We start from the raw sequence: 171,476 nt of genomic DNA, 5'->3' as shown, positions 1-171,476 counted from the left end.
TTGGAAAGTAAGGCTCCAGACGCGTCATCTGCGCGTCGTTCAGCCAGTAAAGATCGCTCACATCACCACTCGATTTTCGACCGCTGAATCACGCAGGAAGGAAGAAATCAATGGGTCCTGACCCTAGCGGCCGCGTGGGATGCTGCACAGCGCCCTTGCATCTGGGTTCGCCGCAGGGGTGCCAATCAGATGTGTCCAAAGCCGAAGGGTCGTGCGTGGGATGAAGATATCTTTTCACAAATTGTCTCGCGCATTAATCCCACGGTAACGCAACACAACGCGCGCTGCATTAACCCATAAAAACCGTGCATCCCCGGTGCACAGGTTGTGCACACTCTGTGCACGCAAATCATACCCGATTCGCCCTGTTTTTCGTGGCCGTTAACCACTTATCGGCGCCGCCAGTCCAATCCCGTCTCCGTGCGACCCTCTGGCGTGTACTCTGCGCTGACCCATCCCTCGTATCCGCTCGCATCAATCGCCGCGAAAAGGGCTGGAAAATCGATCTGCCCGGTGCCCGGAGGCGTGCGGTTCGGCGCGTCCCCGATCTGGATATGCCGGATCAGGGGTCGCAGTTTTTCAAAGGTCCCAAGCGCATCTCCTGTAATCACCTGAGCATGATAGCTGTCATATTGAAGACCCACATTCGATGCGCCAACTGCCTCGATAATTTCGGCCGCCAGATCAAAATTCGACAGGAAATACCCCGGCTGCGCGATTTGATTTAGCGGCTCTAGGCTGAGGCACAGGCCCTCAGGCAAACCAGAAGCCGCACGTTTCAAATTGGCGATCATGGTCTCTTTCGCCGCATCGCCCTGACCGACACCACTCATAACGTGAATGAACCGAGCACCAAAAGCCTGCGCGTATCGAACGGCCCGGCGCATATCATAGTCAAACCGCGCTTCGCCTCCGGGGGTTGCCGCAAACCCCCGTTCCCCACCTGTGTAGTTTGGGCCGGGTGCATTCAACAGCACCATCTCCAGCCCGTTTCGATGAAGCGCCTTTTGCGTCTCCGGAGCAGGGGTGTCGTAAGGGAATAGGATTTCGACCGCCTCAAATCCAGCCTCTGCAGCAGCATCAAAACGGTCGAAATAAGGCAATTCAGCCCAAAGATGTGTCAGGTTGGCAGCAAACTTCGGCATACCCGGCAGGCTAACGCGCCCTTGGGAGTAGCGCCATCAAAACGTCTCGACCCATGGGCGTAATGCAATCTCGTTTGACCAAGCGGAACGATGCTGGTCGATCAACTGGATATAAGCTGTGGCGACTGCGTCCGGATCCAGCATCTTGTCCGTGCCATCATCCGTACGCTCAGGTCGCTCAGTGTTGGAAATACCACCGTCGATGTTGACCCACGCCACATGGATACCTTTTGGGTGCAGTTCGCGCGCCATAGATTGAGCAAGTCCTCTCTGCGCAAATTTGCCCATCGCAAAAGGGGCTGAGTTCGGGAACCCTTTGACGCCAGCAGAGGCGCCGGTGAACAGGATTGTGCCGCGCTTGCCTTCATGCTCGGGCTGGGCCTGCATCACCTTGGCTGCTGCACGGCCCATCAGGAAGGATCCAAACGCTGTGATTTCGATGGCACGTCGGACTTCTTCAGGGTCAAGTTCTGACACCGGGCCACGACTGCGCGCAGATGGGTTGTAGACAGCGACGTCCAGCCGACCTTCAATGGAGGCAAAGAGCGCATCAACATCGCCCGGATCACTGCCATCCAATGCAACAGTCCGTGCGTGAGTTTCATCCGCAAGCATCGCCAGCTTGTCGGTGTTGCGTGCCGCCAGAACAATGGTGTTCCCACGCGCATGCAATTGCCGCGCAAGTGACGCAGACAGCCCACTGCCTGCGCCGATGATCAAAGCCGTTCCTTTGGTCATAAATCTGTCTCCAAGCCTTAGGTTGCGGGCCTGACGGCACCTCCGTCTTATGCCCACAATGAAAGCATTTGTCCCAAAAGACCAAGATCATCTAATACACAGGCGAAGTGCACCTTGAAGTAAGGCGCGTGTTTCGTGCGCCCGGATCAGGGCAATTCGTCTGACGGGATCACCCCGAAGAACTGCCCCCCCGACCACACACCAAACCAATCGCCCTCATGCACACACAAATCCACAAGGCGATAAAAACTCTTGCGGTCGATCAGCGCTTCAAGGTCGGCACGGATAAGGATGTAAGGCGACGGCTCGCCGGTTTCAGGATCACGCACGACCCGAATGGGGTGGTCGGCCCCGGCAATGGCTACGTCCCCAACATGGGTGGTAAAGGTCAACGTTTGCTTGGCACCTTCTCCTTCGGGTTCAAAATCAACGGCCACAAACGGAGCGTCGTCCACCGTGATTCCGACCTTTTCAACCGGTGTCACAAGGAAATATTTGCCATCTTCTCGCTTGAGAATCGATGAAAACAATTTGACCAAACCGGGCCGCCCGATTGGGGTGCCCTGATAAAACCATGTCCCATCCCGCGCGATCCGCATGTCCAGATCACCGCAAAAGGGCGGGTTCCACAGATGTACAGGCGGCAAACCGCGTGTTTTTACAGCATTGATCGACGCAACCAGCCCTTCGGCATCAGGTGTCACAGTTTTTTGTCCACTCATATCTTTTGCCATTCCACCTTAAGGCAATAGGTTGTCTGATAGAGTATATCCCGAAGGAAAGAGAAGTCATGACCCCACCCGAGGATCTTGTTGCCGAAATCGAAGTACTGGGAGGGAAGCTGGCCGAAGCCAAGGCCTCGATCACCAAGCGCTTTATCGGGCAGGAGCGGGTGGTTGATCTGACGCTCACAGCCCTGCTTTGCGGCGGTCACGGCCTGCTGATTGGCCTGCCGGGTCTGGGCAAAACACGATTGGTCGAAACACTCAGCACGGTGATGGGGCTCGACGGAAGCCGCATTCAGTTCACGCCTGACCTGATGCCTGCTGACATTCTGGGGTCCGAAGTTCTGGATACGGACGACGACGGCAACCGGAGTTTCCGATTCGTGCCTGGCCCCGTGTTCTGCCAATTGCTGATGGCGGATGAAATCAACCGCGCCAGCCCGCGCACCCAATCCGCGCTGTTGCAGGCGATGCAGGAAAAGACGGTGACTGTGGCCGGACAAGATCGCCCTCTTGGCGTGCCGTTCCATGTGCTGGCCACCCAAAACCCGATTGAGCAGGAGGGCACCTATCCCCTGCCGGAAGCGCAGCTTGATCGCTTCCTTGTGCAGATTGACGTCCTGTACCCGGACCGAGCGACCGAGCGCGACATACTTCTGGCAACGACCGGAACAGAGGACGCGCAGGCCACTGCTGTGTTCTCAGATGGTGAGTTGCTGGCAGCGCAAACTTTGCTGCGCCGGATGCCCGTCGGCGACAGTGTGGTTGAATTGATTCTAGATCTGGTAAGTGCTTTCCGTCCATCAGAACCCGATTCATCTGCCCAAGTGCGCGAAACTGTCGCTTGGGGTCCAGGCCCACGCGCAGCTCAAGCCCTCATGTTGGCCGTACGGGCACGCGCCCTGTTGCAAGGGCGTCTTGCGCCGTCGGCCGAGGATGTCATCGACATGGCCCGCCCAGTTCTCTCCCACCGCATGGCGTTGAATTTTGCAGCACGCGCCCGTGGGGATAGCTTGTCCGACTTGATCGAGGAAACCGCCGCCACGCTCAGCCGCCAAGAGGCTGCCGCGTGACAACCCCCGTCGCCCTGCGAGAAAAGGCCGAGACTCAGGCCGCGCGCCTGCCCGCCCTTTTGGCGCGGGCGGAGCACCTTGCAGGAGCCGTCCTGCTAGGCGATCACGGTCGCCGCTGCGCAGGTATGGGCGATGATTTCTGGCAATACCGCCCAGCCCAGTTGGGCGACAGTCGCCGCATGATTGACCACCGCCGCAGCGCCATGGGTGATGTGCAGTTCGTGCGAGAGCGCGAATGGCAAATTGCTCAATCTGTGATGCTGTGGGTTGATCAGGGGGCGTCGATGGGCTTTGCGTCGAACAAAGACCTCACGACTAAAGCAGAACGCGCCCGCGTTTTGGCGCTGGCCTGCGCCATCCTCTTGGTGCGGGGTGGGGAACGCGTCGGGCTGACCGGTACGCGATTGCCTCCACGTCGAGGCAATACGCAGATTCTGCGGCTGGCAGAAATGTTTTCAGAAGACGCCAAAGAAGATTACGCCCCACCAGAACACCGGGCTATGGTGCCGCACGCCCGCGCGTTCTTTGTGTCGGATTTCATGGGAGATATCGACGCCGTACGCACCGCTCTGACCAAAGCCGCAGATCGCGGCGTGCGCGGCGTTCTGCTTCATGTACTTGACCCGGCAGAAGAAGCGTTTCCGTTCCGTGGCCGCACCGTATTTCAAAGCATGGGCGGCACTCTCGAGCATGAAACTCTCAAAGCATCTGACTTGAAGGACCGCTATTTAGAGCGGCTCGCTGCCCGCAAGGCAGAGCTACAGAGTCTATGTTCCGTTGCAGGTTGGACCTATGGCCTGCACCACACAAACACCTCCGCACAATCCGGTTTGCTGTGGATTTGGCGGGCACTTGATGGTGGAAGGGCACGCGCATGACCGTTTTCGGCCCCATCGGTTTTGCTGCCCCGTGGCTGCTGATCGCACTAGTTGCGCTTCCCATATTGTGGCTGATCCTACGCGCGATCCCTCCTGCACCGATCCGCCAACGCTTTCCGGGCGTGGCGCTGTTGCTGGGCCTCAAGGACGACGAATCCGTATCCGACCGCACACCTTGGTGGCTATTGCTGCTGCGTGTGCTCGCCGTGGCTGCAATGATCATTGGGCTCGCCGGGCCGGTCCTGAATCCCGAAGATGACGGCCAAGCCGGAAGCGGGCCCCTGCTGGTTGTTATGGACGGCAGTTGGGCAGGCGCCGCACAATGGCCCCGCCTGATCGAAGCGGTTGAGGGTGAGTTGCGCCGTGCTGGAACCACAGATCGTCAGGTCGCACTGCTAAATCTGGCCGATCCCGAACCAACTGTCTTTCAGGCAGCCAATACAGTCACAACGCGCCTGCCCGGCGTCGTCCCTTCTCCTTGGCAACCCGGTGATCCCAACACTGTGACCGCCAATCTACCGGGTGGAGGTTTTGAAACAGTTTGGTTCAGCGATGGCGTGGACTATCCCGGTCACGCGGATCTCCTTGCCGCCTTGGAAGAACGAGGGACCGTACGCGTCGTTCAGGCGGTTTCGGATGTGATTGCCTTGACCCCGGCGCGGTATGTCGACGGGTTGATTGAGCTGACCGCCTTGCGCGTCTCAGCCGGCCCGGAACGAGGTGTCACGGTTTTGGCCCAGGGTCGTGACCCGGCCGGAAACGCCGCGATTCTGGCCAGCGCAAACGCCGTATTCGACGCCGGAACCACCAGTGCAGACACAGCATTGTCTCTGCCCGCCGAGCTGCGAGCGCGCGTCACGCGCTTTGAGGTACAGGGCGCGAAGTCTTCCGGCGCTGTGACATTGGTAGATGATAGCCTGCGCCGCCGCGAAATCGCGTTGATTGCGGGGCGCGATGGACGTGAGGGTCTCGAACTGCTCTCCCCGCTGCATTACCTCGAACGCGCGCTCGCACCCACAGCGGACCTGTTGAGAGGTGCCCTTAGCGACGTGTTGCCGGCAAACCCGGACGTGATCGTGCTCGCCGATGTGGCCACCTTGTCAGATGGTGAAGCCGAGGCGATTTCCGCCTGGACCGATAAGGGTGGTTTACTCTTGCGCTTTGCCGGACCCCGTGTGGCAGCGAGCGACATATCCCGGATTGACGAAGACCCGTTGATGCCCGTTCGCCTGCGCTCTGGTGGACGCAGTGTCGGTGGCGCGATGAGTTGGGGATCGCCAAAGACACTCGCGCCTTTTACTGAAGGCTCGCCGTTCTTTGGTCTTACCGTTCCCAATGACGTCGCCATCACCGCCCAAGTGATGGCCCAACCTGACCCGACCCTTGCCGAGCGGGTGGTTGCAGAGTTGAGTGATGGCACACCGTTGGTAACGCGCAAGCGTTTCGGACAAGGGCAGATCGTTTTGTTTCACGTCACGGCCAATGCCGAATGGTCGTCTTTACCCCTTTCGGGACTGTTTGTGGAAATGCTCGAACGGCTCGCGGTTTCGTCGACCAGTTCTGCGCCCAACGCAGACGATCTGGAGGGGACAATCTGGACACCCCAAATCGTCATGGATGGCTTTGGAGACTTGCGGGACGCAGGCGCGATGCCGGGCGTGCCTGGTCCGAAGCTGGTCTCGGACCCCGCCGGGCCGAACCTTTTGCCAGGCGTCTACATCTCGGGCGAACGCAGCCTTGCGCGCAATGTTCTCACGGCAGAGGCGGTTTTGACCCCCACAGAATGGCCTGCGCGGATCGAAGTGTCTGGCCTTGCGATTGTCCCTGAACAACCGCTTGGTGGCCTTTTACTGGCAGCCGCCATCGGTTTGCTACTGGTTGACGTCATCGCATCTTTGGCTCTTTCAGGGCGGCTGACAGGCGGTGTGCGCGCACGCGGCACAGCAGCGCTGATCGCAGCGCTTTTGATTGCACCAGTGGTCCCCAACCCCGCACATGCCCAACAAAGCGCAGAAGATGAAATCGCCGCCGCCTCGGAAGTTGTGCTGGCCCATGTCATCACCGGCGACAGCGAGGTCGATGAAGTTGCACAGGCTGGGTTACGGGGTCTTTCGGATACCTTGTTTTTCCGCACTTCGGTCGAACCGGCTCCGCCGATCAGCGTCGACCTCGAAACGGATGAGCTGGCTTTTTTCCCCATCCTCTACTGGCCCGTCACACCGGATCAGCCACGCCCGTCACGCGAGGCCTACAGCAAGTTGAACGACTACCTGCGGTCCGGTGGGCTCATCCTTTTTGACACCCGTGACGGTGACATCGCAGGCTTTGGTACAGCCAGCCCGAACGGGCGCAAGTTGCAGGATCTGGCAGCGCCGCTCGACATCCCGGCCCTTGAACCGATCCCACGCGATCACGTTCTGACGCGCACCTTTTACCTGTTGCAGGACTTTCCGGGCCGCCACTTGAACGGCGAGGTTTGGGTCGAGGCCGCCCCCCCCGGCGCAGAACAGGTCGAAGGGATGCCATTTCGCAACCTTAATGACGGCGTCACGCCAGTCGTGATCGGTGGCAATGACTGGGCGGCGGCGTGGGCCGTCACCCCAAGCGGTCAAGCGATGCTACCGGTGGGTCGCGGATTTGGCGGAGAACGTCAGCGCGAGTTGGCTTACCGCTTCGGAGTTAACCTCGTCATGCATGTGCTCACCGGAAACTATAAAAGCGATCAGGTCCACGTGCCTGCACTGCTTGATCGGCTTGGCCAATGACCGGAACTGTCCTTTTTGATCCACTGTTGCCTTGGCCTGTTTTGGCCATTTTGGCGGTCGTTGTCTTGGGCGGCGTCGTTCTGGCCGTGATGCGCGGTCTGTCCGGTTGGGCGCTGCGTGGCATGGCCGGGCTTGTCATTCTTGGCGCACTTTCTGGCCCATCACTTCAGGAAGAAGACCGCGCCCCATTGAACGATATCGTCATTCTTGCCGAAGACCAAAGTGCAAGCCAGCGGCTGCGAGACCGGCCGGACCAAACCAAAAGTACAGCAAATGCAATCGCCGCAACCCTCGCCGCGCGCGAAGGCACCGAAGTACGGCGTATCACCGTGTCGGATGGGGACGAAGACACGGGCACCCGCTTGATGAGCGCGCTGTCGGATGCACTGGCCGAAGAACCGCGCGCGCGGATTGCAGGCCTGATCGCGATCAGCGACGGGGTTGTGCACGACGCTGACCTGCCGTTGGAATTTCCCGCGCCATTGCACGTCCTGCTGACCGGCAAGGACACGGATTGGGACCGCCGCCTATTGGTCAAAAATGCGCCGGCCTTTGCCATCATTGGCGAATCCGTCACGCTGACCTTGCGGATCGAAGACAGCGGCGCGGCCCCAAATGATGCAGGCACCGCCCCGCTGGATATCTCTGTCGACGGCTCTGAACCGCAGCGCTTCAACATCCGTATTGGCGAGGACATCGATCTGCCCATCACTTTGCCCCATGGCGGACGCAATGTGATCCAGTTTTCGGTTCCCGAAGCCGAGGGCGAGTTGACCGACCGCAACAACACAGCATTGATCCAAATGAATGGGGTGCGTGACCGGCTGCGTGTGCTGCTGGTATCGGGCGAACCGCATGCGGGTGGGCGTACGTGGCGCAATCTGCTCAAGTCAGACAGTTCTGTCGATCTCGTCCACTTCACCATTCTACGCCCACCAGAAAAGCAAGACGGCGTGCCCGTTGGAGAGTTGTCCTTGATCGCCTTTCCAACGCGAGAATTGTTCCTCGAAAAGATCGATGATTTCGATCTGATCATCTTTGATCGCTATAAACGGCGGGGGATTCTGCCCTCTCTTTATCTGGATAACGTCGCCCGCTACATCCGTGATGGTGGCGCGGTTCTGGTTGCTGCGGGCCCCGACTTTGCTGGCGCCGACAGTCTTTACCGCTCACCACTTGGGACCGTCATGCCCGCCGAACCATCAGCCCGCGTACTGGAAGAAGCGTACCGCCCAACTGTGTCTGACATTGGCGTACGTCACCCTGTAACGACCGGTATGCCTGGTGCGGGCGACTGGGGGCGCTGGTTGCGCCAGATCGATGTGGCCGCACGACAAGACAGTATGGTGGTAATGGAAGGCATCGACAATCGCCCATTGCTGGTATTGGAGCGGGTTGATGAGGGGCGCGTTGCGCTGCTGGCCTCTGATCACGCGTGGCTGTGGAACCGCGGATATGAAGGCGGTGGTCCACAACTGGAGCTGCTGCGTCGGCTTGCCCACTGGATGATGAAAGAACCCGAGCTGGAAGAAGAGGCGCTGACCGCCATTGCCACAGGTCAGTCCATGCGCATCCAGCGCCGTACATTGTCTGACGCTGTGCCGCCAGTCACTGTGACCGACCCAAACGGCGCGACTGTTGAACTGTCCCTCACAGAGGTTGCGCCAGGCCAGTTCGAAACCCGTTTTGACGGGCCTGAGATTGGGCTTTACCGCTTGGAGAACGGAGAGCAAAGCGCAGTCATTGGCCTTGGACCCGCAGCGCCGAAAGAGTTCGAAGCAACCATCGCAACTGCAGATATCATCGGCGAGCGGGTGGCCCGCACCCGTGGTGGAGTATTGCGCATAGAAGAAGGCGTGCCGCGCATTCGGACTGTACGCGAGGGCCGACCTGCCGCAGGACGCGGTTGGATCGGGATCACACCGCGCGGCGCCTATGAAACGCAGGATGTGCGCCAGATGGCATTGTTGCCCCCGTGGTTGGTTCTGCTTTTGGCGGCAGGGTTTATTACCGGCGCATGGTTGCGCGAAGGGCGCCGCTAAGGGCGCAGTTCGACGGCCACCCGGGCGGAGCGACCCGAAGCATCGATCACGGCAATGTTCGAAAATCCGGGCGATGTGAGATCGACCGAGAGTGTGCGTTGGCGCAAGCCCGATGTTATCGGCGCGCCGTTAAGCAACACTGTCAGCGGCAAGTGGCCCCCTTCCACTTTGACCATTGTGTCCGCATCCTCCAAGACAGCTCCATCCGGGGGAAAGCTCACTACCGGGCCCGACGCATTGGGTTGGGCAGGGCCGAAACGGCGCAAAGGCGCGGGCAAGTCTGCAGTGGTTACGATCAGCGTGTCAGGCGGCGGCGGCGGCGGTGGGTCTAGTTCGGGTTTGAGGCGTCCGAACGCCTCAAACAGCAACGGAGCTGCATGATCTGCGCCAAACGCACCCGGCACCGGCGTTCCGTCTGGCCGCCCGATCCAAACCCCAATCACGTGCCGTCCGTCATAACCAAACGCCCAGGCGTCCCGGTGTCCATAAGACGTGCCGGTCTTGTAAGCCAACCCACCTTGGGACCCTGCAGGCGGTACAATGCCGCGCAAGATATCTCCTACCTGCCATGCCGCGCGCGGAGCGATCACCTGATCTGTTTGCGTTTCGCCCAGCCGTTGATCATTGATCGAAACAGCTCTTCCTAGCTGCGCGAGTCCCGCATAGACCTTTGCAAGATCTTCGAGGCTTAGCCCAATTCCCCCCAACGCAATAGCAAGACCCGGTTTGCCACCAGGCAACACGGGTTCGGCACCAAATGCACGTAAGCTTGCCATCAGGCGCTGCGGCCCAAGCCTGTCGGTCAATGCAACTGGCGGGATGTTCAAGGATTGAGCCAATGCTGTCCGCGCCGTTACATCCCCGCGAAACTGCCCATCAAAGTTTTGCGGCGCATATCGCCCAAATCGCGTGGGTCGATCTGCAAATATGGTGTCAGGGTGCGCAAGCCCACGATCAAAACCAAGCCCATATATCAACGGCTTTAGTGTCGAGCCGGGCGAGCGTTTTGCGCGCGTCATATCAACAAAGCCAAGCGCGCCATGTGCATCCGAGTAATCAGTCGCGCCCACGCGGGCAAGGACCGCCCCATTGTGGTGATCAACAACCATTAACGCGACGGAATCGCCCACCGCCTGATCCGCCGCATGCATCCGAACCATAGTTTCCATCTGTTTCTGCACCGGTGCGTGCAAGGTGGTCACGAAACGTGTTTGATTGAGCTGCTCGATGCGCAATGCATCCGCCAGATGCGGTGCAAGACGCGGCAAAGGGCGCATAGCGCGTGGGACATCTGACATGACCTGCGCCGCTCCGATCCGTTCAAGAACCCTGTCACGGGCCATCCTTGCGGCATTTGGGTGCCGGTCTGGCCGCCGGTTCTCGGGCGACTGCGGCAGGGCCACCAACAATGCCGCCTCCGACGGAGACAGACGGGTCGGCTCTTTGCCGAACCACACATGGGTTGCACTGCGCACGCCTTCGAAGCGACCACCATAAGGTGCGTGTTGGAGGTAGAGATGCAGGATGTCAGCTTTGCTCAGGGTCCGTTCCAAGGCCCAAGCCAGCCGCATCTGACGCAGCTTTCCGCGCAACGACCCAGTGCCGGAGTTTTCAAGCAATCGAGCCGTCTGCATTGTGAGCGTGGACCCGCCAGACACCACGCGCCCATGAAAGGCCGCCTGTACGGCGGCGCGCATCATGGCCCACACGTCGACTCCGTTGTGTCGGTAGTAACGCTTGTCCTCGTAAGCGATCAGCATGTCGGTCAGCGTGCTGTCCACAGTTCCCTGTGTCACGGCTAGGCGGATGCGCCCGTTCTCAACCGCGAACGCGCGCATCAGCGTGCCCTGACGGTCCTGCATTTCCACCGAGGTCTCAGTCAGCATTGCAGGCAGGTCAGTGCGCTCGACCCATTGATCCCAGACGGTCCAAATCACGCCGACACCAAGCAACAGAGCTGCAATCAACAAAAAAGTTCGGCGCGACTGCCTCACTCTGTCACCACTGTGCGACCTGTGTCTGTCACGGCACGGTACTCGGCCCGATACATATCCTCGACAGAGGCTGCGGGATGGTGAAAGTCGCCGGGGCTGACGGCACGCGCTATATAAGCCAGTTCAAACGCTTCTTCACCGCGGTGATCCACTGCGGCCAAGAACCGATCATTGCGAAATTCGGCGTGTTGGGTATCAGCAGGCGTCAGCCAATCAAGCCCACGCACATCCCCGGATCGCAGCAGATTTGGATTGTCGATCTCGATCCCAGCAGGCAACGGATCATCAACCATCAACCGCGCACCGACGGGCTCAAACGGAACGACGCGCAAAACAATCACGCGCCGTTCGCCGACTCGCCATGGTCCACTGACCAACGTGCCCTCCATATCGTACTCGCTACGGGTGATCGCATAGCCATATCCGCCCGCCTCCGGTGGTGTTAGCGGGACGCCGTAGGTGGTCAGGGTCACATCCTGCGCGACGCCCGAAATGTTGCGGATCGCAGATGGCGCTTCGCCGACACTACGGGTCTGCACTAGTGGTCCTGCGACGGGCGCGTCATCGACGCTCAGCACCGCCGCACCAGATCCGCCCCGCAAAGCCTGGGACGCCATCAAAATTTGAGCAGCCTCTTGGGTCGAATACCGCCCCTGACTCGCTGTCAATCCAGCAGCGAGTTGGGTCTGGTTAACTGCTGTACTGCCTGCCTCAACTGCCAGATGCAGAAGGCCTGCTGCATCCCGCAAAGCCGTGCCATAGTCATCACGCCAGCCGGGTGTCGTGTCACTTGTACGCCGCGCCAAATCTTGAGCTAGTTGGAACATCCGGTCGGCGCGGGACTGTTCTCCGTAGCTTGCCAAAGCCGCCCCCAATTGACCGCGCGCAAGAGGGGTCGAAAAGGCTTCTGCCTTCGTGTCAGCATAGTAACGAAGATCACCGATTGAAGCTGCACCAGCACGCGCAAGCACCAAAAGCGCATAGGCGATATCTTCGCCGCCTGTGTCAAAATCAGGCGCATAGTTGATACGATTGCGCAGATTATCGAGCGCGATGCGTATGGCCGCGTCTGGAACGTCATACCCTTGCACCTGCGCACGCGTGAGGAAATCAGTGACATACGCGTCAAGCCAGAAGTCGCCCGACTGCGCCTGCCATAGTCCGAACGCGCCGTTGCCTGTCTGCCGCGTTAGCACCTGCGTAATGGCGCTTTCAACGCGTTCTCTGATCCCCTCAATGCCCGCTGCACTTGCAGTTTGCGGCAGATAAAGCAGGGGAAGAGCAGCGGAAGTGACTTGTTCGGTGCATCCGTAAGGGTAGCGGTCCAGCTGCCGCAACAAGCCGGGCATGTCAAAGCGGGCAAGCGGACCGGCTGCGAGTGTCGCACTGGCAGTGTCACTGCGGAAGTTGGCGAATACGTTGTCGTCGAAGGTCAGCACTTCACCCGCGCCAAGGGCAAAACGACGGGTTGTTGCAATCAGCGGATCATTCGCCCGCACACCAAGATTGAGATTCTTGGTCAGGACCGTTCCGCCCGGTGTTGTTAATGCGACATCAATCCTGTGATCACCTGTGCCCAACGCAGAGACAGGAAGGGCCACTCGGACGGTTGCCCCATCACCAATATCAATCTGCGCAGGCGGCGGTCCCAAATCCAGACCCGAAGATTTGACCGACAGCGCCATTGGTCCCGATGCGCCCGCCGCATGGACAAAATCGAGCATCACACGGCTGCTATCTCCGGGCGCAAGAAAGCGCGGGAGTGCAGCTGAAATCACAACCGGATCGCGCGCAAGCATGTCCGTTGACGCCTGACCGACACCAGTGTCGGACCAGGCCACCGCCATCAAGCGAACCGTTCCGTTGAAGTTTGGCCGCTGCACAGAGATGGTGGCGCTGCCGTCAGCGTTCAGCGCGACCGGTCCGGAAAACACAGCCATCACCGCTTCGGTCGGTGGCGGCCCGGCGCGTTCCATGCCGCGTGACGCATCTCCGCCCGAGCGGACGGTTCCCATTGCACCGGTGCTTGTGTCGATAAGCCGTCCGTACATATCGCGCAATTCCACCCCAAGCCTGCGTTGCCCAAAGTAGTGACCTTGTGGATCCGGGTTCTCAAATCGCGTCAGGTTCAGGATACCGACGTCAACTGCTGCAAGCGTGACATAGCCGGGCACACCGCCAAGGCCCTCGACCTGCACCTTCACATCGGTTGTACCTGCCTGCCCATCCACTGCTTCAGGTGCAATAATGCGGACCTGCAAGGCTTTGTTGCCGGGATCAACCTTAGCGTGGGCAACACCCAGAACACGGGATGGTCCGCGCGCTTCGGTTCCGCTGCGCAGGATCGACGCAGTAACGTACGCACCCGTACCCCATGCTTCTGTGACAGCAATTGGCAGAACGGATTCTCCCTCGGAAACAGGCACGGCCTGTCGGGAAATCACGCCACTTGAGAGCACAGACACCAATGCGGTGCCATCAAATGGAGCGACTAACCGCAGTTGAGCAACGTCCCCAACACTGTAACTCGTGGCGTCCAGTGAGAGGGCAAGACGATCAGGCGTCGCGCTGCTGTCCACACCACCGTACCACCCTGATGAAAATCCGACTGAGCTAGCGGTGTACGTGCCGCTTTTGGCCTCAACGACCAGTTCGTAATCTCCCCATTCAGTTGCAACTTCCAGTGCTTGAGGAGTCGTATTCAGCCCAAGCTCTCCACGCGCCACACGGATGCGTCTGGTTACCGGTTCCCAATTCCAGTTTCCGTAAAGTTGATACCATTGGTATCGGGTTTCGATCTTGTTCACCGTCCATTGGACAGGCAGCACGTCCGCGCCAACGGCTACTAGATCGAAACTGGCTGTACCCCCTTCGGGCAAGACATCGTCAAACCCCGGGCGAATGCCGATCACTGGTCCATTTGGGGCAACCGGCCGGGTGAGAGATTGTTCAACCGGCCGCCCGCCGTTGTCCGAAACCCGCACAGTCGCGACGGCTTCAAGCAGAACGCCTTCCGACTCTGCTTCCGGCAACTCCAGTTGTATGCGCGCAGAGCCTACCCCGTCTGTCCGCCCACCGTCAAAGTATTGGCTTTGGGCAGAGAATCGAGCGTCATAACGTCCAAAAAGATATCCCGGCCATCCGTCAACACTGTCCCTAATTTGAAGGCGGATATCCCCTTCCACCGCCAGATTGGCGCCCGGCGCGCCAAATAGGTATTGCGCATCGACCTGCAAACGCGGCAGAATCACCGGGTCAATCGCCCCCTCATCCATGTTCAGCGTGACGGCGATGCGATCAGGGATGAAATCCTCCACCAGTACGGTTGTGGTTGCCAATGGCGGCGCGTCCAGATCGCCCATCACGGCGATACGCCAGGTGCCGCGCGGCGCACTCGCGGCAAGCGGCAAAGCCAGCACATGCCCCCCTGCTTGTCCCGCCGCACTGACGACACGCGTGTACTCAACCCCGTCCGGACGGCTCAGGATTGCCGTCACTGGCAGGCCCTCAATTGCTTGCACACGGACGTCACGTGCGAGGGCCGTGGCAAAGATCGTGGCCCCGGGGCGGTAGGCGCCGCGATCGGTGGTCAGAAAGACGTCAATTTGTGGCGCGGGCGGACGCCCTTCAACGCCGCGATCGGACAAATCAAAGGCGGGGTCGGTTAAGGGTAAAAAGACAAAGTCATCGCCTGTCTCGACCTGCAACAACGCAGGCGCTGCTGCGCCGCGTCCGCGGATCAGGCCGGAGGCGAAACTGGCAAACCCATCGGCATCTGTCACAGCGCTACCCAACACCGCGTTCGCATTCGAGATCAGTTTTACCTCGGCCCCTGCAATGGCCCCGGTATCACTCAGAGCACGGACGGCTGTTGTCAGACCATCGTTGCCCTGCCACGTGCTGACCCCCAGATCAGACAAAACGAACCACTGCGAGGCTGTAAGAACTTCGTATACGTCACTGCCTGGCACCCGCGCGCTCAACACATAGATACCAGTCGGCTGATCCTTGAGCACATCACCAAGTGGTAGTCGCGTCTGCATCTCTTGGTTCAGCACGCTCTCAACTTGCCCTGTCCCGCGCCAAACCTCTTGCGCGATTTCTTCGTCGAACTGGTCCTGCTGCCATCGGGACAAGGGGCGTCCAAAGAAGTCGGCCTTGAGCGACTGGACAAGATTCCGGTCACTGACTCGAGACAGCACCAAATCGACTGTTTCGAGGTTCACCGTCTCGATAGGCACGCCGGCACCCGCAGTGCGCGGCAGCACATACGCACGGCCCGAAAACCGAACCGCCGGCGCACGATCACGCACATAGAGGGTGAGGTCGACGTCCTTGTGCAGCACCTCTCCACTCGCGCTCGGTAAACCCGAACGAAGGGTTATTTGATACCGCTCACCGTGAGTTGCACCGTCCAGACATAATTCGCGATCACTGACCTGCGGGATCAAACCTTGCAATTGGCTGCGCACAAAGGGGTCGTAGTCCACACCCGCTTGCACCAGCGGTTCGGAAAACGTCGCGCATATCCGAGGTTGGGCGGCATCACTTTCAACACGTGTATCAATCACCCGGAACCCGTGCTTTGCGACCGCTTCATCCAGTGCAGCAGCAATATCATCACGCGGCTGCAAGGACTGAGCAAGACGAAGCGCAGGAATCATATCGCGCCCACGACCATTGGCCTCCAGAGCCTCTGCCAGACCTTGCAACGCGCTGGCCTGTGCACCCGGACTTGCGCTGCGCAAAAAGGCGTTGAGCGCCGCAGGTACAGCTTCGCGACGGCCTTGATTGCGCACGCGGGACGGCGTTTGATCACCCAGACGAAGAGCTAAGTAGGCGTAGCGTGACCACAGATCAGGCGCGTCACTCAACGCGACGGCCGCTCCCGTCCAATTGAGCGCACCAGCGCGATCTCCACGATCCCAAGCCGCGCGGGATGCGGCCAATAGCGCCTCAACGGTCTGACCATTGACCGGATGTCGCGTCCCGACAGCCTCGGCAAGACCGAGGGCCGCTGCGCCGTCTTGTTCTGATGCACCAAGTGTAAGAGCGCGTGCACTAGCAGCTTGATTCAGCCCCGGATCATTGAGCAAACGGGTGGCCGACACTGCACCAACATAGGGTTGCTGATCCGAAATCGCAGACTTTGGAAAACAGGCGTTTGATCGGCTGTTGAAAGTAAAGGCAACACATTGCGAGTCCGCGTTGCAAGCTCGTTGGCATGCCGGAAATGTAGTGTCGAACAGGGCAGTGCGATCTGCTCCGAAAAAATCCATGTCTTGCGTTAAAATATAGCGTTGATCCGGGATGACAGCTTGGGCAATTGCGGCGCTGCTCCAGAAAAGAACAAAGCAGATCAGACCAAAAATTCGCATTCTAAAACTCCGGGACAACAGGAACGCAGGACATCTCCAACCTGACACGCCCGAGACGCGGCATGCAAATGTTTCGACGCTGCCAGGTTAAGTCGATCTTCACCAGCGCCGTGACATAGAGAGCCTCAGAGGATTTTGGCGGAGCAACGAAATGAGCCTGGCAAACAAGCTGGCCTTGGAACGGCGTGGTCGATTGGCGGCTGAACGGCTGTTGGAGCTCAAGGAAGCGGAATTGTCCGCCGCCAATCGCAAACTTGGGCGCCATGCAGCGGCTTTGCAGGGCGAAATTGTGGAAACCCGGGCCGAAGTGGCCAATGTCAAAACCGAAAATGAACGGGTCAAAACCGAACTCGGGCAAGCTAATCAAAAGGTCGAAATCGCCGAACGGCGCTTGTGGCACTCAGTACAGACAATCACGGACGGCTTTGCGTTCTTTAATTCTGAAAATCGAATGATTGCTGCCAACAGCAGCTACCTGACAGTGTTTGATAATCTCGAATTGATCCGCCCTGGCGTGCACTATGTCACCATCCTACAAGTGTTGACCGATGAGGGGATAATTAACACGGGCAAGTTGACCCCAGAGGCATGGCGCGAATTGATGACGGAACGGTGGATGCAGCCGCAGCCAGAACCGATCACCATCCGCCTGTGGAACGACCAGTACATCAAACTCGTTGATCGACGCGGACATGGGGGCGACATCGTCTCACTTGGTTTGAACATCACCGAAGCTGTTCAATACGAAAAACAACTAAAATCTGCACGGGCCGAAGCTGAAGCCGCCAGCCGAGCCAAATCTGCATTTCTTGCAAACATGAGCCACGAGATCCGCACGCCCATGAACGGGGTTGTGGGGATGGCAGAACTTCTATGCGATACTGGACTGAGCGAGGAACAACAGCTCTATGTAGAAACGATCAAGAACTCCGGCGAAGCGTTGCTGGTCATCATCAATGACGTCCTCGATTATTCCAAGATCGAAGCGCAGAAGCTGCAGTTGCACCCCGAACCTTTCGATCTGGAACGCTGCATTCATGATGTGATCATGCTGTTGCAACCTTCAGCCCGAGAAAAGAACCTGACGTTACTGGTGGATTACGACCTGTTCTTGCCGACTGTTTATGTCGGTGATCCGGGGCGCATACGTCAAGTGCTGACCAACTTGATGGGCAACGCAGTGAAATTCACGTCCCAAGGTCATGTGCTCGTGCGGGTCACCGGTGTTCCCGATCTCGAAAATGGTCAAGCGGTCGTCAACATTGCCATCGAGGACACCGGCATCGGGATCCCAGAAGACAAAATTAAACACATCTTTGGCGAGTTCAATCAGGTCGAAAATGAACGCAACCGCCAGTTTGATGGTACCGGGTTGGGCCTCGCCATTTCCAAGCGCCTTGTGGACCTGATGAGCGGTGAAATGTGGGTTACAAGCGAGGATGGCGTCGGCTCATGCTTTGGCTTCAAAGTGCCTTTTGAGCTAGGCACGGCTGAACTACCCGCACATCCGCCCGTGCCGGAGGGGTTGCGGCTCATAATGGTGGTCGACGACATCGAAGCCAACCGCACCATCCTACGGAGGCAATTGGAACAGATCGGGATGGGTGTTATGACATGCTCGAACGCCAAGGAGGCGCTTGAGCAACTCAACCAAATCGATCTGGTGCTGACCGATCACAATATGCCCGGAATGGACGGTCTCGAGTTGGCCGAAGCCACCTGTGCCGCTGGGTCAGAGGTGCCGATCGTCCTGCTCAGTTCGAATTCAACCTATGCCGCAAGCGATCCTGGCGCGCAGCATGTCCATGCGATCTTGCAAAAACCCTTGCCGCGCGCCGACCTTTTCACCCATCTGCAATCTGTTGGACCTTTGCTTGGAAACCAGAAAGCCAACACGGCCAATTCTGGATCGGACGAGCGCAAAATGCGGGTTCTGGCGGCTGAGGACAACAAGACCAACCAACTCGTGTTCCGAAAGATGATCAAGAATGCCGACGTTGATCTCGAATTTGCAGACAACGGCGAGGAAGCGGTCGAGTTGTTCCAAAGCTTCGAACCGGACATGATCTTCATGGACATCTCGATGCCAAAAATGGACGGGAAAGAGGCAGCAACCAAAATCCGCGAGATCGAGAAAGAGCGCGGTGGACATATCCCGATCGTAGCCCTGACTGCGCATGCAATGGACGGAGACGATCAAGGTATTCTGGCAAGCGGCATCGATCATTACCTGACCAAACCTCTGCGCAAGCCACAGATACATTCCAAACTCAGGGAGCTATGCCCTGCAGAAGCATCTCCACCTTTTCCGGAAGAGGAGGCGGATGCACGTCAGACGGGGTAACGGCGGACAAAAACCAAACGCTGTTCGTCGGAGGCGTTTGGCTGATACCGATATCCGTCAGTCTCAAAGGCGCGCAGACCGTCCAGGTCGCGCACTTGGTTTTGCACCACATGCCGTGCCATTGCTCCCCGGGCTCGTTTTGCAAAGAAACTGACGATCTTCGGCCCTGCCCCTTTGTCTTCCATGAAGACTGGCGTGATCACGCGCGGTTTAAGCGCTTTTTGCGGAACAGCGCCAAAATATTCCTGACTGGCGCAATTCACGAGCAGATCCGTCCCAACGGCTTCAGCCTGAAGATTGATCGCTTTGGCAATATCACTCCGCCAATAATCGTAGAGCGAAGCCCCGCGCCGCGTCTTGAGCTTACTTCCCATTTCCAATCTGTAGGGCTGGATCGCATCAAGCGGCCGCAGCAGTCCATATAGACCAGACAAAATCCGTAGATGATCCTGAGCATATGCCACCTGATCGTCTTTCAGGGTTCTGGCTTCCAGGCCCTGATATGTATCTCCCGCGAAGGCAAACATGGCAGGACGGGTCGTTTCGGCACCCGGCGCATTTTCAAACGCAGCAAACCGCGCGCGATTCAGCCTTGCCAGATCGTCGCTCAGATCCATCAGCCCTTTCAATTTGCCCAGCGTCAGGTTCCGCGCGGTACGGGCTAGACGCACTGCATCTTCCTGCATCGCAGGTGCCGTCGTCTGTACGTCCTGCTCTGCCCAATCCAGCCGCTTGGCCGGAGAAATCACCACCAGCATTTCACCACCCCCAATTCCTTTTGTGATGATCTAGCTCGCGTCACGCAGCACGTCCAGAAAGGCCGGGCCAAATCGTTCGGCCTTGCGATCCCCAAGCAAGCGCTCAATCGCAGCATCATCCCCAACGCGCAGTTGTGCGACTTTCGCCAATTGGGACGCCGAGCAGCTCAGCGGTTTGTCTGTCCCGTCCGTGCCACGCGCCAATTCTGCCTGCACAGCAAGCAGTTGGTCATAAATTGCACCGGCACCCTGTCCAGCAAGCTTCCGACGTGTAGGATGCAGCGCCGCAGCCTCACCATTGATCACCTCAAGGAAAGCGTCTCCGAATTTTTCAAGCTTTTTGGCACCAACACCACTGACCTGCGCCATCTGATCAAGGTTATTGGGCCGTTTCTCGGCCATTTCGATCAGGGTCCGGTCAGGAAAAATCACATAAGCTGGCACCCGCGCCGCCTCAGCCAAACCACGCCGTTTCGCTTTAAGAGCGCTGAGTAACGGTGCGTTTTCTTCCGAGACCATTTCTTTCACAGCCGGGCGTCGGTTTACGGCCGCCGCAATCGTATCGCGTCGCAGCGAAATCTTGGCCTCGTCTCGCAGGATAGGCAGCGCCGCGTCTGTCATGCGAAGTGCGCCATATCGATCCGGGTCTGGGCGCACCAGATCGTGCCCCATCATCTGACGAAACACGGCCTGCCACTGCCCTTTCGAACATTCCTTGCCAACACCGTAGGTCGGCAGTTTGTCATGCCCGCGTTGCATGATTTTTTCCGTCTTGGCACCGAGTAAGATATCGATCAGGTGCCCGGCACCAAACCATTCGTCAGTCCGAAGCATCGCCGACAACGCCTTGCGAACCGCCGTGGTCCCGTCAAACACGTCGGCGGGTTGGTCACATAGATCGCAGGTGCCGCACTTCACATCCGTTTCGCCAAAGTACCCCAGAAGTGTTTTGCGACGGCATTCCAGAGCCTCAGCCAACCCCAAAAGTGCATTCAACCGAGCATGATCCGCCATGCGCCGTTCGGGCGGCGCCAACCCTTCGTCAATCTGGCTGCGCCGCAATTTGATGTCTTCGGGTCCAAACAGCGTGAGTGTTTCGGCAGGCGCCCCATCTCGCCCTGCCCGTCCAATTTCCTGATAGTAGGCTTCGATGCTTTTGGGCAGGTCCGCGTGGGCCACCCAGCGGATATCCGGTTTGTCCACGCCCATGCCAAAGGCAACCGTAGCGGCGACGATCAACCCGTCCTCTTGCTGAAAGCGACGCTCTGCTATGCGCCGGTCGTCGGCTTCCATGCCACCATGATAGTGGATGGCCGTGTGACCTGCTTCACGCAGAGCTTGGGCTAGCGTCTCGGTCTTGGCCCGTGTGCCGCAATAAACGATGCCGGATTGTCCTTTGCGTGCAGCAGCAAAGTTCAAAATCTGCGCGCGTGGGCTGTTCTTGGCTGCGAACGCAAGGTGGATGTTGGGTCGGTCAAAGCCGCGCAGGAATGCGCGCGGAGGCGTGCCGTCAAACAGCTTTTGTACGATCTCGGCTTGGGTTTCAGCGTCTGCTGTCGCAGTGAATGCGGCTAAAGGCACATCTAGTGCGCGCCGCAACTCGCCGATCCGCAGATAGTCTGGGCGAAAATCGTGACCCCACTGGCTCACGCAATGCGCCTCGTCCACGGCGATCAAAGACACGCCTATTCGGCGCAACATCCCAATCGCCGACCCAGCGCCGAGCCGTTCTGGCGCCATATACAAAAGTTTCAGTTCACCGCGTTCAAGCGCTGTCCACACGGCATCCGTTTCTTCAGGGGTATTGCCGGATGTCAGGGCGCCTGCTGCGACGCCTGCCTCTTGCAGGCTACGCACTTGATCCCGCATCAGGGCGATAAGCGGGGAGATGACCACGGTCACCCCATCCCGCATCAGTGCAGGCAACTGAAAACAAAGAGATTTACCGCCGCCAGTGGGCATAATGGCAAGGGTGTTCTCCCCTGCCACAACAGCGTCCACAATCTCTTCCTGACCCGGTCGGAACCCGTCGAACCCAAAGATGTCCCGCAACAGCGTGGCAGCGCCCGTATTGGAGAAATCCATGTCTCAAAACCCTGTCAAATTTTATGTGTTCTGCTCGTTTGATACAGACTCACATTTTAACAGGCTGTGAACAAGACCTGGAGGTCAGGCGAGCCCGAAAATCGCAGGCAAGATAAAGGATCGGAATGCAATCAACGCCACAAAGGCCACGAGCGGCGCCAGATCAAGCGGATGTGTGTCGGGCATGATGCGCCGAATGGGGCGATAAATCGGTTCCAGCAACTTGTTCAGCCCTTGCCAGATCTGCGCAACGATCGGCTGGTGCAGGTTTAGCACCTGAAAGCTGATCAACCAGCTCATGATGATGTGCACGATCATGATCGTGTAAACAACGCTCAGGATCAGTTGCAGCGTTTGATAAATGGCCAGCATATTTGGCGTCCTTTTCGTTTTCCAAGACGTAGGGCGCTAAGCGAAGTGGCGCAAGGTCACTTGGCCAGCCTATTGAAGTTTCGCGGCAAAACCGCATCTACGTCAGCAAGGAGTAATAGCCCATGTTTCCTTTCGTACGTCTTGTCAAAGACCTAGTGATCGCTCGTCGCCAACCCGGCATCGGGCTGACGGATATGCACATTTCGCACCACATGGTTTGGCCGTGGGATCTGGATGGGTTTCTGGAGTTGAATAACGGACGTGCTTTAACGCTCTATGATCTTGGGCGGCTTGGTATGGGTGTTCGTGCAGGATTGATGACCGCCCTCACTACGGAAAAATGGGGTTTGACGATGGCTGGATCCTCCGTCCGTTATCGCCGCCGTTTGCGCGCGTTTGAGCGGTTCGAAACCCGCAGCCGCGCAGTGTGTTGGGACGACAAGTTTGTCTACATCGAACAGTCGATGTGGAAAACGGATGGGGAATGCGCCAGTCACGTTCTGTATCGCGCAGCCGTCACCGACAAAAATGGGATCGTTTCGCCAGACAGGGTGCTAGAAGCCATGGGGCAAACCGGACCGTCGCCCGAAACACCGGACTGGATTGCCGCCTGGATCAAGGCAGAGGCCTTGCGCCCTTGGCCGCCTATGCAGGAAACGACCACTACGCAGCTGCGCGCCGCGGCGTGAGTTTGACAAATCGCGTCGATTTGCAGCCGATCTTTGCCTCAAAGATCAGTTGATCCGCCGACACTTCCAACAACCTTTCCTTGCCACACTGGTTGCGGCCTGCTTTGGTCAAACCACAAAAAAAAGAATGTGGGGAGCAGGGAATGGCCGATATCAGTGTAAAAAAACGAATCTGGGGTTGGTTCTTCTTTGACTGGGCCAGTCAGCCTTATCATACTGTTCTGCTCACCTTCATTTTCGGACCTTTCTTTGTCTCGCTGGCCAGCGAGAATTTCATGTCTCAGGGTGTTGAAACAGATCTGGCTAAAGCCAATGCTCAGGCGATGTGGTCGTTCACGCTGACGATCACCGGGTTGATTATCGGCTTTGGCGCACCCCTCCTTGGGGCGATGGCAGACACCGGCGGGCGACGCATGCCGTGGATCATAGCCTTTTCGGCGATGCTGGTTGTTGGCGCAGGCGGACTTTGGTTTACCGAGCCCGATGGCGGCAACTTGATGTGGATGCTGATGGCCTTTGCCTTCGGGTTCATTGGGGCGGAATACGCACTGATCTTTATCAATGCTCAACTTCCATCGTTGGGCACTCAGGAAGAAATCGGGCAGATTTCTGGATCTGCTTTCAGCTTTGGCTATGCAGGGGGCGTCATCTCTCTGTTCATCATCCTGCTCCTTTTCGCCGAACAACCCAGCGGCAAAACCCTGATCGGGCTCGACCCCTTCTTTGGGCTACTTGATGCCGACGCCCGAGAGGGCACGCGGTTCGCAGGCCCGTTTGTCGCCCTCTGGTTCAGTTTCTTTATGATCCCCTATTTCCTTTGGGTTCGAGAAGTCAGACCGACAGGCACACGTACCTCTGTCGGCGCGGCGCTATCTAGGCTGTGGTCTACCGTGCGCGCACTGCCAGCCAAACGCAGTCTGTTCACCTATCTCGGCTCCTCTATGCTTTACCGAGACGCGCTTAATGGACTTTACAGTTTTGGTGGCACTTTCGCCTTGCTGGTGCTGGATTTCAGTGTCGTGCAGGTCGGTGTGTTCGGGATTATCGCGGCGATGGGAGCTTCCGTTTTCAGCTATTTGGGCGGGCATGCGGACAAGCGCTTCGGCCCCAAACCTGTGGTCATTTTCACGATACTTGTCCTGATGGGCGTGTGTTTCATGCTGGTAAATCTGTCGCGCGACGCGATGTTCGGCATTCCGCTCGCTGAAGGATCGGCCGCACCCGACATCATCTTCTACATCTGCGGCGTGCTGATCGGGGGCATGGGCGGGGTGATGCAATCTGCCAGCCGTACGCTTATGGTGCGACATTGCAATCCCGACGCCCCTACCGAAAGCTTTGGACTCTATGGTCTGACAGGCCGTGCGACGGCCTTTATGGCACCGTTCTTGATCGGCGTTGCAACCACGGTGACAGGCAGCACGCAGCTTGGCGTCTCACCGCTTTTGGCTCTCTTTCTTTTGGGTCTGATCATGCTACGCTGGGTCAAACCAAAAGGGGAGATTTGACAATGGCCATCATCCGAAATTCCCTCGCCTTGATCTTTGCACTCCTATTAGCTGTGCCCGCTGGAGCGCAGCCACTAGCAAAGCAGGAATTTGGGGCCAAGCGTGCCGCATCTGCTCAAAAATCGGCGCCTTTTGGCAGTTATTCAAAAGGATGTATCGCAGGGGCGGAACAACTGGCGGAAACCGGCCCCACATGGCAAGCAATGCGTCTGTCGCGCAACCGCAACTGGGGTCATCCACAGGCAGTAGATTTTGTCAAAGACCTGTCAAAGGTGGCCGCCAAACAACCGGGTTGGAAAGGTCTCTATATCGGAGATATCAGTCAGCCACGTGGTGGGCCGATGTTGTCAGGGCACCGCAGCCACCAGTTGGGTTTAGATATCGATATCTGGATGCTGCCCGCCTCGCGCATCAACCTAAGCCGCAACACCCGAGAAAACATTTCCTCCATCTCGCTACGCCGGGCCAAGGGCGCATTCGTGAATGACAACTGGAGCCGCGCGCATCATCGCATCATCAAGGCAGCGGCCAAAGACAAGCGTACGGCCCGCATTTTCGTGTTTCCGGGTGCCAAAGTTCAGATGTGCAAGGACGCAAAGGGGGACCGACGCTGGTTGCGCAAGATCCGACCTTGGTACGGGCATCACTATCATTTCCATGTTCGCCTAGCCTGCCCACGTGGCGCGCGTGGGTGCGTCAATCAAGACCCACCGCCACGCGGAGATGGCTGCGCAGATGCACAGAAATGGGTGGATGACATCCTCAACCCGCCCGCACCCCGGCCGCGTGATCCGAATGCCCCTGCCCCAAAACCGCGCCGTGAATTGCGTGTCGCGGACTTGCCACAACAATGCGCTGGCGTCTTAGCGTCGCGCTGATCCTCTCTGCCTCCGCGTCGCTGGCCGACCCTCTCACTTTTCTGCGGACCATTCCGCTGGATGGTCTGGGCGGTGTATCCGCAATCGAGGTAGAGCAGGACGGTCAGGCCGCCTTTGTGCTGTCAGATCGTGGGACAGGGCACCGTTTCACGATCGAGCGGACAAAAGACGGGGGCCGGATCATCGATATCGCATCCGTAAAACTGCCCTATCCGGCGTGGGATATTGAGGGGCTGGCCATCAGCGACAATTCAACGTTCCTAAGTTATGAAGACCCTGCCAGTATCAGCACTTTGGACGGGGAGGTTTTGCATAGTCCGCGTGAATTCTACGCACTTCCATCAAACGGCGCACTGGAAGCACTGGCTATAACACCAGATGGCGCGCTGCTTACCCTGCCAGAAAACCCGCACAAACGCTCGGGCACCTTCCCGATATACCGCTACAGAGACGAGATATGGGACATCGCCGCATATTTACCTCGCATCGGCGGCTTCCAGCCCACCGGGGCAGATGTCGGCCCGGATGGACAGCTATATGTTCTGGAACGCGCCTTTTCCGCCCTAGGATTTCGAACACGCATTCGGCGCGTCACCCTCGATGTGCCAGAGCCAACCGAAGAAACAATTTTGGAGACGAGACTAGGCACGCATGACAACCTCGAAGGACTTTCAGTCTGGACGTCACGCAGCGGGGCGACGTGTTTATCCATGGTGTCGGATGACAACTTTCTGTCAGTACAGACCAGCGAGCTGGTAGAATACGCCTTGACGGAAACGCTTGCAGGCGGCGCCACCTGCGACTAAGAGGCCCGAGTTCGGATCCGAACCAAGTCGCCGCAACCTTGCAAAAACGGGCATATGACATGACACGTGCACACCTTCCCGGCATTATTGCCATGGCCGCCATCGTGGTGGCCTCCAACATCCTCGTCCAATATCTGTTCGGCAACTGGCTGACCTGGGGGGCGTTCACCTATCCGCTCGCTTTTCTGGTGACCGACATCATGAACCGCGTATATGGCGCGGGACCTGCGCGCACCGTTGTCTTTGTCGGCTTTATCGTTGGCGTTTTCTGTTCGCTGATCGGTACGCAGATTATGGGTGAATTCGGGCCACTTGTAACCTTCCGCATCGCCATTGGATCAGGACTTGCGTTTTTGACTGCACAGATGCTGGACGTGGGCATCTTTTCCGCCCTGCGCAACGGCGCGTGGTGGAAGGCGCCACTGGTCTCGACACTGATCGGCAGCACTGTCGATACAGCACTTTTCTTCACCATCGCATTCTCCGCCAGCCTCGCCTTCCTCGAGCCGGGCAATGACGTATCTTGGGCGGGTGAAGTCCTCCCGATCCTTGGTTTCGGCCCGATGGCACCGCTTTGGGTCTCTCTTGCTATCGCTGACTGGGCCGTAAAACTCACGCTGGCGCTTATTGCGTTGGCACCTTTCCGGGCAATCACTGCGCGCGTTACCGCACCTGCCGAAATGCGTTGACTTATCCCACGGCTGTGCAAAGCTGTGGGTGAGTTCAACAAATGAAAAGGAGGTGATCCAGTGTCAAGAAAGGTATTGGAGAGAGGTGTCGGAACAACTTGGGAGGTCGCCTGCTAGGGCAGCCCCGCGCGGTGCAGGCCGCCAAGTTGGTCGGTTGACCTAACCGATACAACCTCCGAAACATTTCGAGAAGGGCCGCCTGACAGGGCGGCCCTTTTTCTATGCTGCCCAAGGCGGTATCAGTGCGACATGTTGCGGATCAACGACACCATTGCGATCGAGGACTGGGAACTGAGCGAAAGCTTTATGCGTGCGTCAGGACCCGGCGGACAGAATGTGAACAAGGTGGCGACAGCCGTCGAATTGCGCTTCGAAGCAGAGCGTTCTCCTTCGCTTCCCGGCCCCGTCAAAACCCGGCTCAAACGTTTGGCGGGTCGGCGCTGGACGCAAGAAGGCGCTGTCATAATCCAGTGCGATGAAACGCGATCGCAGGCGCGCAACCGCGACATTGCGCGTAAAAGGTTGGCAGAACTGATCGAAAAGGCGCTGGTCGCACCCAAAAAGCGGATCGCTACACGTCCGACTTTGGGGTCGAAGAAGCGCAGACTGAAAGCCAAGAAAGTGCGGGGAGAAGTCAAAGCGATGCGTGGCCGCGTGGACCCCGAAAGTTAGTGCAGCGATAAAAACGCGTTATCAGACCGTTTGTTCGCAATTTGGTATCCATAATCACCTTCCAGAAACTGTGATTGCGCACTCGCCGCGTGACACCGGCGGCAAACAGCGTAACGTCGCCCCAAACGTTCTCTCATCAAATTGAGTCCCCCTTGCGCCCTAACGACCGTACCGGACTGGCCATTGTTCTCAGCCTTCTTGCCCTAACCTTATTTGACGCAATGGGCCTAGTGATCAAACATTTGTCGGTTACGTACACGGCGGCGGAATTGTCGGCATGGCGCAATCTGTTCGGGATCATCCCTGCTGTGATTGCGCTGGTTCTCTCCCGGAAATGGCATAATGCGGGGCGGCGACTTCGCATCCGCCAATGGAAACTGGCACTAATGCGAGGGGCTGTTGTGACGTTTGCACAACTGTTTTTCTACATGTCGCTTGGGCTAATGGCCTTTGCCACGGCGTCTACCATCACCTATGCTAACGCGCTGTTTATGACTGCCCTGGCCGTACCGCTGCTTGGGGAAAAAGTTGGCTGGGTTCGTTGGAGCGCGGTTCTGATCGGTTTCGTCGGTGTCGTTCTCGTGATGAAGCCGGGATCGGATGCATTCACGCCCGTTGCCCTCTTACCCCTGGCAGCTGCGGCCTTTTATGCACTTGTTACAGTTCAGGCGCGGCAGATGGACGACGACGTACCCAGCCCTTTGGTCAACCTCTACTCATCGGTTGCTGCACTTTTCGGGGCCATCATACTGGCTCTGGCCTTTGGCGGGTTCAGTCCGATTGCAAGCTGGAGTGATCTGGGGTGGATCGCAGCCATGGGTGCCTTTGGCGGCACGGCGGTTTTATTGCTAGTGATCAGCTACCGCATGACTGAGCCGAGCAACCTTGCTCCGTTCAGCTATTTCGGCATCCCGTTAGCATTCCTGCTGGGCTGGCTGTTTTTTGGCGAAACACCATGGGATGCGCTGTTCCCCGGCGCACTACTTATCGCCGCCGGGGGGCTTTTGATCATCTGGCGTGAACGCCATCGTAGTCGTATCAGCGCAACTCGCCCGGACGCGGCCGGAAACTAAGGTGTTCTGCGGAGACGTAGACCGGCGCGCTAGAGGCGACAAAGTCCTGTACAACAGGCCCTGACTGTTCAAGCAATCCAAGCTGGGCGCGTGCCACTTGTGCTTCGCGGGCCAGTTCAGCCGTCGCGCTCAGATGCCAATCAAGCCCGACCTGCCCACGTTCGCTGGCAGTTTGCATATTGAAGTTAGCCTGTTCAGCTTGTGTCGCAGTCAGGGCAAGAGCACTGTCCAACCGTGTGCGGATCTCATTAATCGCAGCGACCTCTGCGTTGAATGTCGACTCTGAAACCACACCTGCGTCGCGACGCGCGCTCAGGTCGGCGAGTTCTGCGTCCTGCTCTGCAATCAACGCAGGCAAACCTGTTTCAACGGCATCCATTTGCCCGCTGATGTCTTGAATGTTGTCCACAAGGGCAACTGCTGGAACCAGTTCAACCTCACGGTCGCTCCCAAGCATCGCGCGACGCTCGCCACCAAGATTACATCCCGCCGCCTTGGCTGGAGCAAAGATCGCAACCCCGCAGGACACAAGCGCGCTGTTGTATGCACGCGGCAATGCCGAGTCCTGTGCCAATTGATCTGTCATTTGCTGTAACGCGTCTGCCTGAATTTCGATCGCGGACGCGTTCGGGTCCTCACGAAAGCTCAACGGGTCCAGTTCGGCTCGAGTGGTGATTTCATTGGCTGGGGCACATGCCCCCACAATCGCCATCACGGACAATGACGAAAATAGAATAGGAATACGTTTCATTTTGCCTGCCTCAGATATTTTTGTATTTTTGTTGGCTGAGGCGTAGGAAGCAATTGTGGCCACTTTGGGGCAAACTGCCCAGATCCGGCCACAATTGCCTTGTTTCGAAAATGTGTGTTCTAACGACCACAGGCCTTATGCGCGCGAAACGGGCACGTCTCTTGCTGGTCTGACCTATCAATCAGCCCTACCAAAACACGCCTGTCGCAAAAAGGACTGGGGTTATATCCGTTTTTCAGAACTTTGCTTAAACTTCGACAACCATTGGCGACTGTTCCCCGAGCCTAAACACGCGCTTGTAACGCGCAACTTCTGAGTCTGGTCCCATCGCCTTGTTGGGGTTGTCCGAAAGCTTCACGGTGGCGTTTCCGTTGGCCGACACAGCCTTGCAGACCAAAGAAAATGGTGCCAAACGGTCATCGTTGGTCAACCCTTTGAAATCATTGGTCAGCATGGTTCCCCAACCAAAGGATACCCGCACACGGTCTGAAAACTGGTTGTGGAGTTCGATGATCTTGTCGGCATCCAATCCATCCGAAAATATCACCAGCTTGTCACGCGGATCCTCGCCACGTGCCTTCCACCAGTTGATCGCTGTCTCCGCCCCTGTCGCCGGATCGCCGCTGTCAATGCGGATGCCGGTCCAGCCAGCCAGCCAGTCGGGGGCAGCATCCAGAAATCCCTTGGTGCCATAGGTGTCCGGCAGGATGACACGCAGATTGCCATCATGTTCCTCTTGCCAATCACTCAGAACATCGTACGGAGCGTGGGCAAGTGCCGTATCATCCTCGGCCAGTGCAGAATAGACCATCGGCAACTCGTGGGCGTTGGTGCCAATGGCCTCAAGATCGCGGTTCTTGGCGATCAGACAGTTGGACGTGCCAGCAAAAGCACTCCCTAACCCCTCGCCCATCGCCTGCACGCACCAATCCTGCCAAAGGAAACTGTGCCGCCGCCGCGTACCAAAATCAGCCAGACGCAGACCTTCAAGTGTGCGCAGGCGCTCAATCTTTTCCCATAGTTTGGTCATCGCGCGGGCATAAAGCACCTGCAACTCAAACCGACCCATCGTGTTCAGAACCGCGCGCCCCCGCAACTCCATCAGTACCGCAAGGGCCGGAATTTCCCACAACATGACTTCGGGCCATGACCCCTCAAAGGTCAGCTCGTACTGATCTCCGCGCCTCTCCAAATGGTATGGCGGCAAGCGCAAGGCTTCGAACCAATCCATGAACTCAGGGGTGAACATCTGGCGCTTGCCGTAAAATGTGTTCCCACGCATCCACGTGCTTTCCCCCCGGCTTAGCGATAACGAGCGAATGTGGTCCAACTGCTCACGCAACTCACCTTCATCAATCAGTTGAGCCAAGGGAACGTGCTTTGATCGGTTAATCAGGCTGAAGGTCACCTGTGTATCAGGCTTGTTGCGAAACACTGACTGGCACATCAGCAACTTATAAAAATCCGTGTCTATCAACGAGCGTACAATCGGATCGATCTTCCACTTGTGGTTCCAGACTCGGGTGGCAATGTCGACCATATCGGGCTCTTTTCCGTCTAAGCGCGATGCCGTTGTGCCAACTCGCAAGGTCAGGGGCAAGTGCCCTGCAAAACATAGGTCAACTTGCATTTTTTGCTATTTCGCTGCAGTTTTGTTCCACATTCATTTGACGACCATTTTTTTAGACGTTCTTTGAAAGGTAAAAATCATGGCTGAGGCCGAAAACCCCCTCATTCCTGTCCAGACCAAGGTTGCACGCATTCACGCGCGACTACTTGAGTTCTTTCGTAACGTCCTGATCAAAATCAAACCGGTGATGATGTCTCTCAAAGGGTTTCTGGTGAACCTCAAGAAATCAGCGAAGGAGATCGCCCAAACAGTGGGCAAAGCGGCCGTTGATAGCGTGATCAAGGCAGGGCAAAAACTGCTTCAGATTGTGGCATTCGTCGAAAAGAACACGATAGTCGCGATCAAAATGGCGACGAAAATGCTCGCCTTCATTAAGAAGTCCATGAAGTTCCCGGAAAAGGTTTTTAAGGCGATCAAGGCGATGGTCGCTCGACTGGCAAAAGTATTCCGCCTCATCGTCACAAAGGTGCATGAGGTAATGGTCATCCTGAATCCGATCGAAACGATCCTAACGGTTATCGATAAGATGAAGATGATGCTTCAGCTCATTTTCAAGTGGATCACACAGGTCAGTGGTATTTCCAATGGTGTTAAAAAGGCAAAGGCGTTGATCAAGAAATCCGTCAAGATGCTTAAGGCAGAGGCCAAGCAGGTTACCGAGTTGGTCAAAGAGGTGAACAAGCTGAAGCCAGCTTGAACCTCAATCCAGCGTTACGCCCGCGGCCTTCATTCCTTCTTGTGCTGCGCCCAAAGATCCATTCAGATCAATGGCGCGGCATAAATCCGACCTGACTGTCACTTCAAACCCCAGCTTGGCTGCATCTACCGCCGAGAAGTTTACGCAGAAATCCGTCGCCAGTCCGACCAGTATCAGCTGAGTGATCCCGCGCGTGCGCAGATATCCCTCAAGCCCCGTTGGGGTCTTTTGATCGTTCTCAAAAAACGCAGAATAACTGTCGATCGACGGTCGATATCCTTTGCGTACAATCATGTCAGCGCGGTTTACGTTCAAGTCACTGTGGAACGCGGCTCCGGTCGAACCCTGGATGCAGTGATCCGGCCACAAAACCTGCGGCCCGTAAGGCATATCAATCACCTCATAGGGAGCGGCCCTTTGGTGGCTACTGGCAAACGAAGAATGACCAGCAGGATGCCAGTCTTGCGTGAGGACAACCGCATCTGCCCGTTCCATCAGAGCGTTGATACCCGGCACTATTTCGTCACCCTCAGGCACGGCTAGCGCGCCCCCGGGACAAAAGTCATTCTGGACGTCGATCACGATCAGCGCGTTGGTCATTGGCAACTCTCTTTCGGGATTTTGCACAAGACTAGTCCCAAATAAGGACCGCAGAAAAGCAGATAACCAGCGTCCGGCGTCATTTTTGAGGTTCCCCGGATGCGCCGTGCCTTCGTTTACCTGAGAACACAAATCAAACGCGCCATTGCGCGACTTACAGACTTCCCACCATGGTCCGCTCCTTTTGGCACCTGCGCAACGCCGAGAGGCTTGCAGGGCTTGGCACACGAGCGTATCTGAGCGCGCATGTTCATAATCGCAGCTCTCTACCACTTTACCCGCTTTGCGGATCCGTCCGCGCTGAAGCCGCCGCTGCTGGCGTTGTGTCAGGCGCAGGACGTGACCGGGTCTCTGTTGCTCGCGCCAGAGGGGATCAACGGCACGATCGCCGGCTCACGCGCCGGAATCGATGCCGTGCTGACCCATATCCGCGCCCTGCCCGGCTGCGCAGATCTTGAATGGAAAGAAAGCCACAGCCCGACGCCACCATTCGGCAAAATGAAGGTACGCCTTAAGCGAGAGATCGTGACCATGGGCCAACCTGACGTGGATCCGGCCGCTCGCACAGGTCACTATGTCGAAGCTTCAGATTGGAACGACTTGATCGGGCGTGACGACGTGGCCGTGATCGACACTCGCAACGACTACGAAGTCGCCATTGGAACCTTTGAGGGCGCCATAGATCCTGAAACGGCTAGCTTTGGCGAATTCGCCGCATGGTGGGAGGCAAACAAACACCGCTTTCACAACAAAAAAGTGGCGATGTTCTGCACCGGCGGTATCCGCTGCGAAAAATCCACCAACTACCTGCTCGGCCAAGGCATAGATGATGTCTACCATCTCAAAGGTGGCATTCTTAAGTACCTCAAAGAGGTGCCGCAGGAAGACAGTTCATGGCAAGGCGAATGCTTTGTCTTTGACGGCAGAGTCAGCGTTGGACACGGACTGGAAGTGGGACCGCATATGCTTTGCCATGCATGTCGCCGGCCAATCCTGCCTGCCGATCGTGACCGCCCTGAGTATGAACAAGGGGTAAGCTGCCATCACTGTGCTCGTGAAACGTCGGAGCAAGACAAAGCTCGGTTTCGCGAACGCCAAAAACAAGTCATGCTCGCTAAAGCCCGCGGGACGGATCACCTGACCGGCAAAATGGTCCCGGACAAAAGTTAGCCCAGCGCACGTCCTGATCCGCGAAATCGGCACAATTGTATTTGTTAACAACCGTGAAACTCTGTCGCGGTAATACCAGCCTCGGGTGAAAATGAGGTGTGGGATATGAGCGTGCAAGCCAATGTGCGGCCAATCATCATCAAGCGCAAGAAAGTCTCCGGCGGGGGGGGCCACCACGGTGGCGCCTGGAAGGTGGCTTATGCGTCTTAGCGTGTCGGCTCCAGCCACCCTTCTGAACAATGTAGGCGGCGGTCACCAACTCAAGCTGAACAAGAACGGTCAGGCCGATACCGCCAGCCTTTTGTTCCAAACCGGGTTTTCCGGTCGGGCTGAGATGGGTACCGTCGGCAATGATGATTTCGCAGTCAAAGTGTCGTCCAACGGCGCACTGTTCAACACGGCCCTTGTGGCTGATGCCACCGACGGCGCGGTCCGCTTCCCGCAAGGCAAATGCTACTTTGATGAAGTCTTCATCGCGGATGATGCGGCATATGGCTTTGACATACCATTTTCCGATCCGGCGCGTATCATGATGTGGCTCTCGCTTGATCTGGCGGGGCAGTTCTATCTGTTTTCGATCACGGGTGCATTGACTGGGGCCAGCAATCTGGCCGCGATGTTCACAAGCCCAACGGGTAGCTTGAATTTTCTGACTGGACCGCTGGACGGCACAACAGGGTTGGACGATGCGATCAGCATATCCGTCGACGCTTTGGGCGCGAAACCGCGCATGTATCTTGAAAACCGGTTGGGATCAGATCGCACGTTTACGATGTCGACCCTTGGTAAATAAAACGGTTGGCGCAGGTCTACAAATATTGGCCTGCGCAAATATGTTTAGTCTTATGCATGATCCTCGACAAAAGAGCGGCACAGCGCCATTTTCTTGAGCTCCAAATCACATCCACCGTGACAACCAACCACCTCTTTGCTATGCGCCAGCCTGCATAACAAAGGGTCTTCCCTCGTGAATATTACCGAGACTGCATTGCCAGGCGTCCTGCTGATCGAACCGCGCAGATTCGGAGATGAACGTGGGTTTTTCAGCGAAAGCTGGAACAAGAAGGTCTTCGCAGGTCACGGTATTTACACTGACTTTGTTCAAGACAACCATTCGATGTCCGGCGCAGTTGGCACCGTCCGCGGTCTCCATTTTCAGGCCCCTCCATCAGCACAAGCCAAATTGGTGCGCTGCGGCCGCGGGGCATTGTTTGACGTCGCCGTCGACGTCCGGCGTGGATCACCTACTTATGGCGCTTGGGTCGGTTATGAACTGAGCTTTGACAACGGTCTTCAACTTTTGATCCCTGAAGGGTTTCTTCACGGCTTTGCCACCCGCGAACCGGACACCGAAATTATCTACAAATGCTCGGATTACTACGATGTGGCTGCCGATGGTGCAGTGGCATGGGACAGTTGCGGAATTGACTGGGGCGTGATGGGCGAGCCAATCCTGTCGGACAAGGACGCTGCGGCTCACGCGCTGGCGGATTTTGACAGCCCCTTCATTTATGAGGCTCCACAATGAAACTTTTGGTCACAGGCGGCGCTGGGTTTATCGGGTCGGCAGTGGTGCGTCAGGCCGTCGCCGCAGGTCACCATGTCGTCAATCTTGATGCGCTGACATATGCAGCCTGCCTTGAGAATGTCGCGCCGGTTTCGGATGATCCCAACTACACCTTTGTAGAGGCTGATATTCGGGACCGCGCAGCGCTCGACGCCATTCTAAATACGCACCAACCCGACGCCATCATGCATCTGGCGGCCGAAAGCCATGTGGATCGATCCATCGATGGTCCAGGCACCTTCATCGACACAAACGTCATGGGCACCTTCCACCTTCTTGAGGCCACGCGCAGCTATTGGGAACAGGCAGGCCGTCCCGCTGATTTCCGGTTCCATCACATCTCCACGGACGAAGTGTTTGGCTCACTTGGACCCACGGGCATGTTCACTGAAGACACACCTTATGACCCGCGCAGTCCCTATTCTGCCTCAAAGGCCTCGTCCGACCATCTGGTCCGTGCATGGTGTGAAACCTATGGCCTGCCTGTCATCCTGACCAACTGCTCGAATAACTATGGCCCCTACCATTTCCCCGAAAAGCTGATCCCGGTCATTATCCTCAATGCGCTGGCGGGTAAGGCGCTGCCGATCTACGGCGACGGGTCGAACGTGCGCGACTGGCTATATGTCGAGGATCACGCGGACGCGCTGTTGCTTGTGGTGCAAAAAGGTGAGGTCGGTCGGTCCTATAACATCGGTGGGGAAAACGAGCGGTCGAACCTCGAACTCGTCAATACGCTATGCGCGATTCTAGATGAGGTGCAGCCCAAAGCGTCAGGGTCCTACGCCGATCAAATCACATTTGTGACCGATAGGCCCGGCCACGATGCGCGCTATGCCATCGATCCAACGCGCATCCGCACCGAACTGGGCTGGTCCCCCTCGGTGACGGTCGAAGATGGACTGCGCCGCACTGTGCATTGGTATCTTGAAAATGAGGCGTGGTGGCGCGCCTTGCAGGATCGCTCGGGCGTCGGCCAGCGGCTGGGCACAGGTACATGACGATCCTCGTCTTTGGATCAACCGGGCAGGTATCGACTGAATTGGCAGCCCTGTCGGATACATTGTGTTTGGGGCGCGATGTGGCTGACCTGACCGATCCGCGAGCCTGTGCACAAGCGATTCTCACCCACGCACCCGACGCCGTTATCAACGCCGCCGCGTATACAGCAGTAGATCGCACCGAAAGCGAAGAAGCGCTTGCAACAACAATCAACGGTCATGCGCCAACTGCAATGGCCGCCGCCTGCGCCGAATTAGGCATTCCGATGATCCACATCTCGACAGATTATGTGTTCAACGGCACCGGCACCAAACCGTGGGCACCGCAGGATGTAACCGCCCCCCTTGGCGCATACGGACGTTCCAAGCTGATCGGCGAAAACGGGGTACGTCAATCCGAGGCGACCCATGCAATCCTGCGCACATCATGGGTGTTTTCCGCGCACGGCGCCAACTTTGTCAAAACGATGCTCCGCCTTGGGGCCGAACGCGAGGCACTGACCATTGTCGCCGACCAGACCGGCGGACCAACCCCTGCACGCGACATTGCCAAGGCTTGCCACAACATGGCAACGCACCTGATCAGTAACCGCGATGCTTCTGGCACCTATCATTTTTCTGGCGGCCCAGACTGTTCATGGGCAGATTTTGCGCGGGCCATCTTTGAGGTGGCCAATATCGACTGTGTTGTGACCGAAATTCCGACATCGGCCTATCCGACACCTGCTGCACGACCGGCAAACTCACGGATGAACTGTGCATCCCTGACAGACACCTTTGGCATCAAGCGCCCTGACTGGCGCGTTGGCCTAATCGACACCATTAAAGAGCTAGAGGCTGCATCATGACCAAACGCAAAGGGATCATTCTGGCAGGTGGATCGGGCACGCGACTGTACCCAATCACGATGGGTGTCTCCAAACAGCTCCTGCCCATCTACGACAAGCCGATGATCTACTATCCAATCTCTGTGCTAATGTTGGCAGGCATCCGAGACATCGCGATGATCGCTACTCCGCAGGACCAGGATCAGTTCAAGCGGACCCTCGGAGACGGTAGCCAATGGGGAATCTCGCTGACGTATATCGTACAGCCCTCACCCGACGGTCTTGCCCAAGCCTATGTTTTGGCAGAAGACTTTCTTGATGGCGCACCGTCAGCGATGGTTCTGGGGGACAATATCTTCTTCGGGCATGGACTGCCCGATTTGCTGGCAGATGCCGATACTCAAACCAAAGGTGGCACTGTGTTCGGGTATCACGTCTCTGACCCGGAGCGTTATGGTGTGGTCGGATTTGACGACGATGGAACAGCACGGAAAATCATAGAAAAACCGGACATCCCACCGTCGAACTACGCGGTTACGGGGCTCTACTTCCTCGACTCTGATGCGCCGGAGCGGGCGCGCGCCGTAAAGCCTTCTGAACGGGGTGAGCTTGAAATCACCACACTTCTCGAGATGTATCTTGCGGAAGGCCAGCTACGCGTGAACCGGATGGGGCGCGGATATGCGTGGCTGGACACAGGCACCCATGGCAGCCTTTTAGACGCAAGCAACTTTGTACGGACTCTGACCAACCGGCAAGGATTGCAGACCGGCTGCCTCGAAGAGATCGCATTCGAGAGCGGCTGGATCAGCAAGGAAGACCTGCAAAAACGTGCCGCCCTGTTTTCCAAGAACGACTATGGCACTTATCTGAACGGTCTTTTGGACTGACCACGGGGCTCACTGAACTGCGCCTCGCACTTTGACTATGGTGCCACGAACAAAGCTCGCTATCACAATAGACGCAAAACGTTTGTCTTAAATCGTTGGGATTTCACGACCCCAACTGCCAAATTTGCGCCCGATTTCTGCGTGAGGTCGACGGTCAAGCTTCCTTGTTTTTGACTGTCATAAGGGCCTCGACCACATGTGTTCGATCTGTTTCGCCACCCGTACCTTTGATCCCATGCGTCACGAGGACGGGGCCGACCTGGCATTTGCGAACCTGACCGAAGACCCAAATGCAATTGACGGTATTGCGACCACAAACGGCATGGCAGTCAGAGATACGTTTTCGGGAACCTTATCAGAAAGCGGTGATGAAGATTGGGTAGCGATCAACCTGACAGCCGGCGTAACCTATGAAATCGCTTTGGACGGCGGGTCGTTGAGCGACCCATTGGTTCGACTGTTTGACGCTGATGGCAATCAAGTTGCGGCCAATGACGATGGTGGCCGAGGGCTATTTTCACTGCTTGAGTTCGAACCAGGTGCCTCCGGCACTTATTATGTGGTGGCGGATGCGTTTTCGACGCAGACCGGCACATACACCCTCACCGTCACTGATGAAACTGCCACTACGCCAACGCCGGCTCCTGCCAGCACTCTGGACGACATGGCACTGTACCTTTCCGAAGGCTTCTGGGGAAACAGGGAGATCAGCTTTGACACCAGCCAGTCCAACGTCATCACCGTCAGCATTGCCGGGTTAACTGCAGCAGCGCAGCAACTAGCCCGTTGGGCGATGGATGCGTGGGAAATGGTCGCCAATCTGGACTTTCAGATCGTCACCTGGGGCGAGATGATCACCATGGATGATGAGTTAGGCGGCGCATTCGCCTACGCGCCCAGCTCTGGGTCTAGCAGTGGTGTCGAGATGAATATTTCCACCAACTGGGTCAGCACATACGGCACCTCGATCGACAGCTACAGCTTCCAGACCTACTTGCACGAAATCGGCCATGCGATCGGCCTAGGCCATCAGGGCGACTACAATGGCAATGCGAACTATGGCACTGACGAAACTTTCGCCGAAGACAGCTGGCAAATATCGGTCATGTCGTATTTCAGCCAAACAGAAAATACTTCTATAACCGCAAGCTACGCTTTTGTAACAACTCCCATGATGGTCGATATTCTGGCGATCCAGCACATTTATGGCGCGCCTGACGCAGATAGCGTCACGGCGGGCAATACGGTCTATGGCGCAGGTTCGAACCTTGGGAACTACCTAGATTCTGTCTTTGACTGGCTGGCAGGCGGTGCAACCTCGCCCGAAGTATCCAGAAGTACCGTGGCTTTCACCCTCTACGATCAGGGCGGCAGCGACATGATCGACCTCAGTTATATGACGGATACCGCCCGCCTTGACCTGCGGGCCGGGGCATTCTCGGACTTTGGCAACTTGATTGGCGTGATGGGCATCGCCCGCGGAACCGTCATTGAAAACGCCATACTCGGCGACGGAGCGGATGACGTCACTGGTAATGACGCCGCCAACACAATTGATCTTGGGGTCGGAAACGACAATACCACGGCCGGAGCCGGCAACGACTCAGTGTTGGGCGGCATCGGGTTTGACACCATCGATGGTGGGACTGGCGATGACACACTGATCGGTGGGAATGGCGCTGATTCATTGATGGGCGGCGATGGTGCAGACCAGTTGGAAGGCGGCGACGGCTTTGACCAGATACAAGGCGGGAACGGCGATGACCGTATCCTCGCCGGATCTACCGCAGACCGCGTCTATGGAGGTGATGGCGATGATTGGATCAGTGGGGGGGGCCAACGTGGGCAACACCGTCGACGGGCTTTGGGGCGAAGAGGGCAATGACACCATCGTTGGCGACGGCGGCTTTGACCTGCTGGACGGTGGAGCAGGGGACGATCTGCTCGACGGCGGCCATCAGGCAGACAACCTCTATGGGAGAGATGGCAATGACATCCTGCGGGGCGACCTCGGTCTTGACCGCCTGTTTGGCGGCGCCAACGACGATCTGGCCGAAGGGGGAGACGGAAATGACGGCCTCTTTGGTGATGGTGGCAACGATTCTCTGTATGGCGAGGCAGGACATGACAACTTTTTTGGTGGCAGCGGAGACGACCTGCTGAGTGGCGGAGCAGACAATGACACACTTAATGGCGGGTCCGGATTCGACACGCTCGACGGAGGAGCCGGCGATGACGAAATGTTTGGACGTTTCAACGCCGACACATTCGTGTTCGAAGACGGGCATGGCGACGACACAATCGGAGACGTCAGTGCGCTGAATGATTTTGAAAAGATCGATCTGCGTGGTGTTAGCGCGTTAACCAGCCTAGGCGATCTGGATCTTGGTGACAGCGGCGGCGGGGCCGCTATCCAAGTCGGCAGCTATGTCGTCATCACGACAGGTTTGAGCTCTTCAATCACCTTGTCAAACGTGGTCCTGTCAGACCTCGACGCGCTCGACTTTATCTTCTGACGCACAAGCTACTCTAGTTGGTCCAAAAGTGGACCGTGGTTACTGGAAATTAACCAATTCGACGAAAGGTGTCGGCAACATGCAGACACCCAAACCATTCGAGAATCTGTTTCTCAGCATCGGCGCGATGAAGGCTGGCACCACGTGGCTTTATGCCGTCTTGGGCCGCCATCCTGAATTGCATTTCGCGATGGAGAAAGAAATTCACTACTTCTATCACCACTTCGTCAACACCAATCAGCTCAGCGAAAAGCGTCGGCTGAAAGAGGCATATGATCGTTACATCCCGCGCTTTGATCCCAAAACCAGCCATCTGGACGTGGTACGTCACAACCTGCGCTGGATCGCTTCCTATCTGGATCGGCCCGTGGATGATCTGTGGTATCGCAACCTGTTCCAGTTGCGCGATCACGAGACCTACGCTTGCGATTTCTCCAACCTGAACGCGCATCTCCCGGCCGAGGCCTGGCCGCGAATTTCTAACAACTGCCAAAAATTGCGGGTGCTTTATACACTGCGCCATCCGGTCAAACGGCTTTGGAGCCATACCAAGTTCCACCTCGAAGTGACGGGCTGTGCAGAAAAGCTGGATAAGTGGGGCCCGCACGATTTTGAGATCTTTTTGCGCCAGCCCCATATCTGGGACAACGCGGAATACGGTGCCGTTCTGCGCCGCGCACGCGCAGGTTTGCAGCCGGATCAGTTCAAGGCCATATTTTATGAAGATCTGCACGCCAATCAGCGTGGCACATTGGCTGATATCGAACGGTTTCTGGGCGTGGCGCCTTTTGATTATCCGCAATCGCTGTTGGAAAAACGTTTCACTGAAAGCGTGAAGCGACCAATGCCGGCTTTCTTTGCTGATATGGTGGCTGACGACGTTGTCCGCATCAATGCCGAAGTCGAAGCCGAAGGGTACTCGATTCCAGACAGTTGGCACAACTGACGGCCACCCGAACCTACTTATCGAGGATGTCCCGGTGATACCGGTTCAGCAGGAACAGTCCAGCCAATCCAAGACCGCCACCCAGCGCAATCGGGTACATCACCGATACATAAGTTGGCTGGTAGAATGGATAAAATCCATCGCGCATCATGCCCACCACATGCACAAGCGGGTTGAACCAAAGGTAATCTGCGTAAGGTTGCGGTACGATTTCAAAGTTGAAAAAGATGCAGGAAATCAGAAAAAGCGGGCGGTTCAAAACTGCCCATGCCGTCTGCCACACTGGATAGGCAAGCGTCAGAAAGCTGTTCAACGCTCCCACTCCAGAGGCAAGTGCAAGCAGCATCACATAAGCCAGCGCGATCTTTGAAACGTCAAATGTTGTATCAGGTTGCTGCATAACAAGGATAAAGCTCAGCACCAGCCCGTGCACCACCAATTGCGTCAGCATGTTGAGCAGGAGTCGGGCCGTCAACGCGTCCAGAAACGTGACACGGGGGTAGGCAAGAAGCGCGCGGCTGAACTGTATCGTCTGGCCCAGTTTGCCCGAGATGTCCGAATACATCAGGAACGGCAGAAGACCCGCCGCGTAAAACAAGGCAAAATTGCTGCCTAATGGCGGACTGCGGAACCCAACAGAAAAAATCAACGTCAGCAACGCAATGCCTGCCGCCGGTTCCAGGATCGCCCATACATATCCACCCGGAGAGCGCCCGTAGGTTGTCGAAATTTCACGCAAGATCAGCGCAAATACGGCGCGCAACGTCGAAAACCGCATGCTGTGGGCGACGATCACCGGTGCGGAACTGAGATGCATCTGTTTCCCCTCGCATCTGTAGAAAATCTTAAGACGTTCACGCTAGCCAAGTGAGAAGAACAAACACTTAACTCGCGGTGGATTCGGCCAGAATGGCACAAAGCAGCATGAAAACAGCGGCAGCGGATGTCGAACATCCGACGCGAAAACCGCGGATTCTGCGTGCCAAACAGCGTACCGAAGCGACAATCGAACGCATAACGTCGGACGCCAGAAATTTGTCATCGGACGCCGAACCCGCAACTGCCTTGCCTGTCCAATCCGCAGAGGCCGGGCCTAAAGCAACGATATCTGGTTCATTTGTACCGCATACCGTTCCAAGTCCAACGCCAGCGCGCCCTGCACGGACGCGGGGGCGGCACCGGTTTTTGACATTGTCCTTCGTCTTGTTCTTTGTAACGCCAGTGACACTGGCCGGTTATTACCTGTGGACTTTCGCCGCCGACCAATACGCCTCGAACCTCGCGTTTTCCGTCCGCTCCGAAGAACAAGGGTCAGCCGTTGAACTACTGGGCGGAGTCACGGAACTATCCGGATCCAGCACCGTAGATACAGACATCCTGTTTGCCTATCTCACCAGCCAGGAATTGGTCTCAAAAGTGAATGATCGTCTTGATCTGGCTCAGATGTGGAGCAAGGTGACTGTCAATAACGACCCACTTTTTGCCTACGATCCAACCGGAACGATTGAGGACCTGTTGGCCCATTGGCAGCGCAAGATATCAATCATCTATGACAGCGCGACACGCCTGATCGACGTGAGGGTTCTGGCCTTTGACCCCGCCGACGCTCAAGCTGTAGCCCAAGCGATCGTGGAAGAAAGCACCGCGTTGATCAACGCGCTTTCCGACACCGCACGGGACGATGCGATCAACTATGCCCGCGACGAACTAACCGTCACCTCGGACCGTTTGAAAGAGGCGCGTCAGGCCCTCACCCTGTTTCGCAATCGCACACAGATCGTGGACCCCGACATCGACACCCGAAATCAAATGGGCGTCCTCGTGACTCGGCAGCGTCAATTGGCTGAGGCGTTAATCGATTTTGATCTTTTGCAAGACACGACCCGGTCTGGCGACCCTCGTATCGCACAGGCGACGCGGCGCGTTGACGTCATTCAAAAGCGTATCGACGCTGAACGACGCAAGCTTGGTTTGGGAGCGGGTGCTCAAGAAGGTGTCGTGTTTGCAGACCTAGTTGGGGAATATGAGGGGCTCATGGTGGACCGCGAATTTGCCGAGGCTGCTTATACCAGCGCCTTGGCCACTCATGATGCAGCACTGGCCGAGGCACGGCGCCAAAGCCGCTATCTTGCGGCCCACATTCGCCCGACGCTGGCGCAACAGGCCGAATATCCCGAACGGCTCAAGATGCTTCTACTCGTTGCGCTTTGTAGCTTTCTTGGCTGGAGCATTCTCAGCCTCGTTTTCTATAGCCTGCGCGACCGACGATAGGGGGAAGGCGATGATTGAACTGGACCGTTTGACCAAAGTGTTTTGGATCAAAGGCGGACGCAAACGGGTGGTGGACTCACTAAGTGCTACCTTTCCTACGGGTGCCAGTGTGGCGCTGCTGGGACGTAACGGCGCCGGAAAGAGCACCCTGCTGAAGCTGATCGCAGGCACGATGCGCCCCACCTCAGGACAGGTGCTATCGAGTGGTTCGATCTCTTATCCTGTCGGTTTTTCCGGGTCTTTTCACCCGGATATGTCCGGTTTGCAAAACGCACGCTTTGTGGCGCGCCTCTATGGCGTCGATACGGACGAGCTGGTCGATTTTGTTGAGGATTTCGCCGAACTGGGTTCGCATTTCAGGATGCCGTTGCGCACCTATCCATCTGGCATGCGGGCCCGACTCTCATTTGGCGTGTCGATGGGTATCCCGTTTGACACATACTTGGTCGACGAGGTGACATCCGTCGGAGACGGCGCATTCCGGGACAAGAGCGTGCGGGTCTTTGACGACCGACGGCGGACTGCCGGGGCGATCGTCGTCTCGCATTCAGAGTTCATGGTCCGGCGTATTTGCAACATGGCTGCGGTGCTCGAAAACGGGAAGGCGACGATTTATTCGGACGCTGATGCAGCCCTTGAGCATCATACTGAAAACCTTGCCAACCCGTCAGCACATCAACCGCGGTTGGCATCATGACAGCAATAGATACGAACATTGCCGCATCCTTTATGCGGGTCCTGAGGCAAGCGGTTCGTCCACCTCATCTGCGTCGCTTTTGGACAGCAGTCCATGAGGACGGATGGCGCCTCGCTATCGCCAAGGCGCGACATTTCCTTGGCATGCAGTGGCGCGGATCAGCCCACACAGTTTTGCGAGAAAAGACAGATTCGTCCCAGAAATCTCCTCAGTATCTACATGGTATCTGGCAAGAGTTGGCGCGCGGAAACGCATTCCACGTCAACGCACCGCGCTGCGATACCAACCACCGTTTTGTTGCCATCATCGGCGATCTGAACTTGCCGCAATGCCGCAAATACCGGGTCGAACAGCTAGCCGGGTTTTGGCACGCACAGGATATAGCTTGTGAGTTTGCCCATTACGAAGACCTGCCAAGGGTCACTCGACTGCTCAGTCTGGCCACACATTTGGTTGAGTATCGCCTACCAGCCACGCCGTTGACGGAGATGCTGCGTTACGAGGCGCGGCGACTGCGTTTACCGATCCTCTATGACATCGACGACCCGCTCTTTTCCGTGTCCGCCTATGAGACCTATGGGAACATGAACGCGATCGACCCGATGATGAAGCAGCACTTTGTCGCGCGAGCGCCCAGGTACATGTCAATGATGAATGGGGCCGATTTGATCTCAGTCTCCACCCCCGGTTTGGCACAGCACGCAGCCCTATATTCGTCGCGCCCGATCCATGTGCGCCGCAATTTTGCCGACCCTGTCACACTCACTGAAGGCGCACGTGCTCGTGCTCGGCGACCAGCGAGGGATGGTGCATTTCGTGTGGCCTTTGCCAGCGGTTCCAAAGGACATGAGGTCGACCTTGCCGAGATTGTAGACGTGATCGAACCGTTCATTATGGCCGCGCCCAAACGCCGCCTTTTGATGCTCGGACACATCAACAAAGGCACCCTGCCAAAGGCTCTCTTGGCGCGCACGGATGCCATGCCGTTTTCGACATATGAGGCCTATCTGGCAGCCCTCGCCCGCGCAGATTGTGCACTGATGCCTTTGGCCAATGACCTGTTCAATCAGTGCAAGAGCGCAGTTCGTGTAATTGATGCCGCTGCGGTGTCTGTTCCGTCCATTGTAGGCCCTGTTGGCGACATGGCGTCCATGATTACACATGGCGAAACAGGTTACATCGCGCAAAACCCGGAGGATTGGCTGACGTATCTCAATTTTCTGACCAACAGGCCCGATCGAGCGACTCAAATTGGCGAAGCCGCGCGGCAAACGCTTGAGACGGAATGGAGTGGGCAAGCCAGCACGCACATCATTGATCCCGAGATCCTAGAGTGGGTAAAGCGATGAACAAACGCCATATTCTACTGGCCAACGTCTTTTTCGCCCCCTTTACCTATGGGGGCGCGACGATTGTGGCCGAAGAACTAGCCAAGGCGCTTGTTACGCGCGGGGATTACCGAATTACAGCAGTGTCTCTGTGCACCCGGGCGGAGCTTGAGACGTATACGGTGACAAAATCGGAGCGTGACGGCATCGTGAATTACGTCATCAACGTACCGCAAAACCGCAGCTATCACGAGATGTACAACAACCCACAGGTCGCCGCACTTTTGGGAGAGTTGATGGACGGGCTGCATCCTGACTTGGTACATGTCCACTGCGTTCAGGATATTGGCACGGGCATCCTTCAGACCGCCCATGCGAGAAGCATTCCTATCATTCTTAGCGTCCATGACTTTTGGTGGATTTGTGAACGGCAGTTCATGATCCGTCCGGACGGAACCTATTGTGGCCAATCGCCAGTACGCATTGACGCTTGCCGCGCTTGCGCAATCGACATGGGCGAAGCACGCACACGATTTGAACACCTCAGAATGATGGGCGCGCTAGCCAATTGCGTGACCTATCCCAGCCAATTTGCATATGACCTGGTCTCGTCTTCCGGCTTTGCGCCCGGACGAGGAGTTGTGCTGGAAAACGGCGTGCGGTTGCCCGGTTTTGGTTTTTCGGACGCACAGGGGGCACGACGCGCACGTGATCCGCGCCTGACATTCGGGTTTGTTGGCGGCCCATCCCAAATCAAGGGCTGGCCCACAATACGGGCGGCCTTTGAATTGCTCAGGCAAGAGGACTTTCGTGTTCTTCTGGTGGACGGCAGCCGAGACGGAACGTGGTGGACATCTGCACATACAAAAGGGCTTCGGGGAGATTGGGAGATCTGCCCGAGGTTTGAACAGGAAAACATGGATGGGTTTTATGCCCAAATCGACGTGTTGCTGTTCATGTCCCAGTGGAAAGAGACATTTGGCCTCACCATCCGCGAGGCATTGGCACGTGGGATCGACGTCATTCAAACGGACAGTGGTGGAACTGTAGAACACACTGCTGCCCGCAACGCAGACCTAATTCCGATTGGTTCACCTGCATCAACGTTGCAAAAACGGCTCGCCGCCGCTTTGACACAACATCCAAAGGCTCAGGCGCAAACGCCAGTTGCCGGATACGCAGATCAGGCGCGCGCATTCCACCAGGTTGTGGAGGATGTACTTGCCGCCGCGTGATCCAAAGGCCGAAACCGTTGATATCCTAATGGCGGTTTATAATGGGGCAGACAAACTGCCGGCCCAACTCAACAGTTTTGACGTGCAAACGCACTGCCATTGGCGGCTGTTGGCCAGCGATGATGGGTCTACAGACAAAAGCGTGCAAGTCTTGAAAACCTTTGGTAGCGTGCACCCTCGCGGACAGGTCAAAGTCATCAAAGGCCCACAGCAAGGGGCTTCTGAGAATTTCCTCAGGCTTTTGCGCCACGTTGCCAACCAAGATGTTTCTCCCAGCTGGATCGCCTTTTCTGATCAGGATGATGTCTGGCTACCAGACAAGATCTCTCGGGCACTGAACACGTTGAGACAATATGATCCAAGGCGTCCGACGCTATACTGCAGCCGCACGTGGGTGACGTGCCGAAATTTGTCTAAACGACGAATGTCCGCACCTCGCCCACGCACCCCGCACTTTCGCAATGCTTTGGTGCAAAACATCGCCGCCGGGAACACAATTGTTTTAAACCCGGCGGCAGTTTCGCTCGTCTTAGAGGCAGTCAATCATGTCGGACCAGTCGTCGTGCACGATTGGTGGCTCTATCAATTGGTCACCGGCACTGGAGGGAAAGTTGTTCATGATGACATGCCCAGCCTTCTCTATCGTCAGCATGAGGCAAACCAAATTGGTGTAAGTGACACAGCCTATGCCCGATTGCGGCGGCTTCTTCAGTTACTGCGCGGGGAATTTCGTGCGTGGAATCAAACCAATATTGCTGCCCTGCTCTCTTGTGGTGCGGTTCTGCGCCCCGATCACCTTGCAATGCTAGAATCGTTTGCACGACTTTCGACGCTGCCGGTGTTAAAACGGATGCTGTTGCTCAAACGGCTTGGCTTGTACCGCCAAACGGTCGGCGGGACGATCACGCTGTGGTTTGCGGTCTTGTTTCGATTGGTGTGATACTGGGCACAGTCCCCAGAGTCGTGTGGGTGTGCGTTACTCAAGCCTTGCGTTACTTTGCGTTCTGCACAAAACAGGTCCAGAGCATAGAATTCATGGAGTTCAATCGTGAAAATTGCAGTGATTGGGACGGGCTATGTCGGCCTCGTTTCGGGTGTTTGTTTTTCGGACTTTGGTCATGACGTGGTTTGCGTCGACAAAGATTCCACCAAGATCGAAACACTAAAGCAAGGTGATGTGCCGATTTACGAACCCGGTCTTGATGCTCTGATGATCAAGAATGTTGAGGCCGGTCGCCTTTCTTTTACCGTTGATCTTTCCAATGCAGTTGAAGGCGCGGAGGCTATTTTTATCGCCGTGGGTACACCGACCCGGCGTGGCGACGGGCACGCCGATCTGACATATGTGATGGCAGCGGCCGAAGAGGTGGCGAAACTGGCCAAAGATTATGTGGTGATCGTCACTAAATCGACTGTCCCCGTCGGCACCAACCGGCAAGTCAAGCAGGTTGTGCGCAAAGCCAATCCAGACCTCGACTTTGACGTTGCCAGCAACCCTGAATTCCTACGCGAAGGCGCAGCGATAGACGACTTCATGAAGCCTGACCGCGTCGTGGTCGGCGTCCAGAACGATCGCGCTGCGGACGTGATGGCTGAAATCTACCGCCCCCTTTTCCTGCGGGATTTCCCGATCGTTACCACCGATCTGGAAAGCGCTGAGATGATCAAATACGCCGCCAATGCGTTTCTGGCGACAAAGATCACTTTCATCAACGAAATCGCGGCGCTGTGCGAACGCACCGGAGCCGACATCAAACAGGTGTCCAAAGGTATGGGCTTAGACGGACGCATCGGGAACAAGTTTCTGCACGCCGGTCCGGGCTATGGTGGATCTTGTTTCCCCAAGGATACCAAGGCATTGGCCCGAATCGGACAAGAGCATGCGGTCCCGATGCAGATCACTGAAACGGTGATCAAAGTGAACGAAGAAACCAAACGGCGCATGATCGACAAGATTTTTGATTTGTGTGACGGGCAGTTGGCTGGCAAAACCGTCGCCGTCTTTGGGGTCACATTCAAACCCAATACAGACGACATGCGCGATGCACCCTCGCTCACAATTGTGCCCGCCCTCATAGGTGCAGGGGCCAAAGTTCGCGTTACGGACCCGCAAGGTCACCATGAAGGCGCAGCTTTGCTTCCCGGCGTGCAGTGGGCTGAGGACGCATACAAAGCTGCCCAAAACGCTGATCTGGTCGTAATCCTGACAGAGTGGAACGAATTCCGCGCTCTCGATCTCAAGCGATTGGCGCGGCGCATGACAACCCCGCACATGGCTGATTTGCGCAATATCTATTCCGCGCATGACGCTAAACGCGCCGGCTTCACCGCCTATGACAGCATCGGGCGCGCGGCCTGGTCGACGGAAATCGGACCAGACGGATAGTGCTTCACGTTCTGATCATCGGTGGTTCTCTCTATATCGGCTACCGTTCTCCAAACTGTTTCTAGAGGACAATTTGGAGGTGACTGGTCCATAGGACCGCACGCATTTCTGAGATTACGGAAGGCGACAGTCTGTCGCCATTTGTTCCTATGGCGGGGTCAGTATCGCCAACTTCGCCACCGCTCTCTTGATGTAGTTATTCCAAGCGATTGAGGTCGCGCCAGGTCAGACGGCACGGAAGAACATTATTGAATTACAACCCGGTGGTACCCCTGCAAAATTGGTCAACGGCAAGTTGTTATCCGATCTGATTGGGTACGCACCAAAGGCTTCCATGAAGGAAGTCGTGGCGCAGTGTGCGGCGTCATATCAGGACCAATATCAGTCTTGATCGGATCACATGTTACAAAATTTTACATTGATCGAGTAATTCGTAACATTTTGATTGCCGCGACTCACCTCCTCGCCTACATTCGAAGGGGAGGAGAACGGTATGGATGCATTGATCTGCGACGCGCAACGCACACCGATTGGCCGCTATGGTGGAGCGCTGTCGAAAGTGCGTGCCGATGATCTGGCCGCTGCGCCCATTGCCGCGCTGATGGCGCGTCATCCGACCCTCGACTGGTCAGCAATCGACGATGTCGTCATGGGTTGCGCCAATCAAGCGGGCGAGGACAACCGCAACGTGGCCCGCATGGCGGCTCTGCTGGCCGGAATGCCTGTGGACGTGCCCGGTATCACCGTAAATCGCTTGTGCGCCTCGGGCATGGACGCCGTTGGGATCGCCGCACGCGGCATAAAAGCAGGCGATCTCGATTTGGTCATCGCAGGCGGTGTTGAATCGATGACTCGCGCACCATTTGTCATGCCAAAAGCGGACACCCCATTCAGCAGGGGCGCAAAAGTATTCGATACGACCATCGGTTGGCGCTTTGTGAACCCAGCGATGCAGGCCGCCCACGGGATCGATTCTATGCCTGAAACGGCGGACAATGTTGCCGAAGACTGGCAGGTCAGCCGTGCAGATCAAGACGCCTTTGCCGCAAGTTCGCAAGCCCGCTGGGCCACCGCACAGGCCAAGGGCGCCTTTGCCCAGGAAATTGCACCGGTCACCATACCGCAACGCAAGGGCGACCCGGTGATCGTGGATACCGATGAACACCCACGCCCAAACACAGATGCCGCCGCTTTGGCGAAACTGCGCGGCATCAACGGCGCGGACAAGACTGTCACCGCAGGCAATGCATCTGGCGTAAACGACGGCGCGGCGGCCTTGCTGATTGCCTCGACCAATGCTGCCAAAAAATATGGGCTGACACCAATGGCCCGGATCGTTGGGATGAGCGCGACCGGCGTAGCGCCCCGGGTCATGGGCATCGGCCCGGTGCCTGCCAGCCGCAAAGTGCTGGAACGCGCGGGCCTGACCATCGATCAGATGGATGTCATGGAATTGAACGAGGCCTTCGCAGCCCAAGGTCTCGCCACCTTGCGCGACCTTGGGGTGGCCGACGACGATCCGCGCGTGAATGCCCAAGGGGGCGCCATTGCAATTGGTCACCCACTGGGCATGTCCGGCGCGCGACTGGTGATGACAGCCGCCTACCAACTTCAACGCACCCAAACCCGCTATGCGCTGTGCACCATGTGTGTCGGCGTAGGGCAGGGTGTGGCCATGATACTCGAAAGGGTCTGAGATATGTATGCACAGATGATCAAATCCGAAGCGTCCAAGGACGATCCCGAACAGCTGGCTGCCTTTCAGGAACGCATCGACGCGGGCGACAAGATTGAGCCCAAGGATTGGATGCCGCAGGGCTACCGGAAGACCCTAATAAGGCAAATTGGCCAACATGCGCATAGCGAAATCGTCGGCCAACTGCCCGAAGGCAACTGGATCACACGGGCACCGACGCTCGAACGCAAAGCAATTCTGTTGGCCAAAGTGCAGGACGAGGCGGGCCACGGACTGTACCTTTATTGCGCCGCCGAAACGTTGGGGGTCAGCCGGGATGAGCTGATCGAAATGCTGCTCGACGGGCGGATGAAATACTCGTCCATCTTCGCATACCCAACGCTGACATGGGCAGATATGGGCGCTGTTGGCTGGCTGGTCGATGGGGCGGCGATTATGAACCAAGTACCTCTGCAACGGACAAGCTTTGGTCCTTATGCCCGCGCGATGGTGCGCATCTGCAAAGAAGAGTCGTTCCACCAACGGCAAGGGTTCGACATCATGATGAAGATGGCAAACGGGACCGAGACACAGCGGCGCATGGCACAGGATGCATTGAACCGGTTCTGGTACCCGTCCCTTATGATGTTCGGCCCGTCAGATTCTGAAAGCGTCCATTCCGAGCAATCCATGCAGTGGAAAATCAAGATGAATGGCAACGACGAGTTGCGCCAGAAGTTCGTCGACCAGACTGTGCCACAGGCGGAATACCTTGGCTTGACCGTGCCGGATCCCGATTTGCAGTGGAACGACGACAAAGGCGGCTATGATTTTTCGGGCCCTGACTGGTCTGAATTCTTTGACGTGCTGAAAGGCAACGGCCCATGCAGCACCGAGCGGATCGAAGCCCGGCAAAAGGCTTGGGATGATGGCGCATGGGTGCGTGAAGCCCGCCTTGCCCACGCGGCCAAGAAACGTGTCCCCAAAGTCGCGGCGGAGTAAGACGATGTCCAACGAATGGCCCCTGTACGAAGTCTTTATCCGAGGGCAACACGGTCTGAGTCATAGGCATGTAGGATCCTTGCATGCGACAGATGCAGCCCATGCGATCCAGAACGCACGTGATGTCTATACCCGTCGTAAAGAAGGAGTGAGCATCTGGGTTGTGCCGGCAGCGGAGATCACTGCATCCTCACCAGACGACAAGGGCGCGCTTTACGACCCGGCGGATGACAAAGTTTATCGTCACCCCAGCTTTTTTGACATTCCTGACGACGCAGGTGCGATGTGAGCGTCACAGGGCTCATCCGGATGGGCGACAGCGCTTTGGTTTTGGGTCAGCGCCTGTCTGAGTGGTGCGGCCACGCCCCGGCGCTGGAAGAAGATATTGCATTGGCCAACATCGCGTTGGACCTTATTGGCCAGACCCAACTGTGGCTGGGACTGGCGGCAGAGCGCGGAGCCGGGGCAAGCGCCGATGCCCTCGCCTTTCACCGCAACGCATGGGATTTCCACAACCTGCTTCTGGTCGAACAACCCAATCGCGACTTTGCGGTTACAATGATGCGGCAGTTTCTCTTCGACGCGTGGCATTTCGAGGCACTGACCGCGCTTGCGCCCCATGAAAACGCAGAGGTGTCAGCCATCGCTCAAAAGTCGCTCAAAGAGGTCACGTATCACCGCGAGCGATCAACCGATACCATGATTGCTTTGGGTGACGGAACAGAAGAAAGCCGTGCACGTATGCAGGGCGCCTTGGATCGGCTGTGGCCTTATGTAGGTGAAATGTTCATCACTGACGCAGATGATCTGACTGATGTTGCGGCGCTGCGTCCATCCTTTGAGGCTCATGTGCATTCTACTCTGGATGCGGCAACACTGATCGCTCCCACTTCAGATTTCGCCCATCAGGGCGGCAAAACCGGGATGCGCCACACTGAACACTTGGGCCATATGCTCGCTGTGATGCAGTCGCTGCCACGCAGCTATCCGGATGCGACATGGTAGGCGCTCAGGCACCCGTTTCGGACGTATGGGAATGGCTGGCCGAAGTACCAGACCCGGAAATCCCCGCGATATCCCTCGTTGATTTGGGCATCATCCGCGATGTGTCATGGCAGGGCGATACGCTGGAGATCACAGTGACACCCACCTATTCCGGTTGCCCCGCCACATCCGTAATCAATTTCGAGATCGAAGCGGCGCTGCGCCGTAATGGCATCGAAAATGTGTCTCTAAAAAAGCAAATTGCGCCCCCATGGACCACCGATTGGCTGTCAGAGGACGGGTGCAAGAAACTGGAAGCCTACGGCATCGCGCCGCCTCAACCGGCAGGCGGACCACAGAACTGCCCGCATTGCCAGTCCAAGGCGGTTGAGCGGATCAGCCAATTTGGCTCGACCCCGTGCAAAGCGCAGTGGCGCTGCACGGATTGTCTGGAACCCTTTGACTACTTCAAATGCATATGACCGATTTCCAACCCCTGACCGTCACCAATATACATCGCACCATCCGAGACGCCGTAGTGCTGACACTCAAGCCAAAAGATCCGGCTGCCTTTGCCTTTTCCCCAGGACAGTACCTGACGTTCAAACAGGATTTTGACGGTACCGAACTTCGGCGCAACTATTCTATCTGTGCAGGCCTTGATGACGGCACATTGCAGGTGGGGGTCAAACGCGTAAATGGCGGCGCATTTTCAACCTTTGCCAATACGGCCCTCAGTGTCGGGGACACCCTGCACGCGATGCCGCCAATGGGACGCTTTGGAGTAGAAATCGATCCCGATAAGGGAAAATCCTATCTTGGTTTCGCGGGTGGATCGGGCATCACACCTATTCTGTCGATCCTGAAAACGGCTATGGCACGCGAACCCAACAGCAATTTTACCCTGATCTATGCCAATCGCGCCGTGCACACGATCATGTTCCGCGATGAGCTCGAAGACCTCAAAAACCGCTACATGGAACGGTTCACGCTGATCCATGTTCTGGAAACCGGGCAGGACATTGATCTGTTTTCGGGTCGTGTCGATCAGGAAAAATGTGCCGCTATGTTCAAATCGTGGATCGATATCGCATCGGTCGATACGGCCCTGATCTGCGGTCCTGAGCCGATGATGCTGGCGATATCTGCCGCGTTAGAGACACATGGACTGTCCAAGGATCAGATCAAACTCGAACTGTTTGGTGCTAGCCAACAGGGGCGATTGGCGCAACAGGCGATCAAGGACAAAAGTAAAAACGCACCCGACACGCGCGCCAATATCACCATCGACGGCACCACCCATCACCTTGAGATGGCCAAGGATACATCTGTGCTTGAGGCTGCAATTGGGGCCAACCTCGACCCTCCATTTGCATGCCGTGCGGGCGTTTGCAGCACGTGCAAAGCCAAGGTGACGGAAGGGGAATACCAGATGCTGACCAATCACGCCTTGGAAGATTACGAGGTTGAGGCAGGATTTGTCCTGACCTGCCAATGCTACCCACTCAGCGACACGCTGACACTCGCTTACGATCAGCATTAAGAGGGCTCGCACCATGCGTCAGGTTCACAGTTTCGCCGCCGGTCAGTGGATCGCCCCCGGAGCAGGAGCGCGGCCCATTGAAAGCGCCATTACAGGGGATGTGATCGCTGAGGCCGGGAATGACGCGCTGGACGTTACCGCAATGCGCGGTTTTGCCCGCGATACTGGTGCACCTGCTTTGCGAGCAATGACGTTTCATGACCGCGCCCGGATGCTCAAAGCCATTGCGCTACATCTGCGCGAGCACCGCCAAATTCTCTACGACCTCAGCTTTGACACCGGCGCTACGCAATCCGATCACCTGTTCGACGTGGATGGCGGCATCGGGACAATGTTGGTGTTTGCCTCAAAAGGTCGGCGCGAGATGCCGGATGCCCAAGTCTATCTGGATGGCGCGCCGGAACAACTGGGCCGGTCGGGGCAGTTCATGGGCCAACATATATGCACGCCGCTGCAGGGCGTCGCCGTCCACATCAATGCCTTCAACTTTCCGGTCTGGGGAATGCTGGAAAAGCTTGCGCCAACTCTGCTCGCCGGGATGCCTGCAATTATCAAACCCGCGACAGCGACCTCTTATGTGACGGAGGCCTGTGTTCGCCTGATCATCGAAAGTGGTCTGTTGCCCGATGGCGCTTTGCAACTGATCGCGGGGGGGACAGGCAATCTATTGGACCAACTGGATTGCCAGGACGTTGTGACCTTTACCGGGTCGGCTAACACCGCACTGCACCTGCGCGACAATGAAAATCTGCGCAACAATGCAGTGCGATTTTCGGCCGAACAGGACAGCCTGAATGCCACGGTGTTAGGGCCTGACGCGACCACCGGCACACCCGAATTTGACCTGTTCATCAAAGAAACCGTGACCGAGATGACGACGAAGGCTGGGCAGAAATGCACAGCTATCCGACGGATGATGGCACCCGAAACGCAGGTCGAGGCCGTGATTGACGCGCTCAGCCAAAAGCTGGCCGGCATCACCGTTGCGGACCCGCGCGACGCCGGCACCCAGATGGGTGCGTTAGTGTCTAATGTGCAGAAAAAGGATGTTTTGACGAAATCTGACCAACTCGCGACGCAGGCCGAACGCGTGTTTGGCGATCCCGAAAGGTTCAGCATGGCGGACAGTCCGGGCGCCTACTTGCCCCCTATGCTGTTTCATTGCGCGGACCCGGATGCAGCGACCGTGGTGCATGACGTCGAAGCGTTTGGACCTGTGTCCACGGTCATGCCGTACCGCGATGTTAACCATGCAGCCACACTGCTGAACAAAGGCAAAGGGTCGCTGGTTGCCTCTGTCATCACGCGCGATGTGCACATCGCGCGTGACCTCACTCTTGAGTCCGCCCGATTCCATGGACGGCTCTACTTTAACAATCGAGACTCCATGACAGAGGCGACAGGCCATGGTGCACCCCTGCCCCACATGGTTCACGGCGGACCAGGCCGCGCTGGCGGGGGCGAAGAGCTGGGCGGCGTGCGTGCCGTCAAGCATTACATGCAGCGCACTGCCATTCAGGGCAGCCCGGACATCCTGACCGGAATCACCGGCCAATGGGTGCCGGGCGCAGCCGAGGCGGTCGAAGACGCCCACCCGTTCACCCGACCCTTTGCAGACCTTAGCGTTGGCGACACGCTGCACACACCTGCGCGTACGATCACGATGGACGACATCGACACTTTCGCCCATTTCACAGGCGACACGTTTTACGCCCACATGGATGAGGAAGCCGCCGCGGCCAATCCTTTCTTTCCCGGACGGGTGGCGCATGGTTATTTGTTGCTCAGCTTTGCCGCGGGGTTGTTTGTGCAACCTGACCCGGGTCCGGTTTTAGCCAATACTGGGCTTGATCATTTGCGGTTCATGAAACCGGTACAGGCGGGGGACAGCATTAAGGTGCGCCTCACGGTCAAAGCCAAGACCCCCCGTAACGATGACTATGGCGAAGTACGCTGGCACGTGACGCTCACCAATCAACTGGATGAAACCGTGGCAGAATATGAACTGTTAACGATGAATGCGTGAACAGGCCTACACACGGGCTGTCACCGCCCTTAGTACGCTTGGGCCAATACGTGTTTGGTCCCTGTTAGTGACTGTTTTTGGCGATTTGGCACCGGATTGCTCCTTAGAGGGCCCCACCTTGTCGGTACTGATGGACGGGATCGGGATCAAGCCCGAAGCGACACGCGTAGCGTTGCACCGATTGCGGGCCGATGGGTGGATCACCTCCCAGAAACAGGGACGGATCAGTCAACACCGTCTTACGCCAAAGGGAAGGCAAGACAGCGAAGCCGCGCGGCCCCGGATCTATGGACAAACTGAGACTGCAGGAACACGTGCGAAGGCGGTTCTGGTACGCAATGGCGCAGAGGCACTTGATCCGGCGCTTTTTACCTCAATCGGACCCAACCTGTTTTTGTGTGCAAAAGACACGCCCACGCCATCCGACGCTATGATCCTCGCGGTCGACGACATTCCGCACTGGCTTGGCGCTCAGATCGAACCGCCAGCATTGGTGCGCAGCTATGATGCTCTCTTTGGTGTCCTGACCCAGATTGAATCCGAGGTCACAGAACCAATATCACCCCTTGAAACGGCAGTATTGCGGGTAATGATCGTGCACGCCTGGCGTCGCCTTGTACTGAAACATCCCAACCTGCCCCAAACCGCTCATACACCTGATTGGCGCGGGCATGACTGTCGCGCGCTGGTGACCCAGCTGCTGGATCGTTTTGAGCGGCCCGCCTTAGACCAGCTGGACACGCGATAAACCGCGCTTTCCCAAGCCCTACACACGCGGTATAGCGGGCTTATGACAAACCATCTGCATATCTCCGACCTGCCTGATGACCTTGATCTGGGACCGATCGTGGCCATCGATTGTGAAACCATGGGGCTGCACCCGCACCGCGACCGCCTCTGCGTCGTGCAACTGTCCGGCGGCGACGGCGACGCACATATTGTGCAGATCAAGCTGGGGCAGACAGAGGCGCCGAATCTCTGTGCGCTGCTGACGGACCCGGATGTACTCAAACTATTTCACTTTGGCCGCTTTGACATCGCCGCGATGCAAAACGCCTTTGGCGCTGTCACGGCACCCGTTTATTGCACCAAGATCGCCAGCCGCCTGATCCGCACCTATACGGACCGGCACGGGTTAAAAAATCTGCTGCAAGAACTGCTCGACGTCGACATCTCAAAACAGCAGCAATCGAGCGATTGGGGCGCTGACACGCTCAGCAAGGCGCAGATCGAATATGCCGCCTCGGATGTGTTGTACCTGCACCGCCTACGCGAGGTTCTGAACGAAAGACTGGTGCGCGAAGGGCGGATGGAAATGGCGCAGGCGTGTTTCGACTTCCTGCCCATGCGGTCAAACCTTGACCTTGCCGGGTGGCCTGACACCGACATCTTTGCGCATTCATGAGCAGCAATACGCCCTTCATAGACACTGCACGTGACGTGATCCGCACCGAAGCGGCCGCACTTGAAACCCTCGCCAATAGCCTTGATTCCAACTTTCGCGCCGCCATCGACCTGCTTCTGGCCACAAAGGGGCGGGTGATTGTCACAGGTATCGGCAAGTCGGGCCATATCGCCAACAAGATCGCAGCCACACTGGCCAGCACCGGCACACCCGCGCAATTTGTGCACCCCGCCGAGGCCAGCCACGGCGATTTGGGAATGGTGACGCGCGACGATGTTGTGCTTGCCATCTCGAACTCGGGCGAGGCGCCAGAACTGGCCAATATGATTGCTTACGCTGGGCGCTTTGACATTCCACAAATCGGGATTACCAAAGCGCCGGGCAGTGCCTTGGGCCGTCAATGCAGCGTGGTTTTGCAACTGCCAGATATCGGTGAAGCCTGCGGCAGCGGCGTGGTGCCGACATCTTCGACGACAATGACATTGGCAATGGGCGATGCACTGGCCGTGGCCCTGATGAAACATCGCTCTTTTACAGCCGAACATTTTCGCGACTTCCACCCCGGTGGAAAACTCGGCGCATTGCTGACGCGGGTGTCGGACTTGATGCACAAGGACGACGCCATACCACTGGTCCACGAAGATGCACCTATGCAAGAGGCGTTGATCGAAATCTCCCAAAAAGGGTTTGGCGTTGTCGGTGTGACAGACCCGAAAGGCGCATTGACTGGAATTATCACCGACGGTGACCTGCGCCGACACATGAGCAATCAACTGCTGGACTTGAAGGCGCGGGATGTGATGACCACATCTCCCAGAACGATCTCACCAGACCTGTTGGCGCAAGAGGCGGTGGGAATCATGAACGGGAAAGATGGCGAACGCGCGGTGACTTGCCTTTTTGTGACCGAAACTGAAAAAGATCAGGCAGAACCCCCTCTGGGACTGATCCATATTCACGACTGCCTGCGAGTCGGGCTCGGCTAGGAAAGATGGCATGGACGGCTATTCACGACTGGTCGCATGGCTCAAGGTGCTGCTGCCGCTGATGGCGCTGCTGTTGTTGTCGACGCTATTTTTGCTGTCGCGCAATGTCGATCCTGTGACCACATTGCCTTTTGCCAATACTGAAATCGACGAAAGGGTGAGCGAACAACAGATCACCGGCCCCTTCTTTTCTGGCACGACCAATGGTGGGGATCGGGTTTCGCTTACGGCGGACACGATGGCCACGCGCAGCGGGCTCAACAACGAGGCCGTGGACCTTTCCGCGCAGATCGATTTGGTCTCCGGGACCCGCATTATCCTCATGTCGGATCAGGGCCAGTTTGACATGGAGGCCAATACATCCACGCTTGTGGGAAACGTGGTGATCACGACGTCGTCCGGGTTCAATCTATCCAGTGAAACGCTAATTGCCGACTTTGACTCGCTGTTGGTGCAATCCCCTGGTTCCGTCCAAGGCTTTGCGCCGTTTGGCACGATAGATGCCGGGCAGATGCGCCTGCAACGCGAAGAGGCAGGGTCCAACGCCCATTTGGTTTTCACAAACGGGGTGAAGCTGATATACACGCCGCAGATAAGAGAAGAGTGATTAATCCGTGATATTCCTGCGTACCCTCGCAATGCTTGCGCTGCTTGGACTTTCGTCGCCAGCGATTGCCCAAGGCACCCAAGTCGCCTTTGGCGCGATCAAACAGGACACATCAGCACCGGTTGAGGTGACAGCAGATGAGTTGAACGTTGATCAGACCACGGGCGAGGCGATCTTTACTGGGAATGTGGTGATTGCGCAGGGGGATATGCGCCTATCAGCGGCCCGCGTTGTCGTAATTTATCGCGAAGAAACGGCCGGCATTCAACGGATGGAAGCGACGGGCGGCGTGACATTGGTGTCTGGCCCAGACGTCGCCGAAGGGCAGCGTGCCGACTATGATATCGACACCGGTGTAATCGTCATGACCGGCGACGTCTTGCTGGTGCAGGGACCAAGTGCGCTAAGCGCAGACCGCATGAACGTCGATCTGAATGGCGGCACGGCTCGGATGCAAGGCCGGGTCAAAACGATTCTTGAGACCGGCGGAAACTAATGGCCAAACCAGATTTGAAGTTGGCCCAAGGAACCTCAGGGCTCAAAATCTCGCATCTGCGGAAATCCTACCGCAAGAAGCTGGTGATCCGCGACTTTTCAATGGAAGTACAGCGGGGCGAGGTCGTCGCGCTGTTGGGTCCGAATGGCTCGGGCAAAACAACGACTTTTTACGCGGTCGCTGGCCTCGTGACTCCGGAAGGCGGTACTGTTTTGCTGGACGGAACGGATGTGACGGCTCTGCCGATGTATCGCCGGGCACAGATGGGCATTGGGTATCTGCCCCAGGAAATGAGCATCTTTCGCGGTCTCAGTGTACAGGACAATATCCTGTCGATACTCGAAATCGTTGAGCCGGACCGCCACAAGCGACGCGAGCGTTTGGAAGAGTTGCTGAGTGATTTTTCAATCGAGCATATGAGGCGGGCACCCGCTCTGGCTCTGTCAGGGGGCGAGCGTCGGCGGGTGGAAATCGCGCGATCACTGGCCGCCAACCCCAAGTACTTGCTGCTAGATGAACCATTTGCCGGTGTTGACCCGATCTCTGTTGGGGACATCCGCCATTTGGTAGCCGATCTGAAAAAACGGGGAATCGGGGTTCTGATCACAGATCACAATGTGCGCGAAACTCTCGAAATCGTGGATCGTGCCTATATCCTACACGATGGGCAGGTGCTGATGTCGGGCACACCCCAAGATGTTGTGCAAAACGAGAATGTACGGCGTGTTTATCTTGGTGAAAACTTTCGCATTCAGTAGGCACTGACATTACCCAACACTCCACTTTTGATTGACAGGACGGGTGTTTGTGGCGTGCAATGGTGTCATGGCTTTGATGCTGTCCATGACCCCCGAATCTAAAACTGCACTAAAGACGTGCATGGGGTGCCATTCCAGCACACAGCTCACTCCGTTTAACTGACACGTGAAGTCTGGTTGCGCCCGCAACCCGCCCGTGTTGTCCGTTCGGAGCAAAAAAAAGGAGAGACTATGCAATATCAAATCAGTGGCAGACAGATCGACATTGGTGACGCTCTACAAACGCATGTGCGCGACGACCTTGGCAGTGTAGTGCAGAAATACGCCGAACGCCCGACAAACGCACAGGTGATCTTTTCCAAGTCCGCACATGAGTATGTGTGTGAGGCCACCGTACATCTGTCGACCGGCCTGACGGCGCAGGCCAAGGCCCATGCCACTGAAATCTATGCCGCATTTGACGCTTGCTCCAACAAAATGGAAAAACAGTTGCGACGTTACAAACGCCGCCTCAAGGACCACCACAAGGAGCGGGCACAGCCTGTTGAACTCTCGGGCGCGTCCTCGTATATCCTCGCCTCTGACTCGGATTCGGAAGAAAATGAACCCGAGAGCCTGCAGCCAATCATCGTGGCCGAGATGGAAACCAACATTCCATCCCTGTCCGTGGGCGAGGCCGTGATGCAGATGGAATTGGCGGGGGCACCGGTCTTGGTGTTCCGGAACGAAGGCAAAAAGGGACTGAACGTCGTGTACCGTCGGGATGACGGAAACATCGGCTGGATTGACCCTTAAAGGATTGGTTTGCGATGGGCGCTGAGGAGACCAACAAAATGGCATTTGGAAGTCTACTGAAACCCGAAGCGGTTAAGGTTGTGATGTCTGTCACCTCCAAAAAGCGCCTGTTGCAAGAGCTTGGTGACCTGGTGCACGGCGCATATGGCGTGCATGCAGGCCTCGTAACCGAAGCTTTAATGGCCCGCGAAGCGTTGGGCCCGACTGGCGTCGGCCATGGTGTTGCCCTTCCCCACGCCCGCCTTGATGGGATTGACGAGGTGATGGGCGTCTTTGTCCTGCTCGACAAACCCATCGACTTTGATGCAGTGGACCGCCAGCCAGTCGATATCGCGTTTGGCCTGTTCGCACCTGAAGAAGCCGGGGTTGAACATCTCAAGGCTCTTGCTCTCGTGTCGCGCACGCTGCGCGATGCCAGCGTGTGTTCCAAGTTGCGCGCGAATCCAGACGCTTCAACGCTCTATGCAATCCTAAATGAATCTAAACCCGCCAAAGCTGCCTAAACAGTCCAGTTTCCGGTGTATCGCCTGACAGTCAGGTCGGGACCCAATCCTCAAATCCGAACATTAGATAGTCTCGCGCATACGCCGCGCGAGCGAGTTTTTCGATCTCTGCATCATAGATATCTGCAAGCGTCACATCGCCAAAGGCAGGCGGGGATGACAGGGGCGCCACATCTTTTACCCCAACCGTTTCGGCGAGTTGCAACAATTCCGCATCCAAAGACTCCTGCCTGATCAGGTGGTCCGGCAGCACAAATTCCGCAAACCCTTCGACAATCTTAGCCTGACTGGCCCAGTCTGGATCGACCCGTATCGCTGTTTGGCCAGCAAGGTTCGGTTTCAAAAACGCGAGGAACTGCACAAAGGCGGCACGGTGTTCGACTTTGCCAAACCCGGGATCAGCGGGATCAATCGGCAGGGTAATCTTGTACCGCTTGATCAGCATTGTCCGGATGCCACCATACCCGCCCTGTCCAGTGTTCAGGATACGATGGCAAAACACCGTATGCGCGCGTTTCAGCGGGTGGCGCAGCACGGAAAAGCTGCGGTGGCCGGGATGCCCACGCATCCATTCGCGCAGATCGTTTTGCGACTGTTTAGTGACTGGTTTGCCTCCGTAGGAACGGTCCAGCGCTTTCAGCCACGCGACCACCGGGTCTTGGCCTCCGCCCCGGATCGGCAAATAGAGAAGGGGTGCATGGCTGCAGGCAACATAGGTGGGTGCCGCAGCACCGCGCCTTGGCTCAAAATTTGGCGTGCGGGTCAGGTTGAACTGATCTACCGCGGCAAGCGCCTCGCTCATCTGATCGTAGTTCGACACTTTTTCTGACAGCGCATTTGGGTTTTGCACCTTAAGTTTCTTGTCCAGACCCTCAAGCCGGTCATCAACCCCGAGCCATGCCGCCAACCCATTCATCACATCAAGGTTCTGCAAGTCTTCGTAGGCCACATAGAATGCAGTCTGACCAGACACCTGCAACCGGTTCAGAAGAGTGACCTGAAATGCCTGTAATGCGGAAAGATGTGCCGAGAACTCATCCTCATCAAACTGTGCCTTTGCGCCCTTACGCGCCTTGGCATCGGTCAGTTTCCATTGCCCAGTGGCCTGGGCGATTTTCCAGGACACATAGCTTTCCACCGGGTTGCGGGTCAAAATGATCTTGGCGCATTTTAGGTCGTCAATCATCTCATCAAAGACGCGCGGGTCGTGATCGTGAAAGTAACGAAACCCGCTCAAGTCGGGTGTTTTTTTGATCGCACGCAGCAATCGCTTGGGCTGATCATCGCGGTCGGCTTGGGTGACATCCAAAATAGATTCGCTTGTTGGATAGCCGATAAAGTGTGGATTGAACGCCTCACCGTGACATGCGAGCCCATCTAAGGCGTTCAAATTTGCTTCAAGGAAGTTCGAACCTGTTCGCATTTCCGCAAACACCACGAAGTAGTCGAATTGGGCCATGCTAGGCTACCGCACCAGATAGGGTTTTCTCGGGCGATCTTGCGCAGGTTTCGGCCCCAGCACCACCGGAAAGTCGCCCATGAGGTAAGGATGCATGCCCTGATTCTTAAGGTTTTGCAGGAACTGGCCAAAACCGGTCAGATCCACCATCTGCGGCACCTCGGCCAAACGGCGCGCCTGCGTCTGGCCAATTTCGTCCAGAATACCCTGCAGGGGCTCCATCGGTGCCTCAATGAACTCAGCCATGGTCCAGATCCGAATGCGGGCTTTGGCACCTGGTGAGCGGAGCACATTGAGGTGATCGCTTTCGACCTTTTGCAGGCGCGCAGCCTCTTTTCGGATATCCATGAAGTTCAGGTTCGAACGGAACAACGGGACGGCCCAGGCGCCGGAAATCACCGACACTTGCGCATTGGGATCTCTGGCCATACGCCAAATCACCTTTTGATTGTCCGCCGGGCCGAATTGAAAACACTGCCGCTCCCCGCGCGTGTTCCAGATCAGATTCGTCAAAAACGCGTTGGCGTTGTAGTCCCGGGCCGCCGCACTGTTGGATAGCGCGCCGTTGAGTGTCGTCTGACCTTCGGCATATTCAACACCGTCGGGGTGAAATAAATGGCCATGAACACGGGCGCCAGTTGCCTTGGACAACCACGGCTCAAAATTCTCGAAAATCTCGGTAAAGCCCTGAAAGACCGAGTAGGGCGCGGCCGTGACCCCATTTTCCCAGTCCTCGTTAGGAAACCGGCTTTGCATGTAAAGGCCGGGGCGGCCCCGCGTCCGACGCTCCACCGCTTTGGCAAAGATTCGGTCGATTTTGCCGGGGTTCGGCTCTGTGCGCTTCATCGCGCCGGCCGGATCGGTCAGGAACGCCTCATACAGGCGCGAGGCATGGGGCCAGATCTTGCGGGCCACAAAACAGTCGGACCGGCGCAACAACTGAAGGTGGTCATCGTAGAAGATATGCGGTTTGCCCTGAAAGTCGAACTTGGACAGAGTCAGTGACCGGCTTTCGATGTTGGTGGAAAACTGGCGTGCCAGTGTCTGAAAGTAGCTTTCATCAGGGATCCACACCTGGCGGAAATAGGAGTCGTACTCCCTCCGATCGGCGCCTTGCAGTATGGCCGTCAGTGTTTGCCGGGTCAGACACCACCATTGGCTACCCATGTGGGGCACCAACCCCTTTGGCATCTTGCGTTTCAGGTTCAGGCGGCGCTGAATTTCCACGTATTTGTCAAACAGGAACCGCTGGCGTTTCCACGAAAACGGAAAGCGCAGCGTGAAGCGTTCCTGATCCAACCCACCGACCGTCCACGGCACATCCGCCGTTGTCGCGCTTTCGATAAAATCGGTACGCGGACGTTCTTCAAGGTACTCAATCAGCTCTTCAACCGGGCGCAGCGGCAGACAGGATCCCGAAGCAAGGTAGACATGGCGCACGTCTTCGAATTCCAAGAGCATCAACTCGGACGCCGCTTGAGACGCGGCGACAATTCCCCAAGTGCCCCATTCGCATCGATAGCGTTTGGAAAACAACACAGCCGGGACATCCGACAACGCCTGGACAAAAGCGGAATAAGTTTTACGCGGCACCATTGCGTCCACGTGGATCACAACCGGGCAACCAGCCATAGCCCAATGGCGCGCGGCCTGCTCTGCACGGTCCAGCGCTGTATGCACCAGCATGACAATACCAACGCTCACGCCCAGTTCCCCTTAGACATGAGGCCGAGGATCTCTAGCTGGCGCCAGTTGATGTATTTTTCCGACCACTTGCACCACATGTCCGGATTTTCATCCAGCATGTTTGCATAGGCCTTGTATTCCACCGAGGCCGCATAGTGTTGCTTTCGGTCCAGCTCTTCCACGGCCTTGTTGTTGAAGGTGTCAAGGAACTTGGCGTGCAGCAGAACGCCAGAGGCCTTTTCGCCGCCCCACTCATCGTAGACCTGATTTAGCCCACGCGGAAGCAACATATGCGTGGAGCTGACGTAAGCATAACGGCGGTCCCACTTAACCAGCGGCACCTTGTTCAGCGCGGGTGCCTTGGCGGGAGCCTCAGGGAAAAACATACGCGCGCGCGGGCCGCCCTGGATCCAGAGGTTGCCAAATTTCTTGTTGCGGGAGATCGTGTAGTTCCCGCTGTCAAACCAGCTGGCAATCTCCAGCGGGTTTTGACCAACTTCATAGGGCTGCTCATCTAACCGGCCCTTGGGATACATGTCCAAGAGCATCGAAGAAAACGATTTGATCGAAGAGGCGTCGAGCCAATCTGTCAACGCGCGAAGGGGGCGGGTGTCACAGAAAGGGTAGACAAGGAATTCGTCCGGATCGACCACGAGGTTCCAATGGCCATGCCCATATTTCGATTGCAACCAATTCAGCCAATCGGCCCCGAAACGCGCGCGCTTATAACCGGCTTCTGTTGACCATACTGATACGTCAGGTTGAGAAGCGAGATAGTCCAGCGACCCATCGGTGCTGCCATTGTCCACGATCAGGAACTGATTAATCCCCATCTCGCGGTAGTAATTCAGGAAAAATGGCAACCGGACCATCTCGTTGCGCAAGGTGGTGAAGGCCAGCAAATCGGTGGGTCTGATCTGATCGGTACGGCTGACCACACGTTTCAATTCGCGTCGTTTTCGGAACGCACGAATGCGCCACCGCTTGCGCTGAAGCCTGAGCCGATATGACTGCCAAGCGCCCAATCAAAACCATCCTCTACCCGCCGCTCGTTGCGACCTGTCGGCACGTATCAGGTCAACCTTAACACAGTCTTGAAATGCGCGTCCCATGTTGGTGGGACATACTGCTGCTGATCTGGTGCGTTTGGTCCTAAGCTGGCCAACTCGTTTATTTTATTGAGCCATAGATAACGATCTGAAACGCTTGCGTAAATGGGAATATCGCCCAGTATTTCCCGCAAAACTGGTAGATCATTGGCAATTAGCGGAATACCGCGGGCCGCAGCCTCGGTAGCGGGCAACCCGAACCCCTCGGCCAGACTTGGAAACAGAACGCCGGCAGCGCGATCCATAAGGGCTGCCAGCGCACCGTCGCTCAGGCCTGAAACTTCATACACAGGCCCACCGGCAGACAGCGCATCGAGGCGCGCAAACACTTCTTCGTTCTTCCATCCACGCCCTCCAGCAATGATCAAACCCGGCGCTTGCGTGCCCATTTGGTCCCACAGATCAAGGAGGAAAGCATGGTTCTTGCGGGGTTCAATGGTTCCGATGCAGACAAAGAAAGGCGTGTCTCGCGGTACGCCATTGGGGATATCCGTTACCTTCGAATCTACCTCGTCTGTTCCCAAATAGGAAACAATTGACGTCGAACCACTCGGTAAATGCGCTTGCGCGCGCGCCTGCGTATCTTTGGAGTTGTAGATGACAAGGTCTGCAAATTTTCCAACGCGAGCAATCATATCGGCAAAGGGCTGCACCGTGCCGTCGCGCTGAAATTCTGGAAAATCGAGCGGGATGACATCGTGAATAAACGTGGTGATCCGAACATCCAGACTGCGCATCGCTCCCAGCACACGATCCGTCAGATTGGAATGCCCGACGTTGAGATAGGCAAATCCTGTAGGTAGCTTACGTCGCAACATGGCACGCAACAGGAATGGGGGAACACGCCCAATGGCGTGTTCTCTTGCGTGGCGCCAGCTGTGACGCTGTTGTGCTTCCACAGTCTCATTGCTGACTGGGCCCGAAAGTAGCGGAACCATAAGTTCCACACCTGCCTGATCCAGAAGTATATACCCAATCCGCGAGCGGATAAGGCCGAACATGGGAATGTCGTCGGCGATGAGTGTCCGGACATAGGCCAGTTCGACCCGGTCCACGCCCGTCAAAACCTTCCCCGCCCTGCGCATAAGGCGCGTGACGTCTAGAAGGCGTGCGGTTGGTTGTATCTCAACGGGCGTAACCAGCGTGATGTCTTTTCTCTATTCGTGGATCACGCCACTCTAGGCCATCGCAGACGGGTCACAAAGTACCTGCAGACTATTCGGCCGCTTGATCCATCTGTACGACGTCGCGGATGTAGCCCAACAGATCATTGCGCAATTCTTCGCGCGCCAGTCCAAAGGACACGGTGGCCTGCAGGAACCCGCTTTTTGAGCCGCAATCAAAGCGCTGACCACGGAATCTGTAGCCATAAACACCTTCATCACCGCCAATCGCCTGTGCGATGGCATCGGTCAGTTGGATTTCACCACCTGCACCCGTTTTCATCTTGTTAAGCGAGCGCAGAACATTCGGTGACAGGATATAGCGGCCGATCACGGCAAGGTTCGACGGGGCCTCTCCAGCGGGGGGTTTTTCAACCATGCCAGCGACCTCAACCATCTGTCCGTTTTCTTTCTGAACGTCCAGCACACCATAGGAAGACGCCTTTTCAGGGGGCACTTCCATTGCTGCAACCATATTGCCGCCAGTCTCAGAATAAGCTTCGACCATCTGCTGCAGGCAGGGCGTTTCCGCCGCAATCACATCATCTGGCAAGATCACTGCAAATGGTTCGTTGCCGATCAAACGGCGCGCGCACCAGACCGCATGGCCAAGGCCCAGCGCCTTGTGCTGCCGAATGTAGGCAATAGCACCACTGTCCATGTTGGTGTCCTTGAGAACCTCCAAAAGCCCGTCTTTGCCCTTTTTGCGCAATTCCTGCTCTAGTGTGGGGGCGTGATCGAAGTAGTCCTCAAGCGCACCTTTGCCGCGCGAGGTCACAAATATGAATTCCTTGATGCCTGCGGCGCGCGCCTCATCAATGGCGTATTGGATCAGGGGGCGGTCCACCAACGTCATGATTTCTTTTGGCACTGATTTGGTTGCCGGCAAGAACCGCGTCCCAAGTCCAGCGACCGGAAAGATCGCCTTTGTCACCTTTTTACGCATGCTAGCCTCGTGTTCTTAACTGCCCATGTTTGGGCCATGCTTACTCTTAGATTACGTCCGGAAGATGTCCAATTCCTGAATTAATCTGGCAGCAGGGGAATTATCACTGTGATGCATCAAATTCAGTGAAAATACAACCTTTGGTAGGCAACTCGCCGCCGCTCGCGTGCAACGCGCTTTGAAAATCGCCACAATGTGAACAACGGGTCTGTGCGGTCAGAACGGCCAAACAGGCCGCCCCGCTGCTCCCAATATCCGTCTTTGTGAAACCGCACATGGTGAAACAGTGTCGTGGGCGACAACAAGATCAGGGTCACAGTTTCTCCGTTTGCGACGCGCTGTACCGCCTCGGCGCGCAGTTTCTTGCGCTGCCAAAACCGTCCGGCAATCAGAATGCTTGCACCTGATGTCGCAGAAATCGGCTTGAACGAAGCTATTGCCGTATCCAAAACCTGAGCCCCGCCACGCGGACGAAGCGATCCTTCGGCATAGCCGGCGTCGAGACGGCGCATAAGGCGCCCGACGTCCCCCGGGACCAACCGCCCAGCCACCATATGCGAAACACACCGCACCTTCTGCGTATGCCTGATGGTCCGCCAATGATCGGCCCAATTGGCCTGGTCCATGTACTTGCGCTGAAACACGGCCCAACTTGCGCCTATATCGAACAGATCCCGGGGCGCCCGGTCTGCGCGACGCCGTGGGCTGGCGGCAAACCCGTGATGCACCTCGGCCATGGGCACAATTGCAGTCGCATGACCAGCGCGAGCAAGTCGCAAGTTGAAGTCAGTTTCATCCAAAAAGAAGGCAAATGCGGGATCAAACCCCTCCAATGCGCACAAAACATCTCGACGCACCGCCATGTTCGTGCCTTCAGTCTTCGTCGCGCGCCGCCCCTTCGGGATCAGAACAGTCGACCGTTCCGGGTGCACCTCAACCGGCGCGGTTGTACCTGTTTCGTCCACACTGCGTGCGCGCCACTGAAACGAGATTCCGTTCCGCCCACGCACAAACCCACCAGTTGCAGAAACTTCCGCTTGTTCAAACGGGGGCACAAGATTGCTCAACCAACTGGGCTCAGGCACCGCATCATCATCGATAAAGGCGACAATGTCGCCCGCCGCGTGGCTGATCCCTAGGTTACGGGCTTCGGAGATATTAGGGCGATCAAAGGGCACAACCTTGATCTGCTCCGCCCAGCGCGCCACGGCAGCGCAGCCCGCATCGTCCGCCACGATGACAATTTCAAACAGCGTGTACTGGACCTGCAACAGACCCAAGAGACAGCGCGCCAATGCTTCCGGCCGGTCGCGGCTGACCACCACAACACTGACCAGAGGGCGGGTCATTCGAGGCCCATCTGCGCCATCATTGCCTCGATCCGGGGGACGTCCGCGGGGTTGTTCAACTCCCAAAACTGCCTCCCACGCGCGTCGACCTCGACGCACAGGACTTGCCGGCCATTCTCAAGAAACCGGAGCTGTTCGAGCCCCTCTAGCGTTTCAAGCGGTCCGACAGACCAATCTGAATAAGCCGCCAGTGCGTCAGGACGATAAGCATAGACCCCAACATGGTGAAACACGGGCGTTTCAGCGTCATCAGGATAGGTCGTATTGGTGTAAGGGATCACTTCCTTGGAAAAGTAGAGCCCCTCATTTTGCGCCCCGAAAACCGCAGTCGTGCCGCCAACACGGCCCGCTTTTCGGTCCTCTATAAACCCGTTAAGCGTGGCGCCATCACAACGCAAAACAGGCGTCGCGATCTCTGCCTCTGGAGCAGCGCGCAAACCATCCACCAAACCTTCAATAAACCAGGCAGGGGTCAACGGGGCATCACCCTGCAAATTCACCACGATATCGTAAGTTCCGCCCAGCTTGGCATGCGCTTCAGCACACCGTTCAGTCCCGTTGCCGCACGCCTCAGAAGTCATGACAACTTCGGCCCCAAAAGCCTCGGACGCTGCGCTGATCCTGTCATCATCCGTCGCAACTACCACCCGATCGATGCCAGACACTTCCATGGCGGCATGCCAACTGCGTTCGATCAGGCTCTGGGCAACACCCATCGCACCTGTCAACGGCACCAATGGTTTGCCGGGATAGCGGCTTGAGGCATAGCGCGCGGGGATGACCAAAAGGACGGACATCAGGCTGGCTTCAGATCCACAGACGGCGCGTAAGCGATAAAGAATGGATTTGCGTATCCTTCTTTGCCGTAAACCAGCGGCTCGTGGTTATCAAAGCGTACAACACGACCCCCAGCACCCGCCAGAACAGCATGCCCAGCGGCTGTGTCCCATTCCATCGTGCGACCAACACGCGGATACAAATCCGCTTCGCCCGTGGCAACCAGACAGAACTTCAGGGACGAGCCTGCGCTTTTCATGTCCTCAACACTGTACTTGTTGATGTAGTCGTCCGTGGCCTGATCCCTGTGCGACTTTGAGGCCACAACCATCAAGGCGGCATTGTTGCTGTCGGCGACTCGCATAGGAGTAACCTCTCCAACCGTTTCCTTATCAAAAGCACCCGTTTCCTCGACAGCCTGCCCATCGGCGAGTGTGAAAAACATGCGACCCTTGGCCGGAGCATAAACGACACCACGCGTTGGCACGCCGGCCTCGACCAAGGCGATATTGACGGTGAAATCGCCACGGCGATGTACAAATTCCTTGGTGCCATCAAGCGGATCAACGATCAGAAACGTGTCGCCCGTTGTGGAATGGGTGGCCGCCTGTTCCTCGGTGACCAGCATCACATCGGGAAACGAAGCGCGAAGCCCGTCGGAAATCAGCACATCAGCCGCCTCATCTGCTGCAGTAACAGGGCTGTCATCAGATTTGGACTTCACATCGAAATCGTCACTCCCATAGATCTCCATAATCTTGTCACCAGCTTCAAGTGCCAGCTTTCGCATGACGGGGATCAAGTCTTCATATGTCATAAAAGCGCTCCTAGGGCGGGCATTTGTTGAAAAGCAACTAAGAGGTCCTTATGCTGCGGCGCTAACGGAACGGCAAGATTTCCCTGCGTAGATAATCGCAACCCGAGGCAGCAACGCACATGTTTCAATCCACGCGTAAACCGCAGACCAGCCTGGGCACTGCCCTCGCCATGTCGGAAGTGATCTATCACTCGATTGTGCGATCAGTGCGCAAGACGCACAACAACGCCTTTATGGCCATTGCCATGAACATGTTGCAGATGGTGATCTTTGTCATGGCGTTTTACGTTATGTTCTCGGTTCTAGGCCTGCGCGGTGCAGCGGTCCGAGGCGATTTCCTGCTCTACATTATGTCAGGCATCTTTTTGTTCATGACCCACACCAAAACGCTGAGCGCAGTCGTGGGTTCCGAAGGGCCGGCAAGCCCGATGATGCTGCATGCGCCGATGAACACGATTGTGTCGATCTTTTCAGCCGCTTTGGGGGCTCTCTACATTCAGGTTTTGTCGCTTTTCATGATCCTGTTCATCTACCACGTCGCTTTTGTCCCGGTTCAGATTGAACAGCCTTTTCCTGCCTTTGGAATGCTCCTTTTGTCATGGTTTACCGGGGCCGCGCTCGGGTTGGTTTTGTTAGCAATCAAACCATGGTTTCCAACCTTTGTGACCATCTTCACCCAGATTTACTCTCGCGCGAACATGATCGCATCGGGCAAGATGTTCGTCGCCAATTCGCTACCTGCCTTCATGATCGCAATGTTCGATTGGAACCCCCTGTTTCACTTCATCGATCAGGCGCGGGGCTTCATTTTCATCAACTACAGCCCACGCTATACCGCGTGGGAATATGGATTCTGGGTCGGAGTCGTGTTGGTGATGATCGGGTTGATGGGCGAATTCTACACCCGCCGCCACGCCTCTGCCAGTTGGGGAGCGCGCCGCTAGAACCGCCAACGCATTCCAATGATGTATGACGAGGCATCTTGAAACGTAGCGACAGTATCGTCGACATATGAATACTTGCGATACCAGATATAGGCCTCAATTTTCTGTTGGTCGAAATCCTGCACCAGCACGATGCCAATGCTGTCCACAATCAGACACCAGAATTAGCTTGACCGATACCGACCCAAAACGACTTTGCGGTCTTCTCTGCCCGGCCAAAAGTTCTTTTCTAGATTCGTCACTCAGACCAGATCAAGGCGTTCAGCGACAAGGCTTGGGCTCCTAAAGAACTGACACTGCTTGAGAAATGAGTTCCGACGGAAAAATTTCCCATTGGCTCAGCCGGTTTCCAACTCGTCGAACTTCTCAGATGACGCTAACGCAGAGCCCTTAACTTTGATGCTTTTGACGAAGCCCAGCAATTGCTAGGGTTGCGCCAACTATGTCTGAAGAGAACTAAATGCGCGGCACTTTTCCATTTCTGATGTGGCTTTTGGCCAGTGCGCTCTGGGTGTGCACACCGCAACCCGGCAAAGCGCAGACATCCGACCTGCCGGCCGAACTAGATACATCGCAAGACTGGTCCAACAACTGGTCCGGAACTTGGCAGGAACGCCGCCAGAGACGCCAGGACCGGTTCGATCGCTTTCTAAACTGGGAATTGTCGGACAACACCCTGCTCAGCTTCTACGGACAGCTCAATTTCCTTTATCTCGATTATGATGACGGAATTGATCCGTTCACCTCATTTCGGGACAACGCGAATTCGCCGGGTCGGCTGGGATTGAGGCTGGAGACCAATTTCGAAAACGGTACCGGGCTTTTGGTCAATCTTGAAACTGGCCTGCGACGCAGCACCTATGACGGAATTATCAGAAGCGGTGGCGTTCAGGACGACTTTCAGGACTGGGACAAAACGCTTTTACGCAAAGCCGAACTGCGTCTGTCTATCCCGTCCTTTGGATTCCTGTCGATCGGTCAAGGCAGCATGGCAGGCGACGGCATCACTGGCTTTGATTTCTCAAGAACCGGAGTGATTGCAACAAACAGCGTCGGCGATACGATTTCCGGGGAACCTGCGTATTTCGCAAACGGCGAGCAATCCGCTTCGCAATTACAAGCGTTCTTTCCGACCTTCGATGGGTCGCGCCGGTTTCGGGTGCGTTATGACAGCGTAGCCAAAAGTTGCTTGTCCTGGGCCGTATCGGCCGGACGGGAAGTCCTGATCGATGATGATGACAACACATATGCCGATGTCGCCCTGCGCTACGAGACGGAATGGCGCAACTTTCGGATCAAAACAGGTGTAGCCGCGACCTATAATGATACATCGCCCGATTTCTTTTCCGGCTCGGTTGCTGGAATAGACGAAACGACTGGCCTAAATTTCGCCGTCGCTGGCGGGGCAAATTCGCGTCAGGGCCGCTATTTGTACGGCAAGATTGGTCTCATTCGTTCGTTCTTTGACTTTGGTGATACGTCCGTTTCTCTCGACTATTATCATAGCGACGAGCCCCTCGCCGGAACCGACAGATCACAATCTTGGGGGGCATCCATCGTACAAAGCATCAAATCGAGCCAAACCGAGATTTATGCCACGTACCGCCAGTATGACGTAGATGCCATTGGGCGTGAAATTCAGGACGCCCGTGTCATCGCGGCAGGCGTTCGCTTCCTCTGGTAGCCGCGCAAGCGACGCGCCAAAGGTCACTCTTGTCCACCCGCCAAACCTGGTCGCGTCCCCGCAATGGATAAACTCCCCTCCGCTCACGGCTTCATAGGCCGGGCAAGTGTGGGAAGAAGAGTCAAAAGCATCAACAACGAGGGTCCTAAACAGCTGCGGCCTCGCGATCTGTAACATGATGCGATGCGTCAATTTTGTCGGCCCAACACGGCGCCAAGTGTCAGTCATTTTTAGATAGAGACGGGATACAAGCAGCCAATCCCTTTTCCACCAAAGTTAGATATCAGACGCAGCGTTTGTTTCCGGGATGCAGAAGCTTGGTCAGAAAACCACACGACAGGTCAGATTTATCCTTCCGCCTTTGGGGAGCAAAGAAGATGATCCAAACCGGATCCGGTCTACACCATGATAGGTCAGGCGGGCCGCGCCTCCCATAACCACCACATCGCCGCTTTCCAGCCACAACGACTCTGTTTTGCCGCCGCGCGTGGTGTTCCCAATGCGGAATAACCCCGTATCGCCCAGAGAGACCGACAGAACGGGCCAATCGAAACTGGCCTCGTCTTTGTCCTGATGCATCCCCATGCGCGCGCCCTCCCCGTAGTAGTTGATCAGACAGCAATCCGGGGCACGCTCAAGCCGCGTCAGTGTGTGCCAAAGCTGCAGAACCGATGCCGGGATCGGAGGCCATGGCCCACCGTCAGGATGGGTGGGAGCGTAGCGATATCCTGAACGGTCGGCATACCATCCCACAGCCCCAGCAGACGTCATCCGCACGGACATCGGCTTGCCATAGGGTGTCTGAGGCGAGAACATAGGTGCCTGTTTGGCAATATCGCGCACATCTGCCACCAATCCGGCCTGTGCGGCACTATTCAACTGGCCTTTGTAGACGTCAAAACCCCGAATGTGCGCGTGCATAGGCCTTCTTCTCTACTTTATGTGCAATTTTGGCGGATTCCGTCCCGGTAGAACGGTTGCAGCGTCAAATGACCCTCCTTATATACGCCGCAGCGCGCAAGGAATCTTGCGCAAAACCTATCGTGGCGTCGATGCCGACTTCGGGTCGACGCTTCGTGTCATCGCCTTGAACTAGATAAAGGGATCGAAAAAACATGGCTAAAGTCATTGGTATTGACCTTGGAACAACAAACAGCTGCATCGCCATCATGGATGGTAGCCAGCCTCGCGTAATCGAAAACGCCGAAGGCGCTCGGACAACACCGTCCATCGTCGCTTTCACAGAAAGCGAACGCCTCGTCGGCCAGCCGGCCAAACGGCAAGCGGTTACCAACCCCGACAACACAATTTTCGGCGTTAAGCGCCTGATTGGTCGCCGCAATGACGACGCGGATCTGGCCAAAGATAAGAAAAACCTGCCCTTCAACGTGATTGATGGCGGCAATGGCGACGCATGGGTCGAAGCCCGCGACGAGAAATACTCACCCAGCCAAATCTCTGCGTTCATCCTTGGCAAAATGAAAGAGACAGCGGAAAGCTATCTCGGCGAAGACGTGACCCAAGCGGTCATCACCGTCCCCGCCTACTTCAACGACGCCCAGCGCCAGGCAACAAAAGACGCCGGCAAAATCGCTGGCCTCGAAGTTCTGCGGATCATCAACGAACCGACAGCTGCCGCTCTGGCTTACGGTCTGGACAAAGAGAATAGTCAAACCATCGCGGTCTATGACCTTGGTGGCGGTACGTTCGACGTGACCATCCTCGAAATCGACGACGGCCTGTTCGAAGTGAAATCCACCAATGGCGACACGTTCCTTGGTGGTGAAGACTTTGACATGCGCATCGTGAACTACCTCGCGGGTGAATTCAAAAAAGAGCACTCGGTCGACCTGACAGCCGACAAGATGGCGCTGCAACGTCTTAAAGAGGCTGCGGAAAAGGCCAAGATCGAACTGTCCTCGTCCAGCCAGACAGAAATCAACCAGCCCTTCATCTCGATGGGCAGCAACGGCCAGCCGCTGCACATGGTGATGAAGCTGACGCGCGCCAAATTGGAAAGCCTTGTTGGTGATCTGATCAAAGCGTCAATGAAGCCGTGCGCGGCTGCGTTGAAAGACGCCGGTTTGTCAGCTTCTGACATCGACGAAGTCGTTCTGGTCGGCGGTATGACCCGCATGCCCAAAGTGGTTGAGGAAGTAACCAAATTCTTCGGGAAAGAGCCGCACAAGGGCGTGAACCCCGACGAAGTGGTTGCCATGGGTGCTGCTATTCAAGCTGGCGTTCTGCAAGGCGACGTCAAGGACGTGGTTCTGCTCGACGTGACACCTTTGTCCCTCGGCATCGAAACACTGGGTGGCGTATTCACACGCCTGATCGACCGCAACACGACAATCCCGACGAAGAAATCGCAAATCTTCTCGACTGCGGAAGACAACCAGAACGCCGTGACAATCCGCGTGTTCCAGGGTGAGCGCGAGATGGCCTCCGACAACAAGATCCTCGGTGCCTTCAACCTCGAAAACATCCCGCCCGCTCCACGCGGTATGCCCCAAATCGAAGTGACCTTCGACATCGACGCCAACGGCATCGTGTCGGTGGGCGCAAAAGACAAAGGCACTGGCAAGGAACAGCAGATCACGATCCAGGCCTCTGGCGGTCTGTCCGATGATGACATCGAACAAATGGTCAAAGACGCCGAGGACAATGCCGAGGCGGATAAGGAACGTCGCGAGCTGATCGAGGCGAAAAACCAAGCCGAAAGCCTGATCCATTCGACAGAAAAATCTATCGAAGAGCATTCGGACAAGGTTGATCCGACCACGGTCGAAGCGATCGAACTGGCCATTGCCGCGCTCAAGGACGAGTTGGAAACCGACAGTGCGGACAAGATCAAGTCTGGCATCCAGAACGTGACCGAAGCGGCCATGAAACTGGGCGAGGCAATCTACAAATCAGCACAGGAAGAGGGCGATGATGAGCCCGCCGGTGCTGATGAGCCCCGCGACGCAGACGATGACATCGTCGATGCCGAGTTCGAAGACCTGGACAACGACAAGCGCGCCTAAGCGGTGACGCTCAAGGAACCAATCGCAGGGGCCGGTTCGCACAGGACCGGCCCCACGACGTTCCAGCTGAAGGATATAATCCATGGCAAAACGTGACTATTATGATGTGTTGGGCGTCCAAAAGGGCGCCAACGCTGACGAAATCAAGAAGGGCTTTCGCTCTAAGGCCAAAGAACTGCACCCGGATCGCAATGCCGACAAACCGGACGCCGAAGCGCAGTTCAAAGAAGCCAACGAAGCCTATGACGTCCTAAAAGACCCAGAAAAGAAAGCAGCGTATGACCGCTTTGGCCACGCAGCCTTTGAAGGCGGCATGGGCGGCGGTGGTGGACGACCCGGCGGCGGCTTTGGCGGCCAGCAGGGCGACTTTGGCTCTGCCTTTTCGGACGTGTTTGACGACCTGTTTGGCGACTTCATGGGCGGCCAGCGCGGAGGCGGTGGCGGACGCCGTGCTGCGCGCGGCTCCGACCTGCGCTATAACCTGCGGGTCACGCTCGAAGATGCCTTTGCCGGACTGCAAAAGACCATCAATGTTCCTACATCGGTCAGCTGTGACAGCTGCGATGGTTCGGGCGCTGAGGGTGGCTCCGAACCGACCACCTGTCCCACGTGCTCCGGCATGGGCAAAGTACGTGCACAGCAAGGGTTCTTCACCGTTGAACGCACCTGCCCAACCTGTTCCGGTATGGGCCAGATCATCCAGAACCCGTGCAAGGTCTGTAGTGGCGCAGGACGGGTTGAAAAGGATCGTTCGCTGAGCGTGAACATCCCCGCGGGCGTCGAAACCGGCACGCGCATTCGACTTGCTGGTGAAGGTGAAGCAGGCATGCGCGGCGGTCCGTCTGGTGATCTCTACATTTTTATCGACGTGGCCACACATGACCTGTTCGAACGCGACGGCAAGAACCTGTTCTGCCGGGTGCCCGTATCGATGAGCTCAGCGGCCCTTGGCGGATCGATCGAGGTCCCAACCATCGACGGTGGCCGTGGTCGGGTTCAAATCCCAGCTGGCTCACAATCGGGTCGTCAGATGAGATTGCGCTCCAAAGGCATGCCCGCCCTGCGCGGCGGCGGTCCTGGGGACATGTTCATCGAACTGGCTGTCGAGACACCTGTGAATCTCACCAGCCGTCAAAAAGAGTTGCTGCGCGAATTCGAAGAGTTGTCCGAAGAGAACAACCCTGAATCCTCCAGCTTCTTTTCCTCCGTCAAATCCTTCTGGGATTCGATGAAAGGCTGATAAGGTAAGGCGGTTGTAAATCCGCCTTACGCTTCCGTTCGATTTTCCAAACTATATGACGGGCGGTGCACATTCTGTGCACAGGTGGTGCACACCTCGTGCATACCCGTTTTACCTTCGCGTTAACCCATCACTAACCACAAGTCGGCAAGGTTGGCGCATGTCACATTTTGCCGAACAACCTCTGCCTTTCGACTTTGACGAGGCGACACAAGCAACGATGCCCATCGGCAAAACGCCATCCTATATGGCCGAGCACCGCAAGCGTTTGCGCACGAGGTTCATGGACGGCGGGGCGAGTGCCATGCCCGACTACGAATTGCTGGAACTGGTCCTGTTCCGTGCCATCCCCCGCCAAGACGTAAAACCGCTGGCCCATCTGCTGATGGCCGAATTTGGCGATTTCAATCGGGTGGTGTCTGCCCCCGTGGACAGATTGCGCGGCATCAAAGGTGTCGGCGACGCCGTCATCATTGAACTCAAAGTTGTCGAAGGTTCCGCCCAGCGCCTCGCGCGCGCCAAAGTATTGAATCAGAACGTAATTTCCAGCTGGGATGCTTTGATCGATTACTGCCATACCACCATGGCACATCGTGAGACAGAACAGTTTCGCGTACTATTTCTAGACCGTAAGAACGTTTTGATCGCAGATGAGGAACAGGGCAAAGGCACGGTCGACCACGTCCCTGTCTATCCGCGAGAAGTTGCCAAACGCGCGCTGGAACTCAACGCTTCTGCGCTGATCCTTGTACACAACCATCCGTCCGGTGACCCAACGCCCAGCCAGTCCGACATCGACATGACCAACCAGATGGAAAACGCCTGCGGGGCATTGGGATTGACGCTCCATGATCATCTGATCGTGGGCAAATCCCGCGAACTCAGCTTCAAATCCGAAGGATATCTGTAGGGGCTAGCGCACCCAAACCTCGACCCGCCGGTTCGCCTGACGCCCCCATGCACTATCATCACATGCCATCGGCAGCGCCTCACCAAACGCATCCACATCCAATTGAATTCGCTCAAAATTTGCCGTCTCGGCAGCGGCCATGACCGCACGGCGCACCGCCTCGGCCCGGCGCAGGGCAATGTTGCGGTTGGCTGTTGCAGGTCCGTCTCCATCACTGAACCCCACCAGCAACATCTGGCGCGCATCATAAGTGCCCTGCTCCAAGGCGCGGGCCAATTGCTGCACGTTAGAGCGTGATTGCGCATCCAATCTCGCCGATCCCGCCTCGAACCGGAACGACGTGGTCAGCCGGGCCATACCGTACAGCGTCCGGGTCATTCGCTGCAACTCTTCCAGCGACACTTCGGGCCCAGCAGAGGTCACCGCATTTGCAAAGCGGTAGCCTTGGTCGTTTATCGACACTTCCTCAGGCGCCTGATCCACAAACCCGGCCCGACGGATCACAATCTGAGAAGACGCGCCGCGCATGTAGGCCAACAGTTCGCGCGCGACTTTGGGTAAACGTCGCGCAGGGATGTAAAGGAACATGGGTGCCGTCAGCGGATAATCCTCGGTCTTGATCGTGCCGCGCTGCGCAGACAGCGAAAACCCACAATCACCGGTTAGCGTCAACGCACGCCCGTCGCCAGTTTCCGCATAGCTGGCGATCCCGATCGCGAACGGATCCGACAGCACCGCATCAACCACGTCACCCGCCAGATCGTGACGGATGATCCCTTCGGCAAATGGCAGATCAATCGGCCCCATCACTTTGTCTTCAACTGACTGACCCAAACCGGTCCGCGCACCTGGCAAGTGCAGGGAAATAGGTGCGTCCGCTCCACCCAACTCTGCCCAATTGGTGATCAGCCCTGCAAACACCTCTGCCAATGCTTGTGGCGAAATCTGATCTACGGGATTGGAGGGAGCAACGATCGGCACCATCGCATCCAACGCCAAAACGCGGCTGCGATTTGCATCCGTCATGTCACCCATTCCTGCTTCGCGGGCACGGGCGCGTTCTTCGGGTCGAATTTCGCGCAGGGCCATCACGATGTCCGCGTCATTGGCCAACAGATCGGCAAACCCTTCATCCGTGGTCGATGCTTGGACGTAAAACCGCGCAACGGGTTTCTCTGTGTCAGCATCGACCAAAGTATACGTGAAACCAAAGGGCTCCAGCGGTTCGCTGCGCACGATGTAGTCGCTGCGTAACGCAAACCCTTCGATCAGTGCGGGCATCAGAACTGCCCCCATGGTGGAGGAACCCGAGATAAACACTTCGGCTACGAAGTCTTGCAGGTTCGGGCATGCAGGGCCCTCACACAGAACGCCAGACCCATCGACCGTCAATTCACCATAGACAGTTTCGATCCGATAAAACTCTCCGTCAAAACCCAGCAAGGTCCCGCTGAGTTCAACGGCCCCATCAGGCGACGTGAGTGTTACATCCTGCGCAACAAGCGCAGTGCCCCAAAAAGAAAGTGCGGCGAAGATCGCCGCACGTGCCCAAGCCATAAAGTGCCCTTTGTCGCAACGGTCAGTTGCTGGCGACTTTCAGGTCTGAGACAAGATTGTTCAACACCAGAAAACTACCAACCGCGTCACAATCCGGAACGGACAGGGTGAGGTTGCGGGTTTTTAGCGTGCCTTCAGGTCCAATCTCGAGCGTCTGCGCCTCGATCTCACGGCCGCAATTGTTGATGGTAACTTCAGTCTCGACACTCATGTCGATCACACCGGGTTGCGTCGTCATCGCACGGGCAAATGTGTAGACCTCGGCCATCAATGGCTCGGGCGACAATGTATCGCCCAATCGGGTGATCATACCATTGGTACCCGCGGCAAAACCTTCTACATTTGGTTTGCGACCAGACCACTGGTGCCCGTTGTCGCCGTAGTCAGCCCCGAACTCACGGGCGTGCAATTCAAACCCGGCGTCGCCGCGCCATTGCAGTACGACGCGGTCGTAGTTTGCGATGTCGGCAACTTTGGCTTGTGCAACAGCCCCGTCACCGTTGGAAAACGCCATGATAAAAACCGCGTCCTGAGAAAGGGCAGGTACAGTAAATGTCGCGCCACCACTTTCGTCAGTTGCCTCAGTGAACATGATCCCGTTGTGGTGCACGGTCAGTCGCTCGTTTGGCGCGCAAGACGCATTAAGCGTCAACGTGACCATTGCGCCGGGTGCAGTCACGGCTTGTGCCGAAATCTCGCAAGTCGGCTCTTCGGCAAGTAACTCTGGTGCAGGTGGCAGGTCATCCAGTGTGACCGCAGCAAGCTTTACCTCTTCATCGGTTTGCGGGACAGCAACCTCTGGCATTTCACTGGCCGAGGTCAGTTCAATGTCTTGTACTTGAAGAAGAATATCAGCGCTTGCGGCGGTGGTCAGTGGCACGGCCGTGACGTCGCTGGGTTCTTGCAAAATCGGCCGGGCTTGCGCTCCGTACCGTTGTTTTGCGGTTTCGCTGCTTTGCATTACGAAACCAATTCCGACAGCGATACCCAAGGTCCCTACAGCTGTCAGCACTTCCTTAATATGTTTCATTTCCCACGTCCCTTCCCGGACTTCCCTAAATGAGGGAATCGCATGTCAAAGGGGCTGGGTTATGACCGCCAAAGGGAGTCTTTGGGGCAGGAATGGGGCAGACGGCTTAAATCAGGCGGCCGTGACAATGCTTGAACTTCTTCCCAGACCCACAGGGGCAGGGCTCATTTCGGCCCGGATTTCCCCATGTAGACTGGTCGTTTTCATCAAATCCCTTTTCGACCGCTTCAGCAGTTGGCGCTGGAAGTTCGTCCTGTTCTGCCATCTGGGTCGCTGCCTGCTGTTGTGCCGCAATGTCGGCCAACATTTGTTCACGTTCTTCATCCGTCATAGGGCGAATCATAGACAATTTCTGCGTCACTTCGTTGCGTAGACTATCCAGCATGGATTCAAAAAGCTGGAACGCTTCGTTCTTGTATTCATTCAGCGGATCGCGCTGCGCGTAGCTGCGGAAGCCAACAACAGATCGCAGATGTTCCAGCGTCAACAGGTGCTCACGCCACTTACCGTCGATCGCCTGCAGCAAGAGCTGCTTTTCAATGCTGCGCATGTTTTCCGGGCCAAAGGCTTCGGTTTTTTGTGCCATCAGCGCATCGCTCGCCTCAATCAGGCGGTCGCGCATCTGTTCATCATCTACGCCTTCTTCCTCGCCCCACGCCACCACAGGGGCATCTAGGCCAAGATGTTCCAGAACGGCAGCGTGCAGTCCTTCGGTGTCCCACTGATCCGCGTAGCTGTTTGGCGGCAGGAACTGATCGATAAGATCGTCTACCACCTGATCGCGCATATCCGCAGTGATTTCCGAAAGGTCCTCTGCTTCCATGATGTCCCGGCGCTGGGTGAAGATTACCTTGCGCTGTTCGTTCATCACATCGTCGAATTTCAAAAGCTGCTTGCGGATGTCAAAGTTGCGACCTTCGACTTTCGCCTGTGCACGTTCCAGCGATTTGTTCACCCATGGGTGGACGATGGCCTCACCCTCTTCTAGGCCGAGCGTTTTGAGCACCTTGTCCAGGCGACCCGAACCAAAGATACGCATCAGGTCGTCTTCGAGGCTGAGGTAAAAGGACGTACGGCCCGCATCCCCTTGCCGGCCCGAGCGCCCGCGCAACTGGTTGTCGATGCGACGGCTTTCGTGCCGTTCAGAAGCGAGGACGAATAATCCACCCGCTTCCAGAACCTTTTTGTTCTCTTCCAGATGTTCGGATTCGATCCGCGCGCGCACCTCGGCCGGGTCGGCCTCGGGGTCAGCTGTGATCGCTTCCAGCACCTCCATCTCGACGTTGCCGCCCAGCTGAATGTCTGTACCACGTCCAGCCATGTTGGTGGCGATGGTCACTGCCCCCAGCTTGCCAGCGTCTGCGATGATCTGCGCCTCTTGTTCGTGCTGACGCGCGTTGAGGACGTTGTGCGGGATACCCTCGGCTTCCAGAAGCTTGGAGAACATTTCAGACTTGTCGATGGACGTTGTGCCAACCAGTGCAGGCTGGCCCTTGTTGTGCGCAATCTTAATCTCTTCGATCATCGCTTTGTATTTTTCAGCAGCAGTCCGATAGACCTGATCATCCTCGTCCACTCTTGTGATGGGTTTGTTCGTAGGCACTTCGACCACACCCAGCCCATAAATTTCGCGGAATTCTTCGGCCTCGGTCGCCGCCGTCCCGGTCATCCCGGCCAGCTTGTCATAAAGACGGAAATAGTTCTGGAAGGTCACAGATGCCAACGTCTGGTTCTCTGGCTGGATCTGCACGTTTTCCTTAGCTTCGATCGCCTGATGCAAACCTTCAGACAAGCGGCGGCCGGTCATCATGCGTCCCGTAAATTCGTCAATCAGAACAACTTCGCCATTCCGAACGATGTAATCCTTGTCCTTGCGGAACAGTTTGTGCGCGCGCAGACCCTGATTGACGTGGTGCACGATGGATGTACTTTCAGGATCATAAAGCGAGGCGTTTTCTTCGATCAGGCCTTGGGAACGCAATTTCTCTTCAAGGAACTCGTTGCCCTCGTCAGTAAAGGTCACACTGCGCTGCTTTTCATCCAGCTCAAAATGCGCTTCTTCAATCAACGGGATGATCGCGTCGATGGTCACATACATTTCAGAACGGTCTTGAAGCGGACCGGAAATGATCAAAGGCGTCCGTGCTTCATCGATCAGGATACTGTCGACCTCATCCACCACGGCAAAGTTGTGGCCGCGTTGGACCATCTGGTCGATGGACGGCTTCATGTTGTCGCGCAGATAGTCAAAGCCCAACTCATTGTTGGTGGCATAGGTCACGTCGCATGCATAGGCCGCGCGCTTGTTCTCTTCACCAATTCCGTTGATGGCAACTCCGGTGGTCATCCCAAGGGCGGCAAACACCTTGCCCATCCATTCCGCATCCCGCTGCACGAGGTACTCGTTGACCGTGACCACATGCACACCTTTGCCGGTCAGCGCGTTAAGATAACAGGCAAACGTCGCCGTCAGAGTTTTGCCTTCACCTGTTTTTTGCTCAGCAATGTTGCCCTGATGCAGGAAAATCGCCCCCAACAATTGGGTGTCATAGGCGCGAAGGCCCAAAGTGCGCAACGCTGCTTCGCGACAATTGGCAAAGGCTTCTGGCAGCAGGTCATCAAGACTCTCGCCACCCATAGCTCGTTTGGCCAGCTCTTCGGTCTTGTCCTTAAGGCCTTCGTCGGTTCGTGCCTTGGCCTCAGCCTCTAACGCATTGATCTGCTCGACCAGTGGTCGCGTCGCCTTAACCTTGCGGTCGTTTGGCGTGCCAAACACCTTCTTTGTGAGGGTTTTGAAACCGAGCATGCGTTCTCCAGGCGATCAATTCATGTTCATCAGCAACTGCTTGCCGGGCGCGTGCCAAGCCCATAGAAACGGTCAGGCAAAAGCGGTCCCAGCCGCGTCCATAGGGCGATGTAAGGGTCACGCCAAACCGTGTCAATGCACGCGCCCTCCGCGTGCCCAGCCCAAGGACTTAACATTCATGAAACACCTTCTTTCTTTGCCCGCTCTGTGCCTTGTCATGGCCATGGCGTTGCCTGCCGCCGCACAAGACGCTGACCAGGTCGTGGCAACGGTAAACGGGACGGAAATCACCGTCGGGCACATGATCGTGGCGCGCGCCACGCTGCCACAACAATTTCAAGAGTTGCCGGACGAGGTTCTGTTCAACGGCATCCTGGGACAATTGGTGCAACAGACCCTGTTGGCGCAGTCCTTTGACAGTGACCTGCCCAAGCGCGCGCAACTTTCGCTCGAAAACGAAACACGCTCTTTGACTGCAGGCGAAGCGCTTGAGAAACTGTTTGCAGTTGCTTTGACGGACACCGCACTTCAGGACGCGTATGAAGCCCGGTTTGAGGACGCGGAAGCTGCCCAGGAATACAACGCCTCTCACATTCTGGTTGAGACGGAAGAAGCAGCATTGGCCGTAAAAGAAGAAATCGAAGGCGGCGCCGAATTTGCTGCTGTTGCTCGCGAAAAATCGACCGGTCCGTCCGGTCCCAATGGTGGACAACTCGGCTGGTTTGGAACCGGCGCCATGGTCCCGAGCTTTGAGGCTGCGGTGATTGCCCTTGAAGTCGGCGAAGTATCCGCCCCCGTTCAGACACAGTTTGGCTGGCACGTAATCATCCTGAATGAAACCCGTGTGCAGGAACGCCCAACGCTCGAAGACATCCGTTCCGAACTCGAAGAAGACCTGCGCTCCAGTGCGCTTGAAGCCCGGATCGAAGTGCTGACAGCCGGGGCCGAGATTGATCAGACCGGCGCCGAAGGCGTCGATCCGGCAATCATCAAAGACCTTACACTGGTTAAATAAGAATGGCCGACACAGGCAAGGTATCCCCATTGGCACCGGCGGCGTTTCCAGCGCTGCCGGTTATCGACGGGGTGTCGTTTTCCTCCGTTGCGGCTGGTGTAAAGTATACCGGGCGTACCGACGTAATGCTGGCGCAATGCGTGCCGGGAACGATCATCGCCGGCACATTCACCCGATCAGCGACCCGATCAGCTCCGGTTCTGGACTGCCAGGCAAAATTGGGTGGGGCGTCTGACGCCGGGGCAGCCATTCTTGTGAATTCAGGCAATTCGAATGCGTTCACCGGGCGTAATGGTCAGGCCGCAACCGATGCCATCGTAGCGGCCACGTCCGCGGCAACTGGCGTTCCTGCATCCCGTGTTTTCACCGCCTCGACCGGTGTGATCGGCGAACCACTTCCGTTTGAGCGGATCACTTCGAAGCTGACCGAGTTGCGCCAGACGTTATCGCCTGACGCCATTTCCGACGCAGCCAGTGCGATCATGACGACTGACACATATCCAAAGGGGTCGTCAGCGAGCTGTCTGATCGGCGGCAAGACGGTGAATATCGCAGGCATCGCAAAAGGCAGTGGCATGATCGCGCCGGACATGGCGACAATGCTCGTCTATGTCTTTACAGACGCACAGGTCGACCAAGCAGCGTTGCAGGCCATCACAACCCGGTGCTGCAATGCCACCTTCAACTGCATCACTGTAGACAGCGACACGTCCACCTCAGACAGCCTTATGGTCGCAGCAACCGGGGCCAGCGGCGTTGACGCAAGCCTTGACCCTAAATTTGAAGCCACTTTGCACGGCGTCATGCTGGATCTGGCCCATCAGGTTGTGCAGGACGGCGAGGGTGCAACAAAGTTTGTCGAAGTCACTGTTACAGGCGCCGCGGATGAAGAAAGTGCTCGTATCCACGGTCTGTCCATCGCCAATTCGCCGCTCGTAAAAACTGCCATAGCAGGCGAGGATCCCAACTGGGGTCGTGTCGTCATGGCCGTAGGAAAGTCTGGCGCAGCTGCGGATCGGGATAAACTGTCGATTTGGTTTGGCGATGTACTGGTCGCAGAAAACGGATGGGTCAGCCCAGACTATGTCGAAGCCGATGCAGCCGAGCATATGAAATCCGATCACATTCGGATCCGTGTGGACTGTGGGATTGGTATAGGTTCTGCAACCATTTGGACCTGTGATCTGACTCACGGTTATATCGAGATTAATGCGGACTATCGTTCGTGAAGGTCGTTCTCGTCTCTGCCGTCGCGCTGATCGACGCTGACGGTCGCGTTCTTTTGGCACAACGACCCAAAGGCAAGTCAATGGCAGGTCTTTGGGAGTTTCCCGGCGGCAAGATCGAACACGGCGAGACGCCCGAAGTCGCTCTGATCCGCGAGCTGGAAGAAGAGTTGGGCATCAACACCTGGCAGTCTTGCCTCGCCCCGCTGACATTCGCCAGCCACAGCTATGACGCCTTCCACCTGTTGATGCCGCTGTTCGCCTGCCGCAAATGGGAAGGCACGCCGCAGTCAAAAGAAGGGCAAGCCTTGAAATGGGTCAAGCCACATGACCTAAAGTCCTATCCAATGCCGGCTGCCGACGTCCCTTTGATCCCGATATTGCGGGATTGGCTCTGACCGATGAGCGATATTTTTCTCATATTGCACAAAAAGTGTCATTTTTGTGAAATTGTTGATGACAGTTCACCTTAAAATTGTGCAAACTGTGAACACGTTTTTCTTGGGGAGGAAGAACAATGATGAGAACTATCGCAATGGGTACTGCGATATTGGTACAAGGAATATATGTCAAAACCTTGCCAGACGGTCGTATGACCGTTCGGGTGGGTGGGACGAATTACTCTGGAAAACCGATTTCTCAGGCCGCCTGACAAACAGACGACCAAATAAAAGGGGACAGTGCTCACTGTCCCCTTTTATTTTTGTGTTACCCGAATGTCTTAGTCGAGCGAACGCGAGATCTCTTCGCGCTCAAAGATTTCGATGACATCCTTAGGCCGGATATCCTCGTAATTCTCGAACGCCATCCCACACTCCTGACCAGACTGCACCTCGGCAACCTCATCCTTGAAGCGTTTCAGTGTTTTTAGAGTGCCTTCGTGGATCACGACGTTGTCACGCAGCAAACGCACACCAGCGCTGCGACGCGCCACACCTTCGGTGACCAGACAGCCCGCGACTTTGCCAACGTTGGATACTTTGAACACCTCTTTGATCTCCGCATAGCCGATAAAGGTCTCGCGGATCTCGTTGCTGAGCAGACCAGATGCCGCCGCTTTCACATCGTCAACAAGGTCATAGATCACCGAATAATACCGGATCTCGACACCCTTCTGGTTGGCTGTGTTCCGCGCAGACGCATTTGCACGGACGTTAAAGCCCATAATCGGCGCACCAGACGCTTCAGCCAGACCCACATCCGTTTCTGTGATGGCGCCGACGCCCGAATGTAGCACGCGTACGCGCACCTCTTCGTTGCCGATCTTCTCCATCGCCTGAACGATTGCTTCAGCAGACCCTTGCACGTCGGCCTTGACCAGAATGGGCAGTTCGCTGACATCCTCGTCGGCCTTGGCATTCGCCATAAGCTGCTCAAGGGTCGTCGCCGCACCAGCAGCCGCACGTTTGTCCTTGGCCGCGTTGGCACGATATTCCGCAATCTCGCGGGCCTGCGCCTCGGTCTCTGTCACGTTTAGAACATCGCCCGCTTCGGGTGTCCCGTTGAGGCCAAGGACCTCGACCGGCACCGATGGGCCCGCTTCTTTTACACGCTCGCCCTTGTCGTTGATCAGCGCACGGACTTTACCGTACTGCTCACCCACAACAAAGATGTCGCCCTGACGCAGCGTACCGTTCTGGATCAGAACAGTGGCAACGGGGCCACGGCCCACATCCAACTGCGCTTCGATCACTGCACCTTGGGCCGCCCGATCCGGGTTCGCCTTCAGCTCAAGCAGCTCGGATTGCAGAGCAATCGCCTCGAGCAACTCGTCCAGACCCTGACCAGAAATGGCAGACACCTCGACGTCCTGCACTTCGCCAGACATTTTTTCGACGATCACTTCGTGCTGCAACAGATCGGTACGCACCTTGTCCGGGTTGGCGGCAGGTTTATCGATCTTGTTGATGGCAACGATCATCGGCACTTCGGCAGCCTTGGCATGCGCAATCGCTTCGATCGTCTGCGGCATCACCGCATCGTCGGCCGCAACAACCAGAACCACAATGTCTGTGACCTGTGCACCCCGCGAGCGCATCGACGTAAACGCCGCGTGGCCGGGTGTATCAAGGAAGCTGAGCATGGTGCCACCATCGGTTTTCACCTGATAGGCACCAATGTGCTGAGTGATTCCGCCCGCTTCGCCCGCGACAACCTTGGCGTCACGGATAGCGTCGAGAAGAGACGTTTTGCCGTGGTCCACGTGGCCCATGATGGTGATGACCGGTGGACGCGGGATAAGGTCCTCTTCGTTGTCCTCAATCTCTTTGATGACATCCTCAACATCGGCGTCAGACACACGTTGCACAGTGTGGCCAAACTCTTCGATGATCAGTTCCGCAGTATCAGCATCAATCGTCTGGTTCTGCGTGACCATCATGCCCATTTGCATCAGCGATTTGACCACATCACCGACACGCTCACTCATGCGGTTGGCCAATTCGGAAACCACAATAGCTTCTGGCAGGGCAACGGTGCGCATGACCTTTTCACGCTCAACCGTACCGCCCATCGCCTTTTGACGAGCACTCTCTTGCTTGCGTTTCATAGCAGCCATCGACCGGTGACGGCCTGCGCCGCCACCCGTGGCTTCTGACAATGTCAGTTTACCAGAGCGGCGATTGTCTTCGCCACGCCCTTTTGGACGTTGCTGCTGATCACGTTCATTTTTGCGCGGTGTGGCTGCAGGTGGTGGTCCGCCGCGATTTGGCGCAGCCCGCGCGGGTTGTTGGGTATCCGCAGGTGCTGGGTTAGCTGCAGCCTGAGCCGCCGCTTCCGCTTCGCGTCTTTTGTTTTCTTCTTCCTCGGCCTTTGCCTTAAGGCTTTCCTCACGCTCTTTTTCTTCGCGTTCCTTGGCCTCAACCTCGGCCCGGCGGCGTTCGCGTTCCGCTTCGCGCGCCTTCTCGGCAGCCTCACGCTCAGCAGCCTCATCGGCCTCGCGCGACTTGGCCGCCTGCAACGCCTTCATACGGCGTTCCATCTCGGCATCGGTGATGCCTGCGGGGCGACGGCTTGGGTCACCTCCGGACGCAGCAGCACCGCCAGCAGGCTTGGCCGCACCCGGTTTGGGTACGACGACCCGCTTGCGCTTGGTCTCGACGACGACATTCTTGGTCCGTCCGTGGCTGAAACTCTGTTTCACATTGCCCGGACGCGCGCCGCTGCGCAGACCCAAAGTCTTTTTCCCGTCTGTATCGCTCAAAGCTCGTCTATCCTTCCCGGCGACCGTTGCCGCCGTCATTTTCGCGCACACCGCGTAAACGGTTGGCTTCCTCTACAACACGTTGCGTGAGTCCACCAGAGGCGAGCGCGCCGTGTATCACAGTTTGGCGGCCAAAGGCCAAACCCAACTCATCTGCTGTTAACCAGCCGATGTAACTGCCGTAATGCGGTGTGCTGAGTTTGGACTTGCCACGTCCAGACCCATCGACCGCCTGTATCAACACCTGAGCTTCTTCATTTTGAAGCCAGGTTTTGACTTTTTCGTATCCAGCCACCGCCTTACCCGACTTGCGAGACAACGCGATCAGGTCGACAACGCGTCGCGCCAGTTGTCGTTCGACCTCGGCCACCAGACCATCAGGTGCCTGCACAGGCATCTTGGCCCCCCGCGCAAACAGCTTTTTGGCCACTGCCTTGTCGAGCGCTTCGCGATCGGCCGCAATATAAATACCACGACCAGGCAACTTACCAGCGATATCCGGTACGATTTGCGTATCCGGTCCCACGACAAAGCGGATCAGCCCATGTTTCGGCTGGACCTCTCCTGTCGCGATGCACTTACGCTCGGCACCGTCGCCGCGATCTTTTGAGGCGCCACCGCGTCCCATGAGGTTGCCCCGAGGCCTGAGATCAGGCCTCGGTCTCCTCGGTCAGGTCAGCGTCTTCTTGTTCTTCTTCATCAGCTTCCAATTCGGTCGGATCGACCCAGCCCAACATAATGCGCGCTGTCATGACCAGATGCTGCGCTTCTTCCAGTGACACCTCAAAGGGCTCCAATACGCCATCATCTTTATGGCGTTCGCCATCAACGGTCGTCCAGCCCCCGGCCAGTTCCCAGTCTGCGCATGTTGCAAAGTCTTCTAGGGTTTTCACGTCGTCTTTGGCCAACGCCTCAATCATTTGGGGTGTGAGCCCGTCAAAATCAATAAGGCTGTCTTCGGCACCCAAGGCGCGTGCGCTTTCCAGTGCCGCTTTGGCTGCGGCCTCAAGCACATCGCGGGCACGGGCCTGCAATTCGGCAGCGGTGTCTTCGTCCACACCATCAATGACCAGCAGTTCGTCCACTTCGACGTAAGCCACCTCTTCGAGGTTGGTGAACCCTTCGGACACCAGCAGCTGAGCAAAGAATTCATCGAGGTCTAGATTGTCCATGAACAGCTTGGTGCGGGATTCGAATTCGGCCTGACGGCGCGCTGATTCGTCCGCTTCGGTCATGATGTCGATGTCCAGACCGGTCAACTGGCTAGCCAGACGCACGTTCTGACCGCGGCGACCAATGGCGAGGGACAGTTGTTCTTCGGGTACGACCACTTCGATCTTGCCCGCCTCTTCGTCCAGAACCACTTTGCTCACTTCAGCAGGCTGCAACGCGTTCACAAGGAAAGTCGGCTGATCTTCATTCCATGGAATGATGTCGATCTTTTCACCCTGCAACTCGTTCACAACGGCCTGCACGCGCGAACCACGCATACCAACACAGGCCCCAACCGGGTCGATTGATCCATCATAGGAAATCACGGCGATCTTGGCGCGCGATCCGGGGTCACGGGCAACGGCCTTGATCTCGATGATGCCGTCATAGATTTCGGGCACTTCCATCTTGAACAGCTCGGCCATGAACTCAGGGGCTGTGCGGCTCAGAAAAATCTGGGGCCCACGCTGCTCGCGGCGCACATCTTTGATGTAGCAGCGGATGCGGTCGTTCGGGCGATACGATTCGCGGCCAATCTTTTCGTTGCGGCGCAGGATCGCTTCGCCCGCGCCCACATCGACGATGACGTTGCCGTACTCTTCGCGCTTGACCAAAGCGTTGATGATGGTGCCTGCGCGGTCTTTGAACTCTTCGAACTGGCGATCCCGTTCAGCTTCGCGCACTTTTTGCAAGATGACCTGCTTGGCAGATTGTGCCGCAATCCGGCCCATCTCGACAGGAGGGACCTCTTCGATCAGCTGCTGACCAACCTCGGGGGCTTCCATATATTGCTTGGCCTGCTCAACGGTGAACTCGGCCTGATAATTTTCCAGCAATTCGTCTTCGACCACAGTGCGCACACGGGTAAAGGTGGCGCGGCCTGTCTTGCGATCGATGCTGACACGGATGTCCATTTCCGCGCCGTAACGCGACTTCGCCGCACGGGCGAGCGATTCTTCCATCGCCTCGATGACCAGCACAGGGTCGATCATCTTTTCGCGGGCAACCGCCTCGGCAGTTTGCAACAGCTCAAGCTGGTTTGCAGATGTAATGGCCATCAGGTGTTCTCCTCAGACTCTTCGGTCGTTTCGTCTTCTGATATTTCGTCAAATTCAGTTTCTTTGATCACGCCCGCAGCTTTGCGCTGGCGCAACATTTCCTTGATCAGCTCGTCCGTCAGAACAAGCTTGGCATCGCTCAGCCAGTCGAACTTCAGACCAATCGTGCCTTCGGCAACGTTGATTAGCACTTCGTCGTCTTCAACGCCTGCTAATATGCCCTTAAATCGGCGGCGCCCGTCGATCAGCTCATCAGTTTCCAGCTTGGCATCGTACCCTTCGAACATGTCGAAGTCCTTGAGGCGCGTCAGCGGGCGGTCAATGCCCGGGCTGCTCACTTCGAGCGTATACGCGTCCAAAATCGGGTCTTCGACATCCAGTGTTGCACTGACCGCTGTCGAGATAGCACTGCAATCATCGACTTCAATTCCACCTTCAGGCTTGTCAGCCATGATCTGGAGCGTGGTTTCTTTGCCGCTCATCAGACGAACGCGCACCAGTTCATAGCCCAGATCTTCGATCACCGGGGTGATGATCTCGGCCAGGCGACGGTCGATGGCAGCTTTGGCGATCAAGTCGTTGTTCATGGATCTTTCAGGCACAAAAAAACGGGCGCGCGGCCCGTTGATGGTTCTCGGTGGAGCGTCGGGTTTGGACCCCAGCGCGCCGCTGTTGAAGGGCATATACGCACGTCCGGATGAGTCTGCAAGGCCTCTCAGGCCATCCACCACCGTTCAGCCATGCGCAGATTGTCGAGTGGCCAGGATTTGCCAACAGACAACGGCACCGCGACAGACGTGGCTGCAATGTGTGTCGGCGACGGGCCACCGGGCAAGGTTTGGAAATCACGCGGGTCGGACAAGGGGTCGAGGGCCACGATATCCGCGATATCGACCATCCCATCGCGCAGCGCCTCGGAACGGACCGCATCTGCGCTGAACTGCACAAATTCGACGCTATCAAACCAACCCGCCTGCTTTTTCCAATGGTTCGCTACACGCGAACCGATGAAATGGCGGCCCGGCTCCAGTTTTTGCACTGCATAAAGGCCAGTGCCTGCGCCAGTTTCAGACCTGATCTCGTATCCGGGATGCGCAAGAAGGTAAGGGAGGTTCGGATTGGGTGTGTTCAGAACGATAATTGCTGTCACGGGGTCAATCACCTCAACCGTCATGGGCAGCGACCGCAGACGTTCCGCGCTAAATACTTCACCGTCGTGAAACGTGACATCGTCGCGCAAGTTGAAACGCCAGCGAATCGCATGTGCATCAGATGACCAATTGGTCGCGAGGTCTCCGCGCAAGGTGCCGTCAGCGGCCACTTCTGTCAGGTTGTCGAACACGGTTGCTGCAACTGCCTGATCAAACAACGGCATGGACAGTGCCGCCCGCAAACGCCCACCACGCTGCGGTTGCGCCGACACACCTGTCGCCGCCAGCAACGCGGCTGCGGCGCCAGAAGTAAAAAGTGCGCGGCGGTCAATTCGGGTCATTTCCCTGCAATCCTGTCCATGGTGCGCACCAGTTCAGCCGAAATTCCCGGCTCAGACAAGGCATGCCCGGCATTTCGGATCATCTTGAGATCTGCATTGGGCCATGCTTTGGCCAGCGCATAGGCGCTTTCGGGCGGGCAGATCATGTCATAACGGCCCTGCACGATTGTACCTGGAATATGCTTGATCCGGCCCGCATGGGCGAGAATTTGGCCATCAAATTCCAAAAAGCCTGCATTGGTGAAATAGTGATTCTCAAGTCGAGCAAAGGCGCGGGCATAGTCACCCGGAGCCTCTCCACCGGACCCGGTCGAATGGATCGAAGCAAGCGCATTTTCCCAAGACGACCACGCACGGGCAAACCGCGTCTCTATCGCCATGTCGCCTGAAAAGAGGCGGCGGTGATAGGCGGCAATCAAATCGCCGCGCTCGTCTTCGGGCACGAGCGTCTCAAAGCGACTCCAAACTTCGGGCCAGAACCGGCCCGCACCACCGCCATAGAACCAATCCAGCTCTCGCTGAGTCAGGAGGAACACGCCGCGCAGGACAATGTTACGCACGCGCGCAGGATGGGATTGAGCATAGATCAGCGCCAAGGTCGCACCCCAGCTGCCGCCAAAAACGATCCACGCATCAATATCCAACGTCCGCCGGATCATCTCGATATCATCGACCAAGTGCCAAGTCGTGTTGTTGGTCACGGAAGCGTGCGGGCGCGAACGTCCACATCCGCGCTGATCAAACAGAATCACACGGTAGCGTTCAGGGTCAAAATAACGACGCATCGTCGGGCTGCACCCACCGCCGGGGCCACCATGCAGCACCACAACGGGGATGCCAGACGGGTTACCGCATTGCTCAACATAGATGCGATGCCCCTGTCCGACGTCCAACATCTGTTGGTCGTAGGGGTCGATGGGCGGGTACAGATATTGCACCGCGCGCTTTTGGTCACTGTGTTTGTCCATTACTGACCTACATAGGGCGTTAGACGCACATGAGCATACGGAGACGAAAATGCAAACGCATCAAACCACCGTCGACCCATCCGAGATCGCTAAATTTGAGGCGATGGCGGCGGAATGGTGGGACCCAAACGGAAAATTCAAGCCACTACACATGCTGAATCCCTGTCGGCTGGACTACATCACAAGCCAAATTGCTGCTGAATTTGACCGCGATTTGACCAAACCATCGGCGTTTGAAGGTCTGCGCATTTTGGACATCGGCTGTGGTGGGGGGCTGTTGGCTGAACCCATGGCGAGGCTTGGGGCAGATGTGGTTGGCGCTGATGCGGCAGAGCGGAATATTCCCGTTGCAAAGGTGCACGCGGAACAATCCGGGCTGAACATAGATTACCGCCACACCACCGCCGAAGACATGGCCGCTGCCGGTGAACAGTTCGACGTAGTACTGAACATGGAGGTTGTTGAGCATGTTGCAGACCCTCTCGCCTACCTCACCGCCTGTCGTGAGTTGCTGAAACCCGGAGGGTTGCAGATCTGTTCGACGCTGAATCGCAATCCAAAGTCCTTCGTCATGGCGATCATTGGCGCTGAACATGTGATGCGCTGGCTGCCCAAAGGCACACATGAATGGAACAAGTTCATCACGCCCGACGAGCTTTTCGATCTTCTGCGCGATGCGGGCCTTGATCCTGTCGACCGTCAGGGGTTTGTGTTCAATCCGCTCACGTGGGGCTGGAAACTATCAGATCGGGATCTGAGCGTGAACTACGTCACCTCAAGTTTGAAACCGAAAGCCTAGTTTGACTTAGGTTTGTCGGACATCTGAACGCGCAATTGGCGCAGGATCGGCAGGGTTTCCCTGACCCGATCCTCGCCCAAGTTATCGATGACTTCACCGACCATTGGGGCAATCGCGCTTAGGGCCTGATCACGAGCGCGTCGTCCTGCCGGGCTAATGGCGACCATCTTGCGACGCGCATCATCCCAATCAGGGCGGATATGGATATGTCCGGCCCAATCCAACCGATTGAGCGTGTTGGTCATCGCACCGCGTGTAACGTTGAACGTTTCGGCCAACTGTGCCGGACTGCGCTCATCATCGTGCCAGACAAGATGGTTCAGCACCGAAAAATGAGAGATCTCCATGCCCTTGGGCAACACACGGCTCAGCCGGTAACGGACCATTTGATCCGCTGCGAGCACTTCGCTGAACAGCGAAATGGCAAGTGCGTTCTTTTCTGTACTCATGCACCCGAAGGACCTTCAAAGGGGCGCGCATTGTCCCTTGCAGGGATGCGGCGCCTCGCCTCGGCCACTTTATCTAATTCCATATCAAATACATAAACGCCCGGCGCCTCGCCCGCGTCAAGCACGACCTCGCCCCACGGGTCGATGGCGAGGCTGTGGCCATAGGTGCTGCGTGTCTTGTTTTTTTGACTGGGGTGGTTGCCTGTCTGGGCCGGAGCCAGCACCCATGCGCCCGCTTCTATCGCGCGAGCACGCAGAAGGCTGTGCCAATGGGCCGCACCGGTCACAGGCGAAAATGCGGCTGGGTACGTCAGGATATGGGCACCAGCGCTAACAAGGGCGTCTGATAGTTTAGGAAAGCGCATGTCGTAACAAACGGCCATACCTATTGGCGCAAAATTCGTTCGGGCAAGGACAGCTTTCGTCCCAGGGCGATAGCCCGAAGACTCCGAATATGTCTCTGTTTTTGAGATCGCGACGTCAAACATGTGGATTTTGTCGTAGCGCGCCAGAATGGATCCGTCCGGCCCAATCAGGAAGGACCGGTTTGCAAACCGGCCGTCCGGATCGTCGGTGGTCAAGGCTAGCGAACCAATGAGCAGGTGAAAGCCACGCTCCGCCGCCACATCGCGCAAGGCGGCCAGCGTGACATCTCTGCCTTCGTCCGTCAGAACCTGCGCCTGATGTGCGCGGCTGGTGCTGAGGCAATTGGTCACCTCGGGGGTCAGCACAAACTCCGCCCCCATATCTGCGGCCTGCTGCACCATCTCGACGGTCCGAGGCAGATTCGCCTTCGGATCATCAGATACATTCAACTGCAGCAGCGCCGTTTTCATTCACGCCGCCAGCAAACCGTCAAGCTTACCTGCCCGCTCCAACGCATAGAGGTCGTCGCAGCCGCCTACGTGAATATCACCGACAAAAATCTGCGGAACTGTCCGACCACCATTTGCACGCTGGATCATCTCAGGTTTGCGCTCTGGCTGTTTCAAGACATCGACTTCGGAGAATTCGACGCCCTTTTCGTTCAGCAACCGTTTGGCCGCATGACAAAAGCCGCACAGCGGGGAGGTGTATATTTCAACGGGTTTCATGCGTTTTTGTCCTTTTGACGCAAACTCTGTTGATCACAGACTTAGGTGTCTTTGGTCGCCCGCGCCAGTATGCTCACGCATACCTGATCCGCGCCAGCTTTTGTCAGCACATCTGCACAGGCGGCCAGTGTGGCCCCAGTCGTCATCACGTCATCCACTATCAGAACAGGTTGCCCAATGATCTGGTGCTTCCGACGTGGGTTCACCCGGATGGCACCGTCTAGGATTTCCGCACGCTGCGCCCTCGACTTGCCATCCAGGGAGGCAGTCCGAACGGGGCGTTCCATCAGATCAGCGCACCAGTCACATCCCGTCAGATCGGAGAGGTTTTTCGCAATCAATGCAGATTGGTTATAGCGCCGTTTCGCCAGACGCAGCCAATGCAATGGAACAGGCGCGATCAGGGTCTTTTTGGTAACGATATCCTGAACCGAGGTTCGCATCCATGCTGCTGCTGGGCGCGAAATCTCTTGCCTGTCCCCGTGTTTCAGGCCCAGAACCAGCTTGCGTCCCATCCCGCTATAGATCAGCGCAGCACGCCCGTGCGCCCAGGGTTTTGGTGTGCGCATACAGGCATCGCAGTGCAATGTGTCCTCCGCCTCTGCACCCGGTAGCGGCATGCTACAACTGTCACAAAACGCGCCACCGATAAACTGTGCCTGACCCCAGCATTTCCCGCAGAGACCAAAGTCGCTGTCGACCGTTTCACCACAGCCCAAACAGCGCGGCGGGTAGATGGCGGCAAGTGCCGTTTGTAATAGACCCATATTGTCCTCTAGTTATGCAGCCATGCCGAACCCTGATCCTTCGCCCCGTCTGACCGATACAACCGCGCTGGCTCGCAACCGTGCCCGCGCCAATGCTCTGTTTCTGCAAGAGGTCGCGCAGGATGAGATCGAGGATCGGCTTGAACTGGTTAACAAAACCTTTCAGGCCCCCGCGATCGTCACTGCCTTTCCGGATCTGTGGCGCACAAAACGCAGCGGCGCAGTTGTTTTGGAAGAAGCCGATGTGCTGCCTCTGAAGATGAGGGGGCATGACCTTGTGATCCACAGTCTGGGCTTGCACTGGGCGAACGATCCAGTCGGCCAGCTGATCCAGTGTCGCCGAGCCCTCAAACCAGATGGAATGTTGTTGGCCGCGGCGTTGGGGGGGCAAACGTTGCAGGAATTACGCAGGGTACTTGCCGAGGCGGAAGTGGCTGTTACCGGTGGCCTTTCACCTCGTGTGGCGCCCATGGGAGAAGTGCGCGATCTGGGTGCTCTGTTGCAACGTGCAGGTTTGGCTCTGCCCGTGGCCGATACCGTCGCCCTATCGGTCCGGTATCAAACCATGTGGCACCTAATGCGCGATTTGCGCGCAATGGGCGAAGGAAACGCATTGCAAACAAGGCTGCGCTATCCGACGCGGCGCGCCGTTCTGGAGCGGGCGGCGGAGCTCTATGTCGATAGCTTTGCACATCCAGATGGCGGGATCGCAGCAACCTTTGAATTGATCATTCTGACCGGTTGGGCCCCTGACGAAAGCCAACCTAAACCGCTACGCCCGGGTTCGGCGCAAGCACGGTTGGCAGATGCCCTGCGGACAGACGAAACGTCGCTGCCAGATTGACCTGAGGGCGAATCCGTTTATCTGACCATCAAGACATATAGGAAAACGCCCGAAATGCTTGATGCCAGCAAAGCGATGACGCGCCCGCAACATGCCGCCGACGACCACCCGGCGATTCCACCTGCGCGGGTGGGTATTCTGCTCGCTAATTTGGGCACACCAGACAACTACGACTATTGGTCGATGCGCCGGTACTTGAACGAATTTCTGTCGGACAGGCGGGTGATCGACTACTCACCTTGGATTTGGCAGCCGCTTTTGCAGTTGATCATTCTGACAAAGCGCCCGTTTTCATCGGGGGCGGCCTATAAATCCATCTGGAATCACGAGGCGGGGGAAAGCCCGCTGATGACGATCACCAAAGATCAGACGGTTAAGATCAAGGCAGCGATGCAAGAACGATACGGTGATCAGGTTATAGTTGATTTCTGCATGCGCTACGGCAACCCATCTACTAAGTCCAAAGTGCGCGAAATGCGGGATGCTGGATGTCAAAAGATACTATTTTTCCCACTTTACCCACACTACGCGGGAGCCACATCCGCTACAGCGAATGATGAATTCTTTCGGGCCATGATGCAGGAAAAATGGCAACCTACTACGCGGACGGTTGAGCCATATTACCAGCATCCCAAGTACATTGAGGCTTTGGCGCAATCAATCGAACGGGCCTATGCGAACCTTGAGACGCGCCCAGATATACTAGTGTGCAGCTATCATGGTGTCCCTATTAGGTATCTGATGGAAGGTGATCCATACCACTGCCAATGCCAGAAAACGACGCGCCTGCTAAAGGAACGGCTAGGCTGGGCGGACACGGAAATCAAAACAACATTCCAGTCCAAGTTCGGACCCGAAGAGTGGTTGCAGCCCTACACTGTCGAAGAAGTTGCACGTCTGGCCGAGGCTGGAAAAAAGAATATCGCTATATGTGCACCAGCATTTTCAGCTGACTGCATAGAAACGCTTGAAGAAATCAACGAAGAGATCAAAGAAAGCTTTGAGCATGCGGGTGGCGAACATTTCACCTATATCCCGTGCCTCAATGATGACGACGCCCATATTGAGGCGCTCAGCACTGTGATCGAAGAAAACGTTCGAGGTTGGCTGGATTAAAGCCAATACTTGACCGTCAGACATAAAAAAGGCGGCGCAATTGCACCGCCTTTTTTTTACTTAAGTTACGAACTATTAGTCCGCAAGAGCCGCAGCAACAACTACCAGCAGCAGGATGGGAAGAACCCAACCACCTGAGGAACCTGTTGTTTCTTCAACAATGACAGGTGCTTCGATGACCGGATCGGCAGGAGCGCCGGCGAATGCAGTCGAAGCAGCAGCAGTCAAAGCAGCGGCGAGAACGAGTTTTTTCATATTAATAACCTCCAGTTACGCGCGCGGGAAATTAGTGCCCCAACGCGCCCAAGACTTACCTCGTGATCTTTTGTAAACAGCAATGCGGCATGAATGCAAAGTGTGATTTAAAGTTGAACACTCTGAACCGGACCGATGTCGTCAAATAAGCAACACTTGTGTGCCAACCTTCGCCATTCCGTACAGTTCTTCGATGTGCTCGTTGTAGAGGCCAATGCAGCCATTGGACGATCTGCGCCCAATCTTGCGCGTGTCATGCGTGCCGTGAATACGATAATAGGTCCAGCTGAGGTGCAATGACCGCGTGCCCAAAGGATTCTGAGGACCGGGACCTATATAATCAGGCCATTCTGGGTTCCGCTTTTTCATTGACGGAGTTGGACGCCAGTCGGGCTCAGGGTCCTTCAGAATAACCTGCGTGCGCCCACGGCGAGTCAAATCGTCTGTCAACGGTACACTGGATGGATACAGTTTATATATCGTCTGCTCTTGGTTCCAGTAATGCACTGCGCGACTGTCGATATCGACTAGGATTGCACCATTGCGCAGGCTGTCAAAGTAAGGCTGCCAATCTAGCGTGCGAAAGCTGGAGATATTGCGGCGCACTGAAAGGGCAGGATCACGTTCGGCCTGCCCAGCGGCAGTTTGCGCGATGGCCGGTGCGCCCAAGAAAGCGGCAGATCCAGCCAAAAAGGCGCGGCGGCTGGTCGTGTTGAACGGTGGTTTGGACATTTTATGCCTCTCCTAAGAGTGATCTCGCGAATTTGAGCATAAGTTATTGCGGGAATGTCGCAGTCGCAAATCAAAGGACTGTCATCTCGCAGGTTCACGCCGATGTGCGTTTGTAATGCAACGCGCAAGCGGCTATCGACGTGCACGAACATCACAAGAAGCGTGCAGGATCAATGCGTACAATCTCTTTCCTTCTGGTTGCTCTTTTGACCCTCGCCGCATGTGGCTCTGCTCCGGTACAGACCACTGTGGGTGCGGATGGGCGTCCCGCTCCTAAATTCTACCGAATTCGCAAAAACGATACGTCAAAGCTGCAGTTCCGTATGCTGGACTCGGTAAACGCACTTCGAGCCGCCCAAGGTGCGGCAGCGGTGGAGTTGAATCCGCAACTGAACGCGGCGGCTGCGACTCACTCAAAGGATATGTCCCTGCAAAACCGTCCTTGGCACTTTGGGTCTGACGGCTCGTCCCCAATCGATCGTCTGGCGCGCGTTGGATACAAGGGCACGCTTGTGGGTGAAAACATCTCGGAAACCTACGAGACTGAACTCGAGACGCTTGGCGCATGGATGGAGCAAAACGACACCCGACGCACTATAATGTCGCCCCGAGCGCGCGAAATGGGATTCGCGTGGTTTCAAGAGTCCAACGGAAAGATCTGGTGGACGATGGTAATGGGTGACCCGACAAATGCGCCTTTGATCCCTGCCTCGAACCCGTCAGCAACGCGGCTGGTTCCCGAAGCTGTTGACGATCCAGATGCTGCTGCAATCGATGGGGCAAATCCAGACGTCGCATCGGTGCCGTCAACCTAACCGTCAGGGGTTGATCTGGATAGGCGTCCCTTCGCGCACCATCGCGTAGACGTCTTCCATCTCGCGATTCGAAATCGCGATACAGCCCCACGTCCAGTCCTTCTTCCCAGTACGGAATCCGGTTGTATTGCCGTGTATGAAGATGTCTCCACCGGGGGGTTTGCCCAGCCTTGCCGCTTCCGCCCGGTCGCGAGCGTTGGGATACGAGATTCCCAGGGACAAGTGAAACTGGCTGTTGGGGTTGCGCCGGTCGATCAGGTACGTGCCTTCCGGTGTACGCCCGTCACCTTCGAAGAACTTGTCGCCGATAGGGGCAAAGCCAAGGTCGATCTTATAGTCTTCGATGACCTTACCGTTGTGCAGAAGAAACATTTCTCGTTCTCCTTTGTTCACAACAATGTCGGTGATTCTGGGGCCGTAATATTGGCGGAATTTCGATTGAGTACACGCACCCAAACCGACTGCTGCTACTCCGCCCATCAATAAATTTCTGCGCTTCATCGAAATCCTGTCCCAACACTGCTTTTTTGTATTTTGTAGGGATTTACCACCTTATTCCACAAATCGCATAGGGGGTTTTTGCCGCAACCGATCACCTGACCGTGATCAGCGTTTACGATTCGCGTTTGTCGAGCTTTGCCTCAATCTCATCCAGACGCTTGATCACAAGATCACGATACTCATCAGTCGCCGCATTGGACTCCTCCGAATGGGCGTCCTGCATCGAATTCACGATCAGACCAACCAGCAGGTTTACCACCGCAAAGGTGCTGACCAAAATGAACGGCACAAAGAATGCCCAAGCGTAGGGGAACTCTTTCATCACCGGACGCACAATCCCCATGGACCAGGATTCAAGCGTCATGATCTGGAACAGGGAATAGCCGCTAAGGCCGAGTGTCCCGAACCATTCTGGAAAGGCAGATCCAAAGAGTTTCGTGGCCATAACGGCCCCAATATAGAAAATCATAGCCATCAGGACGAACACGCTGCCCATGCCGGGTAGGGCGGTTACGAATCCCTCGACCACACGGCGCAGACTTGGCGCAACGGAAATGACCCGCAGCACCCGGAGAATACGCAGGGCGCGCAGCACAGACAGCCCTTCGGTGCCCGGCGCCAACGCAATGCCGACAATAACGAAGTCAAAGATGTTCCATCCACTTTTGAAAAAGCTCAGGCGGAAGGTAAACAGCTTTGCAATGATCTCGATCACAAATATCGCAAGGCAGATCTGGTCAATTGCATTGATCAGCCCACCAGCCACCGACACCGCTGTCGCAGACGTTTCCAACCCCAGCGTGATGGCGTTCACGACGATCACACCCATGATAAAGTTGCTGAATTTGGGGCCTTCCAAAAATTCGGCCAAGCGTGCGCGATCAAACATGCGGGGTCTCCTTTATGGTTATCGCGTATGCGCCAGACGGAACGATCCGACAAGTTCTACGTGCGCGGACCATCGAAACTGATCCACAGGTTGCACCCATTCGAGCACATATCCAGCATCTTGCAGCGTGGCCGCATCCCGCGCAAAGGTCTGTGGATTGCAAGACACATGGGCGATGATCGGTGGTTTGGCTTTGGCAAGTTCAGCAATTTGCGCTGCCGCCCCGGCGCGTGGCGGATCGAGGACAACAGCGTCAAATCGGGCAAGTTCGTCCGGCAACAGCGGACGGCGAAACAGATCGCGCGCCTCTGTCCGGACCCGTTTAAGACCCTGCGCCTGCCGCCAGCCTGCATCAAGAGCGGCGATCATGTCCGATGCACCCTCAACCGCCAACACCTCGGCCTTTTCTGCTAGAGGCAAGGCAAAGGTGCCACATCCAGCAAACAGATCAGCAACAGATTTCGCACCGCCTACAATCTTCTGCACCAACGCGGTCAAAGTTTCCTGCCCATGCTGGGTGGCCTGTAGGAACCCACCTGGCGGGGGTACCACCGATGCGTTTCCAATGGCCTGAGCTGGGGGAACGCGCATGCCGATCAACTCATCGTCCCATGTCAGGCGGGCAAGGCGGTGTGCCTCACACAGGCCTGCCAACACAATGCGCAACGGCCCATCGAGCGGTTTGCCTCCGGCCACCGCCACATCCAAGCCCTCAAGCCCTTCGGTGACTGTCACACTCAACGCGCCTTTTCGGCTGGCCCCAGCAACCGCCAACGCTTCGGCCAAAGGCGCGACGCCCGCCAAGCCATCCGTCACCAGAATGCAATTCGGCACAGGAATGATTGCGTCAGACTTGCGGGCATGAAAGCCCACCATCGCCCCCTTTTTGGTGCGCCGCGCGGCAAATGTCGCACGCCTGCGGGACTTCTCAGGCGATGTGATCGTCGGATGAACCTCCGTTTCAATCCCATGAACGGCTAATGCAGTGACGACCAGATCCCGTTTCCATGCAGCCACCAGATCATCACTGGCATGCTGCAACTGACAACCGCCACAGGATCGGAAATGCGAACAAGGTGCTTTGACACGGTCAGATGACGGCTCTTCGATGGAGATATCCACCAACGCATCGCCTTCCAGCGTCCCGCTCACTATTTCACCGGGTAGGGTCAGGGGAACAAACAAAGGTCCAGGCGCAACGCCATCACCTTGTTGGCCCAATCGTTCAATGGTCACTGTGGTCATGAGCCTAGGCCTAACTGGCCGAACGCTCAGAAAAAACCCCTATTCGGCGGCTTGGGTTCTGATGAAACCTCCGGACTGACGCTGCCAGTACCGAGCATAAAGACCACCCTTGGCCAACAAAGTCTCGTGCGGCCCTTGTTCCACAACCTGCCCCGCATCCATCACCACAATGCGATCCATCTCCGTTAGGGTGGAAAGTCGGTGGGCGATGGCCAGCACAGTCTTGCCCTGCATCACGCGGGACAGGGCGGTTTGAATGGCAGCTTCGACCTCAGAGTCCAACGCACTTGTCGCCTCATCCAACACAAGAATCGGTGCATCTTTGAGGATGGCGCGGGCCAGTGCGATGCGTTGACGCTGACCACCGGACAATTTTACACCCCGTTCGCCAAGATGCGCCTCGTATCCACGACGACCCCTGTGGTCCTCCAGATCAAGGATGAAATCATGCGCCTCCGCCTTCTTCGCAGCGGCAATCATCGCGCTCTCATCCGCACCGGGCTGACCGTACAGAATGTTGTCACGGGCTGAGCGGTTAAACATCGCAGTTTCCTGCGTGACCATCCCGATGTTGTGGCGCAGGCTGTCTTGCGTGACGCAGGATGTGTCCTGTCCGTCAATCAGAATACGCCCATTTTCTGGTTCATAGAGCCGCAAAAGCAGCGACACGAGCGTCGATTTACCGGCACCCGACGCCCCGACAATGCCCACCTTTTCGCCCGGTTTGATCGTCAGCGAAATGTCCTCAATGCCACCCGTGTCCCGACCATATGCAAAGCCAAGGTGTTCCAGTGTGATCTCACCCCGCGGCACATCAAGAACCTTGGCCTCACTGTCATCTTCGACCCGTGCGCGGGGGGTGAGAGTGCGCATGCCGTCCTCAACTTCTCCGACGTTGGAATATATCTGCATTAGCGTGAAGCTAACCCACCCGGTCATCTGCGCAATCCGAATGGCGATGGCCCCCGAAGCGACGATATCGCCTGGGGTCGCAAGCCCGCGCTGCCACATCAGGATAGTACCGCCCAGCAACAGAACGGGCAGCAAACCGGCCAGCGCCATCAAGGCAAAGCGAAATCCGGCGGACAGGATACCGAACTTGACCGCATCCTTGCGGAAGGCCGCCATGGCGCCCAGCGCAGCTTGATCCTCATGATCGTCATGAGCAAACAGCTTGACCGTTTTGATGTTGGTTATCGTATCAACAACCTGCCCCGAAACCATCGCCCGAGAAGATGCCCGCGTCGCCGACCGTTGACGGATGCGCGGCAGATACCAGCGGATAAGCGAGAAATAGAAGACAAGCCAAACAGCAAACCCCAACGCCACACGCCAGTCGATGGCCAGCAACAAGACAACCGATCCAATGAGCGAGGCCAATGCGAAGGCCACCACATTGATGAATTCCGAAACGACATCCGTGACCGCCCGTGCTGTCTGCATCTGCTTTTGGGCGATGCGCCCGGCAAAATCGTCATCAAAAAAGCCGACCGATTGACCCAGCGTCCATCGATGCAGGCGCGACAGCACCAGTGGGTTCACGTTGGGCTGGACAATGATTGCATTCGTCGCCGCGCTGAACCCAAACAGAAGAGGGCGCGCAATCAGGAAAAATGCTAAAGCCCCAATGATCAGAGCCACATTCCCAACCGAAAAGAACCCATCCGGGCCAAGGGCCACAGTCGCATCAATGACGCGCCCCAAGATCAGGGCCGTACCCGCCTCTAACGCGCCAGCTGCCGCCGAACAAAACGCGGCCAGCCACAAGGCGGGCCATGCGCCGGACAAACACCAGCGCATGAAGGGCCACAATTTCTGCGGCGGCTGTCCTTCCGCTCGACGAAAGGAATCAATCCAGTCAGATATTCTCACTCAGCAGCCTCGGCCCCTATGAACCCGCCGGATTGACGCGCCCAGAACTCCGAATATAGGCCACCTTGCGCCAAAAGCGCGTCATGTGGGCCGTCTTCGACGATTTTCCCGCCATCAAGCACCAGAATACGGTCCATTTCGGCGATGGTAGACAGACGGTGGGCAATGGCGATCACGGTTTTGCCCTCCATCATCTTATAGAGCGTATCCTGAATTGCAGCCTCAACCTCGGAATCGAGCGCGCTTGTCGCCTCGTCGAGCAACAGGATCGGAGCGTTCTTCAGAATGACGCGGGCCAATGTCACACGCTGGCGCTGTCCACCAGACAATTTCACACCGCGCTCACCTACCTGCGCTTCATAACCAGAGCGGCCCTGTGGGTCGGCGAGATCAAGGATGAACTCATGCGCCTGCGCTTGATTTGCAGCCTCGATCATCTGCTCTTCGGTGGCGTCAGGCCGACCGTACAGAATGTTTTCGCGCACAGATCGGTGGAGCAGCGAACTGTCCTGCTGCACCATACCGATGTTCAGACGCAAACTATCCTGTGTCACGGTCGTGATATCCTGCCCGTCCACCTCGATCCGGCCCGTTTCAGGGTCATAAAACCGCAACAGCAGCTTGACCAACGTGGACTTCCCAGCACCTGAACGACCGACAAGACCCACTTTTTCACCGGGGCGAATGGTAACACTGATCCCGTCCAGGCCACCGCTGTCACGCCCATAGTGATGGGTCAGGTTGTGCACGGCAATTTCACCTTCGCCGATCTGCAGCGGCTTGGCATCCTTGGCGTCAACCAGTGTGATGGGCTGTGCGATTGTCTCCATCCCTTCAGACACCACACCCAACTCCTGAAAGAACGAGGTTAGGGCCCACATAATCCAGCCAGTCATGGCATTAAGGCGCAGGGTCAACGCCGTTGCAGCGGCCACGACACCAACTGTCGCCGCCCCTTGGGTCCACAGCAGGATCGCCCAACCGACAACACCGACGATCAACAAGCCGTTCAGGAACACCAAGATCACATCCATGATCGTAAACAGACGCATTTCCCGCATGAATGTGGTGCGCGTGTGTTGAATCGCGTCCTTCGCGTAATCAAGTTCACGCTCGTGATGGGCAAACATCTTGACCGAATGAACGTTGGTGTATGCATCCACGATCTTGCCGGTCAGCTGCGACCGGGCATCGGACGACGCCTTGGATGCCGGACCAATACGACGGACTGTCCAAACCACCAACATGGCGTAAAGAGCAAACCAGATGACAAGCGGCAGGAGCAAACGCACATCTGCGACAATCAGCAACACCGCAGCGCCGACAAGGTAGGCCAGCGAAAACGAGATGGCGTCAAATACCTGAAAGATCACCTCACCCGCCGAGCGCGGGGTTTGCATGATCCGATTGGCAATTCGACCAGCAAAATCGTTCTCGAACCAACCCACCGACTGATGCAACACGTGTTTGTGCGACCGCCAGCGGATCAGTGTCGGAAAGTTCGGCAGGATCGCGTTGTTGAGCAGCAAGACGTCGAGGCCCTGCAAGATCGGGCGGGCCACGAGCACGAAAACAGCCACTAACCCAACCTCGGTCCCATGTGTTGACCAGAAATCACCCGGCGCAGTGCCTAGCAGATCAACAACACGGCCCATGTAGTAAATCAGCCCGACCTCGATAGAGGCAACGATAACCGACATGATGGCCGCAAGCACAAATACGCGTTTGAAGGGCTGCGAATAGTCGAGCAGAAACGGCCAAATCTGCGTGGGCGGCGTGTCGGTTTCGGTGTAAGACGCGTACGGATCGACAAGCGATTCAAAGTATTTGAACATTGGAGTATCTCTTAAAGATGTGGTGCAACATGGGTGCGACGCAGGCCAAAGCCTGGTTCGTCACTTCAGACGATCGGCGACAATATCAGGTGTCGTTCCAGATCCCGCGAAACATGTTGTTAGCCTCCGTGTTCGCGACATAGGTAGCGCCACGCGCGCAATTTGTCACGTGCTCAAAAGCTGACTTTTCGTTTTTGTAAGGTCAGAGGCCAACCAATCCGCCTTGAGTGCGGAAAGAGTGTCGCCGAGCACCTTGCCTTGTAGATGGCTCAAGTCGCTGGCCTTGATAGGAAATTTGGTCGCCGCCCCCTCTTTCACTGCGGATACAGCAGTCGGCTCCAGCGGGCTATTGGCCATCGCTGCGCGCAGCAGGATCGCGCCCAAACCCGGCTGTTCCCCCGCAACATGACCTATTGCCTTAGCACCCAATGCACTGACGCTTTGCGTACGGATCGACTGAAGCCGCTTTTGTTCAGATCGCGACAGACGTAGCCGAGTAACGACGTCCTCACCGCCCAGCGCCGCCAGACGAGCCATAGGATCAGGCCCAACACCTGCGAGTTGTTCAAGATGAACCAAAGGCGCGATCAATGTCGCATCTGCACCGGGTAACACCTGACCAAGAACCCCAGTCTGCGCCATAACAGCCAAAGCTGGTGCCGGGTCAGGGGCCGTTAGTAGCTTAATCATCTCACCACCAACACGCTCGGCCGAAAGTGTCTCTAACCCGTCTAAATTTGCAGCAATTCCAGCCAAAGCATCTGCATCCCATCCCTCATCCGGCGCCGCATAGTACGCATGAAAGCGGAAGAACCGCAGCGTGCGCATGTAATCTTCGCGGATGCGTTGGTCGGCATCTGCAATGAAACGCACACGCCCTGCACGCAAATCAGGCATGCCATCCAGCGGATCAACAATGGCACCGGACCGGTCAGCATAAATGGCGTTCATCGTAAAATCGCGGCGGAGTGCATCCTCAGCGACGTCTTTGGAAAAGGCGACAACCGCGCGGCGTCCATCTGTTTCCACGTCGCGGCGAAAGGTGGTGACTTCAAACGCGGTGCCTTCAACGACAACGGTTACGGTGCCATGCGCGATTCCGGTTGGCACGGCGCGAAACCTTGATTGCACAGCAACTTCGATGACCTGATCTGGTGTGGCGTCTGTGGCGATGTCGATGTCACTCGCCGGTCGTTGCAAAAGGGCGTTGCGCACACATCCGCCCACAAACAGCGCCCTAAACCCCGCCGCCTCAAGAGCGGCACACAGGTTTTGCGCCGGCGGATCGCTCAGAAACGGTGTGTTTGGGTCTAATTCTGCGGCAGTGCGTCGGTCCATGCCCGCAATATACGCGCGGTCGCTCCCCAGATGTAATAGGGGCCGTAAGGAACCGCGTAGTAAGATCGCCGCTGCCCACGCCAACGCCGGGATTCCACGACAAAGTTCCCCGGATCCAGTACATGAGACAAAGGCACGCAAAACACTTCGGCCACCTCTCCTTCTTCGGGTGTGGCGTCGAAGTCTTCGGTGATAAGTGCGACAACAGGTGTCACTGTAAATGCTGTCACTGTCTCATGTGCAGAAAACGTGCCCAACACCTGAGCATTGGCGAGTGGAAGTCCAATCTCCTCACGTGCCTCACGCAAAGCAGTCGCGATCAGGTCCTCGTCGCCCTCATCCTGCTTGCCACCGGGAAAGGCGATCTGCCCGGGGTGGTGTTTCAGAGCAGAAGACCGTTTCGTCAGGATCAGATCATAACCCTCCGGCCCCGCAATAATCGGCGCGAGCACGGCAGCCGGGCGTAACTGGCGACCCTCGGCCAGTGAAACATCAGGGTTCAGATCAAAGTCCGAAGATGCACCGCTTCCCCGCGCCAAAGCGGCGCGGGTGCGGTTTATCAGGTCACTCACTGCTTTGAGCTTCGGCCTCGAACCCGACGGTTACGGGATCAAGGTCATAATGCGCGCTACAGAATTGACAGTCAGCCGTCACGCGACCCTCGTCGGTGGTCATCTTTTCGATGTCACGGGCCGAATAAATCGACAGGCTTTGACGCACACGCTCTTCTGAACAGGTACAACCAAAGCGGACCGGTTGTGTGTCAAATACACGTGGCGTTTCTTCGTGGAACAGACGCAGCAGCAGATCGTTTGGCGGAACTTGGGGGCCAATCAACTCCATTTCCTCAACCGTATCGAGGAGGATGTTCACGCGGTTCCAATCTTCGGACGCATCGCCGTCTAGCAGATCATCTGCGTTGAGCAATTCGCCCGAGCCTTCACCCTTGGCAACCAGTGGGGACGCTTTGGGCATATGTTGCAACATCACGCCACCCGCACGCCAATGTTCGGCGACACCGGGTTCAGATGATTTGCCAAAACTAAGCTGGAATCGCGTCGGCAACTGCTCGGACTGAGCAAAATACGCCTCGGCACAGGCCGCAAGCGACCCGCCTTCCAGTGGCGTAATGCCCTGATACGGGGTCATGCCCTCGCCCTGATCGATCAGAATAGCAAAGTACCCGTCACCCACCTGATCAAAGGGGGCGTCATCACTCAGCCGATCAGCATCATAGCTGGCATACGCGCGAATGCGGGCCTCAGACCCTTCACCGTCAGGGGCGTAGTAGTCCGTGGCAATCATTCGGACGGCGCCCTTGGACTGCACCTGCAAAGACAACTTCCAGCGCAGCTTGATCGTTTGACCGATCAACGCAGTGAGCAAAGCCATCTCGGCCACAAGCGCTTCGACCTGAGGTGGGTAATTGTGTTGCTTGAGGATACCGCCCAATACTCCGTCAAGACGCGCGACGCGTCCGCGGATGTCAGCGGCATCGAGTTGGAATGGCAGGACGGTGTCGTCCCACACGATTTGCGAACCAAGAGTCATGGGGTTTCCTTTGGCGCCAAGCGTTGGCATATCGATGCCCTATATAGGATTGCATCGCGAAACTGAAAGAGGGCGCTGATGAACCGCCGTATGGGGCATCCACCCGACGCCACCCGACGCTACACAGCGCGCCCCGGCGCCTACGCGATTTTACCCCGAGGCCGTGATGTCTTGTTGACCTGCCAGATGGACATCAAGCCAGATGTTCAACTGCCCGGCGGGGGCATTGATCCCGGCGAAAGCCCGTTGCAGGCATTACATCGCGAAGTGTTTGAGGAAACCGGCTGGCACATCGCATACCCACGGCGTTTGGGGGTGTTTCGCCGTTTCGTTTACATGCCTGAGTACGCTCTTTGGGCAGAAAAAATGTGCCACATCTATGTCGCGTGGCCAACTTTGCGCATCGCAGCGCCAACAGAGCCTGATCATACGGCGATCTGGACCAACCCGAATGAAGCAGTTCGAATCCTGGGCAATGACGGGGATCGCCACTTTTTATCTCACTACTTTTTTGGATCAGCACCGTGATACTCAAACAGAATACCTGAGACATCGTCTGGGAAAGGTTGAGCGCCGGCAAACTCTGCCAACTCCCACAGCAGCGCCTCAAAGAAGGCAGGTCCAGAAACGTCTGCGAGATCTCGCATCATCTCCTCGACCCCTGCTTCTTCTAACATATCGCCGTGCACATTTGGGCATTCCGTCACGCCGTCTGACAGCAATAAAAGCCGATCCCCAGGCTCCAGTCGAGTTTCAAACTGAGTAAAGGAAATCCCTGACATCAGTCCCACAGGAAAACCTCCCGGTCCATTCTGTTCGATCGAGCCATCTTTACGTTGAACCGCTGGGTGCGGGTGCCCAGCCTGCGCCATGCGCACATGGCCCGTTGTCATATCAACATCGGCCAGTAAAAGCGTGAAATAATGCTCCGTCTCCATCTCATCCAGAACGAGGTCGTTCAGAGTTTCGATCACATCTTCGGGCGGCAAAAATGCATAAGTTCCGTCATCCAACCTTTGCAGCGCCACGTTCTGATCCGGTGCAGCTGCAGAGAGGTATCCGGCAAGGCGCGCTGTCATGAGGGCCGAACTGATCCCATGGCCGGATACATCAATTGAAAATAGACCCAGATGCCCCGGGCCGGCGGCAAAGAAGCCCACCAGATCGCCACCAACATGCCCGCTGGATCGCAGCATCAGCGACACGTCACCCGTATCAAAGGATTTGTTCCGTTCCCGAATTAGGGACTGTTGCAGCTTTTTCGCTTCTAGCAGGTCGTTGTCGAGGGAATCGTAAACGCGCTGCAATTCGCCCAGTGTCTCTGAAATAAGATCGTTTTTACGGGTCAGTTCCCGCTGCATCACAAGGATGCGCTCACCCGCCGCGATCCGGGCACGCAATTCGTTGGCATCCACAGGCTTAGTCAGAAAATCATCAGCGCCCGATTCAAGGCCCATCGCGACTTCGTTCTTTTCACTCTTTGAAGTCAGAAGAATGAAATATCCATAGCGTTCGCCGGATTGGACGCGAAATGCTTTGCAGAATTCCAGCCCGTTCATCCCTGGCATCATCCAGTCGCTCAGCACCAGATCGGGCTGGATGTCGGCAGCGATCTTCAGCGCTTCCGCGCCGGATTCCGCCTCATAAACTTCGAAACCCCACCGTTTTACCGAACTGCAGAGGATTTTGCGTTGCAAACGACTGTCATCAACGACCAAGACACGATGCCCCGACGGTGCATCTGTCGACGCAGTCGCGGCCGCCTGCTCCACATCAATTTGTCTGCTGCTGACGCTCATCTTACCCGGTTATCTCGCCTCGTGACGGTCTGCGTAGACGATAGCGTTTAATGGCGCGTGAAGCCGGGTAACCGAGTGCGTAAACCTTTAACTGTAACCAGAACTTAACCCGGCAGGATGTTTGCTGCACGCAGTTGGCGGAGCATTGTGATGATTGATTGGACGCGTGTAGCAAGTTTGAAGGCGGAGATCGGCGACGACGATTTCGAAGAAGTTGTACCTCTGTTTATTGAGGAAGTGTCGGAAATCACTGAGAGGTTGAGGGAAAATCTCGACTTGGGCAAACTCGAGGAGGATTTACACTGCCTCAAAGGCAGCGCGATGAACTTAGGTTTTTCCGAGTTTTCTGACTTGTGTAATATCGGCGAATCGATGTCGGCAAAGGGCGAAGCCGCTGCCGTTGATGTGAGTGAAATTCTGGCTAGTTTTGAACGGTCGAAACAGGCGTTTCTCACCGGGCTTCAAGAGTGGGTCGCCGCCTAAATCACGAACTGCGCCAGCATTTCGTCATTTGTGATGTCGGTATAGGTAAACCCACCGGCATCCAGTGCCGCCCTAAACCGGTCGAAGTTCTCCGGTTTGAGTGTTTCGATCCCAATAAGGACCGATCCAAAGTTGCGCGCCGATTTCTTCAGATATTCAAACCGTGCGATATCGTCTTCAGGACCCAGAATGCTCAGGAAATCCTTCAACGCACCGGGGCGCTGCGGCATCCGCAGGATGAAATACTTTTTGATCCCAGAATAGCGCTGGGCACGTTCTTTGACCTCTGGCAGTCGCTCAAAATCAAAATTGCCACCGGAAGTGACGCAGACAACAGTCTTTCCAGCGATTTGGTCCGATATGTCCTTAAGGGCGTCAACAGCCAACGCGCCCGCAGGCTCCAAAACCAAACCTTCGACATTCAACATCTCAATGATCGTGGTGCAAATACGATCCTCTGGGATGTCCAACACATCCCCCATATCCGCGTCGGCCAGTCGCGCAAAGGTGCGCTGCCCAATCTTGGCTACGGCCGCGCCGTCCACAAAACTGTTGATTGGAGAAACATCGACAGGCGCACCGGCCTTCAGTGCCTCCGCCAATGACATCGCCCCACTAGGCTCTACAAAGGTATAGTTTACGTTTTCTTCGAAATAACTTCGCGTTCCTGCTGACAATCCGCCGCCCCCAACAGGCAGAATGATGCGATTCGGTAGATGGCCCAGTTGCGCTTCGATCTCCACCGCGACCGAAGCTTGGCCTTCAATCACATCCTCATCGTCAAAGGGCGACAGAAAATGGCCGCCTGTATCGGTGCAAAACTCCTGAGCAGAGGCCAGCGTCTCATCAAAATAGTCGCCAGTCAGCCGAATCTCGACCTGCGACCCTCCAAACATCTGGGTCTTTAGGATTTTCTGTTGCGGGGTTGTCACCGGCATGAACACCACGCCCCGCACCCCAAAGTGTTTGCACATAAAGGCAACGCCCTGCGCATGATTCCCCGCGCTGGCACAGACAAACACCGCATCTTCGCGCATCACCTTGCGCATTGCGTTGAACGCGCCACGCAGTTTGTAGGATCGCACCGGGCTCAAGTCTTCGCGTTTCAACCAGATGTCGGCGCCATACCGATCTGACAGCAAATCATTGCGCAATAAAGGTGTAGCCGGAAACACTCGGCGCATCGCCTGTTCTGCCGCGCGTGCGCCGTCCTGAAAGCTCATGAATTGACCCCTTTTCGCAATCACGCAGACCTACACGCCCCAGCATGTGTGGGTCAATCTTGCCCCGGATGCACAAAACCGATATCGGCAGCCAAACCTGATGAGGAAGACGAAAAATGAGCGCCCCAAAGAAAGTTGTGCTGGCCTATTCCGGTGGTCTGGACACCTCCATCATTCTGAAATGGTTGCAGACCGAGTATGGCTGTGAAGTTGTCACCTTCACCGCAGATCTCGGACAGGGAGAAGAGCTGGAACCGGCCCGTGCCAAAGCCGAGATGATGGGCGCATCCTCGATCTATATCGAAGACGTGCGCGAAGAGTTCGTGCGTGATTTCGTTTTCCCAATGTTCCGCGCCAATGCACTTTATGAAGGCCTGTACTTGCTGGGTACCTCCATTGCGCGCCCCCTCATCTCCAAACGTCTGGTCGAAATTGCCGCTGCCGAAGGTGCAGATGCGGTGGCCCACGGGGCTACAGGTAAGGGCAACGATCAGGTCCGGTTTGAACTTGCTGCCTATGCGCTGAACCCTGACATCAAAGTTATTGCGCCGTGGCGTGAATGGGATCTGAGCAGCCGGACCAAACTGATCGACTTTGCCGAAAAGAACCAAATTCCGATCGCGAAAGACAAGCGAGGCGAAGCGCCGTTTAGCGTCGATGCAAACCTTCTGCACACCTCATCTGAAGGCAAAGTGCTCGAAGATCCAGCCGTTGACGCGCCCGATTATGTCTACCAACGCACGGTTGCGCCCGAGGATGCACCAAACGAACCGGAATGCATCGAGGTCGGTTTTGAAAAGGGCGATGCAGTCTCTATCAATGGCGAAATGATGTCTCCAGCGACCATCCTGACCGAGTTGAACCGGTTGGGTGGCAAACATGGAATTGGTCGCCTTGATCTGGTTGAAGGGCGATTTGTTGGTATGAAATCCCGCGGTATCTACGAAACGCCCGGCGGCACAGTTCTGCTTGAGGCGCACCGGGGCATCGAACAAATCACACTGGATCGCGGGGCCGCGCATCTCAAGGACGAGATGATGCCGCGCTATGCCGAACTGATCTATAACGGCTTTTGGTTCTCGCCCGAGCGCGAGATGCTGCAAGCGTTGATCGACAAGAGCCAAGAGCATGTCACCGGGACAGTCCGCTTGAAACTTTACAAAGGGCTGGCGCGTACAGTGGGCCGCTGGTCAGACCACAGCCTGTATTCCGAGGCGCATGTCACCTTTGAGGATGACGCAGGCGCGTACGATCAGAAAGACGCAGCTGGGTTTATTCAGCTTAACGCGTTGCGTCTGAAACTACTGTCAGCACGAGATCGTCGGCTTAAGTAATCTTATGGGCAGCCATAGCCTCGTAATGAAGCATGGCCGCTTCTACCAATTCCGCGAGCGGCCCGGTCACCTCAGGCAAAGGCCCTTCGGGCCCGGCGAACCCGGTCGAGCGGTGTACAGCCCCGTACCAATGCGCCGCCCAAACACCATCCGACGAATGCCCGCCCGCTGGCCAATGTAGCATGTCATCCGTCCAAGGAATGCCCAGCGCAGCACAAAGGCCTTGTAACATATGAGACGGATCAAGGCGGATATCGGACGCATCCACGACAATTGGATTACCGACCCGCTCCATGATCTGCGCCTGCTGGACAAAGCCTATGTCATCCAGAGTTGGTGCTTCGCGCTTGGCCGCGTAACTGGCCACAACCCGCGCCGGATGTCGGATAAGAAAGACGTTTTGCACCTCTTCCATCCATGCCATTGGCCAATCGGGCAGCATGTGGTGGGTCATGTGTTTTTGATAGAAAATAGGCTCTGACAAGGGTGATTTCAGCGATTCTGCTATCTCAACAGGATTGCTACTCTGGCTGGCCAGAATCGCATCTCGCATTGGATGATCTGAACCAGTTTCCGACAGATAGGCCGCGTAAAACGGTTCATCCACCACACGGCAATCTCCACGTGCGGCAAAGCTGTACATCATGGCGGTGGACAGGTTTCGAGGCCCCGACCACATGGCGATACGAGTTGTCATGCGCGGCACGCTAGAACGACGAAGCGACCGGGTAAACGACCAATCACGGATGCGCGACCTCCCCGGCTCGTGAATTGTGTGACGGCGCGCTTTCCCCCAAGCTGGAACCAAAGGAGAGCCGCCATGACCTTACGTCGTACTTTCAAAACTGTAGTACTCGCACTGTCTATCGCTGTGGGCCTCGTTGCCCATACCAAGACCAGCCACGCACAGACCTTGGAGACGTTAACCGTTGCCGGGGGGTGTTTCTGGTGCGTTGAGGCGGATTTTGAAAAGGTAGATGGCGTGAAAGAAGCCGTGTCAGGCTTTGCCGGCGGCTCGACAGCGAATCCGACTTACAAGCAAGTAACCGGAGGCAACACTGGCCACTATGAGGCCGTTCAGATCACTTTTGATCCGGCACAAGTCGACGTCGAAACGCTGCTATCTCTCTTTTTCCGTTCGATTGATCCAACAGACGCGGGTGGACAGTTTTGCGATCGAGGGGACAGCTACCGCACCGCGATCTTTGCGACACCCTCCCAGACAAATGCTGCAAATCAAGCCAAAGCAACAGCTCAAGCCCAACTGGGCCAAAAAGTGGTTACGCCGGTTTTGCAATCAGGGCCATTCTATCCTGCCGACACATACCATCAGAATTTCTACAAAGAGGGCGGGATCATCCTGACCCGTTTTGGCCCAAAGTCGAAAGCCAAGGCGTACAAAGCCTATCGGGATGCCTGCGGACGGGACGCGCGTGTCAAAGCACTATGGGGGTCCGATGCACCCTTTGTTGGCGGCTAGGCCAAACGCGCGTCTTCTATATCTTTGAGGTCCGGAATCACATCTGCCGTCCCCTGACGCGTGACCATCAATGCACCGGCCTGTGTGGCAAGGGCCAGCGCCTGCAACATCGGCATGCCCCGATCCAGACCTGCAACGAGGTAACCGGTAAAAGTGTCACCGGCCCCTGTCGTGTCGACAGGTGTGACGGGAATCGCGGGCATATGTGTCTCTGATCCAGCGGAAACGTCCAACCATTTGGACCCTTCACTTCCCAAGGTGACAACAATAGACGTCACGCCCAGTTCACCCAATTCCCGCTTCATCACTGCCATCAACTGCCCGGCCTCAACTTCATTCAGGACAAGCAAATCAGTAAAGGGAAGCACCTTTGCCACCGCATCTGCATCAAACGGAGCAGCGGCATAGACAACTTGCAAGCCCAAAGTCTTAGCAATCTCAGCGGTATATTTCTGACAATTCGTCTCGTTCTGCATCACCAGGATGTCACCTGCTGCGGCGTCAGACAAAGCGGCACCAACCATATCCTCAGTAATTGATTTATTGGCGCCAGAGAACACGACAATCTGGTTCTCACCGTCCTCGGCGACAGAGATATTTGCATGCCCGGTCGCCTGATCGCCAAGTGTTGCGATATGCCCTGTATCGACACCATATTCCAGCAAACGCTCAACGGTCCAAGAACCAGCAGGACCCACAGCACCAATATGCGTCACACGCGCCGCGGCGCGCGCAATCGCAACCGACATATTTGCGCCCTTACCGCCCAAACCTTGGGTGTAATCAGCTGCGTGCAATGTCTCACCCGGCGCGGGCAGGTGGCTTACGCGGTAGACGTTGTCGATGTTGATCGAGCCCAGATTCCAGACGGCCATCAGCCCACCTTGCAGGCCGCAAGCACCGCCATGTTGAGAATGTCATTGGCGGTAGAACCGCTAGAACACATCTGGATCGATCCATCCACTCCGGCAAGAATGGGCCCGATCACCGTCGCTCCACCCATTTCTTGCATCAACTTGACCGAAATGCTCGCCGAATGGCGTGCGGGCACCACCAGTATGTTCGCGGGGCCCGTCAGCCGCGAGAACGGATAGGACGCCTGCGCTTGGGTGTTCAGCGCGACATCCACCGTCATTTCACCCTCATACTCGAAATCCACACCTCGGGCGTCCAGCACACGCGGCGCCATATGCATCTTTTCCGCACGCTCGGACACAGGATAGCCAAACGTCGAAAAGCTGACAAAGGCCACGCGCGGTTCAAGGCCCATATTGCGCGCGACAACAGCCGCTTGCGTGGCAATGTCGGCCAGGTCTTCTTCGTCTGGCCATTCGTGAACCAGAGTGTCGGCAATGAATACGATACGCCCCTTGTGGATCAGCGCGGTAATACCTGCCGCCTTGCTACTCTCTCCGGCGTCAAACACGTGGTTTATCCGGTCAAGAATATGCGCCGATTTTCGCGTTGCCCCAGTGACCAAGCCGTCGCCATGGCCATGGGCCAGCATAAGAGCGGAAAACACGTGGCGGTCACGCGCGGCGAGGCGGTGAATGTCCTGACTGTCAAACCCACGACGCTGCAACCGGTCATATAGGTGCATCTTGTACTGCTCCAGATGCGTTGTATTGGCAGCATTCACAACTTCTAGCTCGCGCACAGCATCGGCCAGCCCGGTTTCGGTCAGCTTTGCCTTTACATCTTCAATCCGCCCGACGACCAACGCTTTGCCAAACCCGGCCCGCTGGTACATGACCGCAGCACGTAACACGCGGGGGTCGTCTCCCTCGGCAAAGATCATACGGGCCTGAGCGGCACGGGCCCGGGCGTTAATTCCTGTCAGAATGCTGGCCGTTGGGTCCATCCGGGACTTTAGGCTAACTTCATAGGCATCCATGTCGATGATCGGGCGACGGGCTACTCCGGTGTCCATCCCTGCTTTAGCTACAGCAGTTGGGATGCGGTGGATCAGCCGCGGATCAAATGGCGTCGGAATAATGTAGTCACGTCCAAAGGACAGCGATTTACCATAGGCCAGCGCAACCTCATCCGGCACGTCTTCGCGCGCTAGGGCGGCCAGCGCGTGGGCGCAAGCAATCTTCATCTCATCGTTGATCGCGCGGGCGTGGATGTCGAGCGCGCCGCGAAACAAGTAGGGAAAGCCAAGTACGTTGTTGACCTGATTGGGATAATCGCTTCGACCTGTCGCAACGATGGCGTCCATACGGACCTCGTGCGCTTCTTCCGGAGTGATTTCGGGGTCTGGATTGGCCATCGCAAAAATGACCGGATTGTCTGCCATGGACTCAACCATCGCCGGTGTCACCGCACCCTTAACGCTGACGCCTAAGAAAACATCTGCGCCCTTCATCGCCTCTTCGAGGCTGCGTATCTCTGTCTTCACCGCATGGGCGGACTTCCATTGGTTCATACCCTCGGTACGACCCTGATAAATCACGCCCTTGGTGTCGCAAACGATGCAGTTGTCATATCGCGCACCCATAGCTTTCAGCAGTTCGATACAGGCAATGCCAGCAGCGCCAGCGCCATTCAGAACGATTATAACGTCTTCGATCTTCTTTCCCGAAATGTGCAGTGCATTGATCAGTCCGGCGGCGCAAATCACGGCTGTCCCATGCTGGTCATCGTGAAAGACAGGAATGTCCATTTCCTCTTTCAAACGCTGTTCAATGATAAAACATTCGGGCGCTTTGATATCTTCAAGATTGATGCCGCCAAAGGTGGGGCCCATCAACTTGACTGCATTGCAAAATGCGTCCGGATCTTCGGTATCCAGCTCGATGTCGATGGAGTTCACATCGGCAAAGCGTTTGAACAGGACCGCCTTGCCTTCCATAACCGGTTTCGACCCTAATGCACCCAAATTGCCCAATCCAAGCACCGCTGTGCCATTGGAAATGACGGCCACCAAATTGCCCTTGTTGGTATAGTCATAGGCCAGTTCCGGGTTCTCAGCGATCGCCTCGCACGGCACAGCAACCCCGGGCGAATAGGCAAGGCTCAGATCGCGCTGCGTGGTCATAGGCACGGTGGCCTGAATCTCGAACTTGCCGGGGGTGGGTTCCAAGTGGAACGCCAAAGCCTCTTCTGCTGTCACCTTATTGCCTGCCATGTCACATCCTCCCCTGACTCAACACGACATATCCCAGCACACCCGCCGCCTCAATCGACTTTGGGTTTCGCTTGGGCCAAGCAGTTTGTAAGGTCCCCAAATGATTGCCTTGGGGGGCTTGTCCATGTCGACCACGCCAATGATGGCGCAATATCTCGAGATCAAAGCGGCACACCCCGGTGCGCTGCTTTTTTATCGCATGGGCGATTTCTACGAAATGTTCTTTGAAGACGCGGTCAACGCTGCCGCAGCACTCGACATTGCGCTCACAAAACGCGGCAAACATGACGGTGAGGACATCCCGATGTGCGGCGTTCCGGTTCATGCCGCCGAAGGGTATTTGCTGACACTCATCCGCAAAGGATTTCGCGTCGCCGTATGCGAACAAATGGAAAGTCCAGCCGAAGCAAAAAAGCGTGGCTACAAATCGGTGGTCAAACGCGATGTCGTGCGACTGGTCACACCAGGCACGTTGATCGAGGACTCGCTGCTTGAGGCCCGTCGGCACAACTTCCTGGCGGCCTTTAGCGATGTCAGAGGCAGTTGCGCATTGGCGTGGGTCGACATTTCGACCGGGGCATTTTTCGTGATGGCAGTTGATTTGACCCAGTTAGGACCTGAATTGGCTCGTTTGGCTCCATCCGAATTGGTGGTCGCGGATAGCAAAGAAGAAGCGCTGCGCCCTGTCACGGAAGACTTTGGCATTCCGATCACGACGCTTGGGCCAGCGGCCTTTGATAGCACGGCTGGCCTTGGACGCGTTACAAACCTGTTCAAGGTCGCAACTTTGGATGCCTACGGATCGTTCTCACGGGCTGAGATCGGAGCCATGGGTGCATTGATCGAATACCTTGAGATTACGCAAAAGGGGAACCTGCCCTTGCTGCGCCCACCACAACAGGAAGCGCAGGCAAAGACAGTGCAGATCGACGCCGCGACGCGGAGAAATCTGGAGCTGACGGCGGGTTTTTCCGGAGGGCGTGCCGGATCGCTCTTGGATGCCATTGATCACACTGTGACCGCGGTGGGTGCGCGATTGCTCGAACGGCGGATCGCTTCCCCTTCTCGTGTACTGGAAACGGTATCAGATCGACTGGAAGCCGTAGCATTTGCGGTGTCTGATCAACAGATGTGCCAAACGCTGCGGACTAAATTGCGCAGCGTCCCTGATATGGACCGCGCATTGTCTCGATTGTCACTCGACCGTGGTGGACCACGCGACCTGACTGCCTTGCGCGCTGGTTTGACCCAAGCGCAAGAGATTGCGGCATTGTCACAGGCAGCGTTTCCAACACTGCTTTCCAACGCATTTGGTAATCTTGGCGGGCACGACGCCCTGATCGACCGGCTTGATAATGATTTAGTTGCCGAGCCTCCGCTTTTGGTGCGCGACGGCGGATTTATCGCGCAGGCCTGCGATGCCGAGCTGGACGAGGCACGCACCCTACGGGATGAAGGGCGCTCCGTCATCGCTCAACTTCAACAGGACTATGCAGCGCAAAGCGGCGTCCAATCCCTAAAAATCAAGCACAACAACGTACTCGGATACTTCATCGAAGTGACCGCGACACATGCTGAAAAGATGATGTCGGCACCACTGAGTGAAACCTTTATTCATCGTCAAACGACGGCAAATCAGGTCCGGTTCACCACCGTGGATTTATCCAGCTTGGAAACCCGGATTCTGAATGCTGGCGCACAAGCGATCGAAATCGAAAAGCGTCACTATGAAAAGCTAAAAGGCCTTGTTTTGGATGCCGCCGCTCAGATCAGTCAGGCTGCGCGCGCACTTGCTGAAATCGACCTTGCGGCAGGTTTGGCACATCTGGCGGTAACCGAAAACTGGTGCAAACCCACCCTCGACACCTCACGTGCGTTTGAGATCGAGGGCGGGCGACACCCTGTGGTGGAAAAGGCACTGCGCCAGCAAGGCGGAGCCCCTTTCATTGCGAATGATTGCGATCTCAGCGCAGACGATACGGCTGCCATCTGGTTGCTAACCGGCCCAAACATGGCGGGTAAGTCGACATTTTTACGCCAGAACGCGTTGATCGCAATTCTGGCTCAAACCGGTAGTTTTGTTCCGGCCGCATCTGCGCATATCGGACTGGTTAGCCAGATTTTCAGCCGCGTCGGCGCTTCGGATGATTTGGCGCGTGGGCGATCCACATTTATGGTCGAGATGGTGGAAACCGCGGCCATCCTCAATCAGGCAGACGACCGCGCATTGGTGATCCTCGACGAAATCGGGCGGGGAACGGCCACTTATGACGGATTGTCTATCGCGTGGGCCACTCTCGAACATCTGCACGATGTGAACAAATCGCGCGCCCTCTTTGCCACCCATTACCACGAGATGACCGCGCTGGCAGGAAAACTGGACGGCGTTGAAAACGCAACCGTTACGGTCAAGGAGTGGGAAGGCGAAGTTGTGTTTTTGCACGAAGTGCGGCGCGGCGCGGCGGATCGGTCATATGGGGTTCAGGTGGCGCAACTTGCCGGATTGCCCAGCGCAGTAATCGCCCGAGCACGGGTGGTTCTTGATGCCTTGGAAAGTGGCGAACGTCAGGGCGGCGCGACCCAAAAGACGCTGATCGATGACCTGCCTCTATTCGCCGCAACGCCGCAACCGCCAGGCACAAAACCCAAAGCCTCTCCAGCCTTGGACATGCTGACCGCCATCCATCCCGACGACCTCAGCCCACGAGATGCCCTTGATCTGATCTACAAGCTGAAGGCAGCGCAGGACGAAAGCGACACGTAATACTTAATAGATTAGAGCCTTTGGGGGTTATGTACTTGAGTCTGGCCATTTTGGGCGTTCATCCGTGCTCCCATTCACAAAAAAGGGCGCGGTGATGAAACACCGCGCCTTTTGATTCTGTGGTCAGTTAGATCAGCTGGCTGGCATTGATGACACGCCGACCTGCGCAGGACGCAATAGGCGGTCGTGCAGCATAAACCCTTCGGCAGCGACCTGAATGATGTCCCCTGCCTTGGTTCCTGGCACTGGTGCCTCAAACATTGCCTGGTGGTGCTGCGGGTCAAATGTATCACCGACGTCTGGCGCAATCACCTCGATGCCGTGTTTTTTGAACACGTTCAAAAGTTCGCGCATCGTCAGCTCAACACCTTCAAGAACCGCGCCAGACACCGCGCGCTGTTCTTCCGTGATCGATTCAAGCGCGCGCTTCATGTTGTCATAGACAGGCAACATATCACGAGCGAGCTTGGATCCACCGTAGTTCTCAGCTTCGCGACGATCCTTTTCCGACCGTTTCCGCGCGTTCTCTGCATCCGCAAGTGCACGCATGAACCGGTCTTTCAGCTCGTCACGCTCGGCGCGCAACTCGTCAAGCTCTAGCGCCTCGTCATCAATCTCCATCATATCGTCGGCGTACTCTTCATCTTCCGCCAACTCGATGTCGTCCAGAAACTCTTCGTTTTTTGGCTCAGCCATTTTTCACCTTTCACTGCGGTCTGACAGCATCCGCCCGACCAGCTGGGCTGTGTAGTCCACGATCGGAACGATCCGGGCATAGTTAAGCCTGGTAGGACCAATGACCCCAACCGCACCGACAATCTTTCGATCAGCGTTCATATATGGGGAAACCACCAAAGAGGAACCCGAAAGTGAGAAAAGTTTGTTCTCTGAGCCAATAAAAATGCGCACACCGTCCCCGGTTTGGGTCAGGTTTAAAAACTCAGCAATATCACGCTTGCGTTCGAGGTCATCAAACAAGCTTCGGATGAGGTCCAGATCACCCGCTTCGGCCGTTTCGTCTAAAAGATTCGCGCGACCACGCACGATCAGCCGTTCAGGCGAATCCCCTGCCCCCTCCCATGAAGCAAGACCGCTCTGGACCAGCGCCTGCGACAACGTGTTTATTTCCTGCCTGCGGTTTTCAATCTCGTGCTGAACGACGGTTTTCACCTCGCTCAACGTGTGGCCTTCGATCATTGCGTTTAGGAAATTCGCGGCTTCACGCATGGACGATTGTGTTTGCCCGGGGGGCGGTTGGAACAATCGGTTCTCGACATGCCCGTCAGCAAACACGATAACGACAAGCGCCTGTTCCGGACCAAGGGGCACAAAATCTAAGTGCTTGATAGGCGCTTCGCGTTTTGGCGTCAAAACCAGCGACGCCCCGTGGGTCACACCGGACAAAGCAGAGCCTACGCGGTCCAATATACCTGAAACGTCGGTTTCGTTACTACCAAGTGTCGCGTCGATTTTCTCTCGATCGGACTCGTCAGGCACACCGACCTCCAGCAGCCCGTCCACAAACATGCGGAGCCCCAACTGCGTTGGCACACGTCCGGCGCTGATATGGGGACTACCAAGTAAACCCATGAACTCCAAATCCTGCATAACGTTGCGAATAGTGGCCGCGCTCACCTTTTCACTGAACTCACGGGTGAGAGTACGAGAGCCGACCGGATCGCCAGAATCCAGATAGCCTTCGACCACACGGCGAAATACCTCGCGCGAGCGGTCGTTCATATCATCCAGCATTTTCTGGGTCTCGGTCATGGACTGCTATTAAAGTGCTCGAAAATCAAAGGTCAATCGGGGTTGCACCTGCACGCACGCTGGCGTTATGCCCGATGAGCAGCCGAAAAGGATATCCCATGCGCCCCTCCGGAAGAGAGTTGAACGAAATGCGTGCCGTTTCAATTGAAACGGGCTTTACCAAACACGCTGAAGGGTCCGCCCTGATCAAGATGGGCGACACCCATGTATTGTGCACCGCAACAATCGAAGAACGCGTACCGCCGTTCATTAAGGGCTCCGGTTTGGGTTGGGTCACTGCCGAATACGGCATGCTGCCCCGTGCCACCAACACACGTATGCGTCGGGAGGCTGCAACCGGGAAACAAGGTGGACGTACCGTTGAAATTCAGCGTCTGATCGGACGCGCCCTGCGGGCTGGTGTGGATCGCGTGGCATTGGGCGAGCGCCAGATCACAGTCGATTGTGATGTTTTGCAAGCCGACGGCGGAACCCGCTGTGCGTCGATCACCGGCGGTTGGGTCGCACTGCGCCTTGCGGTGGACAAACTGATGAAAGCGGGCGACGTGACCAGCAACCCGCTGATCTCTCCGGTCGCGGCCGTGAGCTGCGGTATTTATGCAGAACAACCCGTACTCGACCTCGATTACCCCGAGGACAGCGAAGCCGGTGTCGATGGCAATTTCATTTTGATGGGCGATGGCCAGCTGATCGAAATCCAGATGAGCGCAGAGGGATCCACATTCTCTCGCGGTCAGATGAACAACCTGATGGATCTGGCCGAAAAAGGTGTGAGTGAACTGGCCGCAGCACAATTGGCTGCCTGCGCATGACACGGCGCTTTGACGACACGCGCATCCTGATTGCTACGCATAACGCAGGCAAGCTGGAAGAGATGGAGCAGTTGTTCGCTCCATTCGGCGTTGAAGTCGTCGGGGCAAAGGCCATGAACCTACCTGAACCAGAAGAAACTGAAACGACCTTTGTTGGCAACGCCCGGATCAAGGCTCGCGCTGCTGTCGCCGCAACTGGCATGCCGGCGCTCGCAGACGATTCTGGCATTGAAGTCGACGGCCTCGATGGCGCGCCCGGAGTGTATACGGCTGATTGGGCAGAAACTCCAAGTGGGCGCGATTTCATGATGGCCATGACGCGCACTCATACCGAATTGGTAGAACGTAAAACTCCTCAACCATGGACAGCTCGATTTTGTTCGACCCTAGTCCTCGCGTGGCCCGATGGACATGACGAAGTTTTTGCAGGCACTGTTGACGGCACTTTGTGCTGGCCAGTGCGCGGCGCTTTGGGTCATGGATACGATCCGATGTTCCAGCCCATCGGCCATACGCGCACGTTCGCTGAAATGTCGGCAGACGAAAAAAACGCGATCAGTCACCGCGCAGGCAGTTTTGCCAAACTGATCGCAGGTTGCTTTGGCTGAGGATTGGGAAGCGGGCGGCTTTGGCCTTTACCTGCACTGGCCATTTTGTGCTGCGAAATGCCCCTACTGCGATTTCAACAGTCATGTCACCGCTTCTGTCGATCATGATGCTTGGTCCAAGGCCTTCGTCTCCGAGATCGAACGGGTTGGAGTGCTCACCAAGGGCCGTGTTTTACACTCCGTCTTTTTCGGCGGCGGAACGCCCAGCCTGATGGCGCCGTCAACTGTGGGCGCGATCATGGACGCCATTCAAAGGACTTGGCCAACCGCCAACGATCTGGAAGTGACGCTTGAAGCAAACCCGACGTCTGTCGAGGCAGGGAAGTTTTCTGATTTTCGGTCCGCCGGGATTAATCGGGTCTCAATGGGCATTCAGGCACTGAATGACGACGATTTGCGTAAACTGGGTCGGATGCATAACGCCGCTGAGGCGCTCGCCGCGTTTGATGTCGCTCGCAAGACTTTCGAACGCGTTAGTTTTGATCTCATGTACGGACGACAGAACCAGTCACTGTCTCAATGGGAAATGGAGCTGAAGCAAGCTTTGGGCCTAGGGCTGGACCACGTGTCTCTCTACCAACTGACGGTCGAGCCGGGCACGGTGTTTGGTGACCGCTACAAAGTTGGCAAACTGCGCGGTTTGCCAGACGATGATCTGTCTGCGGATATGTATGCGCTTACCCAAGACATTTGCGCAGATCACAACATGCCCCGGTATGAGGTGTCCAACCACGCGGCATACGGTGCCGAATCCCGACACAACAAGATCTATTGGCGTTATGGCGACTATGTAGGAATTGGACCGGGCGCACATGGGCGTCTTACCCTGGATGGAATCAGAACAGCTACTGACCAAGTCCGTGTGCCTACAGCATGGCTATCAGGCGTTGATCGCGAAAGGCAGGAGGCTTTGTCCGGCATGGATCAAGCGGTCGAATTTCTCATGATGGGTTTGAGGCTGGCCGACGGCGTCGATCCCGACCGTTATGAAAGGCTGGCGGGTCAGGCCCTTTCTGGGTCCCGCATCGCAGATTTACAGAACATGGGTCTGCTAACAGCAACAAAAGAAACAATTAGTGTTACAAATCAAGGGTTTACGCTTCTAAACGGCGTCCTAAGAACTCTTCTTGAGGACTAAGAAACGCTCAATTTGCGGCACAGATCATCCAACTGTTCCAATGTGTCGTATTTTAGTGTCATCAACCCAGATTCACCATCAGGCTTGTGCGCCAGCGTCACCTTTACCCCGGTCGCCGCAGACAAATCATCCTCTAATGCGCGGGTATCGGCATCTTTGGTGGCAGCCTTTGGTTTCGGCTCTGAGGTTTGGGGGGGCACATTTGCCTTTTTCACCAACGCTTCGGTGGCACGCACAGACAGATCACCGGCGATGACCTTTTTGGCCAACGTTTCTGGATCTTCAGACGTAATCAACGCGCGCGCGTGACCCGCGCTCAACGCACCTTCAGATACAAACCGCTGGACAGAGTCAGGCAACGACAGCAAGCGAAGCAAGTTGGCAATATGGCTTCGGCTTTTCCCGAGCGCCTCCGCCATTTTTTCCTGTGTATGGCCAAACTTGTCCATCAATTGGCGATAACCGGCTGCTTCTTCCACCGGGTTCAGATCAGCACGCTGAATGTTCTCGATAATCGCGACTTCCAAAACCTCGATATCCGAAAACTCGCGGACAACCACGGGCAGGCTGTGCAGTTGCGCTTGTTGCGCGGCGCGCCAGCGGCGCTCACCTGCAACGATCTCATACCCGTCGCCGGATGGCCGGACGATGAGCGGCTGTAACACACCCTTTTCCTTGATGGATGCGACCAAGTCATCCAACGGGGCTGATTCAAATCTTTTGCGCGGTTGGTTTGGATTTGGGTGGATTTGTTCGATTGGGATCGGCTGATCGCCGGGGGTCTGAGACGCGGCTGTTTCGTTGATCTCTGAAACATCCGCCATCAATGCGGACAAACCGCGCCCCAACCCACGTTTTTTATCACCAGCCATTTTTATGCTCCCACAGTCATGTCGTTACCAACCAGTTCCTTCGCCAGATCGCGATAGGCAAGTGCCCCTTTGGACGCGCTATCATAGGACAGTACTGGCATCGAATAGGACGGCGCTTCGCTCACCCTGACATTTCGGGGAATTCGCGTTTTAAAGACCAGCTCGCCCAAATTGTCGCGCGCATCCTGCTCCACTTGCTGAGACAGGTTGTTTCGCGCGTCGTGCATGGTCATGACAACGCCTTCGATGCGTAGTTTTGGATTTCCCGTCTGACGCACCTCACGCACAGTCAGCATCAATTGCGACAAGCCTTCCAGGGCGAAGAATTCACTTTGCAGAGGTACAAGGACCGAGTGTGAAGCAATCATTGCATTGACCGTCAGTAGATTCAGCGATGGCGGGCAATCTATTAGGATGTAATCCAGATCAAACTTGGCCATCTGCGGTTGACGCAAGGCGTCATGCAGCAAGAAGCTTCGTTTTTCGTTTGAAATCAGCTCTATATCCGCGGAGCTCAGGTCAACCGTCGCCGGTATGACCATCAGGTTTTTGAAAGCCGTGTCCAGAATGACGTCCTGCAAGTCGATGTCTTCAAGCAGCAGTTCATACGTTGTGAACTCACGATCATCCAGCGCAATGCCAAGACCTGTAGATGCGTTGCCCTGAGGGTCCAGATCAACCACCAGAACTCGGTATCCAAGTTCAACAAGCGCCGCAGCAAGGTTTATCGTCGTTGTTGTCTTGCCAACGCCCCCTTTCTGGTTCGCGACGGAGATTATCTTTGGTCGCGTTGGAGTGAAGGGGTCAGACACGCTCGATATCCTTTATCCGCAAGATAGCTGCTTTTTCATTCGTTTTACTCGGTGTTGCGTCACAAGAAAACCGCCAGTTTTGCTGTGCGGCCTCAAGTTCTTGCGCCCATGCCTCCCCCTTCATGAAAACACATGTACCCGCCTCGGCTAAGTGGGGCTTCGCCAAACCAAGCAACACATCCAAGCTAGCAAGTGCGCGTGCGGAAATGGTGCTAGCGGAGTTGGGCGGCAGGCTTTCGACTCTTTGTGTCGACACCTCAATAGACACATCCAACTCGCGCGCGCATGTTCGCAGAAACGTCGCTTTCCGCTGATCGCTTTCCACCAATTTCAATGGAAGATCATGTCCTTCCCCAGACGCAAGTACGCCAACCACAACACCCGGCAAACCCCCACCGCTGCCAAAATCCAGCCAAGGCCTCTGCTGTGCCTCATAAATTTGTGCGGAATCCCAGATGTGTCGGAGTTCAAGGTCACTTTCGGACGCTTTGGACACGAGATTTATCTTTACAGTCCACTTCCGCAACAAAGCAGCGTAAGCGTCTAGTTTCTCCAATGTTTCACGTGAAACATCTCGACGATACCAATCCGGCGCCTGCATCACGCCGTTTTCTTTTCCAAATAACGGATCCGCCCAAGCAATAGGGCCAACGCCGCAGGCGTCATGCCATCGATACGGCCCGCCTGGGCCAAGTCACTCGGCCGCACACGTTCCAGCTTGGCTGTCAGCTCTGCAGACAATCCCGAAACCTCTTGATAAAGGAAATCAACCGGAATTGCGTAGGATTCATCCTTCCGCAAACGCTCCACATCTTTGCGCTGCCGCTCAATATAGTTGGCGTACAGCGCCTCCCGTGCCAATTGGTCACCCACATCAGCCGGGAGAGCGTATAGGTCATCATCTAGCCCTGCAACATCTTCCAGCGACACGTCTGGGAAGGCTAAGAGCTGGAAAGCCGTACGTTTCGTTCCGTCTTGGTTAATCTTAATGCCCACTGCCCCAACTTCTTTGGGCGTGTAGCTGCGCGATGTCATCACAGAACGTCCCGCCTCCAAGCGCTCCATTTTAACCTCAAACGCTTTTTTACGTTCTGGGCTAATGCACCCAACTTCCAATCCCAGCGGGGTCAGACGCTGATCGGCGTTGTCAGCGCGCAAAGACAGTCGGAATTCAGCGCGCGACGTGAACATTCGATAGGGTTCTGTTACTCCACGCGTCGTCAAATCGTCTATCATCACACCAATATAACTTTGGTCTCTTTTAAAGTAGATGGGCGGCTTGGCCAAAGCACGACGTGCCGCATTCAAGCCTGCAACCAAACCTTGGGCAGCCGCCTCTTCATACCCAGTCGTTCCATTGATCTGCCCAGCAAGGAAAAGTCCTGGAACTGAACGCAAACAAAGGTCTGCGTCCAAAACACATGGATCCACATAATCATATTCGATCGCATAGCCCAGTTGCAGGATTTTGGTATCCTCCAGCCCCACAATTGATCTGATGTAATCGACTTGAACGTCTTCTGGCAGCGACGTTGATACGCCATTCGGATAAACCGTATCGTCATCCAGCCCCTCGGGCTCAAGGAAAATCTGGTGCGAGTCCTTATCCGCAAAGCGCACGATTTTATCCTCGATGGAGGGACAATATCGTGGTCCGGTACCGTCGATGTGACCCCCGTACATCGCAGATCGGTCAAGGTTTTCGCGAATTATATCATGAGTTTGCGCATTTGTGTGGGTGATTCCGCACGCAACTTGTCGTAACGGTGCCGTATTCGACAGAAATGAGAAGAGTGTTGGGATTTCGTCGCCATCCTGCCGTTCCAACCGATCCCAAGCGATTGTTTTCCCATCTAGTCGAGGCGGCGTTCCTGTCTTCAGTCGCCCAAGCGGCAAGTCAAACTCATCAATCCTCTGCGCGAGGAGAGACGACTCCTTGTCGCCCATACGGCCGCCAGAATACGACACATCGCCAATGTGTATACGCCCGCGCAAGAATGTACCCGAAGTCAAGACGACCGCCCTCCCATGCACAACGGTATCATCAGCCAACATAACGCCAGACACCGCATTCTCGGCCATTACAAAGTCAACAACCTCGCCTTCGATGATGCACAGGTTTGTCTGTGAGCGCGTCAGCGACAACATCTCGCTTTGGTATACTTTTCGATCCGACTGTGCCCGAGGCCCTTGCACCGCCGGACCTTTACGTCGGTTCAACAAGCGGAACTGGATACCAGAGGCATCAGCAACACGACCCATCACGCCGTCCATCGCATCAATCTCGCGCACCAAATGTCCTTTACCTAAACCGCCTATTGCAGGATTGCAGGACAAGATGCCGATGTCAGAGGTTTTCATAGTGATGAGAGCAGTGCTCACGCCCGTGCGTGCTGCTGCATGAGCGGCTTCGCAGCCTGCATGCCCACCTCCAACGACAACGACATCAAATTGTTTCACGTGAAACACTCCATCATTTACCCAAGCAGAAGCTTGAAAAAATCTCGTCCAGCAGGTTTTCAACACCTATATGCCCAACCAAGGCCTCAAGAGATCGAATCGCGCTGCGGATTTCCTCTGCAGCGATATCATACTGATCCGGTCCGTTGCCAACGCAGTTCTGCGCCATACGCAACGCATCCAACGACGCAGCCATTGCATCCCGATGCCGGGCATGTGTCGCCAGCCCAGCAGAAGAGGTCATTGAAGACAGAGCATCTGTGATACGATCAGTTAGTTCAGCGATCCCCTCCCCGGTTCTTCCTGAAACAGAAAAAACACCATCCTTGCGGGTATCACCTTTAGGAGCAACCTGGATATCATTCACGCCCATCTGGACAGGCACATCCTCTCCAGGTTCAATCAGAAAAACTCTCAGGTCAGCTGATTCAGCACGCTGGACCGCACGCTGAATGCCAATAACCTCGATTTCATCCACGCCATCACGCAATCCGGCCGTATCCAAAAGTGTCACCGCGTAACCACTAAGGTCCATGCGGACTTCTATGACATCCCTAGTCGTCCCCGCCCGCTCTGAGGTTATTGCCGCTTCTCGTTTGACCAAGAAGTTCAAAAGAGTAGATTTTCCGGCATTTGGCGGGCCAACAATGGCAACTTCAAAACCAGTGCGAATACGTTCCGCAGCAGCAAAACCGCTCAACTCCACCTGCACCTCATCAAGCACCAAACCCAGCAAGGACTGAACTTCCGGGCTGACATCAACAGGTACATCTTCATCCGCAAAGTCGATGGTGACCTCGATAAGCGACGCGGCGCGGATCAGGTTCGCACGCCATCCTTCGATCTTCTTTCCCAAGGCACCATCGAATACCCGAAGCGCCTGTCGACGTTGCCCTTCCGTTTCCGACGCGATGAGATCGCCAAGTCCTTCGACCTGCGCCAAGTCCATCTTGTCGTTATCCAGCGCACGGCGTGTAAATTCACCCGGATTTGCCATACGGGCACTGCCCGCACCCAAACAGCACAAGACTGCCGATACAACTGCGATACTGCCATGCATATGCAGCTCAACGACGTCTTCGCCCGTAAAGCTATTCGGGCCAGCAAACGGCAGGACCAGGGCCTGATCCAGAAGTTCGCCCTGTTCGTCGTGTAAAGAACGTAGTCCTGCCTGCCGAAGCGGTGGCAACGAACCACAGAGCACCTTGGCGCAGTCAAATGCTTCGGGTCCTGAAATTCTGACCACAGAAACGCCAGCACAACCCTGAGCCGTAGCCAGAGCAAAGATCGTATCCATAGCTAAGACCCCGCAGGTTGCGTCAGGTGTTCATGGAATCGAAGAATTCTTCGTTGGTCTTTGTCTGCTTGAGTTTAGAAATAAGGAACTCGATCGCATCCGTCGTTCCCATCGGGTTCAGAATCCGACGCAGTACAAAGGTTTTGGCGAGGTCGATCTTATCGACCAGCAGTTCTTCTTTCCGTGTCCCGGACTTGAGGATGTCGATTGCAGGGAATACGCGTTTGTCTGCGATTTTCCGGTCAAGTACGATTTCAGAGTTACCCGTACCTTTGAATTCTTCAAAGATGACTTCGTCCATGCGGCTGCCTGTGTCGATCAGCGCTGTAGCGATGATGGTCAATGAACCACCCTCTTCAATGTTCCGTGCAGCGCCAAAGAACCGTTTAGGCCGCTGCAGGGCGTTCGCATCCACACCACCGGTCAAAACCTTACCCGAGGATGGCACCACAGTGTTGAACGCTCTACCAAGTCTTGTGATAGAATCGAGAAGAATAACAACATCTCGTTTGTGTTCGACCAAACGCTTGGCTTTTTCGATCACCATTTCAGACACGGCGACGTGGCGGGTTGCAGGTTCATCAAAGGTTGAACTGACAACTTCTCCTTTCACAGAGCGCTGCATGTCGGTTACCTCTTCAGGGCGCTCGTCGATCAAAAGGACGATCAGATAGCATTCCGGATGGTTCTTTTCGATGCTTGACGCAATGTTCTGCATCAGGACCGTTTTACCTGTTCGTGGCGGAGCGGTAATCAGTGCACGCTGGCCTTTCCCGATTGGCGCGACAAGGTCAATGATGCGCGCGGAGCGGTCCTTGGTCGCTGGATCGCTGGTCTCCATTTGCAAGCGTTCATCAGGGTAAAGCGGTGTGAGGTTATCAAACGCAATTTTGTGGCGCGCCTTTTCTGGATCCTCAAAGTTGATCCGCGTCGCGTTGGTCAGCGCGAAGTAACGTTCTGTGTCGTCTGGTGCCTTGATCATCCCATCAATTGTATCCCCTGTACGCAGGGAATATTGGCGGATCATGTCGGGCGAGACATAGATGTCATCAGGACCTGGCAGATAGTTCGCCTCAGGAGAGCGTAAGAAGCCGAACCCGTCCTGTAGAACTTCCAGAACCCCGTCTCCGTAAACTTCCCAACCTTCATCTGCACGTTCGCGCAGAATCTGGAACATCATCTCACCCTTGCGCATGGTCGAGGCGTTTTCGATTTCCAACTCTTCGGCCATCGCCAAAAGATTCTTTGGGCTTTGCGCCTTGAGGTCAGCAAGCGCGAGGACTTCGATTGGTTCAGAAGATGTCATTGGAATACTCTAGGCCCGCTTGTCATCAAGCGTGGCGCGTCCATTAGGATGTAAAGCTGCGTGCAGTCCCCGGACGGGGTGCATGATCGCAGATAAGGGCCAATGGCCGACGAGTCAACGGTTTCAGAATTTGACCACGACAGAGAGGACAATCAGCACCATCAAGAGCGTCGGCACCTCGTTCATCATCCGGTACTGCCTGCCCGTCTTGATAGGGCCGCCATTGGCAAAGACACGGCGTTGGCCGCTGAGCCATCCATGAAAGCCCGTCATCGCCAGAATGCCCACCAGCTTGGTCCAGGGCCACACAGCGCTCCAATCGATCACACCTGGGATGAGGGAAAGACAAATTCCTAAGACCCAGGTTGCGACCATCGCAGGTGTCATGATGACCTTGAGCAGTTTGTATTCCATGGTCTGGAATAACTCATGGGTATCGCCGGTCAACCCGACCTGTTCTGAGTGATAGACATAGAGGCGCGGCAGGTAGAACAGGGCGGCCATCCATGCGATAACGGACATGATATGAAATGCCTTGATCCACGGATAAAAGCTGGCAAGTAGGTTGGTCATGTCTTGGCCCCTTCGTTCCGGGCTCACCTATAAATAAATAAAGAATATAAAAGAAGATGGTGAAGAAGTAGGGGTACCGTTTTCTGTGGATCAAATGGTTTTGGCGTAGTTATGCCCAGTGAGGACAGAGTTTCGAAGAACAGATCACACATCCATAATATCTTAAATAAATATATATAAAACAGATAGTTATGTGAAATTATGGCTAAATATTTCCGGGACGAATCTGTGGATAGGTCAGTACAAATTGTGTTGCCCACATAGACGCAGTTTTCCTTGTTCCCTATGAGTTAAGAACAGGTAAACAGGGTGAAGCGGAGCCTGAGTAACGGGTGCTTCACAATTTCGCGGTTCTGCGCACAACATGCCACAGTTTTAACCCCGCACTTTTTCACAAGGTTACGCACATGGATACATCCATTATTTTGGCGTCAGGCTCTCAGATCAGGGCGCAGCTGCTGCGCAATGCGGGCCTCGACTTTGATGTAAGCGTCGCCCGCATTGATGAGGAAATGATAAAGGCTGCGCTCTTGGCTGAAGATGCGCCGCCGCGCGACATTGCCGATACGCTGGCCGAAATGAAAGCACGCAAGATCGCGGATAAGAATCCAGATGCCATGGTCATTGGTTGTGATCAGGTTCTTGCATTCAAACAGTCCATTCTATCCAAGCCAACTAGCCCGGAAAATGCCGTACAACAGTTGAGTATGATGCGAGGTGAACAGCACATCCTGCTCTCAGCCGCCATCGTTTACCATGAAGGCAAAGCAGTTTGGCGCCATGTTGGACAGGTGCGTTTGCGCATGCGGGATGTGTCGGATGCGTATCTGGACTCCTATATTTCAAGAAACTGGGATGACATTCGCCATTCAGTTGGTGCATATCAGCTGGAGGGTGAGGGGGTGCGACTGTTTCACAGCATACAAGGCGACTATTTCCACGTGTTGGGACTACCGTTGCTAGAGTTGCTGGCCTACCTGACTCTACGCGGTGTGATCGAAGGATAGAGAGCGAAACGCATGGTCGATAAAATCCCGTTGGCCGGGGTCATAGGCTCCCCCATTTCTCATTCAAAGTCGCCGCAGCTGCATCGTCATTGGTTGAAAACCTATGGAATTGCAGGCGACTACATCCCAATGGATGTGGCCGCGCAAGATTTGGTCGAGGTGTTGCGCGCGCTGCCCAAGGCTGGGTTTGTTGGGGTCAACGTTACCATCCCACACAAGGAAACCATTCTGGACATTGTTGATCTGGTGACAGATCGGGCCACGCTGATTGGTGCAGCAAACACTTTGATTTTCCGCAAAGATGGTAAAATCCACGCTGACAACACGGACGGGTATGGGTTTGTCGAAAATCTGAAATCTGGTGCTCCAGAATGGAATGCTGGAGCTGGTCCCGCGACTGTCCTGGGCGCTGGTGGTGCTGCACGCGCGGTGATTGCATCCTTGTTGGATGCTGGCGTCCCAGAAATCTTTGTGACCAATCGCACCCGTGTTCGCGCTGAGAAACTGGCAGATGACTTTGGCAAACGGCTCACAATCGTGGACTGGGTGCAAGCGGGCAATATTCTTGAGGATTCGGCCTTGGTCGTGAACACGACATCCCTAGGAATGATTGGCAAACCATCAATGCGCGTGCCGCTTGATGGTTTGCGTCGAGGCTCTGTCGTGACGGACCTTGTTTACACGCCTTTGAAAACCGACTTGCTCGCCGCTGCGGAAGAGGCCGGTTGTGTGACTGTTGATGGCTTGGGCATGCTGCTGCATCAGGCCGTGCCTGCCTTTGAACGCTGGTTTGGCAAAAGGCCCGAAGTAGACAGCCATACGCGCGCGGCTGCTCTGAGATGAGTTTTCGTTTGGGGCTGACCGGGTCCATTGGAATGGGAAAATCCACGACTGCGCAGATGTTTGTCGATGCAGATTGTGCCGTCTGGGATGCGGATGCCGCAGTGCACCGTCTGTATGGCAAAGGGGGTGCCGCGGTTAAGCCGATGGCAGAAGTCTTTCCTGATGCAATTGAAGACGGAGCTGTCAGCCGCGCAGTGCTCAAGGAAATCATTTCTACAGATCCTGCCGCCCTAAAACGGATCGAGAGCATTATTCACCCGCTTGTTGCCGCAGATCGAGCGGAGTTTATTGAGCAGGCAAGTGCCGATATCTTGGTTTTCGACATCCCGCTGTTGTTTGAAACAGGCGGAGAGAAGGCGATGGATGCAGTGGCAGTTGTGTTCGTTGCAGATGATGTTCAGCAAGCTCGCGTTATGGACAGAGGCAGAATGACGCCGGACCAATTTTTGGCCATCAAATCCAAGCAAATGCCCGCATCGGAAAAATGTGCCCGCGCAGATTTCATCATAGAGACGGACACGCTTGAACATGCCCGCACCCAAGTCCATCATATCGTTGAGCAGATAAAAAAGCGGGTCTCATATGCGTGAAATCGTACTGGATACTGAAACAACGGGTTTTGACCCAGAAAGTGGCGATCGCATCGTCGAGATCGGGGCCATTGAACTGGTCGGTCACATCCCCACAAAAAACGTGTTTCATGAATACATCGATCCGGAACGCGGTATGCCCCAAGAAGCCTTTGAAGTGCATGGACTGGGCGATGATTTTCTGCGTGGGAAGCCTAAGTTCGCGCAGATTGGTCAAAAGTTTCTCGATTTTGTCGGTGACGCCAAGCTGGTGATTCACAACGCGGCCTTTGACATGAAATTCCTGAACGCGGAGCTCAAATGGCTGGGCCTACCGCAACTGCCATATGATCAAGCCATTGATACACTTGAGATTGCGCGGCGCAGATTTCCGGGATCTCCCGCGTCTCTGGATGCTTTGTGTCGTCGATTCAGCATCGATAACTCTGTCCGCACACTGCACGGCGCGTTGCTAGATAGTGAAATCCTCGCCGAAGTTTATCTAGAGTTGATCGGCGGACGGCAGCCTGATTTTGCTCTGTCCGCCAGCGCTGGACAGCGCAGTCAACCCGGCGACGCGGCTGAATGGACTCCGACGCCCCGGCCGAACCCACTGCCGTCTCGGACAACAGACAGCGAAAAAAAAGCGCACGCAGAGTTTGTTGCTAAACTTGGCGACAACGCCATGTGGTCAAACTAAAACGCCCGACGCACAAGGCGCCGGGCGAGATAGATCGATTTCCGAAACCTCAAGCGTCTGCAGGCGCGGCCTGATTTTGACGTCGCGCAATCTCGTTCCGGTAGAGCGAGATAAAGTCGATGTTTTCTAGGTTCAGCGGCGGGAACCCACCATCACGCGTGATATCGCTGACCACACGACGCAGGAATGGGAAGATCATACGTGGGCACTCGATCAGCAGGAACGGATGCAGCTGTTCTTCTTGGACGTTTTCGATGTGGAACAGTCCCACATAATCAATCTCCAGAACGAACAGGACCGTATCACCCTCTTTCGCCTTCGAGGTAATGTTCAGTTTGATCCCCACCTCGTACTGCTTGTCTTGCGAGCGCTTTTTCGCATCGAGGTTCACCTGAACTTGTACGTCAGGCTGAACGTCTGGTGACGCACCTTTCTGGGCAACGATGTTTTCAAACGACATGTCGCGGACAAATTGCCCAAGAACCCGCATTTGCGGCTGAACTGGTTGGGCTGCTTTTTCTTCTTCGGCCATTGGTTTCTCCCGAGGGCGATTTGATTTGATGTCTGGTAACAGCTTGGGCTCAGGGCCTCAATGCTTGGTCCATCCAGAAGGACTCTGCTGATCGCTCGAATTTGGCTCAACCTCGGCATACTCGCCTTCGATTATGTCCGATTGCGGTCTGTGTTGGGGGTGGCTGGCAAAAGTTTGCACATTGATACGCGCACGCGCCCATTTGAAAACGGCCAAACGCACGCCTGGAATCAGCAAAGCAAAGCCAACCGCATCTGTGAAAAAGCCCGGCGTCAGCAATAACGCGCCAGAAAACAGTATCATGGCGCCATGGGCCAGCGCCTCGCTTGGATCACGCATTTCGTTGAAAGACGATCTGACCTGACCCAGCGCCTGAGCCCCCTGCGCACGCACCAAAAACATGCCAATAAATGCAGTTACAACAACAATCAAAAGAGTGGGCCACAGCCCGATCGCGCCACCAATCTGGATGAACAGACCGATTTCGATCAACGGAACAGCAAGAAATGCCAAAAATAACCACATCTGCGACATCCTTTCCCAAGCCCATATGGGCCGCGCGGTGGACTTGGGTCCACTGGGCACCTACATAGGGATCAACTGTGGCGGTTGCCACCCGACCCGCTTAACGAGGTATAAATGAACTCTCCGCTGATCCAGTTGCTTGTCCTTGCAGGCATAGCTGTCTTTTTGATCCTGCGTCTGAAAAACGTGCTGGGCACTCGTGAGGGTTTTGAACAACCCCCTACTCCTCAGCAAACCAATGATCGAGTTGGTGGCCCAAACCTTGAGGTGATCGAAGGCGGTCCTGACCTCGACATCACAGATCACGTCGATGAAGACAGTGACGCGGCCAAGGCTCTGGCCGGGATGAAGCGGGTGGAACAATCGTTCAACGTGGCAGATTTCCTTCAAGGCGCGCGTGGTGCGTATGAAATGATCGTGATGGGCTACGAGACGGGCGAGCTGTCAGACATTCAGCCGTTCCTGTCTGAAGAAATTTATGAGTCGTTTGTCGATGGCGTGGCTGCCCGAGAAGATCAGGGGCTAACCATCGAAGCTGACTTCATCGGCGTGCGTGAGTTGAAGCTGATGGACGCGACATTCAATGAAGATACGAACGAAGCCGAGTTGAGCATTCGTTTTGTGGCTGAACTAACATCGGTTGTCCGTGATCAGGGTGGAGATGTCGTAGAGGGTAGCCCGACCGAGGTGAAACGGCAGAAAGACACTTGGTCTTTTGCGCGAACCATGGGGGCTGACGACCCGAATTGGCTGCTGGTTTCTACAGACGGATAATCCGAACTTATGTCGGGTTTCTTAGCGCAGCGGCCATCATGATCAGTGGGGCCGCAGCTGAGGTGCGGTATTCTGTCATGGAGTACAGTGATCTTGATGGCTGGGATTCTGATGACCACGCGCAAGCGCTGAGTGTTTTTCGCAGCACGTGTCAGGACTTGAATGATCCCGATTGGCGTTCACTTTGTGCTGTGGCGGGCGATATTCCCGACGCGAAAAGTTTTTTTGAACTCTTCTTTCGTCCAGTTTTGATTGAGGACGGGGCTCCAGGTTTGTTCACTGGGTATTTTGAGCCTGAACTGGACGGCTCAAAGCGTCGCAGTTCCCGCTACCGCTATCCAGTTTATGCCATGCCGCCCGAAGCGCGCGTATCACGCCCTTGGTTTCCGCGCCGTGATATCGTGCAGGGTGGTGTCATGAATGGGCGCGGCTTGGAAATTGCGTGGGTGGACGACCCTGTTGAGTTATTTTTCCTTCAAATCCAAGGTTCTGGACGGATCAAGCTTCCCGGAGGCCAAACGATACGCCTTGGGTATTCGGGCTCTAACGGGCACGAGTATCGTTCTATCGGCCAGGAACTTGTTCGGCGCGGAACGTTTTCACCGCATCAAGTTAGCGCGGACGTGATCAAGAATTGGGTGCGGCGCAATCCCGTTGCTGGGCAGAACCTCTTACTGCACAGCCCATCCTATGTGTTTTTCCGCGAAGTAAGCGAGGTACCTTCCGAGCTTGGTCCTCTTGGTGCGATGAACCGATCAATCACCACGATGCGGACGGTTGCAGTCGATCCGGCCTTTGTTCCGCTGGGGGCGCCGGTTTGGATTGAAAAAGACGGCAAAGGACCATTGCGTCGTTTGATGGTGGCTCAGGATACAGGATCTGCCATCAAGGGTGCGCAAAGGGCGGATGTTTTCTTTGGCACCGGCGATCGCGCTGGGCGCGAAGCGGGGCGGTTGCGAGATCCGGGGCGGCTCATGGTCCTGATGCCGATCCAGCGTGCCTATGCTCTGCTGCCCGAAAGCGCGATATGAAACGGCGTCGCCTGCGCCCGGACGAGGAAGAGTTGTGGCGCAAAGTTGTGTCGAACACAGAGCGATTGCACTCTGAAAAACCTCTGAAACCACAGGACTTCGTCACAACACCAAAAACACAGCCGCGCAAAAAAGCAACTTTCGAGGCAATACCAAAATCGTTGACAATCAAGCCGCAAGCTCCCTCAACGTCTACCTACCTTAGCCCAACAATAGCCGAACAGGTGGGTGGCCAACCCGTTCAGATGGACAGGAAGGCATTTGATCAGTTGAAACGGGGAAAGCTGCGCCCTGAAGGCAAGCTGGATTTGCACGGTATGACGCTGGAACGTGCTCACCCTGCCCTGACGCGGTTTATTTTGAATGCGCAGTCTGGGGGTAAACGGTTGGTTCTGATCGTGACCGGCAAAGGCAAACAGCGCGACGATGGCGGGCCGATCCCTGTACGCTTTGGCGTTTTGCGCCATCAGGTGCCACAGTGGTTGTCGATGCCACCCCTCGCCCCGGCAGTTTTGCAAGTTACGCAAGCCCATCTGCGTCACGGTGGCGGCGGGGCATACTATGTCTATTTACGCAAGTTGCGGTAGGGTGCTCTGATACCGCTTGATGCCGATCCACATGCAAAGACTGGCCAGCACAAAAAATATTGCTACCCCCAAAAATTGCGTTGGCAAGTCCACTTGAAAATCGATCAAAATTCCAGTGACTCCCGGGCCGATTGCCGAACCCAGGACCATAACGGCCGTCGCCATCGCCTTGATCGAACCGATGTGCCGGCTGCCATAAAACTCTGCCCAGAAGGCGTTGGGTAGGGTCGAATTTGCCCCGGTTGTCAGAGCCAGAAATACAAAACCAACGGCTGCATAGCCCAAGGAGTCAGCAACCGCAAAGACCAAAAAGGCGATGACCATCGGCAGTTGGTAGAGCGGGATTAGTCGTGCTGTTCCGAACCGATCAAGGGCAACTCCGGATATGACCATCGCCGCAATTGCGACCCCAGTGTAGAGCGGAAAAAGCGACACCAGCGACAGGTGAGTCCACCCTTTGAGTTCTGCGAAGTATACCTGATGAAAGAAAAATGCCGTGTTGAATGCTGATGGCCCGAGGATTGCAGGCACCATGAACCAAAATAGCGGATGACGGAGTGCCGCGTTTCGGGACCAATGGGCTTCTCCCATTCCAAAGCTTTGATTTTCATCAGCCATGGATTGAGGTGTGCGTTCTGTTTTCAGAAGTCGCAGAAGCAACGGTATGCCCAAAACAGCAACGAAGGCAGCAACTATCCAAAGTGATCGCCAGTGAAAGATGCCAAGAAGGGCCACAAAGATAAGAGGCAACAGGGCTTCTCCGGCGGCAAATCCAAGCGAGGCAATTGACAGCGCCCGCCCACGGGTAGCCACAAACCATCGTGCCATGGAAACGATTGCGATGTGACTGCACAGCCCCTGCCCCGTTAGCCGAAGCGCGAATATCACGACCGGCAAAAGTGCGACATATGGGTTCCATGCCATTGCTAGGCATGCCGCCGCCAAGCCCGCCAAAACCAATACACCCAAAGTGCGCGCGCGCAGTACATCCGTCAGACCCCCTGCCCAGATCATCACGGCGGCGGATGCGGTTGTTCCAAGAGAGTAGATCGCGCCCCATCCCCCATGGCTGAGGCCAAAATCCATGCGGATTTCTGCAGCAAAAAGAGAAATGAAGTAAGTCTGCCCAAAAGAGGATAGGAGAGTAAGCACTGCCCCAGCCGACAACCAGTTTCGATTATCCTTCAGAAAAGCCAGTAGATTGACGGGCGTGGATTTTGCTGTCACGTCACTGGTCCGGGAACAGGACAACACCACCTGGGTTGCCGTTGAGGAATCTCCGATCAATATCAGATGACCGGCGCAACAACTGGATCAATGCTGGAGAATTACCGGCGACGAAATGATTGCCCGATTTACGATCTGAAAATTCTGTAACGTCCACAATCGTGATTGGAAGATCCGCGACTTCCCCAATGTTGGATATGTTACCAAGCTGGCTTTCTTGGCCACGCAACCGGGATGACACACGCAGAACAGCGTCTTTGCGGGAGACGAAAACAACAAATGGGTTGGGTATGTCCTGGATCTGATTGAACTGGGCCCGAAAGACATCAACGTTCAGATCAGGTGAGATCAAAACCACCCCGCGGATATTTTTTCCAACCCAACCGGGTTGGGCAATCTCAAGCTGACGGAAAGTTTCCATCAAAAGAGAACCACCCATCGAGTGTGCAATAATGACTACGTCTGGTTGCCCTGCTGCTCGCACAGTTTTCAGAAGATCGGCCAACCCGTCTCTCGCGAACAAAGAACTGTCCTGATCATACCCATAACCCAGCGGATTTGCGCGGCTTGGCCACGCATAGCTGACGTGGGCCCCAGGAATTTCCAAATCATGACCCAGTTGCGCCATTCGAAACGCGGCATCGGAAAAATTGTTGTTGAAACCATGCACAAAGACAACGACTTCGCTCTGATCCACTTTGCGCTTTGAGATTTCGGTTTTCAGACTAGCGGTAAAGCCGTCTTTGTTTTTGAATTCTTCGAGGCCTGCGATGGCAAAGTCGCGGTCGAGCTTGGGGGAATCTTGACCGTATGAAATAGTGCCCACTTCGCGATTGGGAGGAATGGAGACTGTCGCCTTGAGCAGACGCAGCGAAGCAGATCGTTCGATCCCAAAATTGCCTTGGTCGTTGATTCCTCGGGTGGTGCCTATGAAGACTGGCAAGTTCAACCCGAAGTTCAGGGCATCGGGCACGACCGGTGAAGTTTCGCGGTCACTACATGCGCCCAGGGCAAGAAAAAGTGTTACTATCGCCCACCGCATGTGCCCGTTCCTGATACTGCCTGCAAATTCCTTAGCGCAGATCAACTGACAGGACTACAGCACATAGCGGCTGAGGTCTGTCGACCGGGAGAGTTCGCCCAGATGCTTCTCTACAAAGGCAGAATTCACGACAATTTCCTCGCCACCTCGATCTGGGGCATTGAACGACAACTCTTCAAATACGCGTTCCATGACGGTGTAAAGGCGACGTGCGCCGATGTTCTCAACCGCTTGGTTAACCTCTGCAGCTATACGGGCCAATGCCCGGATGCCTTCTGGTTCAAAGGTAACGGTTACCTCTTCCGTGGCCATGAGAGCGGAATATTGCAAGGTCAGTGCGTTGTCTGTTTCTTCAAGAATACGGACAAAGTCGTCTTCTGTGAGGGCCCGAAGCTCAACCCGGATGGGTAAACGGCCTTGGAGTTCGGGAAGCAGATCGGACGGTTTGGCGATGTGGAACGCACCAGAGGCAATGAACAGGATGTGGTCGGTTTTGACCGGACCGTGCTTCGTACTGACGGTTGTTCCTTCGATCAGTGGCAGCAGGTCACGCTGTACGCCTTCCCGGCTTACATCGCCACCTCGCGCGTCGGAGCGTGCACAGACCTTGTCGATTTCGTCCAGGAAAACGATCCCGTTCTCTTGCACCGCTTCAAGCGCGGTCTTGGTGACCGTTTCATCATCAAGCAGTTTGTCCGCCTCTTCTTCGATCAACACGTCATAGCTGGAAGCGACAGTCAGTTTTTTGCGGGTCGTGCGACCGCCCATCGCTTTGCCAAACAGATCGCCAAGGTTCATCATGCCCGCACCGCCACCAGGCTGGCCGGGAATATCCATCATGGGAAACGGGTTTGAGGTGTCGGCGATGTCCAGTTCGATTACGGTATCGTCCAACTCGCCACTGCGCAGTTTCTTGCGGAACATCTCCCGCGTGCCGTCCCGCGCATCAGTTCCAGCGATTGCAGTGATCACGCGATCTTCTGCAGCATCCTTGGCTTTGATTTTCACATCTTCGCGCATCAGATCGCGGGTTTGCGCAATCGACGCATCGACAAGATCCCGAATGATCTGTTCGACATCACGGCCCACATAGCCAACCTCAGTGAATTTCGTGGCTTCGACTTTTAGAAAAGGCGCGCGCGCCAGTTTGGCAAGCCGGCGGCTGATCTCGGTTTTGCCTACTCCGGTGGGGCCGATCATCAGGATGTTCTTGGGATAAACCTCGTCCCGCAGATCGTCGTTCAGTTGTTTGCGGCGCCAGCGATTGCGCAGGGCCACGGCTACCGCGCGCTTGGCGTCGGCTTGGCCGATAATGAAGCGGTCAAGTTCCGAGACGATTTCGCGCGGGGTGAGGTCAGTCATTCGTCGTTCCTTTGATCGTCTCAACGGTCAGGTTTCCGTTTGTATAGACACAAATATCGGAGGCGATGGCCATCGCATCGCGCGCCACGGTTTCGGCATTCCGGTCGCTGTCCATCATGCCGCGTGCAGCGGCGAGTGCGAAGTTGCCACCCGATCCGATGGCGGCAACGCAGTGTTCGGGTTCCAGCACGTCACCGGCACCAGTAATAACAAACAGGTCTGAGCCGTCAGTGACGATTAGCATCGCCTCGAGTTTTTGTAGGTATTTGTCGGTGCGCCAGTCTTTGGCCAACTCGACACTGGCACGGGCCAATTGGCCGGGCGTCGCCTCCAGTTTAGTCTCAAGCCGTTCAAGCAAAGTAAATGCATCGGCAGTCGATCCGGCAAACCCTGCCACCACGTCAAAACCACCAGGAGACAGGCGGCGCACCTTGCGCGCGGTCCCCTTGATCACGGTCTGGCCAAGAGAAACTTGGCCGTCCCCTGCAATCACGACTTCGCCACCCTTTTTCACGCCGATAATTGTGGTGCCGTGCCAGCCGGGGAAATTCTCTTTGGTCATAGGTTAGCCTTCCAGTTACGATACCATATGAAACTGCCATTCGCCTTTCGCAAGGCAAAAGCCCAAAGAGACCCTAATGCTTTTTCGCGATGATCTGCGCCAATCCGCGCATGATGCATTTATTCCGCTGGCAGTTCAGGCAGGCGTAGATCCGAAGGACTACACAGTGGGGGCGGAATGGATCAAAGACGACACGAACCGGCTGCATATTGTCCAGCGTTATGATGGCCCTGATGGTGCGCGCGTTGTTCTAAAACATGCTTTGCGCCCAGTGGACAAAGATGGGTTTGGGGCAATCCTTGAAGCGCATCAAAAGGCATCAACAGCGCTGTCAGGTCATGACGTCGCGGGCGTTCCCGAAGTTTTGGCAAAAGACGAAGAGCGACAAAGCTACCTGATGTCGTTCTTTCCGGGTGAAACCTTCCTCAATCTGTGCCGCAAAAACGAAGATCATGGGCCGTTTTTGCATTCAGCAGGTGCTTGGCTAGGCGCATATCACGCGGCCACGTTTGTACAGGAACGTCCGTTTCAACCCAAATTCATGCTACGTCACATGCATCGTCTGTCCGGCCAAGTGGAACGGGGCGAGCGCAAGATACTTGGCCAAAAACGGTTTGTTTCATTGGCGCGGGACATGGGTTCTTACGCGCAGGATGCAGACGGACATCCGGGCAAGGTTTCGTCCAAACACGGCGATTTGAACGCACACAACATCCTGATCGATGGAACGCGCGCCGTTGCACTTGATTTTTTGGCGCCATCGACGGCGCCTGTTGGCTACGATATCGCGCACTTCTTGCTCAGTTACGTGCAAATGGTTGGCGATCTGGACAGCCTGCCAAAAGGTCACGTGCTGCCGCCGGATGCGATGCAGGCATTTTTCGAAGGCTATGGGAATGTTTTGTCAAACGACCCGATGGTGCACTTTCTTATGAGGGTACAAATTCTGACCGACTGGAACCGCATGTCGGATAAGAAAACGCTTTCCAGCGTCATGCGGTTTGAACGCATAAAAAAAATCGCGCGCCGGGCTTTTGCCTGACGCGCGATTCCATCAAATTCTAAATGAGCTTAGATCGACTCTTCGATCCAGCTTTGCAGTGCTGCTTTTGGCTTGGCGCCAGCCATGTTGGAAACAACCTCACCGTTTTTGAAGATGAACAGGGCAGGGATACCGCGCACACCCATCTGAGCGGGCGAGTTGGGGTTCGAATCCACGTCCACTTTGACGATCTTCACTTTGCCTTCCATCTCGCTCGACAACTCTTCGAGGGCGGGGCCGATTTGTTTACAGGGGCCGCACCATTCAGCCCAGAAATCCACCACAACGGGGACGTCGGAATTTCGGACTTCGGCGTCAAATGTCGAATCTGTTACGGCCACAGTTGCCATTCTATCTCTCCTGGATGCACCACGCGTGAGACGGCAACCTATGTACCCGGTCCGTCATCGTCAAGATATGGCGTACGATGAAGGGCCGTCATCACCATATCGTGCTGGAGGGGCATCAATTCTCCACTCCGCGTCCACAAAATGCTCAGTCGCTGACTGTGTGCTGGATAGATTTGCGCAATGGCATGGGCATAAGCGCCCATCTGACGCAAAACGCCCTCGGGGCAGTCCTGTGATGTGCTTGGAACGACGCGATTGGTCTTGAAATCGATGATATGCACCTCGTCTGCGGTGACAATCAGGCGGTCGATGGTGCCATGCAGCGTTTGCCTGCCCAAACGGGCGGTCATCGATACCTCTGCCAAAGTGGAAGGGTCGAAAACCGCTGTCAGCTTGGGGTCGCTCAATACTGCTTGGGCCTCGTCTGTGCCTTCCTGCTGCAAGTCAGTTGATAATTCTGGTGGTGGAGCGACGTAGGGGTTTCCCCGCGTCTCCAGCAGGTGGTGGACCCACGTGCCATAAGCCATCGCCGTTGCCTCATCCAAACCATCGCCGGGCAACGCTTTGGCCCCACCCATGTCTGAGGGTGAAATGGTTTGCGGTGCGGGCGTCGCCTCGGGAGCGGCGGTAAAAAAGTAGTCTGATAGTTTGGGCGCTGTGGCTTTTTTCACTGGATCAGACGCAGGCGCAGTCATGTCCCACTCCCCATGTTCCATCCGCAAACCATCGCCTGCTGGTGTCTGCAGGTGGAACGCACCAGATGTGTGCATCGCTGCCTCAACCCGCTGATGCCAATCCTCTCCGTTCTTGTCCAATTCGCCAGACGCTGCAACGATCAGCCACTTTTCTGCGCGTGTTAGAGCCACATAGAGCAGACGCAACGATTCCTCGCGCTGGGCCGCTTTCATTTGGTCGATCCGGTTCACCATCGGTTCTGGCTGCAAGGGAGAGGGCATTTTCCAGACTGGGACACCGTTCATTTTGATGATCTCATCTCGAATTTGGATGTCACGCTTACCGCATTCGGGCAAGATCACGATCGGCGCTTCCAGACCTTTAGACCCATGCACCGTCATCACCCTGATCTGGTTCGACGCACTGTCGACCTGACGCTTTACCTCAAGATCATCGGTCTCCATCCAAGCCAGAAACCCAGTAAGACTGGGTACTGATGCGCGTTCATAGGCAAGTGCCTGAGACAAAAGGGCGTTAATCCCATCCTCGGCCTCTGCCCCAAGCCGGGCAAGCAGATGTTTGCGCCCACCATGCCGCGTCAAGATCCGCTCGATAAGGTCATACGGGCGCAGGAAATCAATATTGTCGCGCAGGTCATAAAGGATCTGAACCGTATCCGGATACTCCGTTTCCTTTTTGCGCAATGTCGCCCACAGAAATTCGGTGTCACGATGGTGAGCGAGGGTAAACAGGTCTTGTTCTGACCAACCAAACAGGGGTGAGCGGAGTGCCGTGGCGAGGGAAAGACTGTCGTCTGGTGTGGCGAGGAAGGAGAGTAACGCACCAAGGTCGCGCACCGCTATCTCAGCCCCCACTTTCAAACGGTCCGCCCCGGCGATTGGCAACGCCAATTCTTTGCAGGCGCGAATGATGTCCGGGAAGATTCCACCGCGCCTTTGCACGAGAATCAGAAAGTCGCGCGGTTGGACCGGTCGAGGACCATCTTTGTCCGGGATCAGGACATGGTCGCGCAGCATTTGTTTAATCTGCGTGGCGATTTGTTTCGCCAGAACGCGAAATTGGTGTTCCGGACTACGGCGATCCAGAGGGTCGAACCAGTCCTGCTCCTCTTCCTTCTCGGGCTTTGGAACCAGGGGCCAAAGGTCTACGCGTCCCGGTAAATCTGTGCTGAACGCCAAATGCTGCCCGCCATCAAACCCGGCATGTGCAGCCTCTTTAAAAACCTCATCGACCAGGCGCAGAATGGCGTGCGAAGACCGGAATGAATAATCGAGTGTTTCATCGCGCAGGTCTTGACCAGATTCCTCAAGTTTGGTGCCGAATTCCTGTTGCATCCGGTCAAATTCTCGCGGGTCCGCCCCTTGGAAAGAATAGATCGATTGTTTCTTGTCTCCGACCACAAAAATCGTGCGGGTTAAATCCGCGCGGGCGCCTTCGCCACTCGAAAACTCTTCGGCCAATCGACGGATCACGTCCCATTGCGCAGGACTGGTGTCCTGAGCCTCGTCCACGAGGATGTGGTCAATGCCCCCATCCAAACGATAAAGTACCCATGCCGCGACGCGGTCATCACTGAGCAGCTGTCGTGCTTTTTGGATTAGATCGTCAAAATCGAGCCAGCCGCGCCGTTGTTTGGCGTGGGTGTAAGCGTCTGTGAATCTTCGGGTGAACTGATGCAGGACGACAGTGCGTTCAGAAGCCTCAAGCGACAACAACCTTTGGCGCGCCTGAACCACGCGATCCATTAATGCCTCGATTTGTGGCATCAGGTGTGCCGCGTCATCCTTGGTCTTTTTCGTGGGGAATCTGGCCTTAAGTGTTCCGGTTTGAGTCAGAAACGCACCCATTAAGGCTGGCAGTGGATCTTTTTCATCGATCTCTCTGAGTTTGTCGGCCACGCCACTGTCTTGTTTACCATTTTGGGCGAGGATCGAAATGAAGGCACGAATAAGGTCTAGATCGCCAGCTTCCAACGTTTCCGCTTCGATTCTCTGACGGGACAGCCCTGCTGGTTGATCAAACAGTTGTAGTGCGGCGTCCAAATCCAGATTCACGAACGTACCCGCCATCCCGGCCATGCTCTTGGTCAGCTTTACGAATTCCTCGCCGGTGTATTGCTGAGCCAACGCAGACAAAAGTGCGGCGTCAGGTCCATCTGCCATCTGATCCACTAATTCGGCCCGCAATAGATCAGAGGCACGATCTTCGATCTCGGTGAACTGCGGGCTTACACCCGCTTCCAGCGGAAAACGCCTCAATAGAGACGCACAAAACGAGTGGATGGTTTGTATTTTCAACCCACCCGGAGTCTCAATTGCGCGAGCAAACAAAGTACGGGCGCGCAGAAGATCGTCAGATGATGGAGTGCGATCAAGGCCAAGTTGAGCCAAAGCTTCACGCAAATCACCGTCACCGAGCATGGCCCATTGGCCAAGACGCTGAAACAGCCGGTTCTGCATCTCGGATGCGGCGGCCTTGGTGTAAGTCAGGCATAGGATGTGCTGCGGTTCGACCTCTTCCAGCAACAAGCGTGCCACGCGGTCTGTTAAAACCCGTGTTTTGCCTGACCCCGCGTTTGCCGACAGCCATGTTGATGCCATCGGTTCTGCTGCGCTGTGTTGGCGGCGTGTCGCCTCATCAAATGCGGTCACGTCAAAACCTCAGGTTCCGGACTTGCGGACACGTCCCATTCGCCAAAGCGCGCCAGCTGATCATAATCACGCTCATGCGTGTCCTTTTCAACCGCACGGCGCGAGGCATAGCCTTTGTCCCCTTCAAGGTACGCAGACAGGAGGCTGACCAGTTCCGCGAGGATTTTCTGCCCAGGTTCATCTGCAATTGGAGCGTCTTCTGTGCTGGGCGTGGATCCCAACCCGATGAATTGGGCGGCCCGAACGCTACGGGCTCCCAACTTCTCGAAAGCAGCTTCTTCCACCATTGCGGCTTCGATCAGCAGTTGTTTGTCAAAATGCGTCTGCTGCTTTTTTGCTGGGGGTTTGCCGGTCTTGTAGTCGTAGATGATCACATCACCACTTGGATCAATGTCGATGCGGTCGGCTCGCCCTTCAAGGGTTGTGGCTATTGAGGGTAGCGTGAGACGGCCGACGGCGTCTTCTTCGAATAAGGTCGGCGTGGCGATTGACTGGCGGATGTGTTCGGTTTCGATGATCCATGCAGCAGATCGTTCAAATCGGGCAAACCACAAGGCGCGGGCGGCGGGCCACGGTACATTTGCGTTTAAAACCTGACGCGCCTGATCCAAAAGAGTATCGACACTCAGCGCTTCAGTATCATCCAGAGTCGCCTTGACGAATTGCTCCATCACATCGTGAGACAGTATTCCGCGGAGCAGCGCATCCGGGCCTTGCACAAGCGGTTTGAGGGCGCGAAGACGTAAACAGTGTTTGGCATAAATCGCGTATGGATCCCTTATTAGGGTCTGAATTTCTGTTACTGTCATACGGCGCGGACGGGCAGATACCGGTGGGCACGGTGCAGGGCGTTTTGCTTTTTCAACCTCAACTGTTGCCTCAAGCTGGCGCGCGCGACCCAGCCAGGCAGCGCCGCGTTGCTGCATTTGGCTCCAGACGTCGGGGCCACTTTGCGCCGCCAATCCCACTGTCAGGTTCTTCAGCCGATTGAGCCAGCGTGATGGGATCGTTTCGGCATCATCTGACCGGATGGACCGCGTGAGCCAAACCTCAGGCGCGGCGATGGCCTGTTGAAAGTCATGTGCCGACAGGCCAATGCGGCGTTCCGGCAGCAACAACCCTGCATCCAGCCGCATCTTGCGGTTCAGCCATGGGTCAGGTTTTGGCGCTTCGGGCCATGTACCGTCGTTTAGGCCTGCGAGGATCACCAGATCGGCGCCCTGAACGCGGGCTTCCAGCGTGCCCCAGATCATGATGGTGGCGTGCGGTGAATCCCTATCGCGCACTTCGCCCTGACTGAGTATTCCGCCAATCAGGTTGGCATAGTCCGATGCGGACAACTCGGTCGTTGCGTCGGACTCGGCCAAAACGTCTGCCATGGTCTTGCGGGCTTCTTGACCGGCTTTTTTTAACCACAACTCGCCACCGTCTGCTCCGTTCGGACCGTTGGCGATGTCTGTTGCCAATGCGATGTGACGATTGACCCATTCCGTAAGGTTCAGTTTGTTGGGCATCGATTTTGCGCAGGTCACATCCGCGACCCACTTGGCCCAAATTTCCATCGAGTCTGGGTCGTTTTTGTCAGCAAACGGCGCAAGCCGAACCAGGCTTTCGCGATCCGGGTAGGGCAGACCCGTCTTGCGCATCCGCAATTCCAGTTTTTGGGTTTTCAGGATGTGATCGCTGCGCCCATGGCTCGAATGGGTCAGCGGATGTTTGAGAAGGGTGAGCAGGACCTCGGCATCCAGTTGGCGATCAAAAAGGCCGACCACATGACGCAGGAAGCGACCCGGTGGGGTCAGGTGCAACGGTGTACCAGCGCTGTCGTCGGGCAAGATGTTCCATCTGTCCAGCGCAGCAGTAACTTGTCGGGTCAACATACGGTCGGGGGTGATCAAGGCGGCCCGTTGACCGGTCTCGGCGGCCTCGCGCAGGCGCATTGCAATCGTGATGGCCTCGGCGCGTGGCGTGTCGGCCTCGACCAGGGTGATCGGTGCGGTGGCGGCGTCCAAGTCACCCAGCTTGGGCCCTTCGGTTCGCCATGCATTCGTGACAGGCGCAGGCCGCAAAGCGAGAGAGATCAACCGATTTCGCGCCAGTGTCGGGACGGCAGTGCCGGACCAGGCGGTGATGTCATTTGGGTGAATGCCCATCGCCTGTGCCAGCTTGAGAAACCGAAACTGTGGATGATCTTCTCCGGCTTTGTCTTTGGCCATGTCGTCCCAGACATGTGGCGCCTCAAAATCAAAGCCGGGTAGGATGACGGCCCCTTTAGGAAGGGAAGCAATTGCTTGCATCAGAAGCTGTGTGGTGCCGCGCGAGCCGGTCGATCCAACAACTAAAACAGGGTCTGTTATGGGGTTTTCTGCCCAATGCATCGCCAGCTTCAAGACGGTTTCGCGCTGTCGCCCTTCTGCGTCAGGCGCCGTCTTTGATGCATCAATATAGGATTGCGCTATGGCGATAAACGCCTGCGCGCGCGCCCAGTGCCCGGATTGGTCCGAAACATCCAGCTTTGCGATGTCCTCCGCCGTGACGCCTTCGCCCTGCATCTCATCCATGAGGGTGGCGAGACTGTAGGCCATATCAAACCCGGCGGTTTCAGGAGCGAAACCAGTTTGCTGTTCGACCAACTTGTTTGTCAAAGCCACGAGTTCTAGTCGACGCCTGAGTGGTGAGTTGGGTGGTGGCAATGGGTTGTCTGGCACCAGGTCGTCCAGATTGGTGATCATCCGAATTCGGGGCAATAATCGGGGAGGCCCCGCGTCGAACAAATCACGCAGGCGGCGCGACATGCGGCGGGTGTTCACCACCAGAGTCACACGCGCCCATGAATCTGGTGTCGCGTTTTCCAGCCTCTCCTCAAGCCCCTTGATCACGGCGGCGGGGAAATCGACGCCCATCGCACAGCCAAAGACCCGAGGGGATGTGGATGGATCAAACATCAAAACCTCTCCAGCATCGCTTTGGCCTCGACGATACCGCCGGGGTGACCGACATCACACCAGCGTCCCGGGTATGACAGGCCAAACAGCCGACCTTTGTCAGCCATCTTGTTCCATATGACGTTCAGCGAAAAAGACTTCTCAGAGACTGTTTCCAGTAGATGGGTCTTCATTATTTGGGCGCCGCCGTACACCGTTTCGTCACCCCGATGCAGCCGCCCCATCTGGTCAATTTCAAAGTCAGCCTTGCCGTCGCGCCCATGCACCTGTGCCTTTGGGACACATATAAGCAACGCGTCCATTTTTGACGGATCCCACGCCTGCATCAGCAAGTCCAAGGGATTAGGCCCGGCCCAAACGGCGTCGGAGTTCAGGGTAAGAACCGGATCGGTGCCAAGAAGTGGAAGTGCATTGCGCAGTCCACCGCCTGTATCGAGGATATGTGGATCTTCTCGGATTGTTTGTACGTCGGTGCCAGCGAGATGTTGTTCCAGCATTTCGGGCAGGTAGTGCAGGTTCGCCACAATTGGTGCCGCTTTTACCTCATGAGCAAGCGCAAGCGCGTGGTCGATTAGCGCGCTGCCAGCCACTTTGACCAGCGGTTTGGGTTGGTGCGTTGTCAGATGCTTCATCCGGGTTCCGAACCCGGCGGCAAATAGCATTAGGGCAATGGGATGGTGGCGCATTGGTCTTTGAGCTTTTGCAAATTTTCTCGAGTTGGCGCGGGCAGTGTTGTTTCGATCAAGGGTTTGATGGATGCGAGTGCAGGGTGAGACAAGTTGGTTTGGATATGCCCCCAGACGCGCGGGATCAGATCGACATAATGCGGCTTGCCATAATGCATGGACAGGCGTGCAAAGACTCCCAGAATACGCAAATTCCGTTGGGCACCGAGGAGGGCATATGGGTCTCGGAACAGTTCTTCGTCCAATTGCGTCGCTCCAATGTATCGCGCGATCATCGCTTCACCTACATGCCCCGGCACTTCGCGTCGGGCGTCCTGCACAATGGACACCAGGTCATAGGCGGGGTGGCCCAGCATGGCGTCCTGATAATCCAGCAAGCCAACCTTCCGGACGCCCTTACGGTTGGGCAGCCAGATCAGGTTTTCGGCGTGATAATCCCGTTGGATCAAGACGGTTGGTGCGGAATCAAGTGGCGCAAGGCAGGAGTGGAAGGCGGTAACAAACGCATCTTTTTCTATTGCATTGACGCTGCCTGTCACTCCGCGCTGATACCAGTCGTAGGCGAGTGCCGCGCGGTCTGTCATGATGTCAGCATCGTAGCGCGGCAAGTCGGGGGAGTACGCCTGATGCAGATGCACCAGAACGTCGACGGAGGCCGCATATAGCGGCTCTTCCAATTTGGAATCTGCCGCCATGACGCGCGCAAAGAGGTCGTCGCCAAGGTCTTCGATGAGCAACAGGCCATGTGTATCGTCTTGCGCGTAAATCTCAGGCGCAGACAAGCCAACCTCGCGCAGATGGTTTGTGATGTGCACAAACGGGCGCACATCCTCGCCTTTGTCGGGGGGCGCATCCATCAGAATGGCGGTGGTCTGCGCGTCGCGTTCCAATCGCTCATATCGACGGTTTGACGCGTCGCCAGCTACCAGTTTTTGGGGCAAACCGCCCCAACCTGCCTGATCCAGAAAGCTAGAAATGAGGGTAGCGCGATCAGGCATGCTGGAGGACTCCTGCCAAGCGGGTGTTCCATTTGGGGGCAGTCCATTCCCATTGAGCAACGCGCCCATCGTCCCGGTAAGAGATGTCGATCATCAGTGCATCTATCGGGGCCAGCTGGCCAAGGCGATCTGGCCACTCAACCAGGCAAATCGCGTCCTCAAACGCGTCCACAAGCCCCAATTCATCAATCTCTGTGTCTGTGGAAATACGGTACAAATCGGCGTGCCAAAGCGCGCCGTGCCGCGTGTCATAAGTCTGGATCAAAGTGAAAGTTGGGGATGGGACATCCTCATGGTTGTCCAAAAGAGATTGGATCAACGCGCGGGCGAAATGCGTCTTGCCAGCGCCCACAGGCCCGCTCAGCAGGACCGTGTCGCCCTGACGCAATTGAGCGCCAAGCGCTACTGCGCTGTGTGCAGTCGCATCCGCATCTGGCCAGTCAAAAGTGAGAGTGCTTTGGCTCATTGCGCCAAACTATCTGCATCACCGGGCGCTGCAAGCACAATGACCTCAGGCAGGCAGTTGGGATGAGGCCTTTTGAGCTGGGTCTTTAACCAAAAAGCGGATGACCGTTGCACCGGATGCGATGGGCGACAGACGCGCCGTAAACAACCCATCACTTTTGTGGATCACGTCTGCTTCCCACGTGGCGCGTTCGCCCACTTTCATTACAAAATCCAGCATATCAGCCCAGGCAGGGTCTGGTTCCGCCTGCGCCTGCCATTCCTTCAGAGAGTCAACGATCGTGACATCTGCAAAACTTCCCTCGGGGTCCATGCTCCACATCTCACGAAAGGCTGTGTTGCAAAACGTCAGAACCCCTGCGGCGGAAAATACGGCAAGCGCATCCTCAAAGGTGTCCATCAGGGACTGGCCCAACTCCAGCTCCGCCCGGAAGTTGCGGGTAAGGGAGATTTCGGCTGTAATATCCTCAATCAAAAAGGCAACGGCACCGTCCGGGTGTGGGCGCCCGCTGATGCGGTAAGTGTGCCCGGTGTCGAGGGTCCAAGTCTCCTGATAGCTGGCATGGGTTGCCGCGGCGATCATGTCTGAGATTTCCTGCCGCCAAGAACTGTAATTCTTTGGCTTTGGCATCACGCGATTGTCGCGCAAACGGTCAAAAAAGGCGAGCAGACCCGGACGCCCACTCAGAAACTCAATCGGTAGCGAGGTCAGATCAACCATGGCGGGGTTGAACAGGGCCAATTGTCCGTTGCGGTCGAAAATGGCGAGCCCGATAGACAGATGTGCAAATGTCTTGGCCAGTGTCTGGACGAAATTGCGCTGGGCCACTTCGGCTGCGATCACAGCGTTGATGTCCACGGCATGATAAATTGTGCTGTCATCCACTTGGGTGGCCGTGACGTTGTACCATTCGGTCAAACCGGTTTCTTCGATTCTGATCGACGCGCGTACAGTGCGTTTTTCATCTAACTCATCTGGGTCGAGGTGGAACAACGGATCATCTGTTTCTTCTTCTGATGGGCGTGCGGCATCGGTCAGCGTCTTGTAGGCTGTGTTGTGCCAACGGATTTTGTCATCAGCGCCGACAAGCCATATGGGGTAAGGTGAGGAAGCCGCAGCAAGCCGGAGTATTCCAAGCTTGGCCTCAATCGATTTTATTTCGTGAACTGCGCTTGCATCGGTAAGAAAGTCATCTTCGATCACCACACGCGTCATTTCCTGTTCCCGGTCGAGATACAGGACAGCAGGGTCGTCTGGCGCTCCGGCGTGAAGCGTCAGTTTATCGAGACAGCGCAATGCTTCACCATCCGGCAAGCCGGGAAACCGAGCAGTCAGTGCAGCACGCAAAGAATGCCAATCCGTTTCACCGGACTCTTTTGAAAGAACGGAGCGCCCCTGATCCGTTGCATGTTCCAGATCGAGATCGCAAAACAGGAAATGCATTCCGTATGGGCTCGGCTGCGCCGTAGCTTTTTGCGGCGTTGGTTGCGAACCTAAAAACGCGATGCCAGCAATGACAGCAGCTCCCGCTCCGATAAGCACTACAATGATCTCGACTACAGGCACGTCCCGTCACCTTTCATTAGCGAGGGCTCACAGATGCTTCACTAAGGTTAATGACGGGTTAATTTGGAGGGACCGAACGCAAGTTTAGGTCTTTATTTTTTCGTTTTGTCCCGGAGGAACGGCATTTTCACCAATTCGGGCGTCGATCTTGTGACGCGGCCACTCAACTGCGACGATCGCTCCGCGGTATTCGCCGTCGACTGGTGTGGTGGCGTATGGGTCAGATCCGTTGACGAACGTCAGTTCGGCACCCGAACGTTCGAGTAGGGTTTTGGCGATGAAAAGTCCAAGGCCCATGCCTTCGTATTCAGGTCGTTCAACGGGGATGCTGCTGGCTTTGCGTGCCCGAACAAAAGGATCGCCAATCCTACCCAAGACCTGGGGCGGAAAACCGCGCCCGTCATCCATGATCCTCAGAGTGATCCGATCGTCTGTCCAATAGGATTCGATCCAAACGGTTGATCGCGCAAAATCAACGGCATTCTGAACAAGGTTGCGCAACCCGTGGATGATTTCTGGCTTGCGCAAAATCGATGGCTGGTCGATCTCGACCCCTGCATCGGGATCATGTGTGTACTTCACATATTTCCCACGGTGGACGTGGGGTTCTGCAGCCTCCTGAACCACCGCCATCAAAGGCGCCTGACGCAGATGCAGATCGTCTTTTCCCACCCGTCCCATGTCCCGCAGAATATCGCGGCACCGGTCGGCTTGTTCGCGGATCAGGGCCGCATCCTCACGCAATTCGGGTTGATCGGTCAGCTCTTCCATCAGTTCTCCGCTGGCCAACTTGATCGTGGCGAGGGGCGTGCCAAGTTCGTGGGCCGCAGCCGCAACTACACCGCCAAGGTCTGTGAGTTTCTGTTCGCGTGACAGTGCCATCTGGGTAGCCGAGAGGGCGTCGGACATTGAGTGAATTTCGACAGTCACCCGGCGGGAGTAGAGACCAATGAAACACACAGCAATGACAAGCGCGATCCAGTTGCCGAATACAAACAGGTCCGGAATACGCAGCACTGCCCCATCCTGAGTGCGCAAAGGCAGGTGAAATTCGGACAGCAATGTGACAATGATGATGGCCGTTGCCCCAACTAATATCGTCGAGCGTGTTGTCAGAACAGCGGCGGAAATCGTAACTGGGCCAAGCATGAGAAGCGCGAACGGATTGTTCAAACCCCCGGTCAGCGCGAGCAGAAACCCAAGTTGCAGCAGATCAAACAGAACCATCAGCAGGTTCTCGGATTCGGCGAGGCGCTTGTTTTCAGGGAAGATAAAGATAGCGATCAGGTTGCCGATAACAGAGATACCCACCGCCAGATAGCAAAGCCCAAGCTCCAACTGCAGGCCGTACATGCGTTGAGCAACGGTCAGCGCGACAAGCTGGCCAACAATTGCCACCCAACGCAACAGGATCATTGTGCGCAGCCGGATCCAGTTCGAACGTTGCTGGCCTGCGATTAGGCCAAAATCTGATTGCGCCATGATGTCACTACTTCGTTGGTTGCACTGGAGTGTAAGGTTGATAGCTAGGACATCAACTTCCACGCCGAAAGGACGATCATGACGCGTATCATTGCACCCATTGCCGCCCTTGTCGCTGCCGTTTTTCTGGGTGGTGTCTGGTGGATCTCGCGACCCAGCGATGAAAGCGCTTTTGGCCAATGCTCAGCCACGACGATAGCTGGGGACGGCAATCAGATTGGTGGCCCGTTCGAGCTGGTGAATGCGGAAGGAGAGACTGTCACCGACAAGGATGTGATCACCGAACCCAGCCTGATCTATTTTGGATATACGTTCTGTCCAGATGTTTGCCCGCTGGATACGGCGCGCAATGCCGAAGCGGTCGATGTCTTGGCAGAGCGTGGGATGCCTGTGACGCCTATCTTCATTACCATTGATCCAGAACGGGATACGCCCGAACTGGTTGGTGATTTCGCCTTTAACCTGCACGAGAAGATGATCGGCCTAACCGGATCGCCCGAGCAAGTTGATGCCGCTTCAAAGGCCTACCGAACCTACTACAAGGCTCATGACAAGTCTGACGAATTCTATCTTGTTGATCATTCCACCTTTACTTACCTCGTCTTCCCTGAAATCGGGTTTGTCGAGTTCTTTCGCCGGGATACGAGTGCTGAGGTGATGGCAGACCGCGTGGCGTGTTTTATAGAAAACGCCTGAAAACGCGGAAAAATTTGACCCCGTCTGCTGCGCGCTACATATTCCCTTCCAGCCACAATACGACGACACATGGGAACTGGAGCACAACATGGTCACTTGGGCATTGCCTGAACTTGGCGCTGACAAGAGCCTTTTGCTCGTCGATGATGACGAGCCGTTTCTTCGTCGCCTTGCCAAGGCGATGGAAAAACGTGGGTTTGAGATCGAGACAGCTGACAGTGTCGCGGGCGGCAAGGCCATCGCGGCGGCCCGCCCGCCTGCCTACGCCGTAGTTGATCTGCGGCTTGAGGATGGTAACGGGCTGGATGTCGTTGAAGTCCTGCGTGATCGTCGCCCGGATGCTCGGGTCGTTGTGCTGACAGGATATGGTGCGATCGCCACCGCGGTTGCGGCGGTGAAAATCGGTGCCACGGATTATCTGTCAAAACCAGCCGATGCGGCCGACATCACCAACGCCTTGCTGGCCAACGGTGATGATTTGCCCCCACCGCCAGAGAACCCAATGAGTGCAGATCGCGTGCGCTGGGAACATATTCAACGGGTCTATGAGCTGTGTGATCGGAATGTGTCAGAGACGGCGCGGCGATTGAACATGCACCGCCGGACGTTGCAGCGCATTCTTGCAAAGCGTTCGCCACGCTGAACCTATCGAGGGAGCAGTCTGCCCCTGTCGCGTGCGCGTCATGCCCGAGGATTGTTGAAACAGTGAAGATAGCATCGGTAGGGCTTTTTCCGCCCAAAATAAGTGTGCGCGGCGCATGCACCACCTGTGTACAGGGTGTGCACCGTTTGGCCATACACAGGTGAACGTGTTATGAATGCGGTGTTGCGTCGTTTTCAGAGATCGTAGCGTTTGAGGACCTTGTCGACCTTCTGCCCATTGGCCATTTCATAGCCTTCGATCCGCCCATAGTCCTGAAAGCCGCGGGATTGGTAGTAGATCAGCCCACCCTCGTTGTCGGCGCGGATATTGGCGTTGATCCATGCGTAACCCAGGTCCTTGGCGGCCCGTCTGGTGGCATCAAAGAGCTTTGAACCAATGCCGAGGCCGGTTTGGCCAATTTGTACAAAGGTGGCGATTTCCGCAGCTTCTGGCGGAAGATAGTCTCCACCTTGCGCGATCCACTGGAAGCCGACAACTTCTTCGCCGTTGTTTACAGCCACATGCCATGCGTCACGGTCGTATTTGTCGGCCATCCAAGTGACCAAGACGTCGCCTGTGACTTTGGTGGCAATGGCGGTGGTGCTGCCGTCTTCGATGATCGGATTGAGCAGCCGTGCCATGGACGGTGCATCCAGTGCGATGGCGGGACGGACGTTGATCATGTGCATTGTTCCAATAGGGCGGCGTGACGCGCGGTGAAGTCGGCGCGAGTTTCCAGCGGGGCGCGGAGAATGATCTGCAAATCGGCGATCATATCCAGTGGTGGGTGGCCAAAAAAGCGCGTGGCCTCTTGTTCTGTGAACCCGGCGATTTGCGTCGCCTCCATCCATGCGCTGATCTTATCGGCTTTTTTGATCTGCTTCTTGATGGTTGCGGGCACTTTGGCGGGCAGACCAAAGCGGATGTGGACTGCTGCCTCTAGCCGTTCATCTAGCGCGCCATAGCCAGGGCCAACGGCCGCTTTCACGGGCGAAATCATGTCGCCAATCACGTATTCCGGCGCATCATGCAGCAAGGCTGCCAGCCGCCATTTTGCTGGTGCGTTTGGAGCGATGCGGCAAAACAGAGTTTCGACCAGTAGAGAGTGTTCTGCGACCGAATAGGCGTAATCCCCCAACGTCTGGCCATTCCACCGAGCCACAAAAGCAAGCCCGTGGGCGATGTCCTCAATCTCGATATCCATGGGCGTTGGGTCGAGTAGGTCGAGGCGACGACCCGACAGCATTCTTTGCCAAGCACGAGGTTGTTTTGCCATTTTGTACCTTGCCTTCTGCCTTCGAAACCGGGTCCCCGTGTATTTGAGTTTTTTCACGACAGCCGGTGTTGTTAAAGCCGCAATCTGCCTGCTTTTTTCGTAGCAGGCGTGATTTCGGGCACACACAGTTTAGCGCGATGCAAAGCTGCATTGAGCCAGCACTAAGAAACTGGTAGCGGGTGCTCAACGTTAAAAAGGATTGTGCAGATGGCAACCAACTACATTGTTAAAGATATCGCGCTGGCCGCTTACGGCCGCAAGGAACTGGACATCGCCGAGACAGAGATGCCGGGCCTGATGGCGTGCCGTGCCGAGTATGGTGAAAGCAAACCGCTTGCCGGTGCTCGCATTGTCGGATCGCTCCATATGACCATTCAGACTGCGGTTCTGATTGAAACGTTGGTGGCGCTGGGCGCTGATGTCCGTTGGGCCTCGTGCAATATCTTTTCCACGCAAGACCATGCGGCGGCTGTCATTGCCGAGGCGGGTGTGCCTGTTTTTGCGATCAAGGGTCAAAGCCTTGAAGAGCATTGGGATTATCTGGACAAATCGTTCCAATTCGCCGATGGGCCGAACATGATTTTGGACGATGGTGGCGATGCTACTTTGTACATCTTGCTGGGCGCCCGTGCCGAAGCTGGCGAAGAGATCATTGCCGTTCCGACGTCCGAAGAAGAGACTGTGATCAAGGCGCAGATTGCCAAGCGGATGGCGGAAACCCCCGGCTGGTTCACCAAGATGCGCGATCAGATCAAGGGCGTATCCGAGGAAACAACCACAGGCGTGCACCGTCTTTATGAACTGGTCCGCGATGGGCAGTTGCCGTTCCCTGCGATCAACGTGAACGATTCGGTGACCAAGTCGAAGTTCGACAACAAATACGGCTGTAAGGAATCGCTGGTCGACGGCATTCGTCGCGCCACGGACACCATGATGGCGGGCAAGGTTGCTGTTGTGATGGGCTACGGCGATGTTGGTAAAGGTTCTGCTGCGTCGCTCGCCGGTGCAGGTGCACGCGTTAAGGTGACCGAAGTAGATCCGATCTGTGCCCTGCAAGCGGCCATGGATGGTTTTGAGGTTGTGTTGCTGGAAGACGTTGTCGGATCGGCTGACATCTTCATCACCACCACCGGCAACAAGGACGTGATCCGCATCGAGCACATGCGCGAGATGAAGGACATGGCCATTGTCGGCAACATCGGCCACTTCGACAACGAAATCCAGGTTGCGGCCCTCAAGAACCACAAGTGGACGTCCATCAAGGAACAGGTGGACATGATCGAGATGCCAAATGGCAATCGTCTGATCCTGCTGTCCGAGGGGCGATTGCTAAACCTTGGCAACGCGACGGGCCACCCGTCGTTCGTGATGTCCGCTTCGTTCACCAATCAGGTGCTGGCACAGATCGAACTGTGGCAGAACACAGATCAGTACAAGAACGACGTCTACATCCTGCCAAAAGCTCTGGATGAAAAGGTTGCGCGTCTGCACCTCGATCGCATCGGTGTGAAACTGACGAAGTTGGATGGCGAACAGGCGGCATATATCGGGGTAACACCAGAAGGGCCGTTCAAGCCTGAGCATTACCGTTATTGATAAGTTGGGGGGGGCGAAACTCCGCCTTACTGTTTGACAAAAAGGCCCCGCGCAGCAGCGTCGGGGCCTTTTTTACTTTTGCGCTCTGGATCAGATCGCTGTTCGGATTGGTCCGTCTAAGCGCCCTTCTTCTGCGGATTTCCGAGGTCTTCGGCCTCGATCACGTCGCTGTCTGCGGCAGTGGTTTCCACGACGGCGTTGGTTGTGTTTGCCACATCAGACCCTTTTGGCGCCAACAGCGGCAGCATCTCTGTCCCGCCGGGCATAGCGACCATCGCGCTAGGCGGCTGTTTCCATGTCAAGGTGTCGAAGGCCTCGCAATTGTTGCAGGTCGGTGTCCATTCAGGCTCGATATTCTGGCAATTGTCGCACACCCATTGCGGTCCGCGCGGGGCCGACAGTGCACGGGTGAGCCAGCCCTGAACCACTGCGTCACTGGCACCCTGTCCCCTTTCAATCGCTGCCATCAGCGTTGCCGAGCGAATTGTAGGGTCGGTTTCAAACAAATCACCAAGCGCGCGACGCGCTGCAGGAAAGTCTTCGGCAGCGATGTTGAGTTCGGACATCAACATCTTAGTTTCAGCGCTGTCCGGGTGCACGCGCCCCAACTGGCCAAATCGCTTGAGACGTGCGGCTGGAGTCTCGTCCGGTTCGATTGCAGCAAATGCGGCGGCTAGATCGGGATGCGGCTGCGCCTCCCATGCTTTTTTCAGCACGCGGGTGGCGTATTTCTTTTGCCCTTTTTCGATATAGCCTTGGGCGGCCATCACCGCCGCCGGGATCAGATCGGGGGATTGTTTGTTGGCAGCAATCGCCGCCTCGCGCGCCTCGATGGTTTGATCTTCGTCGAATATCTTCTTTGCTTCACTCAACGCGAGAACGGCATCGCGCCGTTTGTGCAAATCGCGTGGCATGCTGCCATAGCGCAGCTTGGCCGACAGGGTCTTGCGCGCACCTGTCCAATCCTCGTCCGCGGCTTGCAGCTTGAGCAGGACGTCTTGGGTGTCCTCATGCTTGGGCTTCAGCGCAAAGGCTTTTTCGGCCAGCTTCAGCGCTGTGTCTGTGTCCCCATCGGCAAGCTTTTGTTTCATGATCCCGCGCACGCCGACAAACTGGGTCGATTCGCTTTGCACCAGTTTGCGATAGGTTTCTTCTGCTTTCTTGCGATCCCCAGCCATTTCCGCTGCCTGTGCTGTCAGCAAGTTGGTCAACTCGGGACGGTTCAGATAGCGATCCGCTTTTTCCGCCTTGGCAAGAGCCACGCGCCCTTCGCCGGAGGCGAGGGCCATCATGCCTTCGGCCAATGCGTCGAACCCTTTGGCTGCTTTATTGCGCGCAAAGTAGCGAGACAGAGCCGTTTCATCGCCGTTGAGGAATTTCCAGAGAGCGACAAGTAGGCCCAGCAGCTTCAGCCCAAGCCAAATCACAACGATCAGAGCAATCAGTGCAATAACGGATTCCAGTGGGCCAAATGGATATTCACGCCCGCCAACGACAATAGTCAGACCGCCTTCCGCTTCCAGCAGATAGCCTGCCCCGAGGGCCAGCGCGGCAACCGCACAAACAAAGAAGATAATCTTGAACAAAGACCAGATCATGATGGGCCCTTTCAGAGTGCCGAGAGGCGTTGTGCCAGTGCGTCTGCGGCCTTGACCGCCTCGTGGCGCTGTTGTGCTTGTTCCAACCACGACCCGAGGGCGGATTGGGATTCTTCAGGTAGGGCGGTGCTTTCGCTCAGTGCGGTTTCAAGGTCGCCTGCGCGCACGGCTGCTTCGACCCGTGACAGGACGGCGTCGGGGTCTGACCCTTCGCGCGGCACGATGGATCGGCCTCCGAAGCGCCGTTCAAAAAAGGCACCAACGCTACCTGTGTCATCGGCGGCACGGGCTGCGTCCAGCGCATCGCGGGCTGCGTTGGCAATGCTGCCCTGCAATTGAGACAGCGGGGCGACGCCAGTACCGGCGACACTGGCCAGAGCATCTGGGATGTCCGGTTGATCTGCTGCCTGGAGGCTTTGGATTGCATCGTCAAATGGTGCGCCGCTGTCCAATGCGGTTGTGATCTGACTGACGGCAGCGCGGGCAAGGGCTGCGTTGGCTGCGGCCTGTGCATCTGCTTTGGCGTTCGCGACTTCGGCTAGAAGGCTATCGATCTCGGCTTGTTGGGTCTCGGTCGCGGCGCGAACGTCCGTAAGTGTATTTTCAGTTTCGGCCCGCATGTCCGCCAATGTGGCTGCAAAGGCTGCGGCGGGCAGGGTACCGTCCTCAGCAGGTGTCGTGGCGAGGATTTCGACTCGATCTTGCAGAGCCGCGATCTGTTCTTCCAGCGGCGAAAAATCCACGGGCTCAGGTTCGGGGAGTGGTTGCGGTTCTGGCAGGTTTGCCAGTGTTTCTTCTAACGTGTCGACCCTGTCCAACGCTGCGCTCAACTCGCTCCGCAACGCTTCGGCTTCGGCCATGCCGTCGGATCCTCGGGAAAACATGTCTGCTTGCGCCGCGATAAACCCAAGGGCCGCTGCAACTACGCCGCCAAAAACCAAGGGCAAGGCACTACGAGGTTCTTGAGTTTGTATAGCAGGTGCTACGATATTGCTCTCAGGCTCAGGCTCAGGCTCAGGCTCAGGTTCGTCGCTTGTCTCTGCCGTTACTTCGGGCGCAACTTCTTCGGCGGTCTCAGCCTCTGGTGCAGCTGTCTCTACAGCTTCTGTTTCGGGGAGGTCTGTTTCGACGATCTCTTCATTCGCTTCGAGACTAGGTGTTTCGGGCAGTGCATCGTAATCATCTGCCGTCCAAGTGTCTGCCTTGGCAGATTCTACGCTATCGACCGCTGTTTCGTTTATCTCAGGCGTTTTGCCGGTCGAGTCGTCCTTGGTGGCCTTCGTTGGGCGTTTACGTTTAGCCAAGGTCGTCTCCCCCTTCCGATTCTTTTGATGCACGTTGCATCGGATAAAACACTACTCTGCGCGCCGCTGCCTCTCAACCCGCCGGATTGCAATCAGGTCCTTGTCAGGGCTTCAGCCAGTGCAGCGCCCATTGCCTGTGCATCTGGGTGGGCCGCAACGTTGAGCGAATATACTTCGTTCGCCGGGATTTCGCGGGCAACTGCGGTGCTGAGGGCTATGATACCAACAGAATGTAGTGCCGGCGTTGAATTAATAAACTGCGCCGCCGTGCGCGGGGAAAATAGGGGTACGATAACGCGAGGGGTATTCCGGATCACCTTCTGCGCCTCGTCTGACAGAGGGCGCAGGATCTGATCATAGATTGCGATGTTGATGATGTTCAGACCCGATTGAGACAGTCTGCCCGCGATATCGCCGCGCGTGTGTTTGCCTGACAGGTGCACAAGGCAGCCTTCGGGCTGCAAAGCTTGCAGCGTCTCCACCAGACTGTCGGCATCGCTACCCACCCGCTGGGCGTTCCATCCTTTCCCTAAAGCGGCCTCGGTTGTGGTTGGGCCTATGCAATAGGCCGCGCGGCCATTGCCCTCTGGCGCGGCCTCAACCCCATTTCGCGATGAGAATACCGCACTGTCTTGCGAACCGATGTCGGCGTCACTTTGCATTGGGATGATGTCGATCAGGGGGCTGAACACAGGGTCCAACTGGGCCCGCACGTTTTCGGGCAGCGTGTCCACAAAACCTTCTGACGCAGCACGCGGGCGCGTCATGATCAGGGGAACCAGTGCGGGGGATGCATTGTTTGGCACAACTCGAAGTGTTACCTCGCGCGCAAGCCTCGTGCAACGGACCCGTAAGATGACCCCCACCCAAACCCTGCTGGGCATTGAAAGCAGCTGTGACGATACTGCCGCCGCGGTGGTACGCGGTGCGCCGGGCGATATGCACGTTCTGTCGTCGGTCGTCTTTGGTCAGGCGGAATTACATGCCGATTTTGGCGGCGTCGTGCCTGAGATTGCAGCCCGCGCCCACGCGGAACGTCTGGATGTCAGTATCGCTGCGGCGTTGGAGCAGGCAGACCTCGGTTTGGATCAGATTGATGCCATCGCCGTGACCTGCGGGCCAGGTCTGATCGGTGGTGTTGTGTCAGGTGTGATGATGGCCAAGGGGTTGTCGGCAGCCACTGGCCTGCCCCTTTACGGTGTGAACCATCTGGCAGGACATGCGCTGACCCCGCGCCTGACAGATGGGGTCGCGTTTCCCTATCTTATGCTGCTGGTGTCGGGCGGGCATTGTCAGTTCCTGATTGCGCATGGCCCGGACAAGTTTGAGCGGCTTGGTGGCACCATTGATGACGCGCCGGGCGAAGCCTTTGACAAAGTAGCGCGTCTGTTGGGGCTGGGTCAGCCTGGCGGCCCGGCGATAGAAGCGATCTCGGCCCATGGAGATGCGGCCCGTTTTGCCTTTCCGCGTCCGCTGGCCAACAAGCCGGGATGCGATCTGAGCTTTTCCGGTCTGAAGACAGCGGTTCTGCGCGCCCGCGACGATCTGGTTGCCGCACAAGGGGGATTGCACGCGTCAGATCAGGCCGATCTTGCCGCCTCTTTCCAGGCTGCTGTGCGCGATAGTCTGGTTGGAAAGAGTGCGCGGGCTTTGGAGGCTTACTTGGCTCTTAACCCGCACCAACCCACGTTTTGTGTTGCGGGTGGTGTCGCTGCGAACATGGCTATTCGTGCGGGATTGCAAGCTGTTTCTTCCGATCTGGGTGTCCGTTTTCTGGCTCCACCTCTTTCGCTGTGCACTGACAACGCCGCGATGATTGCAGCAGCCGGGATCGAACAAATGGCCGTGCGCGGCCCAGACGGGATGGCGCTTTCGGCCCGTCCCCGCATGCCGCTTGATACGGAGCGGGCCGGGATGTTGGGGTCGGGCAAGAAGGGGGCCAAAGCGTGAGTATTGCAGTCATCGGTGCGGGCGCATTTGGGACCGCCCTTGCAGTGACGCTGGGACGCGAAGGACCCGTGGCCTTGTGGGGTCGTGATGTGGGGCCTTTGGCTGCCCAACGGGAAAACCGCCGTCGATTACCCGGTGTTGCTTTTCCGGCAGACATGACCATTTTGACCCAATTAGAGACTGCTTTAGAGTCCGATATCTTACTGATTGCATTGCCAGCACAGTCCCTTTCCACCTTTGCATCTACCAACGACTTAAGCGGCAAAACCGTTGTGGCCTGCTGCAAAGGGATCGATTTGGCGTCCGGGTCTGGCCCCTCATCGCTTCTGGCCACTGCCAAACATGTCGCTGTGCTGACGGGCCCAAGCTTTGCTGCTGATATTGCACATGGATTGCCAACCGCATTGACGCTGGCCTGTGCGGATGAGGCCGTTGGGCAGGATCTGCAGGCGCAGTTGTCGACGCCAACATTGCGCCTCTATCGCAGTACGGATGTGGTGGGTGCGGAACTGGGCGGGGCGCTCAAGAACGTGATTGCCATTGGATGCGGCGCCGTGATGGGCGCTGGGCTTGGCGACAGTGCCCGCGCGGCTTTGATGACCCGCGGATTTGCCGAGATGCAGCGCGTTGCAGCAGCTTTTGGGGCGCAGGCCGAGACCCTGATGGGTCTTAGCGGGTTGGGTGATCTGACCCTGACTTGCACGAGTGACCAGTCCCGGAACTACCGACTTGGCCTTGCGCTCGGGGCGGGACGCAACTTTGATAGCAGCGTCACTGTGGAAGGGGCCGCAACTGCGCAGGCCCTGCGCCGTGTGGCGCGTGAACGGGGATTGGATTTGCCCATTTGTGCCTGTGTCGCCGATCTGGTCGCTGGTGAGGTAGATATGAAGGGCGCGATGCTGCAGTTGCTGGGTCGCCCGCTCAAGGAGGAATGACATGATTTTTGCATTGATGGCGTGGGATAAAGAGGGCGCATTGCCGATCCGCATGGAGAACCGACCCGATCATCTGGCCTATCTGGAAAGCACTGGTGTTGTCCAAAAGGCGGGCCCGTTTCTGGACGCGGATGGACAGCCCTGTGGGTCGCTGATTGTGCTGGATGTTGCAGACATGGCTGCTGCTCAGGCTTGGGCTGACAACGATCCATATGCGAAGGCTGGGCTGTTCGCAAACGTGCAGATCACGGCATGGAAACAGGTGATGGGCACATGAAATATTGGCTGTTCAAGTCCGAACCCAGCACATGGAGCTGGGACGATCAGGTTGCCAAGGGCGACGTGGGCGAGGAATGGGACGGCGTGCGCAACTATCAGGCGCGCAATTTCATGCGCGAGATGAATGTGGGAGACCGCGGGTTCTTTTACCACTCGCAAAAGGAAAAGGCTGTGGTTGGCATTGTCGAGGTGATTGCCAAGGCACATCCAGACAGCACCACTGACGATGAACGTTGGGAGTGTGTGGACATCAAAGCCACAGGTCCCGTCAAAACGCCTGTCACGCTGGAGATGGTCAAGTCGGATGTGCGCCTTTCCGAAATGGCGCTGATCCGCAATTCCCGTCTGTCTGTGCAGCCTGTTACAGAAGCTGAATGGCGCGTCGTGTGCGAAATGGCGGGCGTGCCTGCATAAACGTTTGGCGTGACGCCCGATCTCTGTCAAATTGGCATTAAACTGCCAATTGGGAGGGTGATATGGGATTTCTTGCAGTCATAATTGCTGGAATCGGCGGATTCATGTTTGGCGCGGTCTGGTACACAGTATTTGCCAAACAGTGGATGGCAGCATCGGGTGTGCCGTTGAACGAGGCCGGGGATGCTCCTGCCAACCGGTCCAATCCCGTTCCCTACATCACAAGCATTGTTGGGGCGATTTTGGTGGCAGGCATGATGTGCCACGTTTTTGTTCTTAGTGGGATCGACACAGTGGGCGCAGGTCTGGTGTCTGGATTTGGCACCGGGTTGTTCCTGGTCAGCCCGTGGATCGCAACTTTTTACGGGTTCAGCGCGCGGCCCTTTCGACTGACGCTGATTGATGGAGGCTATGCGACGTTCGGTTGCACAGTCATCGGTACGATTCTGACGCTGTTCTAGAAAAGGAAAAGGGGTCTGACCCGACTTGATCAAACCCCTCACACCCTAGGTACGCACTCCCAAGAGCCACCACACGTGTTCAATATCAGGGCCTGACCTTTCTGGTCTGACTACATAAATCTACGCAGCGTGGTGCAAAAACACAATTTCTAAGTCATTAGAATTATAGACAAAACAGAAACACCCGCCTCTACGGGCGGGTGCGCTGCAGTCAATTGCTTAGCTGGCTTAGCCGTAAACAGATTCTTTGCCGAAATGCTTGGTCAGCATGTAGTAGACAACGGCGCGGTATTTGTTGCGCTCGGATTTGCCGTAGGTTTCGAGGACGCTGTCGATTGCGGCCATCAGGTCCGGGCTGTCGGACAGGCCCAGCTTCTTCATCAGGAAGTTTTCTTTGACAGTTTCCAATTCGGATTTCTGGCTGCCTGCGACAGTCGATGCGTCCGCATTGTAGATTGCCGGACCGCAGGCAATCGTGACTTTGGTCAGCAGGTCCATGTCTGGCGTCATGCCGCACTTGTTTTTGAGGTCGTCCGCGTATTGTGCAATCAAGTCGTCGCGTTTGCCCATGTTTTCATTCTCCCAGCGGTATTAGCGCCCCAGACTTTTGGCGGCGCATGTCATTACGATTATGTTCGCGCACGTTAGCGGTAAAATTTCCGTGCACAAAGAAGTTTTCAGGGGGAAAGTATGGCCGGGTTTCCCGGTCGAGATTTCAAACCTAAAGAACGCGTGTTCAGCGGATCGTCAGTATTTCGCCAAGTGTTTTCTTTATCTTTGCCATCGCAGGCACAGTTGCATCCTCTGCAGCGTGTCCAACAGCGATGATCATTGTCGCTTTTTCGCTGTCCGGGCGTTGCAACAGTTCGCGCAGGAAGCCCATGGGATTTGGCGTATGCGTCAGTGTGGAAAGGCCAGACATATGCAGGGCCGTCAGCAACATGCCCGTCGCGATGCCAACGCTTTCCGGGACATAGTAGTGTTTGATCCGTCCGCCGTCGGCGTCGACCCCGTAGCGCTGAGCAAAAACAACGATCAACCAGGGCGCGTCCTCAAGGTGAGGTTTATCCGCATCTGTGCCAATTGGAGCAAGGGCTTCGAGCCATTCGTCGCTGGCGCCCCCTGCGTAGAAGCGACGCTCTTCTTCCTCGGCGGCGGCGCGGATCTGTGATTTCAGGTCTGGATCGCTAACGGCAACAAAGTGCCACGGCTGTTGATTGGCACCGGACGGGGCGGTGCCCGCGGCAGCCACGCAGGCCTCAATTACAGAGCGCGGGACCGGTTTGGTATCGAAATCGCGGATCGTGCGTCTTGTTGAGATTTGCTCGTGGAACGCGCTGGCCCGTTGTTGCATCTCTTCGTCAGCGACGACCGCACGGCCCTCGATCGGTTGGTGGGTTGGATCAGACATGATGTAGGGGTGCCTATAACGTTACATTCTATCTATTGATTTTATTGAGGAAATTAGACGTTCTTAGCCCAAAAGTCGACACAACATTTGCGCAAAAAATTACACGATTTGCCTATAATATTACATCCTCGATCAATTTTCGTTAGTTTGGTTCGAGGTGGGCTTTTCGTAGTCACCTTACGCACATGGCCAATAAATCAAAGTTTGCATTCTTGGATGCAATGATCAATCCCGGTCAATCAAAGTAGGTTAGAGAGCCCTTGGGTGCATGGAATACGCGGCAGTCATTCTGTCGTGCGTATAACGAGTACCCCAGAACGCGAGGCAGAAATGACAAAATCCCAAGATAGCCAAAACTATATTCCCTTCGAGAGCTTTAAGGTGTGTCAGAAGCAAAGTTTTGGCGCCTACAAGGTGACCGAAGAAGAAATCATAGAGTTTGCACAGAAATAAGATCCACAGTTCTTTCATTTGGACCATGAAGCAGCCGAACAATCGCTGTTTGGCGGTCTGTGTGCGAGCGGTTGGCACACATGCGCAATGACGATGTCTATGCTAGTTGCCATCATGGATGCAAATGGTCGATCCTGTCGGTCGTCAGAGTTTTTGGAACCAATGGCGACCTAAACTAAGAGAGAGTTTGGCTCATCTTGTTGGTTTGATTATGCGGCGCGTTGTCTGTGTTGCAAGCGGCGCGCTTCGAGCGTCTTTCGTTTGATCCTTTCCC

General features: G+C 56.2%; 159 protein-coding genes and 2 pseudogenes. 81 read left to right on the top strand and 80 right to left on the bottom strand.

All coding sequences use genetic code 11. The features are described from left to right. Window positions 1-389: 389 nt before the first annotated feature. From ABJD00_RS22025 to ABJD00_RS22015, 3 genes are all read right to left on the bottom strand, one after another. A complete protein-coding gene (locus tag ABJD00_RS22025; protein WP_413849357.1) occupies window positions 390-1,145 on the bottom strand; it encodes a hydroxypyruvate isomerase family protein in 756 nt (251 codons plus the stop codon). Between the two features lie 36 nt (window positions 1,146-1,181). Beyond that, window positions 1,182-1,883 carry an SDR family NAD(P)-dependent oxidoreductase gene (locus ABJD00_RS22020; protein WP_413849355.1) on the bottom strand — a complete coding sequence of 234 codons (702 nt, stop codon included), beginning with the start codon at window positions 1,881-1,883 and terminating at the stop codon, window positions 1,182-1,184. Between the two features lie 146 nt (window positions 1,884-2,029). Beyond that, window positions 2,030-2,605 carry a DUF1285 domain-containing protein gene (locus ABJD00_RS22015; protein WP_413849353.1) on the bottom strand — a complete coding sequence of 192 codons (576 nt, stop codon included), beginning with the start codon at window positions 2,603-2,605 and terminating at the stop codon, window positions 2,030-2,032. A gap of 68 nt (window positions 2,606-2,673) precedes the next feature. Here ABJD00_RS22015 and ABJD00_RS22010 point away from each other — a divergent pair, with 68 nt between their 5' ends. The 4 genes from ABJD00_RS22010 to ABJD00_RS21995 are packed head-to-tail and all read left to right on the top strand — an operon-like array spanning window position 2,674 to window position 9,366. Then, a complete protein-coding gene (locus tag ABJD00_RS22010) occupies window positions 2,674-3,681 on the top strand; it encodes an AAA family ATPase (protein WP_413849351.1) in 1,008 nt (335 codons plus the stop codon). After that, window positions 3,678-4,559 carry a DUF58 domain-containing protein gene (locus ABJD00_RS22005; RefSeq protein ID WP_413849349.1) on the top strand — a complete coding sequence of 294 codons (882 nt, stop codon included), beginning with the start codon at window positions 3,678-3,680 and terminating at the stop codon, window positions 4,557-4,559. The genes ABJD00_RS22010 and ABJD00_RS22005 overlap by 4 nt, the downstream gene beginning before the upstream one ends. Continuing rightward, window positions 4,556-7,324, top strand: coding sequence for a DUF4159 domain-containing protein (locus tag ABJD00_RS22000; RefSeq protein WP_413849347.1), 2,769 nt, complete (start codon window positions 4,556-4,558; stop codon window positions 7,322-7,324). Before ABJD00_RS22005 ends, ABJD00_RS22000 begins: the two co-directional genes overlap by 4 nt. Next, the gene (locus ABJD00_RS21995; RefSeq protein ID WP_413849345.1) at window positions 7,321-9,366 is read left to right on the top strand and encodes a hypothetical protein; all 2,046 of its coding nucleotides are present in this window, start codon (window positions 7,321-7,323) and stop codon (window positions 9,364-9,366) included. The genes ABJD00_RS22000 and ABJD00_RS21995 overlap by 4 nt, the downstream gene beginning before the upstream one ends. Here the strand turns inward: ABJD00_RS21995 and pbpC are convergent. Together pbpC and ABJD00_RS21985 are read right to left on the bottom strand one after the other, a co-directional pair. After that, window positions 9,363-11,303 (bottom strand): penicillin-binding protein 1C, encoded by a 1,941-nt coding sequence (pbpC, locus tag ABJD00_RS21990; protein WP_413849343.1) that lies wholly within the window; start codon window positions 11,301-11,303, stop codon window positions 9,363-9,365. The two genes, ABJD00_RS21995 and pbpC, sit on opposite strands and share 4 nt — an antisense overlap. A 53-nt stretch (window positions 11,304-11,356) precedes the next feature. Further along, window positions 11,357-16,738 carry an alpha-2-macroglobulin family protein gene (locus tag ABJD00_RS21985; protein ID WP_413849341.1) on the bottom strand — a complete coding sequence of 1,794 codons (5,382 nt, stop codon included), beginning with the start codon at window positions 16,736-16,738 and terminating at the stop codon, window positions 11,357-11,359. Between the two features lie 151 nt (window positions 16,739-16,889). Here ABJD00_RS21985 and ABJD00_RS21980 point away from each other — a divergent pair, with 151 nt between their 5' ends. Beyond that, window positions 16,890-19,082, top strand: coding sequence for a response regulator (locus ABJD00_RS21980; RefSeq protein ID WP_413849339.1), 2,193 nt, complete (start codon window positions 16,890-16,892; stop codon window positions 19,080-19,082). On the opposite strand, the gene yaaA is transcribed toward ABJD00_RS21980, so the two are convergent. The 3 genes from yaaA to ABJD00_RS21965 form a co-directional block, all read right to left on the bottom strand. Beyond that, the gene (gene yaaA / locus ABJD00_RS21975) at window positions 19,070-19,840 is read right to left on the bottom strand and encodes a peroxide stress protein YaaA (protein WP_413849337.1); all 771 of its coding nucleotides are present in this window, start codon (window positions 19,838-19,840) and stop codon (window positions 19,070-19,072) included. The genes ABJD00_RS21980 and yaaA overlap by 13 nt on opposite strands. Window positions 19,841-19,870: 30 nt before the next feature. Next, complete coding sequence (recQ, locus tag ABJD00_RS21970) at window positions 19,871-21,925, bottom strand: DNA helicase RecQ (protein ID WP_413849335.1); 2,055 nt, start codon at window positions 21,923-21,925, stop codon at window positions 19,871-19,873. A gap of 84 nt (window positions 21,926-22,009) precedes the next feature. Then, window positions 22,010-22,297 carry a YggT family protein gene (locus tag ABJD00_RS21965; protein WP_108838397.1) on the bottom strand — a complete coding sequence of 96 codons (288 nt, stop codon included), beginning with the start codon at window positions 22,295-22,297 and terminating at the stop codon, window positions 22,010-22,012. A 122-nt stretch (window positions 22,298-22,419) separates the two neighbouring features. On the opposite strand from ABJD00_RS21965, the gene ABJD00_RS21960 reads away from it, so the two are divergent. From ABJD00_RS21960 to ABJD00_RS21930, 7 genes are all read left to right on the top strand, one after another. After that, entirely contained in the window at window positions 22,420-22,986 is a 567-nt protein-coding gene (locus ABJD00_RS21960) for an acyl-CoA thioesterase (RefSeq protein WP_413849333.1), read from the top strand. A gap of 143 nt (window positions 22,987-23,129) precedes the next feature. Then, window positions 23,130-24,494: an MFS transporter gene (locus ABJD00_RS21955; RefSeq protein ID WP_413849331.1), complete on the top strand. Its 1,365-nt coding sequence runs from the start codon at window positions 23,130-23,132 to the stop codon at window positions 24,492-24,494. Window positions 24,495-24,496: 2 nt separating this feature from the next. Further along, a complete protein-coding gene (gene mepA, locus ABJD00_RS21950; RefSeq protein WP_413849329.1) occupies window positions 24,497-25,372 on the top strand; it encodes a penicillin-insensitive murein endopeptidase in 876 nt (291 codons plus the stop codon). Continuing rightward, the gene (locus ABJD00_RS21945) at window positions 25,345-26,178 is read left to right on the top strand and encodes an esterase-like activity of phytase family protein (RefSeq protein ID WP_413849327.1); all 834 of its coding nucleotides are present in this window, start codon (window positions 25,345-25,347) and stop codon (window positions 26,176-26,178) included. The genes mepA and ABJD00_RS21945 overlap by 28 nt, the downstream gene beginning before the upstream one ends. Before the next feature lie 59 nt (window positions 26,179-26,237). Beyond that, a complete protein-coding gene (locus tag ABJD00_RS21940; protein ID WP_413849326.1) occupies window positions 26,238-26,867 on the top strand; it encodes a queuosine precursor transporter in 630 nt (209 codons plus the stop codon). A 249-nt stretch (window positions 26,868-27,116) separates the two neighbouring features. After that, window positions 27,117-27,539: an alternative ribosome rescue aminoacyl-tRNA hydrolase ArfB gene (arfB, locus tag ABJD00_RS21935; RefSeq protein WP_413849324.1), complete on the top strand. Its 423-nt coding sequence runs from the start codon at window positions 27,117-27,119 to the stop codon at window positions 27,537-27,539. A 152-nt stretch (window positions 27,540-27,691) separates the two neighbouring features. Then, window positions 27,692-28,612 (top strand): DMT family transporter, encoded by a 921-nt coding sequence (locus ABJD00_RS21930; protein ID WP_413849322.1) that lies wholly within the window; start codon window positions 27,692-27,694, stop codon window positions 28,610-28,612. Here the strand turns inward: ABJD00_RS21930 and ABJD00_RS21925 are convergent. Next, window positions 28,578-29,363, bottom strand: a complete 786-nt coding sequence (locus tag ABJD00_RS21925) for a hypothetical protein (protein WP_413849320.1) — start codon at window positions 29,361-29,363, stop codon at window positions 28,578-28,580. The genes ABJD00_RS21930 and ABJD00_RS21925 overlap by 35 nt on opposite strands. A gap of 247 nt (window positions 29,364-29,610) precedes the next feature. After that, window positions 29,611-30,903 (bottom strand): nicotinate phosphoribosyltransferase, encoded by a 1,293-nt coding sequence (gene pncB / locus ABJD00_RS21920; RefSeq protein WP_413849318.1) that lies wholly within the window; start codon window positions 30,901-30,903, stop codon window positions 29,611-29,613. 169 nt (window positions 30,904-31,072) lie between these two features. On the opposite strand from pncB, the gene ABJD00_RS21915 reads away from it, so the two are divergent. Continuing rightward, window positions 31,073-31,690, top strand: a complete 618-nt coding sequence (locus ABJD00_RS21915; protein WP_413849316.1) for a hypothetical protein — start codon at window positions 31,073-31,075, stop codon at window positions 31,688-31,690. A 3-nt stretch (window positions 31,691-31,693) separates the two neighbouring features. On the opposite strand, the gene pncA is transcribed toward ABJD00_RS21915, so the two are convergent. Next, window positions 31,694-32,290, bottom strand: coding sequence for a bifunctional nicotinamidase/pyrazinamidase (gene pncA / locus ABJD00_RS21910; RefSeq protein WP_413849314.1), 597 nt, complete (start codon window positions 32,288-32,290; stop codon window positions 31,694-31,696). Window positions 32,291-32,536: 246 nt separating this feature from the next. Here pncA and ABJD00_RS21905 point away from each other — a divergent pair, with 246 nt between their 5' ends. The 10 genes and pseudogenes from ABJD00_RS21905 to ABJD00_RS21860 all read left to right on the top strand — a co-directional run bounded on the left by ABJD00_RS21905 (window position 32,537) and on the right by ABJD00_RS21860 (window position 41,207). Continuing rightward, window positions 32,537-33,460: a rhodanese-related sulfurtransferase gene (locus ABJD00_RS21905; RefSeq protein ID WP_413849312.1), complete on the top strand. Its 924-nt coding sequence runs from the start codon at window positions 32,537-32,539 to the stop codon at window positions 33,458-33,460. A 105-nt stretch (window positions 33,461-33,565) separates the two neighbouring features. Beyond that, window positions 33,566-33,664 (top strand): annotated as a pseudogene (locus tag ABJD00_RS21900) (chemotaxis protein MotB); the annotation flags it as partial. After that, a complete protein-coding gene (locus ABJD00_RS21895) occupies window positions 33,660-34,253 on the top strand; it encodes a hypothetical protein (protein ID WP_413849310.1) in 594 nt (197 codons plus the stop codon). The pseudogene ABJD00_RS21900 and the gene ABJD00_RS21895, both read left to right, overlap by 5 nt. 174 nt (window positions 34,254-34,427) lie before the next feature. Continuing rightward, window positions 34,428-34,988 (top strand): dTDP-4-dehydrorhamnose 3,5-epimerase, encoded by a 561-nt coding sequence (rfbC, locus tag ABJD00_RS21890; RefSeq protein ID WP_413849308.1) that lies wholly within the window; start codon window positions 34,428-34,430, stop codon window positions 34,986-34,988. Further along, a complete protein-coding gene (gene rfbB / locus ABJD00_RS21885) occupies window positions 34,985-36,028 on the top strand; it encodes a dTDP-glucose 4,6-dehydratase (protein WP_413849306.1) in 1,044 nt (347 codons plus the stop codon). The genes rfbC and rfbB overlap by 4 nt, the downstream gene beginning before the upstream one ends. Beyond that, on the top strand, window positions 36,025-36,876 hold the full coding sequence (rfbD, locus tag ABJD00_RS21880; RefSeq protein ID WP_413849304.1) for a dTDP-4-dehydrorhamnose reductase: 852 nt from the start codon (window positions 36,025-36,027) through the stop codon (window positions 36,874-36,876). Before rfbB ends, rfbD begins: the two co-directional genes overlap by 4 nt. Continuing rightward, window positions 36,873-37,745, top strand: a complete 873-nt coding sequence (rfbA, locus tag ABJD00_RS21875; RefSeq protein ID WP_413849302.1) for a glucose-1-phosphate thymidylyltransferase RfbA — start codon at window positions 36,873-36,875, stop codon at window positions 37,743-37,745. Before rfbD ends, rfbA begins: the two co-directional genes overlap by 4 nt. A gap of 196 nt (window positions 37,746-37,941) precedes the next feature. Continuing rightward, window positions 37,942-39,630 carry a M10 family metallopeptidase C-terminal domain-containing protein gene (locus tag ABJD00_RS21870; protein WP_413849300.1) on the top strand — a complete coding sequence of 563 codons (1,689 nt, stop codon included), beginning with the start codon at window positions 37,942-37,944 and terminating at the stop codon, window positions 39,628-39,630. Continuing rightward, window positions 39,587-40,261 (top strand): calcium-binding protein, encoded by a 675-nt coding sequence (locus ABJD00_RS21865; RefSeq protein ID WP_413849298.1) that lies wholly within the window; start codon window positions 39,587-39,589, stop codon window positions 40,259-40,261. Before ABJD00_RS21870 ends, ABJD00_RS21865 begins: the two co-directional genes overlap by 44 nt. A gap of 79 nt (window positions 40,262-40,340) precedes the next feature. Next, the gene (locus ABJD00_RS21860) at window positions 40,341-41,207 is read left to right on the top strand and encodes a sulfotransferase family protein (RefSeq protein WP_413849296.1); all 867 of its coding nucleotides are present in this window, start codon (window positions 40,341-40,343) and stop codon (window positions 41,205-41,207) included. Between the two features lie 13 nt (window positions 41,208-41,220). On the opposite strand, the gene ABJD00_RS21855 is transcribed toward ABJD00_RS21860, so the two are convergent. Beyond that, window positions 41,221-42,024 carry an ABC transporter permease gene (locus tag ABJD00_RS21855; protein ID WP_413849294.1) on the bottom strand — a complete coding sequence of 268 codons (804 nt, stop codon included), beginning with the start codon at window positions 42,022-42,024 and terminating at the stop codon, window positions 41,221-41,223. A 92-nt stretch (window positions 42,025-42,116) separates the two neighbouring features. Between ABJD00_RS21855 and ABJD00_RS21850 the strand changes: the two genes are divergently transcribed. The 21 genes from ABJD00_RS21850 to ABJD00_RS21750 all read left to right on the top strand — a co-directional run bounded on the left by ABJD00_RS21850 (window position 42,117) and on the right by ABJD00_RS21750 (window position 61,904). Then, window positions 42,117-43,478 carry a capsule biosynthesis protein gene (locus ABJD00_RS21850; protein ID WP_413853712.1) on the top strand — a complete coding sequence of 454 codons (1,362 nt, stop codon included), beginning with the start codon at window positions 42,117-42,119 and terminating at the stop codon, window positions 43,476-43,478. Between the two features lie 10 nt (window positions 43,479-43,488). Next, on the top strand, window positions 43,489-44,175 hold the full coding sequence (locus ABJD00_RS21845) for an ABC transporter ATP-binding protein (RefSeq protein ID WP_413849290.1): 687 nt from the start codon (window positions 43,489-43,491) through the stop codon (window positions 44,173-44,175). Continuing rightward, the gene (locus tag ABJD00_RS21840; protein ID WP_413849288.1) at window positions 44,172-45,524 is read left to right on the top strand and encodes a glycosyltransferase; all 1,353 of its coding nucleotides are present in this window, start codon (window positions 44,172-44,174) and stop codon (window positions 45,522-45,524) included. Before ABJD00_RS21845 ends, ABJD00_RS21840 begins: the two co-directional genes overlap by 4 nt. Beyond that, the gene (locus ABJD00_RS21835; protein WP_413849286.1) at window positions 45,521-46,738 is read left to right on the top strand and encodes a glycosyltransferase; all 1,218 of its coding nucleotides are present in this window, start codon (window positions 45,521-45,523) and stop codon (window positions 46,736-46,738) included. Before ABJD00_RS21840 ends, ABJD00_RS21835 begins: the two co-directional genes overlap by 4 nt. Further along, on the top strand, window positions 46,719-47,678 hold the full coding sequence (locus tag ABJD00_RS21830; protein ID WP_413849284.1) for a glycosyltransferase: 960 nt from the start codon (window positions 46,719-46,721) through the stop codon (window positions 47,676-47,678). Before ABJD00_RS21835 ends, ABJD00_RS21830 begins: the two co-directional genes overlap by 20 nt. 108 nt (window positions 47,679-47,786) lie before the next feature. Next, on the top strand, window positions 47,787-49,124 hold the full coding sequence (locus ABJD00_RS21825; RefSeq protein ID WP_413849282.1) for a UDP-glucose dehydrogenase family protein: 1,338 nt from the start codon (window positions 47,787-47,789) through the stop codon (window positions 49,122-49,124). A 493-nt stretch (window positions 49,125-49,617) separates the two neighbouring features. Continuing rightward, window positions 49,618-50,820, top strand: a complete 1,203-nt coding sequence (gene pcaF / locus ABJD00_RS21820; RefSeq protein ID WP_413849280.1) for a 3-oxoadipyl-CoA thiolase — start codon at window positions 49,618-49,620, stop codon at window positions 50,818-50,820. A 3-nt stretch (window positions 50,821-50,823) separates the two neighbouring features. Continuing rightward, a complete protein-coding gene (gene paaA / locus ABJD00_RS21815) occupies window positions 50,824-51,801 on the top strand; it encodes a 1,2-phenylacetyl-CoA epoxidase subunit PaaA (RefSeq protein ID WP_413849278.1) in 978 nt (325 codons plus the stop codon). A gap of 4 nt (window positions 51,802-51,805) precedes the next feature. Further along, the gene (paaB, locus tag ABJD00_RS21810) at window positions 51,806-52,090 is read left to right on the top strand and encodes a 1,2-phenylacetyl-CoA epoxidase subunit PaaB (protein ID WP_108836792.1); all 285 of its coding nucleotides are present in this window, start codon (window positions 51,806-51,808) and stop codon (window positions 52,088-52,090) included. A 20-nt stretch (window positions 52,091-52,110) separates the two neighbouring features. Continuing rightward, a complete protein-coding gene (paaC, locus tag ABJD00_RS21805; RefSeq protein WP_413849367.1) occupies window positions 52,111-52,806 on the top strand; it encodes a 1,2-phenylacetyl-CoA epoxidase subunit PaaC in 696 nt (231 codons plus the stop codon). Continuing rightward, window positions 52,800-53,267, top strand: a complete 468-nt coding sequence (gene paaD / locus ABJD00_RS21800; protein WP_413849276.1) for a 1,2-phenylacetyl-CoA epoxidase subunit PaaD — start codon at window positions 52,800-52,802, stop codon at window positions 53,265-53,267. Before paaC ends, paaD begins: the two co-directional genes overlap by 7 nt. After that, window positions 53,264-54,328 (top strand): 2Fe-2S iron-sulfur cluster-binding protein, encoded by a 1,065-nt coding sequence (locus tag ABJD00_RS21795; protein WP_413849274.1) that lies wholly within the window; start codon window positions 53,264-53,266, stop codon window positions 54,326-54,328. The genes paaD and ABJD00_RS21795 overlap by 4 nt, the downstream gene beginning before the upstream one ends. A gap of 13 nt (window positions 54,329-54,341) precedes the next feature. Then, window positions 54,342-56,354, top strand: coding sequence for a phenylacetic acid degradation bifunctional protein PaaZ (gene paaZ / locus ABJD00_RS21790; RefSeq protein ID WP_413849272.1), 2,013 nt, complete (start codon window positions 54,342-54,344; stop codon window positions 56,352-56,354). After that, on the top strand, window positions 56,347-57,102 hold the full coding sequence (locus ABJD00_RS21785; RefSeq protein WP_413849270.1) for a PaaX family transcriptional regulator C-terminal domain-containing protein: 756 nt from the start codon (window positions 56,347-56,349) through the stop codon (window positions 57,100-57,102). The genes paaZ and ABJD00_RS21785 overlap by 8 nt, the downstream gene beginning before the upstream one ends. A gap of 42 nt (window positions 57,103-57,144) precedes the next feature. After that, entirely contained in the window at window positions 57,145-57,759 is a 615-nt protein-coding gene (locus ABJD00_RS21780; RefSeq protein WP_108836797.1) for a ribonuclease D, read from the top strand. Next, window positions 57,756-58,745 (top strand): KpsF/GutQ family sugar-phosphate isomerase, encoded by a 990-nt coding sequence (locus ABJD00_RS21775; protein ID WP_413849268.1) that lies wholly within the window; start codon window positions 57,756-57,758, stop codon window positions 58,743-58,745. The genes ABJD00_RS21780 and ABJD00_RS21775 overlap by 4 nt, the downstream gene beginning before the upstream one ends. Window positions 58,746-58,755: 10 nt before the next feature. After that, the gene (locus tag ABJD00_RS21770) at window positions 58,756-59,352 is read left to right on the top strand and encodes a hypothetical protein (protein ID WP_413849266.1); all 597 of its coding nucleotides are present in this window, start codon (window positions 58,756-58,758) and stop codon (window positions 59,350-59,352) included. 31 nt (window positions 59,353-59,383) lie between these two features. Next, window positions 59,384-59,848 (top strand): lipopolysaccharide transport periplasmic protein LptA, encoded by a 465-nt coding sequence (gene lptA / locus ABJD00_RS21765; RefSeq protein WP_413849365.1) that lies wholly within the window; start codon window positions 59,384-59,386, stop codon window positions 59,846-59,848. Continuing rightward, window positions 59,848-60,606 carry an LPS export ABC transporter ATP-binding protein gene (lptB, locus tag ABJD00_RS21760; RefSeq protein WP_413849264.1) on the top strand — a complete coding sequence of 253 codons (759 nt, stop codon included), beginning with the start codon at window positions 59,848-59,850 and terminating at the stop codon, window positions 60,604-60,606. The genes lptA and lptB overlap by 1 nt, the downstream gene beginning before the upstream one ends. A 231-nt stretch (window positions 60,607-60,837) precedes the next feature. Then, window positions 60,838-61,401 (top strand): ribosome hibernation-promoting factor, HPF/YfiA family, encoded by a 564-nt coding sequence (gene hpf, locus ABJD00_RS21755; RefSeq protein ID WP_413849262.1) that lies wholly within the window; start codon window positions 60,838-60,840, stop codon window positions 61,399-61,401. Window positions 61,402-61,439: 38 nt separating this feature from the next. Beyond that, on the top strand, window positions 61,440-61,904 hold the full coding sequence (locus tag ABJD00_RS21750; RefSeq protein WP_413849260.1) for a PTS sugar transporter subunit IIA: 465 nt from the start codon (window positions 61,440-61,442) through the stop codon (window positions 61,902-61,904). Window positions 61,905-61,935: 31 nt separating this feature from the next. Here ABJD00_RS21750 and ABJD00_RS21745 read toward each other — a convergent pair whose 3' ends face one another. The 8 genes from ABJD00_RS21745 to cysQ form a co-directional block, all read right to left on the bottom strand. Continuing rightward, complete coding sequence (locus ABJD00_RS21745; protein WP_413849258.1) at window positions 61,936-63,363, bottom strand: nodulation protein NodH; 1,428 nt, start codon at window positions 63,361-63,363, stop codon at window positions 61,936-61,938. A 6-nt stretch (window positions 63,364-63,369) separates the two neighbouring features. Next, window positions 63,370-65,067 (bottom strand): beta-1,6-N-acetylglucosaminyltransferase, encoded by a 1,698-nt coding sequence (locus ABJD00_RS21740; RefSeq protein WP_413849256.1) that lies wholly within the window; start codon window positions 65,065-65,067, stop codon window positions 63,370-63,372. Next, window positions 65,064-66,074, bottom strand: coding sequence for a glycosyltransferase family 2 protein (locus tag ABJD00_RS21735; protein ID WP_413849254.1), 1,011 nt, complete (start codon window positions 66,072-66,074; stop codon window positions 65,064-65,066). The genes ABJD00_RS21740 and ABJD00_RS21735 overlap by 4 nt, the downstream gene beginning before the upstream one ends. Before the next feature lie 47 nt (window positions 66,075-66,121). After that, window positions 66,122-67,213 (bottom strand): glycosyltransferase family 4 protein, encoded by a 1,092-nt coding sequence (locus ABJD00_RS21730; RefSeq protein ID WP_413853710.1) that lies wholly within the window; start codon window positions 67,211-67,213, stop codon window positions 66,122-66,124. Window positions 67,214-67,373: 160 nt separating this feature from the next. After that, a complete protein-coding gene (galU, locus tag ABJD00_RS21725) occupies window positions 67,374-68,267 on the bottom strand; it encodes a UTP--glucose-1-phosphate uridylyltransferase GalU (protein WP_413849250.1) in 894 nt (297 codons plus the stop codon). Between the two features lie 122 nt (window positions 68,268-68,389). Further along, the gene (locus tag ABJD00_RS21720) at window positions 68,390-69,616 is read right to left on the bottom strand and encodes a glycosyltransferase family 2 protein (protein ID WP_413849248.1); all 1,227 of its coding nucleotides are present in this window, start codon (window positions 69,614-69,616) and stop codon (window positions 68,390-68,392) included. Then, on the bottom strand, window positions 69,613-70,413 hold the full coding sequence (locus tag ABJD00_RS21715) for a 3-deoxy-manno-octulosonate cytidylyltransferase (RefSeq protein ID WP_413849246.1): 801 nt from the start codon (window positions 70,411-70,413) through the stop codon (window positions 69,613-69,615). The genes ABJD00_RS21720 and ABJD00_RS21715 overlap by 4 nt, the downstream gene beginning before the upstream one ends. Further along, a complete protein-coding gene (gene cysQ, locus ABJD00_RS21710; RefSeq protein WP_413849244.1) occupies window positions 70,413-71,210 on the bottom strand; it encodes a 3'(2'),5'-bisphosphate nucleotidase CysQ in 798 nt (265 codons plus the stop codon). The genes ABJD00_RS21715 and cysQ overlap by 1 nt, the downstream gene beginning before the upstream one ends. Window positions 71,211-71,329: 119 nt before the next feature. On the opposite strand from cysQ, the gene ABJD00_RS21705 reads away from it, so the two are divergent. After that, entirely contained in the window at window positions 71,330-72,154 is an 825-nt protein-coding gene (locus ABJD00_RS21705; RefSeq protein WP_413849242.1) for an ABC transporter permease, read from the top strand. Here the strand turns inward: ABJD00_RS21705 and ABJD00_RS21700 are convergent. Beyond that, window positions 72,151-72,303: a hypothetical protein gene (locus tag ABJD00_RS21700; protein ID WP_413849240.1), complete on the bottom strand. Its 153-nt coding sequence runs from the start codon at window positions 72,301-72,303 to the stop codon at window positions 72,151-72,153. The genes ABJD00_RS21705 and ABJD00_RS21700 overlap by 4 nt on opposite strands. A gap of 311 nt (window positions 72,304-72,614) precedes the next feature. Here ABJD00_RS21700 and ABJD00_RS21695 point away from each other — a divergent pair, with 311 nt between their 5' ends. Then, window positions 72,615-73,838, top strand: a complete 1,224-nt coding sequence (locus ABJD00_RS21695; protein WP_413849238.1) for a hypothetical protein — start codon at window positions 72,615-72,617, stop codon at window positions 73,836-73,838. 321 nt (window positions 73,839-74,159) lie between these two features. On the opposite strand, the gene ABJD00_RS21690 is transcribed toward ABJD00_RS21695, so the two are convergent. Further along, window positions 74,160-74,759: an alpha-ketoglutarate-dependent dioxygenase AlkB family protein gene (locus ABJD00_RS21690; protein WP_413849236.1), complete on the bottom strand. Its 600-nt coding sequence runs from the start codon at window positions 74,757-74,759 to the stop codon at window positions 74,160-74,162. Between the two features lie 194 nt (window positions 74,760-74,953). Between ABJD00_RS21690 and dnaK the strand changes: the two genes are divergently transcribed. From dnaK to radC, 3 genes are all read left to right on the top strand, one after another. Continuing rightward, on the top strand, window positions 74,954-76,864 hold the full coding sequence (gene dnaK, locus ABJD00_RS21685) for a molecular chaperone DnaK (protein ID WP_413849234.1): 1,911 nt from the start codon (window positions 74,954-74,956) through the stop codon (window positions 76,862-76,864). Between the two features lie 82 nt (window positions 76,865-76,946). Beyond that, window positions 76,947-78,104, top strand: coding sequence for a molecular chaperone DnaJ (gene dnaJ / locus ABJD00_RS21680; protein WP_413849232.1), 1,158 nt, complete (start codon window positions 76,947-76,949; stop codon window positions 78,102-78,104). Window positions 78,105-78,264: 160 nt separating this feature from the next. Beyond that, window positions 78,265-79,014, top strand: a complete 750-nt coding sequence (gene radC, locus ABJD00_RS21675; RefSeq protein WP_413849230.1) for a RadC family protein — start codon at window positions 78,265-78,267, stop codon at window positions 79,012-79,014. Between the two features lie 3 nt (window positions 79,015-79,017). On the opposite strand, the gene ABJD00_RS21670 is transcribed toward radC, so the two are convergent. The 3 genes from ABJD00_RS21670 to secA all read right to left on the bottom strand — a co-directional run bounded on the left by ABJD00_RS21670 (window position 79,018) and on the right by secA (window position 84,407). After that, entirely contained in the window at window positions 79,018-80,571 is a 1,554-nt protein-coding gene (locus ABJD00_RS21670; RefSeq protein ID WP_413849228.1) for a phosphate ABC transporter substrate-binding/OmpA family protein, read from the bottom strand. 22 nt (window positions 80,572-80,593) lie between these two features. Then, window positions 80,594-81,601 carry a hypothetical protein gene (locus ABJD00_RS21665; protein WP_413849226.1) on the bottom strand — a complete coding sequence of 336 codons (1,008 nt, stop codon included), beginning with the start codon at window positions 81,599-81,601 and terminating at the stop codon, window positions 80,594-80,596. 106 nt (window positions 81,602-81,707) lie between these two features. After that, window positions 81,708-84,407, bottom strand: a complete 2,700-nt coding sequence (secA, locus tag ABJD00_RS21660; RefSeq protein ID WP_413849224.1) for a preprotein translocase subunit SecA — start codon at window positions 84,405-84,407, stop codon at window positions 81,708-81,710. A 178-nt stretch (window positions 84,408-84,585) separates the two neighbouring features. Between secA and ABJD00_RS21655 the strand changes: the two genes are divergently transcribed. The 3 genes from ABJD00_RS21655 to mutT are packed head-to-tail and all read left to right on the top strand — an operon-like array spanning window position 84,586 to window position 87,046. Then, window positions 84,586-85,422 (top strand): peptidylprolyl isomerase, encoded by an 837-nt coding sequence (locus ABJD00_RS21655; protein WP_413849222.1) that lies wholly within the window; start codon window positions 84,586-84,588, stop codon window positions 85,420-85,422. Between the two features lie 2 nt (window positions 85,423-85,424). After that, on the top strand, window positions 85,425-86,651 hold the full coding sequence (argJ, locus tag ABJD00_RS21650; protein ID WP_413849220.1) for a bifunctional glutamate N-acetyltransferase/amino-acid acetyltransferase ArgJ: 1,227 nt from the start codon (window positions 85,425-85,427) through the stop codon (window positions 86,649-86,651). After that, the gene (gene mutT / locus ABJD00_RS21645; RefSeq protein ID WP_413849218.1) at window positions 86,648-87,046 is read left to right on the top strand and encodes an 8-oxo-dGTP diphosphatase MutT; all 399 of its coding nucleotides are present in this window, start codon (window positions 86,648-86,650) and stop codon (window positions 87,044-87,046) included. The genes argJ and mutT overlap by 4 nt, the downstream gene beginning before the upstream one ends. 323 nt (window positions 87,047-87,369) lie before the next feature. Here mutT and infB read toward each other — a convergent pair whose 3' ends face one another. The 6 genes from infB to pip form a co-directional block, all read right to left on the bottom strand. Then, window positions 87,370-89,850: a translation initiation factor IF-2 gene (gene infB, locus ABJD00_RS21640; protein WP_413859794.1), complete on the bottom strand. Its 2,481-nt coding sequence runs from the start codon at window positions 89,848-89,850 to the stop codon at window positions 87,370-87,372. Between the two features lie 7 nt (window positions 89,851-89,857). Further along, entirely contained in the window at window positions 89,858-90,478 is a 621-nt protein-coding gene (locus ABJD00_RS21635; protein WP_413849214.1) for an RNA-binding protein, read from the bottom strand. A gap of 22 nt (window positions 90,479-90,500) precedes the next feature. Further along, the gene (gene nusA / locus ABJD00_RS21630) at window positions 90,501-92,120 is read right to left on the bottom strand and encodes a transcription termination factor NusA (RefSeq protein ID WP_413849212.1); all 1,620 of its coding nucleotides are present in this window, start codon (window positions 92,118-92,120) and stop codon (window positions 90,501-90,503) included. Further along, the gene (gene rimP / locus ABJD00_RS21625; protein WP_108836952.1) at window positions 92,120-92,707 is read right to left on the bottom strand and encodes a ribosome maturation factor RimP; all 588 of its coding nucleotides are present in this window, start codon (window positions 92,705-92,707) and stop codon (window positions 92,120-92,122) included. The genes nusA and rimP overlap by 1 nt, the downstream gene beginning before the upstream one ends. A gap of 128 nt (window positions 92,708-92,835) precedes the next feature. Continuing rightward, the gene (locus ABJD00_RS21620; RefSeq protein ID WP_413849210.1) at window positions 92,836-93,612 is read right to left on the bottom strand and encodes an ABC transporter substrate-binding protein; all 777 of its coding nucleotides are present in this window, start codon (window positions 93,610-93,612) and stop codon (window positions 92,836-92,838) included. After that, window positions 93,609-94,580 (bottom strand): prolyl aminopeptidase, encoded by a 972-nt coding sequence (gene pip, locus ABJD00_RS21615; protein ID WP_413849208.1) that lies wholly within the window; start codon window positions 94,578-94,580, stop codon window positions 93,609-93,611. The genes ABJD00_RS21620 and pip overlap by 4 nt, the downstream gene beginning before the upstream one ends. A 49-nt stretch (window positions 94,581-94,629) precedes the next feature. Between pip and ubiG the strand changes: the two genes are divergently transcribed. Then, the gene (gene ubiG / locus ABJD00_RS21610) at window positions 94,630-95,379 is read left to right on the top strand and encodes a bifunctional 2-polyprenyl-6-hydroxyphenol methylase/3-demethylubiquinol 3-O-methyltransferase UbiG (protein ID WP_413849206.1); all 750 of its coding nucleotides are present in this window, start codon (window positions 94,630-94,632) and stop codon (window positions 95,377-95,379) included. Here ubiG and ABJD00_RS21605 read toward each other — a convergent pair. Genes ABJD00_RS21605 through ABJD00_RS21590 form a run of 4 tightly spaced genes read right to left on the bottom strand, consistent with a single transcriptional unit; the run spans window position 95,376 to window position 97,689 of the window. Continuing rightward, on the bottom strand, window positions 95,376-95,828 hold the full coding sequence (locus tag ABJD00_RS21605) for a MarR family winged helix-turn-helix transcriptional regulator (RefSeq protein ID WP_413849204.1): 453 nt from the start codon (window positions 95,826-95,828) through the stop codon (window positions 95,376-95,378). The two genes, ubiG and ABJD00_RS21605, sit on opposite strands and share 4 nt — an antisense overlap. Beyond that, a complete protein-coding gene (locus ABJD00_RS21600) occupies window positions 95,825-96,664 on the bottom strand; it encodes a carbon-nitrogen hydrolase family protein (protein ID WP_413849202.1) in 840 nt (279 codons plus the stop codon). The genes ABJD00_RS21605 and ABJD00_RS21600 overlap by 4 nt, the downstream gene beginning before the upstream one ends. Further along, window positions 96,665-96,922 carry a glutaredoxin 3 gene (gene grxC / locus ABJD00_RS21595; RefSeq protein ID WP_413849200.1) on the bottom strand — a complete coding sequence of 86 codons (258 nt, stop codon included), beginning with the start codon at window positions 96,920-96,922 and terminating at the stop codon, window positions 96,665-96,667. A 41-nt stretch (window positions 96,923-96,963) separates the two neighbouring features. Further along, a complete protein-coding gene (locus tag ABJD00_RS21590; protein WP_413849198.1) occupies window positions 96,964-97,689 on the bottom strand; it encodes a ComF family protein in 726 nt (241 codons plus the stop codon). Window positions 97,690-97,711: 22 nt separating this feature from the next. On the opposite strand from ABJD00_RS21590, the gene ABJD00_RS21585 reads away from it, so the two are divergent. Continuing rightward, window positions 97,712-98,533, top strand: a complete 822-nt coding sequence (locus tag ABJD00_RS21585; protein ID WP_413849196.1) for a methyltransferase domain-containing protein — start codon at window positions 97,712-97,714, stop codon at window positions 98,531-98,533. A 54-nt stretch (window positions 98,534-98,587) separates the two neighbouring features. After that, window positions 98,588-99,649 carry a ferrochelatase gene (gene hemH / locus ABJD00_RS21580; RefSeq protein ID WP_413849194.1) on the top strand — a complete coding sequence of 354 codons (1,062 nt, stop codon included), beginning with the start codon at window positions 98,588-98,590 and terminating at the stop codon, window positions 99,647-99,649. A gap of 75 nt (window positions 99,650-99,724) precedes the next feature. Here hemH and ABJD00_RS21575 read toward each other — a convergent pair whose 3' ends face one another. Together ABJD00_RS21575 and ABJD00_RS21570 are read right to left on the bottom strand one after the other, a co-directional pair. Continuing rightward, a complete protein-coding gene (locus ABJD00_RS21575) occupies window positions 99,725-99,904 on the bottom strand; it encodes a hypothetical protein (RefSeq protein WP_413849192.1) in 180 nt (59 codons plus the stop codon). A 141-nt stretch (window positions 99,905-100,045) separates the two neighbouring features. Further along, entirely contained in the window at window positions 100,046-100,636 is a 591-nt protein-coding gene (locus tag ABJD00_RS21570) for a L,D-transpeptidase (protein ID WP_413849190.1), read from the bottom strand. Between the two features lie 173 nt (window positions 100,637-100,809). On the opposite strand from ABJD00_RS21570, the gene ABJD00_RS21565 reads away from it, so the two are divergent. Continuing rightward, window positions 100,810-101,451: a CAP domain-containing protein gene (locus ABJD00_RS21565; RefSeq protein ID WP_413849188.1), complete on the top strand. Its 642-nt coding sequence runs from the start codon at window positions 100,810-100,812 to the stop codon at window positions 101,449-101,451. A gap of 3 nt (window positions 101,452-101,454) precedes the next feature. Here the strand turns inward: ABJD00_RS21565 and ABJD00_RS21560 are convergent, their stop codons facing one another. The 8 genes from ABJD00_RS21560 to ABJD00_RS21525 all read right to left on the bottom strand — a co-directional run bounded on the left by ABJD00_RS21560 (window position 101,455) and on the right by ABJD00_RS21525 (window position 110,682). Next, window positions 101,455-101,931, bottom strand: coding sequence for a L,D-transpeptidase family protein (locus ABJD00_RS21560; RefSeq protein ID WP_413849363.1), 477 nt, complete (start codon window positions 101,929-101,931; stop codon window positions 101,455-101,457). Between the two features lie 133 nt (window positions 101,932-102,064). Continuing rightward, complete coding sequence (locus ABJD00_RS21555) at window positions 102,065-102,841, bottom strand: ion transporter (RefSeq protein ID WP_413849186.1); 777 nt, start codon at window positions 102,839-102,841, stop codon at window positions 102,065-102,067. A gap of 18 nt (window positions 102,842-102,859) precedes the next feature. Then, entirely contained in the window at window positions 102,860-104,086 is a 1,227-nt protein-coding gene (locus ABJD00_RS21550; protein WP_413849184.1) for a class I SAM-dependent RNA methyltransferase, read from the bottom strand. Window positions 104,087-104,125: 39 nt separating this feature from the next. Continuing rightward, window positions 104,126-105,958: an ABC transporter ATP-binding protein gene (locus tag ABJD00_RS21545; RefSeq protein ID WP_413849182.1), complete on the bottom strand. Its 1,833-nt coding sequence runs from the start codon at window positions 105,956-105,958 to the stop codon at window positions 104,126-104,128. Next, on the bottom strand, window positions 105,955-107,793 hold the full coding sequence (locus ABJD00_RS21540) for an ABC transporter ATP-binding protein (RefSeq protein WP_413849180.1): 1,839 nt from the start codon (window positions 107,791-107,793) through the stop codon (window positions 105,955-105,957). The genes ABJD00_RS21545 and ABJD00_RS21540 overlap by 4 nt, the downstream gene beginning before the upstream one ends. A 165-nt stretch (window positions 107,794-107,958) precedes the next feature. After that, a complete protein-coding gene (locus ABJD00_RS21535; RefSeq protein ID WP_413849178.1) occupies window positions 107,959-109,131 on the bottom strand; it encodes a CCA tRNA nucleotidyltransferase in 1,173 nt (390 codons plus the stop codon). Beyond that, window positions 109,104-109,703 (bottom strand): CoA pyrophosphatase, encoded by a 600-nt coding sequence (locus ABJD00_RS21530; protein ID WP_413849176.1) that lies wholly within the window; start codon window positions 109,701-109,703, stop codon window positions 109,104-109,106. Before ABJD00_RS21530 ends, ABJD00_RS21535 begins: the two co-directional genes overlap by 28 nt. Further along, complete coding sequence (locus tag ABJD00_RS21525) at window positions 109,696-110,682, bottom strand: Hsp33 family molecular chaperone HslO (protein WP_413849174.1); 987 nt, start codon at window positions 110,680-110,682, stop codon at window positions 109,696-109,698. The genes ABJD00_RS21530 and ABJD00_RS21525 overlap by 8 nt, the downstream gene beginning before the upstream one ends. Window positions 110,683-110,760: 78 nt before the next feature. Here ABJD00_RS21525 and ABJD00_RS21520 point away from each other — a divergent pair, with 78 nt between their 5' ends. Beyond that, window positions 110,761-111,210: an NUDIX hydrolase gene (locus ABJD00_RS21520; RefSeq protein WP_413849172.1), complete on the top strand. Its 450-nt coding sequence runs from the start codon at window positions 110,761-110,763 to the stop codon at window positions 111,208-111,210. Here ABJD00_RS21520 and ABJD00_RS21515 read toward each other — a convergent pair. Continuing rightward, window positions 111,186-112,481, bottom strand: coding sequence for a PP2C family protein-serine/threonine phosphatase (locus tag ABJD00_RS21515; protein ID WP_413849170.1), 1,296 nt, complete (start codon window positions 112,479-112,481; stop codon window positions 111,186-111,188). The genes ABJD00_RS21520 and ABJD00_RS21515 overlap by 25 nt on opposite strands. A gap of 150 nt (window positions 112,482-112,631) precedes the next feature. On the opposite strand from ABJD00_RS21515, the gene ABJD00_RS21510 reads away from it, so the two are divergent. Beyond that, the gene (locus tag ABJD00_RS21510; protein ID WP_413849168.1) at window positions 112,632-112,964 is read left to right on the top strand and encodes an Hpt domain-containing protein; all 333 of its coding nucleotides are present in this window, start codon (window positions 112,632-112,634) and stop codon (window positions 112,962-112,964) included. On the opposite strand, the gene ilvA is transcribed toward ABJD00_RS21510, so the two are convergent. After that, on the bottom strand, window positions 112,961-114,187 hold the full coding sequence (ilvA, locus tag ABJD00_RS21505) for a threonine ammonia-lyase IlvA (RefSeq protein WP_413849166.1): 1,227 nt from the start codon (window positions 114,185-114,187) through the stop codon (window positions 112,961-112,963). The two genes, ABJD00_RS21510 and ilvA, sit on opposite strands and share 4 nt — an antisense overlap. A gap of 116 nt (window positions 114,188-114,303) precedes the next feature. On the opposite strand from ilvA, the gene ABJD00_RS21500 reads away from it, so the two are divergent. Further along, the gene (locus tag ABJD00_RS21500; RefSeq protein WP_413849164.1) at window positions 114,304-115,521 is read left to right on the top strand and encodes an argininosuccinate synthase; all 1,218 of its coding nucleotides are present in this window, start codon (window positions 114,304-114,306) and stop codon (window positions 115,519-115,521) included. Here the strand turns inward: ABJD00_RS21500 and ABJD00_RS21495 are convergent. Next, window positions 115,514-116,218 carry an HAD family hydrolase gene (locus ABJD00_RS21495; RefSeq protein ID WP_413849162.1) on the bottom strand — a complete coding sequence of 235 codons (705 nt, stop codon included), beginning with the start codon at window positions 116,216-116,218 and terminating at the stop codon, window positions 115,514-115,516. The two genes, ABJD00_RS21500 and ABJD00_RS21495, sit on opposite strands and share 8 nt — an antisense overlap. 123 nt (window positions 116,219-116,341) lie before the next feature. Here ABJD00_RS21495 and msrA point away from each other — a divergent pair, with 123 nt between their 5' ends. Further along, window positions 116,342-117,001: a peptide-methionine (S)-S-oxide reductase MsrA gene (gene msrA / locus ABJD00_RS21490; RefSeq protein ID WP_413849160.1), complete on the top strand. Its 660-nt coding sequence runs from the start codon at window positions 116,342-116,344 to the stop codon at window positions 116,999-117,001. On the opposite strand, the gene ABJD00_RS21485 is transcribed toward msrA, so the two are convergent. Next, window positions 116,998-117,876: a ribokinase gene (locus ABJD00_RS21485; RefSeq protein WP_413849158.1), complete on the bottom strand. Its 879-nt coding sequence runs from the start codon at window positions 117,874-117,876 to the stop codon at window positions 116,998-117,000. The two genes, msrA and ABJD00_RS21485, sit on opposite strands and share 4 nt — an antisense overlap. After that, window positions 117,876-120,131, bottom strand: coding sequence for an NADP-dependent malic enzyme (locus ABJD00_RS21480; RefSeq protein WP_413849156.1), 2,256 nt, complete (start codon window positions 120,129-120,131; stop codon window positions 117,876-117,878). The genes ABJD00_RS21485 and ABJD00_RS21480 overlap by 1 nt, the downstream gene beginning before the upstream one ends. A gap of 124 nt (window positions 120,132-120,255) precedes the next feature. On the opposite strand from ABJD00_RS21480, the gene mutS reads away from it, so the two are divergent. Further along, on the top strand, window positions 120,256-122,895 hold the full coding sequence (mutS, locus tag ABJD00_RS21475; RefSeq protein ID WP_413849154.1) for a DNA mismatch repair protein MutS: 2,640 nt from the start codon (window positions 120,256-120,258) through the stop codon (window positions 122,893-122,895). A gap of 132 nt (window positions 122,896-123,027) precedes the next feature. Here the strand turns inward: mutS and ABJD00_RS21470 are convergent, their stop codons facing one another. Both ABJD00_RS21470 and hrcA read right to left on the bottom strand, forming a co-directional pair. Continuing rightward, the gene (locus ABJD00_RS21470; RefSeq protein ID WP_413849152.1) at window positions 123,028-123,591 is read right to left on the bottom strand and encodes a nucleotide exchange factor GrpE; all 564 of its coding nucleotides are present in this window, start codon (window positions 123,589-123,591) and stop codon (window positions 123,028-123,030) included. 3 nt (window positions 123,592-123,594) lie between these two features. After that, window positions 123,595-124,665, bottom strand: a complete 1,071-nt coding sequence (gene hrcA / locus ABJD00_RS21465) for a heat-inducible transcriptional repressor HrcA (protein WP_413849150.1) — start codon at window positions 124,663-124,665, stop codon at window positions 123,595-123,597. Window positions 124,666-124,763: 98 nt separating this feature from the next. Between hrcA and rph the strand changes: the two genes are divergently transcribed. From rph to hemW, 3 genes are read left to right on the top strand one after another with little or no spacing between them, the layout of a single operon-like run. Next, a complete protein-coding gene (rph, locus tag ABJD00_RS21460) occupies window positions 124,764-125,477 on the top strand; it encodes a ribonuclease PH (protein ID WP_413849361.1) in 714 nt (237 codons plus the stop codon). Beyond that, on the top strand, window positions 125,474-126,085 hold the full coding sequence (rdgB, locus tag ABJD00_RS21455) for an RdgB/HAM1 family non-canonical purine NTP pyrophosphatase (protein ID WP_413849148.1): 612 nt from the start codon (window positions 125,474-125,476) through the stop codon (window positions 126,083-126,085). The genes rph and rdgB overlap by 4 nt, the downstream gene beginning before the upstream one ends. Then, window positions 126,078-127,223: a radical SAM family heme chaperone HemW gene (gene hemW, locus ABJD00_RS21450; RefSeq protein ID WP_413849146.1), complete on the top strand. Its 1,146-nt coding sequence runs from the start codon at window positions 126,078-126,080 to the stop codon at window positions 127,221-127,223. The genes rdgB and hemW overlap by 8 nt, the downstream gene beginning before the upstream one ends. Here the strand turns inward: hemW and ABJD00_RS21445 are convergent. The 7 genes from ABJD00_RS21445 to ABJD00_RS21415 all read right to left on the bottom strand — a co-directional run bounded on the left by ABJD00_RS21445 (window position 127,220) and on the right by ABJD00_RS21415 (window position 134,543). Next, window positions 127,220-128,095 carry a ParB/RepB/Spo0J family partition protein gene (locus tag ABJD00_RS21445; protein WP_413849144.1) on the bottom strand — a complete coding sequence of 292 codons (876 nt, stop codon included), beginning with the start codon at window positions 128,093-128,095 and terminating at the stop codon, window positions 127,220-127,222. The genes hemW and ABJD00_RS21445 overlap by 4 nt on opposite strands. A gap of 2 nt (window positions 128,096-128,097) precedes the next feature. Further along, window positions 128,098-128,907: a ParA family protein gene (locus ABJD00_RS21440; RefSeq protein ID WP_413849142.1), complete on the bottom strand. Its 810-nt coding sequence runs from the start codon at window positions 128,905-128,907 to the stop codon at window positions 128,098-128,100. Further along, the gene (gene rsmG / locus ABJD00_RS21435; RefSeq protein ID WP_413849359.1) at window positions 128,900-129,508 is read right to left on the bottom strand and encodes a 16S rRNA (guanine(527)-N(7))-methyltransferase RsmG; all 609 of its coding nucleotides are present in this window, start codon (window positions 129,506-129,508) and stop codon (window positions 128,900-128,902) included. Before rsmG ends, ABJD00_RS21440 begins: the two co-directional genes overlap by 8 nt. Next, window positions 129,508-131,376, bottom strand: a complete 1,869-nt coding sequence (gene mnmG, locus ABJD00_RS21430; RefSeq protein WP_413849140.1) for a tRNA uridine-5-carboxymethylaminomethyl(34) synthesis enzyme MnmG — start codon at window positions 131,374-131,376, stop codon at window positions 129,508-129,510. The genes rsmG and mnmG overlap by 1 nt, the downstream gene beginning before the upstream one ends. Before the next feature lie 4 nt (window positions 131,377-131,380). Then, window positions 131,381-132,664 (bottom strand): tRNA uridine-5-carboxymethylaminomethyl(34) synthesis GTPase MnmE, encoded by a 1,284-nt coding sequence (gene mnmE, locus ABJD00_RS21425; protein ID WP_413849138.1) that lies wholly within the window; start codon window positions 132,662-132,664, stop codon window positions 131,381-131,383. A 22-nt stretch (window positions 132,665-132,686) separates the two neighbouring features. Next, window positions 132,687-133,970, bottom strand: coding sequence for a transcription termination factor Rho (gene rho, locus ABJD00_RS21420; RefSeq protein ID WP_413849136.1), 1,284 nt, complete (start codon window positions 133,968-133,970; stop codon window positions 132,687-132,689). 123 nt (window positions 133,971-134,093) lie between these two features. Continuing rightward, complete coding sequence (locus tag ABJD00_RS21415; protein ID WP_413849134.1) at window positions 134,094-134,543, bottom strand: CopD family protein; 450 nt, start codon at window positions 134,541-134,543, stop codon at window positions 134,094-134,096. Window positions 134,544-134,950: 407 nt separating this feature from the next. On the opposite strand from ABJD00_RS21415, the gene ABJD00_RS21410 reads away from it, so the two are divergent. The 4 genes from ABJD00_RS21410 to dnaQ are packed head-to-tail and all read left to right on the top strand — an operon-like array spanning window position 134,951 to window position 137,662. Continuing rightward, window positions 134,951-135,550: a Maf family protein gene (locus tag ABJD00_RS21410; protein WP_413849132.1), complete on the top strand. Its 600-nt coding sequence runs from the start codon at window positions 134,951-134,953 to the stop codon at window positions 135,548-135,550. A gap of 12 nt (window positions 135,551-135,562) precedes the next feature. Further along, window positions 135,563-136,393 (top strand): shikimate dehydrogenase, encoded by an 831-nt coding sequence (locus ABJD00_RS21405; RefSeq protein WP_413849130.1) that lies wholly within the window; start codon window positions 135,563-135,565, stop codon window positions 136,391-136,393. After that, a complete protein-coding gene (gene coaE / locus ABJD00_RS21400) occupies window positions 136,390-136,983 on the top strand; it encodes a dephospho-CoA kinase (RefSeq protein WP_413849128.1) in 594 nt (197 codons plus the stop codon). The genes ABJD00_RS21405 and coaE overlap by 4 nt, the downstream gene beginning before the upstream one ends. Next, window positions 136,976-137,662, top strand: coding sequence for a DNA polymerase III subunit epsilon (gene dnaQ / locus ABJD00_RS21395; protein ID WP_413849126.1), 687 nt, complete (start codon window positions 136,976-136,978; stop codon window positions 137,660-137,662). Before coaE ends, dnaQ begins: the two co-directional genes overlap by 8 nt. Before the next feature lie 49 nt (window positions 137,663-137,711). Here dnaQ and secB read toward each other — a convergent pair whose 3' ends face one another. After that, window positions 137,712-138,194: a protein-export chaperone SecB gene (secB, locus tag ABJD00_RS21390; RefSeq protein ID WP_413849124.1), complete on the bottom strand. Its 483-nt coding sequence runs from the start codon at window positions 138,192-138,194 to the stop codon at window positions 137,712-137,714. Window positions 138,195-138,251: 57 nt separating this feature from the next. Next, window positions 138,252-138,719 carry an FxsA family protein gene (locus tag ABJD00_RS21385; RefSeq protein ID WP_413849122.1) on the bottom strand — a complete coding sequence of 156 codons (468 nt, stop codon included), beginning with the start codon at window positions 138,717-138,719 and terminating at the stop codon, window positions 138,252-138,254. 114 nt (window positions 138,720-138,833) lie between these two features. On the opposite strand from ABJD00_RS21385, the gene ABJD00_RS21380 reads away from it, so the two are divergent. The 3 genes from ABJD00_RS21380 to ABJD00_RS21370 are packed head-to-tail and all read left to right on the top strand — an operon-like array spanning window position 138,834 to window position 141,111. Continuing rightward, entirely contained in the window at window positions 138,834-139,493 is a 660-nt protein-coding gene (locus ABJD00_RS21380) for a Tim44/TimA family putative adaptor protein (protein ID WP_413849120.1), read from the top strand. A gap of 38 nt (window positions 139,494-139,531) precedes the next feature. Then, a complete protein-coding gene (locus tag ABJD00_RS21375) occupies window positions 139,532-140,524 on the top strand; it encodes a murein transglycosylase A (RefSeq protein WP_413849118.1) in 993 nt (330 codons plus the stop codon). Next, window positions 140,521-141,111: a Smr/MutS family protein gene (locus ABJD00_RS21370; RefSeq protein ID WP_413849116.1), complete on the top strand. Its 591-nt coding sequence runs from the start codon at window positions 140,521-140,523 to the stop codon at window positions 141,109-141,111. Before ABJD00_RS21375 ends, ABJD00_RS21370 begins: the two co-directional genes overlap by 4 nt. Here the strand turns inward: ABJD00_RS21370 and ABJD00_RS21365 are convergent. From ABJD00_RS21365 to hslV, 4 genes are read right to left on the bottom strand one after another with little or no spacing between them, the layout of a single operon-like run. Then, on the bottom strand, window positions 141,094-142,338 hold the full coding sequence (locus tag ABJD00_RS21365) for an MFS transporter (protein WP_413849114.1): 1,245 nt from the start codon (window positions 142,336-142,338) through the stop codon (window positions 141,094-141,096). The two genes, ABJD00_RS21370 and ABJD00_RS21365, sit on opposite strands and share 18 nt — an antisense overlap. Before the next feature lies 1 nt (window position 142,339). Next, complete coding sequence (locus ABJD00_RS21360) at window positions 142,340-143,380, bottom strand: alpha/beta hydrolase (RefSeq protein WP_413849112.1); 1,041 nt, start codon at window positions 143,378-143,380, stop codon at window positions 142,340-142,342. Between the two features lie 54 nt (window positions 143,381-143,434). Next, complete coding sequence (gene hslU / locus ABJD00_RS21355) at window positions 143,435-144,742, bottom strand: ATP-dependent protease ATPase subunit HslU (RefSeq protein WP_413849110.1); 1,308 nt, start codon at window positions 144,740-144,742, stop codon at window positions 143,435-143,437. Continuing rightward, entirely contained in the window at window positions 144,735-145,304 is a 570-nt protein-coding gene (gene hslV, locus ABJD00_RS21350) for an ATP-dependent protease subunit HslV (protein WP_413849108.1), read from the bottom strand. Before hslV ends, hslU begins: the two co-directional genes overlap by 8 nt. A 76-nt stretch (window positions 145,305-145,380) precedes the next feature. Here hslV and ABJD00_RS21345 point away from each other — a divergent pair, with 76 nt between their 5' ends. Next, on the top strand, window positions 145,381-146,346 hold the full coding sequence (locus ABJD00_RS21345; RefSeq protein WP_413849106.1) for a phosphotransferase: 966 nt from the start codon (window positions 145,381-145,383) through the stop codon (window positions 146,344-146,346). Between the two features lie 29 nt (window positions 146,347-146,375). On the opposite strand, the gene trxA is transcribed toward ABJD00_RS21345, so the two are convergent. The 8 genes from trxA to regB form a co-directional block, all read right to left on the bottom strand. Next, the gene (gene trxA, locus ABJD00_RS21340; protein ID WP_108836872.1) at window positions 146,376-146,696 is read right to left on the bottom strand and encodes a thioredoxin; all 321 of its coding nucleotides are present in this window, start codon (window positions 146,694-146,696) and stop codon (window positions 146,376-146,378) included. A gap of 38 nt (window positions 146,697-146,734) precedes the next feature. Further along, the gene (gene addA, locus ABJD00_RS21335; protein WP_413849104.1) at window positions 146,735-150,043 is read right to left on the bottom strand and encodes a double-strand break repair helicase AddA; all 3,309 of its coding nucleotides are present in this window, start codon (window positions 150,041-150,043) and stop codon (window positions 146,735-146,737) included. Then, window positions 150,040-152,988, bottom strand: a complete 2,949-nt coding sequence (addB, locus tag ABJD00_RS21330; protein WP_413849102.1) for a double-strand break repair protein AddB — start codon at window positions 152,986-152,988, stop codon at window positions 150,040-150,042. The genes addA and addB overlap by 4 nt, the downstream gene beginning before the upstream one ends. Further along, window positions 152,988-153,674, bottom strand: a complete 687-nt coding sequence (locus ABJD00_RS21325) for a nucleotidyltransferase family protein (protein WP_413849100.1) — start codon at window positions 153,672-153,674, stop codon at window positions 152,988-152,990. Before ABJD00_RS21325 ends, addB begins: the two co-directional genes overlap by 1 nt. Beyond that, on the bottom strand, window positions 153,650-154,672 hold the full coding sequence (locus ABJD00_RS21320; RefSeq protein ID WP_413849098.1) for an aminoglycoside phosphotransferase family protein: 1,023 nt from the start codon (window positions 154,670-154,672) through the stop codon (window positions 153,650-153,652). Before ABJD00_RS21320 ends, ABJD00_RS21325 begins: the two co-directional genes overlap by 25 nt. Further along, window positions 154,665-155,138: a tRNA (adenosine(37)-N6)-threonylcarbamoyltransferase complex ATPase subunit type 1 TsaE gene (gene tsaE, locus ABJD00_RS21315; RefSeq protein ID WP_413849096.1), complete on the bottom strand. Its 474-nt coding sequence runs from the start codon at window positions 155,136-155,138 to the stop codon at window positions 154,665-154,667. The genes ABJD00_RS21320 and tsaE overlap by 8 nt, the downstream gene beginning before the upstream one ends. 45 nt (window positions 155,139-155,183) lie before the next feature. Next, a complete protein-coding gene (locus ABJD00_RS21310) occupies window positions 155,184-156,704 on the bottom strand; it encodes a PAS-domain containing protein (RefSeq protein ID WP_413849094.1) in 1,521 nt (506 codons plus the stop codon). A gap of 84 nt (window positions 156,705-156,788) precedes the next feature. After that, window positions 156,789-158,186 (bottom strand): sensor histidine kinase RegB, encoded by a 1,398-nt coding sequence (gene regB, locus ABJD00_RS21305; protein WP_413849092.1) that lies wholly within the window; start codon window positions 158,184-158,186, stop codon window positions 156,789-156,791. A gap of 78 nt (window positions 158,187-158,264) precedes the next feature. Between regB and ABJD00_RS21300 the strand changes: the two genes are divergently transcribed. Beyond that, a complete protein-coding gene (locus ABJD00_RS21300; protein WP_413849090.1) occupies window positions 158,265-158,882 on the top strand; it encodes an SCO family protein in 618 nt (205 codons plus the stop codon). 88 nt (window positions 158,883-158,970) lie between these two features. Further along, entirely contained in the window at window positions 158,971-159,525 is a 555-nt protein-coding gene (locus tag ABJD00_RS21295) for an ActR/PrrA/RegA family redox response regulator transcription factor (protein WP_413849088.1), read from the top strand. Between the two features lie 194 nt (window positions 159,526-159,719). Here the strand turns inward: ABJD00_RS21295 and ABJD00_RS21290 are convergent, their stop codons facing one another. Then, window positions 159,720-160,208 (bottom strand): N-acetyltransferase family protein, encoded by a 489-nt coding sequence (locus tag ABJD00_RS21290; protein ID WP_413849086.1) that lies wholly within the window; start codon window positions 160,206-160,208, stop codon window positions 159,720-159,722. Continuing rightward, window positions 160,205-160,801 carry an HD domain-containing protein gene (locus tag ABJD00_RS21285; protein ID WP_413849084.1) on the bottom strand — a complete coding sequence of 199 codons (597 nt, stop codon included), beginning with the start codon at window positions 160,799-160,801 and terminating at the stop codon, window positions 160,205-160,207. Before ABJD00_RS21285 ends, ABJD00_RS21290 begins: the two co-directional genes overlap by 4 nt. 207 nt (window positions 160,802-161,008) lie before the next feature. On the opposite strand from ABJD00_RS21285, the gene ahcY reads away from it, so the two are divergent. Further along, window positions 161,009-162,397, top strand: coding sequence for an adenosylhomocysteinase (ahcY, locus tag ABJD00_RS21280; RefSeq protein ID WP_413849082.1), 1,389 nt, complete (start codon window positions 161,009-161,011; stop codon window positions 162,395-162,397). 116 nt (window positions 162,398-162,513) lie between these two features. On the opposite strand, the gene ABJD00_RS21275 is transcribed toward ahcY, so the two are convergent. The 3 genes from ABJD00_RS21275 to ABJD00_RS21265 all read right to left on the bottom strand — a co-directional run bounded on the left by ABJD00_RS21275 (window position 162,514) and on the right by ABJD00_RS21265 (window position 166,066). Then, complete coding sequence (locus tag ABJD00_RS21275; RefSeq protein ID WP_413849080.1) at window positions 162,514-163,995, bottom strand: heme biosynthesis protein HemY; 1,482 nt, start codon at window positions 163,993-163,995, stop codon at window positions 162,514-162,516. An 11-nt stretch (window positions 163,996-164,006) separates the two neighbouring features. After that, entirely contained in the window at window positions 164,007-165,299 is a 1,293-nt protein-coding gene (locus ABJD00_RS21270) for a COG4223 family protein (protein WP_413849078.1), read from the bottom strand. Between the two features lie 92 nt (window positions 165,300-165,391). Continuing rightward, window positions 165,392-166,066, bottom strand: coding sequence for a uroporphyrinogen-III synthase (locus ABJD00_RS21265; RefSeq protein WP_413853708.1), 675 nt, complete (start codon window positions 166,064-166,066; stop codon window positions 165,392-165,394). An 88-nt stretch (window positions 166,067-166,154) separates the two neighbouring features. Between ABJD00_RS21265 and tsaD the strand changes: the two genes are divergently transcribed. The 5 genes from tsaD to ABJD00_RS21240 all read left to right on the top strand — a co-directional run bounded on the left by tsaD (window position 166,155) and on the right by ABJD00_RS21240 (window position 169,338). Next, a complete protein-coding gene (gene tsaD / locus ABJD00_RS21260) occupies window positions 166,155-167,249 on the top strand; it encodes a tRNA (adenosine(37)-N6)-threonylcarbamoyltransferase complex transferase subunit TsaD (protein ID WP_413849074.1) in 1,095 nt (364 codons plus the stop codon). After that, on the top strand, window positions 167,246-168,184 hold the full coding sequence (locus tag ABJD00_RS21255) for an NAD(P)H-dependent glycerol-3-phosphate dehydrogenase (RefSeq protein ID WP_413849072.1): 939 nt from the start codon (window positions 167,246-167,248) through the stop codon (window positions 168,182-168,184). The genes tsaD and ABJD00_RS21255 overlap by 4 nt, the downstream gene beginning before the upstream one ends. A 1-nt stretch (window position 168,185) precedes the next feature. Next, window positions 168,186-168,461: a YciI family protein gene (locus tag ABJD00_RS21250; RefSeq protein WP_413849070.1), complete on the top strand. Its 276-nt coding sequence runs from the start codon at window positions 168,186-168,188 to the stop codon at window positions 168,459-168,461. Beyond that, a complete protein-coding gene (locus tag ABJD00_RS21245; RefSeq protein ID WP_413849068.1) occupies window positions 168,458-168,877 on the top strand; it encodes an EVE domain-containing protein in 420 nt (139 codons plus the stop codon). The genes ABJD00_RS21250 and ABJD00_RS21245 overlap by 4 nt, the downstream gene beginning before the upstream one ends. Window positions 168,878-168,939: 62 nt before the next feature. After that, window positions 168,940-169,338: a DUF1761 domain-containing protein gene (locus ABJD00_RS21240; RefSeq protein ID WP_413849066.1), complete on the top strand. Its 399-nt coding sequence runs from the start codon at window positions 168,940-168,942 to the stop codon at window positions 169,336-169,338. 228 nt (window positions 169,339-169,566) lie between these two features. On the opposite strand, the gene ABJD00_RS21235 is transcribed toward ABJD00_RS21240, so the two are convergent. Next, entirely contained in the window at window positions 169,567-169,908 is a 342-nt protein-coding gene (locus ABJD00_RS21235) for a DUF2853 family protein (protein WP_108836890.1), read from the bottom strand. A gap of 166 nt (window positions 169,909-170,074) precedes the next feature. Further along, a complete protein-coding gene (locus tag ABJD00_RS21230; RefSeq protein ID WP_413849064.1) occupies window positions 170,075-170,749 on the bottom strand; it encodes a nitroreductase family protein in 675 nt (224 codons plus the stop codon). A gap of 465 nt (window positions 170,750-171,214) precedes the next feature. On the opposite strand from ABJD00_RS21230, the pseudogene ABJD00_RS21225 reads away from it, so the two are divergent. Further along, window positions 171,215-171,376, top strand: a pseudogene (locus ABJD00_RS21225) (hypothetical protein); the annotation flags it as partial. Window positions 171,377-171,476 lie beyond the last annotated feature (100 nt).

Source organism: Tateyamaria sp., from assembly GCF_039945315.1.
In the GTDB taxonomy this organism is placed as follows: Bacteria; Pseudomonadota; Alphaproteobacteria; order Rhodobacterales; family Rhodobacteraceae; genus Tateyamaria.
The sequence above is the reverse complement of the archived record's forward strand: the minus strand, read 5'-3'. Positions and strand labels throughout refer to the sequence as shown.

What these genes read in the sequence shown, in the direction of transcription:
- ABJD00_RS21955 (WP_413849331.1), top strand. Translation starts at nt 23,130, where the DNA reads ATGGCCGATATCAGTGTAAAAAAACGAATCTGGGGTTGGTTCTTCTTT.
- nusA (WP_413849212.1), bottom strand. Translation starts at nt 92,120, where the DNA reads ATGGCCATTACATCTGCAAACCAGCTTGAGCTGTTGCAAACTGCCGAG.
- ahcY (WP_413849082.1), top strand. Translation starts at nt 161,009, where the DNA reads ATGGCAACCAACTACATTGTTAAAGATATCGCGCTGGCCGCTTACGGC.
- ABJD00_RS21515 (WP_413849170.1), bottom strand. Translation starts at nt 112,481, where the DNA reads ATGAGCGTCAGCAGCAGACAAATTGATGTGGAGCAGGCGGCCGCGACT.
- arfB (WP_413849324.1), top strand. Translation starts at nt 27,117, where the DNA reads ATGTTGCGGATCAACGACACCATTGCGATCGAGGACTGGGAACTGAGC.
- ABJD00_RS21745 (WP_413849258.1), bottom strand. Translation starts at nt 63,363, where the DNA reads ATGGCCCAATTCGACTACTTCGTGGTGTTTGCGGAAATGCGAACAGGT.
- ABJD00_RS22025 (WP_413849357.1), bottom strand. Translation starts at nt 1,145, where the DNA reads ATGCCGAAGTTTGCTGCCAACCTGACACATCTTTGGGCTGAATTGCCT.
- hrcA (WP_413849150.1), bottom strand. Translation starts at nt 124,665, where the DNA reads ATGACCGAGACCCAGAAAATGCTGGATGATATGAACGACCGCTCGCGC.
- mepA (WP_413849329.1), top strand. Translation starts at nt 24,497, where the DNA reads ATGGCCATCATCCGAAATTCCCTCGCCTTGATCTTTGCACTCCTATTA.
- ubiG (WP_413849206.1), top strand. Translation starts at nt 94,630, where the DNA reads ATGCAAACGCATCAAACCACCGTCGACCCATCCGAGATCGCTAAATTT.
- ABJD00_RS21775 (WP_413849268.1), top strand. Translation starts at nt 57,756, where the DNA reads ATGAGCAGCAATACGCCCTTCATAGACACTGCACGTGACGTGATCCGC.
- hemH (WP_413849194.1), top strand. Translation starts at nt 98,588, where the DNA reads ATGCTTGATGCCAGCAAAGCGATGACGCGCCCGCAACATGCCGCCGAC.
- ABJD00_RS21290 (WP_413849086.1), bottom strand. Translation starts at nt 160,208, where the DNA reads ATGATCAACGTCCGTCCCGCCATCGCACTGGATGCACCGTCCATGGCA.
- rdgB (WP_413849148.1), top strand. Translation starts at nt 125,474, where the DNA reads ATGACACGGCGCTTTGACGACACGCGCATCCTGATTGCTACGCATAAC.
- paaZ (WP_413849272.1), top strand. Translation starts at nt 54,342, where the DNA reads ATGCGTCAGGTTCACAGTTTCGCCGCCGGTCAGTGGATCGCCCCCGGA.
- ABJD00_RS21275 (WP_413849080.1), bottom strand. Translation starts at nt 163,995, where the DNA reads ATGATCTGGTCTTTGTTCAAGATTATCTTCTTTGTTTGTGCGGTTGCC.
- ABJD00_RS21830 (WP_413849284.1), top strand. Translation starts at nt 46,719, where the DNA reads ATGTACTTGCCGCCGCGTGATCCAAAGGCCGAAACCGTTGATATCCTA.
- ABJD00_RS21915 (WP_413849316.1), top strand. Translation starts at nt 31,073, where the DNA reads ATGGCTGAGGCCGAAAACCCCCTCATTCCTGTCCAGACCAAGGTTGCA.
- ABJD00_RS21370 (WP_413849116.1), top strand. Translation starts at nt 140,521, where the DNA reads ATGAAACGGCGTCGCCTGCGCCCGGACGAGGAAGAGTTGTGGCGCAAA.
- ABJD00_RS21985 (WP_413849341.1), bottom strand. Translation starts at nt 16,738, where the DNA reads ATGCGAATTTTTGGTCTGATCTGCTTTGTTCTTTTCTGGAGCAGCGCC.
- ABJD00_RS21445 (WP_413849144.1), bottom strand. Translation starts at nt 128,095, where the DNA reads ATGGCTGGTGATAAAAAACGTGGGTTGGGGCGCGGTTTGTCCGCATTG.
- dnaJ (WP_413849232.1), top strand. Translation starts at nt 76,947, where the DNA reads ATGGCAAAACGTGACTATTATGATGTGTTGGGCGTCCAAAAGGGCGCC.
- ABJD00_RS21415 (WP_413849134.1), bottom strand. Translation starts at nt 134,543, where the DNA reads ATGACCAACCTACTTGCCAGCTTTTATCCGTGGATCAAGGCATTTCAT.
- ABJD00_RS21520 (WP_413849172.1), top strand. Translation starts at nt 110,761, where the DNA reads ATGAACCGCCGTATGGGGCATCCACCCGACGCCACCCGACGCTACACA.
- coaE (WP_413849128.1), top strand. Translation starts at nt 136,390, where the DNA reads ATGAGTTTTCGTTTGGGGCTGACCGGGTCCATTGGAATGGGAAAATCC.
- rfbA (WP_413849302.1), top strand. Translation starts at nt 36,873, where the DNA reads ATGACCAAACGCAAAGGGATCATTCTGGCAGGTGGATCGGGCACGCGA.
- ABJD00_RS21905 (WP_413849312.1), top strand. Translation starts at nt 32,537, where the DNA reads ATGTTCATAATCGCAGCTCTCTACCACTTTACCCGCTTTGCGGATCCG.
- ABJD00_RS21405 (WP_413849130.1), top strand. Translation starts at nt 135,563, where the DNA reads ATGGTCGATAAAATCCCGTTGGCCGGGGTCATAGGCTCCCCCATTTCT.
- ABJD00_RS21295 (WP_413849088.1), top strand. Translation starts at nt 158,971, where the DNA reads ATGGTCACTTGGGCATTGCCTGAACTTGGCGCTGACAAGAGCCTTTTG.
- ABJD00_RS21470 (WP_413849152.1), bottom strand. Translation starts at nt 123,591, where the DNA reads ATGGCTGAGCCAAAAAACGAAGAGTTTCTGGACGACATCGAGTTGGCG.
- pcaF (WP_413849280.1), top strand. Translation starts at nt 49,618, where the DNA reads ATGGATGCATTGATCTGCGACGCGCAACGCACACCGATTGGCCGCTAT.
- addB (WP_413849102.1), bottom strand. Translation starts at nt 152,988, where the DNA reads ATGTTTGATCCATCCACATCCCCTCGGGTCTTTGGCTGTGCGATGGGC.
- ABJD00_RS21240 (WP_413849066.1), top strand. Translation starts at nt 168,940, where the DNA reads ATGGGATTTCTTGCAGTCATAATTGCTGGAATCGGCGGATTCATGTTT.
- lptA (WP_413849365.1), top strand. Translation starts at nt 59,384, where the DNA reads ATGCTTGCGCTGCTTGGACTTTCGTCGCCAGCGATTGCCCAAGGCACC.
- ABJD00_RS21690 (WP_413849236.1), bottom strand. Translation starts at nt 74,759, where the DNA reads ATGCACGCGCACATTCGGGGTTTTGACGTCTACAAAGGCCAGTTGAAT.
- ABJD00_RS21285 (WP_413849084.1), bottom strand. Translation starts at nt 160,801, where the DNA reads ATGGCAAAACAACCTCGTGCTTGGCAAAGAATGCTGTCGGGTCGTCGC.
- regB (WP_413849092.1), bottom strand. Translation starts at nt 158,186, where the DNA reads ATGGCGCAATCAGATTTTGGCCTAATCGCAGGCCAGCAACGTTCGAAC.
- ABJD00_RS21570 (WP_413849190.1), bottom strand. Translation starts at nt 100,636, where the DNA reads ATGTCCAAACCACCGTTCAACACGACCAGCCGCCGCGCCTTTTTGGCT.
- ABJD00_RS21940 (WP_413849326.1), top strand. Translation starts at nt 26,238, where the DNA reads ATGACACGTGCACACCTTCCCGGCATTATTGCCATGGCCGCCATCGTG.
- ABJD00_RS21605 (WP_413849204.1), bottom strand. Translation starts at nt 95,828, where the DNA reads ATGAGTACAGAAAAGAACGCACTTGCCATTTCGCTGTTCAGCGAAGTG.
- ABJD00_RS21600 (WP_413849202.1), bottom strand. Translation starts at nt 96,664, where the DNA reads ATGAAAACGGCGCTGCTGCAGTTGAATGTATCTGATGATCCGAAGGCG.
- ABJD00_RS21325 (WP_413849100.1), bottom strand. Translation starts at nt 153,674, where the DNA reads ATGCGCCACCATCCCATTGCCCTAATGCTATTTGCCGCCGGGTTCGGA.
- rsmG (WP_413849359.1), bottom strand. Translation starts at nt 129,508, where the DNA reads ATGCAGGCGCCGGATTGGTATCGTCGAGATGTTTCACGTGAAACATTG.
- ABJD00_RS21320 (WP_413849098.1), bottom strand. Translation starts at nt 154,672, where the DNA reads ATGCCTGATCGCGCTACCCTCATTTCTAGCTTTCTGGATCAGGCAGGT.
- ABJD00_RS21925 (WP_413849320.1), bottom strand. Translation starts at nt 29,363, where the DNA reads ATGAAACGTATTCCTATTCTATTTTCGTCATTGTCCGTGATGGCGATT.
- ABJD00_RS21245 (WP_413849068.1), top strand. Translation starts at nt 168,458, where the DNA reads ATGAAATATTGGCTGTTCAAGTCCGAACCCAGCACATGGAGCTGGGAC.
- grxC (WP_413849200.1), bottom strand. Translation starts at nt 96,922, where the DNA reads ATGAAACCCGTTGAAATATACACCTCCCCGCTGTGCGGCTTTTGTCAT.
- ABJD00_RS21695 (WP_413849238.1), top strand. Translation starts at nt 72,615, where the DNA reads ATGCGCGGCACTTTTCCATTTCTGATGTGGCTTTTGGCCAGTGCGCTC.
- ABJD00_RS21550 (WP_413849184.1), bottom strand. Translation starts at nt 104,086, where the DNA reads ATGACCACAGTGACCATTGAACGATTGGGCCAACAAGGTGATGGCGTT.
- ABJD00_RS21555 (WP_413849186.1), bottom strand. Translation starts at nt 102,841, where the DNA reads ATGTTTGATCGCGCACGCTTGGCCGAATTTTTGGAAGGCCCCAAATTC.
- rfbD (WP_413849304.1), top strand. Translation starts at nt 36,025, where the DNA reads ATGACGATCCTCGTCTTTGGATCAACCGGGCAGGTATCGACTGAATTG.
- ABJD00_RS22000 (WP_413849347.1), top strand. Translation starts at nt 4,556, where the DNA reads ATGACCGTTTTCGGCCCCATCGGTTTTGCTGCCCCGTGGCTGCTGATC.
- ABJD00_RS21635 (WP_413849214.1), bottom strand. Translation starts at nt 90,478, where the DNA reads ATGGGACGCGGTGGCGCCTCAAAAGATCGCGGCGACGGTGCCGAGCGT.
- ABJD00_RS21945 (WP_413849327.1), top strand. Translation starts at nt 25,345, where the DNA reads ATGCGCTGGCGTCTTAGCGTCGCGCTGATCCTCTCTGCCTCCGCGTCG.
- ABJD00_RS21540 (WP_413849180.1), bottom strand. Translation starts at nt 107,793, where the DNA reads ATGTTCAAATACTTTGAATCGCTTGTCGATCCGTACGCGTCTTACACC.
- secB (WP_413849124.1), bottom strand. Translation starts at nt 138,194, where the DNA reads ATGGCCGAAGAAGAAAAAGCAGCCCAACCAGTTCAGCCGCAAATGCGG.
- ABJD00_RS21250 (WP_413849070.1), top strand. Translation starts at nt 168,186, where the DNA reads ATGATTTTTGCATTGATGGCGTGGGATAAAGAGGGCGCATTGCCGATC.
- ABJD00_RS21855 (WP_413849294.1), bottom strand. Translation starts at nt 42,024, where the DNA reads ATGCATCTCAGTTCCGCACCGGTGATCGTCGCCCACAGCATGCGGTTT.
- paaD (WP_413849276.1), top strand. Translation starts at nt 52,800, where the DNA reads ATGGTAGGCGCTCAGGCACCCGTTTCGGACGTATGGGAATGGCTGGCC.
- ABJD00_RS21840 (WP_413849288.1), top strand. Translation starts at nt 44,172, where the DNA reads ATGACAGCAATAGATACGAACATTGCCGCATCCTTTATGCGGGTCCTG.
- ABJD00_RS21795 (WP_413849274.1), top strand. Translation starts at nt 53,264, where the DNA reads ATGACCGATTTCCAACCCCTGACCGTCACCAATATACATCGCACCATC.
- rimP (WP_108836952.1), bottom strand. Translation starts at nt 92,707, where the DNA reads ATGAACAACGACTTGATCGCCAAAGCTGCCATCGACCGTCGCCTGGCC.
- ABJD00_RS21965 (WP_108838397.1), bottom strand. Translation starts at nt 22,297, where the DNA reads ATGCTGGCCATTTATCAAACGCTGCAACTGATCCTGAGCGTTGTTTAC.
- hslU (WP_413849110.1), bottom strand. Translation starts at nt 144,742, where the DNA reads ATGACTGACCTCACCCCGCGCGAAATCGTCTCGGAACTTGACCGCTTC.
- msrA (WP_413849160.1), top strand. Translation starts at nt 116,342, where the DNA reads ATGACCTTACGTCGTACTTTCAAAACTGTAGTACTCGCACTGTCTATC.
- mutS (WP_413849154.1), top strand. Translation starts at nt 120,256, where the DNA reads ATGTCGACCACGCCAATGATGGCGCAATATCTCGAGATCAAAGCGGCA.
- ABJD00_RS22015 (WP_413849353.1), bottom strand. Translation starts at nt 2,605, where the DNA reads ATGAGTGGACAAAAAACTGTGACACCTGATGCCGAAGGGCTGGTTGCG.
- pip (WP_413849208.1), bottom strand. Translation starts at nt 94,580, where the DNA reads ATGGACAAACACAGTGACCAAAAGCGCGCGGTGCAATATCTGTACCCG.
- ABJD00_RS21495 (WP_413849162.1), bottom strand. Translation starts at nt 116,218, where the DNA reads ATGACAACTCGTATCGCCATGTGGTCGGGGCCTCGAAACCTGTCCACC.
- hpf (WP_413849262.1), top strand. Translation starts at nt 60,838, where the DNA reads ATGCAATATCAAATCAGTGGCAGACAGATCGACATTGGTGACGCTCTA.
- ABJD00_RS21895 (WP_413849310.1), top strand. Translation starts at nt 33,660, where the DNA reads ATGCGTCTTAGCGTGTCGGCTCCAGCCACCCTTCTGAACAATGTAGGC.
- ABJD00_RS21720 (WP_413849248.1), bottom strand. Translation starts at nt 69,616, where the DNA reads ATGACCCGCCCTCTGGTCAGTGTTGTGGTGGTCAGCCGCGACCGGCCG.
- ABJD00_RS21860 (WP_413849296.1), top strand. Translation starts at nt 40,341, where the DNA reads ATGCAGACACCCAAACCATTCGAGAATCTGTTTCTCAGCATCGGCGCG.
- rho (WP_413849136.1), bottom strand. Translation starts at nt 133,970, where the DNA reads ATGACATCTTCTGAACCAATCGAAGTCCTCGCGCTTGCTGACCTCAAG.
- ABJD00_RS21510 (WP_413849168.1), top strand. Translation starts at nt 112,632, where the DNA reads ATGATTGATTGGACGCGTGTAGCAAGTTTGAAGGCGGAGATCGGCGAC.
- ABJD00_RS21235 (WP_108836890.1), bottom strand. Translation starts at nt 169,908, where the DNA reads ATGGGCAAACGCGACGACTTGATTGCACAATACGCGGACGACCTCAAA.
- rfbB (WP_413849306.1), top strand. Translation starts at nt 34,985, where the DNA reads ATGAAACTTTTGGTCACAGGCGGCGCTGGGTTTATCGGGTCGGCAGTG.
- paaB (WP_108836792.1), top strand. Translation starts at nt 51,806, where the DNA reads ATGTCCAACGAATGGCCCCTGTACGAAGTCTTTATCCGAGGGCAACAC.
- ABJD00_RS21385 (WP_413849122.1), bottom strand. Translation starts at nt 138,719, where the DNA reads ATGTGGTTATTTTTGGCATTTCTTGCTGTTCCGTTGATCGAAATCGGT.
- ABJD00_RS21665 (WP_413849226.1), bottom strand. Translation starts at nt 81,601, where the DNA reads ATGAAACATATTAAGGAAGTGCTGACAGCTGTAGGGACCTTGGGTATC.
- paaA (WP_413849278.1), top strand. Translation starts at nt 50,824, where the DNA reads ATGTATGCACAGATGATCAAATCCGAAGCGTCCAAGGACGATCCCGAA.
- ABJD00_RS21655 (WP_413849222.1), top strand. Translation starts at nt 84,586, where the DNA reads ATGAAACACCTTCTTTCTTTGCCCGCTCTGTGCCTTGTCATGGCCATG.
- ABJD00_RS21375 (WP_413849118.1), top strand. Translation starts at nt 139,532, where the DNA reads ATGATCAGTGGGGCCGCAGCTGAGGTGCGGTATTCTGTCATGGAGTAC.
- ABJD00_RS21780 (WP_108836797.1), top strand. Translation starts at nt 57,145, where the DNA reads ATGACAAACCATCTGCATATCTCCGACCTGCCTGATGACCTTGATCTG.
- yaaA (WP_413849337.1), bottom strand. Translation starts at nt 19,840, where the DNA reads ATGCTGGTGGTGATTTCTCCGGCCAAGCGGCTGGATTGGGCAGAGCAG.
- ABJD00_RS21960 (WP_413849333.1), top strand. Translation starts at nt 22,420, where the DNA reads ATGTTTCCTTTCGTACGTCTTGTCAAAGACCTAGTGATCGCTCGTCGC.
- lptB (WP_413849264.1), top strand. Translation starts at nt 59,848, where the DNA reads ATGGCCAAACCAGATTTGAAGTTGGCCCAAGGAACCTCAGGGCTCAAA.
- dnaK (WP_413849234.1), top strand. Translation starts at nt 74,954, where the DNA reads ATGGCTAAAGTCATTGGTATTGACCTTGGAACAACAAACAGCTGCATC.
- ABJD00_RS21785 (WP_413849270.1), top strand. Translation starts at nt 56,347, where the DNA reads ATGCGTGAACAGGCCTACACACGGGCTGTCACCGCCCTTAGTACGCTT.
- recQ (WP_413849335.1), bottom strand. Translation starts at nt 21,925, where the DNA reads ATGGATTTCTCCAATACGGGCGCTGCCACGCTGTTGCGGGACATCTTT.
- radC (WP_413849230.1), top strand. Translation starts at nt 78,265, where the DNA reads ATGTCACATTTTGCCGAACAACCTCTGCCTTTCGACTTTGACGAGGCG.
- ABJD00_RS22020 (WP_413849355.1), bottom strand. Translation starts at nt 1,883, where the DNA reads ATGACCAAAGGAACGGCTTTGATCATCGGCGCAGGCAGTGGGCTGTCT.
- dnaQ (WP_413849126.1), top strand. Translation starts at nt 136,976, where the DNA reads ATGCGTGAAATCGTACTGGATACTGAAACAACGGGTTTTGACCCAGAA.
- ABJD00_RS21300 (WP_413849090.1), top strand. Translation starts at nt 158,265, where the DNA reads ATGACGCGTATCATTGCACCCATTGCCGCCCTTGTCGCTGCCGTTTTT.
- ABJD00_RS21770 (WP_413849266.1), top strand. Translation starts at nt 58,756, where the DNA reads ATGGACGGCTATTCACGACTGGTCGCATGGCTCAAGGTGCTGCTGCCG.
- ABJD00_RS21620 (WP_413849210.1), bottom strand. Translation starts at nt 93,612, where the DNA reads ATGACCCGAATTGACCGCCGCGCACTTTTTACTTCTGGCGCCGCAGCC.
- secA (WP_413849224.1), bottom strand. Translation starts at nt 84,407, where the DNA reads ATGCTCGGTTTCAAAACCCTCACAAAGAAGGTGTTTGGCACGCCAAAC.
- ABJD00_RS21535 (WP_413849178.1), bottom strand. Translation starts at nt 109,131, where the DNA reads ATGGACCGACGCACTGCCGCAGAATTAGACCCAAACACACCGTTTCTG.
- ABJD00_RS21980 (WP_413849339.1), top strand. Translation starts at nt 16,890, where the DNA reads ATGAGCCTGGCAAACAAGCTGGCCTTGGAACGGCGTGGTCGATTGGCG.
- tsaD (WP_413849074.1), top strand. Translation starts at nt 166,155, where the DNA reads ATGACCCCCACCCAAACCCTGCTGGGCATTGAAAGCAGCTGTGACGAT.
- ABJD00_RS21845 (WP_413849290.1), top strand. Translation starts at nt 43,489, where the DNA reads ATGATTGAACTGGACCGTTTGACCAAAGTGTTTTGGATCAAAGGCGGA.
- ABJD00_RS21870 (WP_413849300.1), top strand. Translation starts at nt 37,942, where the DNA reads ATGTGTTCGATCTGTTTCGCCACCCGTACCTTTGATCCCATGCGTCAC.
- ABJD00_RS21485 (WP_413849158.1), bottom strand. Translation starts at nt 117,876, where the DNA reads ATGGCCGTCTGGAATCTGGGCTCGATCAACATCGACAACGTCTACCGC.
- ABJD00_RS21360 (WP_413849112.1), bottom strand. Translation starts at nt 143,380, where the DNA reads ATGCGGTGGGCGATAGTAACACTTTTTCTTGCCCTGGGCGCATGTAGT.
- ABJD00_RS21995 (WP_413849345.1), top strand. Translation starts at nt 7,321, where the DNA reads ATGACCGGAACTGTCCTTTTTGATCCACTGTTGCCTTGGCCTGTTTTG.
- ABJD00_RS21410 (WP_413849132.1), top strand. Translation starts at nt 134,951, where the DNA reads ATGGATACATCCATTATTTTGGCGTCAGGCTCTCAGATCAGGGCGCAG.
- rph (WP_413849361.1), top strand. Translation starts at nt 124,764, where the DNA reads ATGCGCCCCTCCGGAAGAGAGTTGAACGAAATGCGTGCCGTTTCAATT.
- cysQ (WP_413849244.1), bottom strand. Translation starts at nt 71,210, where the DNA reads ATGACATATGAAGACTTGATCCCCGTCATGCGAAAGCTGGCACTTGAA.
- pncA (WP_413849314.1), bottom strand. Translation starts at nt 32,290, where the DNA reads ATGACCAACGCGCTGATCGTGATCGACGTCCAGAATGACTTTTGTCCC.
- ABJD00_RS21560 (WP_413849363.1), bottom strand. Translation starts at nt 101,931, where the DNA reads ATGGGCGGAGTAGCAGCAGTCGGTTTGGGTGCGTGTACTCAATCGAAA.
- ABJD00_RS21265 (WP_413853708.1), bottom strand. Translation starts at nt 166,066, where the DNA reads ATGACGCGCCCGCGTGCTGCGTCAGAAGGTTTTGTGGACACGCTGCCC.
- ABJD00_RS21380 (WP_413849120.1), top strand. Translation starts at nt 138,834, where the DNA reads ATGAACTCTCCGCTGATCCAGTTGCTTGTCCTTGCAGGCATAGCTGTC.
- ABJD00_RS21750 (WP_413849260.1), top strand. Translation starts at nt 61,440, where the DNA reads ATGGCATTTGGAAGTCTACTGAAACCCGAAGCGGTTAAGGTTGTGATG.
- ABJD00_RS21500 (WP_413849164.1), top strand. Translation starts at nt 114,304, where the DNA reads ATGAGCGCCCCAAAGAAAGTTGTGCTGGCCTATTCCGGTGGTCTGGAC.
- hslV (WP_413849108.1), bottom strand. Translation starts at nt 145,304, where the DNA reads ATGACCAAAGAGAATTTCCCCGGCTGGCACGGCACCACAATTATCGGC.
- ABJD00_RS21715 (WP_413849246.1), bottom strand. Translation starts at nt 70,413, where the DNA reads ATGTCCGTCCTTTTGGTCATCCCCGCGCGCTATGCCTCAAGCCGCTAT.
- ABJD00_RS21565 (WP_413849188.1), top strand. Translation starts at nt 100,810, where the DNA reads ATGCGTACAATCTCTTTCCTTCTGGTTGCTCTTTTGACCCTCGCCGCA.
- ABJD00_RS21670 (WP_413849228.1), bottom strand. Translation starts at nt 80,571, where the DNA reads ATGGCTTGGGCACGTGCGGCGATCTTCGCCGCACTTTCTTTTTGGGGC.
- ilvA (WP_413849166.1), bottom strand. Translation starts at nt 114,187, where the DNA reads ATGAGCTTTCAGGACGGCGCACGCGCGGCAGAACAGGCGATGCGCCGA.
- mnmE (WP_413849138.1), bottom strand. Translation starts at nt 132,664, where the DNA reads ATGGATACGATCTTTGCTCTGGCTACGGCTCAGGGTTGTGCTGGCGTT.
- ABJD00_RS21345 (WP_413849106.1), top strand. Translation starts at nt 145,381, where the DNA reads ATGCTTTTTCGCGATGATCTGCGCCAATCCGCGCATGATGCATTTATT.
- ABJD00_RS21705 (WP_413849242.1), top strand. Translation starts at nt 71,330, where the DNA reads ATGTTTCAATCCACGCGTAAACCGCAGACCAGCCTGGGCACTGCCCTC.
- ABJD00_RS21835 (WP_413849286.1), top strand. Translation starts at nt 45,521, where the DNA reads ATGAACAAACGCCATATTCTACTGGCCAACGTCTTTTTCGCCCCCTTT.
- ABJD00_RS21585 (WP_413849196.1), top strand. Translation starts at nt 97,712, where the DNA reads ATGCCGAACCCTGATCCTTCGCCCCGTCTGACCGATACAACCGCGCTG.
- ABJD00_RS21850 (WP_413853712.1), top strand. Translation starts at nt 42,117, where the DNA reads ATGGCACAAAGCAGCATGAAAACAGCGGCAGCGGATGTCGAACATCCG.
- paaC (WP_413849367.1), top strand. Translation starts at nt 52,111, where the DNA reads ATGGGCGACAGCGCTTTGGTTTTGGGTCAGCGCCTGTCTGAGTGGTGC.
- galU (WP_413849250.1), bottom strand. Translation starts at nt 68,267, where the DNA reads ATGCGTAAAAAGGTGACAAAGGCGATCTTTCCGGTCGCTGGACTTGGG.
- argJ (WP_413849220.1), top strand. Translation starts at nt 85,425, where the DNA reads ATGGCCGACACAGGCAAGGTATCCCCATTGGCACCGGCGGCGTTTCCA.
- ABJD00_RS22010 (WP_413849351.1), top strand. Translation starts at nt 2,674, where the DNA reads ATGACCCCACCCGAGGATCTTGTTGCCGAAATCGAAGTACTGGGAGGG.
- ABJD00_RS21480 (WP_413849156.1), bottom strand. Translation starts at nt 120,131, where the DNA reads ATGGCAGGCAATAAGGTGACAGCAGAAGAGGCTTTGGCGTTCCACTTG.
- ABJD00_RS21575 (WP_413849192.1), bottom strand. Translation starts at nt 99,904, where the DNA reads ATGAAAAAACTCGTTCTCGCCGCTGCTTTGACTGCTGCTGCTTCGACT.
- ABJD00_RS21525 (WP_413849174.1), bottom strand. Translation starts at nt 110,682, where the DNA reads ATGACTCTTGGTTCGCAAATCGTGTGGGACGACACCGTCCTGCCATTC.
- ABJD00_RS21230 (WP_413849064.1), bottom strand. Translation starts at nt 170,749, where the DNA reads ATGTCTGATCCAACCCACCAACCGATCGAGGGCCGTGCGGTCGTCGCT.
- pncB (WP_413849318.1), bottom strand. Translation starts at nt 30,903, where the DNA reads ATGGTCGACATTGCCACCCGAGTCTGGAACCACAAGTGGAAGATCGAT.
- tsaE (WP_413849096.1), bottom strand. Translation starts at nt 155,138, where the DNA reads ATGAGCCAAAGCACTCTCACTTTTGACTGGCCAGATGCGGATGCGACT.
- ABJD00_RS21590 (WP_413849198.1), bottom strand. Translation starts at nt 97,689, where the DNA reads ATGGGTCTATTACAAACGGCACTTGCCGCCATCTACCCGCCGCGCTGT.
- trxA (WP_108836872.1), bottom strand. Translation starts at nt 146,696, where the DNA reads ATGGCAACTGTGGCCGTAACAGATTCGACATTTGACGCCGAAGTCCGA.